At 67.0% G+C, this 223547-nt stretch carries 218 protein-coding genes, 1 tRNA gene and 6 pseudogenes (2 of these 225 cut by a window edge); 121 read left to right on the top strand and 104 right to left on the bottom strand.

All coding sequences use genetic code 11. The features are described 5' to 3' along the window. On the top strand, positions 1 to 367 hold the 3' portion of the coding sequence (locus MUH00_RS04520; RefSeq protein ID WP_247002574.1) for a hypothetical protein. The gene continues 152 nt to the left of window position 1, outside the view; only the last 367 of its 519 coding nucleotides appear in the window; its start codon lies off the left edge, out of view; the stop codon is at positions 365 to 367. 32 nt (positions 368 to 399) lie between these two features. Here the strand turns inward: MUH00_RS04520 and MUH00_RS04515 are convergent, their stop codons facing one another. Continuing rightward, positions 400 to 762: a cell division protein SepF gene (locus tag MUH00_RS04515; RefSeq protein ID WP_247002573.1), complete on the bottom strand. Its 363-nt coding sequence runs from the start codon at positions 760 to 762 to the stop codon at positions 400 to 402. Between the two features lie 192 nt (positions 763 to 954). On the opposite strand from MUH00_RS04515, the gene MUH00_RS04510 reads away from it, so the two are divergent. Further along, positions 955 to 2598, top strand: a complete 1644-nt coding sequence (locus tag MUH00_RS04510) for a S8 family serine peptidase (RefSeq protein WP_247002572.1) — start codon at positions 955 to 957, stop codon at positions 2596 to 2598. 84 nt (positions 2599 to 2682) lie between these two features. Then, positions 2683 to 3444 carry a DUF1028 domain-containing protein gene (locus tag MUH00_RS04505; protein WP_247002571.1) on the top strand — a complete coding sequence of 254 codons (762 nt, stop codon included), beginning with the start codon at positions 2683 to 2685 and terminating at the stop codon, positions 3442 to 3444. Between the two features lie 34 nt (positions 3445 to 3478). Here the strand turns inward: MUH00_RS04505 and MUH00_RS04500 are convergent, their stop codons facing one another. Next, positions 3479 to 3958, bottom strand: coding sequence for an RNA-binding protein (locus MUH00_RS04500; RefSeq protein ID WP_247002570.1), 480 nt, complete (start codon positions 3956 to 3958; stop codon positions 3479 to 3481). A 375-nt stretch (positions 3959 to 4333) separates the two neighbouring features. Here MUH00_RS04500 and MUH00_RS04495 point away from each other — a divergent pair, with 375 nt between their 5' ends. The 8 genes from MUH00_RS04495 to MUH00_RS04460 all read left to right on the top strand — a co-directional run bounded on the left by MUH00_RS04495 (position 4334) and on the right by MUH00_RS04460 (position 10113). Beyond that, the gene (locus tag MUH00_RS04495; protein ID WP_247002569.1) at positions 4334 to 5188 is read left to right on the top strand and encodes an ABC transporter permease; all 855 of its coding nucleotides are present in this window, start codon (positions 4334 to 4336) and stop codon (positions 5186 to 5188) included. After that, a complete protein-coding gene (locus MUH00_RS04490; RefSeq protein ID WP_321576089.1) occupies positions 5185 to 6057 on the top strand; it encodes an ABC transporter ATP-binding protein in 873 nt (290 codons plus the stop codon). The genes MUH00_RS04495 and MUH00_RS04490 overlap by 4 nt, the downstream gene beginning before the upstream one ends. Positions 6058 to 6063: 6 nt before the next feature. Next, on the top strand, positions 6064 to 6681 hold the full coding sequence (locus tag MUH00_RS04485; protein ID WP_247002567.1) for a hypothetical protein: 618 nt from the start codon (positions 6064 to 6066) through the stop codon (positions 6679 to 6681). 1 nt (position 6682) lies between these two features. Then, on the top strand, positions 6683 to 6970 hold the full coding sequence (locus MUH00_RS04480; RefSeq protein WP_247002566.1) for a winged helix-turn-helix domain-containing protein: 288 nt from the start codon (positions 6683 to 6685) through the stop codon (positions 6968 to 6970). Positions 6971 to 7061: 91 nt separating this feature from the next. After that, on the top strand, positions 7062 to 7355 hold the full coding sequence (locus tag MUH00_RS04475) for a DUF7562 family protein (RefSeq protein WP_247002565.1): 294 nt from the start codon (positions 7062 to 7064) through the stop codon (positions 7353 to 7355). A gap of 62 nt (positions 7356 to 7417) precedes the next feature. Continuing rightward, on the top strand, positions 7418 to 8716 hold the full coding sequence (locus MUH00_RS04470; RefSeq protein ID WP_247002564.1) for an RNB domain-containing ribonuclease: 1299 nt from the start codon (positions 7418 to 7420) through the stop codon (positions 8714 to 8716). A 284-nt stretch (positions 8717 to 9000) separates the two neighbouring features. Further along, a complete protein-coding gene (locus MUH00_RS04465; protein ID WP_247002563.1) occupies positions 9001 to 9171 on the top strand; it encodes a hypothetical protein in 171 nt (56 codons plus the stop codon). Positions 9172 to 9621: 450 nt separating this feature from the next. Continuing rightward, entirely contained in the window at positions 9622 to 10113 is a 492-nt protein-coding gene (locus MUH00_RS04460) for a hypothetical protein (RefSeq protein WP_247002562.1), read from the top strand. A gap of 182 nt (positions 10114 to 10295) precedes the next feature. Here the strand turns inward: MUH00_RS04460 and MUH00_RS04455 are convergent, their stop codons facing one another. The 6 genes from MUH00_RS04455 to rtcA all read right to left on the bottom strand — a co-directional run bounded on the left by MUH00_RS04455 (position 10296) and on the right by rtcA (position 15878). Then, entirely contained in the window at positions 10296 to 10832 is a 537-nt protein-coding gene (locus MUH00_RS04455; RefSeq protein WP_247002561.1) for a GNAT family N-acetyltransferase, read from the bottom strand. A gap of 59 nt (positions 10833 to 10891) precedes the next feature. Further along, positions 10892 to 11473 (bottom strand): GNAT family N-acetyltransferase, encoded by a 582-nt coding sequence (locus MUH00_RS04450; protein ID WP_247002560.1) that lies wholly within the window; start codon positions 11471 to 11473, stop codon positions 10892 to 10894. An 86-nt stretch (positions 11474 to 11559) separates the two neighbouring features. Continuing rightward, positions 11560 to 12021 (bottom strand): Hsp20/alpha crystallin family protein, encoded by a 462-nt coding sequence (locus tag MUH00_RS04445; protein ID WP_247002559.1) that lies wholly within the window; start codon positions 12019 to 12021, stop codon positions 11560 to 11562. A 208-nt stretch (positions 12022 to 12229) separates the two neighbouring features. Further along, a complete protein-coding gene (locus MUH00_RS04440; RefSeq protein ID WP_247002558.1) occupies positions 12230 to 13441 on the bottom strand; it encodes a PGF-CTERM sorting domain-containing protein in 1212 nt (403 codons plus the stop codon). A 157-nt stretch (positions 13442 to 13598) separates the two neighbouring features. Further along, complete coding sequence (gene kdgK1 / locus MUH00_RS04435; RefSeq protein WP_247002557.1) at positions 13599 to 14552, bottom strand: bifunctional 2-dehydro-3-deoxygluconokinase/2-dehydro-3-deoxygalactonokinase; 954 nt, start codon at positions 14550 to 14552, stop codon at positions 13599 to 13601. A gap of 177 nt (positions 14553 to 14729) precedes the next feature. Beyond that, a complete protein-coding gene (gene rtcA, locus MUH00_RS04430) occupies positions 14730 to 15878 on the bottom strand; it encodes an RNA 3'-terminal phosphate cyclase (protein ID WP_247002556.1) in 1149 nt (382 codons plus the stop codon). 124 nt (positions 15879 to 16002) lie between these two features. On the opposite strand from rtcA, the gene MUH00_RS04425 reads away from it, so the two are divergent. Continuing rightward, positions 16003 to 17280, top strand: coding sequence for an MFS transporter (locus MUH00_RS04425; protein WP_247002555.1), 1278 nt, complete (start codon positions 16003 to 16005; stop codon positions 17278 to 17280). 125 nt (positions 17281 to 17405) lie between these two features. Then, positions 17406 to 17624, top strand: a complete 219-nt coding sequence (locus MUH00_RS04420; RefSeq protein WP_247002554.1) for a hypothetical protein — start codon at positions 17406 to 17408, stop codon at positions 17622 to 17624. Positions 17625 to 17670: 46 nt separating this feature from the next. On the opposite strand, the gene mutL is transcribed toward MUH00_RS04420, so the two are convergent. Next, positions 17671 to 19854, bottom strand: coding sequence for a DNA mismatch repair endonuclease MutL (gene mutL / locus MUH00_RS04415; protein ID WP_247002553.1), 2184 nt, complete (start codon positions 19852 to 19854; stop codon positions 17671 to 17673). A gap of 546 nt (positions 19855 to 20400) precedes the next feature. On the opposite strand from mutL, the gene uvrA reads away from it, so the two are divergent. Then, a complete protein-coding gene (gene uvrA / locus MUH00_RS04410) occupies positions 20401 to 23364 on the top strand; it encodes an excinuclease ABC subunit UvrA (protein ID WP_247002552.1) in 2964 nt (987 codons plus the stop codon). Positions 23365 to 23681: 317 nt separating this feature from the next. Further along, complete coding sequence (locus tag MUH00_RS04405) at positions 23682 to 24515, top strand: proline dehydrogenase family protein (protein ID WP_247002551.1); 834 nt, start codon at positions 23682 to 23684, stop codon at positions 24513 to 24515. Position 24516: 1 nt separating this feature from the next. Here the strand turns inward: MUH00_RS04405 and MUH00_RS04400 are convergent, their stop codons facing one another. Beyond that, on the bottom strand, positions 24517 to 25251 hold the full coding sequence (locus tag MUH00_RS04400; protein WP_247004077.1) for a helix-turn-helix domain-containing protein: 735 nt from the start codon (positions 25249 to 25251) through the stop codon (positions 24517 to 24519). Positions 25252 to 25355: 104 nt separating this feature from the next. Here MUH00_RS04400 and MUH00_RS04395 point away from each other — a divergent pair, with 104 nt between their 5' ends. The 8 genes from MUH00_RS04395 to MUH00_RS04360 all read left to right on the top strand — a co-directional run bounded on the left by MUH00_RS04395 (position 25356) and on the right by MUH00_RS04360 (position 33717). Then, complete coding sequence (locus MUH00_RS04395; RefSeq protein WP_247002550.1) at positions 25356 to 26933, top strand: aldehyde dehydrogenase family protein; 1578 nt, start codon at positions 25356 to 25358, stop codon at positions 26931 to 26933. A 150-nt stretch (positions 26934 to 27083) separates the two neighbouring features. Next, positions 27084 to 28085: a WD40/YVTN/BNR-like repeat-containing protein gene (locus tag MUH00_RS04390; protein ID WP_247002549.1), complete on the top strand. Its 1002-nt coding sequence runs from the start codon at positions 27084 to 27086 to the stop codon at positions 28083 to 28085. A 250-nt stretch (positions 28086 to 28335) separates the two neighbouring features. Further along, positions 28336 to 29349, top strand: a complete 1014-nt coding sequence (locus tag MUH00_RS04385) for a HEAT repeat domain-containing protein (RefSeq protein ID WP_247002548.1) — start codon at positions 28336 to 28338, stop codon at positions 29347 to 29349. Positions 29350 to 29426: 77 nt separating this feature from the next. Continuing rightward, positions 29427 to 30623 (top strand): ABC transporter substrate-binding protein, encoded by a 1197-nt coding sequence (locus MUH00_RS04380; RefSeq protein WP_247002547.1) that lies wholly within the window; start codon positions 29427 to 29429, stop codon positions 30621 to 30623. 68 nt (positions 30624 to 30691) lie between these two features. Beyond that, positions 30692 to 31288: an NUDIX hydrolase gene (locus tag MUH00_RS04375; RefSeq protein WP_247002546.1), complete on the top strand. Its 597-nt coding sequence runs from the start codon at positions 30692 to 30694 to the stop codon at positions 31286 to 31288. 180 nt (positions 31289 to 31468) lie between these two features. Continuing rightward, entirely contained in the window at positions 31469 to 31789 is a 321-nt protein-coding gene (locus MUH00_RS04370; RefSeq protein WP_247002545.1) for a 30S ribosomal protein S24e, read from the top strand. Next, positions 31790 to 31924 carry a 30S ribosomal protein S27ae gene (locus MUH00_RS04365; protein ID WP_247002544.1) on the top strand — a complete coding sequence of 45 codons (135 nt, stop codon included), beginning with the start codon at positions 31790 to 31792 and terminating at the stop codon, positions 31922 to 31924. A gap of 158 nt (positions 31925 to 32082) precedes the next feature. Next, entirely contained in the window at positions 32083 to 33717 is a 1635-nt protein-coding gene (locus tag MUH00_RS04360) for a bifunctional N(6)-L-threonylcarbamoyladenine synthase/serine/threonine protein kinase (RefSeq protein WP_247002543.1), read from the top strand. Here MUH00_RS04360 and MUH00_RS04355 read toward each other — a convergent pair whose 3' ends face one another. Next, a complete protein-coding gene (locus MUH00_RS04355; RefSeq protein ID WP_247002542.1) occupies positions 33718 to 33939 on the bottom strand; it encodes a YgaP family membrane protein in 222 nt (73 codons plus the stop codon). A 97-nt stretch (positions 33940 to 34036) separates the two neighbouring features. Here MUH00_RS04355 and MUH00_RS04350 point away from each other — a divergent pair, with 97 nt between their 5' ends. Both MUH00_RS04350 and MUH00_RS04340 read left to right on the top strand, forming a co-directional pair. Then, on the top strand, positions 34037 to 34693 hold the full coding sequence (locus tag MUH00_RS04350; protein WP_247002541.1) for a helix-turn-helix domain-containing protein: 657 nt from the start codon (positions 34037 to 34039) through the stop codon (positions 34691 to 34693). A 255-nt stretch (positions 34694 to 34948) separates the two neighbouring features. Beyond that, positions 34949 to 35236, top strand: a complete 288-nt coding sequence (locus MUH00_RS04340; RefSeq protein ID WP_247002540.1) for a DUF5808 domain-containing protein — start codon at positions 34949 to 34951, stop codon at positions 35234 to 35236. 69 nt (positions 35237 to 35305) lie between these two features. On the opposite strand, the gene surE is transcribed toward MUH00_RS04340, so the two are convergent. Beyond that, positions 35306 to 36142: a 5'/3'-nucleotidase SurE gene (gene surE / locus MUH00_RS04335; RefSeq protein ID WP_247002539.1), complete on the bottom strand. Its 837-nt coding sequence runs from the start codon at positions 36140 to 36142 to the stop codon at positions 35306 to 35308. A gap of 95 nt (positions 36143 to 36237) precedes the next feature. Continuing rightward, positions 36238 to 37317, bottom strand: a complete 1080-nt coding sequence (locus MUH00_RS04330; protein WP_247002538.1) for a Gfo/Idh/MocA family protein — start codon at positions 37315 to 37317, stop codon at positions 36238 to 36240. 171 nt (positions 37318 to 37488) lie between these two features. On the opposite strand from MUH00_RS04330, the gene MUH00_RS04325 reads away from it, so the two are divergent. The 3 genes from MUH00_RS04325 (at position 37489) to arsM (ending at position 39473) form a co-directional block, all read left to right on the top strand. Continuing rightward, positions 37489 to 38040 carry an XTP/dITP diphosphatase gene (locus MUH00_RS04325; protein WP_247002537.1) on the top strand — a complete coding sequence of 184 codons (552 nt, stop codon included), beginning with the start codon at positions 37489 to 37491 and terminating at the stop codon, positions 38038 to 38040. Between the two features lie 182 nt (positions 38041 to 38222). Continuing rightward, a complete protein-coding gene (locus MUH00_RS04320) occupies positions 38223 to 38609 on the top strand; it encodes an ArsR/SmtB family transcription factor (RefSeq protein WP_247002536.1) in 387 nt (128 codons plus the stop codon). Positions 38610 to 38660: 51 nt separating this feature from the next. Then, a complete protein-coding gene (arsM, locus tag MUH00_RS04315; protein ID WP_247002535.1) occupies positions 38661 to 39473 on the top strand; it encodes an arsenite methyltransferase in 813 nt (270 codons plus the stop codon). A 15-nt stretch (positions 39474 to 39488) separates the two neighbouring features. Here the strand turns inward: arsM and MUH00_RS04310 are convergent, their stop codons facing one another. Continuing rightward, on the bottom strand, positions 39489 to 39962 hold the full coding sequence (locus MUH00_RS04310; protein WP_247002534.1) for a DUF7384 family protein: 474 nt from the start codon (positions 39960 to 39962) through the stop codon (positions 39489 to 39491). Positions 39963 to 40102: 140 nt separating this feature from the next. Next, positions 40103 to 41200, bottom strand: coding sequence for a putative sulfate/molybdate transporter (locus tag MUH00_RS04305; protein ID WP_247002533.1), 1098 nt, complete (start codon positions 41198 to 41200; stop codon positions 40103 to 40105). A 279-nt stretch (positions 41201 to 41479) separates the two neighbouring features. Here MUH00_RS04305 and MUH00_RS04300 point away from each other — a divergent pair, with 279 nt between their 5' ends. Further along, positions 41480 to 42520, top strand: coding sequence for an AIR synthase family protein (locus MUH00_RS04300; RefSeq protein WP_247002532.1), 1041 nt, complete (start codon positions 41480 to 41482; stop codon positions 42518 to 42520). A gap of 27 nt (positions 42521 to 42547) precedes the next feature. On the opposite strand, the gene MUH00_RS04295 is transcribed toward MUH00_RS04300, so the two are convergent. Then, on the bottom strand, positions 42548 to 43444 hold the full coding sequence (locus MUH00_RS04295; protein ID WP_247002531.1) for an MBL fold metallo-hydrolase: 897 nt from the start codon (positions 43442 to 43444) through the stop codon (positions 42548 to 42550). A gap of 319 nt (positions 43445 to 43763) precedes the next feature. Between MUH00_RS04295 and thiD the strand changes: the two are divergent. The 3 genes and pseudogenes from thiD to mutS all read left to right on the top strand — a co-directional run. After that, positions 43764 to 44558: pseudogene (thiD, locus tag MUH00_RS04290) on the top strand (bifunctional hydroxymethylpyrimidine kinase/phosphomethylpyrimidine kinase); the annotation flags it as partial. 85 nt (positions 44559 to 44643) lie between these two features. Next, positions 44644 to 44973 (top strand): tRNA-binding protein, encoded by a 330-nt coding sequence (locus MUH00_RS04285; RefSeq protein ID WP_247002530.1) that lies wholly within the window; start codon positions 44644 to 44646, stop codon positions 44971 to 44973. A 78-nt stretch (positions 44974 to 45051) separates the two neighbouring features. Next, the gene (gene mutS / locus MUH00_RS04280; protein ID WP_247002529.1) at positions 45052 to 47835 is read left to right on the top strand and encodes a DNA mismatch repair protein MutS; all 2784 of its coding nucleotides are present in this window, start codon (positions 45052 to 45054) and stop codon (positions 47833 to 47835) included. A 327-nt stretch (positions 47836 to 48162) separates the two neighbouring features. On the opposite strand, the gene MUH00_RS04275 is transcribed toward mutS, so the two are convergent. The 3 genes and pseudogenes from MUH00_RS04275 to MUH00_RS04265 all read right to left on the bottom strand — a co-directional run bounded on the left by MUH00_RS04275 (position 48163) and on the right by MUH00_RS04265 (position 50716). Further along, positions 48163 to 48822: a DUF1028 domain-containing protein gene (locus MUH00_RS04275; protein ID WP_247002528.1), complete on the bottom strand. Its 660-nt coding sequence runs from the start codon at positions 48820 to 48822 to the stop codon at positions 48163 to 48165. Continuing rightward, positions 48819 to 49322 (bottom strand): annotated as a pseudogene (locus MUH00_RS04270) (oligopeptide/dipeptide ABC transporter ATP-binding protein); the annotation flags it as partial. The gene MUH00_RS04275 and the pseudogene MUH00_RS04270, both read right to left, overlap by 4 nt. Before the next feature lie 560 nt (positions 49323 to 49882). Then, on the bottom strand, positions 49883 to 50716 hold the full coding sequence (locus tag MUH00_RS04265) for a YihY/virulence factor BrkB family protein (RefSeq protein ID WP_247002527.1): 834 nt from the start codon (positions 50714 to 50716) through the stop codon (positions 49883 to 49885). A 176-nt stretch (positions 50717 to 50892) separates the two neighbouring features. Here MUH00_RS04265 and MUH00_RS04260 point away from each other — a divergent pair, with 176 nt between their 5' ends. From MUH00_RS04260 to MUH00_RS04225, 8 genes are all read left to right on the top strand, one after another. Beyond that, positions 50893 to 51558, top strand: a complete 666-nt coding sequence (locus MUH00_RS04260; RefSeq protein ID WP_247002526.1) for an SOUL family heme-binding protein — start codon at positions 50893 to 50895, stop codon at positions 51556 to 51558. Positions 51559 to 51616: 58 nt separating this feature from the next. Then, positions 51617 to 52132, top strand: coding sequence for a hypothetical protein (locus MUH00_RS04255; protein WP_247002525.1), 516 nt, complete (start codon positions 51617 to 51619; stop codon positions 52130 to 52132). Positions 52133 to 52251: 119 nt separating this feature from the next. Beyond that, a complete protein-coding gene (locus tag MUH00_RS04250; protein WP_247002524.1) occupies positions 52252 to 52416 on the top strand; it encodes a hypothetical protein in 165 nt (54 codons plus the stop codon). A gap of 233 nt (positions 52417 to 52649) precedes the next feature. After that, positions 52650 to 53660, top strand: coding sequence for a hypothetical protein (locus MUH00_RS04245; RefSeq protein WP_247002523.1), 1011 nt, complete (start codon positions 52650 to 52652; stop codon positions 53658 to 53660). Between the two features lie 6 nt (positions 53661 to 53666). After that, a complete protein-coding gene (locus tag MUH00_RS04240; RefSeq protein WP_247002522.1) occupies positions 53667 to 54731 on the top strand; it encodes an ABC transporter permease in 1065 nt (354 codons plus the stop codon). A 3-nt stretch (positions 54732 to 54734) separates the two neighbouring features. Beyond that, complete coding sequence (locus MUH00_RS04235) at positions 54735 to 55472, top strand: ABC transporter ATP-binding protein (RefSeq protein WP_247002521.1); 738 nt, start codon at positions 54735 to 54737, stop codon at positions 55470 to 55472. A gap of 62 nt (positions 55473 to 55534) precedes the next feature. Beyond that, positions 55535 to 56122, top strand: a complete 588-nt coding sequence (locus MUH00_RS04230; RefSeq protein ID WP_247002520.1) for a TetR/AcrR family transcriptional regulator — start codon at positions 55535 to 55537, stop codon at positions 56120 to 56122. Continuing rightward, positions 56122 to 57636, top strand: a complete 1515-nt coding sequence (locus tag MUH00_RS04225; protein ID WP_247002519.1) for an MATE family efflux transporter — start codon at positions 56122 to 56124, stop codon at positions 57634 to 57636. The genes MUH00_RS04230 and MUH00_RS04225 overlap by 1 nt, the downstream gene beginning before the upstream one ends. Before the next feature lie 9 nt (positions 57637 to 57645). On the opposite strand, the gene MUH00_RS04220 is transcribed toward MUH00_RS04225, so the two are convergent. Continuing rightward, positions 57646 to 57885 carry a hypothetical protein gene (locus tag MUH00_RS04220; protein WP_247002518.1) on the bottom strand — a complete coding sequence of 80 codons (240 nt, stop codon included), beginning with the start codon at positions 57883 to 57885 and terminating at the stop codon, positions 57646 to 57648. 149 nt (positions 57886 to 58034) lie between these two features. Between MUH00_RS04220 and MUH00_RS04215 the strand changes: the two genes are divergently transcribed. The 4 genes from MUH00_RS04215 to MUH00_RS04200 all read left to right on the top strand — a co-directional run bounded on the left by MUH00_RS04215 (position 58035) and on the right by MUH00_RS04200 (position 60651). Beyond that, positions 58035 to 58184 carry a DUF7557 family protein gene (locus MUH00_RS04215; protein ID WP_247002517.1) on the top strand — a complete coding sequence of 50 codons (150 nt, stop codon included), beginning with the start codon at positions 58035 to 58037 and terminating at the stop codon, positions 58182 to 58184. Between the two features lie 341 nt (positions 58185 to 58525). Then, positions 58526 to 58744 carry a MarR family transcriptional regulator gene (locus MUH00_RS04210; RefSeq protein ID WP_247002516.1) on the top strand — a complete coding sequence of 73 codons (219 nt, stop codon included), beginning with the start codon at positions 58526 to 58528 and terminating at the stop codon, positions 58742 to 58744. A 127-nt stretch (positions 58745 to 58871) separates the two neighbouring features. Continuing rightward, positions 58872 to 59288, top strand: a complete 417-nt coding sequence (locus MUH00_RS04205) for a universal stress protein (protein WP_247002515.1) — start codon at positions 58872 to 58874, stop codon at positions 59286 to 59288. Between the two features lie 109 nt (positions 59289 to 59397). Next, complete coding sequence (locus tag MUH00_RS04200; RefSeq protein ID WP_247002514.1) at positions 59398 to 60651, top strand: digeranylgeranylglycerophospholipid reductase; 1254 nt, start codon at positions 59398 to 59400, stop codon at positions 60649 to 60651. A gap of 237 nt (positions 60652 to 60888) precedes the next feature. Here MUH00_RS04200 and MUH00_RS04195 read toward each other — a convergent pair whose 3' ends face one another. Together MUH00_RS04195 and MUH00_RS04190 are read right to left on the bottom strand one after the other, a co-directional pair. Next, positions 60889 to 61482: a cysteine hydrolase family protein gene (locus MUH00_RS04195; RefSeq protein WP_247004075.1), complete on the bottom strand. Its 594-nt coding sequence runs from the start codon at positions 61480 to 61482 to the stop codon at positions 60889 to 60891. A 195-nt stretch (positions 61483 to 61677) separates the two neighbouring features. Beyond that, positions 61678 to 62112: a response regulator gene (locus MUH00_RS04190; protein ID WP_247002513.1), complete on the bottom strand. Its 435-nt coding sequence runs from the start codon at positions 62110 to 62112 to the stop codon at positions 61678 to 61680. Positions 62113 to 62219: 107 nt separating this feature from the next. Between MUH00_RS04190 and MUH00_RS04185 the strand changes: the two genes are divergently transcribed. Then, entirely contained in the window at positions 62220 to 63458 is a 1239-nt protein-coding gene (locus tag MUH00_RS04185) for an FAD-dependent oxidoreductase (protein ID WP_247002512.1), read from the top strand. Between the two features lie 27 nt (positions 63459 to 63485). On the opposite strand, the gene MUH00_RS04180 is transcribed toward MUH00_RS04185, so the two are convergent. After that, positions 63486 to 64226, bottom strand: a complete 741-nt coding sequence (locus MUH00_RS04180) for an SDR family NAD(P)-dependent oxidoreductase (protein WP_247002511.1) — start codon at positions 64224 to 64226, stop codon at positions 63486 to 63488. A gap of 131 nt (positions 64227 to 64357) precedes the next feature. Between MUH00_RS04180 and MUH00_RS04175 the strand changes: the two genes are divergently transcribed. Next, positions 64358 to 64819, top strand: a complete 462-nt coding sequence (locus MUH00_RS04175; protein WP_247002510.1) for a universal stress protein — start codon at positions 64358 to 64360, stop codon at positions 64817 to 64819. 89 nt (positions 64820 to 64908) lie between these two features. Here the strand turns inward: MUH00_RS04175 and MUH00_RS04170 are convergent, their stop codons facing one another. After that, on the bottom strand, positions 64909 to 65328 hold the full coding sequence (locus MUH00_RS04170) for a hypothetical protein (protein ID WP_247002509.1): 420 nt from the start codon (positions 65326 to 65328) through the stop codon (positions 64909 to 64911). A gap of 145 nt (positions 65329 to 65473) precedes the next feature. Here MUH00_RS04170 and MUH00_RS04165 point away from each other — a divergent pair, with 145 nt between their 5' ends. The 5 genes from MUH00_RS04165 to MUH00_RS04145 all read left to right on the top strand — a co-directional run bounded on the left by MUH00_RS04165 (position 65474) and on the right by MUH00_RS04145 (position 70242). Further along, positions 65474 to 66451: an ROK family protein gene (locus MUH00_RS04165; RefSeq protein WP_247002508.1), complete on the top strand. Its 978-nt coding sequence runs from the start codon at positions 65474 to 65476 to the stop codon at positions 66449 to 66451. Positions 66452 to 66616: 165 nt separating this feature from the next. After that, positions 66617 to 68014 carry an LVIVD repeat-containing protein gene (locus MUH00_RS04160; protein WP_247002507.1) on the top strand — a complete coding sequence of 466 codons (1398 nt, stop codon included), beginning with the start codon at positions 66617 to 66619 and terminating at the stop codon, positions 68012 to 68014. A 162-nt stretch (positions 68015 to 68176) separates the two neighbouring features. Further along, positions 68177 to 68542 carry a NifU family protein gene (locus MUH00_RS04155; protein WP_247002506.1) on the top strand — a complete coding sequence of 122 codons (366 nt, stop codon included), beginning with the start codon at positions 68177 to 68179 and terminating at the stop codon, positions 68540 to 68542. A 183-nt stretch (positions 68543 to 68725) separates the two neighbouring features. Beyond that, the gene (locus tag MUH00_RS04150; protein ID WP_247002505.1) at positions 68726 to 69295 is read left to right on the top strand and encodes an amino acid-binding protein; all 570 of its coding nucleotides are present in this window, start codon (positions 68726 to 68728) and stop codon (positions 69293 to 69295) included. After that, on the top strand, positions 69295 to 70242 hold the full coding sequence (locus MUH00_RS04145; protein WP_247002504.1) for a homoserine dehydrogenase: 948 nt from the start codon (positions 69295 to 69297) through the stop codon (positions 70240 to 70242). Before MUH00_RS04150 ends, MUH00_RS04145 begins: the two co-directional genes overlap by 1 nt. A 28-nt stretch (positions 70243 to 70270) precedes the next feature. Here the strand turns inward: MUH00_RS04145 and MUH00_RS04140 are convergent, their stop codons facing one another. Further along, positions 70271 to 71374, bottom strand: coding sequence for a beta propeller repeat protein (locus MUH00_RS04140; protein WP_247002503.1), 1104 nt, complete (start codon positions 71372 to 71374; stop codon positions 70271 to 70273). Between the two features lie 540 nt (positions 71375 to 71914). Here MUH00_RS04140 and tuf point away from each other — a divergent pair. The 4 genes from tuf to MUH00_RS04120 all read left to right on the top strand — a co-directional run bounded on the left by tuf (position 71915) and on the right by MUH00_RS04120 (position 74684). Next, entirely contained in the window at positions 71915 to 73183 is a 1269-nt protein-coding gene (gene tuf, locus MUH00_RS04135) for a translation elongation factor EF-1 subunit alpha (RefSeq protein WP_247002502.1), read from the top strand. Then, positions 73184 to 73492, top strand: a complete 309-nt coding sequence (gene rpsJ, locus MUH00_RS04130) for a 30S ribosomal protein S10 (protein ID WP_004215311.1) — start codon at positions 73184 to 73186, stop codon at positions 73490 to 73492. A 336-nt stretch (positions 73493 to 73828) separates the two neighbouring features. Further along, on the top strand, positions 73829 to 74509 hold the full coding sequence (locus MUH00_RS04125) for a rhomboid family intramembrane serine protease (RefSeq protein ID WP_247002501.1): 681 nt from the start codon (positions 73829 to 73831) through the stop codon (positions 74507 to 74509). A gap of 103 nt (positions 74510 to 74612) precedes the next feature. After that, a tRNA-Ala gene (locus MUH00_RS04120) sits at positions 74613 to 74684 on the top strand. 733 nt (positions 74685 to 75417) lie between these two features. Here MUH00_RS04120 and MUH00_RS04115 read toward each other — a convergent pair. Beyond that, the gene (locus MUH00_RS04115) at positions 75418 to 75834 is read right to left on the bottom strand and encodes a CBS domain-containing protein (protein ID WP_247002500.1); all 417 of its coding nucleotides are present in this window, start codon (positions 75832 to 75834) and stop codon (positions 75418 to 75420) included. A 192-nt stretch (positions 75835 to 76026) separates the two neighbouring features. Here MUH00_RS04115 and MUH00_RS04110 point away from each other — a divergent pair, with 192 nt between their 5' ends. Together MUH00_RS04110 and MUH00_RS04105 are read left to right on the top strand one after the other, a co-directional pair. Further along, positions 76027 to 76515: a hypothetical protein gene (locus MUH00_RS04110; protein WP_247002499.1), complete on the top strand. Its 489-nt coding sequence runs from the start codon at positions 76027 to 76029 to the stop codon at positions 76513 to 76515. A gap of 81 nt (positions 76516 to 76596) precedes the next feature. Next, the gene (locus tag MUH00_RS04105; protein WP_247002498.1) at positions 76597 to 77100 is read left to right on the top strand and encodes an 8-oxo-dGTP diphosphatase; all 504 of its coding nucleotides are present in this window, start codon (positions 76597 to 76599) and stop codon (positions 77098 to 77100) included. Positions 77101 to 77180: 80 nt separating this feature from the next. Here MUH00_RS04105 and MUH00_RS04100 read toward each other — a convergent pair whose 3' ends face one another. Then, positions 77181 to 78152, bottom strand: coding sequence for a quinone oxidoreductase family protein (locus tag MUH00_RS04100; protein WP_247002497.1), 972 nt, complete (start codon positions 78150 to 78152; stop codon positions 77181 to 77183). 419 nt (positions 78153 to 78571) lie between these two features. On the opposite strand from MUH00_RS04100, the gene proS reads away from it, so the two are divergent. Then, on the top strand, positions 78572 to 80056 hold the full coding sequence (proS, locus tag MUH00_RS04095; RefSeq protein WP_247002496.1) for a proline--tRNA ligase: 1485 nt from the start codon (positions 78572 to 78574) through the stop codon (positions 80054 to 80056). A 621-nt stretch (positions 80057 to 80677) separates the two neighbouring features. Further along, positions 80678 to 85222: a glutamate synthase large subunit gene (gltB, locus tag MUH00_RS04090; protein WP_247002495.1), complete on the top strand. Its 4545-nt coding sequence runs from the start codon at positions 80678 to 80680 to the stop codon at positions 85220 to 85222. 184 nt (positions 85223 to 85406) lie between these two features. On the opposite strand, the gene MUH00_RS04085 is transcribed toward gltB, so the two are convergent. Both MUH00_RS04085 and MUH00_RS04080 read right to left on the bottom strand, forming a co-directional pair. Continuing rightward, a complete protein-coding gene (locus MUH00_RS04085; RefSeq protein ID WP_247002494.1) occupies positions 85407 to 86027 on the bottom strand; it encodes a peroxidase-related enzyme in 621 nt (206 codons plus the stop codon). Between the two features lie 83 nt (positions 86028 to 86110). Further along, positions 86111 to 86399 (bottom strand): annotated as a pseudogene (locus tag MUH00_RS04080) (GIY-YIG nuclease family protein); the annotation flags it as partial. A gap of 77 nt (positions 86400 to 86476) precedes the next feature. Here MUH00_RS04080 and MUH00_RS04075 point away from each other — a divergent pair. Continuing rightward, positions 86477 to 88090, top strand: coding sequence for a hypothetical protein (locus MUH00_RS04075; protein WP_247002493.1), 1614 nt, complete (start codon positions 86477 to 86479; stop codon positions 88088 to 88090). 90 nt (positions 88091 to 88180) lie between these two features. Here the strand turns inward: MUH00_RS04075 and MUH00_RS04070 are convergent, their stop codons facing one another. Continuing rightward, positions 88181 to 89197 (bottom strand): RAD55 family ATPase, encoded by a 1017-nt coding sequence (locus tag MUH00_RS04070; protein WP_247002492.1) that lies wholly within the window; start codon positions 89195 to 89197, stop codon positions 88181 to 88183. Between the two features lie 177 nt (positions 89198 to 89374). Here MUH00_RS04070 and MUH00_RS04065 point away from each other — a divergent pair, with 177 nt between their 5' ends. From MUH00_RS04065 to MUH00_RS04055, 3 genes are all read left to right on the top strand, one after another. Continuing rightward, the gene (locus MUH00_RS04065) at positions 89375 to 90421 is read left to right on the top strand and encodes an NAD-dependent epimerase/dehydratase family protein (protein ID WP_247002491.1); all 1047 of its coding nucleotides are present in this window, start codon (positions 89375 to 89377) and stop codon (positions 90419 to 90421) included. Between the two features lie 211 nt (positions 90422 to 90632). After that, entirely contained in the window at positions 90633 to 91505 is an 873-nt protein-coding gene (locus MUH00_RS04060; protein WP_247002490.1) for an SMP-30/gluconolactonase/LRE family protein, read from the top strand. A 144-nt stretch (positions 91506 to 91649) separates the two neighbouring features. Further along, positions 91650 to 92708 carry an NAD(P)-dependent glycerol-1-phosphate dehydrogenase gene (locus MUH00_RS04055; RefSeq protein ID WP_247002489.1) on the top strand — a complete coding sequence of 353 codons (1059 nt, stop codon included), beginning with the start codon at positions 91650 to 91652 and terminating at the stop codon, positions 92706 to 92708. Positions 92709 to 92745: 37 nt separating this feature from the next. Here MUH00_RS04055 and MUH00_RS04050 read toward each other — a convergent pair whose 3' ends face one another. The 3 genes from MUH00_RS04050 to MUH00_RS04040 all read right to left on the bottom strand — a co-directional run bounded on the left by MUH00_RS04050 (position 92746) and on the right by MUH00_RS04040 (position 96540). Beyond that, positions 92746 to 93573: an ABC transporter permease gene (locus tag MUH00_RS04050; protein WP_247002488.1), complete on the bottom strand. Its 828-nt coding sequence runs from the start codon at positions 93571 to 93573 to the stop codon at positions 92746 to 92748. Continuing rightward, positions 93570 to 94541 carry an ABC transporter ATP-binding protein gene (locus MUH00_RS04045; protein ID WP_247002487.1) on the bottom strand — a complete coding sequence of 324 codons (972 nt, stop codon included), beginning with the start codon at positions 94539 to 94541 and terminating at the stop codon, positions 93570 to 93572. The genes MUH00_RS04050 and MUH00_RS04045 overlap by 4 nt, the downstream gene beginning before the upstream one ends. 118 nt (positions 94542 to 94659) lie before the next feature. Next, a complete protein-coding gene (locus MUH00_RS04040) occupies positions 94660 to 96540 on the bottom strand; it encodes a S9 family peptidase (protein WP_247002486.1) in 1881 nt (626 codons plus the stop codon). Positions 96541 to 96864: 324 nt separating this feature from the next. On the opposite strand from MUH00_RS04040, the gene MUH00_RS04035 reads away from it, so the two are divergent. Then, positions 96865 to 97452, top strand: coding sequence for a hypothetical protein (locus MUH00_RS04035; protein ID WP_247002485.1), 588 nt, complete (start codon positions 96865 to 96867; stop codon positions 97450 to 97452). 172 nt (positions 97453 to 97624) lie between these two features. Continuing rightward, a complete protein-coding gene (locus MUH00_RS04030; protein WP_247002484.1) occupies positions 97625 to 98686 on the top strand; it encodes a glycosyltransferase in 1062 nt (353 codons plus the stop codon). Between the two features lie 66 nt (positions 98687 to 98752). On the opposite strand, the gene trpB is transcribed toward MUH00_RS04030, so the two are convergent. Then, on the bottom strand, positions 98753 to 99904 hold the full coding sequence (gene trpB, locus MUH00_RS04025; RefSeq protein WP_247002483.1) for a tryptophan synthase subunit beta: 1152 nt from the start codon (positions 99902 to 99904) through the stop codon (positions 98753 to 98755). Positions 99905 to 100307: 403 nt separating this feature from the next. Here trpB and MUH00_RS04020 point away from each other — a divergent pair, with 403 nt between their 5' ends. Together MUH00_RS04020 and MUH00_RS04015 are read left to right on the top strand one after the other, a co-directional pair. Then, the gene (locus tag MUH00_RS04020; RefSeq protein ID WP_247002482.1) at positions 100308 to 101756 is read left to right on the top strand and encodes a hypothetical protein; all 1449 of its coding nucleotides are present in this window, start codon (positions 100308 to 100310) and stop codon (positions 101754 to 101756) included. A gap of 81 nt (positions 101757 to 101837) precedes the next feature. Continuing rightward, on the top strand, positions 101838 to 102185 hold the full coding sequence (locus MUH00_RS04015) for a DUF7553 family protein (protein ID WP_247002481.1): 348 nt from the start codon (positions 101838 to 101840) through the stop codon (positions 102183 to 102185). Between the two features lie 43 nt (positions 102186 to 102228). On the opposite strand, the gene MUH00_RS04010 is transcribed toward MUH00_RS04015, so the two are convergent. From MUH00_RS04010 to folP, 4 genes are all read right to left on the bottom strand, one after another. Beyond that, entirely contained in the window at positions 102229 to 103914 is a 1686-nt protein-coding gene (locus tag MUH00_RS04010; RefSeq protein WP_247002480.1) for an NADH-quinone oxidoreductase subunit D, read from the bottom strand. A gap of 188 nt (positions 103915 to 104102) precedes the next feature. Next, a complete protein-coding gene (locus tag MUH00_RS04005; RefSeq protein ID WP_247002479.1) occupies positions 104103 to 104825 on the bottom strand; it encodes a class I SAM-dependent methyltransferase in 723 nt (240 codons plus the stop codon). Between the two features lie 97 nt (positions 104826 to 104922). Next, positions 104923 to 105639 (bottom strand): hypothetical protein, encoded by a 717-nt coding sequence (locus MUH00_RS04000; protein ID WP_247002478.1) that lies wholly within the window; start codon positions 105637 to 105639, stop codon positions 104923 to 104925. 89 nt (positions 105640 to 105728) lie between these two features. Next, positions 105729 to 108224 (bottom strand): dihydropteroate synthase, encoded by a 2496-nt coding sequence (gene folP, locus MUH00_RS03995; protein WP_247002477.1) that lies wholly within the window; start codon positions 108222 to 108224, stop codon positions 105729 to 105731. A 173-nt stretch (positions 108225 to 108397) separates the two neighbouring features. On the opposite strand from folP, the gene MUH00_RS03990 reads away from it, so the two are divergent. Then, positions 108398 to 108583: a trimethylamine methyltransferase family protein gene (locus MUH00_RS03990; RefSeq protein WP_247002476.1), complete on the top strand. Its 186-nt coding sequence runs from the start codon at positions 108398 to 108400 to the stop codon at positions 108581 to 108583. A 34-nt stretch (positions 108584 to 108617) separates the two neighbouring features. Here MUH00_RS03990 and MUH00_RS03985 read toward each other — a convergent pair whose 3' ends face one another. From MUH00_RS03985 to carB, 3 genes are all read right to left on the bottom strand, one after another. Beyond that, the gene (locus MUH00_RS03985; RefSeq protein ID WP_247002475.1) at positions 108618 to 108860 is read right to left on the bottom strand and encodes a DUF8015 family protein; all 243 of its coding nucleotides are present in this window, start codon (positions 108858 to 108860) and stop codon (positions 108618 to 108620) included. Between the two features lie 228 nt (positions 108861 to 109088). Then, a complete protein-coding gene (locus MUH00_RS03980; protein WP_247002474.1) occupies positions 109089 to 110234 on the bottom strand; it encodes a WD40/YVTN/BNR-like repeat-containing protein in 1146 nt (381 codons plus the stop codon). 236 nt (positions 110235 to 110470) lie between these two features. Continuing rightward, positions 110471 to 113698, bottom strand: coding sequence for a carbamoyl-phosphate synthase large subunit (gene carB / locus MUH00_RS03975; RefSeq protein WP_247002473.1), 3228 nt, complete (start codon positions 113696 to 113698; stop codon positions 110471 to 110473). Positions 113699 to 114052: 354 nt separating this feature from the next. Between carB and MUH00_RS03970 the strand changes: the two genes are divergently transcribed. Further along, on the top strand, positions 114053 to 114607 hold the full coding sequence (locus MUH00_RS03970; protein ID WP_247002472.1) for a hypothetical protein: 555 nt from the start codon (positions 114053 to 114055) through the stop codon (positions 114605 to 114607). 8 nt (positions 114608 to 114615) lie between these two features. Here MUH00_RS03970 and MUH00_RS03965 read toward each other — a convergent pair whose 3' ends face one another. From MUH00_RS03965 to MUH00_RS03940, 6 genes are all read right to left on the bottom strand, one after another. Next, positions 114616 to 115149: a DUF5815 family protein gene (locus tag MUH00_RS03965; protein ID WP_247002471.1), complete on the bottom strand. Its 534-nt coding sequence runs from the start codon at positions 115147 to 115149 to the stop codon at positions 114616 to 114618. Positions 115150 to 115282: 133 nt separating this feature from the next. Further along, a complete protein-coding gene (locus MUH00_RS03960) occupies positions 115283 to 116029 on the bottom strand; it encodes a class I SAM-dependent methyltransferase (protein ID WP_247002470.1) in 747 nt (248 codons plus the stop codon). Between the two features lie 25 nt (positions 116030 to 116054). Further along, positions 116055 to 116939 (bottom strand): aldo/keto reductase, encoded by an 885-nt coding sequence (locus tag MUH00_RS03955; protein WP_247002469.1) that lies wholly within the window; start codon positions 116937 to 116939, stop codon positions 116055 to 116057. Between the two features lie 167 nt (positions 116940 to 117106). Beyond that, positions 117107 to 117517, bottom strand: coding sequence for a DUF7124 domain-containing protein (locus MUH00_RS03950; RefSeq protein ID WP_247002468.1), 411 nt, complete (start codon positions 117515 to 117517; stop codon positions 117107 to 117109). 62 nt (positions 117518 to 117579) lie between these two features. Next, complete coding sequence (locus tag MUH00_RS03945; RefSeq protein ID WP_247002467.1) at positions 117580 to 117816, bottom strand: DUF7979 domain-containing protein; 237 nt, start codon at positions 117814 to 117816, stop codon at positions 117580 to 117582. 259 nt (positions 117817 to 118075) lie between these two features. Further along, on the bottom strand, positions 118076 to 119314 hold the full coding sequence (locus MUH00_RS03940) for an NAD(P)/FAD-dependent oxidoreductase (protein ID WP_247002466.1): 1239 nt from the start codon (positions 119312 to 119314) through the stop codon (positions 118076 to 118078). Positions 119315 to 119622: 308 nt separating this feature from the next. On the opposite strand from MUH00_RS03940, the gene MUH00_RS03935 reads away from it, so the two are divergent. The 3 genes from MUH00_RS03935 (at position 119623) to MUH00_RS03925 (ending at position 123128) form a co-directional block, all read left to right on the top strand. Then, positions 119623 to 120225 (top strand): DUF6149 family protein, encoded by a 603-nt coding sequence (locus MUH00_RS03935; RefSeq protein WP_247002465.1) that lies wholly within the window; start codon positions 119623 to 119625, stop codon positions 120223 to 120225. A gap of 207 nt (positions 120226 to 120432) precedes the next feature. After that, on the top strand, positions 120433 to 121710 hold the full coding sequence (locus tag MUH00_RS03930) for a polysaccharide deacetylase family protein (protein WP_247002464.1): 1278 nt from the start codon (positions 120433 to 120435) through the stop codon (positions 121708 to 121710). A 119-nt stretch (positions 121711 to 121829) separates the two neighbouring features. After that, the gene (locus MUH00_RS03925) at positions 121830 to 123128 is read left to right on the top strand and encodes an MFS transporter (RefSeq protein ID WP_247002463.1); all 1299 of its coding nucleotides are present in this window, start codon (positions 121830 to 121832) and stop codon (positions 123126 to 123128) included. 22 nt (positions 123129 to 123150) lie between these two features. Here the strand turns inward: MUH00_RS03925 and MUH00_RS03920 are convergent, their stop codons facing one another. From MUH00_RS03920 to MUH00_RS03905, 4 genes are all read right to left on the bottom strand, one after another. Beyond that, a complete protein-coding gene (locus MUH00_RS03920; protein ID WP_247004073.1) occupies positions 123151 to 123918 on the bottom strand; it encodes a Nif3-like dinuclear metal center hexameric protein in 768 nt (255 codons plus the stop codon). 105 nt (positions 123919 to 124023) lie between these two features. Beyond that, a complete protein-coding gene (locus MUH00_RS03915; protein WP_247002462.1) occupies positions 124024 to 126504 on the bottom strand; it encodes a cbb3-type cytochrome c oxidase subunit I in 2481 nt (826 codons plus the stop codon). A gap of 298 nt (positions 126505 to 126802) precedes the next feature. Then, on the bottom strand, positions 126803 to 127657 hold the full coding sequence (gene speB / locus MUH00_RS03910; RefSeq protein ID WP_247002461.1) for an agmatinase: 855 nt from the start codon (positions 127655 to 127657) through the stop codon (positions 126803 to 126805). Further along, complete coding sequence (locus MUH00_RS03905) at positions 127657 to 128031, bottom strand: translation initiation factor IF-5A (RefSeq protein WP_247002460.1); 375 nt, start codon at positions 128029 to 128031, stop codon at positions 127657 to 127659. Before MUH00_RS03905 ends, speB begins: the two co-directional genes overlap by 1 nt. Before the next feature lie 253 nt (positions 128032 to 128284). On the opposite strand from MUH00_RS03905, the gene MUH00_RS03900 reads away from it, so the two are divergent. After that, positions 128285 to 129580: an outer membrane protein assembly factor BamB family protein gene (locus MUH00_RS03900; RefSeq protein WP_247002459.1), complete on the top strand. Its 1296-nt coding sequence runs from the start codon at positions 128285 to 128287 to the stop codon at positions 129578 to 129580. Positions 129581 to 129603: 23 nt separating this feature from the next. Here the strand turns inward: MUH00_RS03900 and MUH00_RS03895 are convergent, their stop codons facing one another. Then, positions 129604 to 130704 (bottom strand): enolase-like domain-containing protein, encoded by a 1101-nt coding sequence (locus MUH00_RS03895; RefSeq protein ID WP_247002458.1) that lies wholly within the window; start codon positions 130702 to 130704, stop codon positions 129604 to 129606. A gap of 66 nt (positions 130705 to 130770) precedes the next feature. Further along, complete coding sequence (locus MUH00_RS03890) at positions 130771 to 136050, bottom strand: PAS domain-containing protein (protein WP_247002457.1); 5280 nt, start codon at positions 136048 to 136050, stop codon at positions 130771 to 130773. Between the two features lie 250 nt (positions 136051 to 136300). Between MUH00_RS03890 and MUH00_RS03885 the strand changes: the two genes are divergently transcribed. Beyond that, positions 136301 to 136717 (top strand): ester cyclase, encoded by a 417-nt coding sequence (locus MUH00_RS03885; RefSeq protein WP_247002456.1) that lies wholly within the window; start codon positions 136301 to 136303, stop codon positions 136715 to 136717. Positions 136718 to 136812: 95 nt separating this feature from the next. On the opposite strand, the gene MUH00_RS03880 is transcribed toward MUH00_RS03885, so the two are convergent. The 3 genes from MUH00_RS03880 to MUH00_RS22835 all read right to left on the bottom strand — a co-directional run bounded on the left by MUH00_RS03880 (position 136813) and on the right by MUH00_RS22835 (position 139199). After that, positions 136813 to 138480 (bottom strand): ABC1 kinase family protein, encoded by a 1668-nt coding sequence (locus tag MUH00_RS03880; RefSeq protein ID WP_247004071.1) that lies wholly within the window; start codon positions 138478 to 138480, stop codon positions 136813 to 136815. 73 nt (positions 138481 to 138553) lie between these two features. After that, positions 138554 to 138913, bottom strand: coding sequence for an Hsp20/alpha crystallin family protein (locus MUH00_RS03875; protein ID WP_247002455.1), 360 nt, complete (start codon positions 138911 to 138913; stop codon positions 138554 to 138556). 154 nt (positions 138914 to 139067) lie between these two features. After that, positions 139068 to 139199 carry a hypothetical protein gene (locus MUH00_RS22835; RefSeq protein WP_256464806.1) on the bottom strand — a complete coding sequence of 44 codons (132 nt, stop codon included), beginning with the start codon at positions 139197 to 139199 and terminating at the stop codon, positions 139068 to 139070. Between the two features lie 168 nt (positions 139200 to 139367). Here MUH00_RS22835 and MUH00_RS03870 point away from each other — a divergent pair, with 168 nt between their 5' ends. Then, on the top strand, positions 139368 to 140663 hold the full coding sequence (locus tag MUH00_RS03870) for a molybdopterin molybdotransferase MoeA (protein WP_247002454.1): 1296 nt from the start codon (positions 139368 to 139370) through the stop codon (positions 140661 to 140663). Between the two features lie 325 nt (positions 140664 to 140988). On the opposite strand, the gene MUH00_RS03865 is transcribed toward MUH00_RS03870, so the two are convergent. Then, positions 140989 to 142119 carry a serine hydrolase domain-containing protein gene (locus MUH00_RS03865; RefSeq protein WP_247002453.1) on the bottom strand — a complete coding sequence of 377 codons (1131 nt, stop codon included), beginning with the start codon at positions 142117 to 142119 and terminating at the stop codon, positions 140989 to 140991. Positions 142120 to 142340: 221 nt separating this feature from the next. On the opposite strand from MUH00_RS03865, the gene MUH00_RS03860 reads away from it, so the two are divergent. Both MUH00_RS03860 and MUH00_RS03855 read left to right on the top strand, forming a co-directional pair. After that, the gene (locus MUH00_RS03860; protein ID WP_247002452.1) at positions 142341 to 144266 is read left to right on the top strand and encodes a molybdopterin biosynthesis protein; all 1926 of its coding nucleotides are present in this window, start codon (positions 142341 to 142343) and stop codon (positions 144264 to 144266) included. Positions 144267 to 144341: 75 nt separating this feature from the next. Beyond that, the gene (locus MUH00_RS03855; RefSeq protein ID WP_247002451.1) at positions 144342 to 144986 is read left to right on the top strand and encodes a helix-turn-helix domain-containing protein; all 645 of its coding nucleotides are present in this window, start codon (positions 144342 to 144344) and stop codon (positions 144984 to 144986) included. Between the two features lie 82 nt (positions 144987 to 145068). Here the strand turns inward: MUH00_RS03855 and MUH00_RS03850 are convergent, their stop codons facing one another. From MUH00_RS03850 to MUH00_RS03820, 7 genes are all read right to left on the bottom strand, one after another. Then, the gene (locus tag MUH00_RS03850) at positions 145069 to 145695 is read right to left on the bottom strand and encodes an HAD family hydrolase (RefSeq protein ID WP_247002450.1); all 627 of its coding nucleotides are present in this window, start codon (positions 145693 to 145695) and stop codon (positions 145069 to 145071) included. Positions 145696 to 145784: 89 nt separating this feature from the next. Further along, on the bottom strand, positions 145785 to 146177 hold the full coding sequence (gene lwrS / locus MUH00_RS03845) for an LWR-salt protein (RefSeq protein WP_247002449.1): 393 nt from the start codon (positions 146175 to 146177) through the stop codon (positions 145785 to 145787). Between the two features lie 132 nt (positions 146178 to 146309). After that, the gene (locus MUH00_RS03840) at positions 146310 to 146591 is read right to left on the bottom strand and encodes a 4a-hydroxytetrahydrobiopterin dehydratase (RefSeq protein WP_247002448.1); all 282 of its coding nucleotides are present in this window, start codon (positions 146589 to 146591) and stop codon (positions 146310 to 146312) included. Between the two features lie 108 nt (positions 146592 to 146699). Then, entirely contained in the window at positions 146700 to 148079 is a 1380-nt protein-coding gene (gene hemA / locus MUH00_RS03835; protein WP_247002447.1) for a glutamyl-tRNA reductase, read from the bottom strand. Further along, complete coding sequence (locus MUH00_RS03830; RefSeq protein ID WP_247002446.1) at positions 148076 to 148732, bottom strand: precorrin-2 dehydrogenase/sirohydrochlorin ferrochelatase family protein; 657 nt, start codon at positions 148730 to 148732, stop codon at positions 148076 to 148078. Before MUH00_RS03830 ends, hemA begins: the two co-directional genes overlap by 4 nt. A 37-nt stretch (positions 148733 to 148769) precedes the next feature. After that, entirely contained in the window at positions 148770 to 149849 is a 1080-nt protein-coding gene (gene ahbB / locus MUH00_RS03825; RefSeq protein WP_247002445.1) for a siroheme decarboxylase subunit beta, read from the bottom strand. A 111-nt stretch (positions 149850 to 149960) separates the two neighbouring features. Then, complete coding sequence (locus MUH00_RS03820) at positions 149961 to 150365, bottom strand: DUF5778 family protein (protein ID WP_247002444.1); 405 nt, start codon at positions 150363 to 150365, stop codon at positions 149961 to 149963. Positions 150366 to 150530: 165 nt separating this feature from the next. Here MUH00_RS03820 and uppS point away from each other — a divergent pair, with 165 nt between their 5' ends. The 3 genes from uppS to MUH00_RS03805 all read left to right on the top strand — a co-directional run bounded on the left by uppS (position 150531) and on the right by MUH00_RS03805 (position 152200). Continuing rightward, positions 150531 to 151463, top strand: coding sequence for a polyprenyl diphosphate synthase (uppS, locus tag MUH00_RS03815; protein WP_247002443.1), 933 nt, complete (start codon positions 150531 to 150533; stop codon positions 151461 to 151463). Between the two features lie 81 nt (positions 151464 to 151544). Beyond that, a complete protein-coding gene (locus MUH00_RS03810) occupies positions 151545 to 151763 on the top strand; it encodes a hypothetical protein (protein WP_247002442.1) in 219 nt (72 codons plus the stop codon). 80 nt (positions 151764 to 151843) lie between these two features. Continuing rightward, positions 151844 to 152200, top strand: coding sequence for a hypothetical protein (locus MUH00_RS03805; protein WP_247002441.1), 357 nt, complete (start codon positions 151844 to 151846; stop codon positions 152198 to 152200). Between the two features lie 24 nt (positions 152201 to 152224). Here MUH00_RS03805 and MUH00_RS03800 read toward each other — a convergent pair whose 3' ends face one another. Then, positions 152225 to 152830 carry an undecaprenyl diphosphate synthase family protein gene (locus MUH00_RS03800; RefSeq protein ID WP_247002440.1) on the bottom strand — a complete coding sequence of 202 codons (606 nt, stop codon included), beginning with the start codon at positions 152828 to 152830 and terminating at the stop codon, positions 152225 to 152227. A 207-nt stretch (positions 152831 to 153037) separates the two neighbouring features. Between MUH00_RS03800 and MUH00_RS03795 the strand changes: the two genes are divergently transcribed. After that, on the top strand, positions 153038 to 154369 hold the full coding sequence (locus MUH00_RS03795) for a DUF92 domain-containing protein (RefSeq protein WP_247002439.1): 1332 nt from the start codon (positions 153038 to 153040) through the stop codon (positions 154367 to 154369). Positions 154370 to 154541: 172 nt separating this feature from the next. Here MUH00_RS03795 and MUH00_RS03790 read toward each other — a convergent pair whose 3' ends face one another. The 3 genes from MUH00_RS03790 to MUH00_RS03780 form a co-directional block, all read right to left on the bottom strand. Continuing rightward, the gene (locus MUH00_RS03790) at positions 154542 to 154700 is read right to left on the bottom strand and encodes a hypothetical protein (RefSeq protein ID WP_247002438.1); all 159 of its coding nucleotides are present in this window, start codon (positions 154698 to 154700) and stop codon (positions 154542 to 154544) included. A gap of 145 nt (positions 154701 to 154845) precedes the next feature. Next, positions 154846 to 156246: a DNA primase DnaG gene (gene dnaG / locus MUH00_RS03785; protein ID WP_247002437.1), complete on the bottom strand. Its 1401-nt coding sequence runs from the start codon at positions 156244 to 156246 to the stop codon at positions 154846 to 154848. A 120-nt stretch (positions 156247 to 156366) separates the two neighbouring features. Beyond that, positions 156367 to 157311: an ArsR/SmtB family transcription factor gene (locus tag MUH00_RS03780; protein WP_247002436.1), complete on the bottom strand. Its 945-nt coding sequence runs from the start codon at positions 157309 to 157311 to the stop codon at positions 156367 to 156369. Between the two features lie 192 nt (positions 157312 to 157503). On the opposite strand from MUH00_RS03780, the gene MUH00_RS03775 reads away from it, so the two are divergent. Together MUH00_RS03775 and MUH00_RS03770 are read left to right on the top strand one after the other, a co-directional pair. Then, entirely contained in the window at positions 157504 to 157773 is a 270-nt protein-coding gene (locus MUH00_RS03775) for a DUF3311 domain-containing protein (RefSeq protein ID WP_247002435.1), read from the top strand. Next, positions 157770 to 159239 (top strand): sodium:solute symporter family protein, encoded by a 1470-nt coding sequence (locus MUH00_RS03770; protein ID WP_247002434.1) that lies wholly within the window; start codon positions 157770 to 157772, stop codon positions 159237 to 159239. The genes MUH00_RS03775 and MUH00_RS03770 overlap by 4 nt, the downstream gene beginning before the upstream one ends. Before the next feature lie 18 nt (positions 159240 to 159257). On the opposite strand, the gene MUH00_RS03765 is transcribed toward MUH00_RS03770, so the two are convergent. Continuing rightward, positions 159258 to 159431, bottom strand: coding sequence for a hypothetical protein (locus MUH00_RS03765; protein WP_247002433.1), 174 nt, complete (start codon positions 159429 to 159431; stop codon positions 159258 to 159260). A gap of 155 nt (positions 159432 to 159586) precedes the next feature. Between MUH00_RS03765 and MUH00_RS03760 the strand changes: the two genes are divergently transcribed. The 3 genes from MUH00_RS03760 (at position 159587) to MUH00_RS03750 (ending at position 163839) form a co-directional block, all read left to right on the top strand. Next, positions 159587 to 160210 carry a DUF6517 family protein gene (locus MUH00_RS03760; RefSeq protein WP_247002432.1) on the top strand — a complete coding sequence of 208 codons (624 nt, stop codon included), beginning with the start codon at positions 159587 to 159589 and terminating at the stop codon, positions 160208 to 160210. Positions 160211 to 160315: 105 nt separating this feature from the next. Continuing rightward, positions 160316 to 162832 carry a bacterio-opsin activator domain-containing protein gene (locus MUH00_RS03755; RefSeq protein ID WP_247002431.1) on the top strand — a complete coding sequence of 839 codons (2517 nt, stop codon included), beginning with the start codon at positions 160316 to 160318 and terminating at the stop codon, positions 162830 to 162832. Positions 162833 to 162948: 116 nt separating this feature from the next. After that, positions 162949 to 163839 carry an HFX_2341 family transcriptional regulator gene (locus tag MUH00_RS03750; RefSeq protein ID WP_247002430.1) on the top strand — a complete coding sequence of 297 codons (891 nt, stop codon included), beginning with the start codon at positions 162949 to 162951 and terminating at the stop codon, positions 163837 to 163839. Positions 163840 to 163849: 10 nt separating this feature from the next. Here the strand turns inward: MUH00_RS03750 and MUH00_RS03745 are convergent, their stop codons facing one another. Further along, entirely contained in the window at positions 163850 to 164437 is a 588-nt protein-coding gene (locus tag MUH00_RS03745; protein ID WP_247002429.1) for an NADPH-dependent F420 reductase, read from the bottom strand. 66 nt (positions 164438 to 164503) lie between these two features. Further along, positions 164504 to 167122, bottom strand: coding sequence for an efflux RND transporter permease subunit (locus tag MUH00_RS03740; protein WP_247002428.1), 2619 nt, complete (start codon positions 167120 to 167122; stop codon positions 164504 to 164506). Positions 167123 to 167265: 143 nt separating this feature from the next. Between MUH00_RS03740 and MUH00_RS03735 the strand changes: the two genes are divergently transcribed. After that, a complete protein-coding gene (locus tag MUH00_RS03735; protein ID WP_247002427.1) occupies positions 167266 to 167919 on the top strand; it encodes a DUF8102 family protein in 654 nt (217 codons plus the stop codon). Between the two features lie 32 nt (positions 167920 to 167951). Here the strand turns inward: MUH00_RS03735 and MUH00_RS03730 are convergent, their stop codons facing one another. Next, positions 167952 to 168197, bottom strand: coding sequence for a hypothetical protein (locus MUH00_RS03730; protein WP_247002426.1), 246 nt, complete (start codon positions 168195 to 168197; stop codon positions 167952 to 167954). A gap of 273 nt (positions 168198 to 168470) precedes the next feature. Between MUH00_RS03730 and MUH00_RS03725 the strand changes: the two genes are divergently transcribed. The 3 genes from MUH00_RS03725 to MUH00_RS03715 all read left to right on the top strand — a co-directional run bounded on the left by MUH00_RS03725 (position 168471) and on the right by MUH00_RS03715 (position 173005). Next, positions 168471 to 171314 carry a valine--tRNA ligase gene (locus MUH00_RS03725; RefSeq protein WP_247002425.1) on the top strand — a complete coding sequence of 948 codons (2844 nt, stop codon included), beginning with the start codon at positions 168471 to 168473 and terminating at the stop codon, positions 171312 to 171314. A gap of 106 nt (positions 171315 to 171420) precedes the next feature. Then, positions 171421 to 172401 carry a hypothetical protein gene (locus MUH00_RS03720; protein WP_247002424.1) on the top strand — a complete coding sequence of 327 codons (981 nt, stop codon included), beginning with the start codon at positions 171421 to 171423 and terminating at the stop codon, positions 172399 to 172401. A 253-nt stretch (positions 172402 to 172654) separates the two neighbouring features. Continuing rightward, the gene (locus MUH00_RS03715) at positions 172655 to 173005 is read left to right on the top strand and encodes a DUF7344 domain-containing protein (RefSeq protein ID WP_247002423.1); all 351 of its coding nucleotides are present in this window, start codon (positions 172655 to 172657) and stop codon (positions 173003 to 173005) included. 27 nt (positions 173006 to 173032) lie between these two features. On the opposite strand, the gene MUH00_RS03710 is transcribed toward MUH00_RS03715, so the two are convergent. Next, positions 173033 to 173749 carry a DUF1405 domain-containing protein gene (locus tag MUH00_RS03710; protein WP_247002422.1) on the bottom strand — a complete coding sequence of 239 codons (717 nt, stop codon included), beginning with the start codon at positions 173747 to 173749 and terminating at the stop codon, positions 173033 to 173035. 137 nt (positions 173750 to 173886) lie between these two features. Between MUH00_RS03710 and MUH00_RS03705 the strand changes: the two genes are divergently transcribed. The 3 genes from MUH00_RS03705 to MUH00_RS03695 all read left to right on the top strand — a co-directional run bounded on the left by MUH00_RS03705 (position 173887) and on the right by MUH00_RS03695 (position 176522). Then, on the top strand, positions 173887 to 174645 hold the full coding sequence (locus MUH00_RS03705; RefSeq protein WP_247002421.1) for an acetoacetate decarboxylase family protein: 759 nt from the start codon (positions 173887 to 173889) through the stop codon (positions 174643 to 174645). Positions 174646 to 174738: 93 nt separating this feature from the next. Then, entirely contained in the window at positions 174739 to 175647 is a 909-nt protein-coding gene (gene pdxS, locus MUH00_RS03700) for a pyridoxal 5'-phosphate synthase lyase subunit PdxS (RefSeq protein WP_247002420.1), read from the top strand. 95 nt (positions 175648 to 175742) lie between these two features. After that, positions 175743 to 176522 (top strand): hypothetical protein, encoded by a 780-nt coding sequence (locus tag MUH00_RS03695; RefSeq protein ID WP_247002419.1) that lies wholly within the window; start codon positions 175743 to 175745, stop codon positions 176520 to 176522. 43 nt (positions 176523 to 176565) lie between these two features. Here the strand turns inward: MUH00_RS03695 and MUH00_RS03690 are convergent, their stop codons facing one another. Next, positions 176566 to 176895: a hypothetical protein gene (locus tag MUH00_RS03690; RefSeq protein WP_247002418.1), complete on the bottom strand. Its 330-nt coding sequence runs from the start codon at positions 176893 to 176895 to the stop codon at positions 176566 to 176568. A gap of 28 nt (positions 176896 to 176923) precedes the next feature. Next, positions 176924 to 177805 (bottom strand): homoserine kinase, encoded by an 882-nt coding sequence (locus MUH00_RS03685; RefSeq protein WP_247002417.1) that lies wholly within the window; start codon positions 177803 to 177805, stop codon positions 176924 to 176926. A gap of 243 nt (positions 177806 to 178048) precedes the next feature. Here MUH00_RS03685 and MUH00_RS03680 point away from each other — a divergent pair, with 243 nt between their 5' ends. After that, positions 178049 to 179083 carry a deoxyhypusine synthase gene (locus MUH00_RS03680; protein WP_247002416.1) on the top strand — a complete coding sequence of 345 codons (1035 nt, stop codon included), beginning with the start codon at positions 178049 to 178051 and terminating at the stop codon, positions 179081 to 179083. A gap of 40 nt (positions 179084 to 179123) precedes the next feature. Here the strand turns inward: MUH00_RS03680 and MUH00_RS03675 are convergent, their stop codons facing one another. From MUH00_RS03675 to MUH00_RS03660, 4 genes are all read right to left on the bottom strand, one after another. After that, positions 179124 to 179441, bottom strand: a complete 318-nt coding sequence (locus tag MUH00_RS03675; protein WP_247002415.1) for a nucleoside triphosphate pyrophosphohydrolase — start codon at positions 179439 to 179441, stop codon at positions 179124 to 179126. Positions 179442 to 179646: 205 nt separating this feature from the next. Further along, entirely contained in the window at positions 179647 to 180351 is a 705-nt protein-coding gene (locus MUH00_RS03670) for an SDR family oxidoreductase (RefSeq protein ID WP_247002414.1), read from the bottom strand. Between the two features lie 268 nt (positions 180352 to 180619). After that, positions 180620 to 181066 (bottom strand): hypothetical protein, encoded by a 447-nt coding sequence (locus tag MUH00_RS03665; protein ID WP_247002413.1) that lies wholly within the window; start codon positions 181064 to 181066, stop codon positions 180620 to 180622. A gap of 72 nt (positions 181067 to 181138) precedes the next feature. Continuing rightward, on the bottom strand, positions 181139 to 181492 hold the full coding sequence (locus MUH00_RS03660; RefSeq protein WP_247002412.1) for a hypothetical protein: 354 nt from the start codon (positions 181490 to 181492) through the stop codon (positions 181139 to 181141). A 195-nt stretch (positions 181493 to 181687) separates the two neighbouring features. Between MUH00_RS03660 and MUH00_RS03655 the strand changes: the two genes are divergently transcribed. From MUH00_RS03655 to MUH00_RS03645, 3 genes are all read left to right on the top strand, one after another. Further along, a complete protein-coding gene (locus MUH00_RS03655; protein ID WP_247002411.1) occupies positions 181688 to 182335 on the top strand; it encodes a helix-turn-helix domain-containing protein in 648 nt (215 codons plus the stop codon). 70 nt (positions 182336 to 182405) lie between these two features. Next, on the top strand, positions 182406 to 183182 hold the full coding sequence (locus MUH00_RS03650; RefSeq protein WP_247002410.1) for an SDR family NAD(P)-dependent oxidoreductase: 777 nt from the start codon (positions 182406 to 182408) through the stop codon (positions 183180 to 183182). A gap of 415 nt (positions 183183 to 183597) precedes the next feature. Continuing rightward, the gene (locus MUH00_RS03645) at positions 183598 to 184743 is read left to right on the top strand and encodes an NAD(P)/FAD-dependent oxidoreductase (RefSeq protein ID WP_247002409.1); all 1146 of its coding nucleotides are present in this window, start codon (positions 183598 to 183600) and stop codon (positions 184741 to 184743) included. 60 nt (positions 184744 to 184803) lie between these two features. On the opposite strand, the gene MUH00_RS03640 is transcribed toward MUH00_RS03645, so the two are convergent. Together MUH00_RS03640 and MUH00_RS03635 are read right to left on the bottom strand one after the other, a co-directional pair. Next, positions 184804 to 185139, bottom strand: coding sequence for a pyridoxamine 5'-phosphate oxidase family protein (locus MUH00_RS03640; protein WP_247004069.1), 336 nt, complete (start codon positions 185137 to 185139; stop codon positions 184804 to 184806). A 150-nt stretch (positions 185140 to 185289) separates the two neighbouring features. Continuing rightward, positions 185290 to 185976, bottom strand: coding sequence for a glycosyltransferase (locus tag MUH00_RS03635; RefSeq protein ID WP_247002408.1), 687 nt, complete (start codon positions 185974 to 185976; stop codon positions 185290 to 185292). Between the two features lie 320 nt (positions 185977 to 186296). Here MUH00_RS03635 and MUH00_RS03630 point away from each other — a divergent pair, with 320 nt between their 5' ends. Continuing rightward, positions 186297 to 186509 (top strand): hypothetical protein, encoded by a 213-nt coding sequence (locus tag MUH00_RS03630; RefSeq protein WP_247002407.1) that lies wholly within the window; start codon positions 186297 to 186299, stop codon positions 186507 to 186509. Positions 186510 to 186655: 146 nt separating this feature from the next. On the opposite strand, the gene MUH00_RS23315 is transcribed toward MUH00_RS03630, so the two are convergent. Beyond that, positions 186656 to 186784 (bottom strand): GIY-YIG domain-containing protein, encoded by a 129-nt coding sequence (locus tag MUH00_RS23315; RefSeq protein ID WP_486606279.1) that lies wholly within the window; start codon positions 186782 to 186784, stop codon positions 186656 to 186658. Here MUH00_RS23315 and MUH00_RS03625 point away from each other — a divergent pair. Further along, positions 186762 to 186974, top strand: a pseudogene (locus tag MUH00_RS03625) (DUF7961 domain-containing protein); the annotation flags it as partial. The gene MUH00_RS23315 and the pseudogene MUH00_RS03625 sit on opposite strands and share 23 nt — an antisense overlap. 56 nt (positions 186975 to 187030) lie before the next feature. Here the strand turns inward: MUH00_RS03625 and MUH00_RS03620 are convergent. The 4 genes from MUH00_RS03620 to MUH00_RS03610 all read right to left on the bottom strand — a co-directional run bounded on the left by MUH00_RS03620 (position 187031) and on the right by MUH00_RS03610 (position 189460). Beyond that, positions 187031 to 187873 (bottom strand): helix-turn-helix transcriptional regulator, encoded by an 843-nt coding sequence (locus MUH00_RS03620; RefSeq protein ID WP_247002406.1) that lies wholly within the window; start codon positions 187871 to 187873, stop codon positions 187031 to 187033. A gap of 94 nt (positions 187874 to 187967) precedes the next feature. Beyond that, a complete protein-coding gene (locus MUH00_RS23130; RefSeq protein ID WP_425603039.1) occupies positions 187968 to 188162 on the bottom strand; it encodes a hypothetical protein in 195 nt (64 codons plus the stop codon). After that, positions 188162 to 188554: a cupin domain-containing protein gene (locus tag MUH00_RS03615; RefSeq protein WP_247002405.1), complete on the bottom strand. Its 393-nt coding sequence runs from the start codon at positions 188552 to 188554 to the stop codon at positions 188162 to 188164. The genes MUH00_RS23130 and MUH00_RS03615 overlap by 1 nt, the downstream gene beginning before the upstream one ends. A 411-nt stretch (positions 188555 to 188965) precedes the next feature. Continuing rightward, the gene (locus MUH00_RS03610; RefSeq protein ID WP_247002404.1) at positions 188966 to 189460 is read right to left on the bottom strand and encodes an alpha/beta hydrolase; all 495 of its coding nucleotides are present in this window, start codon (positions 189458 to 189460) and stop codon (positions 188966 to 188968) included. A 241-nt stretch (positions 189461 to 189701) separates the two neighbouring features. On the opposite strand from MUH00_RS03610, the gene MUH00_RS03605 reads away from it, so the two are divergent. After that, the gene (locus tag MUH00_RS03605) at positions 189702 to 190385 is read left to right on the top strand and encodes an SOS response-associated peptidase (protein WP_247002403.1); all 684 of its coding nucleotides are present in this window, start codon (positions 189702 to 189704) and stop codon (positions 190383 to 190385) included. A gap of 171 nt (positions 190386 to 190556) precedes the next feature. Here the strand turns inward: MUH00_RS03605 and MUH00_RS03600 are convergent, their stop codons facing one another. Next, positions 190557 to 191594, bottom strand: coding sequence for an alpha/beta hydrolase (locus MUH00_RS03600; protein ID WP_247002402.1), 1038 nt, complete (start codon positions 191592 to 191594; stop codon positions 190557 to 190559). A 174-nt stretch (positions 191595 to 191768) separates the two neighbouring features. On the opposite strand from MUH00_RS03600, the gene MUH00_RS03595 reads away from it, so the two are divergent. The 6 genes from MUH00_RS03595 to MUH00_RS03570 all read left to right on the top strand — a co-directional run bounded on the left by MUH00_RS03595 (position 191769) and on the right by MUH00_RS03570 (position 196923). Continuing rightward, positions 191769 to 192794 carry an SGNH/GDSL hydrolase family protein gene (locus MUH00_RS03595; protein WP_247002401.1) on the top strand — a complete coding sequence of 342 codons (1026 nt, stop codon included), beginning with the start codon at positions 191769 to 191771 and terminating at the stop codon, positions 192792 to 192794. 289 nt (positions 192795 to 193083) lie between these two features. Further along, on the top strand, positions 193084 to 194085 hold the full coding sequence (locus tag MUH00_RS03590; RefSeq protein ID WP_247002400.1) for an NAD(P)-dependent alcohol dehydrogenase: 1002 nt from the start codon (positions 193084 to 193086) through the stop codon (positions 194083 to 194085). Between the two features lie 243 nt (positions 194086 to 194328). Then, positions 194329 to 194994 (top strand): AIM24 family protein, encoded by a 666-nt coding sequence (locus MUH00_RS03585; protein WP_247002399.1) that lies wholly within the window; start codon positions 194329 to 194331, stop codon positions 194992 to 194994. Positions 194995 to 195131: 137 nt separating this feature from the next. After that, a complete protein-coding gene (locus MUH00_RS03580; RefSeq protein ID WP_247002398.1) occupies positions 195132 to 195383 on the top strand; it encodes a hypothetical protein in 252 nt (83 codons plus the stop codon). A gap of 417 nt (positions 195384 to 195800) precedes the next feature. Continuing rightward, a complete protein-coding gene (locus MUH00_RS03575; RefSeq protein ID WP_247002397.1) occupies positions 195801 to 196193 on the top strand; it encodes a DUF5518 domain-containing protein in 393 nt (130 codons plus the stop codon). 319 nt (positions 196194 to 196512) lie between these two features. After that, entirely contained in the window at positions 196513 to 196923 is a 411-nt protein-coding gene (locus MUH00_RS03570) for a universal stress protein (RefSeq protein WP_247002396.1), read from the top strand. Positions 196924 to 196934: 11 nt separating this feature from the next. Here the strand turns inward: MUH00_RS03570 and MUH00_RS03565 are convergent, their stop codons facing one another. The 6 genes from MUH00_RS03565 to MUH00_RS03540 form a co-directional block, all read right to left on the bottom strand. Then, positions 196935 to 197414 (bottom strand): hypothetical protein, encoded by a 480-nt coding sequence (locus tag MUH00_RS03565; RefSeq protein WP_247002395.1) that lies wholly within the window; start codon positions 197412 to 197414, stop codon positions 196935 to 196937. 139 nt (positions 197415 to 197553) lie between these two features. Further along, positions 197554 to 198324: a methyltransferase domain-containing protein gene (locus MUH00_RS03560; RefSeq protein ID WP_247002394.1), complete on the bottom strand. Its 771-nt coding sequence runs from the start codon at positions 198322 to 198324 to the stop codon at positions 197554 to 197556. A 13-nt stretch (positions 198325 to 198337) separates the two neighbouring features. Further along, positions 198338 to 198943, bottom strand: a complete 606-nt coding sequence (locus MUH00_RS03555) for an OsmC family protein (protein ID WP_247002393.1) — start codon at positions 198941 to 198943, stop codon at positions 198338 to 198340. Positions 198944 to 199230: 287 nt separating this feature from the next. Further along, positions 199231 to 199404, bottom strand: coding sequence for a DUF1059 domain-containing protein (locus MUH00_RS03550; RefSeq protein WP_247002392.1), 174 nt, complete (start codon positions 199402 to 199404; stop codon positions 199231 to 199233). A gap of 257 nt (positions 199405 to 199661) precedes the next feature. Next, positions 199662 to 200201, bottom strand: a complete 540-nt coding sequence (locus MUH00_RS03545; RefSeq protein ID WP_247002391.1) for a hypothetical protein — start codon at positions 200199 to 200201, stop codon at positions 199662 to 199664. Positions 200202 to 200443: 242 nt separating this feature from the next. Continuing rightward, complete coding sequence (locus MUH00_RS03540) at positions 200444 to 201253, bottom strand: helix-turn-helix transcriptional regulator (protein WP_247002390.1); 810 nt, start codon at positions 201251 to 201253, stop codon at positions 200444 to 200446. Positions 201254 to 201546: 293 nt separating this feature from the next. On the opposite strand from MUH00_RS03540, the pseudogene MUH00_RS03535 reads away from it, so the two are divergent. After that, a pseudogene (locus MUH00_RS03535) lies at positions 201547 to 202035 on the top strand (FAD-dependent oxidoreductase); the annotation flags it as partial. A gap of 46 nt (positions 202036 to 202081) precedes the next feature. Here MUH00_RS03535 and MUH00_RS03530 read toward each other — a convergent pair. The 4 genes from MUH00_RS03530 to MUH00_RS03520 form a co-directional block, all read right to left on the bottom strand. Beyond that, on the bottom strand, positions 202082 to 204037 hold the full coding sequence (locus tag MUH00_RS03530) for an MEDS domain-containing protein (protein WP_247002389.1): 1956 nt from the start codon (positions 204035 to 204037) through the stop codon (positions 202082 to 202084). Between the two features lie 150 nt (positions 204038 to 204187). Continuing rightward, positions 204188 to 204904: a hypothetical protein gene (locus tag MUH00_RS03525; protein WP_345780937.1), complete on the bottom strand. Its 717-nt coding sequence runs from the start codon at positions 204902 to 204904 to the stop codon at positions 204188 to 204190. Positions 204905 to 205025: 121 nt separating this feature from the next. After that, complete coding sequence (locus MUH00_RS22830) at positions 205026 to 205148, bottom strand: hypothetical protein (protein ID WP_256464805.1); 123 nt, start codon at positions 205146 to 205148, stop codon at positions 205026 to 205028. A 78-nt stretch (positions 205149 to 205226) separates the two neighbouring features. Next, entirely contained in the window at positions 205227 to 205991 is a 765-nt protein-coding gene (locus MUH00_RS03520; RefSeq protein ID WP_345780922.1) for an aldo/keto reductase, read from the bottom strand. 541 nt (positions 205992 to 206532) lie between these two features. On the opposite strand from MUH00_RS03520, the gene MUH00_RS03515 reads away from it, so the two are divergent. Together MUH00_RS03515 and MUH00_RS03510 are read left to right on the top strand one after the other, a co-directional pair. Further along, on the top strand, positions 206533 to 207183 hold the full coding sequence (locus MUH00_RS03515; RefSeq protein WP_247002386.1) for an alpha/beta hydrolase: 651 nt from the start codon (positions 206533 to 206535) through the stop codon (positions 207181 to 207183). Positions 207184 to 207234: 51 nt separating this feature from the next. Further along, complete coding sequence (locus MUH00_RS03510) at positions 207235 to 207696, top strand: phosphopantetheine adenylyltransferase (protein ID WP_247002385.1); 462 nt, start codon at positions 207235 to 207237, stop codon at positions 207694 to 207696. 34 nt (positions 207697 to 207730) lie between these two features. Here the strand turns inward: MUH00_RS03510 and MUH00_RS03505 are convergent, their stop codons facing one another. Beyond that, positions 207731 to 208195, bottom strand: a complete 465-nt coding sequence (locus tag MUH00_RS03505) for a nucleoside deaminase (RefSeq protein WP_247002384.1) — start codon at positions 208193 to 208195, stop codon at positions 207731 to 207733. Positions 208196 to 208388: 193 nt separating this feature from the next. On the opposite strand from MUH00_RS03505, the gene MUH00_RS03500 reads away from it, so the two are divergent. Further along, positions 208389 to 208583 (top strand): cold-shock protein, encoded by a 195-nt coding sequence (locus tag MUH00_RS03500; RefSeq protein ID WP_247002383.1) that lies wholly within the window; start codon positions 208389 to 208391, stop codon positions 208581 to 208583. A 183-nt stretch (positions 208584 to 208766) separates the two neighbouring features. Next, a complete protein-coding gene (locus MUH00_RS03495; RefSeq protein ID WP_247002382.1) occupies positions 208767 to 209516 on the top strand; it encodes a class I SAM-dependent methyltransferase in 750 nt (249 codons plus the stop codon). An 11-nt stretch (positions 209517 to 209527) separates the two neighbouring features. On the opposite strand, the gene MUH00_RS03490 is transcribed toward MUH00_RS03495, so the two are convergent. Beyond that, entirely contained in the window at positions 209528 to 210091 is a 564-nt protein-coding gene (locus MUH00_RS03490) for a class I SAM-dependent methyltransferase (protein WP_247002381.1), read from the bottom strand. Positions 210092 to 210211: 120 nt separating this feature from the next. Between MUH00_RS03490 and MUH00_RS03485 the strand changes: the two genes are divergently transcribed. Next, a complete protein-coding gene (locus tag MUH00_RS03485; protein ID WP_247002380.1) occupies positions 210212 to 211021 on the top strand; it encodes a midas domain-containing protein in 810 nt (269 codons plus the stop codon). Positions 211022 to 211146: 125 nt separating this feature from the next. Here the strand turns inward: MUH00_RS03485 and MUH00_RS03480 are convergent, their stop codons facing one another. Then, on the bottom strand, positions 211147 to 211962 hold the full coding sequence (locus MUH00_RS03480) for an AAC(3) family N-acetyltransferase (RefSeq protein ID WP_247002379.1): 816 nt from the start codon (positions 211960 to 211962) through the stop codon (positions 211147 to 211149). 378 nt (positions 211963 to 212340) lie between these two features. On the opposite strand from MUH00_RS03480, the gene MUH00_RS03475 reads away from it, so the two are divergent. Both MUH00_RS03475 and MUH00_RS03470 read left to right on the top strand, forming a co-directional pair. Beyond that, complete coding sequence (locus MUH00_RS03475) at positions 212341 to 213138, top strand: alpha/beta fold hydrolase (protein ID WP_247002378.1); 798 nt, start codon at positions 212341 to 212343, stop codon at positions 213136 to 213138. Between the two features lie 89 nt (positions 213139 to 213227). Further along, positions 213228 to 213884, top strand: a complete 657-nt coding sequence (locus MUH00_RS03470; RefSeq protein ID WP_247002377.1) for a dienelactone hydrolase family protein — start codon at positions 213228 to 213230, stop codon at positions 213882 to 213884. A gap of 77 nt (positions 213885 to 213961) precedes the next feature. Here the strand turns inward: MUH00_RS03470 and MUH00_RS03465 are convergent, their stop codons facing one another. Next, positions 213962 to 214600, bottom strand: coding sequence for a metallophosphoesterase family protein (locus MUH00_RS03465; protein ID WP_247002376.1), 639 nt, complete (start codon positions 214598 to 214600; stop codon positions 213962 to 213964). A gap of 156 nt (positions 214601 to 214756) precedes the next feature. Between MUH00_RS03465 and MUH00_RS03460 the strand changes: the two genes are divergently transcribed. Continuing rightward, positions 214757 to 215275, top strand: coding sequence for a gamma carbonic anhydrase family protein (locus MUH00_RS03460; protein WP_247002375.1), 519 nt, complete (start codon positions 214757 to 214759; stop codon positions 215273 to 215275). A gap of 58 nt (positions 215276 to 215333) precedes the next feature. On the opposite strand, the gene MUH00_RS03455 is transcribed toward MUH00_RS03460, so the two are convergent. The 3 genes from MUH00_RS03455 to MUH00_RS03445 form a co-directional block, all read right to left on the bottom strand. Beyond that, positions 215334 to 215831 (bottom strand): hypothetical protein, encoded by a 498-nt coding sequence (locus MUH00_RS03455; RefSeq protein WP_247002374.1) that lies wholly within the window; start codon positions 215829 to 215831, stop codon positions 215334 to 215336. A 134-nt stretch (positions 215832 to 215965) separates the two neighbouring features. Continuing rightward, on the bottom strand, positions 215966 to 217087 hold the full coding sequence (gene pdhA / locus MUH00_RS03450) for a pyruvate dehydrogenase (acetyl-transferring) E1 component subunit alpha (protein WP_247002373.1): 1122 nt from the start codon (positions 217085 to 217087) through the stop codon (positions 215966 to 215968). A gap of 141 nt (positions 217088 to 217228) precedes the next feature. Then, entirely contained in the window at positions 217229 to 217942 is a 714-nt protein-coding gene (locus MUH00_RS03445; RefSeq protein ID WP_247002372.1) for a class I SAM-dependent DNA methyltransferase, read from the bottom strand. A 174-nt stretch (positions 217943 to 218116) separates the two neighbouring features. On the opposite strand from MUH00_RS03445, the gene MUH00_RS03440 reads away from it, so the two are divergent. The 6 genes and pseudogenes from MUH00_RS03440 to MUH00_RS03420 form a co-directional block, all read left to right on the top strand. Further along, positions 218117 to 219859, top strand: a complete 1743-nt coding sequence (locus MUH00_RS03440; protein WP_247002371.1) for an acetate--CoA ligase — start codon at positions 218117 to 218119, stop codon at positions 219857 to 219859. 144 nt (positions 219860 to 220003) lie between these two features. After that, positions 220004 to 220426: a universal stress protein gene (locus tag MUH00_RS03435; RefSeq protein WP_247002370.1), complete on the top strand. Its 423-nt coding sequence runs from the start codon at positions 220004 to 220006 to the stop codon at positions 220424 to 220426. Positions 220427 to 221053: 627 nt separating this feature from the next. Continuing rightward, a complete protein-coding gene (locus tag MUH00_RS03430) occupies positions 221054 to 221701 on the top strand; it encodes a ThuA domain-containing protein (RefSeq protein WP_247002369.1) in 648 nt (215 codons plus the stop codon). 313 nt (positions 221702 to 222014) lie between these two features. Beyond that, positions 222015 to 222353: pseudogene (locus tag MUH00_RS23125) on the top strand (TrmB family transcriptional regulator sugar-binding domain-containing protein); the annotation flags it as partial. Continuing rightward, positions 222236 to 222601, top strand: coding sequence for a TrmB family transcriptional regulator sugar-binding domain-containing protein (locus tag MUH00_RS23120; protein ID WP_425603061.1), 366 nt, complete (start codon positions 222236 to 222238; stop codon positions 222599 to 222601). The pseudogene MUH00_RS23125 and the gene MUH00_RS23120, both read left to right, overlap by 118 nt. A 711-nt stretch (positions 222602 to 223312) precedes the next feature. Then, positions 223313 to 223547: the 5' portion of a VOC family protein gene (locus MUH00_RS03420; protein ID WP_247002367.1), read on the top strand. 377 nt of this gene lie beyond the right edge of the window; 235 of the gene's 612 nt are visible here — the first part of the coding sequence; it begins with the start codon at positions 223313 to 223315; its stop codon lies beyond the right edge, outside the window.

The following is a 223547-nucleotide window of genomic DNA, read 5'->3' as shown; positions in this document are numbered from 1 at the left end:
CGTTCCGACGATCTTCACCGCGGGTCTCGTCGTCGGCGCGCTCGCCGCGTGGGCTCGACCGGGGGTCGTCGCCCCGTTCGGCGCGTCGCGGTGGCGAACGGTCGCGCTCTGTCCGCCGGGAATCGGGCTCGGGATCGCGACCGGGACGCTGGCAGCGATCGACGGCGTCCCCGACCTGCGGCTCCTCGCGCCGGCCGGTGTCGGGGCCGCCGGGACGGTCGTAATCGGCGCGCTTCTCGCGCAGATCGCACACGACCGGTACGTCGAGACCGCGATCGCCGGCGATCCCGAGGCGGTCTTCGCGGCGATCGAGAGTGCGCGCGCCGGGTCGGTGCGGGTGCCGGAAGCTAGCCCGCGGCGTCGATGAAAGAGGGGCGCCGACCCGTTCGCCGCCCGCTGTTAGAAGTTCTGGCCCAGCTTTTCGCGGCTGATCCGGACGCCCGTGGGGGTGACGATGATCTGGTCGTCGCCCTTCCGAACGATGTCGCCGTCGACCTCGTGGGCGACCTGCCGGAGTTCGTCGACGATGTGTTCGACGGTGCTGTCCTCGGTCCGCAGACGCGTGATGTCCGCGATCACGAGGTCGCCGTCGTAGATGGCGTCTTTGATGTCGATCGCGTCGGCCTGGTTCCCGACTTCGGCGATGTGTACCTGCATCGTCGCCTCCGCCGACTCGGCGGCGACGGCGTCGAGGTCCAGTTCGACGTAGTCCTCGGCGGTCCGGGACTGGTTGCCGCCGAGAATCTTGCTCATGAGTCCCATTGGCGTTATCCATCCGGGCCGGCAGTATAGTTCTTACGTCAGACGGAATCTCTCGATCTCGTGACAGACGTCTCCGCGTGATGATTCGTCCTCGATTCCGTGAAAGTAAATCCTTTCTAAACATATTTTCAGATATAATCCAGTCGAATTATATCTCCGGTTAGAATGAGTGTAGCCACGGGTTGAGTATCCATGAAACGCGACGATCTCTCACGACGAACGGTACTACGAGGTGTCGGATCAGGTGTCGCCGGCGGCGCGCTGGTCGGAACGGCGGCCGCCGAACCGGACGGGGACGGGACCGAATACGTCGTCGGCCTCGATCTCGATCGCTCGGCGGACGACGTCCGCGCCGCCGCCGACTCGGTGCGAACGGAACTCGACTTCGGCCAGATCGGTCGGGCGATCGCCGGTCGCTTTCCCGACGCGGCGATCGAGGCGCTCCGGGATCACCCGAGCGTTCGCTACGTCGAACGAAACGGACGAATGCAGGCGATCCAGCAACAGTCCTCGGACAGCGTCGACCGCGTCGAGGCCGACGACGCGATCGAGAGCGGCGAGACCGGCGACGGCGTTAGCGTCGCGATCCTCGACACCGGCGTCGATCCGCAGCACGAGACGCTCGCCGGCAATCTGGGCGACGGCTACGCGGCCGCTGACGCCGCGTGTTCGACGTCCTGCGGCGGGTGGTTCGGGGGCGGCGGGAACGGCATCGGTAGCTGTCTCGAGGAGTGGGACGACGACAACGATCACGGCACCCACAACGCCGGCATCGTCGGCGCGGCTGACAACGGCGTCGGCGTTCGCGGCGTCGCGCCGGACGCCACGCTCCACCCGGTGAAGGTCCTGGGGTGCGACGCCAGCGGCACGTACGACGACGTCGCCGCGGGCATCAAGTGGTCCGCCGATCAGGGCCACGACGTCCAGAACATCAGCCTCGGCGCGCACACCGACACGAACGTGGTCCGGGACGCGGTCCAGTACGCCGCCGAGCGCGGGGTCGTGATGGTCGCCGCGGCCGGCAACGGCGGTCCCTGTAGCGATTGCGTCACGTACCCAGCCGCCTACGACGAGGTTATCGCCGTCACGGCGATCGACCAGAACGACCGGCTCGCCGACTTCTCGGCGACGGGCCCGGAGGTCGATCTGGTCGCACCGGGCGTCGGCATCCGTTCGACCGTCCCGCGCGACGACTACGCTGACTACTCCGGTACCTCGATGGCCAGCCCGCACGTCGCCGGCGCCGCCGCGACCCTGCTCGGCGCCGGCTACGACTCCGACGAGGTCCGATCGCGGCTGAAAGCGGCCGCCGACGACCTCGGCCTCGACGAGACTGAACAGGGCGCCGGCCGATTGAACGTCGCGAAGGCGCTCGACGCTGACGGCAACACTGACGAACCCGACGGCAACGAGGATGACGGCGACGACGAGAGTTCGGAGGGCGACGACGGCGAGAGTTCGGAGGACGACGGCGACGATGAGAGTTCGGAGGACGACGGCGGCAACGACGACCCCTCCGACAGCAGCGAGGACGAGGAGAATCAGGCCGATACCGGGTCGGATCCCAAGGTTGATCGAGTGGCCTCGAACGAAAAGGAATTCGGACCGTGGACGTGGGTTAACGTCGATTGGCGGGTCTCGGACGACGGCGATCTCGCTACCGTAACGACCGAACTGCTCGCGGGGACCACCGTCCAAGACGGTAAAATGTCGAGCGTCGGCGGATCGACTGCCACCGGGGAACACACGCTGCGACCGCGATCCGGCACCGATCAGGTGCGCCTCACCGTGACGGACGCGGACGGAAACGAGACGACCGAGACGCGGCCGTACTAGGCGGTAGTACGCTGCCCCGCTAGACCGCGTTCCGGGCCGTCGACGGCCGTCGTTTTTTTGCCGATCCCCCATGTCGTCTCGGGTATGACCTTCAGCATCTGCGTCCACGAATCGTACGAGACGCCGGACGGAGAGCGACACCGGCGGTTCGGGGTCGCCGTCACGACCCGGCTGCCGGGGGTCGGGACGCTCTGTCCGTTCGTCAGCGAGAACTGCGCGGTCGCGACGCAGAGCCTGGTCAACGTCGAACTCGGCCGACGGGGGGTCGCGTACGTCAACGACGGCCTGACCGTCGAGGACGCCCTCGAAGCGCTGCTCAACGCCGACGAGGGGGCGCCGCAGCGACAGCTCCACGGCGTCGACGCCGACGGGACGTTCGCGTTCTCCGGCGAGGAGTGTCGCGACTGGTACGGTCACCGCACGGGCGACCACTACACGGTCGCGGGGAATCTGCTGACCGGCGAGTCGGTCGTCGACGCCGCCGCCGAGGCGTACGAGGCGACCGCGGTCCACGAGACGATCGACGACACGAGCGACGGCCCCCGCGTCGGAGACGGTGCCGACCCGCTGGCGAAGCGGCTGATCGATGCGCTGGCGGCGGGCCACCTGGAGGGCGGTGACAAGCGCGAGAGCCTACCGGTTCAGAGCGCGGCCGTCGCCGTCGAAACCACCGAGGATCACGACGTGACGCCGCCCTACAACGACCTCCGGGTCGACGCGACGGAGACGCCGATCGCCGACCTGCGGGAGACGTACGACCTCGCGGTGCAGGGCTACGAGGATACGCTCGAACGCTACGCGGAGGCGTACGAAGAGGATTCGCTGGACGGGGCCAGAGCGGAGTAAGACGCCGCGCCGGCGAGCCGCCGGTGTGGCCCTCTCAGCCGGAAAACTCGAACAGTTCGTCGCCAACGTGGTGCAGCGAGTCGATCACTTTTCCTTCGTCGCCGACCATGTCCGCGCCCTCGACGCGGGCGCGGCCGACCGCGAGGATCTTTCCGTGGGTTTCTTCGGCGATCACGACCAGGTCGTCCGGCGAGATGTCGTCAGTCGCCTCGACGATCCCGGGGCGCATCACGTCGGCCCCGTCGCTGACGAACGAGATGGCGCCGGTGTCGACGGTCACCAGCCGTCGATCGGGTTCGTAGGCGTTCGCCCCCCGGACCGTCAGGAACGGTTCCTCGTCGAAGTACGCGACCTGCGGGGCGCCGTCGATGAGGACCACTTCCCAGTCGGTGTCTTCGAACACGACGCGCTCGTAGGTGTCTCCGTCGGGGGAGACGCCGAGTCCCGCCTCGAGCGACTCCTCGAGGTCGGCGACGGCGTCGCTGCGGAGATGGTGTCGAGATTTGACCTGCATACTCGCCCTACCTTCCGTAAACATTTAACAGAATAGGTTTGTCGTCCGTTCCCTCCCTCCCGCTCCCTCGAGCGGTAACCGCCGACGTGCCGCGGGAAACAGCCGCGCCGGTCGTGCGACGAGCGCCCGCGACGAACGAACCGCACGGCTCGTCACGATCAGAGGGTCAGCGCCGTTCGACGCGCGTTTCACCGGCTCTTGCCGCCGAGACCGCGGTAACGAGGCCCGCGCCGAACCGACGATTCCGATCGGGAGTTCCGTTCATTTTATGGCGAGAGCGAGTCGTGGCGCCGAACCGCATACCACTTTGCGGTACAAAGTAACTTTGCTGCAGAAAGTACTTTATACTGGATCAGCTAATGGAGGTCGAGAACGATGGCAATCGACACGACAACGGCGGACTCGACGGCGGGCGGCGCGACGCCCGCCTGGATATGGCTCACGCAGGTCAGGGCGTTCACGGAGCGCTGTCTCCGGGAAGTGAGAAACAGCTGGACGATGCTCTCCGTCGTCCTCGCCCTCCCGGCGGGGATGCAACTCCTGTTCGGAATGCAGTCGGAGGACGTGCCGGCCGAGTTGGTCGCCGCCATGGCGATCGGCACCGGGACGTTCGGCGCGATGTACATCTGCCTCTATATCTTCGGTTACCAGCTGGCCGGCGACCTCGCGGACCGCCGCTACGAGGCGTACCGATCGATGCCGCTCTTCCCGTCGGCCGACCTCGCCGGGCGGATGCTGAGCGGGCTCGTCCTCGCGGGGGTCGCGTTCGTCTTGACGCTCGCCGCCGGCGTCTACACCGGCGCGTCGTTCGGTCTCCGCGGGCCCGCCTCGATCCCGATCGTCCTCCTCGCGTTCGTCGTAACCTGCGCCTTCTGGATGATCGTCGCGATGCCGTTCATCCTGTACGCGCAGAACGAACGCGTCGCGGAGTACGCCGTTCCGATGCTCGCGATCGTCGGGTACATCGGGACCGGGATCAACGGAGCGAGCGTCGAGCTGTCGCCGATCGAGGGGGAGGTACTGAACTACCTGCCGAATACGCTCCCGACGCGGCTGCTCGTCTACCACCTGGTTCCCGGCGACGCGTGGACGGACGCGGGCGTCGTGCCGCCCGCGTTACCGACCGGCCCCGAGTACATCGTCCTGCTCGTCGCCTACGGCGCGCTCGCGCTCGCCGTCGGGACCGTCCTGCTCACCGCCGTGCTCTACCGGCGGGGGTGGCGGCCGTGAGTCGGACGTGTCTCGAGGCGACCGGGCTCGAGAAATCCTTCGACGGCGACCGCGTGCTCCAGGGAATCGATCTCACCGTCCGATCGGGCGAACTGCTCGCGGTGATGGGGCCCAACGGCGTCGGGAAGTCGGTGCTGTTCTCGTGTTTGGCCGGCAGCGAGCACCCCACGAGCGGCTCGGTTACCGTCTTCGACGACCCCGCCGCCGATCGATCCGACACGACGAGCTTTCTGCTACAGGACGCGCTGTGTCTCGAGCGGCTCACCGGTCGGGAGAACGTCCGATTCTATCGTCAGTTGCACCCCGCGTTCACCGACGACTGGCGCGAGTACGCCGAGGCGCTCGGCCTCGTCGACGACCTCGACAAGCGCGTCGAGCACTACTCCGGCGGCACGAAGCGCAAACTCGAACTGACCATCGCGCTGAGCATCGACGTCCCGATCTACCTGCTCGACGAACCGACCGCGGCCCTCGATCTGACGGTGATTCAGGAAGTTCACCGCCTGCTTCGCGAGAAACAGGCCGAGGGGAAGACGATCGTCGTCTCGAGTCACAGTCCGATGGACGCCGACATCGCGGACCGAATCGCGTTCGTCACCGGCGGCCGCGTCGCGGCGACCGGCGAGCCGGACGAACTGTTCGACGCCGTGCCGCCGGTGTTCGAGACCACCGTGACGAACGCCGACACCCTCGCCGCGGTGGCGATGGGCGGTCGGGTGTTCCCGAGCGACGGCGGCGTTCGGGCGTTCGCGCCGCCGGACGACGCGGCGTCGGCGACCGACGCGGAGGGGGTGACCCGGATCGAGCGACCGACGTACACCGACCTGTTTAACTATTACACGACCGACTTCGCAGACGCGAACGGGTGATCGAAGATGGAAGACGGCGATATCGACAAACGGGCCCTCCAGGAGGAACTCGGCCAGATCAAACGGGCCGTCGGCCTGCAGGAGGAGTACCCGTACTGGTGGCGGTGGTGGCTCGTCGAGGGGCTCGGTACCGGCGTAATCTTTCCGCTCCTCGAGTGGGGGATCCGTGACGGGTTCTCCGCGCCGCTCATCGTCGCGCTCGTCGCCGTGACCCTCGCCCATCAGCTCTCGCTGTATCGGATACAATCGCGGTACGAGCGACCGACGACCGGCATCCCCAGCTGGGGGCAGTGGCACCTCGCGCTCTTCGCCGGCACCATCGCGGTGTTCGTCGGCGTACGGCCGTTTTTCGACGCGGTCGACGGGGACGAGATCCTCACCCTCTGGCTCGTGCTCGTGGCCGGACTCCTCGGTCTCGGCTACCTGTACCTCGGGCAGCTCCTGCGGGCGTACGACATCAGGAAACCCGACAGGTACGCGTTCTACACCGGCGGCGTCTGGATACTCGTTCTGGCCGCCGCCATCCCCTACGTTCCGGCGGCACACGGCTTCGCATTCACGATCTTCGGCGCGAGCTACGCCAGCTACTGCATCCTCGCGTACGTCGTCCTCTCACGGGTGTAACATGGGATTCGACAAACTCGTCCACCAACCGACCCGCCTGCAGATTTTCGCTCACCTATACGCGAACGGCGAGACGAGTTTCACCGATCTCACGACGGCCCTCGACGTGACGGAGGGGAACCTGGCGAGTCACATCGCGAAGCTCGAAGAAAACGAGTGCGTCGCCGTCGAAAAACGGTTCGTCGACCGAAAACCCCAGACCACGTATCGGCTCACCGAGAAGGGCGAGGACCTGTTCGAGTCCCACGTCCGGACCCTCGAGAACCTGATTTCCGATCTCGACACCTGATCCGCGCCGCGGGACCGGTCGATCGCCCTGACACTACCCCGAAGCGAACAGTGTGCTAATTGCTAAGTGGTCGCACGGACTCGACCATACTATGTGGCCTTCCCGGAATCGAACGCGATCGGTCACCTGCCTCGCCTGCGGCAGCGAGGTCGAGCGCTCGACGGCCCGCGAGTACGACAAGTACGGCGACCGGTGGAACCGCGCCGACAAGGAGTTCGAGCACCTCTGTAAACCCTGTTACAACGACCTCTGTCACCACCCGCGCGCCGAACTGGAGGCGCTGCTGGTCGAACTCGAAGCGGGCGAGCACGACCGGGCCGAGTTCCTCCCGCGTTATCTGGCGACCGTCGAGGAGCGCTACGGGACTCTCGAAGAGGAGTCCTGACCCGCGATTCCGTTCGTTCCCATCCCGACACGACTTTCACTACCACGTCCGTACCCATCCGCATGAGCGACGACGCACAGGCCGACGCCGGTACGGCGGAAGGGCAGGGCCCCGTCGAGATCTCCGAAGATCTCGCGCGCCACCTCGAGAACAAGCGCGAGGAGCTGTTCGAGAAGTTCGAGATCCGCGACGAGTTCCCCGCCGAAGTGATCGAGGAAGCCGAGGAGCGGACCACGGACGTCCAGGCCGAGATCTCTGCCGGGATCGATGAGCGCGAGGACCTGCGCGACCTGACGACGTGGACGACCGACCCGATCGACGCCCAAGACTTCGACGACGCGCTCTCGATCGAGGAGCGCGATGACGAGTACGTCCTCTGGGTACACATCGCCGACGTCACCCACTACGTCAACCCGGAGACGGCGATGTGGGACGAGGCCGTCCAGCGCGGGAACACGGTCTACCTCCCCGGCTACACGATCCACATGCTCCCGCCGGTCCTCGCGGAGTCCGTCTGCTCGCTGGTCCCCAACGAGGAGCGGTTCGCCCACACCGTCGAGATGCACCTCGACAAGGAGACGCTCTCCTACGAGACGATCGACATCTACAAGTCGGTCATCGAGTCCGACGAGCGCCTGACGTACTCGCAGGCCGAGAACCGACTCGAGGACCCCGACGCGCCGCTGCACGAGGAGAACGTGCTGGTCCACCGGGTCGCCGATCGGATGCACGAAATTCGCAAGGAGGACGGCTCGCTCGTGCTCAACCCGAGTCGCGATCGCGCCCACACGATCATCGAGGAGTGCATGCTGAAGGCGAACAAGGCCGTCACGCACGAACTCATGTGGAACCGCGGGGTGGAGGCGATGTACCGGGTCCACCCGCAACCCAGCCCCGACGAGTGGTCGAAGGCCCTCCAAGAGATCCAGGAGTTAGACGGCGTTTCGATCCCCGGCGACACGTGGGACGACCCGCGGAAGGCCGTCAACGCGACACTCGAAGAGGCGCCCGGCCGCCAGCTCGACAAGATCCAGTGGGCCGTGATGAAGGTGATGCCCCGCGCGAAGTACATGAACGACCCCTTCGGCGGCCACCACGCGCTGAACTTCGAGATCTACGGCCACTTCACCAGCCCCATCCGCCGGCTCTCGGACCTGATCAACCACTGGATCGTCTACCAGAACGACGTCCCCGAGAACCTCATCGAACTCTGCGATCGGGCCAGTTCGAAGCAGAAGGACGCCGAGCAGTGCGAGCGCGAGTACAAGCAGTTCCTCCAGGAGGTCGGCCTCGATCCGATGGCGGTCAACAACCGCGGGATCGAAGTGGTCGACGAGGAGGAAGCCGAGAAGACACTCTGAGAGGTGGCGACCCGAGGCGGTTCACCCGCTCGTTCCGACCGATTTGCAGTAGTTGTAAGTTATACTACGTCAACAATTAGAACGGAAGCCACAACCCAACGAGGGACGGGCATGAGTGAAATGCCCCGGGTGCTGGAGACACCCGAGACGTGGCTTCCACCCTGACGGGTTCGAAGCCATGATTGCGTTTATTCTACCGGGACATAAACGTCCCGCACGATCGACGTATCGCACCACACGAGCACGATCGCCATCGACCGTCCCCACACGCGCCGGAGGCGACGATGGGCGCTGAGCGTTCCGACGGCGACTCGACCGCGTACCCGCCCTGTTCGGAGTGCGGCCGATCGGTGGCGGCGGTCACGGTCTTCGGGCCGATGGCTGCCATTGCCAGCCCCTGCGGCTGTGCCGTCTCGCCGACCATGTTCGACGGCGCCGGTCGCGAGCGCGAGTAAGCCGCCGATCGCGGGTACGATTCCCGTTGCTGGATGCGGCGGGAGCGCCTCCATTTTTCGCGGTTCCCGTCGATCGCGACACGACGATCCTGCCCGAGTCGTCTCCCGTGACTGCGATCGCGTCGACGTCTCGCTCGGGTTCGACGGCGTGGCCGGCGCGGGGACGCCCCGCAGCGCACCGGACGACGGGCCGTTCTACCGGAACCGGTACCGCGATCGATCGGTCCCGGGACGCAACCTGAGGCGAACGGTTCGGGACGTGTAACTGCGAACTTAGCGCTGATACTGCTACCATCTACCGAAAATGGTGACAAAGTCGTGCTGAATACAGCGCGCGTATGCAGCACGGACACGTCCTAACAGACATCGACCCGACTTGCTCGATACAGACAGCGACTCTCGGTCTACAGTGAATTCATTAATTATATAACGAGAATATCGTTATACGTCATGTTTGCCTTCCACCTCGATAGTCCGGTCGGGAGACGGATAGCCGAACCCGTCCTCGCGGTCCTCTTGGCGGCCACGGTAGTCAACGAATCCGAGATTCCTTTCGGAACCGTCCTCGGACCGGTTTGGGCCCCAGTAACGATACTCGTTCCTGGTCTCCTCGCCCTTTCCGTTCTGGTCGGTGTGCTGGCACGCGGACTGCGACTCGGTTCGGCAGTTCTCGGTTCCGGCGATCGGATCCAGCCCGGTGACGCGGTGGTGACGCGGATCCTCGCCTCGGTCGTGCTCGGATCCCTCGCCGTGTTCACCCTGTGGTGGGTCGTTGCAACGCTGTACGTCCACTATCTGGCGGAAACGGGCGGTGTTTCCCCATCGATCTGGGCGCTGTTGTTTGGAGGGGGACTCGGGGCCCTCGTCTTGGTACGGGCCGTGTTCTTTCAGTTGTTCCCGGAGGGGCCACTGTCCCGGCTGCGTGGCCCATCCGTCGAGTGATCCGGCTTCGGTCACCTACACATCGGTACTGCGGTTTCCATGAATTGTACTAACTTCTGATGGGTTTCGAAAGTCGTGCTGACTGGAGGGCGCGAATCTCGCAGGGACACATCCGAGAAAGCCGCCCTTGGAGCCGATCGATCGATAGCAACTCGCTGGAAGTACGCTCGGACGCGCCCCACTCACAGCGGTTTCTCGTAGACGCACTCCTCGAGTCCATCGCCGACGTCCGCCGCCCGCGTCTCGACCCGATCGAACCCCCGCGACTCGTAGAACGAGACGCCGACCTCGTTGTCGGCGAGGACGACCAGTCGGAGGCGATCGCAGACGGATCGCAGGTCGGTTTCGACCCGTTCGAGCAACGCCGTTCCGACTCCGGTTCCCCAGACCGACGGGCGGGCGTACAGTCGAACCAGCGAACCGATCGAGGGGGTGTCCGGAGAGACGCCGGCGTGCGCGAATCCGGCGACTTCGCCGTCCTCCCCAATGCCCGTCCCGATTTCCGTCTCCGAAACGGCGAGCAGGAACGTCGCGTCCTCTCGCTCGGCCGCGGCGGCGATCGATTCCGTCAGTTCGTCGATCGCGTACCACTCGTCGATCATCCCGTCGACCGTCTCCGGGCAGAGGAACTCGTCGTAGGCCGCGTGCCAGCTCTCGCGAGCGACGTCGCGGACGATCGGCGCCGTTTCCGGCGTCGCCTGGGTGACGGTCCAGTCCATACGCCTACGTATATTTGATCTAACAAAAACGCCCGGGATCGATCGGGCGGGTCGTCCGGTCAGAAGGCCTGTTCGTAGACGTACTCCTCGAGATCGTCGCCCAGGTCGCTGTCGTACGTGTCGACGCGCTCGAACGCCCGCGACTCGCAGAACGAGACGCCGACGTCGTTGTCCGCGAGGACGGCCAGCCGAAGCCGATCGAACGCGTGCGCGAACTCGCGTTCGACGCGTTCGAGTAACGCCGTTCCGACGCCCTCGCCCCAGTCGTCCGGGCGGACGTAGATCCGGGCGAGGTACGCGACGGCGTCGTTCTCCGGCCACGGGACGACGTGGGCGAATCCGCTGCAGGGCGGGCCCATAACCGTCTCGGTCGGGTTCGAATCGGGCGCCGTCTCCGCATCGGAATCCACGCGGTGGTGGCCGCTGCTGTCCGACTCGGCGACGAAAAACGCCGCGTCGTCTCGCCCGGTCGTTTCGTCGATCGACGATTCGACGTCGCCGATCGCGTACCACTCGTCGACGATCTCGTCGACCCTGTCCGGCCCGAGGAGGTCGTCGTACGCGGCGTGCCAGCTTTCGCGGGCCGTCTCGTGGATCGCCCAGACGTCCGCAGTCGTCGCGTGCCGGATCGCTCGGCTCACGAACGGTGCTCACACTCCAGTCGACAAAAATAACTATGGGTGATGTCGCCGGGTTCGGTGGCAGTCGATCCGATCGTCACGGATACTTAGTCGATGTCGATTCGGTGGCCCGATTCTTCGCGCTCGTCCTCGACGATCGGGAGGCGAACGTCGAGGACGCCGTTGTGGTAGCTCGCCGCGATCTCATCGACCACGATCTCCTTCGGGATCGGGACCCGTTTCTCGACCCGGCGCGACCGGACGGTTCGGTAGGCGTCGGATCCTTCCTCGGCGTCGTGATGGGCGTACACCGACAGGACGCCGTCGTCGAGAGTGAGGTCGATGTCCTCCGTCTCGAAACCGGGCAGGTCCATGACGAATACGTAGGCGTCGCCCTCGTCCTCGAGCGTGACGGCGGTGGCGTCACCGATCGTCCGGTCGCCTTCGAGGGCCGGTCGCCCGGGATCGATCCGGGGCATCGCCATCTCCTTCCACCAGGCCGATCGGAGCTGATCGAACGTGCGGTCCATCTCGCTGAACATGTGGTTCATCTCGTCGAAGGATCTCATCGGTGATCGCCGACCTCTAGGCCACTATTAATAATAAGCATTTCTGGACGTACGCTAGCATACGTATAATGCGTATAATCGAACGAATCGACGTCGGCGTACCATCGACACCGACGGGAACGACACGAGTATTCGGGGCGATGGTGATCGACCGATCGAACCGATCGCGATCGAAATACGTCGATACGAAGCAAAAACGGAGATAGCGTTAGCGGCGGACGCGAGCGACGACGGCGACTAGCAGCGCCGCGAGCGAGACGACGGCGCCGAAGCCGGGCACGCTGTCGCTGTCGTCATCGTCGCCCTCACCGGTGTCGCTCTCGTTGGAGTCGCCACCGGAACCGCCGTCCGATCCGTCGGCGTCGCTATCGCCGCTCTGAACGACCACTTCTCGCTCCGAGAAGTGCTCGACGGCGACGAGGACGTCAGCCGCCGCCGAAGCGTCGCTCGACTGCGTCACCATGTACCGGTGCTCCTCGCCGATGCCGCCCTCGAGTTCGCCGTACGAGGAGGCCTCGACGGCGGCCTCGCCGTCGATCGTCACCGCGAAGTCTTCGGCACCGTCGGCGGCCGCGAGCGCCGCCTCGGAGATCGACACGATGACGATCGTGCCCTCGTGCTGGGCGCGCTCGACGGTCATCTCGATTCGCTCTTCGCTCTCGTTCGCGGTCTCGACGGTGAGGTCGTGGCCGTAGGTCGCGACGTCAGCGACGCGCTCGCCGTCGCGCTCCTCGGCGTACACCTCGGCGGTCGCCGTTCCGTTGGCGATTAACCGCTCCTGCTCTTTGGCGTCCTCGTCGCGCTCGCCCTTCTCGTACGATCGGAAGACGAGCGTCGACTCGCTCTCGAGATCGGCCACGACGTCGCCCTCGTCGTTGACCGCGACCTCGCCGTCGCCGACCACGACGAACGCGCCGGTGCGCTCGTCGGTCTCGACGATGACGCGATCGTCGCCCTCCTGGCTCGCTTCGGCGTTGCTGGAGAGGTTCAGGTGGACGTACTGCGCCTCGTCGCCGGCGTCGACGGTGAGGATTCCCCGCTCGCTGTCGTGAGCCGTCAGCGAGGCGGATCCCTCCGTGGCGATCTCAGCGCGCGTCTGACTCTGTGCATCGAGTTCGAGACCGATGCCGGAGAGGTCCACCACAGCGCCGAGGCCGACGTCCGCGCCGGCGCCGGCGCTTCCGCGGTGGTCCTGTTTGGACTGGACGGTGACGTTCTCGAACACCTGCTCGCCGCCGACACGGTAGTCGAGCAGGGCGTCGTTCGAGGTCTCGAACGCGACGTGCGTTCCGGCGTAGGCGTTCGATTCGCTGTCCTGAACTGCGGCGGAGGGCTGCGTCGCGCTCGCGCCCGTGACGACGGCGGTCAGGGGTGCCAGCGCGATCATGGCCGCGAGTGCAACGGTCGTGATGCGGTTCATTGCACTCGCCGGATTCCAACGGGCACGTAAAGTCCTTTCTGACAGAACCGTCAAATTGTGGCTGGTACTCCCTGTCAGCCCTCGAATTCGCGCCGCGATCGCCCCGAACGGGCGAACGGGCAAGCAGGCGATCGGTCGCGTCCGACTCGCGTTCGGTCTACCGTGAAATGTCGTCGGCCGCGCCCCTGACGACGCTCTCGACCTCCTCCTCGGTGACGAGCGCGATGTCGCCGGGAATCGTCCGCTTGAGCGCCGCGGCGGCGGCGGCGTACTCGAGCGCGGTCGGGACGTCGTCGCCGTCGAGTCGACGGGCGATGAACGCACCGGTGAAGGCGTCGCCGGTTCCGATCGCGTCGACGGTGTCGGTCTCGTAGGCCGGCTGGTCGTGAACGACGCTGTCGTGCCAGCCGATCGCCCCCTCGGAGCCGCGGGTCACGATGACGGTCGTGAAGTCGTACTGCGAGCCGAGCTTGTGGGCGAGCTGTCGCGGATCGCCTTCGAAGCCGAGGACGGTGCGGGCGTCCCGGGCGGCGATCACGAGCACGTCGATGCCGGGGAACAGGCGCGTCAGCGTCTCCTTCGCTTCGTCGGGAGACCAGAGCTTGTTCCGGTAGTTGAAGTCGAAGGCGGTCGTCGTCCCGCCCTGACGGGCGGCCTTGAGCATGTTCGCGGTCGTCTCGCGCAGCGTCGGCGAGAGCGCGGGCGTGATCCCGCTCGTGAAGAACACCGTCGCGTTCTGGATCACGTCGATGTCGAACTCCCGCGCTTCGGCCGTCGTGACGGCCGAATCGGCTCGATCGTAGATGACGTTCGTGCCGCGGGGCTTCCCCGCGTGTTCGAGGTAGTAGGTCCCCTGTCGGCCCCGGTGGCTCCAGACGACGTCCGTCTCGATGCCGTAGCTGCGGAGCTCGCCGACGACCCGCCGGCCGAGCGGCGTCTCCGGCACCTTCGAGATCCAGGTCGCCGGCGTCCCCAGCCGGTTCGCGGCGATCGCGACGTTGCTCTCCGCGCCCGCGGCCCGGACCTCGAACTCGTCGGCGTCCTCGAGTCGTTCGTTCATGGGCGGCGAGAGCCGAAGCATCGTCTCGCCGAAGGTGACGAGTTCGCTCACGGGTCGGCCCTCCACACCGATCGGACGGTGTTGCGTGCGTCGATCATACCGGATACTCGAACGGCGACGCTATAAGTTGTGGCGTTGTCGGATCGACGGCGAACCCGCGGACTGCGGATCGAAACCGACTTTCGGAGCCGGACGATCTTGATGGGTGCGACCTCGCGATTCCAACTCTTAGAGCAGCGTCGTCGAAGCGCCGATCGAGACGATCGCCGTCTCGCCGTCGTCCGTAACCGTCGGTTCGATCCCGAACGATCGGAGGAGATTACACCCCGCCGCGACGTGGTCGGTGACGGTCGGAACCCGGATTCGACCGCCCGCGACGGCGAGCAAGACCAGCAACTGGTCGGCCAGGTGCCGATCGACCGGCGCCGCCCCTTCGAGCCAGTCGCGCGCGGCGTCGGCCGCGTCCTCGCCGACTCGCTCCGCGGGTGTTCCCCGCTCGCCGAGCGCCGATAATCCGGCGACGCCGGTACCGTGGTCGATCCGGAGCACGATCGCGGAGCCGGGACTCGGACTCGACACAGTCAGTTCCCGGCGATCGAGGACCTCGATCGAGTCGTCGATCGCTCGTGCGTCGCCGTTTCCGATCGCGTCCGCTCCGGCGACAGCGGGTTCGTCCTCGCGATCCGCAATCGATAGCCGCTCGAGCGCCCCCTCGAGTTGCCTGCGAGCCACGTCGCGGTCCGCAAGCGAGGTCGACTCCGTCGAGTAACATCGAACACCCTCTATCGGGCCGCGTTCGGCGAGTTCGATCGCCCGCAGGTTCGACGGCGCCAGGTGGAGCGCGGCCCGGCCGCCGCCGTCGGGGTAGAACCCGCGCCGCTCGACCTCGCAGGCGGCGACGAGTCCGCACCGACGGACGAGGGGAAGTTTCACGTGCCTGAGGTAGTCGATCGGCGGCGACCACGCCACGTCCGTGCCGCCGGTGGCGACGATCGACAGCGGCGACTCGAGGATGGTCGCCAGCGGCAGGAGCGCCTCGAACAGCAGCGTGACGCTGCCGGCCGTTCCGATATCGACGGCGTAGTCGCCGCCGGGCAGGCGCGGGCGATCGGCACCGACTCCGGCGCCGTTGCGTCCGCCGACCTCGAGATCCGGGTCGAACTCGATCGTCTCCGCGCCGAGTTCCGCGCCCGAGACGTCGGCCTCGCAGATCTCGGCCATCGTCTCGAGGACCGCGAGGTGCTGGTGACGGAGGCCGGGCGTCGATCGGTCGCCGCGGACGTTCTCGATTCGGATCGGTTCGTTCTCGAGGACGGCGAGGGCGAGCGCCGATCGGACGAACTGGCCGCCGGCGTCCGAGCCGTCGAGGTCGCACATGGGGATCGCTACGGAGTCGATCGACCTACCGGTGGCGATATTCGAGGGCGGCGACGAATCCCGGCCGGCCTTTCCGCTAGTGCAACGCTTTCCGTGGTCGAGCGGCGACTCGGGACGAACACGAATGGGACTCTGGCGCGATCCGCTCCGGCGACGGTGGCTCCTCTGGGGGGTCCTGGGCGTCGTCTTCCTGCTCGTGAACGTCAACCGGCTCTCCTCGGCCGTCCTCGCGGCGGACCTCATGGTCGCGTTCGGGACGACCGGCGCGCAACTGGGGACGCTCCACGCGATGTTCTTCTGGGTGTACGCCGCCATGCAGATCCCGACCGGGGTGCTGGCCGATCGGGTCGGTCCCCGGCGGACGGCGACGGCGGGCGGGATCGTGATGAACGTCGGCGCGATCTGGTTCGCGCTGGCCGACGGCTACCTCGCGGCGCTCGCCGCCCGCGGGCTCGTCGGCCTCGGCGGGAGCGTGCTCTTCGTCTGCCTCCTCCGATTCAGCGCCAGCTGGTATCGCGCCGACGAGTTCGCGACGATGAGCGGCCTCGGATTCGCGGTTTCCGGGATCGGCGGCGTGCTCGCGACCACGCCGCTTGCACTCGCCGTCGATGCGGTCGGCTGGCGACCGGCGATCGGCGGCCTCGGCGTCTTCGGACTCCTTTTCTCCGTCGTGGTCTTCCTCGTTGTCCGCGACACGCCGGAAGACGCGGGGTTCGAACCGATCGAGGGCGTGCCGGGACAGCCCTCCCTGACCGACGCCGAGCTTCGGCGGAACCTGTCGGCCGTCCTTCGGGACCCCTACATCTGGGTCGTCAGCGTCCTGCTGTTCTGCTCGACCGGGGTGAACCTCACGCTGTTCGGCCTCTGGGGGGTTCCGTACGTGGTCCAGACCTACGGCGTCTCGGTCGCGTACGCCTCCGTGTTCACCCTCCTGGGCGGGATCGGCACCGTTGTCGGCCCGCCGTCGATCGGCTGGCTCTCCGATCGCCTCGGGCGGCGGGTCGACCTGATGGTCGTCGGCGCCGTCGCGTTCGTCCTCGCGCTCGGCGCGATCGCCGCGACCGGCGACCCGCCGCTGTGGGTCGTCGGAACGTCGTTCTTCGTGGCAGGGGTGTTGCTCGGAACCTTCGTCCTCAGCTACACGATCGTCAAGGAGCGCCACCCGAACAGCGCCAGCGGGATCTCGACCGGGACGATCAACGGGGCGGGCTTCTTCGGCGCCGCGATGCTCCCCACGGCGATGGGGTGGGCGCTCGACGCCTACTGGACGGGCGAGCTCGTCGGCGGCGTCCGGGTCTACACCGAGACCGGCTACCGGATCGCGTTCGGAATCGCCACCGCCGCCGGCGCGATCGCGCTCGTCTGTTCGATCTGGCTCTACCGCCGCGAACGCGCCGAGTGAACGGCCGTCGCGACCCCCGCTCCGGCGTGCGGAACCGACGCGGCTCCGGCGCCCGATCGCGCCGCGAACGTCGGGCTTCGACTGCAGGCTCGGCCGTTATCCTCGGCGGAGCGATAGGCCGAGCCATGAGTGAACTGACCGATCGACTGATGATCCTCGTTATCGCCGCCACGGGTCTGCTCGTCCTGATCGCGGGGTGGGCGGGCGGTCTCGTCGAAGCGGAACTGGCCGGATTGCCGGAGACCCTGGTTCTCGGCGGGCTCTTCGTCCTCCTCGTGCTCGCTCTCGTCGGGGTCTGGTACGAGTTCAACCACACCGAAACGCGGCGAACGGACCGCCGGTGAGACGCAAGCGGCGCCGCCGATCGGCGCCTGGACGTGACGCCGCCGATCAGCCGCCGTGGCCGGGATAGTCCCGCTCGAACCGATCCTCGATCTCCTCCTCGTCGATCTCGACGATCACCGGCCGGCCGTGCGGGCAGGCGTAGGGATTTTCGCAGCCGTCGAGCGCCTCCAACAGGTCGATCACCGATCCTTCGGTCAGCGACGTGTTTCCGGTGATCGACGGGTAACAGGCCAGATCGCCCAGGAACTCGTCGGCCAGGGCGTCGACCGTCTCAGAGCCCGACTCGCGATCGCCGTCGACGAACGACGCGAGGACGTCTCGGAGCGCATCGGGTTCGAGCGTCTCCGCGAACACCGCCGGCACCGTCGTCACCGCGACGGTCCGATCGTCGACCCGATCGGCGTAAAAGCCCAGCCGCTCGAGGGCCGCCTTGTAGCTCTCGAACGCCTCCGCCTCGATCGCGGTCAGTTCGAGTTCGACCGGTGAGGCGAGCGCCTGCGCGGCGGGATCGTCGGCGAATGCGTCTCGCAGCCGCTCGTAATTGACCCGCTCGTCGGCGGCGTGCTGGTCGATCAGCGCGAGGCCGTCCGGCGCCTCGCAGACGAGGTAGGTATCCCGCACCTGGCCGAGCACGCGCAGCGGCGGCAGCGACTCGAACTCGGTCTCGTCGCCCGTCGCCACCTCGCCCGCGAGCGTTCGCTGTTCGCTCGGTCCGTCGAACTTCCGATCGGCGTCGGCGTCGAACTCGCGGGGGCGATCGGGCGCGTGGGTGTGATCGGAGTCGGATTCGCCCTCGACCGGCGTCGGCTCTTCGGTACCGGGGGTCGCCCCCGTCGCGTTCGCCGGGGAGTCGGACGGAGAACGGGCCGTCGGCTCGTCGCGGATCCGATCGTCGCCCGGTTCCGCGGGCTCCGCGGATCCGGTTTCGCCCGGATCGGTAGAGTGACCCGGTTCTCCTGTCGCCGGATCGTCGAGCGGCTCCGTCGGAGGGGACGACGACGTCTCGATCCCGCTCGATCGGTCCGCTTCGCGATCGCTCGGTCGCTCGGTCGCTTCGCGATCGGTCGACGTCTCGGCGGTGTCGATCCCGTCGTCCGCGTCCGATCGGCCCGCCGTCTCGTCCAGCGTTCCGGGTTCGAGACGAGCCTCGCCGGGCGCCGATCGACCGCGGGGTGCGCGCGATCGCAGGAGGCCGTGGTCGAGCAGTGCGGCCTCGACCGCGGCGTCGACCTGGCGGCGGACGGCGTCGTCGTCGTCGAACCGGACTTCGCGCTTGCGCGGGTGGACGTTCACGTCCACCGCGTCGCCGGGCACGTCGAGAAAGAGGACGACGAACGGGTAGCGATCGCTCCCGAGTTGCGTGCCGTAGGCGCCCATGATCCCCTCGCGGATCGCGTCGGCGGTCACGGCGCGCCCGTTGACGTAGGTCGCGAGGTACTCTCGGCTCGATCGGTTCGTCTCGGGATGGGAGACGACCCCCGAGATCGATTCGAGCGGCCCCGGCGGGAGTTCTTCCCCGTCGGCCTGGACCGGGATCATCGCCGACGCGACCTCGCGGCCGTAGACCGCGAGGACCGCGGCCTGCAGGTCGCCCTGGCCCGTCGTGGCGAACACCTCGCGGCCGTCGTGGGTCAGCGAGACCGCGACGTCGGGATTCGCCAGCGCGTAGCGCGTGACGACCCGGTTGACGTGGGCGAACTCCGTCGCGGTCGTTTTGAGGAACTTCCGTCGGGCCGGAGTGTTGTAGAAGAGGTCCTCGACCTCGACGATCGTCCCCGTCGGACAGCCCGCGGGTTCGACCGAGACTACGTCGCCGCCCTCGTAGACGAGTTCCGTCCCCGCGCCGGCCCCGTCGCGGGGCCGCGATCGAACGGTCAGCCGCGAGACGGAGCCGATCGTGTGCAGCGCCTCGCCGCGGAACCCGAGGGTGGCGACGCCCTTCTCGAGGTCTTCGAGGCCGGCGATCTTGCTGGTCGTGTGCTGGCGGACGGCCGCGCGGACGTCCGCCTCGCTCATCCCGCGCCCGTCGTCGGCGACCCGGATCGACTCGGTGCCGCCCGCCTCGACGGTGACGTCGATCGTCTCCGCGCCGGCGTCTACGCTGTTCTCGACGAGTTCCTTCACGGCGCTCGCGGGCCGCTCGACCACCTCGCCCGCGGCGATGCGGGCGACGGTGTCCTCGTCCAACTCGTGAATCTCGGTCGCCTCGGGTGTGGTGTCCTCGCTCATTATTTCTCGGGTGTGGCGGTCTGCTGGTGGGTTGGGATCGATCGCGGTGACATCGATCGCGGCGCCCTCGCGGGACGGGGCCCCGTCCGATTCTTCGTTACTCCATAGCCACAGCGGCTGGTTAGGTCTTACGCGTGTTTGGCGGCGCGTTCATATGCGCTCACTCGAAGTGGGTCCCTATAACCACTGAAAACACCACGAAAGCCCCTGCCGCGCTCGACTCCCAGGCCTCCCTGCGCTCCTCGGACTTCGTCCTGCGGTGCTTGGGTCCGCCGGGTTCGCCGAGCACGGCAGCTCCTTTCATTCCCACCCACGGTGGCATCCCGATCAGCCGACACGGGAGGGGCTTTCGTGGTAGTCACAACTATTTGATTACTGGGCACATCTACCCCGTGTCCGATCGATCGAACCCGATCACAGAAATTTGCTAGCAAACAGCATGCTATCCGCCTTTCAGACTCGTTAAGTCGTTCCGGCCACTGACTCAACTACGATGGATCGCCCACCGACCGGATCGCCACCACCCACCATTTCAGTTACACTATCATGAGCAAAGACTACATCGAGGTGCGAGGGGCGGAGGAGCACAACCTCAAGGACCTCGACGTCTCGATTCCCCGAGAGGAGTTCACCGTCGTCACCGGCCTCTCGGGATCGGGCAAGTCCTCGCTCGCGTTCGAGACCATCTACGCCGAAGGGCAGCGCCGGTACATCGAGAGCCTCTCCGCGTACGCCCGGAACTTCCTCGGCCAGATGGACAAGCCGCAGGTCGAGTCCGTCGACGGCCTCTCGCCCGCGATTTCGATCGATCAGAAGAACGCGGCGAACAATCCCCGATCGACCGTCGGGACGGTGACGGAACTCCACGACTACCTCCGACTGCTCTACGCGCGCGTCGGCACGCCCCACTGTCCCGAATGTGGCCGCGAGGTCGGCGAGCAGTCGGCACAGAACATGGTCGAGCGCATCCTCGACCTCCCCGAGGGGACGAAGGCTAAACTCGCGGCGCCGGTCGTCCGCGACCAGAAGGGCGCCTTCGAGGACCTGTTCGACGAACTCGTCTCTGAGGGCTACGCCCGCGTGGAGGTCGACGGTGAGGAACACGACCTCACCCTGGAGAAACCCGACCTGGACGAGAACTTCGACCACACGATCGACGTGATCGTCGATCGCGTCAAGGTTTCCGTCGAGGATCGGCCGCGGATCATCGACAGCGTCGAGACCGCGCTCGACGAGGCCGAGGGCGTCCTGAAGGTCATCCTGCCGGACGCGCCCGAAGACGTCGCCGCGGATCTCGGCGAGGAGGCCCGCCGGACGGGCGCGCTCGGCGACGAGCGGGAGGAAGACGATCGGTTCGTCGTCGAGTTCTCGAAGGACCTCGCCTGCACGCACTGCGGGATCGACGTCCCGGAGATCGAGACCCGTAGTTTCTCCTTTAACTCGCCCCACGGCGCCTGTCCCGAGTGCGAGGGGCTGGGCGAGACCAAGGAGGTCGACGAGGACCTCGTGATTCAGGACCCCTCGAAGCCGCTCAAGCACGTCTTCGAGCCCTGGAGCTACAACCGATCGTACTACCAGACCCGGCTCGACGCGGTCGCCGAGCACTTCGACGTCTCGCTCTCGACCCCGTTCGAGGACGTCGACGAGGAGATCCAGCACGCGTTCCTCTACGGCACCGGCGAGAAGGTCACGTTCAAGCGCCACACCAAGAACGGTACTCGACGGAAGCGCAAGCGCTTCGAGGGCGTTATCCCGAACCTCGATCGGCGCTACCTCGAGACGGACTCGGACTCGACCCGTGAACACATCGAGGACTACATGTCCGTTACCGAGTGTCCAGCCTGCGACGGCACCCGCCTCAAGCCCGCCTCTCGGGCCGTGCTCGTCGACGGCACCTCCATCACCGAGATCAACGCGATGAGCATCGGCGACGCCCTGGCGCACTTCGAGTCGCTCGAAGCCAACTTCACCGAACGCGAGAAGGTGATCGCCGAGGAAATCTTGAAGGAGATCCGCGCCCGCCTCGGGTTCATGTGCGAAGTGGGTCTCGAGTACCTCACGCTCGATCGGGAGGCCTCCACGCTCTCCGGCGGGGAGAGCCAGCGCATTCGACTCGCGACGCAGATCGGCTCCGGCCTCGTGGGCGTCCTCTACGTGCTCGACGAGCCGTCGATCGGGCTCCACCAGCGGGACAACGATCGCCTGCTGGACACTCTCGAGGAGCTTCGGGACCTCGGGAACACCCTGCTGGTCGTCGAACACGACGAGGAGACGATGCGCCGCGCTGACAACGTCATCGACATGGGTCCCGGTCCGGGCAAGCGCGGCGGCGAGGTCGTCGTCAACGGCCCCGTCGAGGATGTCAAGGCCTGCGAGGACTCGCTGACCGGCGACTACCTCTCCGGCCGGAAGCAGATCCCCGTGCCCGACGAACGCCGCGACCCCGAGGGCGCGCTGACGATTCGAGGCGCCCGCCAGCACAACCTCGATAACCTCGACGTGGATCTCCCGCTGGGCTGTTTCACGGCGATCACCGGCGTCTCGGGTTCGGGCAAGTCGACGCTCATGCACGAGGTGCTCTACAAGGGCCTCGCGCGCGAGATGAACGACAACACGTCGGTCATCCCCGGCGACCACGACGCGATCGAGGGCCTCGATCAGATCGAAACCGTCCGCCTGATCGACCAGTCGCCGATCGGCCGGACGCCCCGCTCCAATCCGGCCACGTACACCGGCGTCTTCGACTACATCCGCGAACTGTTCGCCGAGACCAAACTCGCCAAACAGCGCGGCTACGAGAGGGGCCGGTTCTCCTTCAACGTCAAGGGCGGCCGCTGCGAGGAGTGTGGCGGGCAGGGAACGGTGAAGATCGAGATGAACTTCCTCTCGGACGTGTACGTCCCCTGCGAGGAGTGCGACGGTGCCCGCTACAACGACGCTACCCTGGACGTCACCTACAAGGGGAAGACGATCTCGGACGTTCTCGGCATGGAGGTTAGCGAGGCCTACGAGTTCTTCGAGTCGAACTCGCAGATCCGGCGTCGCCTGAAGCTCCTGAAGGACGTCGGCCTCGACTACATGACGCTCGGCCAACCCTCGACGACGCTCTCCGGCGGCGAGGCCCAGCGCATCAAACTCGCCGAGGAGTTAGGGAAGAAAGACTCCGGCGAGACGCTCTACCTGCTCGACGAACCCACCACGGGACTGCACCACGAGGACGAGCGCAAGCTCATCGAGGTGCTCCACCGGCTGACCGACAACGGCAACACCGTCGTCGTCATCGAGCACGAACTCGACCTCGTGAAGAACGCCGATCGGGTCATCGACCTCGGCCCCGAGGGCGGCGAGAACGGCGGCGAGGTCGTCGCAACCGGCACGCCCGAGGACGTCGCGCGGCTCGAGGACTCTCACACCGGGCGGTATCTCCGCGACCTGCTCCCGGACGTCGACCTCGACGGCCCGCGCGGCGAGCGCGTCGAGCCCGTGACGGCGCCGATGGACGACGACTGATCGGCGCGCGCCGATCCCGCCCGGATTTCTCGCGGTCGTTCGTCAGCGCCCCCGCCCATGGTGGGGGCGCGATCTATGCTCGTCGCGCCGCTGACTCTCTGGTACGTCACCCGATCCGACCGCGGGTGGCACCCACTGATGACCGACCACAACTCACTACCCGACGCGATCGGCTGTCTGAAGCGCGGAACGACCATGATCACCGGCGGCGGCCGCCTCATCTGTCCCGCTTGCGGCTGGGGCGAGTCCGCGATGCCGTCGCGAAGGCGTCTATGGTCGGGTGTCCGTTTACCCGCTCTCGGTACGATCGTCTCCCCATGCTCCTTCCAGTCGCGAACGATTTCGTCGCCGCCGAGGACCAGGCGGGGGCGCTGTCGCACGTCGAAACCCTCAACGGGGACGGCGTCGCGGGAATTCTGAACCTGCTCGGCGAACACTACGACGATCCGGCCGAGGCTGCCGCCGACGCCGACGCCTACGTCGAACTGATCGAAGCGATCGATAGGAACGATCTCGACTGTTGCGTCTCGGTGAAACCCTCGCAGATCGGTCTCGACCTCGGCGACGACGTCTTCCTGTCCCACCTCGATCGGATCGTCGAGGCGGGGACCGAACGCGACGTTTTCGTCTGGATCGACATGGAAGACCACACGACGACGGACGTCACGCTCGACGCGTTCGTACACCACGCGCGCAAGACCGACGGAAACGTCGGCGTCTGCGTCCAGGCGAACCTGAAGCGAACGCGTGAGGACGCCGAGCGACTGGCGGGCGTCCCCGGGAAGGTACGGTTCGTCAAGGGCGCGTACGACGAACCGGCGAGCGTCGCGTACAAGAAGAAAGAACGGGTGAACGAGGCCTACCGCGACCTGCTCGCGGTCGCCTTCGAGACGTTCGACGGCGGCATCGCCGTCGGCAGCCACGATCCCGAGGTGATCGAGTACGTCGAGCGACTCGCCGCGGAGCACGACGCTTCCTTCGAGTTTCAGCTACTCATGGGCGTTCGCGAGGACGCCCAGCGCGACCTCGCCGCGGACCACGACGTGTACCAGTACGTCCCGTACGGGCCGAAGTGGCTGTCCTACTTCTACCGCCGAGTGCGCGAACGCAAGGAGAACGCCCTGTTCGCCCTTCGAGCCGTGCTGAGCTAGATCACGCGGGGCCGACGCCGTCGGGATCGAGGAGTTTCGACTCGGCCTTTCGCAGGTGGTCGAGCAGCGTCGTCTTGGAGATGTCGAGTTCGCTCGCGAGTTCGCGGGTCGAGACGCCGCGGGGCCACTGGTAGTACCCCCGTTTGCGCGCGAGTTCGAACACCCGGCGCTGGGTGCCGGTGAGCGCATCCATTCGCCGCTTGCGCTCGGATTCCCCCGCAGGCGTGCTCGTGATGGTTTCGACCGAGACTTCGGCGCCGCTGTCGGCGCGAACGCCGTCGATCGCGGTCTCGATTTCGTCCCGATCGCCGGCGAAACAGACTTCCCAGTACTCCCGACCGTCCTCGATTCGGACGGGCGCGCTGTGGACGAAGCCGTACTCGAGCAGCGTCGGACAGAGCATGTCCTGGGGGTCGTACTCGAGGAAGAACTCCGTGACGACGTTTCCCGGAAGCGACGAGGGCTGTCTGCGCCCGAACCGTTCCTGGAGTTCCAGTACCTCGCCCGCCAGCGGCGACTCGCAGATCTCCTCCAGCAGCGTCTCGACTTCGGTGGTCGTCTCTCCGAACGCGGTGAACAGGCCGTTGACCGATTCCCCCTCGGTCGTCGGCGCCGTGTATATCGCGTGTGCGAGGATGCCCCCGCCGACTCGGTCGGTCGATTCGATCGCCCAGCAGTTCGGATGCCACAGATCCAGCGTCAGCCGCGTGCCGTGGAGTGGCCCACTCACGTTCATTGCCATTCTCTACTAGTACGGAGGCAAGTAGTTCGTGGTTCACGAAGCACCACCCTCCCATGGACGGGTCCCGTTATTCGGCGCCGACGACCCAACCGCTTCCCATGAGCCAGCAACGACAGGTGTACGGCCACCACATCGGCGGCGAGTGGACCGACGGGAGCGGATCCGAGACGTTCGCGAGCGAGAACCCGGCGACCGGCGAGGAGCTCGCGCGGTTCCGGCGCGCCACCGCGACGGACGTCGACGCGGCGCTCGCGGCCGCCGAAGACGCCGTCGACGAGTGGCGATCGCTCTCCCACATCGATCGGGCGGAGTACCTCTGGGACATCTACCACGAACTGCGCGACCGCACCGAGGAACTGGGCGAGATCGTCACCAAGGAGTGCGGTAAGGAGATCTCTGAGGGGAGAGCCGACGTCATCGAGGCGTACCACATGGTCGAGTGGGCCGCGGCAAACGCCCGCCACCCCCACGGCGACGTGATCCCGAGCGAGATCGCCAGCAAGGATGCGTACATGCGACGCAAACCCCGCGGCGTCGTCGGCTGCGTCACGCCGTGGAACTTCCCTGTCGCGATCCCGTTCTGGCACATGGCGATCGCGCTGGTCGAGGGGAACACGGTCGTCTGGAAGCCGGCCGAGCAGACGCCGTGGTGCGGCCAGATCATCGCCGAGATGTTCGCGGACGCCGGGGTTCCCGACGGCGTGTTCAACATGATTCAGGGCTTCGGCGACGCCGGCGCGGCGATCACCGACGACGAGCGCGTCGACACCGTCCTCTTTACCGGCTCGGCGGAGGTCGGCCACGAGATCGCGAGCAAGGTCGGCGGCGAACCCGGCAAGCTCGCGGCCTGCGAGATGGGCGGCAAGAACGGCATCATCGTCGCCGACGACGCCGACCTCGACGTGGCCGTCCACTCGGCCGTGATGTCGAGTTTCAAGACGACCGGCCAGCGCTGCGTCTCGAGCGAGCGCCTGATCGTTCACGAGGACGTCTACGACGAGTTCACGGAGCGCTTCGTCGACATCGCCGAGGACGTCACCGTGGGCGACCCCCTCGACGAGGACACGTTCATGGGGCCCGCGATCGAGGCCGACCACGTCGAGAAGATCCACCGGCACAACGAACTCGCGCGGGAGGAAGGCGCCGAGGTACTCGTCGATCGAGCGAAACTCGGCGACGAGGAGATTCCGGCGGGCCACGAGGACGGGGCGGCTGCTGCCGCCGATGGTGAGCGAAGCGGCAGCTTCGCGAACGGTCACTGGGTCGGCCCGTTCGTCTACGAGATCGACTACGATCCCGACCTGCGCTGCCTGAAAGAGGAGTGTTTCGGCCCCCACGTCGCCCTGCTGAAGTACTCGGGTGGCATGGATCGCGCGCTGGAGATCCACAACGACACGAACTACGGGCTGGCCGGCGCGATCATCTCCGAGGACTACCGGAAGATCCACCGGTTCCGAGACGAGGCGGAGATCGGGCTGGCGTACGCGAACCTGCCCTGCATCGGCGCCGAGGTCCACCTGCCGTTCGGCGGCGTGAAGCAGTCCGGCAACGGCTATCCCTCCGCGCGCGAAGTCATCGAAGCCGTCACCGAGCGCACCGCCTTCACCCTCAACAACTCGACGGACATCGAGATGGCCCAGGGGCTGTCGGCCGACATCACGACCGGGGACGACTGACCGAGCCCGATCGCCCGTTTTCGCCGGCGTCACCCCGACTCCTCGCGTTCTTACCGGCGACGATCGTCGCTCGGAACGCGATCGGCGACCGGCCGTCCCGACCGACCGGCCGGGACAACGCTTCTCTTCGCTGGCACCGTACTACCCGGTATGACGATCGGCTACCTCGCGATGCGCGATCGACTCCTCGCTTTCGAGAGCGAGACGACGAACGGATGGAAGACGACGGCCGCCCTCGAGGGGTACGACCTCGAGTGCGTCGCGGCGTCCCCCGAACGCCCCGATCGATCGTTCGTCGGAACGTTCGAGAACGGACTCTTCCGGAGCCGCGACGGCGGCGAGACGTTCGAACCGATCGACACGGGAATCGATAGCGAAGCCGTGATGAGCGTCGCGATCAGCCCCCGCGACCCCGACGTCGTCTACGTCGGTACCGAACCGAGTCGCGTCTCCCGCTCCGCAGACGGCGGCGACACGTGGACCCGTCTCGAGGGGCTGACCGACCTTCCCTCCGAATCGGAGTGGTTCTTCCCGCCGCGCCCGCACACCCACCACGTCCGCTGGATGGCGGTGGACCCGTTCGATCCCGATCGGCTCTACGTCGGCATCGAGGCCGGCGCGTTCGTGCTGAGCATCGACGGCGGGGAGACCTGGCGGGAGCGACCGCCGGGCTCGCGTTGGGACAACCACAGCCTGGCGACCCACCCCGATCGCGAGGGGCTGGTCTACTCGGCGGCGGGCGACGGCTTCGCCGTCAGCCGCGACGGCGGCGAGTCCTGGGATCACCCGCAAGAGGGTCTCGACCACCGCTATTGCTGGAGCGTCGTCCCCGATGCCGCCGATCCGGACGCGGTGCTCGTCTCGAGCGCCCGCGGCGCCTCGAGCGCTCACTCCGCGAGCCGAGCCGAATCGTACGTCTACCGGAAGCGCGGCGACGATCGCTGGGAGCGCCTCGACGGGCGCGGACTGCCGACGGGCGAGGGCGTCGTTCGGACCGTGTTCGACGCGGCCGGCGAGGACGGCGTCGTCTACGGGGCGAACAACCGCGGCCTGTTCGCGACCGAGAGCTTCGGCGATCGCTGGGAGCGCGTTCCGATCGAGTGGGACGAGGACTTCGAGACGCAGGCGCCGCGGGGGCTGGCCGTCGTGTGATTTTCCAACCGGTATCTTGAGCCGCTCAGCGTCACGCCGAGAGCAAGATACTGGGGCCGACGACCGAACGGCGAACGGATCCCGAAAACGGCTGATTCGGCGTCCGCACCGGAACGCGCGCGACGGTCGGCCATACACGATGCTCGGGAGTTACTGGTCCGGCTCTCCGGCCGGTCGTTCGCCGGGTCCGTCGGTCCGGACGTTTTTCTCGACTCGCTGTGAGACTCCGTCTTGGGTACGCCAACACAGCATGGACGACTCCCTCGATCCATCATCGATCCGCGAACTGACCGAGCACCTCAAGGCGGGGACGCCCGAGGATGTCCGCGAGTGCCTCGATGCGTTTCTGCGGACGGAACCCGAACGACGAAAGCAACTGCTCCGTGCGCTCCGATCGATCGCCGACGACCAGCCCTCGACAGTCTGCCCGTACGCACCCGGCTTCGTCCGGTTTCTGACCGACGAGGACCGATCGGTTCGCCTGACGACCGCGAAACTGTTCGTCGCGCTCGCGAGGGGGAACCCGGACGCCGTCGTCGCCGCGGTCGGCCCGCTGGCCGATCGGGTCGCCGACCCGGACGAGTTCTACTACGTTCGATCGCGAACTGCGGAAGCGCTCGGGTACGTCGCGATCGAGCACCCCGCGGAGGTCGCCACGCCCGAACTGCTCGCCGACCTCCGTATCGGACTCTCGTTCGACGAACCGGAGGTGAAGGAGAAACTGGCGAAGGCGCTGGCACACGTCGCGCTGGGCGATCCCGGTCGGTTGTGCCACCAGATTTCGACTTTCGCCGAGCACCTCGACGACGAGGACGAACTGGTCCGGTATCACCTCTGTACGGCGATCGTCGCGGTCGGTTGCGAGCATCCGAAGACGCTGGTCGACGCCGTCGACGAACTCGCGGCACGGCTCGGTGACGACTGCACGCACGTTCGCGGCCGCGCGGCCGAAGCCCTCGGATTGCTCGCTCGGACGGGCGTCGATCCGACGGGGGTTCCGGACGATCGGCTCGTGGCGATGGTCGACGCGGAAGACGAACCGTTTGCGATCGACCGCGCGCGGTACGCACTTGCCGCCCTGGACGACGGACCGCCCGACGGCGAGTGCGGCGACGCGATCGGATCGGTCGCGGCGATTCGAGAGCACACCGACGACGTCGTCGCGGAGGTCACGACGGCCGACGGGGGCGAATGTCCGCGGTGCGAGCTCGCACTACCCAAGAGCGCGCCCCCGGTGTGTCCGCGGTGCGGCACTCCGTACTGAGACGGGTCGGGAATTCTCTTGTTTAGGCTCTCCTAAAAAACGAAGGTATTATGATCGTTTAGGCGAGCCTAAAATCCATGCACGAAGACGACTCGGTTCGCGGGGGATCGACGAGAAGGGAGACGATCGCGTACGGCGGTGCGATCGTCGGGGGCGGGTTGCTCGCCGGCTGTCTCGGCGCCGACGATCCCAGTTCGGAACCGACCGACGGAACGGACGGCGACTCCGACGAGGACGGGAGCTACACGGCCGAAATCTCTCCGGTCGGCGAGGTCACCTTCGAATCGCCGCCGGAGACCGTATTCACCCGGCTCACACACCACGCCGACATGGCGTTTGCGCTCGGTCGCGGGGACGGGATCAATGCTATGCACGCCCCGGAGTACTACGACGGGTTGTGGAACCAGTTCGTCGAGCGGCTTCCGGGGGTCTCGCTCGACTGGTCCGGACTCTACTCCTCGTGGGAGGTAGACAAGGAGAAGCTCTACGAACTCGACAGCGACATCCATCTCGCGGATCCGGCGTGGGTCACGCAGCTTTCCAGCTGGTCTCGCGCCGACGTCGAGGAGATCGCCGACAACGTCGGGCCGTGGTTCGGCAACTCGCTCAGCGATCGCCACCAGGAGCCGCCCGAGGAGTGGGCCGACGACTACGAGTACTACGGGCTCTGGGAGCAGTTCGAACTCGTCGCCGAGGCGTTTCGGGAGCAAGAGCGCTACGAGGCGCTGGCCGCCGTCCGCGGCGAGTTGCTCTCGACGATCGAGTCCGGTCTCCCGCCGGAATCGGAACGGCCGACGGCGGTCATGATCACCTCCGCCGACAGGGAGCTGATCTGGACGTACACGCTGAACAATCCCGGATTCCTGACTGCGCACACGCGGCCGCTCGGCCCCCGTGACGCCTTCGACGGCGCGATCGAATCGGAGTCGGCCGCCGACTTCGAGACACTGCTCGAGGCCGATCCCGACGTGCTCCTCTACCTCGGCGGGATGCTCCCGGACGTGGACATGGCCGAGACGAGGGCGTGGCTCGAATCCGATCCGGTCGCGTCGGAGATTACCGCGGTTCGAAACGATCGCGTCTACGCGCAGGGGGCCCGGTACCAGGGGCCGATTCTGAACCTCTTCCAGCTGGAGATGACGGCCAAACAGCTGTTCCCGGAGGCGTTCGGCGAGTGGCCGACCTACGACGACGGACCGTATCCGGAGATTCCCGAGGACGAGCGGCTGTTCGATCGGCAGCGGGTCGCGGACGCTATCAACGGCGACGTCTGACGGGACGATCGGCCCCGGCCTCGCGAACAGATAAACACATTGACCAGTACGGGGCGACGAACGACAGTATGACCCGTCGGGACGTCAACCTCGCTGAGATCGAGCGCCGACGCGATCGCCTGGTTGATCGGTTCGGAAACGCGCCGGTTCGAGAGCGCCGCGACGAACCGCCCGCCGATCGGTTCGCGGAGTGGCTGGAGCTATCCCGTCAGGGCTACGTCGGCGGCGCGTACGCGCTCGTCCGGCGACCCCCCGACCGACACCCACCGTTGACCGAATCGATGACCGTCGACGGACCCGAACGCGAGCGCGTCCTCTTGATCGTCGGTCGCGGGGGTTCGAAGTGGGGTATTCCCGGCGGCGGGCAAGAGGGCGACGAATCGTTCGAAGAGACCGTTCGCCGGGAGGTCGCCGAGGAGACGGGGATCGACTGCTCGCCGCGGTCGATCGCGTACCTGCGCCACGAGATCGCGACCTGCGACGGCTTCGACGAACGGCTGCACGTCCTCCGGGCGTTCTTCCGAGCCGACTACGAGGGCGGCTCGATCGCGATACAACCCGGCGAGTTGAACGGCGCCGCCTGGTTCGCGGAGCCGCCCGCGGCCGATCGGTTGCATCCCGAGACGAGACGCATGTTCGACCGCTGGCAGCCCGAAAGCGAGTGAGACGGGTGACGGTGCTCGATCCGCCACCGATTCGAAGCGCCCGCTTCCCACTCGCGGTTCGCTCCCTTCGCCGTTCGCATTCTCCGAGGTATCTCGCTGCGCTCGATGCCTCGCAACCGCCCCCGGGTTCGAAATCCTTTTAGGCGCTACACGGGGATAGTAGGGTAACTGAGTGATATCATGGACGTCGACATCATCTCCGAGGAGGAGAACCCCATGTTGCATCGAACGGACGTTACCTTCGAACTGACCCACGAGGACGCGACGCCCTCCCGGCTGCAGGTTCGCGACAGCCTCGCCGCGAAGCTGAACAAGGACGCCGACGAGGTCGTCATCCGCAAGCTCGACACCAAGTTCGGGATGCGCAAGACCGTCGGCCACGCGAAGGTCTACAACACTGCCGACAACGCCCGCGAAGTCGAACAGGACCACATGCTTGAGCGCAACAAGATCGGCGTCGACGAAGAAGCCGAGGCGGAAGCCGAGCCGGAGGAAGCGTAAATGGCGCACTACGAGCTCTACGACGACGACGGCAGCACCGAGCACGAGCAGTGCCCCCGCTGTGGCGACTCGTTCCTCGCCGACCACGGCGATCGCCAGCACTGCGGGAAGTGCGGGTACACCGAGTGGGAATAGCGAGGGATCGAGCGCAGCGAGATTCCTCGGAGATGCGACCGGTGAACGAAGTGAGCCGTGAGCGAAAGGCGATGTGCCGAGCGAGAGCGAGGCACATCGGAGAACGCGAACGGGGAGCACAGCGACCCGTGAGCGGAGCGGTCATCTAAGACCAAGCCGTGAGCACCGGCACTCGAATTCTCGGGATCGAAGGCACCGCCTGGGCGGCCAGCGCGGCCGTCTACGATTCCGCGACCGACGACGTATTCATCGAGAGCGACGCCTACCAGCCTGAAAGCGGTGGCATTCACCCCCGCGAGGCGGCCGAACACATGCACGACGCGATCCCGCGCGTCGTCGCGACGGCGCTCGAGCACGCCCGCGAGACGAGCGATCGGCCTGCGGGTGAACCGCCCGTGGACGCGATCGCCTTCTCCCGCGGTCCGGGACTCGGCCCCTGTCTCCGCGTGGTCGGCACCGCCGCGCGGGCGCTAAGCCAGACGCTCGACGTGCCGCTCGTCGGGGTCAACCACATGGTCGCCCACCTCGAGATCGGCCGGCACACGTCGGGATTCGACTTGCCGGTCTGTCTGAACGCCAGCGGCGCGAACGCGCACCTGCTGGCCTATCGGAACGGCCGTTACCGCGTCCTCGGCGAGACGATGGACACCGGCGTCGGCAACGCGATCGACAAGTTCACCCGCCACGTCGGCTGGTCCCACCCCGGCGGCCCGAAGGTCGAGGAGGCCGCGACGGACGGCGAGTACGTGGATCTGCCCTACGTCGTCAAGGGGATGGACTTCTCCTTCTCGGGGATCATGAGCGCCGCCAAGCAGCGGTACGACGACGGCGTTCCCGTCGAGGACGTATGCTATTCGCTGCAGGAGACGATCTTCGGGATGCTCGCGGAGGTCTCGGAGCGGGCGCTCTCGCTGACCGGCGGCGACGAACTCGTCCTCGGCGGCGGCGTCGCCCAGAACGCCCGACTCAGAGAGATGCTCGAAGAGATGTGCGAGCAACGGGGGGCCGACTTCCACGCTCCCGAGGCGCGGTTCCTGCGGGACAACGCGGGCATGATCGCCGTCCTCGGCGCCAAGATGTACGAGGTCGGCGACGTGCTGCCGATCGAAGAGTCCCGGGTCGACCCGAACTTCCGTCCCGATCAGGTCCCGGTGAGTTGGAGAACCGACGAACCGGAACTCGCGATCGGTCGGGAGAACGGAACCGTTCAGGGCGCCGAAGCGACCGTCGACCTCTCACCCGAGGCGGGGCGCGCGACCAAACGCCGCGAGGTCAAGACCTACCGCCACCCGAAACTCGACGATCGACTGCGCCGCGAACGGACGCGGATCGAGGCCCGGCTCACGAGCCAGGCCCGTCGGGAGGGCGTCCCGACGCCCGTGCTCTCGGACGTCGACTCGCGCGAGTCGCGGCTGGTACTCGAGTATGTCGGCGATCGGGACCTCCGCGAGTCGCTGTCGGCCGATCGGGTGAGGGACGTGGGTCGACACCTCGCGAACCTCCACCGAGCGGGGTTCGTCCACGGGGATCCGACGACGCGAAACGTTCGCACGAGTCCGGAGCGAACGTACCTCATCGACTTCGGTCTCGGCTACCACACCGACCACGTCGAGGACTACGCGATGGACCTCCACGTCTTCGATCAGAGCCTCGTCGGGACCGCGAGCGATCCCGGCCCGCTCCGACGGGCCGTCCGCGAGGGATACCGCGACGCCGGCGAGGAGCGAGTCCTCGATCGACTCCGGGAGATCGAGGGCCGCGGCCGATACGTCGACGACGGCGCGGAGTCCTGACTACTCCGCGGAGCAGGACCCGTCCGTCGTGTCGATTCCGAACACCAGGTTACCGCCGCAGAATCCGAGCACCACGTTGGTGAGCAGTCCGAATCCGGCGATCCCCGCGATCACGGCGCGCTCGTGCTCGTCGTCCAGATACGCCGCGTAGCCGACGACGAGCAGCCAGATGCCGAGGACGCCGCGAACGATGCGATCGCGTCTGCCGACGTTTCGCTTCATACTCCGCTGATCGGGCCGATCGGCGGTAATCGAATCGCCGAACATTTCGGCCTGGTTTATTACGGCACGCGGCGAACGGAGCGATCGAACACGGACGATGAAGCGCGTACGCATCACCCTCGCTCCGGCAGGCGACTACGCGCCGCCGGTGTATCGACTCCTCGCGGGCGGCGCCTCGTACCTCGATCGAGTGCGGATCGTCAATTGGAACGTCGCGACGCCGCCGACGGCGTTTCTGCTGTGGCTCCGCGGGGAGTACGGACGGTTCGAGGCCGAACTCGAGCGGCGCGAGAACGTCCATGCGTACGAGATACTCCCCATCACGGATCGCGAGTGTCATTGTTTTTTCGAAGGAACAGTCTCGGCGGCCGCCCGATCGCTGTTCGAGAATTTCACGCGGGGGAGTCTGCTCACCGTGCCGCCGATCGAGTGCCACGACGACGGGACCAACACGTTCACGATCGTCGGCACGCAGGCCGACATCCAGGCCGCGGTCGACGGCGTTCCCGAGGACGTCCGCGTGACGATCGAGGCGGTCGGCGGCGACTCGGTCGCCCCCGAGAGCGCGATCGGTCGCCTCTCCCGCCGCCAGCGGGAGGCGATCGAAACCGCGTTCGCGATCGGCTACTACGACGTGCCCCGAGAGGCGACGATCGCCGATCTCGCCGGGGAACTGGACTGCGGGCGGGCGACGGCCGCGGAACACCTCCAGAAGGGCGAGTCGAAGCTGCTCGCGGCGCTGGTCGGCGAGTGACGATCGGAAACGCGACTTTCCGGCGGGGTTCGTGCACATCCCGTTCTCCCACCGGCAAGCCGCCGCTCGCGACGAGGGAGATCCGAGCGTGGCGATCGAAACGATGGAACGGGGGCTCCTCGCGGGCCTCGAAGCGGCGATCGACGCGGCGACGGACCCCGCGACCGACGGAGATGACGGAGTGGATGACTGAACAATTTCCGCGACCGAGACGAGCACACAATACTCTTATCGGGGGAGGCCGTACGATCGGCCATGGCAGACAAACCGAGTTCCGGTGAGATCCTCGGCGTACCGTACAACTTCGAACGTCCGAGTCTGGGACGAATGCTCTCGTCGTACTGGCAGCCCGGCGAGGGGATGCTCGTCGAGAAACCCTTCGGCGTCGGCTACACGCTGAATCTGGCCAACTGGCGATCGTGGGTCGTCGTGCTCGTCGCCGGCGCGCTCCTCTGGCACCAAGAGCAGAGCGCCGGCGGCGCCGCCGACGAGACCCGGGACGAACCCGTCGAAGTGATCGTCGACGACGAGAGTGACGACTGATTCTTCGGTCGCGGGCCACCGCCGATCGGGCCGTTTCGTCCGTCCGCCGAGAGCCGTCGCCGTACGGTTTCAGGGGTCGTACTCGCCGACGAACCGCTCGAGCGACTCGTGGGACGTCGATCGGTACGGGACCGACAGCGGCGAGATGCTGATCCGCCCCTCGAGGATCGCCCGTCGATCGGTGCCCGGTTCGTCGGGAATCGACCCCTCGGCCATCTGCTCCCAGAGCCGGTTGTGGAGCCTGAATTCGCCGTTCTCGAAACTGCCGTCCATCTCGTAGACCGTCGAGGGTCGCGTGAGTTCGACGCCCGTCGTCTCCCGGTGGGGCGCCGGCGTATTGACGTTGCAGTAGTCGACGCGATCGAAGACGTCGGTGTCGAGTGCGTACTCCACGAGGTCGGCCGTCACCGTCGCCGGTTCGTCGAACGCGTCGGGCGCGAGCTCGGGCTCGTATTCGAGCCGGTCCATCGAGACCGCGATCGACGGCGTCCCGAGGAACGCGGCCTCCATCGCGGCGCTCACGGTCCCCGATCGGGAGAGGACGTACGCCCCGAGGTTCGCGCCGGGGTTGCAGCCGGCGACGACGACGTCCGGTTCGGGATCGAGCGCGCCGAGGCCGACGATGACGCAGTCGCAAGGCGTCCCGTCGACCGCGTAGCCGAGTTCGTGATCGGCGTGGGGGACCGGGCTCGTAAACTGCGCGTCTTCGAAGCCGATCGCGGGTTCGTCGTCGCCCGCCGTCCGGCCGTAGGTGAGCGAGCGACCGACGGCGCTCTGGTTCGTCGCGGGTGCGACGACAGTGACCGACCCGATTTCGGACAGTTCGTCGTGGAGTGCGCGAAGACCGGGCGCGTCGATACCGTCGTCGTTGGTCAGCAGGATCGTGGGCCGATCGCTCTCGCTCATCGATCGGGTACAGGGCCGGCGGCGAGTAAAACGTAGTCGTACCGGAGAAGCTGACGGCCCGAGCCCGCGCGATCGGCGCGGCCGTCGACCGGCCGTTACTCGATCGAGACCGACGTCCCCGTCTCGGCGGCGCGGTAGATCCCGTCGATCACGCGCTGGACCGTCAGGGCCTGCTCGACCGTGTTCAGCGTCGGCGGCTCGCCGGCGGCGACGGCGTCGAGGAACCGCTCGTCGCTTCCCGGCCAGCCGGTGTGCTCGATCGATCCCTCGGTCAGCGTGGCGTCGAGGTTGTGGTCGGTTCCCTGTTTGCCGCTGCGGTACATCGTGAGTTCTTCGCCGCCGAGGTCGAGTTCCGCGCCGGCCTCGGTGCCGCGGACGATAAACCGCTGGGATTCGGGCTGGTTGGCGGCCCACGTGACCTCGAGCGAGATCGTTCGATCGTCTTCGCAGCGGATCATCGCCGTCGCGGAGTCCTCGACGTCGAAGACCGCGTCCTCGGTCTCGGCGTACCAGTCGCCGGGGTCGACGTAGTCCTCGCGGTCGCCGAACTCGGTCCGGGTGACGGCGAACACCTCCTCGACCGAAGGGTACTCCATCAGGTAGAGCGCGAAGTCGATCGCGTGGACGCCGATATCGACGACGGCGCCGCCGCCGGCGAGTTCCTTGCTGGTGAACCAGGAGCCGACGCCGGGGATGCCGCGCCGTCGGACGTAGTTCGCGTCGACGTGGGTGATCTCGCCGAAGTGACCCTCGCGCTGGTAGTCTTTGAACGCCTCCGCCGCGGTCGAGAGGCGGTTGTGGAAGTTCACCATGCAGAAGCCGTCCGCGTCCGCGGCCGCCGCGGCGATCCGCTCCGCGCTCTCGAGGTCGTTCGCGAGGGGTTTCTCGCAGAGGACGTTGTACCCGCGCTCCAGCGCGGCGACGACCGCGTCCTCGTGGAACGCGTTCGGCGTGGAGACGGCGATCGCGTCGAGGTCTTCGGCGTCGTACATCGCCTCGAACTGCTCGTACGTGGTCGCGTCGTAGCTCTCCGCGAACGCCTTGCGCGTCTCGGCCACGAGATCCGCGCCCGCGACGACCTCGTGGCCGAAGTCCGCGGCGTTCGAGGCGTGTACCTGTCCCATGAATCCCAGTCCGACGACACCGAGCCTGACGCGATCGTTCGGATTACTCATACGTCGAGTAAATCAGTTCACCAAGGAAAGTGTTGCGAGTGGTGTCGGCGATACGGGGGGTGCGTTCGCACTCGGATCAGAGTCCCGACGGGATCGGACCGATCGAGGAAAATGTGACGGAGACGCGGCGCAACCGACGCACCTTTGCCGCCGCCGGCCAGCCCATCGCACATGGCTATCCGATTCGTGACGGGGAACGAGGGCAAGGTCAGGGAAGCACGCGAGTACTTCGAGGGAATCGAAGCCGTCGAGCGGGTTGCCCACGACTACACGGAGATTCAGAGCGACTCGCTCGAGGCGATCGCAGCCCGCGGCGCGCACGAGACGTTCGACGCGCTCGGTGGCGAGGAACCGGTAGTCGTCGACGACACGGGCCTGTTCGTCGACGCCCTCGGCGGCTTTCCGGGACCGTACTCGGCCTACGTCGAGGACACGGTCGGCGTCGATCGGCTCTGGCGACTGGCGAAGGGCGAAGAGAACCGTCGCGCCCGGTTCCGGACGGTACTCGCGTACGCGGACGAGAACGGGACCGAGACGTTCGACGGGGCCGTCGCCGGCACGCTGGTCGCACCCCGGGGCGAGGGCGGGTTCGGGTACGACCCTATCTTCGAGTACAACGGACGGACGCTGGCCGAGATGAGCACCGAGGAGAAGAACGCGATCTCCCACCGCGGCCGGGCGCTGGCGAAGTTCGCGGAGTGGTACGGCGAACGCCGCCCTTGATATCGTATTTTTCCGATTATCTTCTCTCCAGAGTCGTATTGATATTCCGTTGTGTGGCGACTTCTGTGGAATCAGGCTATCTACCCTATAGACTTATATCGGTGTAATTCGATATTGGATGTGAGGACACGAGATGACGGAGAGCCGTATCGCGTCAAGAGTCCTGATCGGGAAATCACGATATGACTGACGGAAACCCCCTCACGGACGCCTGCTGTGCGGTCGAACAACTGTACGACGACGTCGAGAACCCCGTCGCCGACCTCGAGCGCTTGCGATCGGACGCGGATCGGATCGAAACGCAGGCTGCCGTCTTCGGGGCGTTCGCGAACGAACACCGGGTTCGGATTCTCGAAGCGCTCCGCGACGGGGAGCGGTGCGTCTGTGAACTGCAGGTCGTCCTCGAAGCGCCGCAATCGACCGTGGCGACGCACCTCCGGACGCTCCGCGACGTCGGCCTGGTCAAGAGCCGAAAGAAGGGGCGCTGGACGTACTACCGTATCGCCGACACCGCGGTCTTCGAGTTGCTCGACGTCGCCGCCGCGATCGACGTCCCGATCGACGACTAACGCGAGACCCGTCGGCGATCCGACCGAATCCACGAACGAGACACCACACCGATGACAGACGAGACATTGACCGACGACGCACCGGCTGACGGCGAGACGACGCCGACCGACCCCGCGACCCGCCGATCGACCGTCCGCGAAGAGTACGGCTCGATCGCGAGCACGAACGGCGACTGCTGCGGCGGGGAGAACGCGAGCGCCACCGACGACGGCCCGGCCGCGGAGCGCGCGTGCTCGGTCGGCTACGACGCGGCCGATCTCGAGGGCGCACCCGACGACGCGAACCTCGGGCTGGGCTGTGGAAACCCGATCGCGATCTCGAACCTCGAGCCCGGCGAGACGGTGCTTGACCTCGGCTCCGGCGGCGGCTTCGACTGCTTCCTCGCGGCGCGCGAGGTCGGCCCCGACGGAACGGTGATCGGCGTCGACATGACGCCGGAGATGATCGACACGGCCCGAACGAACGCCCGCGAGAGCGACCTCGAGAACGTCGAGTTCCGTCTCGGCGAGATCGAACACCTTCCGGTCGCCGACGGGACGGTGGACGCGATCATCTCGAACTGCGTCGTCAACCTCTCGCCCGAGAAGCCGCGGGTGCTCGCGGAGGCGTACCGGGTGCTTCGACCCGGCGGCACGATCGCGATCTCGGATCTGGTCGCGACCGAACCGCTTTCCGAGGAACTCAGGGAGGACCCCGAGGCCGTCACCGCCTGCGTGGGCGGCGCCGCGACGATCGACGAACTGGAACGCTGGCTCGCCGAGGCGGGCTTCGTCGACGTCTCGATCGCCGTCGAGGGCGAGTGGGTGCCGTCCGACGAGACGCCGGTCGTCTCCGCACGGATCGAAGGGCGGAAGCCGGCGTAACGGGGTCGAGCGCGACTACGCTCTGGGATCCCGGTCGGGGCCCGGATAGTCGTCGCCTTCGATGGCCGCGTAGAGGCTTTCCGGATCGAACAGCCGAGCGAAGGCGTCCGGCGAACGGACGCTGACGGAGACGCGCGGTTGCAGCCGCAGCCCCGCTTTCGCGGAGCCGAGTCGCTCGTCGTAGGAGAGCAGGTGCGCGGCGTCGCCGCGGTAAGCCGACGCCAGCGCCGGATGATCTTCCTCGGGGTGGTCGACCGCGACCCGATCGGTCTCGAGTCGCTCGCGGTGGGCGGCCGCGAGGTCCGGATCGGCCAGCGCCGCGACGATGCGCTCGGTTCGATCGAGCAACGGGTCGCTCGCGACCAGGTCGATCCAGGAGTGGCGCCGAACGTGATCGAGCGCCTCGCGGGCGTCGCCGCCGACGAGCAGATCGGCCGCGAGCACGTCCGCGTCGGCGACGACGCGAGCGGGGTTCGGCTGCTCACTCATCGGCTCTCTCCTCCTCCTGTTTCGCGTACGTCTCTCGGACGGCTTCGAGATCCACGTCGTACGCCCGACTCCGATCGAACAGGTCGGCCCAGCTCTCGGTCATCGGCGGCCATTCGAACCCCGTCGTGAAAAACTCGCACCTATCGATCGAGCAGCCAGACGACGCCGGCGCCGAGCGCGAACGCGACCCCGACGTTGACCGCGACGCCGACCAGACCGACGCCGGCGACGACCGCCAGGGATCGCACGCCGCTGACGGGCGCTACGGCCGCGCGGCCGAGTTCGAGGGCGACGACGACCAGCAGGACGCCGAGCAGCGCCAGCGGGAACGCGGCGAACAGCGCGCCGGCGGCGACGAGCGCGAGCGCGAGGTACCCGACCCCGAGCAGGACGTTCGCGCCGCCGGTGCGGGCGCCGAACGCGTACTTGCCGGCGAGGCCGCCGCTGCCGTGACACATCGGGACTCCGCCGATCGGGATCGCGGCGAGGCAGGTGACGCCCATCGTCTGCGAGAGGTCGTCGGCGGAGACGTCCCGATCGTAGAGGTCGCCACAGAGCAGCGCGGTCGCGATCGCGGCGTTGCCGAGCGTCATCCCGAGCTGGGCGACGGTACCTTCCAGCGCGGCGCCGCTGACCGACGGCGCGCCCGCGGGAAACAGCGTCAGCCGTGGCGCCGCGGGCGTCGGAACGCCGGCCGTCGCCACGGCTGCGATGGCGCCGATTCCCAGGACGACCAGAACGCTCGGCTGACGGTAGCCCGCGATCGCGAGGACGGCGACGACGGCGAACCCGGCCGCGGCGACCGGAACGCTCTCCAGCGAGAGGCCGACCGCGGCCTCGAGCAACAGCAGGGCGACGGCGAGTTGGACGCCGCGAACGACGGGTTCGCCGACGATCCGCTGCAGTCGATCGACGAAGCCGAGACGGCCGATCGCCAGCAACACCGCGCCGGCGAGCAGTCCCGCGGTGGCCAGTTCCGGATAGGAGAGCGAACCGACGATCGCCAGCCCGACCAGCGCCTTCATCGGTTCGACCGACAGCGGTAACCCGTAGTAGAGCCCCCAGACGATCTGGAAGATCCCGAAGCCGACGAGCACGTGGGGCAGCGAGATCGCCGTCGTCGCGGCGAGGGCGACCAGCAGGGGAAGAACCGTAACCGAATCACCTAGCGCACCCGTCACTTCGCTCGGGGTAAATTCGAGCCCGCTATCTGTCTTCAACGGGGATGAGTGCGCCATCTGTGCCCGCTACGTGTGGCGGGAACTTCATCGTTTTCGGTAACCACATTCGTTTTCACGACCCGCGTGCGGTGAGCGAAATCGGTTACGTCTTCCCGTCTCGTCGAGGACCCGATCGCCTCGCCGAGGCTCGATTTCAGACCGTCGACGGCGTCGTCCGCCGGCGACCGGCGCGGACACCGCGGCTCGGTAATCGGTCCGGCGATCGGGCCGAGGATCGGTCGTCGTTTCGGCGGCGAAACCAGCATACTCAAGATCGATCGCCGAAATCCCTCGCGTGTGACCGACCTCGGCAAGATCGATCGGGCCTTCTTCGAACGACACGTCGCGTCGAACCTCGGCGCCGATCGCGGCGACGTCAACCTCGGGCCGACCCACGGCGTCGACTTCGGCGTCCTCGATATCGGCGGGCGGGCGCTGGTGACGGCGACCGATCCGCTCTCGATCCTCCCGGCGCTCGGGTTCGAGCGAGCGGCGCGATTCGCGCTGGATCTGATCCTCGCGGACGTGGCCGTCAGCGGGGTCTCCCCGTCGCACCTCTCGATCTGCTTTACGCTCCCCGAGACGATGACCGACGACGAGTTCGCGACGATCTGGGAGACGATCGACGCGGAGTGTGTGGACCTCGGCGTGGCGATCGTCACCGGCCACACCGCACGCTACTCCGATCCGTCCTACCCGTGGGTCGGCGCGGCGACCGCGATGGGCGTCGGCGACCACGGCGAAATCGTCCGCCCCGACGGCGCGCGGCCCGGCGATCGACTCCTCCTGACGACCGGTCCTGCCGTCGAGGCGGTCGGGCTGTTGAGTACGCTCTTTCCGGACCAACTGGACCTCCCCGAAGACGTCGTCTCCGCCGCCCAGGATCGGCTGGACGAAGTCCACTGCGTACGTGACGCCCTCACCGCGGCCGCGGCGGGGCCCGTGACGGCCATGCACGACGTCACCGAGGGCGGTCTCGCGGGGGCGGTAAACGAGATGGCCGACGGCTCCGGTACCCGGTTCGCGATCGATCGCGAGGCGGTGCCGATGCGGCCCGGCGTCGCCGAAGTGTGCGAGCACCTCGGGATGGACCCGTGGGCCGCCACCAGTTGCGGCTCGCTTCTGATCGCGGTCGATCCCGAGGGCGCCGAGGACGTGCGCGCGGCGCTGGATGCGCGCGGGACCGTTGCGGCCGAGATCGGTCGCGTCGAGGCGATCGAGGGCGAGACGGTCGATTCGGCGACCGGCGGCGAGGTCTTCGTGGACGGCGACCGACTCGAACACCCGGGAACCGATCCGTCGTGGGCGGCGTACGCCGACCTGGCGGGCGACGGATAACCGCCCGAACCGAGCGGTCGATCGACGCTACGGCGACGATTCCTCGAGATACGTCAGTACGCCCGCGACGTCGCCCTCGAGGCCCAGACTCCCCCACTCCGATCGGAGTTCGTTCGCGATCGCGATCGGATCGCCGGGACCGTCGACGCGTTCCGCGGCGTTCTCGACGGCCACGACCCACTCCGGGAGCATCCGTTCGTACGCTTCGAGCCGATCGACGGCGTCCGTTTCGACGCCGTAGTGGGGGTAGCAGTTCACCTCGGGCTCGAGCTCTCGGAGCCGTTCGACGGTCTCGACCGCGTCCTCGAGGTCGAACCGCGGCGGCTGCGTCGTCGGGTAGAGATCGCCGTCGAGTACCATCCCCGCCGCGTCGGCGGTGAACAGCGCGCCAGTCGACTCGTCGAAGAACGCGGCTTGGTGCGGCGCGTGGCCCGGCGCGTCGTGGACCGACAGCGTCCGGTCGCCGAGGTCGATCGCGTCGCCGCCCGCGATCGGCCGGGCGCGATCGGCGGGCACGAGATCGGGATCGCCGTAGGGTTCGGGCACGCCGACCGCCTCCTCGACGCTTCGTTTCAGTTTCGCGAGCAACTCGGCGTCGGTGAGAAAGTCGATCCCGCGCTCGTGGCAGCGAACCGTCGCGTTCGGACACGCCGCCGCCAGTTCGCCCGTTCCCCCGGCGTGATCGAGGTGGACGTGCGTGGGAACCAGGTGCGCGATGGCCTCGCGGTCGATGTCGAGTTCGTCCAGCGCTGCGAGAACGGCCGCCGGCGTGGTGTCGGCCGTTCCGGTGTCGAGTACCGCCGGATCCGGCGTATCGAAGATGTACACCGCCAGCTGACCGGGCTGGCGGAACAGCCTGCCGTCGACGCGGTAGACGTCGTCCGTCCCCGGAACGCGTTCGATGTCGGGCTCGCGACCGGTCATTGGACGGAGATCACGTTCCGGCGACTTGAAACCACCGCGGCGATCGGTAAACGAGGGGCGCGCTGGGCGCTCAACCCGCATCATCGATCCGACGGCAAGCCCGGATCGTGATCGAACTGCTGCGAACGCCGCGAAAATCCTTGCGGTGCTCGATTTCCAGGCCCGGCGAGACGTTCTGCGTCTCGCCTGCCGATCAACCGGCCGGGGCTTTCGCGGTGGTTTTAGTACTTCTCGGGGCGAACCAGCGTTCACGACGTTCGACGATCGACTTCCGGTCGGCACCATCACCGCTTTGTATAACAGGTGAATACACTCGATTATGAAAACGCCAGTACCCGAGACGAGACCGGTCGCGCTGACGATCGCGGGAAGCGACTCCGGCGGCGGGGCCGGAATCCAGGCCGACCTCGCGACGATGGCGACCCACGGGGTCTTCGGCACGTCGGCGATCACCGCGCTCACCGCCCAGAACACCCGCGGCGTCGAGTCGTCGTTCGCCCTCCCGGGCGAGGAGGTCGCGGCCCAGATCGAGGCCGTGACCGAGGACTTCGCGATCGGGGCCGCGAAAACGGGGATGCTCGCGACGGTCGAGATCGTCGAGACGGTGACCGAGCACGCGGCCGCGTTCGAGTTCCCGCTGGTGGTCGACCCCGTGATGATCGCGGCCTCCGGCGATCGGCTGCTCGAACCCGAGGCCGAACGCGCCTACGAGGACCTGTTCGCCGAGGCGGCGCTCGTCACGCCGAACGCCGACGAGGCCGAAGCGCTGACCGGGATCGCCGTTCAGGACGAGTCGAGCGCGCAGGAGGCGGGCGAGTCGCTCCGCGACCTGGGGGCCGACGCCGCGCTCGTCAAGGGCGGTCACGTGCCCGGCGAGACGGTGCGGGACGTGCTCGTGACGGCCGACGGCGCGACGACGTTCGAACACGAGCGGGTCGACACCGATGCGACCCACGGCTCCGGCTGTACGCTCGCGTCCGCGATCGCGTCCAGACTCGCCGGCGGGGACGACCTCGACGGCGCCGTCGAAGGCGCGACCGACTTCCTCGCGCGAGCGATCGAGCACTACTACGACGTCGGGAAGGGGCCGGGCGCGGTCAATCACTCGGTCGATCGGTCGTCGAACCGGTAGGCGGACGTCGTCGCCGCTTCGGACGGCGCTCACCGACGTTTATTACGGATCGGGTTCTCGATCCGGTATGGTCGAGAATCCGTTCGACGTCGAAATCCGCGTCGGCGAAGTGCTCGAGGCCGAAGCGTTTCCGGAGGCGAACAAGCCGAAGATGACCAAGCTCTGGATCGATCTGGGTGAGGAGCACGGCGAGGTCCAGTCCGCCGCGCAGTACGACCACCACTACGACCCCGAGGACCTCGTGGGACGGCAGGTGCTTTGCGCGACGAACCTCGGCTCGGTCCGGATCGCCGGCTTCAAATCCGAGGCGCTGACCGTCGGCGTCCCCGGCGAGGCGGAGTACCCGGTGCTCGTGGAGCCGGACAAGGACGTTCCGCTCGGCGGCCTGCTGTTCTGATCGACTGCGTTCGGCGACAGCATCACTTTCACCGCGGATCCCGCAGGGTTTTTGTAATGGACCGCGCAGTCACCGAACATGACCGAGGCGACGGGTATCGTCGGGGAGTTTCTCTCGCTCAAAGAGGAGACCGACGCGGACGTGTTGGCGATGCAGTGTGGCGATTTCTACGAGTTCTTCGCGGACGACGCCGAACTCGTCGCCGACGAGTTGGACCTGAAAGTCTCGCAGAAGTCCTCGCACGGGTCGTCGTACCCGATGGCGGGCGTCCCGATCGACGACCTCACGCCCTACCTCAAGGCGCTGGTCGAGCGCGGCTACCGCGTGGCGGTCGCCGACCAGTACGAGACCGACGACGGACACGCGCGCGAGATCGTCCGCGTCGTCACCCCCGGCACCCTGCTGGAGACGAGCGACGCCGACGCGCAGTACCTCGCGGCGATCGTCGACGGCAGCGAACTGGACTCGAACGGGCGCGGATCGGGCCGCGGCGGGTCGGGGCGCGGCCGATCGACGGCCGACGCGACCTACGGACTCGCCTTCGCCGACATCACCACCGGTCGGTTCCTCGTCGCCGAGGCCGAGGACGTCGACGCGGCGCTGACGGAACTGTACCGATTCGACCCCGTCGAGGTGCTGCCCGGCCCGGCGGTCCGATCGGACGACGCGGTGCTCAACCGGGTCCGCGAGCGGTTCGACGCGACGCTGACGCTCCACGAAACGGAGGCGTTCGCACCTAAACGGGCCGCCCACGCGGTCCGCGACCAGTTCGGCCGCGAGACCGTCGATCGGCTTTCGGTCGGCGCGGCGACCGTCGCAGCCGCGGGCGCGATCCTCTCGTACGTCGAGGAGACCGGCGCCGGCGTGCTCGCCTCGATGACGCGCATCCAGGCCCACCACGGCGACGACCACGTCACGCTGGACGCGACCACCCAGCGCAACCTCGAGTTGACGGAGACGATGCAGGGCGATCGCGACGGCACGCTGTTCGCGACGATCGACCACACCGAGACGAGCGCCGGGCGACGACTGTTGAAGGAGTGGCTCTGTCGGCCTCGCAGGTCGCTCGAGACGCTTTCGCGCCGCCAGGAGTCGGTCGCCGCGCTCGCCTCGGCCGCGCTCGCCCGCGACGAACTCCAGGACGCACTCGACGAGGCCTACGACCTCGAACGGCTGGCCTCGAAGGCGACCCACGGCAGCGCCGACGCGCGCGACCTGCTGGCGGTTCGGGAGACCCTCGCCGTTCTCCCCGCGATCGCCGAGACGATCGCCTCGACACCCGAGCTGGCGGACTCGCCGCTGTCGGAGATCGTCGACCGGCCCGACCGCGAGGCAGCCGACGAACTGCGCGAGCAACTGGCGGTGGCCATCGCCGACGATCCGCCGTCGACGGTGACCCAGGGCGAACTCTTCCAGCGGGGGTACGACGACGAACTCGACGAGGTGATCGATCGCCACGAGGAGGTCAGACGGTGGCTCGACACCCTCGACGAACGCGAGAAGCGCCAGCACGGCCTCTCGCACGTGACGGTCGATCGCAACCGGACCGACGGCTACTACATCCAGGTCGGCAAGTCCGTAGCCGACGGCGTCCCCGACCACTACGAGCAGATCAAGACGCTGAAGAACTCGAAGCGGTTCACGACCGACGAACTCGAGGAGAAAGAGCGAGAGATCCTCCGCCTCGAGGAGCGACGCGGTGACCTCGAGTACGAACTGTTCGAAACGCTCCGCGAAGAGGTGGCCGATCGCGCCGAACTCCTGCAGGACGTCGGCCGCACGCTCGCGACCGTCGACGCGCTCGCGAGCCTGGCGACCCACGCCGCGGAGAACCGCTGGGTGAAACCGAGCCTGCACCGCGGCGATCGACTCGCGATCGAGCAGGGCCGACACCCCGTGGTCGAGCAGACGACGGAGTTCGTGCCCAACGACGTCCGGCTGGGGCCGGCGGCTACGGCCGCCGGCCGAGAACGCGCCGGCGGGCGCGCAGACGAGGACCGAGACTTCCTCGTCGTGACCGGTCCCAACATGTCCGGGAAGTCGACCTACATGCGACAGGTCGCCTGCATCGTCCTGCTGGCCCAGATCGGCAGCTTCGTTCCCGCGAAGGCGGCCGAGATCGGTCTCGTCGACGGCATCTTCACCCGCGTCGGCGCGCTGGACGAACTCGCGCAGGGCCGATCGACGTTCATGGTCGAGATGAGCGAACTCTCGAACATCCTCCACGCCGCGACCGACGACTCGCTCGTCATTTTAGACGAGGTCGGCCGCGGCACCGCCACGTACGACGGCATCTCGATCGCCTGGGCCGCGACGGAGTATCTCCACAACGAGGTCAAAGCGAAGACGCTGTTCGCCACCCACTACCACGAACTGACCGGCCTCGCCGAGAACCTCCCCCGCGTCGCCAACGTCCACGTCGCCGCGGACGAGCGCGACGGCGACGTCACCTTCCTGCGAACCGTCCGCGACGGGCCCACGGACCGCTCCTACGGGATCCACGTCGCCGACCTCGCGGGCGTCCCCGGCCCCGTCGTCGATCGCGCCCGCGACGTGCTCGATCGGCTGCGCGAGGAGAAGGCGATCGAGGCCAAGGGCGGCGGCTCGAACGAACCCGTTCAGACGGTGTTCGACGTGTCGAGCGGGCAGTTCCGCGGGCCGGCGAACGCCGACGGGGGTGAGCGAACCCGCGGTTCGCGATCCTCGCCGGAAGTTTCCTCCGACGCAGGGGGACCGAAAGACGCGCTCGACCCCGAAATCGAACGCCTGCTCGACGAGATCGAGTCGATCGACGTGAACACGACGCCGCCGGTGGAGCTGATCGCGAAGGTCCAGGAGTGGCAGGACCGACTCCCGGAGTGATCTCGTCGGAAGCGATCGATCGGCCGAAAAGGAAAGAAGTGACATATTTTGAGCAGTGAGTGGAAGATGATGTGAGATGGAACGGTCTATTTCGGTCGCCTCGATTCGAAAACTGAAAATTCAGCCGCAATCAGGCGTTCAAACCTAACTAACGCGTCCTACCTGTTGCTCGATCCCACGTTTCCGAACGACCGTTCGTCGATCGAACTATCCCCGGTACGTGGGCCAAATATGCGTATTTAGCGCGGTTTGGTATTCAGGGCGAAGGAATCCCTCGTAGTTACTGTTCGTCGATGTGTTCTTCCAAGTAATAGAACGATTATATTTCTATTCGGGGTGCCGTTGCAGGTCGACCGCGAGGTACCGCTCTGCCCAGTCAGCGCCCGTCGTACTCGCGACCTCGTGGAGCCGTTCGAGTTCGGCGACGGCGTCCTCGCGTTCGTCGACGCGCAAGTCGTGTTCCAATCGGGGTGCCTCCGGGTGGAACACGGAGAGTGCGGCGCTCTGTGCATGGGCGCCGCGCTTGTCGCCGCCCGCGTTCTCGCCGGCGCGGAGCGCACGGAGGAGCCGTTCGTCCAGCGGCCGATCGGCGCTCCCCTCGAACGCCTCGGCGATCGCGTCGAGGACGCCGCCGTCGATGAGCAGGTTGCCCGCGACGGTGTAGCCGTCGCCCTCCAGGTGGCCGGCCCACGAACCGCAGTCGTCGCCCGTCACCGCGACGGCCGCTCCCGACGAATCGACGCCGTGGACCTGTCTCAGGGTCGCGTCCGGGTCCGCGTCGAGTTCCGATCGGACGACGTCGCCGACCGATTCGCCGCCCTCGAGTCGGCGGGTCGCCCGGACGCCGATCGGCGTGTTCGTCGTGGCCTGCGTACAGACCGCGCCGCGCCGGCACACGAACGCGGCCGTCGAGCCGACCGCGATCGCCTTCGTCGCGATGGCCGCGCCGTGTCGCCCGTTCGCGGTCGCGCAGATGGAGAACGTCACTTGCGTTTCACCTCCGCGCTCGGCTCCGACGACGATCGCTCGTGAACCGGGTCGCTCATCGCCTCGCGCGAGAGGTGACAGGCGATGACGTGGTCGTCTCCGTCGACCGATTCGAGCGCGGGTTCGTCGCGCTCGCACTCGCCGCCGATCTTCTTCGGACAGCGGGTGTGGAACGGGCAGCCCTGCGGCGGGTCCAGGGGACTGGGAACCGTCCCCTCGAGAAGGATGCGCTCGGTCTGCTGGTCCGGATTCGCGTGGGGGACGGCCGAGAGCAGGCTCTCCGTGTACGGGTGGTACGGCGGCTCGAACACCTGCTCGACCGTGCCGAACTCGGCGATCTTGCCGAGGTACATGACCGCGACGCGATCGCAGAGGTGCCGGACGACGCTGATGTTGTGCGAGATGAACAGGTACGAGAGCCCGAACTCGTCCTGGACGTCGTCGAGCAGGTTGAGGATCTGCGCCTGCACCGAGACGTCGAGCGCCGAGAACGGCCGATCGGTCCGGTGGAGGTTCGCGGAGAACTCGGCCTCGACGATCGGACGCGCGGCCGAGTTGGTCGTCGTCTCAGTTCACCATCGCCGAGAACCGCCACACACAGATATCATTGAGAGTGATAGAATAGCGTTTGACAGTTTAGGGATTGAACTCGTGGAAGATCGACGATCGAAACTCCGATGCAGCCATCCCGTCCGACGCTCTGGGGCGTACGAGTGCGTGCACGGAAGTGGTTGAAGAGTTGATGATGAAAGCGGGATTATATGGGTATTATTTCACTATATGGGATAAAAGATGGCGTTTTATCGGTGATTTGCTTCGACAGTGACCACCGGCCAACGTTTCGTCGGTCGGCCGGACCATTTGAACGCCCGATCGTCGGTCGACGGACGAACGGGCCGTGTAGTCGCCGGTCCAAAAATAATGGTTATCGTATCTAATCCGAGAATTATCGGATTTAAAACACTTCTAAACCGGCGGTCAGACGCAAGATCTCCGCGGTGACTCCGTCTTCGGGAGGTGATCCGCTCGACGTCAGTTCGATGGGCGTCCTGCTGTCCGCTCACGCGCGTACCGTGTCCGTCGAGTCGGCGCCGACGTCGCTGCTTCCGTCCCGCTCGTCGGTGTCGTGCCTGCCGACGACGACGTTGACCGCCGCGCCGACCAGCAAGACGAAGGCGGTGCCGTAGAGCCAGACGAGCAACAGGATGATGGCCCCGAACGTCTCGTAGGTGCCGACGGTGTCCACGAGTTCCACGTAGATGCTGAACACGCCCTCGAGAAGCACCCAGCCTGCGGCCGCGACGATCGTCCCCGGAAGCACTTCGCGGGCCGTCACGTCCGGATTGGGAAAGACATAGTACATGGGGAAGAAGGCGATCGAGAGGCCGACGAATAGCGACAGCGGCGCCAGGCTCTCGACGATCGGGTGCTCGAACGCGGTCATCGTGGTCGCCGCGAAGCCGGCGCCGACGGTCGCGATCAGGATGGCGACGAAGACGACGATCCCGTCGAGCAGTCGTCCGGCGAACGATCGCCGTTCGGTGCCGTACAGTTCCTCGAAGGCGGTGCTGACGCCCCGGAAGATGCGCAGCATTCCCCAGAGCAGGGAGACGATGCCGATGAGCGACGCGCCGGCGCGCTTCGAGGCGTGCGTCAGGGCTTCGTACACGAGGCCCTTCCCGGCGGGACTGAGGTGCTCGCGCGACACGGCCACGATCTGTTCGGTGAGGTACTCGTTGCCGACGGCGCCGGCGACGATGAAGAGCAGGAGCAACAGCGGGAGGATCGAGAGGAACGCGGCGTGGGCGATGCTGCCCGCCATGAACGTCACGTTGTGCTCGCGGACGAGCGCGACGACCTTTCGGGCGACGGTGATGGCCCGTCGCACGTTCATAGCGGAAAAACGGGAGGTTCGGCGAAAAGCGGGGTGCCGGCACACGCTACCCGGGTCGACGGGACTCTCCGAACTCGACCCGCCGTCTCACCGTCCGGTCCATTTCGACACCGTTCCGTTTCGCCGATCCCGGATCCGACTGCTGTGCTTTTGCCGATCGGGCACCTACGCGTGGTATGCGAAGGCAAATCGCTGTGCTCGCCGCGGGCGTCTGCGGCCTCCTCGCGGCCTGGATCGGCTGGGGCGCGTACGTCCTCGGAACGACCGAACGCGTTCCCGCCGAGACCCTCGACCGCGACGGTCCCTTCGAACTCCGGCGCTATCCGGCGACGGTTCTAGTCGAGACGACCGCTCCGGACCGATCGACGGCGTTTCGACGCCTCTTCCGGTACATCTCGGGGGAAAACGGAACCGGCGACGAACTCCCCATGACCGCTCCCGTCACCACGCACGGCGAGACGGGTTCGGTAGCAGAACCGGTTCGATCGGCCGATCGGGGCGGCGACGCCGTGACGACGACGGCGCCGGTCGGGACGGATCGATCGGTCGGCGGGATCACGATGGCGTTTTTCCTTCCCCCGACGTACGCGGTCGACGCGGCGCCGATCCCGACCGATCCGGACGTCCACCTCGTCGTCGAACCCTCGCGAACGGTCGCCGTCCACCGATTCTCCTGGTACGCGACGCCGGATCGAGTCGATCGAGCGCGACGGTCCCTGTTCGCGGAACTCGACGACCGAGTCCTCGAGCACCACTACGATCCGGCGTTGCTCCAGTACAACGACCCGTGGACGCCACCGTTCATGCGACGGAACGAAGTGGCCGTCACCGTCGAGCGCTGACCGGTCGCGAGAGCCGCCGGTCCCAACTGACTTCGGGTTCCGGTCCCAAGGAGGCGGTATGAGCGCCGATTCGGGACCCCACTTGTCGGTCGCGGAGTTCGTCGAGTACTGCCGGACGCAGGCCGCGCTCCTGTCCGGCCGCGTCGAAACGATCGACGACGAGGCGACCGCTCTCCTCGACGAGATCGACGACGGGATGGCCGAGGTTCGATCCCGCCTCGAGAAACAGGGCGCTGGCGGTGCCGGACCGGTCTCGCCCTCGACGGCGGGCAGCGCCGATCGCGACGCCGACCTCGCGTCGATCGAGGAACTCCAGCGGGATCTCGAGGAGAAGCAGGCGATCGTCGACGCCAAACAGGCCCGAATACAGGCGTTTCAGGAGTTGGCGGTCGGCTACACGGACCTCGCCGAGGAGCTCTCGACGTCGATCGATGACGGCCGGGAGGCGCTGACGCGCGTGGTCGAGTTCGAGGCCGATCGGGACGCGCCCGCGTACTTCGACGATCGGCAGACGGTGCTCGAAGCCGCCCTCGAAGGAAGCGAGCGGCGCGAGTCGGATTCCGACGCGTCGTAAGGCGATCGGTTCGGACCGATCGGCGCGCGACGGCGTGACGGCCGGGTGCGACGGGCCCGCGGGTTCGATCGGTGTCGATCGCCGAACGGTTTATTCGAATTCGTCGCGTGCTCCCACGCATGTCGCCGACGACCCACAGGTGCACCTGTGGTGCGACCCTCCGGTTCCGCCAGGACATCCGCAAGGAGACGACCGGCGTCTATCCGACCTGGAAGTGTAGCGACTGCGGGACGCCAGTCCCCGGTATGATCGCGGAGCGACTCCGCCACCAGCACCCGTCGTAGTCGCCGGGCGCCGGTCCCGTCGTAGTCGTCCGACACCGTCTCTGTCGGAGCCGTCTCGCACCGGTATTCGTCGCGGTGACCGACCGCGTTCGATCCCGATCCGGATTTCCTCGAGGGATCGATCGCCTTCGGACCGGTGTGACGGTCGGGGACTCGATCGACGCGCGTCTCGGGGGAGCGAACCGTTCCGGGCACCCGAACGCTTTATCCGGTTCGGTTGAGTGACAGTCACCATGTTCTGGCGATCCCCTCCGCGCCGGTACGACCGTCGAGGCGTCCGCTATCTGACCGTCGGTACGGCGATCGTGCTCCTCGTCGTCACGGCGGGCTGCGCCGGATTTCTCGGTGGCGACGATCGGGACGGCGTCGACGGCGATCCCGTCGCGCAGGTCCCGGCGAACGCGACGACGCTCGTCCACCTCGACGCCGCGGCGCTCGCCGACGGCGAGGGCGACCGGTTGCTCGCCGACCTCGAAGCCGCCGAGGGCGACGCGGCTGACACCGCCGAAATGGTGCGGGACCTCGAGAACCGGACCGGCCTCGATCCGCTGGCGACGACCGGACTGCTCCGGTTCGAACTCGCCGACGGGGCGGGGACCGGGTACGTCGTCGAGACCGATCGGTCCGAGGCCGACGTCGTCGCGGCGATCGAGGATCGGACGGGCGTCGAGTACGAACTGACGGCGGCCAGCGGTGCGGACGTCCTCTACGAACCCGTCGACGCCGACGGGAACGCGGAGCCCGCGTTCGTCGGCGTCCACGGCGACGGCCGCTACGTGGTCGGCGACGAAGCCGCGGTCCGGGCCTCGCTCGACGTCCGGTACGGCGAGGCCGATGCGATCTCGGGGCCGGTTCGCGACGCCTACGACGACGCCGTTGCGGACGGCGCCGCGCTGACCGTCGCGAGCGAACCGTCCGGATCGATCGTTCCCACGGAGTACGAGGCCTTGATTCCGCTCGATTTCGACGTCTTCGGCGAGGTCGTCGCCACCAGCCGACGGTACGACGCGGCCGACGAGGGGATCGCCGTCGACGTCGGGCTGTCCGTCGAAGACGAATCCGACGCCGCCGAGCTCGAGGAGGTCGTCCGCGGCGCGATCGGCTACCTGATCGAGAACCCGCTCACCGATGAGACGGTCGCCGACGCGCTGGAGACGGTCGCGGTCGATCGCGAGGGAACGACCGTCACGCTCGCCTACGAGGGCGACGTCGACGCCGTCCTCGCCCTGTTCGAGGAGGTGTAGCCGGGCGTGGACCTCCTCGCGCTGTTGCGGAAGGAAGCGATCGCTACCCGTCGCAACCTCGGCCTCGCGATCGTCCTCCTCGTGGTATTGCCCGGGGCGATCGTCGCCGGGACCCTCGTCTTCGAACAGACGATTCCGCGGGACGTGCCGGTCGGCGTCGTCGCCGACGACGGCGCGTCCGCGAACGACGTCGCGATCGTCCGCGCGGGTATCGCGTCGTTCGCGACGCCGCAGGAGTACGAGACGAGCGATGAGGCCACCCGCGCGCTCCGGCGCGAGGAGATCTACCTGGTGATACGCGTTCCCGGATCGCTCATGGACTCGGAGGCGAACGCGACCGTGACCGTCCGATCGGACCACGCGTTCGTGCCGTTCGAGGAACCGGTCGACGAGAGCGTCGGCCTCGTCGAATCCGAACTCGATCGGGCGTTCCCGGCGACCGTCTCCGTCGAGCACGAGCGGGTCGGCGATCCCCGGACCCTCTCGGAGTTTCTCGTCCCCACCGGCGTGTTCGTCTTCGTCGTCCTGTACGCGCTCGTCTACCTTCCCTACCAGGTGCGCTCCGAGCGACTGGTACTCGATCGCCTGCAGACCGAATCCCGGCTGGATCTCGTCGTCGCGAGCAAACTCCTCTTTCACGGCGCCCTGCTCGTGATCCCGGCGGCGATCGTCGCCGCTGTCGCGGCCTGGGCGGGTATCGACGTCGCGGCGCTGTCCCCGTCGACCCTGTTCGTTCTGGCGGTGACGTTCGTCTATCTCGCGGCGATCGGGCTGGCCGTGTGCTTCGCCCTCCGGCTGACGAAGACGGCGCTGTTCGCCAACCTCGCCGTTGCACTGGGCGTCTTCGCCCTCTCGAGTCTCGTCTATCCCGTGGGTTTCTTCTCGCCGGTCCAGGGGACCATCTCGCGCGCGCTCCCGACCCACTACTCGGCGATCGCGATCCGGAGCACGATGCTTCGAGACGCGCCGATCGCCCTGTACGCCGATTACCTGTCCTGGCTCGCGGCGACGGCGATCGGCTCGCTCGTCGCCCTGAAACTGGCGCTCGCGGTCTACCAACGGAGGCGATAACGAATGGAGACGACCGCCGACGATACGACTACCGACGACGCCGACGACGCGACGGATCTCGCCGCCGATCCCGACGGGACCGACGCCCCGCTCGCGCTGTCGAACGCGACGAAACGATACGGGAAAACGACAGCACTCGAAGGGGTCAGCCTCGCGTTCGAACCGGGGACGTTCCACGGCCTTATCGGGCCGAACGGTTCGGGCAAGACCACCCTGTTCGCCCTTCTCGCAGGACTCGCCCGACCGACCAGCGGCCGGGTCGATCGCGCGTCCGCGTCGGTCGGCTACAGCTTCCAGGAGCCGCGGTTCTACCCCGACCTGACCGTCCGGGAGAACCTCGCGGTCTTCCGTGGCTTCGTCGACGATCCGCCGCCCGAATCCTGGACCGAGACGCTGCTCGACGAACTTCGGCTCGCCCCCGCCGCCCACCGCCGGGCCGACGAACTCTCGGGCGGGTTCCGCACGAAACTCGACCTCGCACTCGCGCTGGTCAAGCGCCCGCGGTTCCTGTTGCTCGACGAACCGCTCGCCGACGTCGACGAGTATTCCCGGCGACGGATCCGATCGTTTCTCGCGTCCTACCAGCGTGAGAGCAATCGAACCGTCGTCGTCTCGACGCACAACGTCGCCGCCTTCGCCGATCTGTTCGATCGGGTCACGGTCATCGTCGACGGGGAACTCCGGATCGACGGTCCGCCCGAAGAGGACGTGCTCGCCCAGTACCGATCGGCGCTCGACTGACGACCGCGACCGGATTCCGAGTCCGGAACGCATTTGACTAACCGGTTAGTCAATTCGTACTGATGGCGGACGCCGACGAGGAGATCATGGATGCGATCTATCGCGCGCTCTGTGAGCACGGGTACGCCGAGCTGACGATGCAGCGCATCGCGGATCACACGGACAAGAGCAAGGCGACGCTTCACTACCACTACGACACGAAAGAGGACTTGCTGCAAGCGTTCCTGGAGCACGTGGCGGACTGGTACGAGTCCGAAATCGTCGTCGACTCGGCCGACCCCGAAACGCGGCTGCGATCGGTCGTGTCGACGGTGTTCGATCGGGCCGAAGAGGATCGCGGGGAGTACCCGACCGCCCTGCTAGAGATCAAAGCGCAGGCGCCGTACAACGAGGCCTACCGCGAGCGCCTGCGGACGCTCGACGAGCGATTCCGTCGAACGGTCGCGGAGGCGGTTCGGGACGGCATCGACGAGGGCGTCTTCGCGGACGCCGATCCGCACGGGGTCGCGCGGTTCGTCGCCACCGCGACGAACGGCGGCCACACTCGCGAGGTCGCGCTCGGGGAGGACCCCGCCGAAACGCGGACCCTCGTCGAGACGTACCTCGAATCCACCCTCGGCATCGACTTCGACGGGGAGGGGGAGACTTGATGTTCAAAGGCCCCGACGAACTCGACCTCACGAGCGGCGGGATCGGGTGGCCGCTGTTCTATCTCTCCATTCCGATCGTCATCACGAACCTGCTGCAAACCGCCTACAACCTCGTCGACACGTTCTGGCTGGGACAGTACTCGACGACGGCGCTGGCGGCCATCTCCTTTGCGTTCCCGATGGTTTTCCTGCTGATCTCGCTGGGCATCGGTCTCTCGGTGGCTGGGTCGGTGCTGGTCGCCCAGAACGTCGGCGCGGGCGACGATCGGCAAGCGGAGTACGCCGCCTCCCAGACCGTGCTGTTCTCGTTCGTCGCCGCGGCCATTATGGGCGCCGTCGGCTACGTGGCCGTCGACGACTTGTTGCGCCTGTTCGGGGCGGCCCCGGACACGCTGGCGGCCGCGACTGCGTACATGCAGGTGATCGCGATCGGACTGCCGCTGATGTTCGGCTTCTTCATCTTCATCTCGCTGATGCGGGGGTACGGCGACACGGTCACGCCCATGCTCGTGATGTTCGGAACCGTCGTGGTCAACATGATCCTGGATCCGTTTCTCATCTTCGGGTGGACGGTCGTAACCGACGCTCCGCTGGTCGGAACGATCGCGTTCCCGGAACTGGGGATCGAGGGGGCCGCGTACGCGACGGTCTTCTCCCGAGGCGTGGCGATGGTCGTCGGGATGGCGATCATGCTCCGCGGAACCCGCGGCGTCAAGATCCGACCGGCGGACATGCGGCCGGATCTCGCGTACTTCCGGAAGATGCTCGACATCGGGATCCCCGCCTCGGTCGAGGGGACCGCGCGGGCGGCGTCGGTCAACGCGATGCTCCTGGTCGTCGGCGCGTTCTCGACGACCGTCGTCGCCGGTTACGGGATCGGCATCCGCGTCTTCTCGGTGATCTTCCTGCCGGCGATCGCGGTTTCGCAGGGCGTCGAGACCATGGCCGGGCAGAACATCGGCGCCCGAAAGCCCGAGCGCGCCGGCCAAACCGCGCATTTCGCTTCGAAGGCGATGTTCCTCGTCCTCGGGGCGATGGGCGCGTTCATCTTTCTGGTTCCGACGCCGATCGCCGCCGTGTTCACGGACGATCCAGGCGTCGTCGCGGTGGCTGCCGAGTTCCTCCGGTACGTCGCGCTCACGTTCGGCTTCATCGGCGTGATCCGCGCGTACACCGGCGTCTTCCGCGGCGCCGGACAGACGCTGGTGGCCGCGGCGATCGCGGTGTTGTTCCTGGGTCTGATCCGACTGCCCGTCGCGGCGGCGCTGAGTCACGGGGTCGGCCCCGTCACCCTTCGAATCGCCGACTGGTCGATCGCGGTCCCGGCGCTCGTCGAGTCGATCGGACCGCTCGGCATCTGGTGGGGGTTCATCGTTTCGAACGTCGCCGGCGCCGTCATCGCCTACGGCTGGTTCCGCCGGGGAACCTGGCGCACCGGCGACGTCAGGGGCTCGCCGGATCGGGAACCCGCCGGCGCGGAGGCGGAGGACGTCGAACCGACGACCGACGACTGACGGGCGACGTTAGAGTTCGCCGCGCAGAACGATCTCCTCGTCGATCGTCGCGATCATGTCCTCGGTCACCAGGTAATCTTCCTCGTCCTCGCCCTCGACGCCGAGTTTCGCCAGCAGGTGTTCCGCGACGCTCGGGTTCGGGTCGACGGCCGCTCGATCCCGCTCGACGCTCGCGACGATCCCGAGTTCCTTCCCCTCCGCATCGACGACCGTCTTTCCGATTTCGTCGTCCGTGAGTGTCGCTGCCATCGATCGCCGGTAGGACGGGCAGCGGAGTAATTGGGGTCCTTTCTCGTGCTTGCTCGCGGGCTGCACACGCGCCCCGGGAGTATTATCAGCAGGGTCGACGATAGTACCGCCGACGGCCGCGACCGCCGTAGGCGCGGGCTCGACTTCCCATGACGCACACGATCGAAATCAGCGACGACCTCAAGGACCGACTCGACAGTCACCGCGACGAGGGGCAATCCTACGAAGAGCTCGTCGAGGAACTAGTGTCGATTTACGAAACGGAAGGGACGTTCCTCCAGGAAGGATATTCGGAGTGACGCGGACGCCCGCGATCTTTCGCCCGGCGCGAGCGCCCCGGCTCCGTCGATCAGCCGGGGCCGTCCGCAACCGTCTCCGGCCGATCGAGTAATCCCGCGTTTCGATCGCGCTCGGCCGCGCGGACCCCGCGAACGGACGATCGCCGCGGGATCGACGGCGGACCGCGAACCGCCAATCGCCGATTGGAGATCGGTAATTCGAGCGCGCTGTCGTGGCCACGCCGCGTCCGGGCGGATCGATCGCGGTCGGTCCACGAGCCGCGTCGGTGCGGACTAGTAACGGCGAACGGCGCGGCTGTACCGTTCGAATAACAATGCGATCGCGACCCTACGCAGTCCGTATGAGCGCCCAAACGAGCAGTTCACGAGAAGTACCGGCCAGCATCGACTCGCCGCGTGCGAAACTCGTGTACCTCTACCTCGACGCGAGCGAGGGCGCGACCGTCGAGGAGATGCAACACGATCTCGACATGCCCAAGATCTCGCTGTTGAGCCTGTTGCAGGCGCTCGCGGCGCAAGACCTGGTCGGCAGGGGCGACGGGAGGTACGTCTGCCAGTGACCGTTTCCCCGACGGTGCGAGCGCGGACGGTCGCGATCGAGTCGCGAACGCGGAGCGGTGACGGGTCCGGTCCGATCGCGGGTTCGCGGAGCGGTTACCCGACCGAGGGGCCGCCGTAACGTGGACGATGCGACTGCTGGTCGCACTCGACGACTCGGAGCCGGCGTGGGCGGCTCTCGAATTCGCGTGCGCCGAACACGGCGAGGACGACGTGATAGTGGTCCACGCGGTCGATCCCTCCGAAAGCGGCTACGGCGAGTTCGCCCACCTCGGGACCGCGGCGATAGTCGAGCGACAGCGGGTGCGCGCGGACGCGCTGTTTGAGGCGGCCCGCTCGCGTGCCGCGGTCCACGGGTGTTCGATCGAGACGGAAACGCTCATGGGGCGACCGGCGGACGCGATCGTCGGATGCGCGGCCGACCGCGGGATCGATCGGATCGTCGTCGGCAGCCACGGTCGAACGGGCGTCTCGCGGATCCTGCTCGGAAGCGTCGCGGAAGGAATCGCCCGACGGGCGTCGGTTCCCGTGACGATCGTCGGATGAACGCGCGATCGGAGCGGCGGCGAAAAACATACGGTACCGTACCTGTCCAAATTATGTCACGCGATCGCGACTGAATAGACTAATTACAGTCCGAGATAGTCCATTCCCTATGAACAACCGCTACGATGTGGTGATCGCCGGCGCCGGCCCCGCTGGCGCTCAGTGTGCTCGCGATCTCGCCGCTCGCGGGTACGACGTCGTCGTCCTGGAGACGGAATCGGAGGACGAGTTCCCGCGCCAGAGCAACAAGTCCACCGCGGGAACGTTCCCGTCGATGATGTCCTCGTTTGGAGTTCCGGACGACGTCGTGATGCAGTATACGGACAAGGTCGTCCTCGAGTCGCCGACCGACCACTACGTCCGGGAACAGCCGGGGGCCGTCCTCGAGTTCGCCGACTTCAAACGATTCCTCGTGAAGGACGGCCGCGACGACGGCGCCGAGTACCGCTTCGACGCGCGCGTCACCGCGCCGATCACGGAGGGTGGCGAGATCGTCGGCGTCAGGTACAACGGCGACGAGGAGGTGTACGGCGAGATCGTCGTCGACGCCACGGGTCCGGCCGCCCCGCTCGCGAAGAAACTCGGCGTCGTCGATCTCAAACGGGAGAACCACGCGATCGGCATCGAGTTCGAGTTCGAGGGGATCGACGTCGACCGCCCCGGCTTCGCCGACCTCCACGACGCGATGATGCTCAGGCTGGACCACGAACTCGCGCCGGGCGGCTACTCGTGGATCTTTCACACCGGCGAGGACACCGCGAAGGTGGGCCTCTGTTACCTCAGCAGCGACCAGTACCAGCGGTACGGCCGCGACGACTTCAGCATCGACGACTACCTGAACCACTGGCTGGAGACCGACCCGCGGCTCCGGAACGCGACTCGCCTCGAAGGGAAGATGCACCGCGGTTCCGCCCACATCCAGATGCCCGGAAAGATGCACACCGATCGGTTCATGGCGATCGGCGACACCGTCCCGACGGTCGATCCCCTGTGGGGCGAGGGGATCAACAAGTGCATGCAATCCGGTCGCGTGGCCGCGGCCACCGCGGACAGCTGTCTCAAACACGGCGACCTCGAACCGACCGCCGAGAACCTCGAAGTGTACGAGACGCTCTGGCACCGCGACGTCGCACCGAATATGCGCGCTCGCCTGCTGATGACGCGACTCCTCTACTTCGCGCCGAACGACCGCTACGACCGGCTGATGGCCGATCTGCAGCGGTTCGACGACGACACGCTGGCGAAGGCCAATAACGGCGACCCGTTCGCGATCACGAGCCTGCTCCACGCCGAAGACCTGCCGATTCTCGCCCGGTTCGCGAAGGAGGAACTGAAACTCAGCGACTTCAATCCGCTCTCCTGAGCGGGACCGGCGGTCGCCCGCAGAGCCGCGTTCGACCCTGCTTCTCGACACCCCGTCGTTCCGCCGATCGCTATCGGATTCGCCGATCGCGTCGCCGTCCGGCGCGTTCGAGTACCGACGCCCGCGCCTCAGGCGAGGAACATCGACTCGAACGATCGGACGCTGTCGTCGATTGCGGTTCGGACCGGCGTCGGCGGCTCGTGATGGTGCCGCTGACGTTCGTCTGAACTGCGCCGCCTACCTCTCCAGCAACTCGTCCGTCCGCACCACCGTCGCGAACTCTCCCTGGAGGTGGGCGAGCGCGGTCCGGTGGATCGTCTCCGCGTCGAACCGCTCGCCGTCGAAGGTCCGATCGAACGTCGCGCTCGCGTCGGCGACGAGGAAGACCTCGAAGCCACGATTGTCCGCCATTCTGGTCGTCGTCGATACGCAGTGGTCCGTCGTCAGCCCCGCGATCACGAGCGTCTCGCGCCCCCGGTCGCGGAACCGCGATTCGAGGTCCGTGTCGACGAACGCGCCGTTGACCGACTTCTCGATCGTCGGCTCCCCATCGCGGGGTTCGACCTCCGGTTTGAACGCGAAGCCGGGTTGATCGGGCCGCAGCGGCGAGTCGGGTTCGGTCGAGGCGTGGCGGACGTGGACGATCGGTCGATCGGTGTCCCGCCACCTCGAGAGCAGCCTCGCGGCTCGCTCCTCGGCGTCGGGGTTGTTCCGGGCTCCCCACGAGTCCTCGTCGAACCCCTGCTGGAAGTCGATCAGGACGAGTACCGCACCGTCGGGAAGTTCGATTCCTTCGCTCGTCTCCGTCGCCGCGGCCCCGCCGCCGGTCATCGCCACCACGCGATCGGGTTCGGACGATCGCGTTCGATTCGGCGCGTCGGGCTGGCGGGTGACGCCGGGGCGACCTTCGATCGGGTCATAGGTCCGAGAACGGAGACCGTCGGCATAGCGTCTTCGCACCGGCCGGGACGCCGCTCGGTTCTCGGCCCCAGATCACTCGGCACGCAACGCGCGTCGTCGTCCGTCTCAGTTGTGGGACCGAACGATCGAGATCCGGAACTCGTCGAACTCGCGCACTACGTCGATGAACTCGCCGTGATCGATCGGCTTCTCGAGCACCGCGTCCTCGTCCGCGTCGTGATCGAGGTCGCGCGATTCGATCAGTTGCTCGTCCACGCCGGTCAACACGATAACGGGGACGTGACCCAGCTCCGGATGGTGTTTGATCTCGTGGAGCACGTCCTCGCCGTCGACCTTCGGCAGGTTGAGGTCCAGCAAGACGACGTCCGGTCGAGGTGCGTCCTCGTACCCGTCTTCACGGTGAAGGAAGTCCAGCGCCGCCCGGCCGTCGGTGACGGTGTGTAGGCGGTTGTTGATCTGCCCGTCTCGGAACGCCTCCTCGACGAGGCGAACGTCGCCGGGATTGTCCTCGATTAACAGTATATTCGCCTCGTCGCCCATGGAATGTGCTCGTCGGTCGAACGGAATAAGGTAACCGGTGGTCGAGATCGTCGCGTCGCTTCGATCGCCGGGCGCAGACGTTTCCCGATCGGACCGCTAGCCGAGGTATGCCCCTTCGTACGGACGTCCTCGTCATCGGCGGCGGCGCCACCGGCGCCGGAATCGCGCGCGACCTCGCGCTGCGCGGCGTCGACGTGGTGCTCGTCGATCGCGGCGGCCTCGCCGGCGGTACGTCGAGTCGCTCCCACGGCCTGCTCCACAGCGGCGCGCGGTACGCGGAGGCCGATCGGGTCGGCGCCGAGGAGTGCATCCGGGAACGACGGATCCTCGGATCCATCGCCGGCGAGTGCGTGCGCGACACGGGCGGACTGTTCGTCGAACTCGAGGACGACGATCCCGACTACCTGCGGACCAAACGCGACACCTGCGCCGACGTCGGCATTCCGACGACGCTCCTGACCGCCGCGGAGGCCCGCGATCGGGTCCCGGACCTCGCGCCGGATGTCCGGCGTGCGATGGCGGTTCCCGACGCCGCGGTCTACCCGTCTCGACTCGTGGCGGCGAACGCCGCGGACGCTCGCGATCACGGCGCGCGGATCCTCACGCACACGCCCGTCGAGGGGATGCGCGTCGAAGGCGATCGGATCGCTGGCGTCCGGGTCGGCGGTCGGATCGACGACGCCATCGAGGCCGACTACGTCGTCAACGCCGCCGGCGCGTGGGCCGGGCGACTCGCCGCGATGGCAAACGTCGACGTCGAGATGCAACCAAATCGTGGCGTGATGGTTTCCGTCCGGTACGGCGGTCTCGAGCCGGTTCTCAACCGGAGTCGAGAACCCGCGGACGGCGACATCGTCGTCCCGCACGACGACGAGGTCGTCCTCGGGACCACGAGCGTCGACGTCGCCGATCCCGACGACTACGAGACCGCCGACTGGGAGGTCGATCGCGTCCGCGAGGAGTGCGCGCGGATGCTCCCGCCCGTCGCCGACGCCGAACGGATTCGGACCTGGTGGGGCGTTCGCCCGCTCTACGCGCCCGACGAGGCGACCCGCGAGGCGCGGGGGATCTCCCGCGGCTTCTTCCTGCTCGATCACGCTGACGCGGGCGCGGAAAATTTCGCGTCGATCGTCGGCGGGAAACTGACGACCTACCGAGCGATGGCCGAAACGACGGCGGATCTGGTCTCCGATCGGCTCGGCGTCCACGAACCCTGCGTCACGGCCGATCGCCGTCTCCCGGGCGCCGACGATCCCGATCGGCTCGACGAGTTCGTCGCGGCGTTCGATGCCGGCGGCCCGTCCGACGCGGACGTGGTCTCGGGGCTCGATCGGTCCGGCCCGTAGCCGGAGCGGGCTCCACGCCTCCGGCGGCTACACGTCCTCCGGGAGCCAGCCGCCGTCGACCTCGACGTTCTGTCCGCTGATGTAGTCGCTGTCCGGATCGAGGAAGAACCGGAGCGGCTGGATCAGGTCGTCGAACGAGGCGGGCCGATCGCGCGGCAACTCGTCGGGGAACTCCTCGGAGTTTTCGACCACGTAGGGCGAGATCGCGTTGACGGTTATTTCGTCGTCCTGCGTGTCAGCCGCGAGCATCCGGGTGAACATCAGGACGCCCGCTTTCGCGACGAAGTACGGGAAGTTCTTCGGGTTGACCAGCCCCTTCTCGCTCGACGCGTAGCCGACGTTGACGATCCGGCCGTACCCGCTCTCGCGCATCCCGTGGAGCGCGCGCCTCGAGCAGAGGTAGGTCCCGTTCAGGTTCGTCTCGAGCACGCGGTTCCACGTCGCGAACTCGAGGTCGGCCCAGTGGGCGGGCGCGAAGTCGCCGACGTTGTTCACCACCACGTCGACGTCCCCGAGTTCAGCCTCGATCGCCGCGAAGAGGCCGTCGACGCTCTCGGGATCGGTGACGTCGCCCTGGACGGTCATCGCGTCCGCCGCGCCGCGGTCGATCGCTTCGGCGGCGACCTCGCGGGCGGCGTCGGCGCTCGTGTGGTAGTGGACGGCCGTTTCCGCCCCCCACTCGGCCGTCGCCAGGAGGAGTTCGCGACCGACGCCCCTTCCGCTGCCCGTGACGACTACCGTTCGTCCCTCGAGGTCGAGTCCGTCCATACCTCGCCTTCCGGTTGTGGCGGATTAGCTCTGTTGTCCGCGGCGATCGCGTCGACCGGCCGACGATCCCCATCGGACGCGAACCCTAAAAAAGAGTAAAAATATTACGGGCGGCGACACACAGTGGTCGTATGACTCTCACTACGGTCCTGCTCGCCGTCGGCCCAGGCGACGCCGATCGAAGCGACGAACTCGCCGAAACGGTTCTGGAAGTGGCGAAACCGGCCGACGCCACCGTCACGATAGCGCACGTCTTCACGCGGGACGAGTACGACGAAGTGATCACCCGCCTCGAGTTCTCGCCCGAGCGCGACGAGATCGATCCGGACGAGGTCGCGACCCGACACTCGACGGTTCGGGATATCCGCGCGGTGCTCGACGAACACGACGTGGAGTACGGGATCCGCGGCGCCGTCGGCGACCACGGGCCGACGATCGTCGACCTCGCGACCGAAACCGACGCCGATCGGGTCGTCGTCGGCGGCCGGCGCCGCTCGCCCACGGGGAAGGCGGTGTTCGGCTCGACGGCCCAGGAGGTCCTGTTGTCGGCGCCCTGCCCCGTGACGTTCGTCCGGAGCGCGGACGACGCCTGACGGCCCGGAGTAATCGTAACCCCCGTTTTTCGCGTCGGCGCTCGAACGCGACGATCCCGAGCCGCGGGCAAGGGGGTCGCGGGTGACGCTCAGCGCCGTTCCGCCCGCTCTTTCCACTCGCGTTCCTGCCGCCGCTCGCGGACGTGGCGCTGGCCGTCGGCGAGTTCGCGGCGGACGCGCCGCTCGAGGGCGGTCGTCTCGTCGAGCAGCGTCTCCTGGAAGTTCTCGAGGACGTCGTACGACCAGCGATCGTCGTCGACGACGCCGTGGGGGAGCAACTCGGCTCGAATGGCGTCGGCGAGGTCGTCGTGACCGCTGGCTCGCAGTCGACGTTCGGCCTCGTAGAGGTGATCCATTCCGTGCCCCGTCGCGTGGTGGAACTCGATCAGACAGCCCTGGGCGCGCTGGAACCACTCCAGTCCCAGTTCGACCTCGTGGAGCGCCTCGAGTTCTTCGTCGGTGAGCTCCGGCGCCGATCCGGGGTCCGTGGGTGCGTCGTCGGTGGCCATACGCCGTACTATGTTACTATCTGTCATACGTGTGTCGACGGCTCGCACGAACTCGCCGTTCCCGGTCGTAACGGTTACGATCGCTACCCGAATGCGAGTCAAGATATTGGTTGTTAAGTACGGCGACCTCCGTCCCTAGGATAGCATGGTCTACTATGCGGGCGTCGACCTCGGCGCGACGAACGTGCGGGCGGCCGTGGCCGAGGCCGACGGGACGACGATCGGTGTGAGCCGGAACGCGACACCGCGCGGTCCCACGGGCATCGACGTGACCGAGGGCGTCCTCCGAACGCTTCGCGAGGCGTGCGGCGACGCGGGCGTGGCCGCCGCCGAAATCGCGGCCGCGGGAATCGGGTCGATCGGCCCGTTCGACCTCGCGGAAGGGGCGGTGATCGATCCCGCGAACCTCCCGGACTCGATCGATCGGATCCCCCTCACCGGCCCCATCGAACAGTTGATCGACAGCGACGAGGTCCACCTCCACAACGACACGACGGCCGGCGTCATCGGCGAGCGGTTTCACTCGGCTCGCAACCCCGACGACATGGTCTACATCACGATCTCGTCGGGGATCGGGGCCGGCGTCTGCTGCGACGGCGAGATCGTCAGCGGCTGGGACGGCAACGCCGGCGAGGTCGGCCACTACGTCGTCGATCCGCGAGGTCGCCTCACCTGCGGCTGCGGTCACGATGGCCACTGGGAGGCCTACTGTTCGGGCACCGCCATCCCGCAGTACGCTCGACTGCTCGCCGAGGACGACCCGACGATCGCGACCGACCTGCCGCTCGAAGGCCCCGACTTCACGGCGAAAGACGTCTTCGAACTCGCCGGCGAGGACGAACTGGCCGACTACGTGATCGACCAACTCGCCCACTGGAACGCGATCGGCGTCGCGAACGTGATCCACGCGTTCGCGCCGATCGTAATCTCCTTCGGCGGCGCCGTCGCGCTCAACAACGAGGACCTGGTCGTCGAGCGGATCCGCGAGCGCGTCTCCGGGATGGTGATGTCCAACGTCCCCGAGATCACCGCCACCGAGCACGGCGACGACGTCGTCCTCGAGGGCGCCCTCGCGAGCGCCCTGACCGGGGGAACGGGCGACCGGCGCAAACTCGACGCGTGACGATCGGCCGCGGGGCGTCGGAGACGCCGGATCTAGGACTCCGCCAATTGCTGGTCGCGGGCGCAGCACTTTCTCGATCGCCGCCCGCGACACCGACCGGGCGGACGATCACGCCGCCCGGGCCGACTCCCCACGTTATTTATCCGGATAGACCCTTGTGATCGTATGCACCGACGAGCCCTCCTCCGAACAGGCGTCACCGCAGGCGCCGCCCTCGTCTCCCCGCGGATCGGGGCCGCATCGATCGCGGCGGCCCGGCAGGATACCGGCGAGTTCGAGCCGCTGGGCCGGATTTCCGTCGAGGGCGCGGCCGAAGCGGCCGTCGACGACACCGGCGACGTCGCGTACCTCGCGGCGACGAACGGGTTCGCGACCGTCGACGTGAGCGATCCCGCCGAGCCGAAGCGTCTCGCCGAAGAGCGACGGATCGAGGTCGACGGGGCGCAGCTGTCGATGATCCTCGACGTCTCGGTCGACGGCGATCGGCTGGTCGCTCCCGGCCCCGTGAACCCGATCGACCGCTTCTTCGACGGATTCGTCGTCTACGACGTGAGCGATCCCGCCGACCCGGAGCGGGTCGCCGACTACGAAACCGGGTACCACATCCACAACTGCGAACTCGACGGCGACGTGCTCTACGTGGTCGCCAACGGCCCCGGCGGGAACGCGCTCGAACTCTTCGACGTCGGCGGCGACGAGGTCGAGGAACTCGGCCGCTGGTCGCTGCTGGACCGCGAACCGGAGTGGGAGGAGGTCGGCTGGCGGACCTGGTATCTCCACGACGTCACCGTGCGCGACGACGTCGCCTGCCTGGCACACTGGGACGCCGGGACCTACCTGCTGGACGTCAGCGATCCGTCAGAGCCCGAGCACATCTTCCGGGTGGCGGAGGTCGCCGTCGAGGACGCACGCGACGTCGAAACCGGCGCGGATCCCGAGCACGGGCTCCCGGGGAACGATCACTACGCGGCCGTCGACGATACCGGTGACCTACTGGCGGTGGGCCGGGAGGCGTGGACGACCGGCGGCAGTGGTCCCGACGGGCCGGGCGGGATCGACCTCTACGACGTGGGCGATCCCGACGATCCTCGCCGCCTGGCGACGATCGACCCGCCCGAACCCGAGTCGGGAGACGGCTCGTACAACCGCGGCGAGTGGACCACGTCGCACAACTTCGAGCTCCGCGACGGCCGCCTCTACTCGTCGTGGTACCAGGCTGGCGTGAAGGTCCACGACGTCTCCGATCCGGGCGATCCCGTCGAACTCGTCTCCTGGGCCGATCGCGAAACTGCGGGATTCTGGACGGCTCGCGTCGCGACCCCCGGCGAGACGTTCGTCGCGAGCAGCACCGGACTGATCCCCAACGCCGAGACCGAGCACGCGCTCTACACGTTCCCAATTCCCCCCGACGAGAACGGTGAAGACGGCGGTACCGGCGCGGCGGACGACGATGATTCGGTTCCGGGATTCGCAGGGATCGCGGGCGTCGTCGGACTCGCCGGTGGCGCACTCGGCCTCGAGTGGGCGCGTCGCCGGCGCGGCCGCGATCGTCGCCGCGAGTGATCGGTCCCCTTCCGCGGGCCATGCTGCCATTTTTCGGCGACTGTTGTCGGGACCCGGACGGGTGTCGCATCCGCCGATCGCTCGAAATCCCTCGTGATCGATCCTGAGCGTTTGCTACCGAGGACCAAACGTTATTCACGCATCGAGCACGTACAGCGGGTAATGACCGACTCCGAGGACGGGACGACGCTCAAGGAGCGCGTCGAGAAGTGGCTGATGCGCGAGATGCCGATCATCCAGATGCACGGCGGCACGAGCGCGGTACGAAAGGCGGACCCCGAGACGGGAGAGGTGATCGTCGAACTCGGCGGCGGCTGCAAGGGGTGTTCGATCAGCGACGTCACCACGGGGAACATCGAGGCCGAACTCATCCGGTGGCCCGAGGTCGACGACGTGACCGTCCGCGTCCCCGACGCCCGCGAGAGCCTCGGCGGACCGCAACAGGCCGAGTCCATCATGGGCATCGATCGAACCGAGGGCGGCCGGGGCGACTGGGGCTCCTCGAACCCCGGCAAGGACCACCTCTGATCGCGGCCCACCGTTGACCGGTCGGGGAGTCGACGCGACGCCGATCGGTTCCGTTCGAGTCCATCACGTGCGATTTGTTGACAGGGAGGTGCATTTTGCGAAGTCCTATATCCTTTTACGCGCCCACTACGGACTCGTACACCATGACGACGTGTGGACGCCCGCAGGTGGGAGGTGTCGGCGATGGGTGACGACAGCGCCGCCGAGGACGAACCGGACGCGGACGCCGAGACGGACGGCGGCGTCCGCGCCTACACCGTCCGACTCGAACTCGTCGACGAACCCGGCGAGTTGCTTCGCGCGCTCCGACCGATCGCCGACAGCGGTGCCAATCTCCTGAGCATTCACCACGAACGCGGCAACATCACGCCTCGAGGACACATCCCGGTCGAGGTCGATATGGAGTGTCCACCGGACCGATTCGACGGCGTCGTCGACGCGCTTCGGGACGCCGGCGTCAACGTCATCCAGGCCGGCGCGGAGCGCTACGGCGAGGAGATCAGCGTCGTGCTGGTCGGTCGCCTCGTCGAGAACGACCTCTCGGAGACGCTCTCGCGGATCGAAGCCGAGGCCAGCGCCGTCGTGCTGGACCTCTCGCTGGCCGCCCCGGAGGGAACCGACGGCGTCGCCAGCGCCCGGGTCAGACTCGCGATCGACTCCGGCGAGACGACCGCGGCGCTCGGGGCGATCCGCTCGATCGGGTCGCAGAAGGATCTGACCGTCGTCGAACCCCTGCTCGGAGGTGACGCCTGATGCGACTGGCGATCCTCGGCGCCGGCGACGTCGGCCGTTCGGTCGCCGACCTGGCCGGCGAGTACGGCCACGAGGTCGTCGCCCTCGCTGACTCCGGCAGCGCCGCGATCGACGAGAACGGAATCGACGTCGAGGACGCCCTCGATCGGAAGTTCGCCGACGGCGCGGTCGGGACGACCGACCCCGATTCCGTCGCCGAGACCGACTACGACGTCCTCGTCGAAGCGACGCCGACGACGCTCGGCGACGCCGAACCCGGCTTCACGCACGCGAAACGCGCGCTCGAAGCCGATCGCCACGTCGTTCTGGCGAACAAGGGACCGATCGCCGAGCGGTACGAGGAACTCCGCGAGCTCGAGGCCGAGAGCGCGGGCTCGATCCGGTTCGAGGCGACCGTCGGCGGCGCGATTCCGGTGCTGTCGACGATCGAGGATTCGACGCCCGAGGCCGTCACCGCGGTCCGCGGGGTGCTCAACGGGACGGCGAACTTCATCCTCACGCGCATGGCCGCCGAGGGACTGGACTACGAGCACGTGCTCGCGGAGGCCCAGGACCTCGGCGTCGCCGAGGCCGACCCGACGTTCGACGTCGACGGCACGGACGCCGCCCTGAAGTTCGTCATCCTCGCGAACGTGCTCGCCGACGGCGGGTTCTCGCTCGACGACGCCGACGTCCGGGGCATCCGGGACATCCCCGGCAGCGCGCTCGACCTCGCGGCAGAGGACGGTCGGACGATTCGCCTCATCGGCGAGGCGACCCGCGAGGGCGTCCGCGTCGGCCCGCGACTCGTCCCCGAAAACGGCGCGCTCGCCGTCACGGGCACGCGAAACATCGTCCAGATCGAGACGAAACACGCCGGCAGTCTCCACAACAGCGGCCGCGGCGCCGGCGGTCCGGAGACGGCGACGGCGGTCCTCTCGGACGTCGGGCGGTTGCCGCCGCTGTAACTGTGACGTCGTACGATCCGCGGGCAGATTAGTCGATCGCTGCGACCCACTCCCCTTCGATGCGGCGTTCGACGCCCGGATCCGCGGTGTTCGTCGGCAGTTGCGACTCGTCCGGACGGGAACGACGGTTCGCGGCGTTCCCCGTCCGTTCGACGATCGTTCCGTTCTCTCCGACGGCCACGTCGACGGCAGTGGTACGCGCGACGCCGAGCAGCGCGACCGAGACGGGGGTCTGGGTGCGGCGCCACTGCCCGACCGATTGGCGGTCGTACACTTTCCCTTCGGCGCCCGCAGCGAGTCCCGCAGCGTCGTCCCGATCGATCGCCCGAATTGCCTGTCGATCGCTGTCGACGACGTGGGGCGTCCACCGGAAGCCGTCGTACCGATAGATGATCCCGGCCCCGGCGGCCACGTTCACGTCCTGGAGCCCCTCGCTCGCGACGTCGAAGAACGCTTCGCCGGCGAAGTCGATCCCGATCTGTTCCCAGGTTTCGCCACCGTCCTCCGTCTCCGCGACAAGCTGACTCGTACTGACGACGTGGCCGCGGTTCCGGGCGTGGAAGTCGATCCCGGGAATCGTCGACCCACCCCCGGGTTCGATCACCTCTTCGTACTCCACCGCCCCGCTGTCCAAGCGCGTACCGACGAGTAGCTCGCCGGACCCGTTGACGAAGTACAGCCGTTCGTTGTCCCCGGCGGTTCCGCGTACCGCGCAGTCTTCCCACGTACTCGTTATTCCCATCGGTGCGGAGTAGTTCGTCAACGTCTGCGTCTGGACGTCGTATTCGCCGATGACGCCGCTGTCGCCGACGAACCAGATTCGCCTGCCGTCGTCGGTCACGTCGACACCGAACAGCGGTCGACTGCGTGCCTGCGGACCGTATTCGACGACTTTTACCCAATTGCCGTCCTGCCGGCGGGCGACGACGTCGCCACCCCCGCCAACGGCGTACGGCCCATCGACGGTTTCGACGGCCCCGTAGAGCGGCTCGTCCGTCGGTGACTCGACTTGGGTCCACTCTGCCTGCGACGAACGGGCGGCTCCAACCGAGCCGAGAGTGGCGAGTCCAGCGATGGTCGTGGTCGATACGGCGGTCAAACGAGCGAACTCGCGTCGTGTTTGGCGTGACATATTGTCATCATCTCCTTTCTAGTGCGCCGTCGTTCGGGCGACCTGGCGTGCGTGGACCGAAACCACCCGATCTAAACGGCGGGTGATCCGTTGTCGAAACCGATCGATCGGGGCATCATCCTCTCGTCCGTCGATCGGCCACCCGGAACCCACCGCCACGGCGATGTATTAACCACAGTTGTTATTTATAGTTATAATACATCTAACGGTGAGAAATATCGGCGGCGGTCGCGAGAGACTGCCGAGGCCGGTTTCGAATACCGGTCGGGTGTGGACGCGCCCGACACACATCGACGTCGGCCCTCTTCCGGTCGAGACCGGCTACGACGCCGCACACGTCCGATACCGATGGAAACCCTTCGCAAGAGACGACGTACTCATCTATCGACAACGCGTCTCCCGTTCGAACCATCAGAACCGTGTGAGCGTACCGCAAACCGCACGACTGCGTCGGGGTGGACTAAACCTCGTTTCGAAATGGTTTTAACCGCAACGGGCAAAAGAAACCGATATAAGCGCCTCTGCGCGTGAGCTACAACAATGAGCGAAGACAAACCGCACCAGAACCTGGCCATCATCGGTCACGTCGACCACGGGAAGAGTACGCTCGTGGGGCGACTCCTCTACGAGACGGGGAGCGTACCCGAGCACGTCATCGAACAGCACCGCGAGGAAGCCGAAGAGAAGGGCAAGGGCGGCTTCGAGTTCGCCTACGTCATGGACAACCTCGCCGAAGAGCGCGAGCGCGGTGTCACGATCGACATCGCCCACCAGGAGTTCGACACCGACGAGTACTACTTCACCATCGTCGACTGTCCGGGCCACCGCGACTTCGTTAAGAACATGATCACCGGGGCGTCCCAGGCAGACAACGCCGTCCTCGTCGTCGCCGCCGACGACGGTGTCGCGCCCCAGACCCAGGAGCACGTCTTCCTGGCCCGCACGCTGGGTATCGACGAGCTCATCATCGGCATCAACAAGATGGACGTCGTCGACTACAAGGAGTCGACCTACAACGACGTCGTCGACGAAGTCTCGCAGCTGCTCAAGCAGGTCCAGTTCAACACCGAAGACGCCTCGTTCATCCCGATCTCGGCGTTCGAGGGCGACAACATCGCCGACGCCTCCGACAACACGTCGTGGTACGACGGCGAAACCTTACTCGAGGCCCTGAACGCCCTGCCGGCGCCGGAGCCGCCGACGGACGCGCCGCTCCGACTCCCGATCCAGGACGTCTACACGATCTCGGGTATCGGTACCGTCCCCGTCGGGCGCATCGAGACCGGTGTCATGAACACCGGTGACGACGTCGTCTTCCAGCCCAGCGACGTGGGCGGCGAAGTCAAGACGATCGAGATGCACCACGATGAAGTGCCGAAGGCCGAGCCCGGTGACAACGTCGGGTTCAACGTCCGCGGCATCGGCAAGGACGACATCCGCCGCGGCGACGTCTGCGGTCCCGCAGACGACCCGCCGTCCGTCGCCGAGACGTTCCAGGCTCAGATCGTCGTCATGCAGCACCCGTCCGTGATCACGGCGGGCTACACGCCGGTCTTCCACGCCCACACGGCCCAGGTCGCCTGTACGATCGAGTCCATCGACAAGAAGATGGACCCCTCGAGCGGCGAGGTCGCCGAGGAGAATCCCGACTTCATCCAGTCGGGCGACGCTGCTGTGGTTACCATCCGACCGCAGAAGCCCCTCAGCATCGAGCCGTCCAGCGAGATCCCCGAACTCGGGAGCTTCGCCATCCGCGACATGGGTCAGACCATCGCGGCCGGCAAGGTCCTGAGCGTCGACGAGAAATAAATGCAGCAGGCACGCGTTCGACTCGCAGGCACGAGTCCAGACGACCTCGACGACATCTGCGACGACGTCCGCGAGATCGCGAACAACACCGGCGTCAACCTGAGCGGTCCGATCCCGCTGCCGACGAAGACCCTCGAGGTGCCGACCCGGAAGTCGCCTGACGGCGAGGGCACCGCCACGTGGGAGCACTGGGAGATGCGCGTCCACAAGCGCCTGATCGATCTGGACGCCGACGAACGCGCACTCCGTCAGCTCATGCGCATCCAGGTGCCGAACGACGTCTCGATCGAGATCGTCCTCGAAGACTGATCCGATCGCGACCGCAACGAAGAATCGAGTTTTCGCTTTCTTTGTCCGCTGAGCCGTTGGTGTGTCGATCGGAAGCGAGCAGTATGGTATCGGTCGCTGGGAGGCTGCGAAATCAAGAATCCAGAGCCGCGACGTACGGATCGTAGCGAAGCGAGGATCGCAACGAGTCGCGCCCGATCGACCGAGGCGAGGACTTTCGCGGCATTCACAACTGGTTCTGTATCAACGACGTGTGGGCAGTATACTCCCACGAGCGACGCAAACCCGGCGTTCTCTGCGACCGCGTCCGGGAGTAACTCGCGTAGACTTTAGTGGGCCGCCGGTCCACCTATCAGTATGTCGGAGCGATCACCGGGTAGCTGGGGGCCGAGCCCCCGGTCGGTATCGCGAGGCGAGTCGGAGTCAACGTCGCGATCGGAGCCGAGTCCCATCCGCGACCTCCTGGTCATCTTTCTCGTGGTCTACGTGCTCCAGTGGATCACCGCGCTCTTCGGCCTCGGCGTGATGACCGGCCTGTTCGTGCTCTCGCCGCCGATCGACGCCCGCCCGTGGACGGTCGTCACCAGCGTCTACGCCCACGGCGGATTCGGGCACCTGCTCTCGAACAGCGTCGCGCTCGTGCTCTTCGGGTGGCCGATCGCCCGCGCGACGACGCGGCTGCGGTTTCACGCGTACTTCCTGGCGACTGGCGCGGTGGCGGGCGTCTCGCAGATCGTCGTAACGGGCCTCCTCGCGATGGTTCCGTTCCTGTCGATCGCGCCGACGCCCGGCGTGCTCGGCGCCAGCGGCGCGGTCTTCGCCCTGCTGGGGTACCTGCTCGCGTCGAACCGCCTGTCCGACAGCTTCGCGTCCGTGATCGACGTCCCGTGGTGGGTCTCGATCGGCGTCTTCCTCGTGCTGGCGACGATCGTCACCCTCGCGACCGCCCGACCCAGGGTCGCCCTGGTGGCGCACTTCACCGGCTTTTTCGCGGGACTGATCGCCGGTCGCGCCGGGGTACTGGAGTCGGATCGGTGAGTCGCGGCTGCGATCGAGAACGGCGATAACACGAGTGTGGTGGACTCACACTCTGCCGGCGAAACACAAGCTACAAATAGAATCCCCGGTTAGAAACGTGCGAGGGCTCGTAGATCAGCGGCAGATCGCTTCCTTCGCAAGGAAGAGGCCCGGGGTTCAAATCCCCGCGAGTCCACTTCGATTCTGTATCGTTTCGAGTTGTTTCGGGAGTTGCGGCTGACTTCCGAGTATGCAGTAGCGCTTCGCGGAACGACATCTCGAGAGCCCGAAAAGGAGCGGCGACGTGATTGAGACCAGGATCGGTCGGAACGTCGATCAGCTGCGGACCCCAGTGGGGCGGTGTCGACGGGCCGTGCTCCGAACGGGCGATCGCGAAGCTTGTGTCGTACACGCGATCCAGCGAGCGCCGACCCGTCAGCGACGGCCGGCGGGCCGCGACGGCGAAGCACGGACTATACCGTCGTCCCCGCGGCCGATTAGCGCGGGACCGGAAAGCTAAAAGAGATCGAGCAGTTCGAGAACAGCGTCGATCGCCGTATCGAACCGTCCGCGCTCCGCATCGTCCTCGTCGTCGGATCGATCTTCGATCGAGTCCGTCATTTACCGACGGATACGACAGATCGGTTGTAACCCCTTGGGAGAACGGCGCCTCTCGCGGCCCGAGAGTGACGGTAGTTCGCAATGACCGTCCATCGGGCCTATTTCGGGTCGTCCGGATCACGAGTGGACCGGCGACGAACGCCGTTCCGTCGCATCAGTTTCGTCTCCGTCCTCGAGTCGGGGCCGCGAGACTACCCGATTGGGACGACGCAGACGCTCCAGACGGCACCTGGTTCGGCCGCGGGCCCGCGGCCGAGAACGCGAAACGCGAGGTGGCGATCGGTCGCCGACTCTCGATCGACGCGGATCTAGGCGGGATCCGCGCTCGGGCTCGGCGTCGAGACGCTCGAGAGGTACGCCGCCAGGTCCGTCGTCGTCACGATCCCGATGACGCCCTCGTCCTCGTCGACGACGGGGAGGTGGTGGAACCGGTGTTCGATCATCGCGTCCGCCGCGTCGACGATGCTGTCCTGCGCCGAGACCGTGATGACGTCGGTAGTCATGTATCGCGAGACGGTGGTCTGGGCTTTCGGGTGGCTCTCCGCGACGATGTTGACGAAGTCGGTCGTCGTCAGGATCCCTTCCAGCTGGTTGTCCTCGTCGACGACGATGACGGAGCCGATGTCGTTTTCGAGCATTACCTGTCCGGCGTCTTCGACGAGCGTGTCCGGCGTCACCGTGTGCAGGGACGTCGACATTACGCGCGCGACGAAAATATCGTCCATGCGTATTGATACCCCTTGAACAGTATAAGAATTGGCCAACCGGAGTGATTCGTCGACATCTCGGATCCCCTCGTCGGCGGAGCCGTCGATCGCCTGCTCGCCTCCTGATTTGTTCACCGTAGCGCGAGGAACGCCCGCGCGGCGGGACGAACACACACCCTAACTAAGCCCGTTCGAGCCACATCCCCACGTATGTCGGACGATCGCGAGCGCACCGGTGGAGCCGACGGCGCGGCGACCGGAAGCGACGGCGGTACCGGATCGACCGCCGTTCCGTCGACCGACGATACGACTGGATACGGGCTCACGCTGACGCTGGTGGGTGCCGTCCTGCTCGCCCTGGCGTACTACGGACTCGTCGCGATCCGCGGCCCGCGGCAACTCGGCCAGGCGCTCCCGCAGCCGTTCTACGGGCTGGCGTTCGCGGCCCTCTTCGCCGTCGAGTTACTCCAGCGGGGAACGCTCAGCGCGACTGCGCTCGCCCGAGCGATCGCGCTGGCCGTCGTCTACGGCGGCCTGTTCGTGTTCGCGGCCGAGGGGGCCGCGTACCTCTGGGCGTACCCCCAGGTCGCGCTCGCGGGCTACGTCGGCGTGACGGTGTTCGCCGGGGCGCTCGTCGTCGCGGTACTCGTCTACGTGGGGTACCTGACGGTGATCGAGGGCGCTGCGAGCGCGTCGTGACGGCGACGGCGCTTCGGTACCGGCCGGATCGACGCCGCCGTGATGGCGATCATTTATTTCCGATCGGCCGAACCCTCCGATATGATCGAAGCGACGCTGTGTTTCCCGCTTCGCGACGCGGCCGCGGCCGACACCGCGGAGGTCCTCCTGATCGAGAAGCGCCGGGGACTCGGCGAGGGCTGGTACAACGGTCCCGGCGGGAAACTCGAACCGGGCGAGACCCCGCGGGAGTGCGCCGTCCGCGAGACGCGCGAGGAAGTCGGCCTGGTCGTTCGCGACCTCGAGAAGGCGGGCGAACTCACCTTCACGCTCGACGGCGACCCGCACACCTTCTGTCACGTCTTCCGGACGCGATCGTTCGAGGGCGAACCGACTTCCTCCCCCGAAGCGCGTCCAGAGTGGCGGCCGATCGACGACGTCCCCTACGATCGGATGTGGGAAGACGATCGACTGTGGTTGCCTGGCGTTCTCGAAGGGCGGACGGTGATCGGCGAGTTCACCTTCGAGGGCGGAAAACCGTTGGACGAGGCCGAATTCGTCAGACACGACCTGGAGTGGGACGTTTCGTTCGACGACCGGGAGTGACCGTCGGGGCGCCCCGGTGAGGGGGCCGGTGAGACGGTCGGAGCCGCCATCGCTACGAACCCGGTCGCCGTCGATGCGCGTTAGGGTTTCAGGACGACCTTGCCGGAACTCTTGCGATCTTCGATGTACTGGTGGGCGTCGGCCGCGTCTTCGAGCGCGAACTGCTCGCCGAGGATCACGTCGAGGTCGTCGTTCGCGAATCCCTCCGGGAGATCGGGGACGGCCTTCATGATCCTGCTCGGGTCGTGGTAGGAAGCCTGACCGAGGTGGAACCCTTTGACGGTCTTGTTCTCGAAGAGAAGTCGCCGGTTCTCGGCGCTCGCGGGGACGCCGCTTGCGACGCCGTAGGTGACCATCCGACCGAAGTGCGCCATCGCGTCGAGGCTGCGATCGAAGACGTCGTCGCCGACGCTCTCCAGGACGAGGTCGACGCCCTCGCCGTCGGTCTCCTCGCCGACGACATCCCGAAAGTCGGTTTCGGTGTAGTTGATCGGGTGATCGCAACCCAGTTCGGCCGCGAGATCGAGTTTCTCCTGCGTGCTCGCGGTGCCGAACACCTCCGCACCGGCGTTCGACGCGAGCTGGACCGCGGCCGTTCCGACGCCGCCGGCGGCCGCCTGGATCAGCACCGTCTCGTCCGCCTCGAGGCCGCCCCACTCGAACAGACAGGAGTGGGCGGTGAGGAACTGGACGGGAAAGCCCGCCGCCTCCTCGAAGCTCATCCCCTCCGGGATGGGAAACAGCATCCGGGCGGTCGCGATCGCGTACTCGGCGTACCCGCCGGTGTTCAGCATCGCGACGACGCGATCGCCCTCGTCGAGCCCCACGCCCTCGCCGGTCGCGTCGACGGTGCCTGCGGCTTCCATTCCCGGGACGTACGGGGCGTCCGGCCCGCCGGGGTACGCGCCGCGTCGTTGCATCACGTCGGCGAAGTTGATCCCTGCCGCTTCCACCGCGATGCGGACCTCTCCCGGCCCCGGGTCGGGTTTCTCGCGGTCGACGAGTTCGAGCCTGTCGCTGTCGCCGTACTCCGCTACCTCGATCGCATCCATGCCCGTTTGTTTTTCGACCCTGACCCATAAACGCATGAGAACTGATGAAAACGGTCTTCAGGTTCAGTTGTCGGGCCGATGGCGCTGTATCTCTCGCTGTGTCAGCTTTTCGGCCGCCCGGGACAGCACCCGTCGGAGAGGGTGGCGCTCGCACACGCCGACGAATGGTCCGCTCCCGTCCAGTCGTTGTGGTCGGGGCCGAGCGATCCGGCGCCGAACCGGTCGATTCTCTCGCGTTCGAGTATCGAACGAACTGCGTTGCGCCACGGCTGCTGGAACGCGTTCGATGTCGTGATCTCCAGTTTTGTCGGGCTGGCCGTTTGTCGGTACTCCGTCCGACGCCGCTGACGTCCTCCCTGTCGGTGGACCGCATCCGCTCTTCGCATGGTTTAAGACTGCGCTGGCTGCATGACGAACTAATGAGCAACGAGAGCCAGGAACTCGGGATCACCGAGTCGAAATCGCACAAACCCGGCGAGTGGTACGCCGAAGTCGTCCAGAAGGCGGGGCTGGCGGACTACGCGCCGATGGGCGGGTTCATCGTCACGAAACCCCGCGGCTACGCGCTGTGGGAGTCCATCCAGGACGCGTTGGACGGCTGGTTCAAGGAGACCGGCGTCACCAACGCCTACTTCCCGATGTTCATCCCCGAGAGCTACTTAGAGCGCGAAAAGGACATCGTCGAAGGGTTCGATCCCGAAGTGGCGTGGGTTACGCAGGGTGGTCACGACGAGCTCGAGGAGCGACTCGCCGTGCGGCCGACCAGCGAGTCGATCATCGCACCCTTCATATCCCGGTGGGTTCGCAGCCATCGCGACCTGCCGCTGCGACTGAATCAGTGGTGCTCGGTCGTCCGGTGGGAGGCCACCGAGACGAAACCGTTCTTCCGGACCAAGGAGTTCCTCTGGCAGGAGGGCCACACCGCTCACGCGACCGACGAGGGCGCCTGGGAGGAGGTCTGGACCCGCCTCTCCCAGTACGAGCGCGTCTACGAGGAGGTGCTGGCGATTCCGGTGCTCCGCGGCAAGAAGCCCGAACACGACAAGTTCCCCGGCGCGGACACCACGACGACAGTCGAGGCGCTGATGCCCGACGGCAAGTCCGTCCAGGGCGGGACGAGCCACCACCTCGGCCAGTCGTTCGCCGAGGCGTTCGACATCACCTTCGCGGACGAGGACGAGGAGGAACAGACCGCCTACACCACCTCGTGGGGGCTCTCCTGGCGGGCGCTCGGCGCGCTCATCATGACCCACTCGGACGACCAGGGGCTCGTCCTCCCGCCGACGATCGCGCCCACCCAGGTCGCGATCGTTCCCATCTGGCAGGCCGACACCAAGGAGAAGGTCCTCGAGTACTCCGAGGAGATCGCCGACGAACTCGAAGACGCCGGCGTCAGCGTCGACCTCGACGATCGCGACGAGCGCAACCCCGGCTTCAAGTTCAACGAACACGAGCTCAACGGCGTTCCCCTCCGAATCGAGATCGGCCCCAACGAGGTCGACGACGAGGAGGCCACGCTCGTCCACCGACCGGACAGCGAGACGGTCGTCGCCGATCGCGACGGCCTCGTCGAGACCGTCGAGGAGAACCTCGATACGATCTACGACAAACTGTACGACACGGCCGCGGAGAACCTCGAAGAAAACGTCCGGGAAGCGCACAGTCCCGAGGAGATCCTCGGCACGATCGGTAAGCACGGCGGCTACGTGAAGACGCCGTGGTGCGGCGACGAGGCCTGCGAGGAGGCGATCAAGGAGAAGATCGCCGCCGAGATCGTCATGCAACCGCTCGCCGACGAGGGCGGTTCGACGCCGGGCGAACCCGTCCGGGCCGAGGAGGGCGCGGAGTGCGGCGTCTGCGGCGACGACGCCGACGAGATCGCCTACTTCGCGAAGTCGTACTGATTCTCGTCCCGAGCGGGTCGACCGTCCCGATTCGATCTCGGCTCGACCTGGCCTGCGAGCGTCTCGACCCGGCCGGCTATCGGGTCGATCGCCCGGATCGCGGTCCCCGTATGATGGCGCGATCGAGACGAGCGTCCAGCGGGAATTCGGTTCCGCGGGAGTCCGCGAGTCGGTCTTCGATCGTTGCGTCGCTATCAACCGAAGCAGTGTGTTACCCGGCTGGTTCGAAGCCAAGGATAGGCGTCGGCGGGGCGTCCTAGCGGGCAGGGACCTAACTCTTTACCCCGACAGCCCTTGTTCTTCCGGAACGTACCACGGGTGTAGTGTTCACGTGCCCGGTGGACACTACGTGCCTCTGACACTTCTTCGGGGTTCGAGTCGAATTCACGACACGTCTTCGCGATCGATAAGCGGCGCGAAAACGCACCGCCCGCACCCGCTCCGTTCGACCGATCCGTGCATCGATGGTCGAGCGATCACCAGCCGTCCGATCGTTCACGATCGATCGTGTCGACGCCGTCTGGCGAAATCACTGTATGCATTATATACCATTATATGTGTTTATAATACACTTAGCCATTATGGAGTAACCTCTTATATCGCCGAGTTAGAGACCGCTATATGCCACAGCCACACTCATCCACCGAGCGTTCGCAGGGTCTGGCCGACCCGGCGGACGAGCGGTCCAATTGCGGGGTCGGCGTCGTCATGGACCTCGACGGGGTAGGGGGTCACGACGTCGTCGCCGACGGACTCGACCTCCTCGTCAACCTCGAACACCGCGGGACCACCGGCGCGGAGAAGAACACCGGCGACGGGGCCGGAATCATGCTCCAGCTTCCCGACGCGTTCTTCGAGGACGTTCTCGATGCTTCTCTCCCGAACACCTACGCCGCCGGCTCGATCTTCTTTCCGCGGGACGAGGCGGCTCGCGAGGAACTGATCTCGATCGCCGAAGGCGTCTTCGATCGGTACGATCTCTCCGTTCTCCAGTGGCGGGACGTCCCGACGAACAACGACGACCTCGGAACGACGGCCGTCGACTCCGAACCCGACGTCTGGCAGGTATTCGTTACGCCGGACGACGGTATCGAGGGCGAGGATTTCGATCGGCGCCTCTACGTCGCCCGGCGCGCCTTCGAGAACGAGATCGAGGAGCGCGGCGTCGAGGGCGCCGATCGCTTCTACGTCTGCTCGCTCGATTCGAAGACGATCGTTTACAAGGGGCTGCTCAAGGGCGAACAGGTCCCGTCGTACTACCCCGATCTCACCGACGAGCGCGTCGAGTCGACGTTCGCGATGGTCCACGAGCGCTTCTCGACCAATACGCTCGGCGCCTGGCATCTCGCCCACCCCTACCGGAACATCGTTCACAACGGCGAGTTCAACACGATCCAGGGCAACATCAACTGGATGCGCGCCCGCGAGACGGACATCGAGAGCGACGTGTTAGAGGATCTGGAGGCGGTCAAGCCGATCATCGACGATCCCGGCCAGTCCGACACGGCGAGCGTCGACAACGCGCTCGAACTCCTGATGCAGGACGGTCGGGACCTCGCACACGCCCTGCGGATGCTCGTTCCGGAGGCCTGGCGCGGCGACGACGAGATGGACCAGGACCGCAAGGACTGGTACGACTTCCACGCCTCGCTCGTCGAACCGTGGGACGGCCCCGCGCTCGTCGCGGCGACCGACGGCGAGCGGGTCGGCGCCGTCCTCGACCGCAACGGCCTGCGTCCCTGCCGGTACGACGTCACGACCGACAACCGCCTGATCGTGGCCAGCGAGGCCGGCGCGCTCGAACCCGACCCCGACGAGATCGAGGAGCGCGGCCGCCTCCAGCCCGGCCAGCTCTTCCTCGCCGACCCGAACGAGGGTCGCGTCATCCCCGACGAGGAGGTCTTCGAGGACCTCACCGACGATCGGTACGGCGAGTGGGTCGAGCGGGCGCAGGTTCACGTCGACGACATCCGGACGAGCGACGACAGCGCGCCCCGGGAGCCGGTCGACGGCCTCCGCGACTACCAGGCCGCCTTCGGCTACACGCGCGACGAGCTCGACAACCTGATCGAGCCGATGATCCGAAAAGGGAAGGATCCGGTCGGTTCGATGGGCGACGACACGCCGCTGTCGGTGCTCACGGAGTACAACCGTCCGCTCTTTTCCTACTTCAAGCAGCTGTTCGCCCAGGTCACCAACCCGCCGCTTGACTACATCCGCGAAGAACTCGTCACCTCGATGGAGAGCCGACTCGGCTTCCAGCGCAACCTCCTGGACGAGTCGCCCGAACACGCCCGCCAGCTCGTCCTCGACTCGCCGGTCCTCACCGACGCCGAACTCGAGTCCATCCGCGCATGTGAGGCGAACGGCATCACCGCCGCGACGATCGACGTCACCTACGAATCCGAGAGCGACGAACTCGGCGCGGACCTCCGGGCCGCGATCGAACGCGTCCGGGAGGAGAGCGTCGCGGCGATCGAGGCGGGTCGCGACGTCGTCATCCTCTCCGACCGCGCCGTCGACGAGGACCGGGTGGCGATTCCGAGCCTGCTCGCGACGGGCGCCGTCCATCATCACCTCGTCCGGAACGGGCTGCGCAACCACTGCGGGCTCGTCGTCGAGTCGGCCGACCCGCGCACCGTCCACCACTTCGCGACGCTCGTCGGCTACGGCGCCGGCGCGGTCAACCCATATCTCGCCTACCAGACGATCGCGGACGTCACCGCCGGCGAGGACGGCGCCGACACCGAGGACGCGATCGACGCCTACGTCGGTGCCGTCGAGGACGGCCTGCTGAAGATCATGGCCAAGATGGGCATCTCGACCGTCGAGAGCTATCAGGGCGCCCAGATCTTCGAGGCCGTCGGTCTCGACTCGGATCTCGTCGAGGACTACTTCGCCGGCACCGAGAACCGGACCGAGGGGATCGGCCTCCCGGAGATCGAAGCCGATCTCCGCGAGCGCCACGCGACCGCCTTCGGCGACGACGAGTCGAGCCTCGAGCGCACCGGCGAGTTCAACCACCGCAAGCAGGGGATCCACCACCAGTGGAACCCCGAGACCGTCGGCACGCTCCAGCAGTCGGTCCGATCGAACGATTACGAACGGTACCGGGAGTTCGCCGAACTGGTCAACGAGCAACAGGAGACCCTCCAGACCCTGCGCGGCCTGCTCGAGTTCGAGTCCGATCGCGCCCCGATCCCGGTCGAGGACGTCGAACCGGTCAAAGACATCGTCGAGCGGTTCTCGACCGCGGCGATGAGCCTCGGCAGCCTCTCGCCGGAAGCCCACGAGAACAACTCGATCGCGATGAACCGGATCGGCGGCAAGAGTAACTCGGGCGAGGGCGGCGAACCGCCGGAGCGGTTCGGCACCGAGCGCGAGTGCAACGTCAAGCAGGTCGCGTCGGGCCGATTCGGCGTCACCTCGACGTACCTCTCCTCGGCCGACGAACTCCAGATCAAGATGGCCCAAGGGAGTAAGCCCGGCGAGGGCGGCCACCTCCCCGGCGAGAAGGTCAACGAGATGATCGCCCACGTCCGCAAGTCCACCCCCGGTGTCGGTCTCATCTCCCCGCCGCCGCTGCACGACATCTACTCGATCGAGGACCTCAAACAGCTGATCTTCGATCTCAAGGCCGCCAACGAAGAGGCCGACATCAACGTCAAGCTGGTGAGCGAGGCGGGCATCGGCACGATCGCCGCCGGCGTCGCGAAGGCCAACGCCGACGTAGTCCACATCTCGGGCCACTCCGGCGGGACCGGCGCCTCCCCCAGAACGTCGATCAAGAACGCCGGCCTCCCCTGGGAACTGGGACTGGCGGAGGCCAACCAGATGCTCTGTGCGACCGGGCTGCGCGATCGCATCCGCGTCTCGACCGACGGCGGACTGATGACCGGCCGCGACGTCGCGGTCGCCGCCTTACTGGGCGCCGAGGAGTACATCTTCGGGACGGCCTCGCTCGTGACGTCGGGCTGCGTGATGGCCCGGCAGTGCCACAAGAACACCTGCCCGGTCGGCGTCGCCACCCAGCGCGAGGACCTGCGCCGCCGGTTCCCCGGCGAGCCCGAGCACGTCATCAACTACATGACCTTCATCGCGCAGGAACTGCGCGAGATCATGGCCGACCTCGGATTCCGCACCGTCGACGAGATGATCGGCCGCGTCGACGTCCTCTCCCAGCGCGACGACGTCGACCACCCGAAGGCTCGCAACGTCGATCTCTCGGACGTGCTCGCCGACCCGGGCAGCGAGGTTCGCCGCAAGATCCGCGAGCAGGACCACGAACTCGACGATCAACTCGATCGGGAGTTCATCGAGGCCGCGGTCGACGCGATCGAGACCCGAGAACCCGTCGCGATCGACGGCGAGGTCACTAACGTCGATCGCACCGTCGGCGCGATGCTCTCGAACCGCATCACCCGACGGTACGGCGAACCCGGCCTCCCCGAGGACACGATCTCGATCGATCTCGAGGGAACCGCCGGCCAGAGCTTCGGCGCGTTCCTGGCCAGCGGCGTCTCGCTGCACCTCGACGGCGGCGCCAACGACTACGTCGGCAAGGGGCTCTCGGGCGGCAAGATCGCCGTTCAGACGCCCGATGCGGCCGCGTACGACCCGACCGAGAACATCGCGATCGGCAACGTCGCGCTGTACGGCGCGACCGGCGGCGAGTGTTACGTCAACGGCGTCGCCGGCGAGCGCTTCGCGGTCCGCAACTCCGGCGCGAAGGCCGTCGTCGAGGGCGTCGGCGACCACGGCTGCGAGTACATGACCGGCGGCGTCGTCGCCGTCCTCGGGGAGACGGGCAAGAACTTCGCGGCCGGCATGTCCGGCGGCGTCGCCTACGTCTACGATCCGGACGGCGAGTTCGCGGCGAAGGCCAACACCGAGATGGTCTCGCTCCACGACGAACTCGAGGAGAAAGACGAGGGGATGCTTCGCCGACTCGTCGAGAACCACGTCGCCTACACGGACTCCGATCGGGGGCAACTCCTGCTGGAGAACTGGGAGCGCGCGCTCGACGCCTTCGTGAAGGTCATGCCCGAGGCCTACCGCCGGGCGATCACCGAGCAGGGTTCTGACGACGTGCGCGCGGAACTGCCGAGCGAACCCGGCGCGGAGGCCGCGATCGAGTCGGCCACCTTCGCCGCCAGCGACGACTGATCGGTCACAGCGCGGTTCGGGTCGATTCGATTTTTCGCGCCTGCAGCGAGACGGTTCCGAGCGCGCGTTCTCTGTCTCGGGATCGAGACACCACGAACGTCGTGATGACGGTGGGCCGGGTTCAATCCCCCACCAGCGTGCGTTTCGTTTCCGACACAGATCGCACGTCGATCGCACCCGGTGGCTATCGCTCCCGACCGATCGTATGGAACTCCTCGTTCGGGCGCATGTCCGCGAACATCGCCAGTCGGTTGCTCAGGTTGTAGAAGGCCGCCACGGCCGCAATGTCCCAGATCGCCTCCTCGCCGAAGCCGGCCTCGCGGAGCGCCTCCAGATCGCTTCCCTCCACTTTGGCCGGCTGCTCGGTGAGTTTCACGGCGACGTCGAGCATCGTCCGGTGGGCGTCGTTGATGTCTGCGGTCCGATAATCCGCCACGAGTTGATCGGCGAGCAGCGGATCGTCCGCGTAGATGCGGACGAGCGCGCCGTGGGCGACGTTGCAGTAGTAGCAGTGGTTGACGCCCGACACCGCGACGACGATCATCTCGATCTCCTCGCGCTCCAGAGCGGCGTCCTCGACCAGCGCGTCGTGGAACTCGAAGAACGCGCGGAAGTGCGAGGGTTTGTACGCCATCGCAGAGAACACGTTCGGCGTGAATCCGGCCCGATCGGTCTCCTCGGCGATGCGCTCCCGGAGGTCGTCGGGGAGGCCCTCCCAGTCGGGCACGGGGAACCGGTGCATAGCGTCGTCGGCGAGTTCGGGTTCCGGTGCGGGCTCCGCGTCCATCTCGTCCGTCTCAGACATGGCTCCCAGTTCGCGAGCGATCGCCATAAGTCGGGGTGTGGGCGTTCGGTTTCGACGGGGCGTCCGAAAACCCGTCGGGGCTACTCCCGATCGGCGTCGGGGAACGTGACGGCGCCGTCGAGACGGGTGTCGGGATGGCCGAGCAGGTAGTCGACGTGCCAGTGTCGAGTCCCGCTCTCTCCGGGCGAGTTCGCGGTGTCTGTCGACGCGGGCGAAACCGCCGGGACCGAACGCGCTGCCGACGTAGGCGTAGGTTCCCGCCCGGAACTCCTGGGCTCTGAGCGCGCCGACCGTCACCTCGATCGATCGCTGTACGTCGATCAGAGGGACGTACGTTCCGCCATAGCGGAGCGTATTCCGGCGCCGAAAAATGACTCCGATTTCGACGACGCCGATCTCGATCGGGCCGCTCTAGCGACGGAGCGTCGGTCGGGAGCCGACGGTTAGTAGTGGTCGTGCCGCGTCTCGTCGTCCTGCTCGTTGTCGTGAACGTGTCGACGGTTACTCATGTCGTGATCGGAGCCCTGTCGTCGTCGACTTCGTTCCTGCTGTCGCCGTTCGTCCGATCGCTGTTCCCGCTGGTGGTGTTCGTCCGATCGGTGTTCCTGCCGGTGCCGCTCGCCCGATCGCCGCTCCGAGTCCTCGGTCCAGGATCCCGACTCGTCGCGCGGGAGGTTCTGCCGGTACTGGAGGCCGCCGCCCGACTGGTAGCCGCCGCCCTGCTGTCGGCGCGAATCGTCGCTGCGGGTGTACTCCGGCCCGCCGCGGAACTCTTCCTGTCCGTACTCGCGATCGCCGCGGTCGGACTGTCGCGGGCCGCCTCGGTCGTACCCCTGTCGTCCATATTCTTGCTGGCCGCGGCCACCCTGTCGCTGCTGCTGGCCGCCCGGTTGCTGTCCCGGCCGGTGCTCGGGGGTCTCCCCTTCGTGCCAGCGCTGTCGCGCGCCCATCTCTTCTCGATCGGCGCTGCCGCCGCGGCCCTGCTGGCCGCGGTTCCGCTGCTGATTCTCCCGGCTTCGGTCTCGACCCTGCTGCTGGTATTCGCGTTGCTCCCGCTCTCGGTAGCCTCCCTGCTGTCCTTGCTGGTCGCGGGGTTCCTGCCAGCCCTGCCGATCGCCCTGGTGACCGCGCTGGCGACCCTGATCGTGCTGTCCCTGCCTGCCCTGCTGCCCTCGTCGCTGGTGGGCGCCACCTTCCTGCTGCCAGCCGCGTTGCTTGAACTCCCGCTGGCCGCGTTGCTGACCGTACTGTTGGCCCTGCTGGCCGTACTGTTGGTCCTGTTGTCCGCGCTGCTCGCGATCTCGGCGACCGTGCTGGCTCATGTGTTCGCGGCCGGCGCGATCGTGCCGTCCCGGCTGCTCGCGACCGCCGCCGCGTTCCTGCCGATCGCCGCCCCGCTGCTGCCGGCTCTGCTGGCCGCGATCGTCGCTCCACTGTCCGCGTTCGTGCCCGCCGCGTCCGCGGCCTTCGGGGCCGCGCTGACCCTGCTGATGTCGGTGTCCCTCTCGTCGTGCCTCGCCGCCGTACTGGAGGTTCGCTTCCTCCCGCGCGTTCGTCCCGAAGCCTTCGCGACCGCCGCGATCGAAGCCCTCGGAACCGCCGGCGCCGTACTGGCCCTCCTGCTGATAGCGGCTTCGCCCCCGCTCGCCGGTTCGCTGGCCGCGTCGGTGCTGGCCTTCCGACCCTCGTTGCTCGCCGCGGGCGCCGGGTTGTCGACCCCGACCGGTCCCGCCCTGCGATCGCTCTCCGCCGTGACCTTCGCGCTCTCGGCCTCGGCCCTCGTACTCGTGCTGCCGTCTTCGTTCGCCGCGTCGTTCTCGATCTCCTTCGCCGCGACTGAACAGACCGTGGAGCCAGCCGCGATCGTCGCCTTCGCGATCGTCGCTGTTTCCGCCGCGGTAGAAGTCACTGTCGCTCGTGAAGTCCATACCCCGATCGCGTTCGCCTCGTCGGTCGTCGTATCGGTCGTTCATGGTGTCTCTCGTGTCTGCGGGATGCGTTTTGCTGGCGGTATCTCGTCGACGGCTGATGGCTGTCGCTGTGGTGCGTTCTGCACGTCGTGATACGGCGAGCGAGCGAATAAAACCGGGGCGTGCTGTCGCTTGCAACGGGTCCACACGGGACCGCGGTCCGCCGTCGATCGATCCGCCGGGTTAGCGCCGCTCCGCGGATCGTGGCGGCTCGTGGCTCGGTCCGGAGCCGGTGTCGTAGGCCCGTTTCGCGTCGGACGCGGAGCCGAACGCGAAGAGCCCGCGAGTCGGTTCGTACTCGTAGGAGATCCACTGCGGGAGGAACTGGGCGCCGGTCAGTTTGCGAACGGACAGCTGCTTGAGCCGCGTCTCGGGGCCGCGTCGATCGGTCAGCCGGAGGTCGACGACGCCGTCGAAGAGGTACTCGTCCTCGGCGAACGCGGGGCCGCCGGCCGTCGTCGCGCCGGCGACGATCGGGACGTACCGCGCCCTACAGACCGTCGCGCGCACGTCGCTGACGAAGTTGTGAACGGGTTGCGTCTGGAGGACCCGTCGGAGTTCGTCGAGCGAGTCGATCGTCACCAGGCCGGTTTCAGTCATCTCGAGGTCGTCGAGTGCGTCGTGGAGCGCCGTCGCCGCGGCGCGACCGTCGCTCGGCTCCTCGACCTCGACGATCGCGTCGCCGGCCGCCTCGCCGACGAACTCCTGCCAGCGGTTGCGGGTTTCGAGGAATCGCTCGCGGTCCGCCAGGCGGTGGGTGAAGCAGTCGACGATCCGCAGTCGATCGTCCTCGAGCGCCGGCAGGACGTTCCAGCCGTTCTCGAAGAAGCGCTCGAGCGTCGCCGACGGCGGATCGCCGTAGGAGACGACGACGGCCGGCTCGCCGCGCTCCAGGGCCCGCCAGACGAACTCCGTCAGGAGTTCGTCCCGGCGCGTTCCCTCGTCGCCGGAGACGAGGAGACACGAGTCCGCCGGAACGCCGTTCGGGATGACCGAGTCGAGGGGTTCGACGCCGGTGACGACGCACTTGTAGGCGTCCGGATTCGGCATCGTCGACTCGTCGTCGGCAGCCTCGCGACAGGCTTCCGAGCAGTACTGGCCGTCGTTCCCCTCCCGCGGCTCCTCCGGGATGGGGTAGTGGCAGTGGTCGCACTGGAGGGGATACTCCGGCGGCCGATCGCTCCACTGGGACGCTGTCATGACGAGGCCCTACCACGGTCCCGAAAATAGTTCCCATCCCCGGCTTCGGTGACTGTTCAGCATCGCGATCAGTCGTCGTCGTCGGTCACTTCGACGTCGCGATCGCGTTTATCTCCGGCACCGCGATCACGTACACCGCTTCGGCATCGTTATCGGGGCCAGTGGCGATCACCGAGTATGGACAGCGCACTCGTCATCGGCGGCACGCGTTTCATCGGTCGCCACCTCGTGGCGGATCTGCTCGCCCACGACTACGACGTGACGATCTTCAACCGCGGGACCCGCGAGAACCCGTTCGCCGACGACGATCGGGTCGACCGCGTCGAGGGCGATCGGACATCCGACTCGGCGCTCGAGGCCGCGGCGACGACCGTCGACCCCGACGCCGTCTTCGACTGCGTCGCCTACTATCCGAAGGACGTGCAGGCCGCGACTCGAATCTTTGCGGACTGCGAGGCGTACGTCTTCGTCTCCAGCGGCGCGGCCTACGGTCGCGAGGAGATCCCCAAGCGCGAGGGCGAGACGCCACTCGAATCCTGTACGGCCGAGCAGGCGCGCGACGGATCCGGCGAGACCTACGGCGCCCGAAAAGCGGAGGCCGATCGCGCGGTGTTCGCCGCCGCGGACCGCGGCGTCGAGGCCATGTCCGTCCGCCCCTGCATCGTCTACGGCCCGCACGACTACACCGAGCGACTGGACTTCTGGATCGATCGCGTCAACCGCTTCGATCGGATCGTCGTCCCCGGCGACGGCACGAACATCTGGCACCGAGCCTACGTCGAGGACGTCGCCAGCGCGCTTCGGATCGTCGCCGAACGCGGCGAGGCCGGCGAGGCGTACAACGTCGGCGATCGGCGCCTCGTCACGCTCGAAGAGCTGGTCCGTCTGATCGCGGACGCGCTCGATCGGGCGGCGCCACGCGCCACGGAAACCGCGAGCGGCGAGCGAAGCGAGCCGAGAGCGAGCAGCGTCGAGGCCGTCGCCGCCGGCCCCCGCGAACTCGAGGCCGGCGGCATCGAACTCGACGACTACGTCCTCTACCGCGAGTACCCGCACGTCCTTTCGACCGCGAAACTCGCCGCTCTCGGCTGGGAGTCGACGCCCCTGGAGGAAGCCATGACCCGATCGGTCGAGGACCACCTCGAGAGCGATCGGGGCGGTCGGGAGCACGGCCCCGATCGAGAGGCCGAAGAGCGCGTCCTCGGAATCCTGGATACGTTTTGAAGGCCTAACGGATCGGAGGGATCAGGTACTACCCGGAATTCTTGCAGGACTACACACACCACGAAAGCCCCACCCGCGGTGGCTTGCCCAGTCAGCCGGGACAGGTGGGGCTTTCGTGGTGTGTGTAATGATCCTGGTACGAGCAGACCCACAGTATGCGATCGAGACCGAGACCCACTGACTTAACGTGACGCTACCCGAACCCACGGGTATGACACGACCAGAACGCGTCGCTGACCCGCGCGCTCACACGGGCGAAGGGCCGCTGTGGCACCCCGACGAGAGCGTACTGTACTGGGTGGATATCCCGGCGGGACGACTCTACCGGTATGATCCGGAAACCGACGAGGCCGAACTCGCCTACGAGACCGACGGCGCACCGATCGGCGGCTTCACGATCGAAGCTGACGGCGCGTTGCTCCTGTTCACGCTCGGAACGGTTTGTCGGTGGGAACCGGGCGCCGACGCCGCGGAGCCGATCGTCGAGGTCGACGCCGACACGCGGTTCAACGACGTGATCGCCGATCCCGAGGGCCGGGTCTTCTGCGGCACGATGCCCGGCGAGGACGCGCTCGGCGACCTCTACCGACTCGATACCGACGGGACGGCGACGATCGTCGTCGAGGACCTCGACATTCCGAACGGGATGGGCTTCTCGCGGGATCGGGAGACGTTCTACGTCACCGAGTCCGAGGCACACCGGATCTACGCGTTCGACTACGATCGCGAGACCGGCGCGATCACGAACGAACGAACCGTCGTCGAGACGCCCGAGGGCGACGGCGTCCCCGACGGCCTGACCGTCGACGCCGACGGCCGCGTCTGGTCGGCCCGCTGGAACGGCGGTCGGGTCGTCCGCTACGCCGCCGACGGGACGGAACGCGACGCGATCGACCTCCCAGCGCGAAAGGTCTCCTCGGTTACCTTCGGCGGCCCCGACTACGACGATCTGTACTTGACGACCGCGCTCAGCGACGGCGATCGATCGGACGAGGGCGACGGCGCGGGCGCCCTGTTTCGGATCTCGGACCCGGGCGCGACCGGCGTTCCGGAGTTCCGATCGCGGATCGCCGTCGATCGGTAGCCCGTCGGACCGGCACGTATCGCGTCGCGGCCCGGGTGCCGGCGGACCGATCTGATCGTCGGCCCCGGCGTTTCGAGCCGCGATCCGTCGCGGTATCGCCCCTCGAACCTCATCCGTTAAATGGGTACGAACGAAAGTGCTCGTATGTTCGAGAAGTCGACGTGGATTCGCCTGCCGCGAAACGTCGTCGTCGGCCACGGCGTCATCGACGAGGTCGTCAAAGTCGTCGACGACCTCCACCTGCAGGGTCGCCCGCTGTTCGTGACCAGTCCGACCCCGCGCGAAGTCGCGGCCGATCCGATCGCCGCCGACTTCGAAGCGGCCGGCATCGATCCCGCGATCATGGCGATCGAGGAGGCGACGTTCGACGCCGTCGAGCGGGTGATCGAGGCCGCCGAGGCCGAGGAGGTCTCCTACCTGGTCGGCGTCGGCGGCGGGAAGGCGATCGACATCGCGAAGATGGCGAGCGATCACCTCTCGATGGGCTTCCTGTCGGTGCCGACGGCGGCCAGCCACGACGGTATCGTTAGCAACCGGGGCTCGGTTCCGGACGGCGATACGCGCCACAGCGTCGCCGCGGAGCCGCCGCTGGCGGTCGTCGCTGACACCGAGGTCCTGGCCGAGGCGCCGTGGGACCTCACGACCGCGGGCTGTGCGGACATCATCTCCAACTACACCGCGGTGATGGACTGGCGGCTCGCAAAGCGGCTCAAGGACGTCGAGTACTCGGAGTACTCGGCCGCGCTCTCGGAGATGACCGCCGAGATCCTCGTCGACAACGCCGACCTCATCCGCCCCGGGCTGGAGGAGTCGGCCTGGGTCGTCACCAAGGCGCTCGTCTCCTCGGGCGTCGCGATGAGCATCGCTGGCTCCTCGCGACCGGCGAGCGGGGCCGAACACCTCTTCTCCCACCAGCTCGATCGACTGGCGCCCGGCGCGGCCTTACACGGTCACCAGGTCGGCGTCGGCTCGATCATGACCGCCTACCTCCACGGCGGCGATCGCGGCTTCTGGCGAAACATCCGGGACGCCCTCTCGAGCATCGACGCCCCCACCACGGCGACCGAACTCGGGATCGACGACGAGACCGTCATCGAGGCGCTGACGACCTGTCACGCGATCCGCGATCGGTACACGATCCTCGGCGACGGGATGAACGAGCGGGCCGCACGCGAAGTGGCGACGAAAACGGGCGTGATCTGACGACGACGACGAATCGGATAGCGGAACCGGAGGGCGCTCAGCCGAGATCGGCTCGGCCGAATCGCCACAGCCCGAAGGCAACCGGAACGACGAGCCAGGCGAACAACACGACGAGGGCCGCCTCGGGCTCGAGGTAGAACGGGACGTCCTCGGTCCCTCGGAACGTTATTACGTCGTCCGGAATGACGAGCGGCATGGCCTCCTCGAAGGCGACCGTCGGACTGAGTCGTCGAACGAACTCGAACAGGTTCTCCGAGATTCCCAACCCGAGCCGGTCGTTCAGCACGTATCCGAACGCGTCGACGATCGAGAGGCCGGGGAATATCATCAACAGGTTTCCGACGAAATAGAACCCGATCGCCCCGCCCATCGCACGCGAGCGGGATTTCGTCGCCGCGGAGATGCCGATCGCGATCGCGACGTACCCCAGCGTAAAGAGCAGGGTCAAGGCGACGATGGGCGCGAAAACGGCAGCTTCGAGCGACGGATACCAGAGGACCGTCAGCACCGCACCGACGCCGAACGCGAGGAGAACCGCCGCGGTGACGACGGCTCCGCGAGAGAGGTACTTCCCGAGGACGACGTCGCGTCGCGTGTTCGGGAGCGAGAGCAGGTACTTGATGCTTCCCGATTCCCGCTCGCCGGCGATCGCGAGGTACGCCGTGACGAGCGCGATGAGCGGGATGAACAGCGACCCGATGCCCGAGAGCGACACGAGCTGGTAGATGACGTTCGGTTCCGACCCGATCTGTCCGAGATAGAAGAACAACAGCGCAAACAGCGTGTACAGCCCCCCGACGAACCAGACGATCTTCGCCCGACGGACGTCGAGGATGTCCTTCTTGGCTACGGAGCGGATGCTCATGTCGACACCTCCGCCTCGACCGCGGCGAGATCCGCGTCGTCGTCGACCTGACTCGGCCGTTCGCCGTTCGTGTACGTGTTGAACAGTTGCTCGAGCGACGTGTCCTCGGAGACGATATCGACGACGGTCGCCGCGTCTCCGACCCGCGTCACGACGTCGTACTTTACGGGCGTTGTGGCGCAGGAGGCCGTGATCGTCGATCCGTCGGCGGTTACCGAACGGACGCCTTCGAGTGCCTCGAGGTCAGCGATCAACGCATCGGAGACGGTCTCGACGGTCAGTGAGATCGACGCGTCGAGATCGAGATTCTCGCGCAGTGCGTCGAGGGTCCCCGTCGCGGCGAGTCGCCCCTCGTTCATGATTCCGACGCGGTCGCAGACCGCCTCGACTTCACCGAGGATGTGACTCGAGAAGAACACCGTCGTGCCGCGGTCGGCCTCGGCGCCGATGATTTCGCGCATCTCCTGCATTCCCGTGGGGTCGAGCCCCGACGACGGCTCGTCCAGAATCAGCAGGTCGGGATCGCCGACCAGCGCCATCGCGAACCCGAGGCGCTGTTGCATCCCCTTCGAGTAGCCGCCCGCCGATCGCTCCGCGGCCTGGGGCTCGAGGCCGACCCGATCGAGGAGATCGGCGGGATCGTCGCCGGTTCCCTTGGTGTCGATGACCCACTCGAGGTGTTCGCGACCGGTGAGTCGGTCGTACAGGGTCGCGCCTTCGGGGAGGACGCCGATGCGCTCGCGGATCGCTTCGGGTTCGTTCTGGGCGTCGTATCCGAGCACCGTCGCGCTGCCGGCGGACGGGCGGACGAAATCCAGTAACATGTTGATCGTCGTCGACTTCCCGGCGCCGTTGGGCCCGAGAAAGCCGAAGATCTCTCCGTCTTCGACGGTCAGTTCCAGATCGTCGACGGCGAGGACGTCCTCGCCGTACCGTTTCGTGAGGGCGGTCGTTTCGATAGCGGGCACAGGTAAACCTCTGAGCAGGTACATGTAAATCTTTCTGGATGTGGGGATAACAGTTCCGGACGCCGAGCGATCCGGAGCGGCGACGCCGGCGAGACGGAGCGGGAGTTGATCCGGCGTCTCAGATGTGCTCGTCGAGGAAGTCGGCGATCGCCGAGTAGGCCTCGATGCGGTTCTCGAGCTTCGAGAAGCCGTGGCCCTCGTCGTCGAAGATCAGCTTGCGGACCGGCACGCCCTGTTCGTCGACCTTCTCGACGATCTGCTCGGCCTCGCCGACGGGGACGCGGGGGTCGTTCGCGCCGTGGAGGACGAACAGCGGCGCCTCGATCCGCTCGACGTTGTTGATCGGCGAGATCGATTCGAGGAACTCCCGATCGTCTTCGAGGCTCCCGTACTCGGCTTCCCGGAGTTCGCGGCGCCAGTCGCCCGTGTTCTCGAGGAACGTGACGAAGTTGGCGATGCCGACGACGTCGATCCCGGCGGCCCACAGATCGGGGTACTCGGTGAGCGCCGAGAGGACCATGAACCCGCCGTAGGAGCCGCCCTTCGCGGCGATGCGATTTGGATCGATCGCCGGGTGCTCGCGCAGCCACTCGACGCAAGCCTCGATATCCGCGACCGAATCCATCCGCTTCTCGACGTCGTCGAGGGCCGCGTAGTCGGCGCCGTACCCCGACGATCCCCGGACGTTCGGCTCGAAGTAGGCGTAGCCCCGATCGAGGAAGTACTGCTTGACGCTGGAGAACGAGGGTCGGCGCTGGCCCTCGGGGCCACCGTGGATGTCGACGATCACCGGTGCGCCGTCCTCGTCGGCGTCGCCGCTCGCGGACTCTTCCGGTAGCGTCAGGAAGCCGGGCACGTCGAGTCCAGCGTGGGACTCCGACGGAGTCCCACGAGCGGACGGGCTTCGCCCGTCAACGCCGAAGCTCTCGACGTGGACGAGTTCGGATTCGTCGAACGACTCCCGCGGAATGCCCGCGGTTGGGGCGCTCGTCCAGCGTTCGGCGTCGCCGGTCTCGACGTCGACGACGAAGACGTTCGTGTTGACGGCGTCGCCCGAGGTGGACAGCGCGAACCGATCGGCGCCGGAGGCGAAACTCACGCCGCCGGCGATGCCGCCGGGCAGGTCCGGTTCGGGGAACGTCTCGAACGCGGTCGGATCGTCGGAATCGAACTCGCCGACGGTCAACTCGGTGTAGCCCTCGACGTTGCGCGAGTAGACGAACCGGCCGGTCTCGTCGTCCAGGGCGATGCCGTCGACGTTCCATCCGTCTCCCTCGACGACCGTCTCCAGGTCTCGAGTTTCGAGGTCGAGGTAGGCCAGATAGAGGGTGTCGGCGTCGCCCTCGTCGGTTACGAGATAGACGCCCTCGCCGTCGGGCGCCCAGCTCGCCCGCGTGTACCGGACGTCGCCCTCGTGGGGCGTGAGGTGATCGAGCTCCGTCGTCTCCAGGTCGAGCACGTAGAGATCCTGATCGAAGTTGGAGTACGCCTGCGAGACGAGCAGGCGGGTGTCGTCGGGGCTCCACCCGGCGAGCGAGAGCCAGCCGTCGCCGTCGTACACGAGCTGCGCCTCGTCGCCCCGCTCGTCCCGCCCCTGGACGTACACGTCGAAGACGGCCTCGTCCCGACGGTTGGACGCGAACGCGACCTGATCGCCGTCGTGGCTCCAGCCGCCCCACCGGTGTTTGGCCTCGGGCATCGCCGTCAGGTTCGTAATCTCGCCGGTTTCCGCGTCGAGTCGGAACAGCTGGGCGCGCTCGTTGCCGCCCTCGTCCATCCCGAAGATCAACTCGGGACGTTCCGGCGACCAGGAGGCGAACAGCACCCGCTCGTCGTAGAACGTCCGCTGTTCGGGCCACTCGCGGGGTTCAGTGATCGTCCAGACCTGAGACGTCCCGGTCGTGTCCATCAGGAACGAGAGCCGATCGCCGGCGGGCCCGAAGGACGCGCCGTAGGCGCTTCGAATGTTGAGATACCGTTCGATCTCGTAGCTGCCCATGGCGAAGGCGTACGGACCGAACCCCGTAGTCGTTTGCGTTCCCGCCGCGGCCTTCGGTTCGTGTCCGTCGAGGCGTCACACCCGCTCGGTTCGCGGGCCTGACGATCAGCGGCGTCGTCCGCTCGCGATCGGCCGTCCCGTCGCCACGGTTCGCCGACCGCGGAGCCGTCGAAACGATCGAGATCCGGGTCGCCGCTGCGCGGTCGATCGCCGTGCGAATTCGACGCCGGCTTGGTCGCGTTCGCACCGCTCCTAACGCGCGATTATCGTCCGTCTGGTCTCAATAACAAAGCACGGGTGAGCCGTGGTCCCCTACGGTTTCCGATGGGTGATAGAGCGCGATCCGACGCGAGAGGGGGTACCGGAGCGGACCACCGAGCGAAACTGGGGGGGCTGTTGCTCCTGGCCGCGGCGATCGCCGCCGGACTGGTACTCGGCGGCGCGAGCGTCGTCGGAACGACGGGCCCCGCCGAGGAGACGGGCGACGACGCGAACGCGGTGGCGATCGCCGGCGAGTGCGTCGCCGGCGACGGGGTCCTTACGATCGAGAACCCGACGGAGGCGGCCGCGACCGTCGCGATGAACTGGTCGGTCGAGCAGTCCGCGATCGAAGTGCGACTCGAGAGCGAGAACGCGACCCAGACGATACGCGTGGGCGGCGCGACCGCCGAACAGTCGGTCTCGATCGGCAGCGACGACCGAACCGTCGCGGTCGAGTTCGAACCCGGCCTGCTGAACGTCACGATTCCGGCCGAGGAGGAGCTCACGATCCGTGGACTCGCGGACGGCACCTACGAGGTCTCGTCCGCCGACGAGGGATCGGCGCCGGTCGAGCCTGATACCGTGACCGTCGACTGCGAGTCGTCGGGCACGGTGAACACGACCGGGACTGAGGAATCGAGCGCGGAATAAATTGAGTGCAGCGTAGGCGCCGGTCGCCTGGACTCGATCGCTCCGGGGCCGCCCGCCCGCGATCGGTCGAGTCGTCTCGAGTCGCGCTCCCGATTCGGTTTCGCGGCTTCAACGTCGAGTTGTCTACACGAAAGAAGTGACTTTTTATCCTCCCACTGCGTGGGCCCGCCTAATGCGTATCGCGTTCGTCTCGTACGAAACGGTCTTCCACCGGGATACCGAGACGAACCGACGACTGCAATCGATCCTCGAGTTCCTCGCGGACCGCGGCCACGACGTTCACTGCTTCTGTACGCAGTTCTGGGACGGCCACCTCGATCGACTCGAGCGGGACGGGATCACCTACCGCGGCGTCTCGGTCGGCCCCGAGGCGCGTCACTCGTTTCACCTGCGGCTCCCGTTCGTCCTCGCGACCGCCCGGCCGGATATCGTTCACGCGGGCGCCGAACCGCCGACGCAGGTCCTCGCGGCGAGGGCGGGCGCGACGCTCGCCCGGGCGCCGCTCGTCGTCGAGTGGTACGGCGACGGCGGCGTCGACGACGGCCGCTGGACGCGGCTGGCCGCTGGCGGTCCCGACCGGATCGTCACCCCCTCGGAACTCGTCGCGACGTGGGTTCGGGAGCGGGGGGCCGACGGGGCGGTCGTCGACACCGTCCCGAACCCGATCGACGTCGATCGGATTCGGGATGTTCCCCCGGGTAACGCCGTGGACGTGATCTACGCCAGACGGCTCGACGACGGGGCGAACCTCGAGAGCCTGTTGCTGGGGCTCGCGGAACTTCGCGATCGGAACTGGTCGGCGACCGTCGTCGGCGACGGGCCCGAGCGGGCGGCCTACGAGCAACTCGCGACCGATCTCCGAATCGACGATCGACTCTCGTTCGCCGGCGAACTGTCGCTCGAGGAGCGGATCGCCGCCTACCGCGGGGCGCACGTCTTCGCCCAGACGGCCGAACACTGCGTCTTCCCGACGGAGATGCTGTGGGCGCTCGCGTCGGGGTGCGTCGGGGTCGTCGAGTACCACACCGACTCCAGCGCACACGAACTCGTCGAGGGGTGGGATCGGGGCTTCAGAACGACGAGCGAAGAGGAACTCGCCGAGGCCATTCTCGCGGCGGGCGACCTCGAACACCGGGAGTACGACGAGACCTTCGCCGAGTACGACGAGGGCGCCGTTACCGATCGATACCTGGAGCGCTATCGACGGTTGCGGGACGATCAGGGGCTGTGGTAGCGGCCGGCTTCCGTACCGCCCGCGGGAGGTGGGTCCCGGACGCGGGAGTCGGCGACGGAGACCGTCTCAGAGATCGAACTTCGAAGCCGCCGTCTCCATGTCCTTGTCGCCCCGTCCGGAGAGGTTCACCAGGATCGCGTCGTGCTCCCCGTCCTCGGCCAGCCGGATCGCGCGGGCGACGGCGTGACTCGACTCCAGCGCCGGGACGATCCCCTCCGTTTCGCTCAGTTCGCGGAACGCGGCGAGGGCCTCCTCGTCGGTGACGCCGGTGTACTCGCAGCGGCCGATCGCGCGGAACATGGCGTGCTCGGGGCCGACGCCGGGGTAGTCAAGCCCCGCGGAGACCGAGTGCACCTCGACGTCGTCGTCGATCACGCGCGTCTTCATCCCGTGGATCACGTCGTCTTTGCCCTTCGACAGCGGCGCGGCGTGCTTGGTTGAACCCGCGCCCTTGCCGCCGCCCTCGGCCCCGTAGAAGTCGACCGGGTCGTCGCGGAAGGCGTGGAAGAGGCCGATCGCGTTCGAGCCGCCGCCGACGCAGGCGACGGCCGCGTCGGGCAGACCGCCCGTTCGCTCCCGGAACTGCTCGCGTGCCTCCTCGCCGATGACGCTCTGGAAGTCCCGAACCATCCGCGGGAACGGGTCCGGCCCGACGACGCTGCCGACGAGGTAGTGGGTGTTCTCGACGTTCCGGGCGAAGTCCTCGAGCGCGGCGTCAACGGCGTCGGCCAGCCCTTCGTTCCCGCGGGTGACCTCGTTTACCTCGGCGCCCATCAGCCGCATCCGGAAGACGTTCATCGCCTGGCGCTCGGCGTCTTTCTTCCCCATGTAGATCTCGGTGTCGAGCCCGAGCAGCGCGCCGACCATCGCCGTCGCGGTGCCGTGTTGGCCGGCTCCGGTCTCCGCGATCAGCCGATCGCGCCCGGCGCGTTTCGCCAGCAGCGCCTGGCCGAGACAGTTGTTGAGCTTGTGCGCGCCGCCGTGGAGTAGATCCTCCCGCTTGAGGTAGATGTCGGCTCCGTACCGATCGCTGAGGTTGCTCGCGCGGTACAGCGGCGTCGGTCGACCCGCGAATTCGGCCAGTAGATCGCGGAACTCGGTCTGGAACTCGTCGGTCGTCGCCACCTCGTCGTAGGCGGTCGCGAGCTGCTCGAGCGGCTCTCGAAGCGGTTCCGGAACGTGTCGACCCCCGTATCCGTCGAAGTCTCCCTCGGACATACCGGCAGGTTTTGCTCGCACCGTCTTAGCTCCTGCGCGTATCGGCGTTGCGCCGTTTCGCACCGTTTCCAACCGCCAACAAACCTGTGAACGCGGCGAAAACCCGCCGTTGCGCAGGAGCGTCGCTCCCGCGATGCTCGAGAACTGCGCTCGATTCCAGGGTCTCGATCGAGCGCCGGCGGCTGCTTTCGTGGCGGTTACGAAGGTTTCGTCACCTGGTAACCGAACCCTAATCGCATTCTTCGCGGTTCGCCGGCCCCAGCCTTATCCGTCCGATCGCCGTCGAACGGCACGACCGTTCGATGCAGCGACGCGTTCCAGCGCGAACCGATCGACCCGGACCGACGGCGACCTCGCCGACGCGGAATCCGGGTCGACAGGCCGCCCGTCCGAGGAATAGCCGATGAGGGTCTTCAGGCTGCTCGGCGCCGATCGATCGACCCCGCCCGGCCTCGCGAACTTCGACTCGACGACCGTCTTCGTCCGCGCCGCCGCCAGCTACCTCCGCGGCGAGTCGTTTCCGGCGCTCGGCATGCTCGATCCGAGACTGGTTCCGATCGCGAAGCGGCTCAACCGTCTCCCCCGAACCGCCAGACAAACGCTATACACCGTCGGCGGCGCGAACGAGGGTATCTCGCCGGAGAACCTCGGCGACATCGACGTCGAACGGTTTCGCCGCTGGGTGGTCGAGCAGTACCCCGATCGCGGCTACCCGGCGGTGATCGTCGGCTCGAGCAACGGCGCGGCGGTCCACCTCGCCGCGCTGCTCGGCGTGCCGTGGCTGCCGCAGACGTTTCTCGTCCCGGTTCGGCGATCGATGGACGCCGACGCGATCCGGGCGGACGTCGAGTGGGGCGCGGCCCGCGCCGATCCCTTGCTCGCGGCCAACCCGGACGTCTCGCTCCACCGGATGCACGACCCCAACCAGGATCGGTTGATGGTCCGGAAACTGGCGTACTTCCGAGTCAAGTCCCGCGCCCTCGGCGATGCATACGAGTCGTTCATCCGCCGGGTGCTGGAACCCGGCGGCACCGTCGTCTCCCTCGAATGCGAGTACGAGTGGCCGGCGATCGACCTCGGGGAGCGCCACAGCTTCCAGCTCGGCGGCCTCGGCGGGCTCTTCCCGGAGGAGTACTACGACGGCTGTCCGGCGATCGCTGACTTCCTCGAGCGACAGGGCGTCGACGGCGGGCGCGAGGGGGTCGTCGCCGACGGCTACGGCGGCTGGGACGCCCCCGTGCCGGACGATCGGATCCCGGAGGCCGAGTGGGGATTCGACCCCGCGCTCCGCGACGACCTCGATCGGGTCGCCGACGAGCGCGGCTACGACGTTCGCCGGCTCCGGTTCGACGATCCGCGGGACCTGAGCCCGTTCGTCGCCGATCGCTATCGGGACCGGTACGCCGATCGGGGGCGGCCGGTCGATCGGCTGCTCGTCCAGTCGTTCGCCCTCGTCGAACCGTGGTGGACGGTCCGTACCGGATCGGTTCCCTACTGGGCCCCGTTCAACACGCGGCCCGACGCCGCGTTCCTCGAGTCGTACCTCGCGGAGAGCGAGCCGTACGACGAGGCCTGGATGACGCTGTTCTCCCACGGGGTCAGATCCGCCGGCCTGGCGTCGATCGACCGCTGGCGGGACGTGCTCGCGATCGCGCGCGACCACCACGGCTTCGTCGGCGCCGACCCGACGGAGTTTCCCTACGACGTCGAAACCCACGTCCGCTACCACGACGACCTCCCCCGGACGATCGCGGCGCGGCACCCGCATCCGCCGCCGCTGTCGTTCGATCGGTTCGACTCGATCGCGAGCGGAGTCGAGGACGAGTACGCGATCGAATGGGAGCGGGGCTGACCGTCCGCGGCTGCCGACGCGGTGGCGCGATCCATCAGCGGCAAGCCGATCGATTACCCCGATCGGCGACGGAACGCCAGTATGACGAACGACGCGAACGACGCGGCCGAGTCCGACGAGCCGCACGAACCCGACGAACACCTGAAACGGGTGCGCGAACGCCTCCAGCGGGCGGCCGAGACCGCCGACCGGCCGGTCGACACGCAGCTGCACTCGATCACCGCGGGCGTGTTCGAGGAGCAGGACGGGGACCTGACCCAGTCCGAACCGGGGCCGAAGGTCGATCGGATCGCCGAGGTCGCCGAGAAACTCGATGGCCTGACCGAGGAGGCCTCGGGCGAGACGGTCAAGCACATCCGGATCGCCCGCGATCACTGCCGCGAGTACCTGGCGGAGGGCGGCGGCGACGAACAGCCAAGAGGCGGGTGAGCGATCGCCCACACCGTCTCGCTCGCTCGGTTACGACGCGAGACTAGCGATCCACGCTGCCGAGGACGATGTCCAGACTCCCGAGCGAGGCGATCAGGTCGGCGACGTACTCCCCTTCGGCCATCTCGGGGAGTGCGGAGAGGTTGTGGTAGCACGGGCTGCGGATCTTGAACCGGGCGGGCGAGTTCGAGCCGTCCGATCGGATGTAGATGCCGAGTTCGCCCTTCGCGGACTCGACGGCGCGGTAGGTCTCGGTTCCGGCGTCGGGCTTGAGCGTTCGGGGAACGTTGCTCTGGACGGTTCGCTCGTCCTCGGGCCAGTCCTCGAGCAGATCGAGACACTGCTCGACGATCTTCGCGGACTCCTCGACCTCCTGCATGCGCACGAGGACGCGGCTGTAGTTGTCGCAGCCGTCCTCGGTGACGACGTTCCAGTCAAGGTTCGGGTAGTAGCCGTAGGAGTCGTCCCGGCGCAGGTCGTAGTCGATGCCGGAGCCGCGGGCGACCGGGCCGGTGCAGCCGTAGTCTTTGGCCACCTCGGGTTCGAGGACGCCGGTGTCGAGACACCGCACCTGGAAGATCTCGTTGCCGGTCAGCAGCGCGTGATACTCCTCCATCTTCGCGGGGAGGTCGTCGAGGAAGTCTCGGCACTTCTCGATCCACTCCTCGCGCGGGCGGGGCAGATCCCAGGCGACCCCGCCCAGCCGGAAGTAGTAGAACATCATCCGTTGGCCGGTCAGGTCCTCCAGGATGTCCTGGACGACCTCCCGATCGCGGAAGGCGTACTGAAAGATCGCCGTGAAATCGCCGTAGACGTCGAGCGCGAAGGTGCCGACCGCGAGGAAGTGACCGAGCATCCGGCCGAACTCGGTCGACATCGTCCGCAGCACCTGGGCGTACTCGGGCACCTCGATGTCCGTGATGTCCTCAATCGCGCGGGCGACGGCCCACTCGTTGGGCAGGTTCGCGGTGTAGTCCCACCGGTTGGAGTAGGGGATGATCTGGTGGCGGTACTCCCCGTTCTGGCACATCTGCTCCTCGCAGCGGTGGAGGTAGCCCACGTCGGGATCGACGTCCGCGACGGTCTCGCCGTCGAGGATGGTCTTGAGGTGGAGCACGCCGTGGGTCGCCGGGTGGTGCGGTCCGATGTTGATGAGCATCGTGTCTGACTCGGGGCCCTCCCGATCGGGCTGTAAAGGGTTCGCGTGCTCGGCGAACTCGACGATCTGAGGTTTCTGCTGGTCGTAGTCGAGCGCGAGCGGGTGGCCCTGCCACGAGTCGGGCAGCAGGATCCGTCGGAGGTCGGGGTGGCCGTCGTACTCGATCCCGACCAGGTCGTAGGCCTCGCGCTCGTGCCAGTCGGCGGTCCGGAACACCGGTTCCGCGCTCTGACAGACGGGATTCGACTGGGGAAGCTGCGCGATCAGGGTCACCTCGTGGGTCCGCCGATCGTACTTCGTGAGGTGGAGGATCGACTCGTACCGATCCTCGTACTCCTGGGGCGTGAGACACGAGAGGTGGTCGAAGCCCGCCTCGTCCCGTAAGAGGGTCAGCACCTCCTGGACCTCGTCCGCCCGGATTACGAACGCGGGCGCGTTCTCGTGGTCGTCTCGTCCGATCGCGTACTCGTCGAGCAGGTCCTCGAGTTCGCCCACGTCGACGCCGTCCTCCCGGATGTGGTCATACTCGGGATCGATGCGTTCGCGCTCTTGTTGTGGTGATTCGCTCATTGGGGGCCCCGTAAACGCCGTTGCGGCCGCTGCCACCGGCGCATTTCCCGTAGCTACACCTGACGCGGAAATGAGGGTTTTGGTGAGTGACAGTGACTGTCACTGCGTTCCGACTGTGCCCGGCCGTCGATCGCGCCTCTACGACGGTCACCGGTCGCGTCTTCTCGCTTTCACGGGTGCGTCGAGTCTTACGACCGGAATACCAGCACGCGCTCCGGCGGTCGATCCGTCGCCATCGCCTCGCCCCACGTCGGTTCGACCGGACGCTCGTACGTCCCCTCGAGGTCCATCGGGTCGAACAGCCGATCGTAGCTCTCGACCGATCGGGGCCAGAGGTGGTCGTCGCCGGGCGGTTCGACCCGCTCGCAGCAGACGGCGACGCCGTCGTCCGAGAGGGTTCGCCGAAACTCGGCGACGACGTCGGCGATCCGATCGTCGGCGACGTGCTGGAGGACCGTCCAGGTGACGAGCAGGTCGATCGAACCGTCGTCGATGGGCAACGCCTCCGCCCGCCCGCGGGCGAACGCGAGGTCCGGATACTGCCGTCGGGCGATCCCGAGCGCGCGCTCGTCCGGATCGACGCCGACGAAGGAGCCGGCGCGGGTCGCGATCCACGGCGAGAGCCGCCCGTAGCCGCAGCCGACCTCGAGCGTCCGATCGACCGTCCCGCCGTCGAGGTGGGCGTCGAGCGCCGCCCACAGCCCGTCGACCTCGCGGTAGAGGTTCGACGCGAACTCCGGCCGCGTGCGGGGACTCGCGGCGTACCCGCCGGGTTCGAACAGGACGGTCCCGTCGCGTTTGCGCCACTCGGGGCCCCAGCGCGACGAGGGCGCGAGCAGCCCGAACAGGTACCGCGGGAGCTTCTCCGGTCGGTTGAGCCCCCGCCTGCACAGATCGGCCCAGTCCGTCACGGCTCTCGCGATCGGTTTCGGGGCCGTGCTTCCGGTCGACCGCGATCGCCGCGTGGTCCGTGCCCCGCCGCGGGAGCGAGTGGGTTCGATCTCACCGTCACTCCTCGTCCTCGTTCTCGTTCTCGTCCTCGTCGTCCGGTTCGACCTTCATGTCCGAGGCGTCTTCCGCCGGCGTTTCCTCGGGTTCGGTCGCGTCGGTTTGCGACGGCTGTGCCTGTTCCGGACTGGGACCCGCGGCTTCGCTGGCCTCGTCGGCCAGCGCCGATTCCGAGACGTCGATCTCGACCGGTCCGTCGTCCTCGTCCCGACGCGGGTCGGTTTCCTCGTCGTCCAGTTCCGCGTTCGATCGCGGCAGCTCGCGATCGCCGGGCTCGTCGCGTGTGAACTCGATATCGCCGCCGTCGTCGTCGGGGGCGTCGGCCGTGTCGGGATCCGCCGCGGGGTCGTGTCGCGGTTGCTCGTCATCGCGGTCCTCTCTCCCGTACGTCGCGGTGTGGGCCTCGTCCGACGCCTCCTTGTTCTCACCCTCGAAGGTACCCGGCTCCACGAGCGGTTCGTCGCGGGCGCGGCGTCGCAGTCCGGCGCCCAGCAGGCCGGCGGCGATGACGCCCTTCGGAATCGCGCGCGCCTGTCCGCGCAGCAGCGATCGGACGGCGGAGAACAGCATCAGGCCGCCGCCCGCCAGCTCGAGCGTCCCGAGCCGGCCGCCGTCGCTCGCGAGCACCGTTTTCGCGGGCGAATCGAGTTCTTCCCAGTCCGTGAACGGTTCCGTCCCGACGTCCGACTGCGGATCTCGATCGTGTTCCTCTGACATCCTGGATCACCGAGCACGCGTCGCTCACGATTCGTAGCGCTCCCGGACGGTTGAAAGTTGGACCGGCACGTGCGGCCCCGATCGACGACTCAGCCCCGCCACTCGTACGCGTCCGGATCGCGCGCCGCGAGGGCCGTCCGCACCGCGGCGACGTTCTCGGGCGCGTCGTGGACCCGAACCACGTCGGCGCCGCGATCGGCGGCGATCGCGGTCGCCGCGACGGTCGCCGCGAGTCGGTCGCCGGCTTCGCGACCGACGTGGTCGAACATCGACTTGTGGGAGTGGCCGACGAGCACGGGACAGCCGAGCGCGGCGAACTCGTCGATCCGACCCAGCAGTTCGAAGCTCTCGCGGGCCGACTTGCCGAAGCCGAGGCCGGGATCGACGACGATCTGGTCGCGATCGAGCCCGGCCTTCTCGGCGAGCAGCACCCGCTCCGAGAGCCGGTCGATGACGTCCTCGACGACGTCGTCGTAGGTCACGTCGCGCTCGGGGACGACCGGCGCGTCGATGCTGTGCATCACCACCAGCCCCGCGTCGTGGTCGGCCGCGACAAACCGCATCTCGGGATCTTCGAGCCCCGAGACGTCGTTGACGATGTCCGCGCCGGCCTCGAGGGCGGCGTCGGCCACGGCCGCCTTTCGCGTGTCGATCGAGACGTGGACGTCGAGATCCGCGATCCGCTCGATCACGGGGACGACGCGATCGATCTCCTTCTCGATCGGGACCGGATCGGCGCCGGGTCGGGTCGACTCGCCGCCGACGTCGATCACGTCGACGTCGGCCTCGACCATCGCCTCTGCGCGGGCGACGGCGTCCTCGAGCGCGTCGTACTCGCCGCCGTCGTGGAAGCTGTCGGGCGTGACGTTCAGGATGCCCATCACGGCCGTTCGATCGTGCCACGGGTAGCGGGCCTCGATCGCCGGTTCCGCGTCGGGTCCGATGTCGAGCGTCTCGCGTAGTTCGCGGGCGATCTCGGGGAGGCCGTGGGCCCGGTCCTCCAGGTTCTCCGCGAGCCGCTCGAACTGGGCGAGCGTCCCCATCAGGACGGCGTCGACGTTCTCGTCGTCGCGTTGCAGCCCGGAAAGGGCGCACTCGCCGCCCAGCCGCAACAGCTCCGCTTTCAGCGAACTCGCCTGCCGGCGCTGCAGGCTCTTTTTGACGACCCGGTGGACGGCCGTCCCGCGCGTCCGGTAGACGCCGGCGTCCGTGACGTTCGCACCTTCGAGCGCATCGCGAGCGTCCGACAGATCCCGGATCCGCTTCGGGATGCCGGCGCTCGTCCAGCGCGATCGGGCCTCGGCGACGGCGAACAGCGACCCGGTGACGAGGACGCAGTCGTCCGCGTCGCTTCCGCCGATCGCCGTCGCGAGGCCGTCCTGAACGGCGGTCGCGGTGGTGACGTCTTCGACGCCGGCCGACGCGAACACCTCGGCGAGGACGTCGCTGTCCTCGGCCCGATCGAGGGCGGGTTCCGTCGCGATCACCCTGTCCGGCGCGGGCAGGGCCGCCGCCATCGCCCGGTGGTCCTTGTCGTGCATCGCGCCGAAGACGAGGTGGAGGCGATCGTACTCGTAGCTTCCGAGCGTCTCGGCGAGTTGCTCGCAGGCGCCGGGGTTGTGGGCGCCGTCCAAGATCACCAGCGGATCGGTGTCGATGACCTCGAACCGGCCGGGCCAGTGGGCGTTTCGCAGCCCGCGGGCGATCTCGGTCTCGGAGACGTCCGCGATCTGTCGAGCGAGCGCGGCGGCGACGCCGGCGTTTTCCGCCTGGTAGGATCCGGGAAGCGGGATCCGCGTCTCGACGCTCCAGTCGCCGGCGTCGATCGAAACCGCGGCCTCGGTGTGGTTCGTTCGACCCTGGTAGGCGACGGAGACGTCCGGCCCCGTCTCCTCCTCGTCGCCGCTCTCGCCCGGCGCGTCGGTCCAGTCCTCCGCGCCGACCGTGACGACGTCGCCGGCAACCTCTCGGATCGCCGCGAGCGGGGCGCCCGTGACGCCCGTCACCAGCGGTCGTTCGTCGGGAGCGACGTGGGCCTTGTCGCGGGCGATCGCCTCCTCGGTGTCGCCGATGATGCCCGTGTGCTCTAAGGTGACGCTCGTGACCGCGCTCGCGATCGGATCGACGACGCTCGTGGCGTCGTACTTGCCGCCGATCCCGACCTCGAGGACCGCGACGTCGACGTCCTCCCGGCCGAAGTGCCACAGCGCCAGCGCCGTCATCGCCTCGAAGAACGTCGGCGAGTCACCGTCGGCGGCCCGCTCGGTGACGTACCCGCGCACCTCGTCGACGTACGCGCAGATCGCCGATCGCGGGATCTTGCGGCCGTCGACCCTGACGCGCTCGCGCAGGTCGTCGAGGTGCGGCGACGTGTAGAGTCCGACGGACAGGCCCGCCTCGCGGAGCGTCCGTTCGAGCATTCTCGCCGTGCTCCCTTTCCCGTTCGAGCCGGCGATCTGGACGCAGTCGATCGACTCCTGGGAATTCTCGAGGTGGGCGAGCAGCCGCGCGGTCGACTCCGTCCCGGGTCTGGGACGGAACCGGCGCAGGCCGAAGAGGAAGTCCGCCGCCTCGTGATACTCCATGTCCGATCAGAGAGCGCGAGTGTTTTAGTGTATTCTGATCGCCGACGATCCGGCGAAATCGCGCTTGTTCCGCGTTCGACGACCGATAGTGATAGATTAACAATACGTATGCGCCGCGGACCGTCCCGTACGACGCGAGATGCGGCTATCAGTATCCACGTCGTAGTTCTACCATGGAAGGGAACACGACCACGTTCGGCGGACTGCTCGCGGGCCAGGCTATCGGCTCCATCACCTTCGTCACGGGGTTCTTCCTCGGCGGCCCGACCGGCCCCGTCACGATCGCCGGCGGCGCGATAATCGCCCTCTGCATCGCCGGGCTGGCGTTCGTCGCGCTGACCGAGGGGGAGCCGACGTAACCGGCTCGATCCGGGCACAGCAGCGCGCCGACGGTCACGTCCTCCGAAGTCCCGTCGGCGGCCGCAAGAAGAGCCCGTCGAACAGCGCGAGTACGCCGACCGTCCCGCCGCCGAGGAGCGCGGCTTCGAGCGGAAGGCCGATCGCTTCGCCCACGAGGATCGAACAGCAAAACGCGATCGGAATCACGGCCAGGAGCGCGTCGTACCGACCGAGAGACGAGACTCGCTGGCGAACGGTGCGTGCTGGGTCGACGTCAGTGCTGCCGCTCTCCCGCATGCAGAATCACCGCTTTGGGGTACGGTCTCCGGAACCAAAAAATCAGACGATTTGATCCGACGGCGGGATCGCCCCCGATCGCTCGTCCGGCCAGGAGCCGAGCGTATCGCGTCACTTTCCCCACTCGGGCGCCCGCTTCGGCCGATCGGTGACGGCCCGGGCGTCGATCGGTTCGACCGGTACGCGCTGGAGTGGATCGGGCGTGGGTTCGCACCGACGGCGGCGAGGCTACTGCTCCCCCGGTGCGACCCACTCCCCCTCGACGTAGCGCTCGACCGACAGCGGCTCCGCGCCGGAGAGGGCCGCCAGGCGGGACGCGGCGTCGGTCGCCGTCGCGTTGGTTGCGTTCGTTTCGTTCGTCTCGTTGCCGCCGTCTCCGCCGGCGCCTCCGACCCGACGTTCGAGGATCGTTCCGCCGTCGCCGACCGCGACGTCGTACCTCGCCCCGCTCGCGACGCCGTGCAGTTTCGTTTCGACCGACGTCTCGTATCGGCGCCACTGGCCCGCGGACTGCCGTTCGTACAGCGCGCCGCCGTCGCCGGCCGCGAGGCCGTCGTCCCCGTCGCGGTCGATCGCCCGGATGGCCCGTCGGTCGTCGTCGACGACGTGCGGCGTCCAGCGGAAGCCGTCGTAGCGGTAGACGATTCCGGACCCGGCGGCGACGTTCACGTCCCGGTCGCCCCGACTCGCGATATCGAAGAACGCGCCGCCCGCGAAGTCGATTCCGATCCGCTCCCAGGTCTCTCCGCCGTCGGCCGTCTCGGCGACGAACTGGCTCGTACTGCAGACGTGACCCGCTTCCCGAGCGTGACAGTCGATGCCGGGAATCGTCGATCCGCCGCCAGGCTTGGTCACCTCCGCGTACTGGATCGCACCGCTGTCCTGTCGAACGCCGACGAGGAGTTCCCCGGAGCCGTTAACGAAGTAGAGGCGCTCGTTCTCGCCGGCGGTCCCGCGCACGGCGCAGTCCTCCCACGTGCTCGTCTTCCCTTTGGGCGCGGAGTAATTCGTCAGCGTCCGCGTCTCGACGTTGTACTCGCCGATGACGCCGCTGCCGCCGACGAACCAGACCGCTCGGCCGTCGTCGGTGGCGTCGACTCCCGTCAGCCGTCGGCTCCGGGCCTGCGGGCCGTAGTCGACGACGGTCTGCCAGCCGTCCTCGCGCCGAGCGAGGACGTTGCCGTCCGCGCCCGCCGCGAACGGTCCCGCGGCGGTGTCGACGGCGTCGTTCAGCGCTTTTCCGGTCGGTGACTCGACCTGCTCCCACTCGTTGTCGGCCGTTTGCGCGCCGGCCGTCGAGCCGAGCGCGATGACGCCGGCGGTCGCCGATGCGGTCGCGAGCCGAAGCACGTCGCGTCTGGTCTGGTCGGTCATGGGTCGCGACCCGGGGTAGCGCTCGAGCGCGTATAAGCCCCCGAGACGTTCTAATTCGGTACAACAAGCGCGTCGACGGCACGCCGAAACTGCGCCACGACAATCACGAGCGCGGGGCGCCCGTTCGCACGGCTCGCGGGACCGGCGGTCCTGCCCTGGGTGCAAAAACGTCGATGAAAAGGCCGCCTTCGCGGGCTCCGCTTACGCCGCCGAAGATCGATTCGAGTGAGCGCCGATCAGTCCGCGCGGCCCCACTCTGCGGTGCGCTTCGGCCGATCGGTGACGGCCTGGACGTCGATCGGCTCGTCTTTCGCCTGCAGGGCCTCGAGGGCCGCCTGTGCGCTCGCGGGGGTTGAGAAGTAGGTGATCTCCTCCTCGACGGCGACCTCGAGCAGCTTGCGGTCCCGCGAGATGATGAGGTCGACCTTGCCGTCGCGGACGGCCCCGACGAGGTCGACCTCCTCGCAGAGGTCGAAGTACTCGGTGAAGCCGGAGACCAGGTCCTCGCCGGCGTCGGTGTCCGGATCTGGGAACTTGTCGGCCGAGAGGTCGACGATCGCGGTGCCCGATTCGGGGATCGGCTTGCCCGTCGCGTCCTGGGCCTTGTCGTAGGCCTTGCCGAAGCTGTCGGCGCTGCCCATGACCTCGCCTGTGGACTTCATCTCGGGGCCGAGGCGCGGATCGGAGCCCGGCAGGCGATCGAACGGCAGGACGACCTCCTTGATCGAGGTTTGCTTGGGGATCTGCTCCTCGACGTCGAGTTCGTCGAGGCTGTGGCCGGCCATGACCGTCGCCGCCACCTTGGCGATCGGGACGCCGGTCGCCTTCGAGATGAAGGGGACGGTACGGGACGAGCGCGGGTTCGCTTCGAGGACGTAGACCTCGCCGTCTCTCACCGCGAGCTGGACGTTCAGCAGCCCGACCGTGTCGAGCGCGCCGGCGATGTCCTCGGTGACTTTGCGGACGCGGGCGAGCACGTCGTCGTCGAGCGATCGCGGCGGGATCATACAGGCCGAGTCGCCGGAGTGAACCCCGGCGGCCTCGACGTGTTCCATGATGCCGCCGATCAGGACGTTCTCACCGTCGGCCACGGCGTCGACGTCGAGTTCGACCGCGTCCTCCAGGAAGTCGTCCACGAGGATCGGCTTGTCCGGCGAGACGCGGACGGCCTCCTCAATGTACCGCTCGAGTTCGGCGTCGTCGTAGACGACATCCATCGCGCGGCCGCCCAGTACGTAGGAGGGGCGCACGAGCACCGGGTAGCCGATCTCGTGGGCGAGCTCCATCGCTTCCTCCTTACTGTGTGCGGCGCCGCCCTCCGGCTGGGCGATACCCAGCTCGTCCATGAGCGCGTTGAACCGATCGCGATCCTCCGCGAGATCCATCGCCTCGACGGTGGTGCCCATGACCTCGCAGTCGAGGCCGCGGCGCTCGAGCTCGTCCTCGAGCGGTTCGCCGATGTTGACCGACGTCTGGCCGCCGAATTGGACCATCACGCCGTCGGCGCCGGTCGCCTCGGCGACGTCCGCGACCTCCTCTGCGGTGATGGGTTCGAAGAACAGCCCGTCTGAGGTATCGTAGTCCGTCGAGACGGTCTCGGGGTTGTTGTTGACGACGTGGGCGTCGATGCCCATCTCGCGGAGCGCCTGGACGGCGTGGACCGAACAGTAGTCGAACTCGACTCCCTGCCCGATACGGATCGGTCCGCCGCCGACGACGATCACGCTCTCTAAGTCGCGATCGACCTCGAGCTCGCCTGCAGCCGCGCCGCCCTCGAGCGGACCGGACTCGAACTCGTTCTTGCGCGCGGAGTAGTAGTACGGCGTCTGCGCCTCGAACTCGCCGGCGCAGGTGTCGACCTGCTTGTAGGTGCGGCCGGGGACCTCCTGTTCGACCGTTCCCACGTCCGCGCCGGCGGCCGCGGCGATCGTCGCGTTCGTGTGGCCGGCGATCGCTGCCTCCGTGAAGTCGCACTCCTGGGCCGCGACGGTGGCGTCGGCGACGCGCTTGAACCGCTCGACGTACCACTCGTAGATGTCGGTCAGCTCGCAGACGTCGTCGACGGTGTAGCCGCGCTCGAACGCCTCGAAGATCGCGTACGGGCGGTCCGGGGACGGCCGAGCCAGGTACCGCTCTTCGAGTTCGTCGTCGCGGACCTCGTCCCAGTCGACGTCGGGGTCGTACTCCGACGATCGGAGGGCCTTCAGGAGCGACTCCTCGAAGGTCCGGCCGATCGCCATCGCCTCGCCGGTCGATTTCATCGCCGTCGTGAGTTCGAAGTCGACGTCGTCGAACTTGTCCTTGGGCCACCTGGGAACCTTCGTGACGACGTAGTCGATCGCGGGTTCGAACGCAGCCGTGGTTTCGCCCGTGATCTCGTTTTCGATCTCGTGGAGGCGCTTCCCGAGCGCGACCTTCGCGGTGACGCGAGCGATCGGGTAGCCGGTCGCCTTCGAGGCCAGCGCAGAGGAGCGCGAGACGCGCGGGTTCACCTCGACGACGCGGTACTCGCCGCCGGGGGTGCCGTCGTCGCGCCAAGCGAACTGGATGTTACAGCCGCCCTGGATGCCGAGTTCGCGGATGACGTCGAGCGCCGCGGTGCGCATCTCCTGGTGGCCCTCGTCGGGGACGACCTGCGAGGGCGTGACGACCGTCGACTCCCCGGTGTGGATGCCCATCGGGTCGATGTTCTCCATGTTACAGATGATGATACAGGAGTCGTCCGCGTCGCGCATGACCTCGTACTCGTACTCGACCCAGCCGGCGATCGATTCCGTGATGAGAACCTCGCTGTTGCGAGAGAGGCGTAGCCCCTTGCGAACGCGCTGGAGCAGTTCGTCCATCTCGTGGACGACGCCCGATCCCGAGCCGCCGAGCGTGTAGGTCGTGCGGGCGATCACCGGCAGGCCGCCGACCTCCTCGACGGCGGCCTCGACGCGGTCTTTCAGGTCTTCCTCGGTCAGTTCCGAGACCTCTTCACCCTCGTCAAGGACGATGGTCGTCGACCGCGGTACGGGTTGGCCGATCTTCTCCATGCGCTGGCGGAAGAGGTCGCGGTCCTCCGTCGCGTAGATGGTGTCCAGCGGCGTCCCCATGATCTCGACGTCGTGGTCCTCCAGGATGCCCTCCTCGGCGAGTTCCGCCGTGACGTTCAGCCCGGTCTGGCCGCCCAGGCCGGCGATGACGCCGTCCGGGTTCTCCTCGCGGATGATCTCGGCGATCGCGTCGGTCGTGATCGGTTCGATGTAGACCCGGTCGGCCATCTCCGGGTCGGTCATGATCGTCGCGGGGTTGGAGTTGACGAGGACGACCCGCGCGCCCTCCTCCTGGAGCGCCCGACACGCCTGCGCGCCGGAGTAGTCGAACTCCGCGGCCTGCCCGATCTGGATCGGGCCGCTCCCGATCAGCAAGATTGTGCGTCCGTCCCCTGCGGCGTCCCCGCCGCCGTGCTGGTCCGTACTCATTGGTCCTGTCCGTCCGAAGTTCGCACATCGTAATAAGCCCCACGATACAGTACGATTCTCGAAGCCGAATTTCGAAATTCGAATCGGCCGGTCGATCGGCCGTCGCCGTGCATCGGCGGCCGTACGGGGCGAAACGCCCCGTCGACCTTCGCTGCATCCGTTCGAGCCCGATCGGATGGCCGGCGCTGGCGATCGTTTCCGCGATCGTCGAGATTGTGGCCGGTCGACCGGGGCCGCGAGAGCGAACTCGGGGAGTTCGATCGAACGTCTCGAGCGACGATCGGCGATCGGACGACGAGACGGTGCACTGACTAGTCGGAAAATTGGTATCAACCCGGTCGCAACGTACACTGGATGCCCACCCCAAGACGCGCGCTACTCGCGGCGACCTGCGGCGTTCTCCCCACGGTAGGCGGCGCCGGCTGTCTTTCGAGACTTACCACGAGGTCCCTGTTCGCCGAGTACCTCCAGCTGAAGGCCGTCAGCGTCCGGTGGACTCGGGACGGCCGATCGCGCAGGGACGAACCCCTCAAACTCCTGTCCGACGGGAAGAGCGAGATCCGGGGCACCGTCGCGAGCGAGTACGCGCAACTGGCGTCGGCGCCGGCCGACGTCACCGTCTCCGAGAGCGTCCACGATCGGTTAGCGCGGGAGTTCGATGGGGTTCGGTACGTCGTCGGATTCTGCGGCGAGGACTTCGGCTCGCCGGACGCCCACGGATGTCGGAACACCGGTATCTCGAGGGACGACTTCAACCGCGTCCAGTTCGGCGATCGCGCCGAGGTGCGGCTGGTCGACGATACCTTTCGTCTCGAGGACGTCGAAGAAGGTGATCGGGAGCGCGTACGCGAGTGGGAGACCGACGTCCGAGAATACGACTGGGAGAAACGCCGCGCGGACCGCGAGTAGCTCGCCCGTCAGATCGGCCGATCGTACTCGCTCTCGAAGTCCCGCTGTCGGCGGTACTCGTCGACGAACGCCGAGACGTCGAACTCGAGCATCTGGGACTCGAAGTCGGCGATCGCGGCATCGTCGTCGGCGTGGCTGATCGCGTGTTCCATGAGTTCGACGACGAGTTCGACGATTATCTCGTGGAGTCGCCGCGAGTCGAAATCGGTGACCCACAGCATCGCGTAGCCGACGGCGCCGTCGTCGCTCGCGTCGTGGACCGCCACCTTCTCGGGGAACTCTTCCATGACGACGCCGAGCAGGTGCGGCGTCCCGAACTCCTCGAACTCGTCGGCGGGTTCGATCGTCTCCTGAAGGACGGCGACGAGCGATTCGGGAAAGAATCGCGACGGCGGATGGACGTCCGTGACGACGGCGTGGCGACGGCCGCAGGTGCAGGCGTACTCGCGCATCCCGAGGTCGATCTCGTGGGGGTCGAGGGTCTCCCCACAGGGCAACTCCAGGTGATCGTCGCGGGGACCCGGTACGCGGGGTTCTGCCATCACCGATGCGTTCGGCCGGCCCGGGGATAAGGGCGACGACTCGACGGTCGATCGCACCCCGGTTGTTCGATCGCGACAGCGGCTCACCGCTCGATCGACGCTGCGGAGGGACCGGCCCGCGCCGATCGGCCGCTCACTCCAGGGCCATTGCGAGGCTGTACATCTCCCCGACCGATTCCTCGCCGATCGACTCCGCGAGCCGCTCCGCACGGGCGATCAGCGGGTCGCCGAGTTCGGGGGGCAGTTCGGACGCGTTCGAGCGGACCACCGCGGCGTGGGCCTCCAGGTGGGCGCCGGTCCACGGCACCGGCGCGAGGAGCGTCAAGCGGCGATCGAACGCCCACCCGTAGCCCTCGCAGAGCCGCCGGAGGACGTCCGACGGGTAAAACGAGAGCATCGGTCGGCCCGCGGCCAGTTCCGCGGCTGCGTTCTCCGCGGCGAAGAGATCGCGGACCGCGGCGTCGTCGGGGAGCGGTTCGTAATCGTCGACGACGAGGTGTCCCCCGCGCCTCGCGACGCGGGTCAGTTCCTCGACGATCGCGCCGAGGTCCGCGGGCGGGACGACGTTGAACAGTCCGTGTGCGGTGACGACGTCGATCGAGTCGTCGGGCAGCGGAAGTTCCCGGAGGTCGGCTTCGAGGACGGCGAGTCGATCGCCGCCCTCGTCGCGAAGACGCTCCTCCGTCCGCAGCCGCTCTCTGACGCGGTCGACGGTCGTTCGGGCGTGTTCGCGGTCGTTCGTAACGGCGTAGACCCGGGCCGCGCCGCTCGCGAGGAGCCCCGCCGTCGTGTTGCCGACGCCGGCGCCGGCGTCGAGACAGATCGCGCCGTCGATCGGTCGGTCGTCGAGCGCCGCTGTGACCGTCTTCGGAACGTCCATGGTGATGTCGCGTTCGGAGGAACGGTCAGTGGTGAAGCTGCTCGGGTACCGGACTGTCGTCGTGGCGCATGCGTTCGATCAGCGATCGCTGGGCGCTCTCGCTCATGCCGTCGTACCGCCGCGCCGCGTCGAGCGCCATCGCGACGAGTTTCGGATCGCCGGGCGTGACGACGGTCGTCAGCCCCTGCGCGGCCGCGAAGTCGAACCGCTCGTCGATCTCGGCCTGCGTGTCGACCGGCTCGTACCAGTTGGCGTAGGGACGATCCGCCTCGGACAGTTCGTCCGTCGGGGGCCACGATCCCTTCGCGAAGGCCTTGATCCCGATCGTCCCGATGCCCTCCTCGTCCGCGCGTTCGAGGACGGCCTCGTAGTCGTGTTCCGCGCCGTCCTTCCCGACGACGACCGGGTTCAGCGGAAACATCACCGTCGCGAGATCGTCGATTCGGTCGATCGCGTCGAGGATGAGTTGCGGGTTGCCGTGGCTCGTGAGGCCGATGTCGCCGATCAGTCCGCTGTCCCGCGCGTCCCGGAACGCTTCGAGGGCGCCGCCCTCGCCCGTGATCGTCTCCAGCTCTTCCTCGTACTCGAGGCCGTGGATCTGGTAGAGGTCGACGTGGTCTACGCCGAGCCGATCGAGCGATCGTTCGAGCTTTCGCTGCGCCCCGTCGTACTCCCGCTCCATCGTCTTGCAGCCGAGGTAGACCTCCTCGCGGTGCTGGCGGAGCTTGGGACCCAGTTTGCGTTCGGCGTCGCCGTACGCCGGGGCGACGTCGAAGTGATTGACGCCGCGATCGAGAACGAGTTCGACGAGCTGATCCGCACCGTCCTGTTCGAGCCAATTGAGGGCGATCGCTCCGAACGTCGCGACGCTACTCTCGTGGCCGGTCGCACCCAGGGATCGCGTTTCCATACCGGACCATCGCGGAGGACGACTATAAGTCGCCGCCACCCAGCACGATCGTCGACCTCCGGAGTTGTGGTCCGAACGTCGTCGAAACTCCGCCAAAATCGTCGCATCGCCGGCCGACCGGACCGTTCGGATCGGCTCCGGCGAACGACGGGCCGCCGGGGCCGGCGTTAGGGCCAGTCGTCCCGGACCGGTTCGGCGTCGTCCTCTTCGGTCTCGATGCTCGAGGCCAGCACCCAGTCGGCCGCGTCGGCGGCGTCCTCGATCGCGAGGTACTCCCAGTCGACCGCCTCGGCCAGCCGTTCGTCCTCCTCGCCCACGCCGATGAAGACGTGGCGATCGGTGTCGAACTGATCTTTGACCCCCTCCAGACTCTCCCGTTTGCCGCGAGGACCGGAGAAGAAGTCCTGGCGGATGCGGTTCTTTCGGGTGAAGTTCGTCACGACGTAGGTCGGTTTCTCCGAGACGACGCCGATGTACTCGGTCCACCCTCTGGCGTCCTCGAAGACGGACTCCGGCGAGGCGAGCTCTTTCAGCGCCTCGAGTTCGAACGCCAGGGTCATGTCGCTGTCGCCGTTCATACGTCATCGAAGACGCGCACCCGGGAAAACGGCTTCGATACGCCCGATCGTCCGAGACGCGGCTAGCACCGTCGATCGCGTTCGACGCGGTAGTAGTCGGTGAAGACGATGATCTCGCCGGATTCGAGTTCGGCCCCGACGGTCGAGATCGATCGATCGTTCTCGACGGCGTCGTAGACGGCGGTCAGCGTCTCCTCGTCGAGTTGATCGACGTGACGGACGGCGGCTTCGACCTCGACCGCCGAGACCCGGCGGAGCTGAAGCGTCGAGGACTGTTCGAGGAGTTCGCTGGGTACCATGACTGCTGTTACCGAATGTCAACCATGGACTTAACCCTTCCGCTGGAACCACCGCGTTCCGGAGCCACACTCGGGTGCGAGCGCCTCGGAGCTGAGATGCCGACGTATCGGGATCGGAACGCGGGCCGCCGATCGATCGTCGACGAGGTCGGTCGAACCCGGTACCGCGAAGGGGGATCGGGTACCCGAAGACCGATCGTCGACGACGCGTGGGACCGCGAGGAACGATCGCCGCGAAAACCCTCGACGGCGTTCGCGGTTACGGCTCCTGCGGAGCCGCGAGCTCGTCGAGGTCGACGGTTTCTGCGAGGAGAACGTCCTTCTGGTCGGCGACGACGCGCTGTTCGCGCATGAGCCGCTTGAACTTGCTCTGCGGGGCGAGATCGCCGATGAGGACGCCGCCGACGATCTTACCGTCCTTGAACGCGAGGCGGCGCCACTCGGTGTCGCTGTAGCGACGTTCGGCGTGGTCGTCTCCCAGGGTGGGGTGCCCGAAGGAGAGGAAGGGGAAGTCGAAGTGCGTGATCGAGTACGAGGAGACCCACTGGAACTCCTCCGCCTCGTCGTCCGCGGCCATGTTGACGGCGGCAACCCGCCCCTGCTCTTTTGCCGACCCCCACGATCCGTTCTGGGCCTGTTCGCCCAGCAGCACGTCGTAGAATCGAGTGATGTCGCCCGCGGCGTAGACGTCCTCGACGTTCGTCTGCATGTACTGATCGACGAGGATGCCGTTATCATGTTCGATGCCGGCGCCGCGGAGGTACTCGGTGTTGAACGACAGTCCGATCGCGACGCCCGCGAAGTCACAGGCGTAGCGCTCGCCGTTCGGATCGACCGCGGCGACGACGTGGCCGTCGTCGTCGACCTCGAAGCGATCGACGCCGCTGTCGAAGACGGGTTCGACGCCCTTCTCGCGCATTCCGTCGTGCATGATCTCGGCGCCGTCGCCCGAGAGCGCGTACCGCCACCAGCGATCGCCGCGCATGAGGTACTTGCCCTCGACGCCCTGCGAACCGCAGACGGCGGCGAAGTCGATGCCGAGGAGGCCGGCGCCGACGATGACCGCGTCGTCGGCGGCTTCGGCGCTCTCGCGGATCTTGCGGGCGTCCTGGAACGTCCAGAAGTGGTGGATGCCGTCGGCGTCGCTGTTCTCGACCGGGAGCTGCGTCGGGGTTCCGCCGGTCGCGATCAGCAGTTTGTCGTAGGAGAGATCGTCGCCCTCGTGGGTGTGGACGATTTTCGAATCCGTATCCACGCTCGTCACGTGCGTGTTGAGCGAGAGCTCGATGTCGCGGTCCTCGTACCACTCCTCGTCGTGGATCGAGATGGGGGCTTCCGGGAGTTTTCCTTTCGCGTGTTCTTTGATGAGAATCCGGTTGTACAGAGCCTCCCCCTCATCGGTGATGACGGTAATCTCCGACTCCGGGTCTTCCTCCCGGAGGGTCTCGGCGGCCGAACTGCCCGAGATCCCGTCACCGATGATGACGTACTGGGTCATACCGTGACGGTTCGTAATGAGGGTTAAAGTGGGTTGCTATCTCGTTCATTTCGATCAGCCCCGTGTGATGTGCCAACGATCGTCCATCGTCTCGGCGTTCGATTCGACGATCGGAACTTCGTCCCGAAATACGCCGCGGTTTCCCGGCATCGCGAGAATACCGGAAAATCGCGCGATCGACGCGCGAGGGGCGAAACCCGGGTCGACAACATGGTCGACGAGCCGTCACGCCCCGATCGGCCGACGGACGCGCCGATCCCCGTCGGTAGTACCCCCTTTCATAAGCGTCGGTCCCGTACGCCCGCCCGATGAAAATCCGCCAGAACGCACGTCACTTCGCCTCCCGGAAGGCGCTCGAGACGCCGGTCGTCCGATCGGTCGCCAAGTCCGGGCTGGTTCGGCTGCACACGACGATTTTTACGCGGAAGGCCGATCCCGACCACGCCGAGGAGCGGGAAGCGCACCTCGACGCCTTCTTCGACGCGACGATCGACGCCTATCTCCGGGCGCTCCAGGACGGGTACTCGGAGGCCGAGGCCCGCGAGATCACCCACGTCCAGGCCAACTTCGACTTCTACAACCACGGCTGGACCGAGATGATGGAGTTCCCGACCGACGAGCTCGAGGATCACTACGATCGCTACCGCGACTTCTTCGAGCGCTGGGAGATCACGATCGACGACCCGCTCGGCCAGTTCGAACCGCCGGCGGGGATCCCCGAAGCCCCGTCGACGCCCGAAAAGCTCGACGATCCGGAGCACCCCCACGCCGAGGGTGGCTTCGCGGACGACGTCTACGTCGAGACCGAGGACGGCGACCTCGTCGTCGGCGGCCGGGAGGACCCGGCCGACGCCGACGTCTCACAGGCGGTCGGCGTCGACGGTGACGCCGACGACCTGGCGGATCGCTGACGATCGAGTTGGGGCGCCGCCGCCTCGCTGCTTCGCAATCGGAACGCTGCGTCGACCCGTCGAGGGGCGGATTTTCTATGCGAAATCGCCGGTTCGCCGTTTCCGCGATCGTTCGGCCCGCCCTACGTTTCGGATCGATAGAACGGTCCGACGTCCGGACAGTAACGCGGACATAACAATGGAAGCATCCGATAGCTCTCGTCGTACATGGAGCGACGAACGTACCTCGCGCTCGCGTCGGCAACCTGCCTCGCCGGCTGTACCGACTCGCGGTCGGCGTCTCGCGACCGCGAGCCGGCGTCGGAGACCGAGTCGTCCTCGGCGATCGACTCGAACGCGACTCCCGAGTCCGATCGAACGGCGGACGACCCGGACGAATCCGCGACCGAGGGGGCGAACCCGGAGGGAACCGACGACGACTTCGAGGACCTCTCCGCGTGGGACGTTTCCGGCGGCACGCTGACGCCGGATCCGGATCGATCGTTCGTCGGCACCCAGAGCGCTCGTCTCGAGACGCGACGCGACGAGGGTGCGACTCGGCTCCGAAAGCCGTTCTCGTCCCCCCGCGACCTGACGGACGTCGTTCCCGGGATCGCCGCCGCGGCCGCCGATCGGCTCACGCTCGTCGTCTGGCTGCTCGACGAGAACGGCAACCGGATCGAGTACCGACGGCGCATCGACGCCGACCTGCCGTTCATGCGGTACAACGTCGGACTCACCGCCGTCGACGACGGGTTCGACCATGGAGCGATCGTCGAGGTCCAGGTACGGCTGTGGACGGCCGACGACGACGCGCGAACCGTCTGGCTCGACGACCTCCACTTCACCCCGCGTCCGGAGCGGGGGAAGGTGATGATCCAGTTCGACGACGGCAACGAGACGGATTACACGGAGGCGCTCCCGATACTGGAGCCGTACGGTTACCCCGCCGTCTCGTTCGTCAACCCCGGGTCCATCGAGCGGGGGTCGGACGGCGGTCCGGCGCTGTCGCTCGACCAGGCGCGCGAGCTTCGGGACGCGGGCTGGTGTATCGCCAACCACACGATGACCCACGCGGAACTCCCGGAACTCGACGCGAGCGAACAGGAAACCGAGATCCGCGAGGGTAAGGCGTGGCTCCGGGAGCACGGCTTCGAGGAGGGGGCCGAGTACTTCGCCTACCCGTTCGGCGCGTACGACGCGACGACGATCGAACTCGTCGACGAGCACCACAGCATCGGGTTCGCCGGCGGCGGCGTCGGGCAGGGGTACACCACCAACACGACCCTCGCGTCCCGCCTCGGCGAACCGGACGCCGAGCGGGCGCGGACGGCGATCGAGCGGACCGCCGAACTTCGGGGCATCTCGTCGCTGCTCTTTCACGGCCTCGAAGGCGAGACGCTCGCGGACTTCGAGGCGACGATCGAGGCGCTCCACGAGTACGAGTCGGCCGGCGAGATCGACGTCATCCTGCCTCGGGACCTCGAACGATCGTACCTGTTCTGAACGGTTCGCCGCCGTCGTCCGATCCGGCGGCGCCGACGGCCGGGACGGGTGCGTGCCGATCCGCGGGCCGGATCCAAGCCGCTAAGTGCGTAGAACGTGCCGATTGGAGTACCGATTCGATGGCCCTCAACGCGAACGATCGATCGATCGCCAGCTTCACGATGGCCGGCCACGCGCTGGTTCACTGGTTCGAGACGTCGATCCCCATCTTTCTCGTCGTTTGGCTCGCGGAGTTCGACGTGCGGGTCGCGCTTGCCGGACTCATCGTCGCGCTCGGCTACGCCCCATTCGGCGCCGGCGCGCTCCCGGGCGGTATCCTCGCCGATCGGTACGGGACGAAACGGCTCATCCTGCTCTGTCTCGTCGGGATGAGCGCCTCGTTTCTCGTCCTCGCCGCTGCGGCGTTCCTTGACTCCATCTACGCGATCGCCGTCGGTCTCGTGCTGTGGGGGATCGCGGCGAGCGTCTACCATCCCGCCGGACTGTCGCTGATCAGCACCGGCGTCGAGGATCGCGGCACCGTCTTCGCCTGGCACGGCATCGCCGGCAACGTCGGTATCGCGTTCGGCCCGTTCGCCGCCGCCACGCTGCTCATCGTCTTCGGCTGGGAGCGGTGGCACGTCGTCGCCGCGCTCCTCGCGGTTCCCGGCTTTCTCGCGGCCGCCTACGGGCTTCGGGCGGACTTCGACCCGACGGCGGCCGTCGACGAGGACGTCGACGCCGGCCCCGACGAGGCGCTGTCACCCTCCGATCTGCTCGGAAACTCCCGCACGCTGTTCGCCAGCGCCTTCGCGATCGTCTTCGTGATCGTCACCTTCGAAGGGCTGTACTACCGCGGGATGCTCACCTTCCTCCCCGAGATCCTCCACGGCCTGCCAGCGATCGAGGGGATCGCGGTCGCGCCGACGCTCGAGCGGTACGACCTCAACGTCGAGTTCTACATCTACGTCGGCCTGCTCGTCGTCGGGATGGCCGGCCAGTACGTCGGCGGGAAACTCACCGATCGGATCGCACCCGCCCGCGGGCTCGCCGGCCTCTTCGCCGTTCTGGCGCTGCTCGCGGCCGCGTTCGTCCCCGTCACCGACATGGGGCTGCTCGCGATCGTCGCCCTCTGTGGCGTCTTCGGCTTCTTCCTCTTCGCCATCCAGCCGTTCTACCAGAACGCGGTCGCTGTCTACACCCCGCCGGACAGCCGCGGCCTCTCCTACGGCTACACCTACCTCGGCGAGTTCGGCCTCGGCTCCGCGAGCATCGCGATCGGCGGCTTCGTCCTCGGCGGCTTCCCCCTGTCGACGTTCTTCCTGCTGATCGCGGGCTTCGCGCTCGTCGGCACCGTCCTCGCCGTCGGCCTGCTGGCCGGCGTCGATCGCTTCTTCGCCGGGGAGGACGCCGAGGCGATCGAGGCGGGAACGGACTGAGCGCCGCCCGACGCCGATCGCCCTACAGCCCCGTCGGGACCTCGACGTACGTCGTCTCCAGGCCCCAGTCGTCGACGAGGTCCCGCACCGATCGAACGCCGAACGTCTCGGTGGCGTAGTGGCCGGCGAGGACGACGTGAATCCCCGCTTCCCTGGCCTCGTGGTAGACCTGCTGTTTGCCCTCGCCCGTAACGAGCGCGTCCGCGCCCGCCGCGACGGCCTCGTCGAGCCAGTCGGTGCCGCTGCCCGTGACGATCGCGACCTCCTCGATCTCGTCGGGGCCGAACTCGAGCACCTGAACGGAGCGGTCGCCGGTTTCGAGGTCGCTCCCCAGCCGATCGCGGAGTTCGTCCGGCGCGTACGGGTCGGACGCGACTCCGCGCTGGCCGACGTATTCGGAGCCGAGTTCGCCGAAGGGCGTTCGGTTCTCGAGATCGAGCACGTCCGCCACCCCGGCCGCGTTCCCGAGTTCCTGGTGGCCGTCGAGCGGCAGGTGCGAGACGTACAGCGCGAGGTCGTGCTCGATCAGCGGAGCGATTCGATCGTAGGTGCGGCCCGTCACGCGATCGAAGCCGCCCCACAAGATCCCGTGGTGGGCGACGATCGCGTCGGCGCCGACCTCGATCGCCCGATCGAACGTCTCGCGAACGCCGTCCACGGCGAAGGCGACGTGCTCGACGGTGCCCTCGTCGGGGCCGACCTGCAGCCCGTTCGCGCTGGCGTCGAGGTCGGCGTAGTCGGCGGTTCGAAGCTCCTCGTCGAGTCGATCGACGAACGCGGAGAGTTCCATGACCATGGCCTACGCGGTGGTTTTCGGGCCGGCGTCTTGTAATCGACTGGTACCGGATCCGACGGTCGACGACGCGAAACGCAGCGGGAAGCGAGGGGCCCGCCGCTACATCAGGTAGAACAGCGGGAAGAGGAAGACCCAGACGATGTCGACGAAGTGCCAGTAGAGCCCGAAGAACTCCACCGGTCGGTGATCCTCCAGGTAGGCGTCGGCGGCGACGATCCGGTAGAGCAGGAACCCCGCGAGCAACAGGCCGAGGATCACGTGGAGCGCGTGCAACCCCGTCGTGAAGAAGTAGACGGAGTACTCGAGGTCGGTGAACCAGTAGACGCCGTGGGCGAACTCCTCGGACCACTCCCACGATTTCACGCCGAGGAAGGTGAGTCCGAGCAGCAGCGTCGCCCCGATCGACGCCACGAGCCCGCTTCTGTTGCCGCGTTCGGCCATCACGAGCGCGAGGACGACCGTGAAACTCGAGGTTAACAGGACGTACGTGTTGAACAGCCCGGCCAGCGTCGACGGCGGAACCGGTCCCCACTCGTTCCAGCCGATGTGGATCCGAAGGAAAACGTACGCACCGATGACGGCGCCGAAGACGACCACGTCGGAGGCCAGGAAAAACCAGACCCCGAGTTTCGTGGTGCCGACCCCGTCGAACGGCCAGCGCTCGGCGATCGCCAGCTCGGGCGCGCGGAACCGCTCGCGTCCGAACTCGAAGAGGGCATAGCCGAGGACCGCGACGCCCGCGAGGGTGAGCAGCGGGTAGCGGATCTCGGCCGTTCCGGGCTGGGCCACCTCGAGTCCGCGCGCCATCGCGAACTCCGCGACGTACGGCGTCAGTCCGGACAGGCCGAGGAAGGTGACGAACATCCCGACCCCGATCATGAACGGCCAGACGCTGGCGTGGTCGGCGTGATCCGTGGCGACCGCGGTCCGGTGGACGTCCTCGGCCATCGCGCCGCCGTTCGCCGTCGCCCCGTCCACCCCTCCGTCGGTGGCCGTATCGTCGACGAACTCGAGGTGACCGCTCGTGTAGCTCGGCCGATCGGGCCAGTTCTCGAGCGGCGGCGGGGAGGCGGTCGCCCACTCGGCGGTGCGCGAGAACTGCCAGGGGTTGTCGGGTGCGTCGGGACCCCGGATCCAGCTGTGGACGAACGTCGCGAACATGATCAGAAACGACGCGCCGAAGATGAAGGCGCCGACCGTCGCGAGTTGGTGATACGGCTGGGTCGATCCGGGGTAATGGAAGACGCGCCGCGGCGTCTCCCAGGCGAGGAACATCGGGAAGTACAGCAGATTGAAGCCGACGAAGTATACCGCGAAGTTGAGTTTCCCCAGGGCTTCCGAGTACATCTTTCCGGAGATCTTCGGCCACCAGTAGTAGAGCCCGCCGAACAGGGCCGTCGCACCCGAGACCATCACGTAGTGGAAGTGGGCGACGACCCAGTAGGTGCCGCGGAACTCGTAGTCGAGCACGACCGCGCCGAGGAAGACCCCGGTGATGCCACCCAGAATGAACAGCACGAGCGCGCCGAGGCTGAAGAGAAACGGCGTCGTGAACCGGACCCGGCCCTTGACCATGGTGTAGATCAGCGCGAAGACCATCAGGTCAAACGGCAGCGAGATGCCGATCGTCGTCGCCATGAACAGCGTCTTGATCTCCAGGTTGATCGTCGTCAGGAACATGTGGTGCATCCAGACCAGGAACGACTGGACCGCCACGAGCACCATCGCGATGATGACCCACTTCCGACCGACGAGCCGGCGCCCGGTGAACGTCTGGAACGTCTCGAACATGATTCCCAGCGCCGGGAAGAAGACGATGTACACCTCCGGGTGCCCGAAGAACCAGAACAGGTGCGCCCACAGCAGGCTCGATCCCTGCTCGGTCGAGAAGTACTGCGTCAGCATGATGCGATCGCTCGACAGCAACAACAGCGCGGCGAGCAGCGCCGCGAACGCGAACAGCATCATCCAGACCGTCAACAGGATCGACCACGTGAACAGCGGGAGGTTCCACAGGCCCAGTCCCTCCGCGCGCGATCGGTGAATCGTCGTGAGGAAGTTCACCGTCCCGATCGTGACGGACATGATAAACAGCGTCAGCCCCAGGATCGTCGTGTTTCCGCCCGCGGTCGCCTCCGTCACCGTGCGGAACATCGGCACGTTCAGCGGCGCGTACATCGTCCAGCCGCCGGCGAACGCGGACTGCTGGAAGAACGAGATGCCGATCAGAAGTCCCGAGAACAGGTAGAACCAGTAACTCAGCGCGTTCAGCCGCGGGAACGCGAGGTCCTTCGCCCCGATCTGCAGCGGGACGATGTAGTTCGCGAACCCGAACGCGAACGGCGAGAGGAACCAGAAAACCATCAACAGCCCGTGGGTCGTAACGGACTGGTTGTACTCGCTCGCTTCGAGAATCCCGAGGCCGCCGGTCTGCCACAGGTGCGCGCGCATCAACAGCGCGAGGACCCCGCCGAATACGAGGAAGAACAACCCCGTCGCGAGATAGAGAATACCGACGTCCTTGTGATTCGTCGTCACGAACCACCGCTTGATCGACGTCTGCGGCGGGAGATCAGTCACGACGCGTCACCTCTCGACGGGCGGCGGTCGAACTACCGACGCCGACGGTCGGGGCCCGAGTTTCGCGCCGATCGCGCTTCTCGCGACCCCGACGGACCGTGTTCCCTCCCGCCCCGTTCGCCCCGGTGAGCGGGCCCCGGAGCGGGTCGTGAGAGTCAGAAAAACGCGACGCGGAGATCATCGTCAGCGTCTCTCGACGATTCCGAGTATCAACGTGTGGGCGGCGTATGCAGGCAACGGGCGGTGCGATCGGAACGCGGCGCTCGAAGGGGGGCCGGCGACCCGACGCACCCTTTCCCTACGAGTCGTCGGCGTTCGAGAAGACGAATTCTCGCACCAGTTTGCCGGCGAGCGACGCCGTCTGGCCGTCGTCGCGGTCGTTGACCTCGACCACGTCGAACCCGCTCGCGTACGGGGCGACCGCGCGCACGACGTCGCGCAGCTCGCGAGGCTCGAGGCCGAACGGCTCCATCGTTCCCGTCCCCGGTGCGTAGGCCGGATCCGCGGCGTCGACGTCGACGCTCAGGTAGACGTCCCGGTCGGCCAGCCGGTCGTCGGGTTCCCAGTCGGCGACGGCCGCGGGCGGGACGACCGTCACGTCGTCGGCCCCTGCGCGCTCCCACTCCTCCTCGCTGCCGGTGCGAGCGCCCAGCACGATCGCTTCCGCGGCGTCGCCCTCCTCGAGGATTCGCCGGAGGACGCAGGCGTGGCTCAGCGGGTTGCCGTCGTACTCGTCGCGAAGGTCGAGGTGGGCGTCGAGGACGACGACGACGTCGGGTTCGACGGCCCGTGCGCCCGCCAGCGAGACGGTGTGCTCGCCGCCGAGGGTCAGCGGGATCGCGTCGTCCCGGACGACGTCCCGAAGCGTTCCGTCGAGCCACTCGAGATAGTCCGCAACGTCGTCCCAGGCGCGGACGTCGCCGAGATCGGCGACGCCGAGGTCCGAAAAATACTGATCGGTCCGACGATCGTAGTCGTCGAACGGCTCCGCAAACGTCCTGATCCGCCGGGGACCGAAGCGCGTCCCCGGCTGGAAGGTCGTCGAGGCGTCCAGGGGCGCACCGACGACCACGAAGTTCGCGTCCTCCGAGTCGGCCGAGCGAGCGGCCGCGTCGGACCCGTTCGTCCGGTAGTCGGTCGCCCCGGGAAACATCAGACGATCTTTCGCTGGTTCTCCATCTCGAGGAACTCGATCTCGTCGTCGGGCGAGACGTCGACGTCCTCGGGGATGCGCATTGTGAACGTCTCGTACGTCTCGAGGTCCATGACCTGCATGTCGGCGCCGTCGACGGAGACGACCTGGCCCTGCTTGCGCTCGATGATCGGGACCCAGATCTTCGCGTCGACCGGCTGCGAGAGCGACCGCTTCTTGCCGTCGAAGACGCCGACGGCCTCGACGCGAGCCTTGGCGCTGCCGTGTTTACCCGGCTTGGCCGTCGAGTAGGCGTTGATCTTACACGCCGCGTCGTCGATCATGACGTAACTTCCTTCCTGGAGGTCGCGAACTTCTTGCTGCTGTTTCGCCATATCCCGGGGTAATCAACCGACGGGTATAAACGGTTTGGAACGGCGCCGACGGCGTGTCACGGCGCCACACCGCGGATTCGGGCGCAACTCGATCCCCGTCCGATCGAGTTGCGATCGAACGGGATATCGACGTTCGGCCACCGATCGGGCTGCGATCGCGATCGGTCTCCGATTCCTCGGCCCCGTATTACTGTTAAAACTCCGAACGTACCAAAACTGCTATCACTCGATCCGCCGATCGGCGGGTATCGTCATGCCCTCCAGACGCGCCGTCCTCGCGACGCTCGGAAGCGCGACGCTCGCCGGGTGCGGCGCACTCAGCGACGACGCCGCCGTGGCCGGATCGTGGCCCCAGCGCGGACACGATTCCGCTCGGACCGGGACCGCCGCTCCCGACGTCGACGGACCCGAGCCGCCGCTGACGACCGCCTGGAGCTTCGAGCACCCCTCCCGCGGCGGGACCAGCGTCTCGCCGCTGCTCGCCGGCGACTCGGTCTACGTCGGCTACACCGACGGCCCGCCGTCGCCCGCCGCCGGCGAACGAACCGTCGTGATCGAAGCGCTCGATCCGGCGACGGGCGACCGCCGGTGGAGCGTGCCCGTCACGACGACTCGAGAGGACCGAGGGACGTACTATCACGCGGATTCCCTGGCGCTCGCCGGCGGCGGGGAAACCGTCCTGTTCCAGACTTCGAACGGCCTCTGTGCGATCGGCACCGACGGAACCGAGAAGTGGTGTTTCGACAACGTCGGGGACGGCCAGCTCAGCTACCAGCCGATCAGTCCTGGCGTCGACGCCGGGACCGCCTACGTCGGCCACTATCGACAGATCGGGACCGACGATCGGGAACCGACGTTCTACGCCGTCGACGTCGAGGACGGACGCGAGCGGTGGCGTCACGAGTTCTCGGCGTGGGAGGGGCAGCTGGTCTACTCGCCCGCGGTCGCCGACGGGGTGGTCTACCTCACCGAATTCGGGGCGGGCGTCAAAGCGCTCGACGCGGCGGACGGAACCGAACTGTGGGCCGAATCGCTCCCCGTCGACAGTGCGCCGACCGTCACGAACGGGACCGTCTTCGCGACGACGAACGAGCACGCCGCCGAGGAACTCGGCGCGATCGCGCTCGACGCGACCACCGGCGAGGTTCGTTGGTCGAAGACGGACGGTGCGCGATCGGCGTGGGCGCCGCGTCACCTCGCGGCCACCGACGACGCGATCTACTATCCGGCTCACGATCGACTCGTCGCCCGGGACGCGGAGACCGGCGATCGGCTCTGGACCGCCGACGGCGGGCGGCCGTCGGCTGACGACCTGATCGAAAGCGGAGCGCCGGCGGTCGTCGGCGATCGGATCTACGTCGGCGGCTCGGCCGTGTTCGTGATCGATCGGTCCGACGGCGAGGTGCTCGGTAGATACGAACTCGATTGGGGTATCGAGAACTCGATCGCCGTCGCCGACGGCTGGCTCTACGTGAACACGGACAGGACCCTGTACGGGCTCACGGAATGTGCGACCGAGATCCTCGGTCACTGCCTTCGGCGGGGATAGCGCCGCCCGGTCTCTCGTCTCGATTAGTCCGTTTCGCGTTCGGGGCCGGCTTCCCACCGAAAGCCGATCGGCGTCGCGGGCGGATCGAGCGGGCTCGCCGGAAGTCCGTCCGCGACCTCGGGATCGTTGTAGGCGCCGGGGGCGACGTCGTTCGGCGTCTCCGGGTAGCAAAGTGACGCCAGCAGCTGGATCTGTCCGCGGCCGACGCCGAGTTCGAACTGCCCGCCGCCGTACATTTTGATCCCGCGATCGGCGCAGTGGCGAATCGTCTCGAACAGCGACTCGATCGAGCCGAACCGCGAGGGCTTGACGTTGAGCCAGTCGGGCTCCCACGGCAGGGCCTCGACGTCCGCGAGACCGTGGATCGGCGCGTCCCAGGAGACCCGCGATCGGACCTCGGGATCGTCGAACAGCGGTTCCGTCTCCGGGGTCAGCGCCGGATCCTCGATCACGGCCTCGGGGAAGGCGTCGAGCACCCGCCGGTACAGGTCGGGATCGGCCGGGGCGTCGACCTCGGTCCCCTCGTACTGCCCCTTGAGATCGAGAATTCGGACGGCTTCGGTCCCGACGCTGTCCTCGATCGACGTCACGACGTCGTCGTCCCACGCCGGCGTCGGATCGAGTTTGAACTCGAGGCCGGGGACCCGCTCGCGCAGGTCGACGAGCCGATCCGGAGTCGGCGGCTCGCCCAGTCGTGTGCTGGCGACGAACCGCAGCGGTTCGGGCGAGCGATCGAGCGTGCTCGCGAGATCCGTCTCCACCTGTCGCAGCGCGAGATCGAGCGCTGCGCTCTCGAGCCCCCAGCGGCGGTAGTTGCGAAAGACCTCCCGATCGGGCGCTCCCGCGGGGAAGAGGTCGACGTCCGCGAGGCGTTGCGAGAACGCCTCGATCGTGTACTCGCCGGTCAGGTCCGGCAGTTCGCGGTCGACGAGCGCGTCGTGTTCCGCCGCGTCGTAGGTAACGTCTTCGCCCTTCCCGACGACCGGCCGATCGTCGGGACCGGGGCCGGCCAGCGAGAACTCGGTCGTCACGCGCGTGAAGTCGCTCGAAGTGTCGCGCTCGAGGCGATCGGTCGAGACGGAGTCGATCGTCACCGACAGCGCTGCGAGTCGCTCGTACGCCATGGGTCACTCATCGGTCGCCAGCGGGAAGAACGTTCGAGTCGAGGCAGTTCCGTCCGTTCGCCGGCGTCAGTTCCCGGCGGCGGTCCCCACGCTCCCGAACAACTGTTCGAAGAGACGCCGCTGGCCGAGTCTGAGGTGCCGGTTGACCGTCGGCTGGCTGACGTCGAGCATCTCGGCGACGTCCTCGCCGGTGCTCTCGCGAGGCCACTCGAAGAACCCCGCCAGGTAGGCCGTCTGGAGGATCTCCCGCTGGCGGTCAGTGAGCGTCTCGACCAGCGACGTCACCCGCTGTTGTCGCAGTCGTTCGTCTCGCCGAGTGTCGTGGCGGCCGGTCAGTTCGACGGACGGGTACCGCTCGCGAAGCATCTCGACGAACTCGCGGACGTCGACCGTCGTCGGGACGTCGACCACGACCGTCATCTCCGACGGGGTCGCCCGGATCGACTGCGGACTCCCGCCGTGACGGACGAGTCGCGAGGCGACCACCTCCCCGGCGACCGTCGCCCCGAAGAGAGCCCGATCGGGCGATCGGGTCACCAACCAGTGATCGGTGACGATCAGAATGTCGTCCAGCGCCGTCGCGACGGCGGTCGGATCGCCGCCGGCCGTGAAGAATAGTCTCGTCTCGTCGTCGGAGTGGGTCGCGAGACCTTCGTACTCGATCGTCGTGTCCGCCTCCCGGGCGACGGTCGCGAGGAACGCGTCCGACTCGTCGAACCGAAGCGTGACCTCGACGGCGACGTCGGTGTGCAGCGCCTGCCGGGCCTCCACGGCGTTGATGGAGTTCGCGATGTTCTCGCCGAGTTCCGCGAACACGGTCCGTTCCAGGTCGTTGAACATGTTCGGCTCGCCCGCGTAGACGGCGAGCACGCCGTAGAAGTACTCGTCGAAGGAGAGCGGAACGCTCGCGACAGCGTGGAAGCCGTCCGCGAGCGCGCGTTTGCGCCACTCCTCGGTTTTCAACCCCTCGACGACGTTTGGAACGACGATCGGTCGCTCCTCGCGGGCGGCGATCGCGGCCGGATCGGCCCCGGTCGTCGCGTCGGCGAGCGTGACCGCGTCGAGATAGCCCTCGCCGGTGCCCGCCCAGGTCCGAGCCGCCAGTTCCGTCCCGCTGGCGTCGTAGGCGCCGATCCACGCGAAGGCGACGTTTTCGGCCTCGACCAGCCGTTCGCAGACGGCCGCCTCGATCTCCTCGCGACTGTCCGCGCCGATGAGTGACTGGTCGATCCGTCGGATGATGTCGGTGATCTGCTGGTGCTGTCTGAGCCGCCGGTTCTGCGCGTTGAGTTCGACGTCGCGTTTCCGAAGGGCGACCTCGCTCTCGAGTCGGTCGAACGCGGCTACCGTCGTCGCGACGAGCGTCTCGACCAACTGCCGGACCTCGGCGTCGATCGGCGACGAGCGATCGGCGACGACGAACACCCCGTGGTTGCCGATCGGGATCGCGAGTCCGTCCTCGCTGGCCTCGCCGAAGACCCTCGAGTCGGTGAACGACGTCGCGGCTCCCCGGATGAAGGCGTCCCACAGCACGGACTCTCGGGTGGCTGCCGCCGGCGCGCCCTCGCAGAGTTCGACGAATCCGGGGGTGAACGCGGTCGGTTCGAGCCGGTTCGAATCGGCGTCGAGGAGGTAGACGGCGACGCTGGGAACGCCGAGCGCGTCTTCGGCTGCGTCGACGACCAGTTCGGCGATCTCGTCTTCGGTTTCCGCGCCGAGCAGTCCACGCGTCGTCTCGTGTAACGACTCGAGCGCGAACTCTCGTTCCTTCTGTTCGGTGATGTCCTGAATCGACCCCCGGAGTTTGACGAGTTCGCCGTCCTCCTCGACGAGTTCGCCGATACTTCGGACCCACCGCTCGTTGCCCGCCGCCGTCGTGAGACGGGCCTCGTGATCCCAGCCGCCGCCCCCGTCGAGCGCCCGATCGAACGCCGTCCGTCCTTCTTCCGGGTCTTCGAGGTGGAAGAAGTCGTTCACCTCGTCGACGTCGAGCGGCGTCCCGGAGGGGACCTCGAACAGCTCGTAGATCGCCCCGCTCCACCGGGGCGCGTACGGCGGTCCGTCCGAAACGTCCGCCTCCCAACCGGCGACTCCGGTCATGCGCTGGGCCTGCTGGAGCATGTTCTTCGTCCGTTCGAGCTCCTCCTCGCGGCGCTTTCGGTCGGTGACGTCCACCATCGCGCCGCGGTACGTGACGACCTCGCCGGCCGCCGTGACGGGAACGCCGATCGCGCGAACCCACCGGACGTCGCCGTCCGCCGTGAGAACCCGTCGCTCGATATCGAACGGTTCGTCGTCGACCAGCAGGCTCGCGATGGCTCGTTCGACGGTTCCGCGGTCCTCGGGGTGGACGAATTCGATCCCTCGTTCGACCGGAAACTCCTCGTCCAGCGGAAGGCCGTGCAGCCGATAGATCCCCTCGGTCTGGATGCTGTCGTACGGCACGCCGTCCCTGACGTCGATTTCCCAGCCGCCGACGTTCGCGAGGTTCTCGGTGTGATCGAGCAGGTTCTTCGTCCGTTCGAGTTCTTCCTCGCGGCGCTTCCGCTCCGTGACATCCTGGAACGTCCCGCGAACCGCGACGACGTTCCCGTCGCCGGTGGCGGTCCGATCGCCCTCGATCGGCCGGCGCTCGCCGTTCTCGAAGACGGGTTTTCCAATGGTCCGGACCCACCGCTGCTCCCCTTCGGCCGTCGTCAACCGAACCTCGATGTCGTAGGCGTCGCCGCGTTCGATCGCGCCGTCGATCGCGGTTCGGAGCCGCTGCCAGTCCTCGGGTCGGTAGAATTTGCTGCCGTCCTCGAGGTCGAAATCGGCCTCTGGCGGGAGGCCGTGGATCCGGTACACCTCGTCGGTCACGGTCATCCGCGTCGTCCCGGTTCCGCGAACGTCGATCTCCCAGGCTCCGATCGCCGCCATGCGCTGGGACTGCTCGAGGAGGTGCCGGGTCCGCTCTAACTCCCGCTCGTACTGCACGCGCTCCGTGATGTCGATGAGGACGCCCTCGAGGGCTTCGACCGACCCGTCGTCGGCGTAGACGCCCCGGCCCTGCTCTTTGACCCAGCGCCGCTCACCGTCGGCGGTTTCGATAGGGAAGACGAAGTGGTACGGCTCCCTTTCGTCCAGGGCCGTTTGTACGTCGTCCCAGATCTGCTCGTGCCGGCCAACGGTGATCTCGTCCCAGGTGACGTCGCCGCGCTCGAACGCATCGGGACTGTGCCCAGTGATGTCGCGAACGCCGTCGCTGACGAACTCGGTCGGCCATCCGGGGGCGTTCTCGACGCGGTAGACGAGTCCGGGAATGTTATCGATAAGTCGCGAGAGCTGGCGCTCTTTCTCGACGCGATCGCCGATGTCCCGACCGATGCCGGCTAACACCGGATTTCCGTCGAGGTCCTCGAGCGCGGTCGCGACGAACTCGTACGGGACGCGGTTCCCGTTTTTCGTCAGGAACGCGGATTCCACGCGCGCGTCCCCCGACTCGAACACCTCCGCGACGGCCTCGACGATGCGAGTGCGCTCGTCCTCGTCGAAGAAGTCTAAGACGTGCATCTCCGCGACCTCCGCTTCGGCGTATCCGGTCGCCCCGGTGAGGCTCGCGTTCCAGCGCCGCAGTCCCCCGTCCTCGTCGAGGACGTAGAACACGTCGTCGATGGCATCGAGGACGTCGTCCGTGTACTCCTGGTACCGTTTCAGTTCCTGTCGCCGGTCGCGCAGTTGCTGCTCGCGCGCCTTGCGCCGGGTGACGTCGTGGTAGATCCCGATCATGTGCTCGCTCCCCGGATCGCCCACGACCCGGCCGCGGACCTCGGCCCAGCGCCAGCCGCCGTCATCGTGGCGCATCCTGAGTTCCCGCTGGTACAATTCCCCGGTTTCGATCGCCTGGTCGAGCGCCGATTCGATGTGCGGCATGTCGTCCGGGTGAACGCGCCGCGTGAACGCCTCGAACGTCCCGTCGAACGACCCGGGTTCGAGCCCGATCGCTCGCTCCAGCGTCTCGTTCCAGGTCACCTCGTCCGTCGCCAGCGCCCACTCCCAGAGCCCCGTGTTCGTCCCCTCGATCGCGAGTTTGAGTCTGCGTTTCGTCTCGCGGAGTTCCCGCTCGCGTTCCTTGTGCTCGGTGACGTCCTCGGCGATCCCAACGATGCGCTCGACTGCGCCGCTCCCGTCGCGGACCGGAACCGCCGTAGCGTGGATCCAGCGGACGTCGTCGTCGGGCTGGACGAGGCGGTATTCCTCGTCGTACTCCGTTTCCGGAAGGGCGCGATACGCCTCGCGAACGCGGTCGCGATCCTCGGGATGAATGGCCTCGACGAACGCCATCCCGTCGTCGTACACCGTCTCCCGATCCTGCCCCCAGACGTCTTCGTAGACGGGGTTGAGGTAGAGAAACTCCGCGGGATCGGCCGACGTCATCCAGATCACCTCGTTCAGGTTCTCGGCGAGCGTCCGGAACTGCCGCTCGCGCTCGCGGAGTTTCCGCTCCCGGTCCTTGCGATCGGTGACGTCCCGGAAGTAGACCGACAGGCCCGTTTCGGAGGGGTAGACGTTGACCACGTACCAGGCGTCGAGCGGATCGGGATAGTAGAATTCGAATGAGGCGGCTTCCTGCGTCTCCATCGCCCGCTCGTACTCCCGGCGCAGTTTCGAGTCCGCCGCCCGCTCGAAGGTGTCCCAGATGTTCTTCCCTTCGAGCCCCTCGCCGCTGAAGTCGATCAGCGCCTCCGCCCGCTCGTTGACGTGGGTGAACCGCCACTCCTCGTCGAGCGCGTAGACGGCGTCCGAGATGCGGCCGTAGATCTCCTCGATTTCGTTCCGCGTCTCCTCGTTGTCGATCGCCGACGCGAGGACGTTCGCGACGCTCCGCACGAACACCGCGTCGTGGTCGCCGAACTCGCGGCGATCGGTCGCGTGTACCCCCAGCACGCCCCACGGATCCTCGATCGAGCCAATGGTCGTGCAGATGCCGCTTTCGACGTCGCGACCGGCGAGCAGCGCCGGACCCGAGAATCGGTCCTCGCTCTCGAAGTCGTCGACGGTTACAGGGTCGTCCCTGCAGAGCGCGTGTCCCGCCTGGGTGTCGGTATCGGCCGGCACTGTCGCCTCGCCGACGAGACCGGCGGGCCAGCCGACTCCCTGACGAAGGGTGATCTCCTCGCCGTCCGGACGCAGCTCGAGCACCGACGCGTACTCGGCATCGAGCGTCTCCGCGACGGCGGCCGAGGCCTCGCGCAGGAACTGATCGAGATCGTCGATTTCGAGCGCCCGCTGACCGAGATCGACGATCACCTCCTGCTGGCGTATCCGTTCGCGACGTTCGGCTTCCCCCGCGGTAGCAGAATCCATTCTGAAGTCCATAAAAGATCTGCAGATGTAAAGCCTTCTGCTCGTATAATTCCGGGAGAAAATAAGAAACGTAGTTACAACCGATCGATTTTCTCGATCGTCGGTCGCCGAACGGACGATTCCGATCCGATCCAGAAGCCGGGTCGATCCCTGCCGACGACTCGGCGGCACGCGGGGCCGACATCGGTTCGATCGCGGTTGCCGCTTCCGGGGGCGCGCTTATGGAAACGGTCGTCGTCGTCGTAGAACTATGAGTAGCGAGGCGAACAAACGGCTCGCCCGTCGCGTTCCGGAGGAGATCGCAACCGAGGGGAACCTCGACCGCATCGACGAGGTGCTGGCACCCGATTTCGTCGAACACGGTCCGTTCGGCCAGGAGATCCGCGGCCGCGACGAAGCGAGAGATCAAATCCAGTCGTTTCTCGACGCGTTTCCGGACTTCGAGGCCACCGTCGATCGGATCCTCGCGGAGGAGGACGTCGTCGCGATGGCCATCACGTGGCGCGGGACCCACGAGGGCGAGTTTCTGGGGATCGACCCGACGGGACGCGAGTTCGAATCGGAAACCGCGGTTTTCACCCGGATCGAAGCCGACGAAATCGTCGAACGGTGGGTTCACCCCTCCCCCGACCTGTTCCGGCAGCTCGGACTGCTCGACCTTCCGTAGCTCGATCGGCGCGAGACGCCGGGGTCCGGTCGACGACGGGCGTCGGTCGTGGCGGGGAAACGGGCGTCGATCGTGACGGAGCGACGGGCGGACGGCTACTCCCGGCGACGCCGCTGCCGGAGATTCTGACGCGTAAACTGCGGTTTCGCGCGGATCGACGTTCGTTCGCGGAACGATCGGTACAGTAGAATCAGCACGGCGACCGAGAAGACGGCGGCGACGATCGACGCCTGCGGCGCCTCCAGGGCGTAGAGGACGCCCATCGAGAACAGCGACATCGTCAGCAGCATGCCGTAAATCAGCCGCTTTGCGAGCGTGTCGAAGACCCCTTTCGAGTCCTCGACGCCGATGCGGACGTAGAGGTCGTCCCGATCGAGCCGATCGAGCGTGCGCTCGGCCTTGGGAGCGAGCCGGGACAACGACTCGGCCGATCGGCGGAGTTGCTCGCCCGACGCTTCCAGGTACTGTCGGACGGATTCCTCGCGGTAGCCCCGTTCGGTCAGGTAGTCGGTCGCGGTCGCGATGAAGTCGAAGTTCGGGTCGAGGGTCACGCAGACGCCCTCGACGACGGTCGCGACCCGGAGGACGAGCGCGAGGTTCTTCGGCAGCCGGAACGGAAACTCGTAGATCGAGTCCTCGATCTGGCCGACGATCTGCTGGACGCGGTACTGCTCGATGTCCCGGCCGCGGGCGTCTTCGATCGCCAGCTCCATCACCTCCGCCATCACGCCCCGGTCGGCATCGGGGCTCAGGGTGCCGATCTCGATCAGCGCGTCGAGGATCCCGTCGATGTCCTGGTTGGCGACGGAGACGTAGAAGTCGACGATCTTGTCCTGGACGAACTCGTCGACCCGGCCGGACATCCCGAAGTCGTAGAAGACGATCCGGCCGTCGTCGGCCACCGCGAGGTTTCCGGGGTGCGGATCGGCGTGGAAGACCCCGTCGTCGATGATCATCTGGAGGTACGACCGCTGGAGGTTCTCCGCGACGGCGGTGCGGTCGATCCCCTTGCGATCGAGTTCCTCGACCCTGGTGATCTTCGTCCCCTCGACGTACTCCATCGTGAGCACGCGCGGCCCCGAGTGGCTCTCGATCACGCGCGGGATGACGAACCGATCGTCGTCGGCGAAGTTCGTCCGGATCTCCGAGAGCATCGTCGCCTCGCGTTCGTAGTCCATCTCCTCCCGGATGGTCTTCGCGAACTCGTCGGCCAGGTTCTCGAGCGAGAACGCTCGCGAGTCGTCGACGAAGTACATCAGGATCGGCAGGGACCACCGGATGACCCGCAGGTCGGACTCGACCAGGTCCTCGATGTTCGGGCGCCGGACCTTTACCGCGACGTCCCGGACGACCTCCCCGCGCGAACCCTCGTCAGTCGGTTGCGGACTCTCGTCGTGCTCCGGGCGGCCGTCGATCCGCGCGCGGTACACCTGTCCGAGACTCGCGCCGCTGATCGCGTCCGTCTCGAACTCCGTGAACCGCTCCTCGACGGGGCCGAGTTCGTCCTCGAGCACCCGTCTCGCGTCGTCCCAGTCGGCCGGCGGGACCTCGTCCTGCAGCGCGGAGAGCACGTCGATGTACTCCGGCGGGAGCACGTCGGGCCGCGTCGAGAGCAACTGGCCGAGTTTGATGAACGTCGGTCCCAGCGTCAGCAGCGACTCGAGCAGCACCTCCGCACGGCGGCGGTGGGTCGCCGAGTCGACCCGCCGCGGCGAGCCGAACAGGAGGAACCGCCGTCGATCGCGCGCGTAGGCGACGAACAGCGGGAGGAACTGCCACGCGACGACGACGAACCGTCTGTACGCGCGGAATGATGCCAGTCTCGGTCACCTCGGGTTAGGGCTCGCCGTCGACGACGTCGATGGAGGTCTCGCTGGTTCCCTGCTTCGGCAACCGCAACTCGAGGACGCCGCGTTCGACCGTCGCCTCGGCGTCCGACTCGGTCGCATCGCCGGGCAGCGGAAGGTCGACCTCGAAAAAGAGCGGACGGTTCTCCTCTACGTAGTCGTAGTCGTCGACGCGGTCTTTCGCCCGACGGGCGTCGATCGCGATGCGCCCGTCCTCGATCGAGAGGTCGAGCGAGTCGGCCGAAACGCCTGGCACGTCGATAACGAGCAGGTACGCGTCGTCGCTCTCCAGCAGATCGAAGAAGACGTCCTCGGAGAGCTCCCGCAACGCGTCACGGAGCGCTGACATAACAGCAGGTTCGAACGCGGATACGAAAAAGGCCGCGGTCGCGGTCGTTTCGGACGATCGCGTCACCCCGTCTACATTCGGGCGACCACACTCGTCTCGAACGGCAGCGATCGACGGCCTGTCGGACCCGACTCGTCAGGCGATCGACGGTGCGTCAGACCAGCCACGTCACGCCGACCGCGATCGCAGCACGTAGTACGCCGGACCTGTACAGAAGGAGGGCGACGGCCGCCACGAGGAGTGCGAGCACGGCGAGCCGGAACGGCCCGATCGGCGGGATGATCATACTGATCCTCGGTCGGATAGTGCTGTGATGACAGTGATACGTTCGGGACGCGCTCTGGACCGAACGCGCTCGGCCCCGAGCGGCGTTTCAGCATTGGTGTCGCGCTCCGAAGCGGGCCGTCCGCCGCGGTCCCCTACGCTTTTGACGCCCGGCGACCCGATTCAAGGTATGGAAGGTGCCGACCGCGAACGAACGGACGCCGGGTTCAAGGTCCGGACCCCCGTCGACGAGGCGCGGCGAATCCTCAGGGAGGCCGCTGCCCCCGACGGGGAGTGTGCGACGGGGACGGAGCGGGTCGAGGTCGAGCGCGCCGACGGGCGAACGCTCGCCCGATCGGTGACCGCGGCGCGGAACGTTCCCCACTACCGGCGAGCGGCGATGGACGGCTACGCCGTCCGCGCGAGCGACACGTTCGGGGCGAACGAGCGATCGCCCGAGGTATTACGGATCGCGGAGCCGGTCGGCGGGACCGACGACGGCCACGCCACCGCCGATCGGGTCGACCCCGACACCGCCGCCCGGGTCCACACCGGGAGCGCGCTTCCCGAGGGCGCGGACGCCGTCGTCATGATCGAACGCGTCGAGGAGCTCGACGAGTTCGGCGAGGTCGAGGTCGAAGACGCCGTCGCCGAGGGCGAGAACGTCGCCGCGATCGGGGAGGACGTTGAGGAGGGCCAGGAACTCTACGAGGCGGGCCACCGACTGCGGCCCTCGGATCTCGGCTTGCTCCGATCGGCGGGCTACGCCCGGGTCGAGGTGACCCAACAGCCGACCGTCGGCGTGATCCCGACGGGCGAGGAGCTCGTCGACGCCGATCCCGGCCCGGGCGAGGTGATCGAGACGAACGGCCTCACCGTCTCCCGGCTGGTCGAGCGCTGGGGCGGCCGCGCCACCTACCGTGACGTCGTCACGGACGATCCCGAGTCGCTGCGGGTCGCGATCCAGCGCGATCTGACCAAGGACGTCGTCGTCACCACCGGCGGCTCCTCGGTCGGCGAACGCGATCTCCTCCCGGAGGTGATCGACGACCTCGGGGAGGTGCTCGTCCACGGCGTCGGCCTCAAACCCGGCCACCCCGTCTGCCTCGGCGTCGTCGAAGAGACCCCCGTCCTCGCGCTGCCCGGCTACCCCGTCGCCTGCATCGTCAACGCCGTCCAGTTCCTCCGCCCGACGCTGCGCTGGCTCGAGGGGACCGAACCCGATCCGCACCCGGGCGTCAGGGCCGAACTCGATCGCAAGATCCCCAGCGAACCCGGCACCAGGACGTTCGCGCGGGTGCAACTCGAGGAACGCGACCCCGGCGAGGACGGTCCGAGATTCGACGCGATCCCCACGCGGGCCAGTGGTTCCGGCGTCCTCTCGAGCGTCGCCCTGGCCGACGGCTGGGTGGTCGTCGACGACGATCGGGAGGGCATCCCGTCGGGCGAGACGGTCACCGTCGAGAACTGGGAAGTCAACCCGTAGCGGCTCCAGATACCGAAGCCGCTCACTCGGTCCGTCGTTGGTCCTCCGAGTCCACGTCGGCCAGAATATCCGCGTCGTCGCTGAGGACGTGGAGATCGCCATCGTCACAGGAGCACTGCGGCCCTTGGCCGGTGCCGATCGGTCGGACGTCTCCCTCCGGCCCTATTCGAACGGAATGGGCCGTCCCGCAGTTTTCGCAGATCGCGGCCGCCCGGCGTGATTTGTTATCATCACCCATTCGAGTTCTATCCACAGTGCGCGTCGATCCGGGTTAACTGTATCTGCCGATCGGTAATCCGTCGGGGCGATCGGACCGGCTCGGCGGTCACCGAAGAGCCAGTCGAACCGCGTCCGCGATCGACCGCGATCGAGCCACGTGCTCGTAGGTGCCGTCGCGAACGCCGTTAGTGACGTACGCGAACCCGACGTTCTCCTCGGGATCGGCCCACCCGACGCTGCTGCCGAGGCCGGCGTGCCCGAAGACGCGCTCCGGGGTCAGCGAACCGTACGGGTCCGCTCCCGTGCCCCCCTTCCAGAAGCCGAGTGCGAACCGCGCCGGTCGGGAGAGGGTGCCGTCGGCGTCCGTCTCCGCCTGGAGGGCGGTCATCTCGTCGACCGCCCCTTCCGAGAGGACGCGCGTCCCGTCGAGTTCGCCCCCGTTGGCGAGGCAAGCGTAGAACCGGGCCATATCGCGAGCGGTGCCGAGGCCGTTCGCGGCGGGGATAACGGCCCGGTGGATGTGCTCCTCGTTGAACAGCGCCGCGAGGTCGGTGTAGTCGGCGTTGAGCCCCTCGCCCGGGTCGCGACACCGATCGAACGCCTCGAAGCCGACGAGCGTCGCCACGTCGTCGGGTTCGTCCTCGCGGAGGCCGATCCCGGTATCGTCCATCCCCAGCGGATCGAAGACGCGCTCGCGGGCCGCCACCTCGATCGGCGTCCCCGCGACGCGGCGGACGAGTTCGCCGACCAGCCAGCCGAACGTGAGCGCGTGGTAGGCCGGTTCCTCGCCGGGCGACGTGACGAGGTCCATCCCCTCGACCGTCTCGACGGACGCCTCCCAGTCGGTCCAGCGATCGGGGCGGTCGTTGATCTCGCCGTACTGGAGACCCGCCGTGTGACTGAGCACCTGTCGGATCGTAATTTCCGATTTTTCCGTCCCCGAATCGGCGAATTTCGGCCAGTAGTCGACCACCCGATCGTCGTACTCGAGGTCCCCCTCGTCGACCAGCGAGTGCAACGCGACCGCGGCGTACGGCTTGGTACACGAGAAGAGGACGTAGCGCGTCTCCGGCGTCGTCCGATCGCCGTCGGGCCCCGTCTCGCCGCCCGCCAGATCCAGGACGCACTCGCCGTCGACGTAGACGGCCAGTTGTGCCCCATGGTGGAGCCCGACGTCGAGGTGGCGATCGAACAGGTCAGTGATCCGCTCGCGATCGGCGTCGGCGAGTCGCGGCATAGCACGGTATGCTTCAGGTGGACGCTTAGTCGTTACTCCGCGATTAGACCTGGAGTTGCAGCCCCAACCAGACCAGAAATGACAGCTGTACTGAACGGGTTCCCGATCGGGCGCCTGCCAGCAGAACACGGTCCCGTCGAACGGCGAGACGCTGATCGCACCCGGTTCGAGGATCGCCAGCCGACTATCGTTTTTACTCCGGGCGCACAAAGGATCCAGATATGGAACGCAAGGAGTTTCGCGATCTCGCGACCCCCGAGGAGGCACGCGAGGCGATCGACTCGCTCTCGCTCGAAGGCGGCGTCGAACGCGTCTCGCTCGCGGACGCCCGCGGGCGGGTGCTCGTCGCCCGGCTCGACGCCGAACTGGACGTGCCCGGGTTCGATCGGGCGAGCCTGGACGGGTACGCCCTCCGGGCGAGGGACACGTTCGGGGCCGACGAAGCGGAGCCGGCGCGGCTGACGATCGTCGGGGAGGTACACGCCGGCGAGACACCCGACGTCGAGGTCGTCGAGGGCGAAGCCGTCGAGATTTCGACCGGCGCGGTGATGCCCCAGGGCGCGGACGCGATGGTGCCGGTCGAGCGAACCGATCGCGTCGAGCGCGGCTCGACGGACGAGACGAACGGCGACGCCGCGGGTACCGAGGGCGACGACGTCTTGATCCGCACCTCGGTTGCGCCGGGAGACAACGTCATGTTCGCCGGCGCGGACGTCGCCGCGGGCGAACGGGCGCTCGGGCCCGGCACGCGGATCACGCCGCGTGATATCGGCCTCCTCTCGGCGCTGGGGATCGACGAGGTGCCCGTCCGCGCGCCGCCGACGGTCGGCATCGTCTCGACCGGCGACGAACTCGTCCGCCCCGGCGACGACGTCGATAGCGATCGCGGCGAGATCTACGACGTCAACAGCTACACGATCGCGGCGGGCGTCGAAGACGCCGGCGGCGAGGCGGTGCTCTACCCCCACGCCGGAGACGACCAGGACGAGATGGAGCGCGTGCTCCGGGTGGCCGCCGACGAGTGCGACCTCGTCCTCTCCTCGGGATCGACGAGCGCGAGCGCGGTCGACGTCATCTACCGCGTGATCGAGGAGCAAGGCGAGTTGCTGCTCCACGGCGTGGCGGTCAAACCGGGGAAGCCGATGCTGGTCGGCCGATTGCAGAATTCCGCGTACGTCGGCCTGCCGGGGTATCCCGTCTCCGCGATGATGGTCTTCCGGACGTTCGTCGCGCCCGCGATCCGCGAGGCCGCCGGGCTCCCCGAACCGAAGGCGGCGACCGTCGAGGGGCGGATGGCCAGACAGGAACGCTACGGCGAGGGACGGCTTCGGCTGATGCCGGTCGGGCTGATGGAAGACGCCGACGGGGAGACGCTCGTCTACCCCGTCGACAAGGGCAGCGGCGCGACGACCACTCTCGCCGAGGCAGACGGCGTCGTCGCGGTCGACCCCGGAACCGACTACCTCGACGAGGGGGAACCGGTTACCGCCCGGCTGTTCTCTTCGGACGTCCGCCCGCCGACGCTGCTCGGCGTCGGCGAGGACGACCCGACGCTCAACCGGCTTCTCGATCGCCTCGAGAATCCGCGGTACCTCTCGATCGGCTCGCGACCCGGCCTGCGACGGCTCCGCGAGGGCGTCCCCGACGTCGCCGTCGTCGCCGGGCCGATCGATCGAGATCCGGGGGCGACCGAACTCGGGCGCTGGGAGCGCGAGTGGGGGCTCGTCGTTCCCGCGGGCAATCCCGCGGAGATAGAGGGCCTCGCCGACCTCGCGGACCGAGAACTGCGGTTCGTCAACCGGACGACCGACTCGGGCCTGCGGACGAGTCTGGGGCGGGCGGTCGCCGACTTCGCCGACGAGCGCGGGACGGACCGCCGCGACCTCGTCGATGCGATCGACGGCTTCGAACTCGGCTTGCGGGCCCACGAGAGTCCCGCCCGGACGGTCATCGACGGCGACGCCGACGCCGGACTCGGCCTCCGCGCCACCGCCGATCGGCTCGACCTCGGGTTCGTCCCGATCGGCGTGCAGTCCGTCCGCGTCCTGGCGAACCCCGATCGGGTCGAGAAGCGGGGGGTCGCCGAACTCGAGCGCACACTCGAGTCGGTCCAGACCGACGGTCGGTCCGGCGTCGAATCCGCGTAGCCCTCGTGTCGGTGATCGGGACAGTCATCTTCAACTGAACTGCGATTTTTACACTGGGGGGGTGTACGTGCAGTGATGTCGACACTGGCCGAGTTTCGGCTCCCGGCCGCCGACACGACCCTCTCGGAGCTGTTCGCCAGGGCACCCGAGGCGACGGTCGAACTCGAATCGGCGGTCTCGCGCACGCGACCCTGCCTCTGGATCTCGGGAGTCAACCGGACTGCGACCGCGGCAGCGTTCGAAGCGGATCCGTCCATCGAAGCGCACGACCTCCTCGTCGAACGGGACGATCGGTTCCTCTACGACGTGACGTTCGCCGACGGGACGGTGACGCTGTGCGATCAGCTCCTCGTCGACGGCGGCTCGCTCCTCGAAGCGTGGGCCGCCGACGGCTGGTGGCAGGTCGAGGTCAGATATCCCGACCGGGACACGCTCTGTACGGTCCACGATGGGCTCGTCGATCGCGGCGTCACCGTCGACCTCCGGCGCGTCTCCGACGTCTCGAAGCGAGCGGGAACGGAGAGTCGTCTCACTCCCGAACAACAGGAAGCGCTCGAGGCGGCGCTCGAGAACGGCTACTTCGAGATTCCGCGAGATATCTCGATGGAGGAGCTCGCGGCGGAGCTCGGGATCTCACACCAGGCCCTCTCGGAACGGTTGCGACGAGCGTACGAAACCCTGGTCGACGAGGAACTACAACCGGCGGGCAGACAATCGTAGTTCGATCGGCGGGTCGAGTAGCGAGCCGTTTGAAACCGCAGCGCAACCGACGGACGATCGGGCCGACCGCCCTGGACGGTCACTAGAGTTCGTCGAACGACTGGACGCGATAATCCCCGAGCACGCAGCGGCCGCGCCGATCGTGACCGAGGCGCTCGACGTGGATCGCGTCGAGGCCGGCGTTCCACGCCGCGCCGACGTCGCAGGCGCCGTCGCCCGCCAGCACGCCGCGGTGGCCGTTGTGACCGACGCCGAGGTCGCACATTACCGACTGGACCGGCTCGGGATCCGGCTTCCAGCCCGTCTCCTCGGTACAGCAGAGTCGCGCGTCGAACCAGTCCCGGATGCCGACGTGCTCGAGGACCGGTTCGGCGAGGAACTTCTGGCAGTGGGTCACCAGGCCGACGGGAACGTCGAGATCGGCGACGAACGCGGCGTCGTCGTGGAGGAACGTCTGCTCGGCCCGGACGTGCGGATCTTCCTCCTCGTGAAACGCCGTCCAGAACTCGCGGGGATCGATTCCCCACAACTCGAGCTGGCGATCGCGAGAACCCGTCAGACCGTGCCAGAGGATCTCGGCCTCCCGATCGGAGAACCGGCGACCGAGCCGATCGCCGACGCGATCGAACACCTCGCGGGTGTACGACCACTCGACGTCGACCAGGGTCCCGTCGAGATCGAGCAGCCAAAAGTCGTATTCGGAGACCATTGGGACACTGATATACGATCGATCGCAGTAAATGTTTGTCGCCCGTACGGACGCCGAGTGGAAGTCGGCTGCGGGCGACGATCGCCCGGTCACTCGCCGTCGACGACCCGAATGCTCGAGCCGAGATACTTCGAGAGCACTTCCGAGACGGTCTCGGCGTTAAACGGCTCCAGATCGGCGCCGATCTCGGCTTTCAGCGCATCGAAGTACGCCTCGTCGACCTGCAGTTCGCGAAACGAGACCGACTCGATCGACTCGCGCGGAACGTCGAGCCACTCCGCGGCGAGTCGGCGGCCGTACTCCTGATCGCCGACCTCGCCGCGCCAGAGCGCGTTGCGGAAGAACAGCCACCCGTCGGTGCCCGGCGGCGGCGCCGCCCGCGAGAGCGTGACGGTCGTCTCGGCGGTCGCGGAATCGACGGTGACCGCGTCCCGCGGCGATGCGAGTCGGAGCGTGGCGCGAAAGACGTACTGTGCCTCCATCGTGGCTGGATCTGTCGGTTTCGGTCGGACGACCGGCGGCGAATCGCGACGGCGAACGGCGGCGACCGACGACGATCGCCGCGTCGATCGAAAAGCGAGGCGTCGTTCGGATCGACGGCGCCGGAACCGCGTTCAGGCGGACCGCTCGGATTCGATCAGCTCCGCCATCTCGATGTCGTCGTCGGTAATCCCGCCCGCTTCGTGGCTGGTCAGGCGAATCTCGACCTCCTCGTACCGGATGACGATTTCGGGGTGGTGGAACTGCGCTTCGGCGATTTCGCCGACCATCTGGGCGAAGTTGACGCCTCGAAGGTAGTCGTCGAACTCGTACGTGCGAACGATCTCGTCGCCGTCGCGACTCCACGCCTCGGGGAGTCGGTCGTCGATCTCTTCGTCGGAAAGCAGGTCGGCCATGTTCGGCCGAACGCAATCCATGCAAATAATGATTGTGCTCGGGAGATAATCGGGCGACAGAACCCGGTTCGATTGCCGCTCGACGCCCCTCGACGATGCGGTGGCGCGTCAGTCGTCGTCGGTCGCGCCGATCGGCGCGTCGTACCCGTCGGCGCCGATAGCTCTGGCGATCGACGCCGGCGGCGTCGAGCCGTCGTCGCCGAACGCGGGATCGAACAGCTGGAGCGCGGTGTGGATCGTCCGCCAGTCGTCCTCGGCGGCGGCCTCCCGGAGGCTCTTCGTCGGCGGTGCGAGAAGCTGACTGACGAGCGAGTCGGCCATCGCCTCGACGACGTGACGTTGCTCGTCAGAGAGGCCGCTCCCGCGTTCGCCCTCGAGTTCCGACACCGCACGCGCGAGTTCGCGCTCTTTGATCCGCTCGGCGGACTCGTACATCGCGGCGATCACCTCGTCCGCGCGCGATCGCTTGTACTGATCGCAGAGGCGATCGAACTCGCGATCGATCATCGACTCGACGTCGCGCGCCGCGTCCGCACGCTGGGCGCGGGTCGCTTCGGTGATCGACTCGAGGTCGTCGAGATCGTAGACGGTCACCGTCGGGAGGGCGGCCGTCGCCGGCTCGACGTCGCGCGGCTGTCCCAGATCGACGATCACCCGTCCAGGCGTTCCGTCGTCGGTACTGTCGCCGTCGCCGTCGTTGCGATCGTCGGCCGCGAAGTGCGCCGGCTCCAGGACGGGATCGTCGCTTCCGGTCGCCGCGATGACGACGTCGGCCTCGTGAGCGATCCGCCCCAGCGCCTCGAGCGGCGCCGCGGCGGCGTCCGCGTCGAGTTCGTCCACGACGTGTTCGGCGTGGGCGACGGTCCGGTTCGCGACGACGAGCTCGCCGACGCCGGCGTCGGCGAGGCTGCGGGCGGCGAGCCGGCCCATATCGCCGGCGCCGACGACCAGCGACGTCGCATCCGCCAACGGAACATCTTCGGCGACGAGTTTCGTCGCGGCCGATCCGAGCGAGACGACGCCCTCGTTGATCGCGGTCTCGGTGCGAGCGCGTTCGCCCACGTGGATCGCCTTCGTCACCGCCGGTTCGAGCATCGATCCGATACCGCCGGCGCTGCGGGCGTCCTCGTACGCCGTTCGGACCTGGCCGATGATCTGGTCCTCGCCGAGGACGACCGATTCGAGCCCCGTCGCGACCCGAAGGAGGTGCCGCAGGCTCTCGTCGTGGTCGGTGTGGACGACTGCACCGTCGTCGACCGGCGCGAAGAACTCCTCGAGCGCCGCGCGGCCGATCCCCTCGTCCGTGGCGACGACGTACGCTTCGACCCGGTTGCACGTCGAGAGGACGAACGCCTCCTCGACGTTCGGAATCGACAGCAGGTCGTCGACACCCTCGTACTGGCTGTCAGGACTAGCGGCGGCGAGATCGTCAACGCTGCCGCTCTCGTGAGTCACGCAGGCGGCCATGACGACCCCGAACTGCGTCACGAGCGGTCACCCCCGGTAGCCGGCTCCTCCCCGAGCACGTCCTCGATCACTTGGGGATAATTTGGAACACCGGTACGTAAAGCTGTCCAAACGGCCGGAGAATTGACGACATCGGTGACGATCTCGCGCCGGCGCGCCGGCGGCACGTCGCGCGCTTTGAGTTCGGCTCGAAGTCGCGAGCAGAGCTCGGCCATTTCGCCGGCACCCGAAAGCGTTTCTTCGAGTTCCCGCCGAAGGTACTTGCTCAGCGCGGGCGCCGTTCCGCCGGTCGCGATCGCCACGACGACCGGATCCTCGCGGACGGTCGCCGGGACGACGACGCTCCCCGGCGCTCGCCCGCCGGACTCGTCCGCTCGGTTGACGAGGATCCCGCGCTCCCGGGTCGCGCTCGCGACGGCCTCGTTGATCGCCGCGTCGTCGGTCGCGGCGACGACAAGCGCCGGGTCGACGCGATCGATCCACCCCGGCACGTCCGCCGGCTCCGGCGCGGCCCGGATCCGCTCCGACCCGCCGAAGTCCCGATCGGCGAAGGCGGGGCTGACCACGAGCACGTCGGCTTCGCGGGCGAACCGCCGCGCCTTGCGGGCGCCGACGGGGCCGCCGCCGAAGACGAGCACCCTCGCGCCGGAGAAGTCGTGAAAGAGCGGAATCATCCGGTGTTCTCGTCCCTCCGTGATCGATCGCTAGCTGTCATTCCGATACGGTATTGGCGTCGGCGCGCTCGGCTAATCGGATGCCAGTCTTCTTCAATATCTTCGTCGAGAACAGCGAGTCCCAGTCGTCGTCGGTCACGTCCCAGTGGTCGGCCATCGTCTCGCGGACCTGCGCGATCCGACGCCGGCTCTCCGCCTCGCTGCGGCCGTGGGTCATCGCGAAGAAGTTGTACGGCCAGACGCCCTCGTGGCGCGGCCGCTCGTAGCAGTGCGTGACGAAGGGCAGCGCGGCGACTTCGGAGCCGACCTCGCCGACGAGGTCGTCGGGCACGTTCCAGACCGTCATCCCGTTTTCCGTGTAGCCGAGCGCGTAGTGGTTTGGCACGACGCCGATTCGGCGGATCTTCCCCTCGCGTTCGAATCGTTTGATCGTCTCGCGCACACGCTCGGGCGTCCGACCGATCGCGTCGGCGACGTCCGCGTAGGGCGTCTCGGATAGCGGCAAGCCGTCCTGAATTTCGAGGACGAGGTCGCGCTCGGCCGGCGACAGCGTCGCGCCGTCGGTGGGCGCCGCGTCGGGCCCGAGATTCGAGAGGTCGATCCCCGCGGGCTCCCCGTCGGAGCCGTCGAGCGGGCCGTCGACGTAGAACTTCGCCTCGACGCGGAACTCCCGTCGTTTCGGAAGGTTGTACGTCTCCTGGCCGGTTTCGTCCTCGATCGCGTCGAGCACCGCCTCGACGCGGTCCTCCGCTGGAACGCTCACGACGAACCAGACGTTCAGGTACGGGTGTTCGCGCTCGTAGTTGTGCGCCACCTCGCGGCGGGCGTTCACCGCGTCGACGATCTCGTCGAACCGATCGTCGGGCGCGTGCATCGCGACCAGCGTCGCCGCGCCGCCGATCTCCTGGGCGTTCACGAGCGGGCCGAACCGCGAGAGGACGCCCCGATCGTCCAGCTCGCGGATCGTCTCGAGCAGCTCCGTCGCGTCGATGTCGACCCCGCGATCGCGCATCGCGGACGCGGCGGGTTCGAACGGCCGTTCGACGACGGGGAACCCGCCCTGAAAGGCGTTGACGACCGCCCGCTCGCGGTCCGCGAGGTCGACGTCCGTACTCATACCCGGTAGTCGGCAGGCACGCGCCATAAACGAACCGGGACGCCGATCGGAACGAGAAAACCGCAGACCGATCGAGAGCGCGGAAAACCGAGTCGAAGCGTCGAGTGCCGATCAGTCGCCTTCAACGCCGGTTACGTCGAATCCCAGCTCCCGAACGTCCTCGAGGATCGCCTCGTGATCGGCGCTGGCCTCGTAGTAGATGACGATGTCGAACGTGCCGTTGCGCAGGAGCTGTTGACACTCCCAGACGAACTCCTCGCCGTCTAAGGTCAGCCCCTGGTGCTGGTTCGACGAGAAGTCGGGATCGTCGTTGCCCGAGTAGACGTAGCAGTCCGTCGGATCGTGCCCGGCGTGTTCGGCGATGATATCGCCGACGTCGATCGTCGCCTGCATCATCCGGACGTCCTCCTGTCCGCCGTACTCGGTGTGGACGATCGCGCCGTTGAGGTCGACGTCGCCGGGTTCGAGCAGGGCTTTCGTCCGCTGGTAGAGATCGTTGTCGAGTACGTCTGCCATTGATCGACTCGAGCACCGCCGAACGGATAGCCGTCACGATTCCGACCCGGGCCGTCGCGCGACGGCTAACGACGTTCTCGGCCGGCGGTGTCGGCGCGGCCAGCGCTATCACTGTGGCGAAGTAACACACAAGACACATAGTCATCGGAGACGTTACATCGATCGATGAGGCGGTGGCTTCGCGGGCGCGTCGACGCTGTTTACGAGCGATTGCTCGCCAGAGAGATTTCCGGCGCGCCGACACACGTCGCGGTGATCCAGGACGGCAACCGTCGGTACGCCCGTCGCAAGGGGGACGATGCTCACGAGGGCCATCGCGCGGGCGCCGAAACGACCGAACGCGTTCTCGAGTGGTGTCAGGACGTGGGCGTCGAGGAGCTGACGCTGTACACCTTCTCGACGGAGAACTTCGACCGCCCGCCCGAGCAAAACGAGGCGCTGTTCGACCTCCTCTGTGAGAAGCTCCACGAGTTCGCGGACGCGGACCGCGTCCACGAGAACGAAGTCGGCATCCGCGCGATCGGCGAGATCGAGATGCTTCCCGAACGGGTGCAGGACGCCGTCGAGTACGCCGAACGGCGCACCCGCGACTACGATCAGTTCGTGCTCAACATCGCGCTCGCCTACGGCGGCCGCTCGCGGCTGCTCGAAGCCGCCCGCGGGGTCGCAGCTGAGGTCGACGCCGGCGACCTCGACCCCGACGCGATCGACGTCGAGGCGATCGAACGACGGCTGCACGACCAGCCGGTACGCGACGTCGACCTGATTATTCGACCCGGCGGCGAGGAACGAACCTCGAACTTCCTGCCGTGGCACGCCAACGGCAACGAGGCGGCCGTCTTCTTCTGTACACCCTACTGGCCGGAGTTCTCGAAGACCGACTTTCTGCGGGGCATCCGCACCTACGAGTCCCGCGAGGAGTCGTGGCGGCGGACCCGCGCCCGCCGCGCGCTCGCTCTCCTCGGGGCGATGAGCGACACCGAACTCGCCGAGGCGCGATCGATCGTCGATCGGTTCCGCGACTCGCTGCCGACGGCCGAACGTCCCGACGACGCGGAACTCGACGCGATCGAGTCGGGGACGAAGACCGCCGACTGATCGCGGCCGCGGACCGATCGCGGCCGCCGATCGGGCCGCGCCGACCGAAACTCACAATCCGGACCGCGGCGAAGGCTCGGTATGGACAGTCGCCTGCTGGCGTCCGGCGTCGGCACGACGGGACTCGGCGTCGCCGTCTTACTCGGACTCGCGGCGAACGGCGTCGTTCGACAGCCGGCGTCGGCGTCCGAACAGACGATGCCAGCGGAGTTTCTCGCGATCGGCATCGGATTCCTGCTCGTCGTCGTCGGCGTCCTCGCGACGTTTCTCGCGTACGTCGAGCCGTCGATGAACGGGTGACCGATCGGATCGGTACTGCAAACGCGCGATCCGGTGTGTCTCGACCCAACGTAATTAGTCGATGACGCGGTAGTGTCGATATGGGCATCAACGGATTCCTCCCCCACGGACGGTCCAGTCGATCGACGCTCGCCTACGAGGACGTCGTGATCTACGACGGCGCCGACGCGGACGACGTGCTCTACGAAGGGCCGATCCTGGTGCATCCGAACGGTTGGCTCGAACTCGAGGGAAACCGATTGCTCTCGCCCGGTGCGGTCCACCACATCGATATTTACGACGACGTAGCCCTCGACGAGGGCGCGGACGAGAGGGGGCGCGGAGACCGCGGGACGAGCGATCGCCGGGGGGCCGCCGATCGACGCGATGAGGATCGCGATCGCTGGGGAGTTACTCGGGATCGTCAGGACGACGACCGCGATCGGTGGGGTCGCTGATCCCGCAGGCCGGGCGAGGGACGGCTACCGCCCGAACCGCCGCGATCGGTTGCAGAACTCGCGGACCGCGCGCAGGAAGTCGCGTTTGCGGAAGTCCCGCCAGTTGACGTCGGTGAAGTACAGTTCCGAGTACACCGACTGCCAGATCATGAAATCCGAGAGCCGCTCGGCACCGGTCTTGATCACCAGATCCGGCTCCGAGGGGAAGACGAGGTGTCGCTCGACGTGTTCGTCGTCGATCGCGTCGGGGTCGAGGTCGCCGGCGTCGACGCTCTCCGCGAGGGTTCGGACGGCGCTCGTGAACTCGTGTTTGCCCCCGAGTCCGATCCCGATCTGAATCGGGGCGTCGGCCGGCGCGCTGTCGTCGGGTCCGCGAACCGCCACCTCCCGCGGCGCGTCGATCGACTCGAGTTCGCGTCGCAACGGCGGCACCGCGTCGGCGTCGAGGACGCTTACGTAGACGGTCACGCGCGAGGCGTACTCGAACGCCCAGTCGAAGAACTCGACCAGCGTCTCGTAGGCGCCCCGTTCGAGGAGGTCGCGCTCGGTGATGACCAGCGCGACGTGCTCCGGCGGGTCGATCTCGTGGCGACGGATTCGGGAGGCGAGATAACGTTCGTACAGGCCCACAGTCGGGATTTTCCGTCGAAGACCATACGGGTTTTGGGTTCGCCGACGCTCCCGCCCTGTCACGGCCGGTATCCGCCCGATACCGCGACGATTCATCGGACCGGTGACCGATCAGCGACACGTGTCAGAGGCGCTGAAGTCGGCGAAAACCGACTCGATGCGGGTTCAAGAAGGTTAAAGTGATCGCCACAGAAAGGATCGGATATCGTGACAGCACCCGTTCGGCGAGCCGGCGTCTTCGCGATCCTTTGTACGCTCTCGCTCGTCGTTCCGCTCGTCGGGCCGCGGGCCGCGGCGTCGCTCGCTGCGGTCGTGTTACTGGGGGCGTTCGTCGTCACCGATGGTCCGCTCTTCGATCTGCTCGCCTACCCGGGCGACTACGAGGACAGCCGCCTCTACGGGCTAATCACGTTCGTCCTGGCGGGGATCACCCTCGGCGTCATCGCGACGCAGTCGTCGATGTCGATCGCGGTCTTCGCGGGCACCGTCCTCCTGATCGGATACGGTAACCTGACGGAACAACTCGTCCGCGGACGGACGGACGACGACGTCGTCCGGGTAGCCGGCTTCTGTCTGGGAGCGACCGCCGGCGCCGTCGCCGGACAGGCCCTCACGATCGCCCTCCAGGGCGGTGCCGTCCGATCGGCGCTCCCCACGCTGTTGTTTCTCGCGGCCAGCGGCGCGCTGCTTGCGGCCCTGCTTCGCGACGTGCTCTGGCTCTACGACGATCCCGTGGTCATGCTTTCGGTCGGATTGTTGCTGTGGCTGCTCGCGGAACTCCAACCCGTCCTCGGTTCGGCCGAGATCCTCCTCGCCCTCGCGGTCACCGTCGCGCTGGGATACACGTCCTACGCCCTCGAAACGGCCTCGATCGCGGGGATGCTCACCGGAATCCTACTCGGGCTGTTGACGATCGTCCTCGGCGGCTACGGCTGGTTCGTCGTGCTCATCTCCTTTTTCGCGATCGGCGGGCTCTCGACGAAGTTCCGCTACGAACAGAAGGAAGCCCTCGGCGTCGCCGAGGACAACAACGGGGCCCGCGGCAGCGGAAACGTCCTCGGCAACGCCGCCGTCGCCCTCGCCGCCGTCCTGGGCTACGCCGCCAGTTCCGCGGCGATCCTGCCGGCCGACCTCGATCCCAGGCTGTTCCTCTTCGCCTTCACGGGCTCGGTCGCGACGGCGATGAGCGACACGCTCTCGAGCGAGATCGGCAGCGTCTTCGAGACGCCGCGGCTGATCACGACGTTCGAACCGGTCGAGCCCGGGACCGACGGCGGGGTCACCTGGCAGGGCGAGATCGCCGGCGTCGCGGGGGCGGCGGTCGTCGCCGGCATCTCCTACTGGCTCTTCCCCGAGGTCGGCGTCCTGGGCGGCGCCGTCATCGTCGCGGCGGGCTTCGTCGGCATGACCGTCGACAGCCTCCTCGGTGCGACCCTCGAGGGGCCGCTGCTTGGCAACCAGGGCGTGAACTTCCTGGCGACGCTGTCGGGCGCGCTGGTCTGTGCCCTACTGATTCTCTCGTTCGCGTTCCTCGGATGACTCCGCCGTCGCACCGCGACGATCGAACCTGAGACTGAGTCGAGCGTCGCGCACGTCGATCGGCCGATCGAGACGTCCGTCGGCTGATCGAGACGTCCGTCGGCTGATCGAGGGGTTCCGGCGATCAGTCGTCGATGGCCGACGCGGCGGTCGTCGAGGCGGATCGGTCGGACTACCGAGCGTCGGCACCGTCGGCGTCGTCGACGGTCTCCGCGGCGTCGTCGGATCGGGCCGCGCGCCACTGGTCGTAGCCGGTCTGGTTCGTCACCGCGAACGTCGCGAGCACCCAGACGCCGAGCAAGAAGAGGGCGAATTCGGGAGGAGGTGACATCTCGCGTCGAACTCGGGCGCGCCGGCGTATCAATCGCTCGAAACCGAGTCTCGATCGTCGCGTGAACACGGTTCGCACGACTCGTGATGACAGGTGTCGGCCCCGGGAGCCGTACGCGCGCGAACGTTCACTCGGTCGCCCTCGATCACCCGTCCGGCGGCGTCTCGGCGACGTCGTCGATCGCGTGGACCTGAACGCCCGTCGGCCGTTTGGTGAACTGGCCGAGCGATCGAGCGACGATCCGATCGACGCCCCGATCGGCGGCCAGATCGAGCAGTCGCTGTTCGAGAATCTCGTCGAGAAGCACCGTCGTCGGCGCCGGTTCGATCGATTCGAGTTCGTCGTAGGCGTCGCTCGCGGGCGCCTCCTCGAGTATCTCGGCATCCGCGTCGAGAAAGCGGACCGCGTCGGTGTCCCCGCGGATCACCGCGGTCGCGTGCTCGTAGATCGTCTCCGGCTCGGCGGCCGCCGTCGACGACTCGAGGTCGGTCTCGTCGGCTCCCTCGGCGTCGGCACCGGGCGTCGCGGATGGCGACCGGTCGTCCGTCTCGGTCGCCGACTCCGCCTGCGTCCCGCTCGCGGCCGTCTTTGACCCCGCCGTGGAGGGGCGACCCGGGCGTTCGTACTCGACCTCGTTCTCGGACTCGATCGATGCCGAGGACGAGGTGGCGGCGTCGTCGACCGGTGGGGCCGGCGTCGCGCTGCCGTCGGTCGCGGCGACCGCCTCGCGGGGTTCGTTCAGTCCCGACACGGCGTCGTAGGGAACCTTGTTTCGGAGCGCGGCGAACACCTCGTGGTGGTCGAGTTCCTCGACGGACTCGCCGGCGGGGGCGAACGCCACGTAATCGATGTCGCCGACCTGCGAGAGCTCCTCGAGGATCAGGTCGCCGCCGCGATCGCCGTCCAGAAAGGCCGTGACCGTCCGGTGGTGCGTGAGTTCGGCCACCGCGTCGGGGACGTTCGTCCCTTCGACGGCGATCGCGTTCTTAATGCCGTAGGTGAGCATGGTGAGGACGTCCGATCGGCCCTCGACGATGATGATGGCGTCGCTGTCGGTGACCCGCGGGCCAGCGGGAAGCCCCTCGTACTCGGTGATGTCCTCGACGCGGACGTGTTGGCGGACCTCCGCGAGGATCTCCTCGGAGGACATCACGCTGTCGTCGAAGCCCGTGCGAAGGAGTTCCTTCGCGCGCTCGACGACTTCCTTTCGTTTCGCCGCGCGAACGTCTTCGATCTCGGTCACGTCGAGGTCCGCTCGACAGGGGCCGACGCGGGTGATCGTCTCGAGGGAGGCGGCTAGCGTCGCCGTCTCGACCTTGTCGAGGCTCGTCGCGATCGTGACCGTGCCGTGTGACTGTCCTTGCGTGCTCGTGATTTCGACGTCGATGCGGCCGACTTTCTGGGATTGCCGGAGGTCGCGGAGATCGAGTTCGTCGCCGAGCAACCCTTCGGTTTGCCCGAAGATCGCCCCGACGACGTCGCTCCGCTCGACGACCCCGTCGGCGGTAACGTCAGCGTGGATGAGGTATTTCGATGTGTCTTCCATTGGAGATCTGTCCCCGGAAGGGGCGGACGTACGCTGTCCGGAGACCGCTTTACATCGAATGTGGACCGTGAGGGGCAAATAGCTGTTGACCTTCGGAAGAATCGTGACGCGGTCCGTCGATCAGTACTGCGGTCGGTACGCGAACCAGTACCAGTAGATCGCGACGGCCAGCAACACGACGAGTCCGCCGAGGAAGAAGAGCATTCCGGGCGGAATCGATCCGAATGCCGTGTCGATCGCTTCGGCACCGCCGTCGGTCAGCTGGTCGACGGTTCCGTTCGGATCGGTCTCGTTCCCGCCGCTTCCGTTGAGGTAGTCCGCATCGGAATCGAACGAGCCTCCATCGTCGGCGCTACCGGAATCGTCCGCAGCCGGGACGTCGTCGGCTTCCGCGCCGGCACCGTCCGCCGCATCGTTACCGTCAGCACCGTCCGCACCTGAATCCTCCTCGTCGTTGACGGTCTCCGTGGACGCATCGCCGGCACCGTCCTCAGCGTCATCGGTTTCTTCTTTCGTTACCTCCGCGCTGTCGCCGGAGAAGTTGCTGTCGTCGCCGCCACGCTCGTCCGGTCCCGCCCCCTCCTGGGCGCTGTCTTCGGTTCCGCCGGGGATCGACGAGCCGAACCCGAACTGCCGCGTGAGTCCGTACTGGACGAGCAAGCTGCCGCCCGCGAGCGCGCCGATGCCGCCGATCAGCCGCGACAGCGCCGTCTTGAGCTGCGAGGCCGTCGACTCGTCGCTCGTGACGATCAACGGCCCGTCAGCCGTCGCGTAGACGCTCATCTCGTTCCCGCGAGAGGAGTACCACGTGTCGACGACCTCGACGAGCCCCGCGTCCTCGAGGTTCTCTAAGTGGTAGCGAACGTTCTGAATAGACGAGTCGATCGCGTCGGCGACGTCGCTCGGAGTGGCGGGTTCCTCGTCGAGGCGTGCGTAGATCCGTCGGGCGGTCGTCGACGAAAGGGCCCCGAAGACGGCGTCGGCGTCCTCGCCCTCGAGGTCGACCACGCGGGGGTGGCGGTCCGCCGTCGAGGGTTCGGACCGGAAGGGAAAGAGACGGGCCATACTCGCTAGATTCTCATTCGTTGTCCGACACTTATACTCCTTTTCCTCGGTGAAAGCGCGATTTCACCTTACCGATTTCTGGAACTGGGCGGGTAATCCCCTTGTAACGAGTCGCCGCGTTCGATCGGCCGCGACGAACGCCGTCGACCGGCGAACGGAAACACCTTACCGCCGTCGACGCCGACCACCGATATGCGACGACTGCAACTGCGGGGGTGGATCGCGATCGGACTCGTTCTCTGCGGACTCGCGATTCCGTGGTTCCTCTGGGCGGACGCAACGGTGATCGCCGGGCTGCCGTTGTGGCTCTGGTGGCACGTCGGCTGGATGCTGCTGGCGTCGCTGGTCTTTTGGACGTTCGCCCGACGATCGTGGGGGATCGGAATCGAGACCGACAACGCAGGGGCAAGCGATTCGTCACCGGGGGGGACGCCGGATGCGGCAGGAGGTGAGTCGCCGTGACTGTCGAACTCCAACTCGGGATCATCGTCGGCTACCTCCTGCTGGCGCTCGCGATCGGGCTCGTCGCCTACCGGGTAACTGAACGAAACGCCGAGGACTTCTACCTCGCGAGTCGAACGCTCGGGACGATCGTCCTCCTGTTCACGACGTTCGCGACGCTGCTCTCCGCCTTCACGTTCTTCGCCGGGCCGAACATCGCCTACCACCAAGGCCCCGAGTGGATCCTCGTGATGGGGATGATGGACGGAATCATCTTCGCGATCCTCTGGTACGTGATCGGCTACAAGCAGTGGCTGCTCGGACGGCAGTACGGCTACGTCACGCTCGGGGAGATGCTCGGCGATCGGTTCGCGTCGCGACGGCTCCGCGGGCTCGTGGCCGGCATCAGTCTCCTCTGGCTCTTCCCCTACGTGATGCTCCAGCAGGTCGGCGCCGGCACCGCGCTCCAGGCGCTGACCGACGGCGCGGTTCCCTACGCCGTCGGCGCCGGGCTGATCACGGCGTTCATGATCCTCTACGTCGTCGTCGCCGGCATGCGCGGGATCGCCTGGACCGACACCCTCCAGGGCGCGTTCATGCTCGTGACGACGTGGCTCGCGGCGGCCTGGATCCTGGCCGCGGTGGGCGGCCCCGGCGCCGCCGCGTCGGCGCTCGAGGGCGAAGCGGCCGGCCATCTCGCGCTCGGTGGCGACTTCTACACCCCGCAGTGGATGCTCTCGACGGCGATCGTGATCGGCTTCGGCGTCGCGATGTTCCCGCAGGTGAACCAGCGGTTCTTCGTCGCCGGCTCGAAGACGGTGCTGAAGCGATCGTTCGCGCTCTGGCCCGTCCTCTGCGTGTTGCTGTTCGTTCCCGCATTCATGCTCGGCGCCTGGGCGCGCGGCCTCGACGTGACGGTGCCGGAAGGCGGGAACGTCCTGCCCGTCGTCCTCGCCGAGTACACCCCAGTCTGGTTCGCCGCGCTGGTCATCGCCGGCGCGATGGCCGCGATGATGTCCTCGTCGGATTCGATGCTGCTCTCGGGCTCGTCGTACTTCACCCGCGACCTCTACCGGCCGTTCGTCGATCGGGGCCTCAGCGATCGCCGGGAGGACCTGCTCGCCCGCGTCGGCGTCGTCGGCTTCGCGACCGCCGCGTTCCTCGCCAGCCTCCGGACGCCCGCGACCCTGTTCGAACTCGGCGACGCGGCCTTCAGCGGGTTCGCCCAGCTCGCCCTGCCCGTGCTGGTCGCGCTCTACTGGCGGCGGACGACGCGGATCGGAATCACCGCCGGAATCGTGGTCAGTCAGGCGTTCTACCTCTCGAGTCTCTTCGTCGCCGCGATTCCGACCACCTACGCCGGCTGGACGGCCGGCCTCGTCGGCATGGGGATCGGCCTCGTCGTCACCGTCGCCGTCTCGCTCGTCACCGTTCCCGCGGCCGACGAGCGTCGGGCGATCTACTTCGACGGGCTGCGCGCGGATTGATCGCCGTCCCCTATCCGGCTACCGTTCCGCGTTCGCGCCGGACCGTTCCGTTCCGGCGGCGACGGCGGCTTCGATCCCGCTAAACGCGCCGTGAAAGAGGAGACACAGGCCAAGTAGAAAGACGCCCGCGGCGACCAACCAGTCGCTAAATTCGATCGTCGACGCCGCGAACGTCCGCGAAAGATACAGCATCGAGACACCTGCGCCCGATTCTATCGTCGGTACAGCGTACCCCATGGCGGAAAGATACCTGTCGTCAGACAAACCGGTTCCGTTTCGTGACCTCACCGGTCGGAACGACCCGCGAATCGCCACGCCGAAAAGGGCGAGTCGCGTACCCCTCGGCGATGACGATCGCGCTGCCGGAGTCGCTCGCCGAGACGTGGCGACCGGTCGGGACGCGGACCAGCACGACGACCGTCCTGCTCGCGTCGATCACCGCCGAGACGACGCTGTACGAACCCGTCGAGACCGGGCCGGCCGTCGCCGAACTCGGCGCGAGCGAGGTGCCGGTTCGCTCGCTGTTCGCCGTCGACCTCTCGTTCTCCCCGCCGTTGCGATCGATCGGTATCTCGCCCGCCGGCGCGCTCTCGACGGCCGCGCCGAAGGCTCGCCGGCAGCTCGTCGAGGTCCTCGTGGACGACGGGATCGCGGTCGACGGGACGCGGACGGAACGGGCGTTCGAGGCGGAATCCGGTGCCGAGGGGCGGTGGTACGTCCTCGACGTCTCCTACCCCCTCGCGCCGGCGGTAGCCGCGAACGGTCCCGATCGGATCGCCGCGGAAACCCACGTCGCCGTCTGGCCGACCGACGCGGCGTACGGACTGGCCGGCGGAACGGTTCCGCTCGGACTCCCGGACGCGGTCGCATCATCGCTGTCGACGGTCCCACCGATCGACCCGGATCGGGATCGCGAAGCGATCGCCGCCCTGGTTCGCTCGCTCGATTTCGGCGACGACGACGGGTCGTAACGTCGCGAATCGACCGGCGCGGGACCGTCGGTACCGCGGCGCTTCCGGCGCGGAAACGACGTATTACCCGACACGCTTATCGATACTGAACTAATTGGCCAGCTAATGACAGGGCACTGGTACTGGTTCGACTCCGATACTGTCGGGGATCGAACGACGAACCGTTCGCCCCGGAATCGGCTGCCGACCGGCGGCAACGGATCGTACGAACTCGACGCCGATTTCCGGTTTGTCGCCGTCAGTGATCCCTTCGTCGAACTCACCGGCTACGACAGCGAGACGCTGCTCGGAGCGCACGCGTCGATCGTCCTGTCCGACGCGGCCGTCGAAACCGCCGAGGCGCTCGTGGAGGCGCCCGCCGAGCGGAGCGCGACCGGTGCGTCCGCCGATCGCGACCGCTCGCACGGGCGGCGCAACCGGGTAGTCGTCACGATCGACGCCCCCGTCCGAAGCGCCGACGGCGAGACGATCCCGTGTACACATCGGTTACAGCGCCAGGAACGGGTCGACGAAAGCGACGGTCGAATCGTCGCGACGGTTCGAACCGACGCGCTCGAAACGCCTGACGCGACCGGCGTTCAAGAGACGGGGGCCGCCGACCGCGGCGATCCGCGCGCCGACGAACGGGCCGCGAACGCCGAGTCAACCCGCGGTGACGGTGCGACGACCGCGAGCGCCGGCGATAGCGCGGCGGTACTCGCGGACCGCGACGATCGGTCGCCGGTCCTCTCGGAGGCGGTCGATCGCATCGCGGACGGGTTCTACGTCCTCGACGCCGACCTGGAGTACGCGTACGTCAACGACCGGGCTCGCGCCCTGCTCGGCGATCCCCGCGACGGGGACTTCGATCGACGCGCGTTCGAACCGCCGTTGTTCTCCGCCGCCCACGAGCGCGCCCTCAACCGCCAGCGCCGGCTCACCGTCGAAACGTACCATCCGCCGGCCGACGCGTGGCTCGAGGCGCGCATCTTTCCCTCCGAAACGGGCCTCACGGGCTGCGTCCGCGAGATCACCGAGCGAACCGAGCGCGAGAAGGAGAACCGGCTCCTGCGGTCGATCTTCGAGGACGTCCACGACGCCATTCTCTTCGGGGACGAAAACGAGATCGTCGCGGCCAACCCGGCCGCCTGCGAGCTGCTCGGGATCGATAGGACGGCGTTGCGCGGCCGATCGCTCACGGAATTCGTCCACGATAGCCACGACGTCGAGTCCGCGTGGGACTCGTTCGTCGCCGACGGCCGGTACCGCGGTTCGTTCTCGCTGATCCGCCCCGACGGCAGCGAACGAATCGTCGACTGTAACGCCGTGGCCGACGTCCTTCCGGGCGTTCACGTCTCCGTCCTCCGGGACACTACCGAGGCGCGCAATCGCGAACGGCAACTCGAGCGTCAGCGAGAACGCCTGACGGCGCTGGATCACGTCTACGGCGTCGCTCGCGATCTCAACGACGCGATCGTGACCGGATCGACGAGGGAGGAACTCGAACGGGTCACCTGCGAGTCGCTCGCCGACGCCCCGTCCTACCTGTTCGCCTTCGTCGCCGCCGTCGATCCGTCGGAGGGAACGGTGTTCCACCGCGCCGAGGCGGGCATCGACGGCTACCTCGAGTCGATTCCGCTTTCGATCGACGCCGACGCGCCCGCGGGGCAGGGGCCGCTCGGCCGCGCGGTCCGAACGCAGGAGATCCAGGTGTCGAACGACGTGTTCGCCGATCCCGACTTCGAGCCGTGGCACGAGGACGCGCGCGAACACGGCTACCGATCCGCCGCCGCGGTGCCGGTCACACACGACGGCGCCCTCTACGGCGTCCTGGGAATCACGAGCGAACGCGAGTACGCGTTCACCGACGAAGAGCGGGCGGCCATCGGCCAGCTGGGCGAAATTCTGGGCCACGCGATCGCCGGGCTCGAGCGCACGCAGGTCCTGCTCGGCGAGACGGTGATCGAACTCGAACTCGTCATCGACGACGCCGTCTCGATTTTCGACGGCCCCGACATGGACGGCCAGTCGGTCTGGCTGGATCGGGTCATCCGGATCGGCGACGACCGGTACCTGGAGTACGGAACCACGGCCGCGGAGACGCTGCCGGACATCGAGGAGCTCGTCGAGTGCGTTCCACACTGGGACGCGATCACGGTGCTCGATCGCGCGGGTGACGAGGTCCGGTTCGAACTCACGATCGCGTCGCCGCCGCTGTTCTCGGTCGTCGAGTCCCACGGCGGCTACGTCGAGTCGGCGGCGATCCACGACGGGGACTACATCACGACGCTGCACTTCTCCCAGGATACCGACGTCAGGGCCGTCACGGACGCGATCAAGGAGATCTATCCCAGCGTCCAGATCATCGCCCGGCGGCAGATCACGCCCGTGAACGAGTCGATCGGGCAACTCCAGTCGCACCTGGCTCGCAAGCTCACCGATCGCCAGCAGACGGCGCTGGAGACGGCCTACTACGCCGGCTTCTTCGAGTGGCCCCGCGACAGTTCCGGCGAGGAGATCGCAGCGGCGCTCGGCATCTCGCCGGCGACGTTCCACGAACACCTCCGGACGGCACAGCAGAAACTGATCGAGACGATCGTCAACGGGCCGGACACGCTACACGGCGGCCCACCCGACGATTGAGGCCGCCGGACGTCGACCCGGTCGTCGCGGACCGATACCGCCGCGACGATCGGCGGGACGGATCGGACGCGACGCTACTTGAGGGAATATATAACCGCTCCGACGAAGGATAGCCTATGCAAACCCACATCGTCCCGGTCGGATTCGACTACGACCGGTTGATCGCGCCGCTGGTCCGCGATCAACTCGATGTCGACAGGGTCATCCTGTTGGAAGGAGCCGTCGGCAGCGAGGCCAACGTCGAGTACTCGCGTCGACTCTCGGGTAAACTCGAGACCGACTTCCAGAACCTGCTCGGCGCGGAGACCGAGCGGTTCGTCCTCGAGGACGTCTACGACTACGACGAGGCGTTCGAACAGGCGTACAACCTGATCACCGCGGAACTCGACGACGGCAACGAGGTCTGGGTCAACGTCGCCGCGATGCCCCGAACCGTCAGCTTCGCCTTCGCGACGGCCGCCAACTCCCTGATGGTCGAACGGGAGGACGAGCGCGAACACATCCACACCTACTACACCGCCCCGGAGAAGTACCTGGAGACGGAACTCGCCGAGGAACTGCGCGAACAGCGCGCGCTGCTCGATGACCTCCGGGAGACCGACTCCGTCGAGGACGACCGGATCGCCGATCGGCTCGAGAGCGCCCGGAAACTGCTCTCGGAGTTCGACGAGCGCGGGACGACGATCGGCGCGAAGGAGATCGACGGCAGCCACATCGTCGAACTCCCCGTCACCTCCTTCTCGAACGTCAAGCCGTTCGAGGAACTCATCCTCTTCAAGCTGGGCGAGGACGGCGAGTTCGACTCCGTCTCCGAACTCGCCGAGTCGCTGGCCCGCGAACTCAACGAGGAGTACACCGACAGCTTCCGCTCGAAGGTGATCTACAACGTCGATCGGCTCGGCCCCGGCGGCAAGGGGTACATCGAGCGCGAGGAGCACGGGAAGTCCTACCGGACGCGGCTCTCGCGGATCGGCGAACTCTGGGTGCGGTCCCACTCGGACAACTGATCGCCGCCGCTCACTCCCGGAGCAGTCGGAACGCGATGTCGCGACCGTACTCGCCGCTGCAGTGGATCCAGAGCCGGGCGAGGTCCTCGAGGAGTTCGGCGCGGGCCAGGGCACCGGCGGGGACGACGTCGAATCCGAGGTCAGTCGCAAGCGCGTCGACCTGCTCGCAGGCGATCGCGTCGTCGCCGGCGAGAAACATCGTCGCCCGCTCGCCGTCGACGACGGGATCGGTCATCAGGTTCGCTCCGATCGTGTTGAACGCCTTGACGACCTTCGCGTCGGGTGCGGCCTCGGCGACCCGTTCGGCGATCGACGGACCGTCGGACGCGGTCGGGTACTCGTTGGCGGTGTCGATCGTCGGTTTGTCGGCCAGCGCGTCCGAGAGGTCGGCCGCGACGTCGTCGATCGCGTCCGACGGCAGCGCGAGCACGACCGCGTCGCCGTGCTCGGCGGCCGCCCGCTGGTCGACGACCCGTAACCCGTCGATCGCCGTCTCGTCGGGCGTGCGCGACCCGAGGACGACGTCGTGTCCGGCCGCGTCAAATCCCCGCGCGAGCGCGCTGCCGACGTTTCCGGTGCCGAGGATGCCGATCTCCATACGCGCCCTCCCACCTGCGGCGCGATAAAACCACAGCCGGCCGACCCCTGTCTGCGCCGGACCACGCTACGCCGCACCCCGCCCGAGCAGCCGCTCCCGCAGGACGAGCAGGCAGGGCAACACGGTTAGGCAGGCGACGAACGCGAAGACGATGCTGAGCCCCGTCACGAGCCCGAACCGTCGGATCGGCGGAGACAGCGCGAGGGCGAGGACGCCGAACCCGGCGGCGCTCGTCAGCGCGCTTCCGAGAAGCGCCCCGCCGGTGCCGGTGACCGTCGCCGCGAGCGCGTCCTCGATCGATCCGCTCTCACCCGCTCGTCGCTCCTCGACGAATCGCTCGCCGACGTGGATGCTGTAGTCGACCCCCAGTCCGATCGCGAGGCTGGTGATGACGGCCGTCTCGCTGTTGAACGGCAGGTCGAGCACCGCCATGAGTCCGAGCAGCCACGCGAGCGCGGCGACGACCGGCGCGAGCGTGACGACGCCGAGCGAGAGCGACCGGTAGCGCACCCAGTAGAGAACCGTGAGAAACGCGAGGATGACCACGAGCGTGAGCGCGAACGCCCGGACGAGCGTCTCGAGCAGGGCGTCCTGGACCACGGCGGTCGTCACCGGACCGCCGGTCGCGACCGCAGTCGCCGCGCCGCTCGATCCCGACTCGATCGCGGCCGCGATCGACCGGGTGTCCGCGGCCGCGTCCTGTGCGGCCGCGTCACCGCGAACGCTCACGAGGAGTCGAGCCGACTCGTACTCGCGATCGGCGCCGTCGCCGGTCCGGTGGAGGACGGACGACGCGGCGTCGGCGTCCGCCTCGTACAGGACGTCGTAGAGCCCGCCGAGGTCCTCGTCCGGCAGTCCGTCGCCGTCCGCGTCGCGCTCGTCGAGCGCCGCGGCGACCGACTCGTTCTCGCTCGCCACCTCGCGGAGCACCGTTACCGGGCTCTCGATCGCCGGTCGACCGTCCGATCGGACGACGACCGCCTCCGTCGATTCGGGGTCGAGGTCAGTCGCGGCATCGTCGACGGCCGCGAGCGTCGCGGGATCGGTCGCGCCCTCGCGTATCAGCACCTGCGTTCGGCTCCCCTCGCCGCGCTCCTGGAAGTTCTCGCCGAGGTACTCGGCGTCGTCGCTGATCGTGTACGTGCCCGTCGCGAGCGGACCGGGGAGGGACTTGGCCCAGTCGGGAGCGTCCCGCGGCAGGAAGTCAGACTGGTTGAACTCCGTGTCGATCCCCGCCGCGCCGTAGGCGCCGCCGGCCGCGAGGACGAGCGCGACGATCACGACCGCGATCGGCGCCCGTCGCGCGAGGAACGCGCCGCTCGACAGCGCCCGGTTGACGGGACCCGGTCCCGTGCCGAACGGGCGCTTTCGGCGATCGATCCCGAACCGGCCCTCGAGGAGCGAATCCACCTCGACCTTCAGCGCCGGGACGAAGACGGCGAAGGAGACGAGCGTCGCGAGGATTCCGGCCGCACACAGGATCGCGAAGTCGCGGATCGCCGGCAGCGGGCTGACGACGTTCGAAAGGAAGCCGATCCCGGTCGAGAACGTCGCGGCCGCCAGCGCGAGGAGGACGCCGGCGAGACCGACGCGAACGCCCGCCCGAACGCCGCGTCGGTCGTCGTCGCCGGAATCGCGCTTCAGGGCGCCCGCTCGCGCCTCCCGAGAGCGCATGATCACGTGCAGCGAGTAGTCGATGCTCAGCCCGATCAACAGGAACGGGACGGCGATCAGCAGCTGGCTCGAGGGGATCTCGAGCCAGCCCTGGACGCCGGCGAGCCAGGCCATGACGACGGCGATGCCGACGATGCTCACGAGGACGTCGACGACGTCGCGGTAGGCCGTCCCGAGAGCGACGAGGACGAACGCGAGCGCGACCGGCGTGATGATCGCGAAGCTGTCGCCGACGGCGCTGGCCGACGCCTCGTCGACGATCCCCTGCCCGAAGACGAACGCGTCGTCGAACCGATCGTCGACGCGATCGGCGATCGCGACCTGCGCTTCGTACGCCGCCTCGGGGTCCTCGTCGGGCCCGCTATCGTCTGTTTGGAAGACGAACGCGATGCGAGCGTCGGCGGTCGTCGAGCCGGGTTCGTAATCGATCGGCAGGAACTCGTAGGGGTCGCCCCCGACAGCGCCCGGTCCGGGCTGTCCGCGCGCCCCGTCGGCGTCGGGATCGAGTACGTCGGCGAGCAACGCCTCTACCTCCTCGTCCGATCGCGATTCGAGGGCCGTAATCTGTTCGTCGAGCGTCGGTTCGCTCGCGTCGGGCGGCCCGTTCGCTGCGGCCCGTCGATCCTCGAAGACCGCGGCGGTGGCGACGGCGTTCTCGAGGCCGACGATCCCCCGCTCGTCGAGCGTCGCGTTCAGGTCGTCGTCTTCCCGAACGTCCCGCTGAAGTCGGAGTCCCTCGAGCAGCGACTCGCGGGCCAGGACGTCGCCGCCCTCGTCGCGGACGACGATCTGGGCGACGATCGCGTCGTCGGTACCGTAAGTCGATTCGATCTCTTCCCGTGCGCGCGTCTCCTCGGAATCGACGTCGAACCGGCCGATACCTCCGTCCTCGGGGTCGCCGATCGCCGCTCCGGCGGCGACCACCGCCGTCAGCAGGACGACGAGTACGACGACGAGTCGACTGTTGTCGACGATCGCGGCCGCGAATCGTGCGGCGACTCCGCCGTTCATTCGACGCCCCTCGCCGATCCGAGCCGCGCGATCTCTTCCCTCCCTCCCGTTCGTGCCGGCTCCGTACGCATCGGCTGCGTCTGTGACCGGGGAATTGATAACCGTTTGGATGGAATTTGATTGAATATAATCCAATATCGATTATGAACACGGATATCGATCGCGAACGAGGGATGTTGAGCGCGGCCGATCGGGAGTACCTGCTCGGCGAGCGGGAGTTCGGACACGAGCAGTCGCGGCGAAACGCCGAGGCGCGAATTCGACGGCGGGTCCGCGCGGCGATACTGGATTTCGACCTGCTGTTGCACACGCTGTCCGAGAAGGATCGACGGCAGGTGTTCGAGCGAGCGACGACCGACGAGGCGTTCCTCGACGGGCTCCGGGCGACGGTTGCGTTCGTCTACCTCGGCGCCGAGGCGTACGGCATCGGGTTCGAGGACGTCCTCGAACCCGCGGTCAGGGGATCCGAGGAGTACTTCGCCGCGGCCGATCGAGACGAGACCGTCTCCGTCGACGTCACCTTCGAAGTGGAGACGGCGATCGAGTCGTCGCTCGAAGGGGTCGCGGCCCGACTGGACGCCGGCGAGCCGGTTACGCCGCGCGAACTGTTCTCCGTCCTCATGCAGGGCGACTACGACGTGTCGGCATGCGATCGGATCACGATCGTCGGGGCGGACGAACACGACGCCGACGGCGGGATTCTCGACCGGTTGACGACCTACCTCGACGGGGAACTCCGACGGATCAACGACTCGCGGGCCGTCATCTGCTTGGCGGACGCGTCGCCGGCGGAGTGACGAGTCGAACGGGAACGGATGACTCCGGAGGGTTACGGCGGCGGTGTCGTCTTCGCGGCAGCGGCCGTCTCAACCGTCGTGTTCCGGGTGGCGGTCCACGAACAACGGCCAGAACGGGACGAGCAGTACGGCCCAACCGCGAGAAACGCGAGGACCGTCAAGTTCGTGGGGACGCCGAACCACCACAGCCCGATCGTGATTCCGATCGCGAGCGCGACGTAGGCGTAGAACGCAGCTTGGACGTCAAAAAATCCGTGGACTCCGTCAGCGGGGGGCATCGTTCGTCCGTTCTCGTGACAGACACATAACTTTTCAGTCCGCGTCACAATCGGTGACGAGAACTCGACGGGGACGCGATCGTGCTTGTGATTCGGCGTCGGCGATCGGTTTCGACGGCGACCGCGTCGACGACGAAACACCTAACACCGATCGCCGAAGTATACACGTGTATGTCCGACGCCGTCGCGGCCGACGCGTTCGCCGGCCCGCGCGACACCGTTTTGGTAGGGGCCCCATAGCCCCGCACTTCCCACCCCGTTTCGACGGATGTATTGTCGGCGACCAGCATTCACCGAGCAACGACCGGTATCACCGATGGACCACAGTACCACCCACGCGACGACGACGAATCGACGACGCCCGCGACGGGCGGTGAGAGCATGAGCATGGACGCCCCCGAGCAGGAAGACGAGGCCGACGGCAAGCCGACGCTCGAGGGAAGCTACGAGCCCGAGACCGTCGAATCGCGATGGCAGTCGCGCTGGGTCGACGAGGACGTCTACGCCTACGACGGCGATCCCGAACGGGACCCAAACACCGTCTACGCGATCGACACCCCGCCGCCGACGGTGTCGGGGAGCCTGCACATGGGCCACCTCTACGGCTCGACGCTGCAGGACTTCGCCGCGCGGTTCCAGCGCATGCACGACGGGGAGGTGCTGTTCCCCTTCGGCTACGACGACAACGGGATCGCGAGCGAGCGGCTGACCGAGGACGAACTCGACATCCGCCACCAGGACTACGAGCGCCGCGAGTTCCAGGAACTCTGCCGCGAGGTCTGTCGGGAGTACGAGGCCGAGTTCACGGAGAAGATGCAGGCGCTCGGCACCTCGATCGACTGGAACAACACCTACAAGACGATCGAGCCGCGCGTCCAGCGCATCTCGCAGCTATCCTTCCTCGACCTCTACGAGAAGGGGCGCGAGTACCGCAAGAAGGCGCCGGCGATCTGGTGTCCCGAGTGCGAGACGGCGATCTCGCAGGTCGAGATGGAAGACGACGAGCGCGGCTCGCACTTCAACGACATCGCCTTCGAGTTAGTCGGAGAGGAGAGCGAGGCGCAGAGCGCCTCGGACAGTCAAGCGGCGGAGCCGCGAGACGCGCCGCGCGAGGAGTTCGTCATCTCCACGACGCGGCCGGAACTACTGCCGGCCTGCGTTTCCGTCTTCGTCCACCCCGACGACGACGAGAATCAGGATCTCGTCGGCGAGACGGCTCGCGTTCCCATCTTCGGCCAGGAGGTCCCCATCATCGCCGACGAGCGCGTCGACATGGAGAAAGGCAGCGGCATCGTCATGTGCTGTACCTTCGGCGACCAGAAGGACATCGAGTGGTACCAGGCCCACGACCTGCCGCTCCGGGTGGCGATCGACGAGTCCGCGACGATGACCGACCTCGCCGGCGAGTACGAAGGGCTCTCCACGGAGGCGGCCCGCGAGGCGATCGTCGAGGACCTGGACGACGAGGGCTCCCTGCGCGATCGGCGGGACATCTCCCACACCGTGCAGGTCCACGAGCGCTGCGAGACGCCCGTCGAGTTCCGCGTCTCCAAGCAGTGGTACGTCGAACTGCTCGACCACAAAGAGGAGTACCTCGAAGCCGGCCGCGAGATGGACTGGTACCCCGAGAAGATGTTCACTCGCTATCGGCACTGGATCGAGGGCCTGGAGTGGGACTGGCTCATCTCGCGCCAGCGCGACTCGGGCATCCCGTTCCCGGTCTGGTACTGCGCGGACTGCGACCGCGAGATCCTGGCCGACCGCGAGGATCTTCCCGTCGATCCGCTTTCCGACGAGCCGCCGGTCGATAGCTGTCCCCAGTGCGGGTCCGACGACTTCGTCGCGGAGGAGGACGTCTTCGACACCTGGGCCACCTCCTCGCTGACGCCCCTGATCAACGCCGGCTGGGACTGGGACGAGGACGCGGAGGAGCTCACGATGGACAGCCCCGAACTCTACCCGTTCGACCTCCGACCGCAGGGCCACGACATCATCTCGTTCTGGCTGTTCCACACGATCGTCAAGTGTTACGAGCACACCGGCGAGGTGCCGTTCGACGCGACGATGATCAACGGCCACGTCTTGGACGAAAACCGCGAGAAGATGTCCAAGTCCAAGGGCAACATCGTCGCCCCCGACGAGGTGCTGTCCGAGTATCCCGTCGACGCCGTCCGGTTCTGGGCCGCGAGTGCCGCCGTCGGCGACGACTTCCCGTACCAGGAGAAGGACCTCACGGCGGGCGAGAAGCTCCTGCGAAAGCTCTGGAACGCCTCGAAGCTCGTCGACTCCCTCGCGCCGCGCGACCCCGACGAACCCGACGACCTGGAGGCGATCGATCGCTGGCTCCTCGCGGAACTCGACGACGCGATCGCGGACCTCACCGCGCACTTCGAGGCCTACGAGTTCGCCAAGGCCCGCGATCGGCTGCGGACGTTCTTCTGGAACACCTTCTGCGACGACTACTTGGAGATCGCGAAGGGCCGGGAAGACAACCCCTCGACGCAGTACGCGCTGCGGACGGCCCACCGGACGTTCCTCGAACTGTGGGCGCCGTTCCTGCCCCACATCGCGGAGGAGATCTGGCAGGCCGTCTACGCGGGAAGCGAGGCGCGAGACGGCGAGGGGCTGGACGAGACCAGCATCCACACCCGCGACTGGCCCGAGTCCCAGGGGTACGAGGCGGACCTCGAAGCCGGCGAAACCGCGATGGAGGTCATCTCCGCGCTCCGCCGGTACAAGAGCGAGAACCAGCTGCCGCTGAACGCCGACCTCGAATCCGTCTCGGTCTACGGGCCGATCGAAGGCTTCGAGGACGCCATCCAGAACGTGATGCACGTCCGGGAGCTGACGGTGCTCGAGGAAGAACCCGAGATCGCGACCGAGATCGCCTCGATCGACCTCGACTACGCGACCCTCGGGCCGAAGTACGGCGCGAAGGTCGGCGAGATCGACGCCGCGATCGACGCCGGCGAGTACGAACTCGATACGGAGGCCGGCGTCCTCCGCGTCGCCGACGAGGAACTGGAAGACGACCTGTTCGAGATCGAACTCGAGCGGACTTACTCGGGCGACGGCGAGATGCTCGAAACCGAGTCGGCGGTCGTCATCCTCGAGTGAGCGTCGGCCCGAACCGACGGACCTGGCCGACGACGGCGAACCGCTAGCTCAAACTCTCGTTTCAGGTAGCCGGAGGTATTTGACGGCGATCGACGAACCGGTGACCATGGACCGGATCACGCGACGACGAGTGCTCGGGTGCGTCGGGATCGGCGCGCTCGCCGGCTGTCTCGACGGCGAACCGACCTCGGGATCGACCGACGATACGGACGGGAACGGCGCGGATCGAGGCGGGAACGAGAACGGAGACGGTGCGGATCGCGACGATCGGCCCCCCGCGTCCTGTCCCGACTACGGGGACCACGTCGATCGCGTGGTCTGCTACGGCGACGCGGCCGACGAACCGGTAGTTCTGGAGCCCTCCGCCGACACGATCGAACTCGGCGAGGAGATCACGTTCACGCTGTCCAACGGCGCCGACGAGCGACTGAACACGAACTTCTACAACTGGCGAGTCGACAAGCACGTCGACGGCGACTGGTACCACGTTGCGCCGCTCGCATACAACGAACCGCTGATGTTCATCGATCCGGGCGACAGGCACGCGTGGACCCTGACGCCGACCAACGACGGGATCGAAGCGGTCGACTCCGTCGGCTGGGCGGGGGGAACGGAGGATCTCAGCCTCAGGGGTCTCGGCGGCGGTCATTACGCGTTCAGGGCTCGGGGCTGGTTCGAGGGATCGCGGTCCGAAGCGATCCTCGCGTTCGCGGCGACGTTCGCCCTCGACGCCGAACCGCTGACCCTGACGCCGACCGACGCCATCGAGGAGACGACTTGGGAGGGAGAGACCCTGGTCGCCCGATCGACTCGCGGCGAGCCCAACGACGAGAACTACCGCCTGGGTGCCTACGAACTCGAGACGGTGGCCGAACCCTCGACGGAACCCCGATCCATGATCACCGAGCAGGTCGTGCGACGGAATCGGCTTCGAGACGCGATCGCGCTCGCAGTGGAACACGACGCGTCGGCCGTTCGGCTCGAGGAGTACAACGCGACGCACCCGATCTTCGGTCACGATACCGACGCCGTCTACGAATACCAGGGGTCGTACTACAGGGTCAGTACGCGCGAACTCGAAGACTGAGTTTCGCGGGCGTGAACCGATCGATCGGGTGAGTTTCAGCTCGCGCGAAAAATCACGTTTTGATAGTACAGAACGCTGGAATATTCTACAGAGTTCTGATTATGAAATACAACATTTCCGAACGAATATCTCCTATTACTCAATTTTAAGCAAAGATTTATAAGAATTGGGACCAACCGACTACTGTGCTCTGCTGAAGTCGCCGCGAGCCGATCGGTCGCAGGTCGCCGTGTAAGCCGAGTACAGAGCACCCATGACGACAGATATCTCACCTGTGGAACCCCGGAACAGCCGCGCGACGCTCCCCGCGAACACGGTGTTCGAGCTCTTACTCGACGAGCAACGGCGGGACGCGTTGTACTACCTCTCCCAGAAGGTAGGCGCGGTGGCGATCGACGATCTGACGGCGCAACTCGCCCACGGAGACGGCGAACCGACGCGCGAACGCCTCGAGGCGGTCGCGGCCGGATTCCACCACAAGCACCTGCCGAAACTCGTCGACACGGCAGTGGTCCGGTACGATCCGGACGCGAGGACGATCGAACGTCGCGCCGCCGCGGCGGCACTCGATCCGTACCTCGAACTCTCGCAGCGACACGCCTGATCGGCGATCGCTGCGGAGACCCACACTTCACAACCCCCTTTCCCGATCGCGCTCGATCCGATTTCGAGCCGATTCGCACTTTTTGACCCGCGTCGCGAGCGCGAGAAACAGCGCGAGCAGCGTGAACGTAACTTCGCCAGCGGCGACCATCCCCAGGGCGTCGGCGCCGAGGAACATCGGCGCATCCCGCGGGACCGGGATGATCGTGTGGTGCGGATCGCCGACGATCGGCACGAAGTAGTCGACGAGCAGGTTGCTCCCGTACCAGACGAGCGCGATCGCGACCGCCCGGATCGGGAAGTCGGTGATCCGGTAGAGGACGGCGGCCTGGACGACCATCGCGAGGTGGCTCCAGAAGAGGAACTGGTACATGAGCGGGTGGAGCTGCGCCGTGTACGTCTCGTGGAACACTAGCAGGGTGTACGGCGTCCACAGGCCGAGGATGACGTTCCCGAAGAAGGCGAGCGCGGTCAGCCACGGCTGCTCGTAGCCGAGTTTCCAGCAGGCGATCGCGAGCGCGATAAACAGCGTCGCGAGCGGGCTGTCGGGAACCCACGGCCACATCGCGGGCGCCGTTCGCACGAACTGCCCCGAGTAGTACCAGAAGCCGAAGGCCGTCCCGGCGAGGTTGATCGCCACGACGAGCCAGGCGAAGCGCAGCCCGAGGTCTTCGATCGTCTTCGGGAGCGGCGCGAGGTAACCTGGCAGCGGGTCCCGGTCCGGAACCGCGATCGACGTTGACATCGTCTCGTCCGGCGCGACGAACGGAACACGCAAAACGATAGCGGTTACGGGGTGCCGGCGATCGATCTTCCCCGCCGCGGAGGGTCCGTCAGTAACGACCCCCGGTCACTATAGGCCGTTCCGTCCGAGTACCGCCCATGACAGTTTCGGAGACGCGACGGCGCCTGTCGACCGGTCACGAGGTCGACCTCCCGCTCGAACTCGGCTTCTCGATCGGCGGCGTGACGGTACCGGCGCGACGCGCCCGCCTCGATCGCGCCCTGCCGGACGAACTCGCGCCGCTGTCGATCGCACCCGGCGTTGGCTGTGTCGCGCTCGTCGCGATCCAGTACCACCGCGTCGGCGGCGACAACGGCATCGAGCCCTACGACGAGGTCGCCGCGATCGTACCGACCGTCCGCGGCGGCCGCTCGTCCCTCCCGCTCGGAGGGCTGTTCGGCGGCGAGATCGGCGGCTACGTCCACTGGCTGGCCGTTCCGACCGAGGAGAGCGTCGCCCTCGGCCGCGAACTGTGGGGTTACCCGAAGGAGCGAGCCGCGGTGACGGTTACCGACGGCCCCCGAGGCATTCGGGCCGTCGTCGGCGACGGCCGATCGGAGACCGTCCGGATCGACGTCGCTCGCCCGCAAATCGGTACTCGACGACGCGACTGGCGGTTGCGGAGTTTCACGACCCGCGATCGGGACCTGGTGCGAACGCGGGTCGACGTCGAGGGCGAGATCGCGATCGGGCCGCCCGTCGGCGCGAGCGTCTCCGTCGGCCCGGACGCGGCTCCGATACGGGAACTCGGCCCGTGGCAACGGCCGCTTACCCGGCTGTACGGCTCGCGCGTTCGAGCCCGGCTGTTCGAAGGCGACCCCGTAGACGCGGTGGAGACGGCGCGACGGAACCGATGACCGCACCGAGATCTGGGCGGGCCGGCGACCGCTCGATCGGGGGTCGTGTCGGCAAAGGACACGCGTAAGTGCTGGCGATTCAAACGGTTGCTCATGCCCGAGAATACCGATCTCGAGGAATTGCGACGCGGGACGGACCTCGTCAAGCGAGGGTTCGCCCGGATGCAGAAAGGCGGCGTCATCATGGACGTCGTCGACCCGGAACAGGCCCGAATCGCCGAGGACGCCGGCGCGGTTGCCGTCATGGCCCTGGAAGCGGTCCCGGCGGACATCCGCAAGCGCGGCGGGGTGGCCCGGATGGCCGACCCCGCGGACGTCGAGGAGATCGTAAACGAAGTGTCGATTCCGGTGATGGGGAAGGCCCGCATCGGCCACACGAAGGAAGCGCAGATCCTCGAAGCCGTCGGCGTGGACATGATCGACGAGTCCGAGGTGCTGACGCCCGCCGACGACGCCTACCACATCGACAAGCGCGACTTTACCGCGCCGTTCGTCTGCGGCGCCCGGAACCTCGGCGAGGCGCTGCGCCGGATCGACGAGGGCGCGGCGATGATCCGCACCAAGGGCGAAGCCGGCACCGGCGACGTCAACCAGGCCGTCCACCACCAGCGAACGATCAAAGGCGAGATCCGCCGACTCGAGGGGATGCACCACGAGGAGCGCGAGGCCTACGCCCGCGAGATCGAAGCCCCCGCGGAACTGGTCCACGAGACCGCCGAGATGGGCCGCCTGCCCGTCGTCAACTTCGCTGCCGGCGGGATCGCGACCCCTGCCGACGCCGCGCTCATGATGCACCACGAGTGCGACGGCATCTTCGTCGGCAGCGGCATCTTCGGCGCCGAAAACCCGCCGGAGATGGCCGATGCGATCGTCCGGGCGACGAACAACTGGGACGACCCCGAGACGCTCGCCGAGATCTCGAAGAACCTCGGCAAGAGCATGAAAGGCGACGCGAACGTCGACCTGCCCGACGAGGAGAAACTGCAGGGCCGCGGCGTCTGACTGACGGTCGTACCCTCGATTTCGCCTGTGACGTGCTGAATTCGCGATTGATCGGCAAGCACGCCCGTTTTCTCCGTACCCGACCTCCCTTTCGTATGGGTCAGGAAACATCTCCGACCAGCTTCGAGCAATTCTCCGACGGGGTCATGGCCGGAACCGAGCGATTGCTCCAGGAAATCACGACCGATGTATCGGACGAGACGCTGTCGTCGACGGCGAAGGAACTGCTGGACGTCGTCCAGGAAGTCGACGACCTTCTCGGCACGATCGATTTCGAGAAGCTTCCGGATGCCGTCGAAGCGTCGGCGCTGCCGGACCTCATCGAGCCGGACCAGCTCCCGGCCGCGATCCGGGAGAAAGACCCCGACCGTGCGCTGGATCTCAGCACGATCCGGCACGCCATCACACCGGGGGAGCTCTGGAACACCGTCGATCTCGTCGATTTCCAGAAGGAGTTACGACAACTCAAGACCGAACTCGCGGACGTCGTCGGTCCGGACGTGCTCGAGTCTTCCGGCGACTCCGAAGTAGCGGCCGACGCCGCGAAATTCGTCGACGAGGTGAAACCCGAGGCGACGAACGCCGCGCTCCAACAGAAGGCCCAATCAGCCGCTGAGGCCGCTCGCGGCGGTGTCATCGACGGCCACTCGAAGTTCGAAGAGCTGTACGAGTCGACCCAGCGGGGCCCGGGCTACGCCGGCCGACGGCCGGTCTCGAAGAACCCGACCGCGGTTTCGTCGGTGCCGCACGGCCCGCTTCCGGCCAGCGCATCCACGAGGGTGTCGACCGTCCCGGCGAACGTCCGCGGGTCGAAGATCGACGCCCTCCCGCGGATTTACGGCCGTCGCTGGCGGACGGCCGCGGCCGATCGGTGACGTCGGCCCGGGCGCGAGTGGAAGCCGGCCGACGATCGACGCATCACGCTCGCAGCGCCGCCGCGACCGCCAGAAACAGCAGGTACGTTACCAGCGCGCCGACCCCCGCCGAGAGGACGATCGACGGGGCGACGACCGCACCCCCGACGGCGATCGCGAGCGCGCCGGCGAGCGACCCGGCCTGGACGGCGGGGCGCTCCCAGACGCGGCGGACCGCGCGGTAGTGGCGGGTCGCGACGAGTTCGAACGCGATCGTTCCCGCGCCGCCGAGAACGAGACCGGCCGCCGAGAGTGGCGCGTCGGTCGCGCCGAGCGCGACGACGAAGGCGGAGAGGGAGAGTCCCGCGAGCGCGGCGTCGGTTCGTGTTCCCATCGTCGTCTCGATCGGCGTTCGCCGAGGGTCACTTCGAGTAGAGCCGAGCCCCGTCGCTCACGCGGGTCTGGTAGGCGCGGCTCTCGACGCCGGCTCGATCGAAGGCCTCGACCATCGCGGCGGCGATCCGTCGCCGGTCGCGGCGGCGACAGACCGCGATGACGCTCGGGCCGGCGCCGCTGACCGTGACGCCGGTTGCGCCCGCCTCGATCGCCGCCTCGTAGACGTCGTCGTAGCCGTCGATGAGCGCGGCTCGCTCGGGCGTGACGACGCCGTCGTCCATGCCGCGGCCGACGAGGTCCGGATCGTCGCGGGTCATCCCGACGGCGAGCGTGGCGGCGTTCCCGACGGTGTCGACGACGTCGGCCATCGAGGTCGTCTCGGGGACGACCCCGCGCGCGTCGCGCGTCGAGACGGTCGTCTCGGGGAGGCAGACGACGACGGGGATCGACGCGTCGACCTGCGTGACGCCGTCGTCGGTGACGATGGTAAAGCCGCCGAGCAGTGACGGGGCGACGTTGTCCGCGTGGGCCTCGCCGGAGACGAGCGCCTCGCCCTCGGCGGCGATCGGGACGAGTTCCTCGCGCGCGAGGCCGCGATCGTAGAGCGCATTGAGCGCGACGGCGGCCCCGGCCGCGCTCGCGGCGGACGAGCCAAGCCCCGAGGAGGGCCGAACGCCCTTGTCGATCCGAATGTGGGCCGGGGCGTCGAGCGCGTCCGCGACGGCGCCGACGGTATTTTGCTCCGGATCCTCCGGAATGTACTGACTCCCGGCGCCGGTGATGGTGATGCGCGTCTCCGGGGCGCGTTCGACGCGGATCACGTCTGCGGGCGTCCCGAGGGCGACACCGAAGACGTCGAAACCGCTCCCGAGATTCGCACTCGTCGCTGGTGCCCGCACGGTGAGCATGGCGAGTGCTTCCCAGACGGCGGGCAAAAAGGTAGCGGACGACGACCGCGCGGGATCGGTTTCCGACGCGGGTCGACGCGGATCGATCCGAGGAGCGTCGACGTCGTCGATCGGGGTCGCTACCCGATCGAGGACGCCGCGTCGGTACCGACTCGAACGGAGACGACGACCTCGCCCGGTCGCCTCGGAGGCGTTTCGAACGGAATCGCGTCGTTCAAACCGCTGGCCGACCGACGGCGAAGCATGACGGACGAGCACCACCACGAGCCCGATCGGGAGACGTTCAGTCACGACCCGATCGGTCACGCCGAGGTCCGCGCGGGGATGACGGTCGGCGAACTGGCCGCCGAGTACGGGAACGCGGGCGTCGGCGCGGCGGACCTCCACGAGGCCGTCGACGTGACGGCGGCGATGTTCGACGACGACGTAACCCTCTTCTTCTCGCTCGCGGGCGCGATGGTCCCCACGGGAATGCGGAAGATCGTCTCCGAACTCATTCACGATGGATACGTCGACGTCCTCGTCACCACCGGCGCGAACCTCACCCACGACTCGATCGAGGCGATCGGCGGCAAACACCACCACGGCGAGGTCCACGCCGAGGGGAAGACCGAGCGCGAACACGACGAGACGCTGCGCGACGAGGGCGTGGACCGAATCTACAACGTCTACCTTCCCCAGGAGTTCTTCGCGACGTTCGAGTCCCACCTCCGGGACGAGGTGTTCCCGGTGCTCGAAGCGGAAGCCGAAGAATCGGGTCCCGTCTCGATCGAGCGGCTCACCCGTGAACTCGGCCGGGCGAACGCCGAAGTAAACGATCGGGACGACGTCGCCGAGGACGCCGGCATCGCGGCCGCGGCGTACGAGAACGACGTGCCGATCTACTGCCCCGCGGTGCAGGATTCCGTCCTCGGCCTGCAGGCGTGGATGTACTCCCAAACCTCGCCGTTCTCGCTCGACGCGCTGTCGGACATGACGGGCCTCACCGACATCGCCTTCGAGGCCGACGAGGCCGGCGCGTTCGTCGTCGGCGGCGGCGTCCCGAAGAACTTCACCCTCCAGACGATGCTCGTCACGCCCCGCGCCTACGACTACGCCGTCCAGTTGACGATGGATCCCAAGCAGACCGGCGGCCTCTCCGGCGCGACCCTCGACGAGGCCCGATCGTGGGGCAAACTCGAGACGGACGCCGAGAACGTCTCCGTCTACGGCGACGCGACGATCGCGCTGCCGCTTGTGGTCGCGGCGGCCAGAGAGCGGATCGGAGGAAGCGAGTAGCGGATCACGGCGATCGGATTGATGAGACGGAGGCGTCGGGCTACGGCTCGACGCGCTCCAGCACGATCCGTTCGGAGAATCCGCCCCGTTCGTCGGCTTTCCGATCGCGGAGGTCCGCGAGGTCGCCATCGGAGAGCCCGTCGAACTCCCGAATCGCGCGAATCACTTCGAGAATGTCGGCGAGCTCCTCGATGTCTCGGCTCTCGTCGTACTCCGCGACTTCCTCGTGCAGCTTCTCGACGAGGTACGTCTCGTACTCCGCGTCGTCGCTCGCGGTTCGAACGATCGGCGTCTCGCCGTTCTCCTCGATGATCTCGGGGATGCGATCGCGGACGAGTTTGTCGTACGCTCGGCTCATACCGATCGTACAGCTGACGGGTCCTTAGTAGCTAGTAATACGATTTTTCGATCGGCTACCTCGTGACGTCCTGTCACATACAGGTCAAGCAGGTAACAGGGAGGAAGTCTCTATTACAGATACCGTCCACGACTACCGCGCAGGGAGGTGTAGTCTGCACGGCGGACGGTTGCTACAAAACGAAATGAAAGAGAGCCTGCAGCATCTATACGGATGCCGTAAGGCCACCATCGACGCGGATGTTCTGGCCGGTGATGTAGCTTGAAGCGGGTGAGAGAAGATACGCGACTGCATCTGCAATCTCCCCGGTTTGTGCCGGTCGTTCCATCGGGATTCGCTCTCTCGTTTCCTCGTCTACATCGTAACTATCGACGAATCCGGGCTGAACTGTGTTCATCCGGATTCCGGTCGCTGCGTATCGGTCAGCGTAGAGTTTGGTGAAACTCCCGAGTCCAGCCCGAAGCACCGATGACACGGGAAACTCACTCGACGGTTCGAACGCCGAGAAGGTAGAGATGTTTACGATCGACCCGTGGCTTTGTTCTTCCATAATGGGGGTGACAAGTCGCGTCATGCGGACAGTATTCAGCAGAACGAGGTCCAGCCCCTCGTGCCACTCTTCGTCAGAGATCCCGAGAAGATCACCGGACGGCGGATGACCCGTGTTGTTCACCACCGCGTCAAGACGACCGTAGCGCTCGTACGTCGTCTCGACAAGGGCTGCCAAATCGTCAGGATCGGTCACCGAGCCTTCAAACCCATCTCCGCCGAGTTCGTTCGCAACCTCGACGGCGCTCCCTGACCGTGATAACAGAATCGGCGTGTAACCATTCTCGTTCAGACGCCGGGCACAGGCTTCCCCGATACCGCTTCCCGCCGCTGTCACTACTGCGACTTTCGTATCAGCCATACAACCACTAATATGACCGCGTTCATAAACACACCCTCAACACACACCGTTGCAAGTACCCTCTTCGTCGCTTTTCTTACTCTGTTCGTGACAGATCCTTGGGGCGCGGGCGGAAAGAGTGCCCGTAACCGATACATCGTCCATTCAGTACGGTTCAGAGATTATCACCGTTAGCTGATCGAAGTGAGAGCGTTACCTTCGCGCGAATAGTTCGCGGTGGTTTCACAGAGGTAGATGGCTGAAGAGGATTTCGACGGGTCAGCTGTTTCTATAGCCAGCCACCGACCACCAATAGACCGAGGGCGACGACCCCAGCCAGTGTGAACGACGTCCACCCGTTCTGTGTGGCCCCTTCCACAGTGGTTGTCTCAATGCTGTCGATCAACCGTCGGCTCGACACGTTGGTCAGAAACGACAGGGCGATCCAGAGGCCGATCATCGTCAGGACGAGCTGTCCTCGAAAACTGGTAAGCAGGGTGTCGCTCGCGTATCCTTCTCCGATCATGTACATCCCGGTGAAGAACATGATAAGGGGCGCCGCCTTCGAGAACAGGGAGAACCTGGTCGTCAGCCAAGTCAGGGTATCCGGATCAAAGTATCCGTCGCGTGCCGCCGGGACAACGAGTGCGGCCATGAACACGGTCCAACCGGTCCACACGCCGGCGATCAGCAAGTGCACGATGCGCATCGCGACGTAGAGCGTTATAGTCGCCATATGGTCAACGAGGGATCTACCGACCGTAGCCGTTCACTCGAACATGTTTATCCCGGACCGACGGACGGTGCCCTAGGGGGCGTCGGTACCGCGGTTTCGCCACGCTGTGCGAATCCCCGCAGCCAGCACGATTACGATGATGACGTGGTATACCGCGTCCGGAACGGTGCGAGGGCCGACGCCGACGACCATCGTCCAGAGTCCGACGAGCGTACCCAGAAGCGCGAACGTCTGGACACCAGCAGCGGCAGTAAACATCGAGCGCGGGCGGAGCCAAGTCGTCGTCAGGCCGACGAGTAAGACGGTCCCGATCACGCTCTCGGCGATCATCGCCTCGGAGTGCTCGTACCCCCCGACGAGTACGCCGGCGTGGATCGCGGCCGCGAGGAGGAACGATGCGGCCTCGACCCCGAGCAGTACACGCACTGCTCGTCCTGCGGTGATTCCACTGGTTGACCAGAACCGGCGGTCCGGTCGACCCTCGTCTCGATTCTTATCGTTCTCCGACGTTCCAGCATCAGACGCTTCCATGGCGAGTCGTTCGCGACGAGACCACGTGGCCGTTCACTCGAACATGTTCGAGGCCATATGGATAAGGCCGGGCCTCGATACCACCACTGTATGCCTAGCGCTCGAGTGAAGTTCAAACCACCTGGAGGGGAACTTGGAGGCCCCTTCCGGTTGTCGACCGAGTATCCGAACGACACGTTTCGAATCTTGAGCGCCTACCCCACCGGGGAGGGGTTGCTCGTTCTGCTGGAGGCGCAGATGGCTGATCCATCGGCCGTTCTCGATCTCTTCAGGGGCGCTCCGAAATCGAGGGTCTCCTCCTCCGAAGTCCTCCACGCCGATGAGGAGACGATCCTGGTTCAGTTCCAGTTGCCGTTCGTTCCGCCGCCGTATCGTGCGCTCTTCGCCTCGGGCAATCTGCCCCAGTTTCCCTACACGATTCAAGACGGCTGGATCGTCTGTGACCTCTCTACCTCACACGAACGGCTGTCGCGCTTCAGGGACGAGTTGGTGGAAACGGGCTTTTCGCTGGAGGTCATTAGGATCAATCAGTCGATCGATCCGGCCGATCTTCTGACCGATCGGCAACGACAATTCGTGACCGAAGCCATCGAGCGAGGGTACTACGACGCCCCACGGCAGTGTTCGCTCACGGAACTCGCAGACGAACTCGGCGTCAGCAAGTCGACAACGAGCGTCGTGCTTCACAACGCGGAAGAAATCATCGTCAAGGAGTTCTTCGCCGTGTCGATCGAGTGAACGACGAGCATACGTCGCTACTCCTACTAGAGGAGCTTCGAGAACATATTCGAGCGAAGGGTCGTACGGCGTGACGGCCTACGAGCGTTCGATGATGCTACCGACGAATCTCAGCGATCGCGTCGTTCTGGTGACCGGAAGCTCCTCGGGGATCGGCCGGGCAACAGCCGTCGCGTTCGGACGCGAACAGGCGCGCGTAGCCGTTACTTATCACACCAACGAGAGCGGCGGGGAAGACACAGCGGACCTCGTGCGCGACGCTGGCGGTGACGCATTCGTCGTACAATACGACATGACGGATCGCACGTCCATCGACGCGGCTGTACAGGGAGTGATCGACCACTGGGGAGCGCTCGACGTGCTCGTGAACAACGCCGTCCCGTCGGGTGTAGGACCCACGCCGTTCGAGGAGATTGCGCCGGAGTCGTGGCAGCTGTTCGTTCACGGGATCCAAGACGGTGTCTTTCACACCGTTCGCACCGCAATCCCGGCGATGCAGGAGGATGGCTGGGGGCGCATCGTTAGTATCTCCTCGTCGTCGGCCGAGGGAGGGACGGCGGGAATGGCGTCCTATGGAACCGCGAAGGCCGGGATACACGGCCTGACTGGCGTCCTGGCTGACGAGTTCGGGACGGAGGGCATCCTCTCAAACGTGGTCATGCCGGGCATGGTCCTAACCGAACGAAACGTGGAACGGCCCGAAGACGTTCGGCAAGCGGTCGCCAAGCGGACGCCGTCGGGACGAATAACCACGCCGGAGGACGTCGCGAATCTAGTGGTGTACCTTGGCTCGGAAGCCAACGGGAACGTCAACGGTGCGGTTGTTCCGGTGACGGGCGGGCTATAACGCGTATCAACGGAGACGATCCGGCGAGGAAAAACATGTTCAACCGAATTTTGAGGGGGAGAGCGCCCATCTGGTTCGTTGATGACTCCGAAGTCATGTCCAATCGGATCGAAATTCGGTGGTAAGGATTGCGCTCGAACGGAACCGGACGAGAATTACGGCCGTCCCGATCAACAAGGCCCGCCTCGGTTCGTCGTCTTTGGGCTCGGTATCGCACTTGGGCTGGTTGCGGCTCGCACGTTTCAGTCAGATTCCGAAGAACGTTGACCTCATTCAACGATCGACAGTGTCGTTTCATTGGTCAGCTCTACAATAATATGGAATAATTGATAGAATCGCCGGTGTTACGTCCGCATCTCCACAGCGCATATTCACGGCGCAGTCTCAACCCGATGGGTGCTCGAGTACGGATGCCATGAGGGACCCACTCGAGTACGAAGTCGCCGTCATCGGCGGCGGGCCGGCGGGCCTAACGACGGCGCTGTACACGACCCGGCTCGGCCACCGGACGGCCGTCTTCGAGAAGGAGGGCGGTCGCCACGCGAAGGCCACCCACGTCCACAACCTGCTCGGCGTCTCCGAGAGCGTCTCCGGGGAGCAACTCGCGGCTCACGCCGTCGCCCAGTTCGAACACTACGGCGGCGACTTCCATCCCGACGCCGTCGACTCCGTTGCGCGATCGGCCGAGGGAGGATCGACAGCGGGAAGCGAAACTGGGGCCGAAGCCGACGGCGAGCCGCGGTTTCGAATCGAGTCGAGCCACGCGACGATCGAGGCCGATCGGATCGTCTTCGCGACCGGCTTTCGCGATCGCAGTCCGGACGTACCCGAACTCGAACGGTTCACCGGTCGCGGGCTCCACTACTGCCTCCACTGCGACGCCTACGCGCTCGGTGACGGCCCCGTGTTCGTGCTCGGCCACGACGAGCACGCGGCCCGCGTCGCAATGACGATGTGTAACTTCACCGGCGACGTGGATCTCCTGCTGGACGGCCGCGATCCGGGCTGGGACGACGAAACCGACGCCCTGATCGACGCACACCCGATCCGGCGACTCGACGGGGAGGTCGTCGCCGCCTACGAGGACGAGATGATCGCCGAGGATGAACCGCCCTGGCTCGGCGGCCTCTCCTTCGCTGATGGCACCGAACAGGACTACCTCGGCGGCTTCGCGATGTACGGCTCGTCGTACAACGCCGACCTCGCCGCCGACCTCGGCTGCGACCTCGACGAGGACGGCGCGATCGACGTCGACGAGCGCCGGGAGACGAGCATTGAGGGGGCCTACGCCGTCGGCGACGTCACCCACGGCCAGAACCAGACCACGATCGCGATCGGCGACGGCGCGTACGCCGGCATCGCGATCCATAAGGATCTGCGGCGGTTTCCGCTGTCGACGGACGATATCGAGGGAGGCACCGAGAGCGAGGAGTCTTCGACGGAGGCCGATCGTGACATCGAGGCGCCCGCCGCCGCGGCGGACCTCCGGGCGCAGATGCGCCGCGTTCGCGAGATAGACACCCACCCCGGGCTCCGCGGGCCGTCGCCCGGTCGGGACTGAGTCCGATCGAATCGAGCGGGGATCGACGTCCGATCAGCGCTCGGCCCGATCGGTTCCCGTTCAATACGTCCGGAACGTCGTCGATCCGACGTCGACCCGGACGAGCGCGTTCTCGGCGTAGGCGTCGGGGTCCGCGCCGTACTTCTCGTTGATGCGCCGGCGAGCCGCCGCCGTTTCCGCCTCGTCGTCGACGACTGTCGCCGTGCCGAGAATCGTCACCATCCATCTCGTGTCACCGTCGTCGTCGGCCTGCACGGAGAGCGCGACGCGCGGATTTTCCCGAATATTCGCCAGCTTTCGGCCCGTGGTCACGAGCTCGACGGCGTCGTCCGCGTACCGGTACCAGACCGGCGCGACGTGGGGGCGACCCGCGACGCAGGTCCCGAGGTGCGCCATCACCGGCTCGCTCTCGAGCAGTCGCTCCGCCTCCGGCGGGACTGTCACGGTGTTGCCACTGGGCGCAATCGACAAAAGCGATCGCCATGATCGTGCCGCCGCCGAACCGCGACGGATCGCGCTCGCTCGCGCCGCGGGCGGCCGGGGTGATCAGTACTCCGCTCGGATCCGCTCGGCGTCGAGCCGGACGTAGTGCCAGAGCGTCCCGGTCAGGCCGTCGGCGGCGATCCGCCGGCCGGAGCTCTCGACGAGCACGGACGGGCAGTAGCCCGTCGGGACCCGACGCCCGAGCCGTCGGCTCAGGGCCGTATCCTCGTTCGGCACCGGCGGGAAGCCGCCCGCGTCCTCGAAGGCCGATCGACGGACGAAGAAGTTAAATCCCGGCAGGATCGGCCGCTCCAGCCGCGAGAAGACGCGGTTGATCGTCGCCTCCATGAGCTTCGCCCGCCGGGGGCCGGTGATCCGACAGTACGAACTCGCGGCCGCCAGCCCGTTCGCCTCGGCGAACCCGAGCATGGCGGTCAGGTAGTTCGCGCGAACCCGCGTGTCGGCGTCGACGAACGCGAGCCACTCGCCCGCCGCCGCGTCGGCGCCCGCGTTTCGAGCCGCGGCGATGCCCGATCGCGGCTCCGGGAGCACCGTCGCCCCGTACTCGCGGGCGATTTCGGGCGTCGCGTCCCGCGAGCCGCCGTCGACGACGAGCACCTCGTACTCGGAGGCCGTGTCGAGCGCGGCGATGCTCGAGAGCGTCCCGCGGAGGTAGTCGGCTTCGTCCTTCGCGGGCACGACGAAACTCACCGCCGGCCCGTTGGTCTCGGCATCGGCTCCGTCGGCCATCGTCTGCGCGAAACTCTCTCGGCGGCGCTTGTAAGTGCTCCGCGTGCGTCTCCGCGGATCTCGTCTCGTCGCTCGTCACCGGCTCCCCCCGGACGTCCGCTCGCTACCGTCCCCTTGCTCGCCGCCCGGTGCCCGACTGCCGATCGCGCGTATCGATACCGTTCCCCACATCGGCAAGCAATGATCGATCATGAACGTTTATTATAGATGGCTGTGTAGGGTGGGGTACGATGTCGGTTGCACCGGTACGCGTACGCGCCTAACTCCCATTTTCAGAGCCGTCGTACCGCCTCTCGAATCCCTCGAACTCCCAACCGGCAATGAACACACAACGCCTGCAGACACGACGCGAATCGACGCCGAACCGCACCGCGAATCGCTCCCCCTCGACCGTCCGCCCGACGCCGCCCGCGGAGCTCGTCCGCTCGCCCACCGATCGGGCGCCGAAGACGTTCGCTCAAAACACGCGGCGCCTCCAGAACCTCGTCGACGAGTTCAACGCCGCGTTCGCCGCGTCGCAGGGCGATCGTTGACGCAGTAGCGGGTCGCGATCCAAACCGTCTTTTGAGTGAAGTGGCTAGGTCCGATCGGCCGATGACGATGCACCCGCTCCGAATCGGACTCGGCATCCGATTATGACGAGCCCTATGAGTGCCGAGGCCGCCGATTTACGCGCACTTCAGATCGGGTCTGTTTCGTCGATTTTCTGCGCTACGAGAGCAAGGAATCCGGGATCGTACTGCTCTTCGACGTGATTGACGTTCCAGAGTCCAGATTGGAGAATGGTGTTGCCGCCGGAGAAAAACACCACTGCATACGGCCAGGAGATGGACGGCGAGGCGGTGAACGTGGCCTTTCCGAATATGCTCGACGACGGCCCGTGGAACTGGCGAGAAATCCATCCGGCGAAGCTAGCGTCCTATTGTGGCGATCAAAATATCAAGCTCTACACCTACAAGCACACGAACCTTGAGTCGAGGGAACTAACTCGATTGTGAAATTATCTCCCGCGAACCGACCGTCGGAGCCTGCGGCTTCGCGCAACGACGGACCGCTACCGCGACTCGACGCGAAGCGACTCCTCTCGCTCCTGATCGCCGACGACCAGTTCCTCGGCGTCGAACGGGCGCGCTTCGTCCCGATACTGCTCGTAGACGGTTTCTGCCCACTCACGGGCCTCGGGAGACGCAGTGTCGATCACGGCTTCGAGCTGTGCGGACCCCGGATCGTGGCCGCAGATACCGATACAGTCGTCCATGATGTTGAGTCCGCACCGGTTGTCGTCCGGAAGGTCGTCGTGCAGGAAGATGGTACAGTTGTCACACTCGAGGGCTCGGGTGGTACGCTCGGGGTCCCAGTGTACGATCGCGCGGAGGATCCGCGGCGAGTAGATGTACTCCATCTCCATTCCGTCGAGTACGCGCCTGCAGAATACCTCGAGGTTACCCGACTTGTAGATCGTCGTTCCGAGTCCCCGAATGGACTCGGTCGACTCGAGCAAGTGCGTCACCCGATCGATGGGCTCGTAGGGGTAGTTGGGACCGGGGTAGGCGACGACGGCGTCTTCGAAGTATTCGACGGCGAACCCCTCCATCTCCTGGGGCAGCCACTGCCAGACCTCGCGAAGCGTCGTGCCGGTTTTCATGCCCTCGCGTAGCTGCAGAAACCGCTCGGCCACGAACTCACCGAGCGGCGTGAGTTCGTACCGTGGGCCGTCGCGGGCGAGCCAGGAGCGATCCTCGAAGTCGCGAATGATGCGTCCGATCGTGGGATCGGACGCCCCCGTCGCGGTGCGGAGGTCACGTCGGTCGCGCGGGGCGTCGAACAGCGCTTCGAGCGTCGCGACGCGGTGTTCCGATCGCGCCAGAAACTCGATGTCCTGAATTGCGGAACCCATTGTCCTGAATTGCGGAACCCGTGTCATCTCTTTGCATGCTCGGTATAATACTCTTCGCTCGAGCCACAAACGTTACTGTGGAGGACGCGTGTCCTCAGCAGTAGTACACCCAGAATTTGTGCCCATCCGAACAGTGGACGACGCTGTGGTCTCCGAAGGCCGCGACGTACGGTCTCACTACCGGGTCGACCTCACGATCCGGCACCGATATCTCCACCCGGGTATCACACTGGGGACAGGCAACCTCCGTAACCGGACCCCGATCCGTCGGCGTTGATGCGGATCCCATTACGCGCTCTCACCCAGTTTACGCAGCATGTGATCGAGGACGTCGGCGTGTTCGTCCTGCGGACTGAACATGATGAACTCCGAGTCGTCGTTCGCTCGAACCGTGTGGCCCGGCGGCCAGTAGAACAACTCACCGGCTTCGGTTACCTCCTCGCGTCCGTCTGCGTACCTGGCGGTGAGCGTTCCGTCCAGTATGTACCCCCAGTGGGGGCACTGGCAGTGGTCGTCTTCGAGCCCCTCTAGAAGCCCCGTGATGTCCGTCCCCGCGGCTAGCGTGAAGTATTCGCCGCTGAGTTCTCCGTACTGACTCGCGTCGCCGAATCCCATCTGTTGGCGGGCGACGGCATCTGGCGTGTCGATTTTGACCGGCACGTCCCGTTTATCTCGTTTCATTTCGATCACCTGTGTCTACGGGGCAGACGCACCTCCTGCACCCGGTTTTCGAGGGCCGGCGCGGGGACACCGTTCGTGCGCCGCCGGCGGCGGCCCCGCCGAGGTCGGAGAGCGTCGCGATCCGCTCCGTAGCACGCTGACGGACGGGGCTGGTAAACGTGTACTTATCTAGTGAAGATTTTCACCGGGTGAATATCGTGACACCTTTCGACGGCGTGTTCCGCGTATTCTCGTTGCCCACTCGCTGAACCCGCGAGTCGACGCGCCCGCCGACGCACCGATCGGGCGTGTACGCCCTCCGTCACCTCCGATATCGGACGCCGACGCCCGTTAGTTCGCCCTCGAGACTCCGGTCACGGATCGTCCGGGATCCGACGATTACAACGACGGTTCAACGTCGTTCCGTCCCCATCACGTCGAGGGCGTCTCGATCGCCGGCCTGGATCTCGTCGACGAGCGTCCCGACCGTCGAAAACTCGACGTTCGGTTTTCGATCGCGGCGGGAAACGGGTGCTCCGGCGCTCTCCGGTAGTCGACCGACACGACGACGCAGGCCCCCTCCGTCGCGAGCGACCGCGCGAGTCCGTCGTGCGTCTCCAGATCACCGGCGACCCAGCCGCCGCCGTGGAAGTAGACGACCGCGGGGAGCGCTTTGCCGGGGTCGGGATCGAAAATCCGAACCCGGACGTCCCGCGCGGGGGCCGGAATCAGCCGTTCGGTTACGTCGGCGACCGGGTCCGGCTCGACGTCGGGAACGAACAATCGCTCGAGATCCGCTCGAGCCTGCTCGGGAGAGCAGTGACTGATATCGGGTGCACCGACCTCGGCACCTTTATCCAGTAGCGCCCGAACGTCGGGATCGATCTCCTCGGCCGGGCGCGTCGCAGACCACGTCGCGAACCCCACCGGATGACGCCGATCGAGCGCAACCGAACGAACGCAATCGCGTCCCGAAATCCGTCTCGTCCGCCGAGCGGACTCATAATTCCTGGCGTATTACACGCACAGGATACTGTCACGACGATCGAACCTACCACCGAGCGATGGGGAACGAGCGCGACGAGACCACGACTCGCCGATCGCAACGTCCGAGAAAAACGACGGAATTGGAGACGGGTTTTTCCCCTTCAACACCGTACCAACGCGTATGTGTGGGCGAAATTCGCTGTTCATCTCGGAAGCCGAACTCGAGGAGCGGTTCGACGCCCGAGTGACTGTCGGCGGCTATCAGGCCCGGTTCAACATCGCGCCGCAACAACCGCATCCCGTGATCTCGAACGACGACCCCGACGAGATCACCGAGTACCGCTGGGGACTCGTTCCACAGTGGATGGGCGACCCGGATGCGGGCTTCATCAACGCACGATCGGAAACCGCTCACGAAAAGCCCGCCTTCAGACACGCCTGGGAGACGCGACCGTGCTTGGTGCTCTCCACCGGATTCTACGAGTGGAAGCAACCGAACGGCGGAGCGAAACAGCCGTACCGAGTCTACCGTGAAGACGATCCGGCGTTCGCGATGGCCGGGTTATGGGAGGAACGAGAACCGGAAGCCGGGGAGTCGCTTCGGACCGTGACCATTCTCACGACCGAACCCAACGAAGTCGTCGAGCCGATCCACGATCGGATGCCGGTTGTCCTCCGGCGGGAGGACGAGCGGACGTGGTTGAATGCGGATTCGGACGAGCGACGGGAACTGTGCCGGCCGTACCCCGGGAACGACTTGAACGCGTACCCGATCTCGACCAGGGTGAACAATCCGGAGAACGATGATGCTCGGGTGATCGAGCCGTTGGGCAGCGACCAATCGGATCTCGGCGAGTTCGCCTGAATACCGGATCGAATCCGGACCGGACTCGTCTGCGAACTCTAGTGTCCGTCGGGTGGACGCTCGGTACGGAGATGCGCGGCGGCCCGCCGTATCGGATCGCGAGGGCGAGCCGTAACGAGGTACCCGTGGACTTCCTTCCGCGATCCCCGATCGTCCGTCTCTCGCCGCGGTCTACAGGTGCTCGTCGACGAACGGCCAGACGCCGTCGGCGTAGTAGCGGTGGCCGCCGTCGCGGACGACGAGTTCGCACCGATCGGGCGCGCCCGCGGCCTCGTAGATCTCGGCGAGGCGATCGAACGCTCGGCGGACGCCCGCCACCGGGAAGAGGTGGTCGTCGCGTCCCGCGACGGCGACGAACGGCCGCGGCGCGACGAGCCCCGCGACGTCGGGCATCTCGCCCAGGTCGAGGACGCCGGGCAGATAGTTGCACTCGCAGTGGTCGATCGCGGCGATGGAGTCTTCGAACGTGCAGAAGTACGACGACGGCGCGACGACGTCGATGCGGTCGTCGATCGCCGCGGCGAACAGCGCCACGGCGCCGCCGCCGGAGTGGCCGGTGAGCGCGATGCGATCGGCGTCGAGGTCGTCGCGGTCGTCGACGAAGTCGACGAGTCGCGTCACGTCCCAGACGCGATCGCCGAGAAGCGATCGGCCGAACAGTTGCGCGCGCAACTGCAGGGTGTGGCAGGTTCGATACCCCAGCTTCGCGTCGGCCGGGTTCGAGAGTTCGCCCAGTCCGCGCATGTCCGGCGCGAGCGCTGCGTACCCGCGTTCGACCGCCTGAACCGCCATATCGCGCTCGTCCTCGTCGATCTGGCGCCGGTGGTCCTCGTTGCTCGCTCGCCCGACGGCGAGTTCCTTGCCCGCGTCACCGTGGCCGTGGGCGACGAGCGCGACCGGATACGGCGGGTCGGCGTCGTCGGGCACGAGCAGGTAGAACGGAAGCCGCAGGCCCGTCTCCGTCCGAATCGTCCACCGCTGGCGGTCGTACCCGTCGCGGCGCTCGCGCTCGTTTCGTTCCGGGTCCAGTTCCGGGACGCCGGCGTCGGCGATCGTTTCGTGACCGAGGGCTCGGCGGAGGTCCGTCCGGAACGCCGTCCGCCAGGTGCGGAGCGCGTCGCCGGTCTGGCCCTCGTAGGCGCACCGGCGCCCGTGGTCGCGAAAGAGCCGCGCCGTCCACCGGTCCGGATTGAACTGCTGATCGTCCATCTCGTCTCCCGGTGCGAGATCGGACGTGATAACAATCCGCGGTTCGACGACGGATTCGCGATCGCGGCCCGGGATCGCGGGCCGTCTCGCCGCGGCGTCCCGGCTGCGCGGGCGCCGGTCCGTCCGTTCGGCCGCCTTCCCTAGATTAATGGTATCCGGCGCGAGGGTCGAACCATGCACGCGGACGACATCCAGTTTCACAACGTCGGCGCGCTCGTGCCGGTCGACGGCGGCGGTCGCTTGATCCAGCGCGTTCCCGAGGCGGTCAGGACCGAACTCAACGAGGGCGCGCGGTCGCGGGTGCGCCACCCGGCGGGCGTCGAACTCCGGTTCGTTCCCGAGGAGTCGGTCGAACTGACCCTCTCCGTGCGGCCGGGCGGGAGCGCCGATAGCGAGACGGTGCGGGTGTTCTGGGGTCCGATACAGGGGTACGACGAGTTCGAAATCGGCGCGGAGCCGCGGACCGTCGAGGTGTCGATGCCCGAGAAGCTACGTCGGTTGAAACCGTCCGCCATGGCGGATCTGCCGTTCGATCCGCGCGTCTGTCGGGTCTGTCTCCCCGGCGAACACCGGAGCGGCTACACGCGGTATCACGGCGCCGAGGGAGCGCGGCGACCGCCGACCGAGGACGAGGTGCCCGATCGCCGGTATCTCGCCTACGGAACGTCGATAACCGAAGGCGAAGCGGCGTTGGGGGAGCACCTGACCTACGTGAACCAGACCGCCCGACGGCTCGGTGCGGACCTCCTCAACCTCGGCTCCTGCGGCACCGCGTACTGCGACGCGGCGATGGCGGACCACATCGCCGCGCGCGACGACTGGGACGTGGTGACGCTCTCCGTCTCGGTGAACATGGTCGGTCGGTTCTCCCCGGAGACCTTCCGCGAGCGCGCCGAGTACCTCGTCGACACCGTCGCGAGCGCCCACCCCGAGAGGCCGGTGGTCTGCATCACCGTCTTCCGTAACTCCCGCGACGTGGTCGACGGCCACGAGGAGGCCGAGACCTGCGAGCGATTCAGGGCGGAACTCCGAGACGTCGTCGCGGCGTCGCCACACGACAACGTCTATCTCCTCGAAGGACCCGCGTTGCTCCCGAGCGTCGACGGTCTCACCACCGACCTCGTCCACCCCGGAGACGGCGCGATGACGACGATGGCGGAGCGACTGGCCGACGAACTGGCGCCGCTTCTCGAAGACTGAGGGAGGGCCGTCCGCGAACCGGGAGAGACGTCCCGCCGGTGGCTCGACGGACCGGAAGCGGCGGCCGTCACTGCGTTCGAGGGAGTCGCCGGGACGGGGACTTCGTTCCTGCTACGGGCCGTACGTGGGATTTTTGACCGGGAAGACCGGGCAAACGATTATACCATCATCGAGCGTACACGAGGCGGAGAAGGCGGGACGCGACAGCTATGACAAGTTCACTATTGGACGTCGGTATTCGGCGATCATGACGATCCAGGGGACAACCGGACGCGGTGGCGAAGACGCGATGAACGCAGTAGTGTATTCCGAGTACGGCGGCCCCGACGTTCTCGAACCGTCGACGGTGGCGAAGCCGACGCCCGGCGACGACGAGGTGCTGATAGCCGTTCGCGCCGCGTCCGTCAACGCCGGCGACTGGCACCTCATGCGAGGATCGCCGTTTCCGGTGCGGTTCATGTACGGCGGCGTTCGAACCCCCGAGCGGCGGATACTCGGAATGGACGTCGCGGGCCGGGTCGAAGCCGTCGGGAACGCCGTGACGCGGTTTCGGCCGGGCGACGAGGTGTTCGGGGACGTCTCGAGGAGCGACTTCGGCGGATTCGCCGAGTACGTCGCGGCGCCCGAGGAGGCGGTGATCGAAAAACCCGCCGATCGCTCCTTTGAGGAGGTCGCGGCCGTCCCGACGGCGGCGGTTACCGCCCTTCAGGGGCTTCGAGATAACGGACGGATCCGGTCGGGCCACGCGGTCTTGATTATCGGCGCGTCAGGCGGCGTCGGGACGTTCGCGGTGCAGATCGCCGACTCGTACGGCGCCGACGTAACCGGCGTCTGTCGCACGGACAAAACGGACCTAGTGCGCTCGATCGGAGCGGATCGGGTCATCGATTATACCCGGGAGGACGTCATCGAAGACGGGCAATCGTACGACCTGATTTTCGATGCGGCGGCGCCGCATTCGATCGTCGCGTACAGACGCGCACTGACTCCGGGAGGCAGCTACGTCATGGTCGGCGGCCCGTTCGGGCGCCTGCTGCAAGCCGTGATCCTCGGACCGGTGATCTCGATGGCCGGCGAGAAGACGCTGGGGAACCTGTACATGGAACCCAGTGCGACCGATCTGGCCGCCGTGAAAGAGCTTCTCGAAGCCGGCGCCGTCAGCCCGGTTATCGATCGTCGATACCCGTTGGCCGAGGTCCCCGACGCCGTCAGGTATCTCGAAGCCGGACACGCCACGGGAAAGGTGGTGATAACGGTGGGCGGCGACGGGCCGGAAACCGCGTCGGGCTGAGCGTCCCCGGGAGCCGAGATCCGGTACCGCTTGCGTGTTGTGACGGTCGAAACCGCCGGAATCGGACCGCGTCTCGAACGATCCGTGTCGATCGTGCGACGGCACCCTCGCATTCGCCGGTCGATCGTCGACCGGGGTCGTACGGGCGCCCGGCAGCGCTTGCGAGCCGCTACCGATCGACGTACAAGTATATCACCTCGCCCTTCCATGCAGGTCAATAGAGCCGGAGACGGCTCAGTTATCATGGACGTAGACGAATTCGTTACCACGAACGAGCCCAGGGAGGGCGGTGAAACGTTTCAACTCGAGAACAGTAAGCTCCTCGACGTCGATCTCGACGGGTCGGTGATCGCGAAGGCCGGCTCGATGATCGCCTACAGCGGCGATATCTCGTTCGAGGGCAAGTCCTCCGCGGAAGGCGGGATCACGGGCTTTCTCAAGGAGAAGGCGACGAGCGAGGGAACGCCGGTGATGGAGGCGAGCGGAACCGGCCACCTCTACCTCGCAGACGACGAAAAGAAGATCCAGATCCTCGAACTCGACGCCGAGGAGGAGATCTCGGTCAACGGAAACGACGTCCTCGCGTTCGAGTCGAGCGTAAATTACGAGATCAGAACCATCAAGAGCATCGCGGGCTTCTCCGCGGGCGGGTTGACCAACGTCTCGCTCGTCGGGCCGGGTAGCGTCGCGATCACGACGCACGGCACGCCGCTGGTGTTGCGCCCGCCGGTCCGAACCGACCCGAGCGCGACCGTCGCCTGGAGCGACACGACCCCGAGTAGCCACATGGACCGCGCGCTCTCGAACATGATCGGCCGGTCTTCTGAGGAGACCTATCAGCTCGAGTTTACCGGCTCGGAGGGCTTCGTCGTCGTCCAGCCGTACGAGGAACGCGGGCCGCAGCAGTAATCGACCCTCGATCGGTGCCGGTCGATCCCGTCGTCCCGTCGACTGCGAGTTGCGATCCGCGTTTCAGCCCGACTGAGTGTTCACCTCGTCCGGAACGGACATTTATCACGATTCATAACCTCTCTTCGAACGAGCCAATGAGTTCCGAGGCCGCAACCCACGGGGAACGGACGACCTGTGAGCGGTGCGGACTGCCGTACTACGCGGACCGCGACGGCTGTCCGTACTGCGAACGCGCGTCGGTGCAGTCGGATTCGACCGCAACCGACCACTCGCCACAAGAATCGGCCGGCGCGGCCAACCCCGCGGACGCGGAGACGACCGAAACCGATCCGTCGCTCTTGGAACGGATCTCGGACGGCATCCGCAGCGTTCTGCGGAGCAGGTGAGGGCGCGACCGCCGACGCCGAACGGATCCGGACCGTCGCCGGGCGCCGGTTTCCGACTCGAGGCGATCGGCGGCCGCTATCGATCCGCGACGATCACCGGTGACGCTCCGATCTGCGACGGCCGCCGGCGCCGCTCCGATCGAAATCGCCTGCGATCGCTGATCGTCCCGATCGAGGCGGCCGACTACGACGACTCGGCTGAGTGAGCGCGGGTGTCGATCGCGCTCGAACGTCGGTGAGCATCGTTCGGAACCCGATCCGCGCTTCTCGATCGGGCGGCCCGAGCTACCGCGAGCGGACGCGCCCACCGGCCGGCCGTTCGATCCGACGGCCGGTGCTGGGCCGTCGTGGTGGCCGAACGCGCGCCGAATGTTGAAACGGCAACATTTTTGCGCGGCGACTCTGTACCGGTTCGGTATGGACCCGCAATCATCTCATCCCGCCGTCGAGACGCCGGAGACCGACCGGCGGTCCAGCACCGCGATAAACGCGCTGATCGGCGGAGTCGCCGGCATCGTCCTCTCGTTCGTTCCGCTGTCGACGCTCCTCGGCGGCGCGGTCGCGGGCTACCTCGAGGGCAGCACGACGAACGACGGGCTGCGAGTCGGCGCGATCGCCGGGCTCGTCATGCTCCTCCCGATGCTATTTATCGGCCTGTTTCTCGTGCCGTTCATCCTCGGATTCTGGACCGGCGGGGGACCCTCGTTCGCACTGCTGGCGATCTTCGTTCTCGTTTTCGGCGCCGTGTACACCGTCGGCTTGAGCGCCGTCGGCGGGATTCTCGGCGTGTACGTCAAAGACGAACTGTAGCGGCACAGGTCGGCCGCGATCGCCGTGTCGACGACGGGAACTCGACGTCCGCGGTCTCGAGTCTGTCGCCGCCCGTCTCGCCGTCGCCGAGGCGGATCGACCGCCCGCGGCCCTGTGCGGCGTTCTGGACCGATCGACGGGCCGAATCCGGTGTCCTGGCTCGACGCGGTAGCGCCGGCTTCGAAGACCGAGTCTCGTTCGGCGCTCCGAACCCGGGCCGAGAGTAGCGTCGGTCGGAATCCGTGACTGAGTTCCGCACCCGACACTCTCCCCGCGAGCGTATCCGTACTAAGTACGTCGGAGGACTACCGGTCGATCGATGACCGACCACGTTCTCGTTCCGATCGACAATACGCCGCTGTCGGAGACGGTGCTGTCCTACGCGTTCGACCGCTACCCCGACGCCGCGATAACGGCGCTGCACGTCGTTCCGGGAGTCCGAGACGCGCCCCTCGAACTCACCGACGCGTCGGTCGAGGACCGGCAGGACGCGTCGACGGATCTGTTCGAACGCGCCGAGGCCGTCGCGGACGAGCGCGATCGGCCGCTCGAGACGGTCACGCTGTTCGGGTCGCCGGCGCGATCGATCCTCGAGTTCGAACAGGACGAAGACGTCGACGCGATCGTTCTCGGGAGCCACGGTCGGCACGGAATGGAGCGGCTCCTGCTTGGAAGCGTCGCGGAAACGGTCGCCCGTCGCGCGTCGGTTCCCGTGACGATCGTCCGATAACGGGGATCGCCTCAGTCGAGCGCCGCGACCTCGGCCGGCGTCATCGATCGAAACTCCACGTTCGCGTCCTCGAGCGCCGACGTCAGCGTCTCGAGGCCGCGATCGATGTCGATCCCTACCCGTTCGACGTGAGCGTCGGGGTACTCGCTCGGGTCCGTCTCGAAGTGGGCGGTGAGTTCGACCCCGTCGGGGTGGTGGTAGCCGCGGACGTGGACCTGCCACCAGTCGAACTTCGAGTGACGATCGCCGACGTATTCGACCCGTCGAAGGTTGAGTACCTCCCCGAAGTACGCGAACGACATGTCCCAGTTGGGCTCGAAGTGGCGCTCGCCGAGCGCTCGCTCGATGTCGTCGACGGAACGAGAGACGAGGAGAGCGGGCTCGAGCGGCTTCGATCGGGTGAACAACCGGCCGCGAATCGAGAGGGCGAGTCGTCTTGCATCGCGGAGGAACGTCCCCGCGAGGACGGCGCGCGAGGGGCGCGGGAGCATACGCTCCGTACGGTTCATCCAGGCAAAAATGCGACGGCGTCGATAGGGATCGGAGAGTCGCCGCGGGCCGGCGTCGTAGCTGTTCGGGTACCGATCTCGCGTCCGTGTGGCTCCACCGCCGCCCCCTCCGTCGACCGCGCTAGCGCGTTCGCGCGCCGAGCGAGACGCTTTTCACGCCGTACTTCTGGCACGCGCCCTGGGCCTGGTCCGAGATGAAGTCGTACTGGGGATTCTCCCTGACCTCGACGACGTCGAAGCCGGTCGTTTCGATCATCGTCGTGTACTCGTTGATCTGCTCGGCGCCGCCGATACAGGCCGCCCAGAGATCGGCGTTGGTTTTGATGCTATCCGGCATCTGGGTTTCGCTGATGATGTCGGAAATCGCCAGCCGACCGTCCGGTTTGAGCACGCGATTCGCCTCCTCGAAGACGCGATCCTTCTCCGCGGAGAGGTTGATGACGCCGTTGGAGACGACGACGTCGAACGTCTGGTCTTCGAACGGAAGGTCTTCGATGTACCCCGACTCGAACGAGACGGATTCCAGTTCGGCCTCGTCCCGGAGGCGTCGCGCGTTCGCCAGTTGTTCCTCGGTCATGTCGAGTCCGGTCACGCTTCCGCCGTCGCCGACGCGGAGCGCGGCGACGAACGCGTCCAGCCCCGAGCCGCTACCCAGATCGAGCACGTCGTCGACCGGCTGCAGATCGGCGAGATCGTAGTGGTAGCCCACGCCCGCGAAGGAGTCGACCGCGGCGTCGGGGACCCGATCGAGATCCGCCGGCGAATATCCCAGCCGCTCGGCCAGCGGTCGTCCCATCTCGAAGTGGAACTCCTCGTCGGGCGTCTCGGCGACGGCCTGGTAGACGTCTTTCACTTCGCGTTCGAGCTTGTCGACGTTGAGTGTGTCAGACATTGTACTCGTCACCTCAGTCGTCCGCCGCTACCGGCGTTTTCGCGTCGATCGTGACGTCGACGTCCTGGGCGAGCGACACGAGCGCGTACACCGGCGCGCGTTGGGCCCACTCGTCGATCTGTTCCTCGTCGACGCCCTCGCCGTCGATCTCGATTTCGACCTCGACGTTCTCGAAGACCGAGTCCGCCTCGTCGAGGCCGGCGAGGCCGAACAGGACCGCCGGATCGAAGTCGGTCCGGACGCGGGTTCGAAGGTGCTCGACGTCGACGCCGTTCGCGATCGCGTTGATCGTGATGCCGACGTTGATACACGAGGCCAGCGCCGAGAGCGCGACCTCGATCGGCTCCATCCGATCGGTCGCGCCGACCCAGCCGCCGGCGTCGAGAACCTCCTTCCAGCCGCCGTACGGGATAGTGTATTCGCGGGTGTCGCGTTCGATCGTCTCGCCGCCGAGCGCGTACGAGTCGATCGTCGCGAGGCTGTGGGCACAGGTCCCCTCGTAGGTCGATCGGGCCTCGAGTTCGAACTGGATGTCGGCCGGGTTTTCGGCCGCGTGGCCGGCGAACGCCTCGAACGTTTCGAGGTTTACTCCGTGGGTAGTATCGTTGGTATCGTTCATTGGATTCGTCACCTCTCGGCGATCGTCGATACGCGGATAACTGTTAGATAGGTATCTTGTGGGAACCTCGCAGCGACTGGCCCGCTTGCAGGCGATGAAAGGCGGTCATCGGCTGCAAGCGAGAACCGATCGTGGCCGCAAGCGGGAACCGGTCGCTGACCGCACGCGAGAACCGTGCCGCCGGCTGCAACGAGACCGGATCGCCGACTGGAGGCTCGATACGCCTCGATCGGTTCGGAAACGTTCGTTCGGAAGCGCTGCTGCGAAGAATCGACGGTGAGGCCGCCCTAGACGACCTGTAAGTAGTCCTCCTGTAGTTCCTCGTCCGAGTACTCTTGCCCGTGGACCTCTCGCATGTGTTTCTTGGCCAGTTCGATCGCTTCCGTCTCGTCCTCGGACTGGATGATGAACCGGCAATCCGCCGCCTGGGACTCGCAGTCGAGTTTGTGTGCGTCTGCCATTGGTAATCACGCCCTTCGGGAGGCGGTACGCCGCCGGGGAAGAGATAGCTATCCCGTGACGGTCCGGCACCCTTCGGTCGCCGTGCGAGTGCTGCAAGCCGGTCACGTGCTGCAAGCGGCGGTCGCTCCGAGAGCGACTCGCCACGTCCGACGACGGCACGGAAACGAGTCGATCGATCTCGACGGTACCCTCGCGGGTCGAGCGTCGCTCTCCGATCGCGGACCGCCGGTCGGGCGTCGACCAAAAGATGGCGCCGCTAGACGTCCGTCTCGCCGCCGGATTCTGCCGATCGGCTCTCACTCAGCAGTCCGCGAACCGAGAGGCCGGCGCCGACGACGAACACGATCGTCGCGAGGTAGATCGGACCGAGGTGGGTCATCCAGTTGTGGGTGAACAGGTCCGCGTAGTGCATCGGGAGGGCGAGGGCCAGTCCGACGACGGCGGCGACGACCGCGGTCGCCCACGCCCACAGCTGTCCGCGTCGAACGCCGTACCACGAGAGCGCCGCCACGGCGATCCCGGTGGAGCTGATAAACGCCGCGGTGGCGACGTGGAGGTGATTGATGTAGTGCATGACGGCGGGGTCCACCGCATCGAGGTCCGCCGGGGTGACGCCGTTTAAGGTCTCGACGCCGAGTTCGAAGCCGCTCCCGAAGAACGTCCTGCCGAGGAAGACCACGCCGTAGCCGACGAACGCGATGCCCGCGAGCGCCATGAGGAGCGCGCCGAGTCGAACACCGCGATCGAGTTCGTGTGCTGTGCCGTGTCGATCGACCGCCGCTTGATCTGTGCTCATCGTACCACCGAAAGACGGTACGAGACGGCGGTACAGGTAGGTATCTGGCGAGATTCGTGCAGTCGGTACCCGTCGGTCAGTCGCTGCAACGCGTGCACTAGCTGCGAACCGAGCGACCGTGCTCCGGCCGTCCGCGACGGGGATCTCGCGCTCCTCGAACGGTGATCGGGACGCGGGTCTCGCGTCGACCGTCGAGGCGGTACCGGCGACGGGGACGACGATCGATCGCGGCGTCCCGATCGTCACGCCAGCGGCGTTTCGAGCGCGATCGTCGGCAGTTCGCGCCGATAGGCGTCGTAGGCCGACTCCGCCCACTCGCGCGCCGCCGGCCCGTCGGTATCGACCAGGACCCGAACCGACCCGCTGGCGGGGTCGTATCCGCTGATCGCGATCCGAGTATCGAAGAGGCTGACGCCGTAGTGCGGCAGGTCGTCGTGCAGTCGAACCACGAGGTTGCCGCTCTCTAGGGCGGCCGCGAACTGCTCGGGAGCGGTCGACCGGATGTATTTCGCGACCGCCGGAGGCGCGATGATCTCCGTGTGCATCCCCTCGACGATCCGCCCGCAGAGTTCGTCCTTACACGGCTCGAGCAGCGCCACGTCGAACCCGACGAACCGAAACCGATCGGCCTCCCGGAGCAGGGTCAGAAACCGGTTTACCGGGCGGTACGGATCGTCGGCGGCCGCGACCGTCACGACCGCGTCGGAGATCATCTCGATCGTGAATCCGGTCGCCTCGGACGGCAGCCACTCCCAGACCTCGCGGAGTCGGTGCTCGGTTTCGAGTCGGTCGATCAGCTCTCGCATCCCCGTCGCGACGAACGTACCCAGCGCCGTCGCCTCGTAGTGTGCGCCCTCTCTGGTGATCCAGCGACGGTCTTCGAACGCGCGCAGCGTGCGGCCGATCGTCGACTGCGAAACGCCGGTCAGCGTGCGGAGATCGGCTCGGCTCTGGGGCCGTCTAGACAGCGCGTCGAGTGCGGTCACGCGGTGTTCGGACCGCGCGAGGTACTCGACGTCGTCGAGCGGCGAACTTGTGGCACTCGGAATCATGGTAGTCGTACACACGCAAGGGGCATAGTTATACCCCTTCGGCCGCGGCCGACGATCGAACCGGACGAACGATCGCGTCGGAGATCGACGGGGCGATTATCGGCTGGATCGATCCCGGCGCATCGGGCGAGAACCGTCGATATCAGGCTCGTTGATGCCGAGAATCGGATCGAAAAAAGACGAGTTATTTAGCCGGAATTCCGTGATCGAGGTGGAGACCATAGTTTATGTCTGGCAAGTACGACCTCGTTATCGCCGGTGGCGGTATTAGCGGCGCGTCGCTTTTGTACACGACCGCGAAACTCGTCCCGGCCCTCGAACGCGGCCGCATCTCCACCGTGGGAGACTTCTTCGACGTGTTCGGGCTGAACGGCGCGGCGTTTCTCAGCTACGCGAACATCCTCTCCGATCGCATCCTCCTTCCCTACGTGCTCCGGAACCTCGTCTACGACCTTCCCAAGGCCGGACCGAAGGAGTTCCTCCCGCACGTCCAGAAGGTCGTCCCGAGCGTCGAACTCAACCACATTCAACGCGCGAAGGGGTACGGCGGCGTCCGTCCACAGATCGTCGACACCACGGAGAAATCGCTCGACATGGGCGAGGCGAAGCTCGTCGGCGACGACATCATCTTCAACATCACGCTGTCGCCCGGCGCCTCCACCTGCCTGAAGAACGCGATGCAGGATACGCGGACCGTCCTGTCGTTCCTCGACGAGGAGTACGAGTTCGACGAGACGGCGTTCCGCGCGGCCACGATCGACAACTTCCCGCGCGCGAGCTAACTCGGAGTCGTCTCGTTCCCCTCTTTCGGATCCCGATCGATCGGCGTCAGTATCCGCTATCCGCCGCCGGAAGCGTGAACAAAAACGTCGCTCCCTCGCCCGGCTCGGACTCGACCCGTATCTCGCCGCCGTGACGTTCGATGATCCGTTCGCAGATGGCGAGTCCGATCCCGGTTCCGGCGTACTCCTCGCGGGTGTGTAACCGATCGAAAACGTCGAAGACGCGACCGGGGTCGTCCGCGTCGATCCCGATCCCCTCGTCGCGGACCGAAATCGTCCACTCGTCGCACTCGCGTTCGGCGTCGACGCGGATCCGCGGCGGTTCGTCGCCGCTGTACGTGATCGCGTTATCCAGCAAATTCTGGAAGACCTGTCGGAGCTGATCGCCGTCGCCTTCGACTCGCGGCAGCGACGTCGCCGTGATCTCCGCGTCGCTTTCGTCGATTCTGAGCTGCAGATCGTCCAGAACGTCCTCGAAGACGGTCTCCAGGTCGATCGATTCGAACGGCCGTCCCCTCGTTTCGATCCGGGAGTACTCGAGGAGACCGTCGACCATCTCGCGCATCCGATCGGCGCCGTCGACGGCGAACTCGAGAAACTCCTCGGTCTCCGCGGACAGTTCCCCGGGCGCTCGACGCTCGATGAGCCGGAGGTAACTCGACACCATGCGCAACGGCTCCTGGAGGTCGTGCGAAGCGGCGTAGGCGAACTGCTCGAGCCGTTCGTTGGACGCTTCGAGGCGGTCGACCGTCCGCTCGAGCGTCCGCTCGCGGTAGTGTCGCTCGAGTTCGTATTTCACCCACTGGCCCATCAGCCGGTGGAACGTGCGTTCGTCGCGCGAAAACGCCCGATCGCGAGGGTCGGAGTCCATGAAGAAGAACGTTCGGTCGGGACCGTCCTCGATCTCGACGAGCGTTCCGAGGTAGGTATCGAAGCCGAACTCGGTCCGGACGGCGATCGCCTCGTAGTCGTCTCCGGTCGGATCGGTTACACTCGTGACCCCGCCGTCGGTCGTCGCGGCGCAGTACGTGTCCGAGAGCGGGAGGACGACGCCGGGTTCGAGGTAGTCGTGATCGCCGCTCACGTACTCGATTTCCACCCGATCGGCGTCGACGTCGACGCGGGCCATCGCGCCGAGTTCGAGGTCGAACCGCTCGCAGCCGAGCCCGAATAGCGCGTTCACCTTCTGTTCGAACGTCCGATCGGGGTCCGCGGTGATCTCGTGGTGTCGGTGCAGGTGTCGTTCGCGCTCTTCCAGCGCGACCTTGGCCTCGGTTTGCTCTCGCAGCGTTCCCAGCAGGCGGTCGACCTCCTGCTCGGGCCGTTCGGGACCGAAGAACTCCGTCGGGGGCGTGTAGTAGGAGTTGTGACTGACCCTGTCGCCGTGGATGAGGTGCGGATGGGTGCTGATGACGTCGCGGATGACGTCAGCCGGGAACCGCTCGCGGTTGTACTGACAGAGCGCCATTCCGTCGACCTCATCGAAGAGGTAGTTGGCCTTTCCCTCGCACTTGATGAGGTCCTCGACGTCGGGGTCCTCGCCCAGCACCCAGCCCATCTCGCCGGTGACGCGCAGCCCGTCGAACTCCTCGTTCGCCGCGGCGATCGTCTCGTCGAGGAACGCGATCGTGTCGTCGGGGTCGAACCGTCCCGTCCGGAGGTAGGTCTCGTGTTCGTCGTGTATCGAGAGCTGTCCCGATTCGATCGCGGCGTCGACGTCGATTCCGCGGGTTTCCATCTCCTCGACGACGACCTCGCGGGGGTTCTCCTCGGTGATGTAGACGCACCGCTCGCCGAGTTCGAGTCCCTGGCGGAGGAAGGGGATCGCGGCCGCGAACTGCTCCTCGCGACTCTCGTAGATGAGCGCGAGGTGGTCGTTGACGTGCTCGTGGTTGTCGAGCGGTTCGACCGGCCCCCGAAAGTCGGGGCTGCGACGCAGCGCGTCGAGCCCCGTCTCCACCGTTCGGACCGCCCGCCGATCACCGCCGATCTGCTCGATCATGGACCCGGTAATCGATGAACGCGTATAACGGTGGCCCCCGGCAACCGGCCGCGACACCGCCTAGCACGCTCGTTCGGTTCGGCGCGAGGTCGCCGGCGACTTCGGCCGGGTCGGCAATCGCGTCGGAACGTCGACGAAACCGGTCGACGATCAGATCCAGCCCCAGCGGATGTACACCATGACGACGACGATCGCCAGTTGAAACGCACCCTGGACGCCGCTGAGTTTCGCGTTGCGCATGCCGTAGCGGCTGATCACGTTCGGATCGGGATCGGCCGACACCATCTCCAGGTAGATCCGGGCTTCTCCGGGCAGTAACACGCCGAAGCCGAGCACGGTGAGGACGATGACGATCGCGAGGGAGACGGCGATCGACGGCGTCGTCGTCTCGAACGCGGGGAGGGTCACAGCGAGGAAGGCCGCGTGAGCGACGAGCGCGATCGCGAAGGCCGCCTGCCACCGCCGATCGCGAACCGCCTTCAACTGCCACCCCAGCAGGAGTAACGCCGGAAGGACGGAACAGGTCGAAAACAGCGCGATCCACGGGTCGGCGTGCGGAAAAATCCCCAATCGAATCGCGAGGGTGATCCCGCCGGCGATCGTCACGAGCGCCAGCGCCGGCATCAGAAACGTCATCTTCGGCGTGAACCGCTCGAACACGCTCGCTCGCTCGGAGACGTCGAGGCCCCCGAGGACCGGACCGAGTACGAGCGCCATGAACAGGTCGATCCCGGTCCAAAGCACTCCGGCCGTGACGTGGACGTACGTGTGTTGCTGAACCGTGCCGAACCGAATCGCGTACGCCAGCGCCGCGATCGGGATCACGATCACCCCGGCGGCGAAGGCCGGATTCGCCCGCGATCCCATTCCCCGAACGGTGTCGTTGATCGTCGCGCCCATACCGCCACTCAACGTACGACGCGTGAAAAACTCGCAGGGGTGCGCTCGGCCTCGATCGGCCGGTGTGGCGCCTCGCCGATCGCCGAGGTTACGGCTCGCAGGATGAGCGTCTGAACTGGTCGAGACACGCGTAACTGGCGCCGCAGTCTTCGCACTCCCACCGGTCGGACACGGTGTGCTCGCCGATCTCTCGCGGCCAGTCGGTGCTCATACGCGAGGGTGACGCGGGGCTCGTTTGTGAACGTTCCGCCGATCGGGGCTGTGACGGTGCGTGCGGATCAACACCCCGTCACTCCGGGAACAGTTCCTCCTCCCGATCGATCGACGCGATCCGATCGCGGTCCTCGGCGTCCAGATCGAGGTTGGCCGCGGCGAGGTTGGCTTCGAGGTGCGCTCGCGACGACGCCTTCGGGATCGCGACGACGCCGTCGGTGCCGACGACCCAGGCGATCGCCGCGGTTTCCGGGGTGACGTCGTGTTTCTCGGCGACGGCCTGCACCTCGAGCAACTCGCGGACTCGACCGCCGGCCAGCGGCGAGTACGCCACGAGCGGGTAGCCGTTTTCCCGCGCGTCGGCGAGGAGGTCGTTCTCGGCGAACAGCGGGTGGCGTTCGACCTGATGGGCCGCGATCGGTGCGTCGAGGTGCTCCCGGGCTGTCGCCAGCTGATCGACCGTGAAGTTCGACAGTCCCACGGCGTCGACGAGGCCGTCGGAGACGAGGTCGTCGAGCGCCGGCAGCGTTTCGGCGGGGTCGTACTCGCCCCGCGGCCGGTGGACGTAGCAGAGGTCGACCCGATCGAGTCCCAGCCGATCGAGGCTCTCCTCGGCCGCGGCGCGAACGCGGCCCGGCGCCAGGTCGTCGATCCAGAGCTTCGTCGCGACGAGCACCTCGTCGCGGGGGACGTCGCTCGCGGCGAGTCCCTCCCCGACGACGCGCTCGTTCCCGTAGATCCGGGCGGTGTCGAGGTGGCGGTAGCCGACGTCGAGGGCCGTCTCGACGACGTCGGGATCCTCGATCCCCATCGTGCCGAGGCCGATAGGCGGAAGGTCCACATCCATCGTATCCGGACGCCGCGGTAAACGATCGTCGATCGCGATTGGTTCCGACCCCGCCCGAGTGCTCGACTTCCCCGTGCGTGATCGGCTACTCGGCACGCGCTGGTACTCCCGCCGGAGATAACGTGATACCGCCGCTGAACAAGGTTTATGAGTGATGGTAACGTACAGCATAGTAACGGGCGAAGCCGCAAGGCGACACCGAACGACTCGGTTCGACGGCAATTACGTCGATCGAATCGAGTGTCGAGGGATAACCGGAAATTCGGTCAGACGGATTAACGGTCCCCTCGACGGAGCCGAAGCGGTCCGTACCCGATCCGCGATCGCGGATCGGTGTGAAGGCCCAGTAGCGAATCCCGCGTAAGCGAGATCCGCGAACTACCCCAGGGCCGAAGGATCGGAATCCGCTCCCGTTCGGCGCTCAATCGTGGCTCCGTCCGGTCGTGTTTTTTCGCGTTCGATTTCACCGCGAGAGCGAAATCTCGTGAGCGCCGGGATCGGGTTTATGTTAGTAGGGTTTAATACGGGGTCGGAAATGAAGCGCGAACGCGATGGAAATCGAACAAACGACGCTCGTCGTCGGCACCGATCGCCACCCCGCTCGACCCACCGTTCTGGCATCCGAATCGTCCCGCGGCGTCGTGCTCGTACCCGGTGCGAGCGCCGGACCGTTCGGCGGAATCTTCGATCGTCTCGCGCGCGAGACCGGCGAGTCGGGTGGTGCTTCCTGCAGTACGAGAGCTGGGGGAGCCACGACGACATCAAGGCGAAGGACCTCTCGACGTTTCACGAGGAGATCGACGCGGCGGCCGATATCCTCCGGGAGCGGGGCTGCGATCGCGTCTTCGCGGTCGGCAAGAGCCTTGGCGGCGGCCTCCTGTTCACTCACGGGCTGTCGGCCTTCGAGGGGGCGGTCCTATGGGCGCCGGCGGCCTACCTCGGGGCGGACGCCGAAGGGATGGTCGTTCTCGATTCCGAGGGGGTCGCGGCGATTTCGACGCCGGTCGCGCTCGTTCAGGGAACCGACGACGAGGTGGTGGACCTCGACGACGCCCGGTGGATCGTCGATCGGCTCGCCGACGCCGAACTCGTCGCGATCGAGGGCGCGGGCCATAGTTACCGAGCGGATCGACACCGAGAAACGGTGCTCGAGGAGACGATGGCGTTCCTCCGGGAGCATCGATAGCGTCCGCGGACGCCCCCGTTTTCTTGTGGTTTGGCGCCGTCGATGTGCGGTATGCGCGTCGCAGTTGCTGGCACGTTCGGGCCGATCCACGACGGTCATCGGAACCTGTTTGAGCACGCCCTTCGGTTCGGCGACGACGGCGTGATCGTCGGACTGACGAGCGACGAGTTCGCTCGCGAATCGCGATCGCGTCCGGTACCACCGTACGAGGCGCGGAAAGCCGATCTCGAGTCGATCGTCGAGGACCTCGACGAGCGGGGCCGCGAGGTCGAAATCCGCGAGGTCTCCGATCCGCACGCGATCGTCGCGGATGATCCGACCGTCGACGCGCTGGTCGTCTCGCCCGAGACCGCGGACGAACTCGTCCCGATCAACGACGAGCGGCGGAATCGGGGACTCGATCCGCTGACGGGGATCGTGGCCCCGTACGTCCTGGCCGAGAATGGCGAGCGAATCTCGTCGACGCGGATCGTCCGGGGCGAGATCGACGACCGTGGGAGGGCGATCGAGTGATCGGATCGGAACGGATCGACGGCCGCGCGCTCGCTCACCAGTCGAACTCCTCGTGGAGTCTTCGCCCCTTGGCGTTCAGCGCGGGGCCGACGACCTCGGTGACGCCGTCGAGCACGTCGGCCGATCGGACCGGCGCCCCCTGGTCGGTGAACGCCGACAGCTCGTCGCTGCCGACGCTGTAGACGACGCGCCCGAACGCGGCGTACCGCATCCCGCCGGCGCACATCGGGCACGGTTCGGTGCTCGTGTACATGACCGTCCCGCGGCGCGCCGCCGGATCGAGTTCCCGGCCAGCGCGGTAGGCGAGGTGGAGTTCGGGATGGCGCCGGACGTCGTCTTCCGTCAGGACGCGGTTCGAGGCCTCCATGACGATTTCGTCGTCGCGGACGAGGACGGAGCCGAACGGGCGATCGCCCCGATCGACGGCCGATCGGGCGAGATCGAAGGCGCGACGCATGTGGGAGTCGTGGTCGAAGGCGTCGAAGTCAGGGTGGCTCATACACGCTCCTCGCCGGGTGCGGACGTAAGTCCGCTCGCCGCCGTTCGGCTCGTGTTCGGCCCGGAGTCGGCGTCGGTCCGTCGTTGGCCGGGAACAGTGTCGGTCGAATGCCCGTCCCGTCATATACCCGTGGCACCTGCCAGATGCAGGTATATCAACGCGGCTCTGTTCGGACCACGTGGAGGAACCTGTAATGCCAACCGGTACGGTCGCGTTCTTTAACGAGACAGGGGGCTACGGCTTCATCGAGACGGACGAGATCGACGACGACGTCTTCTTCCACATGGAGGACGTCGGCGGCCCCGACCTCGAGGAAGGCCAGGAAGTGGAGTTCGACATCGAACAGGCGGAGAAAGGGCCGCGGGCGACCAATCTCGAACGTCTCTAGCTCCCGACACGGACCCCGACCCGATCGGACGCGTCAACATCCCGCGTCCCGCGTCGCCGATCGGGACTACGAATAGCGTCGTGGCCGCCGCGACGGGACTGTCGTCACGACGGCGATCGACGTCGCTCCGTCGGTACCGCCGACTGCGGGCGTCGCAATTACCGAATCCGCAACGAGGTACGTGTGAGTTCAGATACGGACGGAGACGGCGGAACGGACGGAGACGACAGGACGGACAGAGACAACGATCGGGACGCCGACGACGTTCGTCGCCGGTGGGAACAGCGGTCTCGCGCCTACTCACCCGAGTACTATGCGTACTACGGCTCCGACGAACGAAGCGATCGACTTCGGGAGGTCCTCGCCGAGCACGTCGATCGAGACGCGGCCGTCCTCGAACTCGGCTGTAGTTCGGGTCGCCACCTCGCGCACCTCCTCGAACACGGCTACTCGGACCTCGCCGGGATCGACCTCAACGCGGACGCGTTCGACGTAATGGGCCGAACCTATCCGGACCTCGCCGCGACGGGCACGTTCCACCGCGGCGCGATCGAGTCCGTCGTCCCTTCGTTCGAGGACGATCGGTTCGACGTCGTTTACTCGGTCGAGACGCTCCAGCACCTGCACCCCTCCTGTGATCGGGTGTTCGCCGACCTCGCGCGGGTGACGAGCGAGGTGCTCGTCACGGCCGAAGTCGAACCCGACCCAGGGAGGTTCGACTCCAAATCCGATCCCGAGCCGTCCGAGTCCGATTCCGGGTCCGCTCGGGCGCGATCGAGCGACGGGATCCGCGTGACCTCCGTCGACGGCGTCACCCTGTACAAACGCCACTGGGATCGGGCGCTCGCCGACGCCGGCTTCGTCGAGCGCCGATCGATCGACCTCGATCGGGTGACGATGCGGGTGTTTCGGTCGACGGGTTCGAATCGCTGAACTTCCGCCGATTAGCCCTCCCGCTCGGAGGCGGACTCGTTGCTGGCGACGAGCCAGACGCGCGCCCGGTCCGGGTCTTCCGCGTAGTACCGCACCGAGAGTTCCGCACAGGCCTCCAGCAGTTCGTTCGATTCGAACCGATACGGGTTTCGCGGATCGCGTTCGTCGGACGGCTGGAGGTGGTGTTCGTAGACGAGCGCGCCGCCCGGCGCGAGGGCTCCTTTTACGTCCGGAAGCCGATCGCGCGCGTCGAAAAACCGGATCGAGACGACGTCGTAGGCGGATTCGGGAAAGCAGTAGCCGTCGACGTCGGCGAGGATCCACTCGACGCTCGCCGATCGTCCGGCGGCCCGCTCGCGGGCGCGATCCAGTTTCGCCCGGGAGATGTCGACGGCGTCGACCGTCCAGCCGCGATCGGCGAGTTCGATCGCGACGCGCCCGTCGCCCGTCGCGATGTCGAGCGCGCGGCCGTTCGGCAGCCGATCGGCCACCGCTTCCGCGAGCGTGGTCTCCCGGTCCGGCGGAAGCGCCGGCTCGCCCGACAACTCTCCTCGGGATCGGTGCTCCGTGGTCATTCCTGTGGGGAGGCGACGCGAACTCACTTGAGCCTACGCCCGTCGCTCGACGCGCTCGATCGCTTCCTGCCAGGGTGTGCAGGCACCACACGCTTCCCCCGGACGGGCTCAGAAACGCGTATGAGCCCGACGATTACTGACGACGAGATCGGCAAACCCGTCGAGAACGCGGCCGGCGAACAGATCGGGATGGTAACTGCGGTCGAGTCGGGGACGGCGTACGTCGAGCCGGACCCCGGGATCACGGATTCGATCAAGGCCGCGATCGGATGGGAATCGGCGGGCGAGGAGCAGATGCAGTTGTCCGAGTCGGACGTCGACGAGATCACCGAAGCCGCCGTCTTCCTCGAAGACGACTCCACGACACAGGGGGCGGCGGTTCGAGACGAACGCGGTGCCGAAGGCGAACGCGAGATCGGGGCGGTGAGCGACGAGTCGGCCGATTCGCAAAACACCGATGTCGGGGAGGTCGATCGCGACGAGCGATCGCGGACGACGGGGACGGAGCGCGGCTCCGACGCCGGAACCGAGAGCGCAATCCGGGACGAACCGGAACCGGAGCCCGCCGGCGGAACGAGCGGACTCGACGAAACCGACGCGTCGGAGGCGCCGCGGGATTCGGACCGCGCCGAGGAACCGGACGCGATCGAACGCGAGCGGTCGGCTCGCGGCGCCGACGTCGATCCGAGCGAACTGACGGACCGGGAGCCCGAGGCCGAACTGCAACCCGAGGAGGGAGCCGAGCGGACCGACGCCGAAGTCGAACCCGACGCGGACGCGAGTCGATCGGACGCCGAAGTGGAACCGGAGTCGGACCCGCGACACACGGACGCGGAGGTCGATCCCGAAGCGATCCGCGACGAGGAGCCGACGGGTCCGACGACGGAAGATGGAGCGAGCGAGGACGATCGAAACCGCGATAACGAGTAGACCGGCCTGGCCGAGACGCCAGGAGTCGATGACGAGCGGGCGATCGCCGTCTTGAACGCTAACTCCAGAAGGGGCTGGAAGTCCGCCGAGGTGAGATGCGTCACTTCCTGGAGGGGGGTGCGTAGTTATCGGCGGTTCGAATCGAACCACTCCACCGCGAAATCGACGAGCGGTCTCTGGGCGAGCCGTTTCGCGTCGGCGACGCCGATGCGACCGGTCTCGAAAGCGTCGAGGTGTTCGCGCTCGAACGCCGCACCGCACTCCGGAAAGTCTTCGTCGTCGATATCAAGATCCTTCCAGTGAGCCCACTTGCGCTTTCCGTCGACGAGCACCGCGCCGCCGTTGGTCTTCGTGGCGATATCGGCGTCAGTGCGGTACTCAGCGAGATGGAGCGAGGTGTTCGTCGCGTGCGACGTCCCGAGAAACAGCACGTCGCCGTCGAGGTCGTAGACCCGGGCCAGCGGCGACTCCTCGCCGAGCGAATGGTCGTACGTGTGGTCCTCGATGACAAAATCGGCATCGGCGCCCCACGCGGCGAACGACAGTTGAGGGTGGTCGCTCCGACGGACGCCCGGACAGGAGCGAAAGCACTCGGCGATCGCACCCATCCCCTGCGTCGGTGTCACGTCCGGCCGGTAGGGTGGCATCTGTTCGCGGACGGTTTCGTACCACGAGTCGGGAACCGGCGGATTTCCCATGTCGGCCGGGTCCATGTTTCCGGGTGAGTGCGTCGGCATCACGATGGTACCGTCTTCGCCGACGACGCGCTGGAGCGCGATTACGACGGCGGGTGCCCCGCCACAGACCCAACCCAGAGCGGAGAGCGATCCGTGGACGAGCACCGTCTGGCCGGACCTGATACCGAGGTCGCGTAGATCGCTCGTCATCGACTCGACCGTAATCGGCTCCGGCGATCGATCATCGGGAAGGGTATCGCTCATAAGTAGACGTGACTGGTACCAATCATAAATCTCGTGATGGGACGACACCGATGTCAACGCGATCGAACGCGATCGATTTGCTAGAACCCCTGACGTTTTCTCGATCCGAGTTCACATTTACAACCAACTACGATTCTACGCCCTCGAGCGGTGACTCCTGAGACGGTCCCCTTCCTATTTCCGATACCACCATGGGATTTATTAGAGTCGGGTCCCGACGATCGGCGATCGCGACAGACCGCTCGAACACGCCGTCGAAAACTCATCTCTCGCCGCTTTCGGGACGATCGGCTGTCGGATCGAAAATGCACCGCCACCCAGCGGGCGGGACTCGCCGGCCCGACCATTAATTGCCTCTTCGCCGTGGATCCGATACCGATGTCACCGAATCGAAGCGCCGACGGCCCGATCGGCGTCGACGTCGCCGGGCCCGCCGACGCACAGTCGATCGTCTTCGTCCACGGTGCGATGTTCACGCGGACGATGTGGCTACCCCAGCAGCGGGCGCTTTCGGACGAGTTTCATGTCGTGGCGTTCGACCTCCCCGGCCACGGCGTCTTCGGCGAGGAGACGTTCCGGATGGAGCCGGCGATCGAACGGGTACAGCGGGTGATCGACGCGGAGACGGACGGCAGCGCCGTGCTCGTCGGGCTCTCGCTCGGCGGGTACGTCGCCACGGAGTACGCCCACCGCTTCCCGAGCGACGTCGACGGGCTGGTGCTGTCCGGCAGCAGCGCGAACCCGGTCCGCGGGATGGAACTGCTCACGCGGGCGACCGGCGCAACGGCTCGCCTCCTCACGAAACCCGACGTCGGCAAACGCGCGGTCGAACGCCTCGCGACGCGGTGGGTGCGAAACCGCGACCTCCCGCCGGACGTCGAGCGAGCGATCATCGAGTCCGGATTCTACCCCAAGCAGTTCGGCGATGCGGGACCCGAGGTCGCCGGGCGGAATTTCCGAGAGGCGCTCTCGACGTATCCCGGGCCGACGCTGATCCTGAACGGCGAGAACGACAAGCTCATGCGCCGGGGCGAGCGGGAGCACGCGGCGGCCGCCCGGGACGGTCGCGTCGAAGTGCTGGCGGACGTCGGGCATATCTGCAACCTCCACCGGCCGGAGACGTACACGGATCGCGTCCGGCGGTTCGTCCGTCGTCGCGTTCCACAGAAGCAGTGACCGGCGTCGGTACGACCCCCTTCGCACCGCGGTACGCTCGGTCTTCGTCACCCCCAATCGTCAACTGCATCGACGGCGGAGGCTCGCGTATGGCGATCGACGAAACCCAGACCGTGACCGAGATCGCCGTCGACGACGTGACGCTCGAGGGCGAACTCGTCGTGCCTGCCGACGCCGGCGGGCTGGTCGTCTTCGCCCACGGCAGCGGCAGCAGTCGGCACAGCCCGCGGAACAACTTCGTCGCGGAGACGCTCCGAAAGCGCGGCCTCGGGACCCTGCTGTTCGATCTGCTCACCGAAGACGAGGACCGACACCGGGAGAACCGGTTCGACATCCCCCTGTTGACGGATCGTCTCGTCGCGGCGACGGCGTGGGCGCGGGATCGAAACGACCTCAGCGCGGACCTTCCGATCGGCTACTTCGGCGCGAGTACGGGCGCCGCGGCGGCGCTTCGCGGTGCGGCCCGATCGGAGACCGACGTCGACGCGGTCGTGTCGCGCGGCGGCCGGGTCGACATGGCCGAGGACGCGATCGGCGACGTGACGGCGGCGACGCTGTTCATCGTCGGCGGAGAAGACGACTCCGTGCTCGAACTCAATCGGGAGGTGTACGACGCCCTCTCGTGCGAGAAGGATCTCCGCGTGATCGAGGGCGCCGGACACCTCTTCCAAGGCGAAGGCGAACTCGAAGCCGTCGCCGACCACGCCGCGGACTGGTTCGCGACGCATCTCCGGAACCGGGGGTGAGGCCGCCGGTTCCGCGCGTCACGTGGACGGAGCCTCGTGCGGGGCGCACACCCGGGTCGGCGATCGAACGCGCACCTTCACTCGATCGCCTCCTGATCGTGTCCCGTCAGCTCGAGCGTTCCCGGATCGAGCGTGTAGTACCGTTCCCAGGCCGGATCGAGGCTCACGACGCGCGTGTCGGCGATCGTCTCCTCGCGGTGTTTGTGGTGGTGGCCGACCAGACAGAGGTCGGGGGAGACGGCTTCGAGGAGGTCGTTCACGTGCTGACAGCCGGGATCGTATCCGTAGGAGAGGAGGCCCGTCGGCGCCTCGTGTGCGAGGAAGACGTCGACGTCGGACAGGTCGGCCGCGCGATCGACGTCCTTGCGAGTGAAGTGGCGGCGCCGATCGCCCGACAGTTCCGTCCGCGGCAGGTCGTACTTCGTCGGCGCGAAGTTGCCCGAGAGGCCGGCGACCCGGAGGCCGCCGACGGTCGCCGCCGTGCTCGCGAGCAGGTGGACGTTTCGCGTCTCCGGGGGGTCGTCGCCCGCTCGCAGCGCCTCGATCACGTCGAAGTCCTCGTTGTTGCCCGCGACGAACCACGTGGGCGCGGGGAGGTCGTAACACTCGAGGTCGCCGACCTGGAGGACGCGATCGGGGTCGAGCGCCCGGTAGTACGAGCGCAGCGTCTCGCGGCGATCGGGATCGGAGGCGTGGGCGTCGCCGAGAACGAGCATAATCGCGGTTGGAGGGGCGGCGGTATACGCGTGTTGCCGGGTCGTGCGCGGCTCGGTCCGGGATCGGCGATTCGATCTCGACGCGGATTTCAACGGCGGTGACGGTCACCGAGCGAGCGACGAACGCTTATCAGATCGGTCGTGGTTCGCGTCCACATGGTTGACAGTCGAACCTACGAGTTCGAGGGGACTGGCCCGACGATCGACGAGGAGGCTCACGTGAGCCGCGAGGCGACGCTCGTCGGGGACGTGACGGTCGAGGCGGACGCGAGCGTCTGGCCGGGAGTCGTCCTGCGGGGCGACATCGGCCCCGTTCGGATCGGTCGACAGGCCCACGTCGGCGACAACGCGACGATCCACGCCTCGACGGTCGACGAGGAGGTCATGGTGGGCCACGGAGCCGTCCTCAACGAGGCCACCGTCGAACGGCGCGCGCTTGTCGGGTTCAACACGACAGTCAATACCGACGCGACTATCGGCCGCGGGAGCATCGTCGCAGCGGGGACGGTGATCCCCGACGACTACGATATCCCGCCGGAGTCGTTCGTCCGCGGCGTTCCCGCGCGGATCACGCCGCTCGACGAGACCGGGATCGATGCCGACGCCGTCTTCGAAGAGTCCTCCTCGGGCGAGTACACGAACCTCGCACAGCGGCACGCAAACCTGTTCGAGTGACTTCGAATTCCGGCTACCGGCGTCGGAATCACGCCGGACGCAGCCAGAAAACCGCGTCTCAGGATCGCGTCGGCCCGTCGCCGATCGCGAAGATTTCCTCGAAGAGGCTCTCGGCGAGCCGATCGAGGTCGTCATCGGCGTCGCTCGCATCCATCGCGTCGCCGACGCCCTGCCACTCGACCGAGAGGCGGGCGATCGGGACCAGCGCGACGCCGCCGATGGTGATCTCGCCCTCGGGGGTGTGGACGGTCCACTCCGTTCGCATCCCCTCGGACGAGCGGGTGACGTCGGTGATCTGCGCGCCGGCGCCGAGCCAGCGATCGACGAGGCCGTCGGTGATCCGCCGGAGTTTTCGTTCGCCGAGCAGGTGGCCGACGACGCCGCCAGCCGTGAGCAAGGCGAACGCGGCGACGGCGACGATGACGCCGCCGTACGGAACGTTCACCGACGCCGCGAGGGCCGCGATCACGACGACGAGCCCGAGGACGCGAGCGTCGATCGCGCTCGGAACGGTGCCGTCCCAGAGGGATTCCCGGGACCGCTGTTCGAGTTGCATGCGCCGGCATCTGGAGACCGGTACTATAGTCCTTTCCGTGTCGGGATCGTCACTGTAAGCGATAGTTAGGCGGAGCCAAGCCGGGATTGGACGGGGATAAGTCGGCGTTGGACGGGACCACGCCCGAGGTGGACTCACTCGTAGTCGAGCAACTCGTCGTCGCCGTGTCGATCCCGCAGCGCGTCGAGGTAGTCTCGCTGTTCTTCGAGTCGCGGCGTCGGCTCCGCGTACGCGTACTCGAACATCTCGCGGGGGTCGGCCTGGACGTCCTCGGCTCGATCGACGAGCGCCGCGACGGTCTCTTCGATCTCGTCCTCGATCGCGGCGATCCGACCGTCGCCGAGGGCGCCCCGATCGCGGAGGTAGGCCTCGAACCGATCGATCGGGTCGCGCTCGCGCCAGCGCTCGATGTCCGCTTCGTCGCGGTAAACGGCCGGATCGTCGGCCGTCGTGTGGGCGCCGAAGCGGTACTGGACCGCTTCCACGAGCGTCGGACGCCGATCGCCCCCGCCGAGGGCCTTCTCCCGCGCGGCCTCGGTCACGACGTAGGTCGCCAGCGGGTCCATCCCGTCGACTTGGACGCCCTCGAAGCCGTAGGCGTCGGCCTTCTGGGCGATCGTCGCGCTCGCGGTCTGTCGCTCTCGGGGCACGGAGATGGCCCACTGGTTGTTGTTACAGAAAAAGATCGTCGGCGTGTCGTACACGCCCGCGAAGTTCATCGCCTCGTGGAAATCCCCCTCGGAGGTCGACCCGTCGCCGAAGTGGACGACGGTGACCCGCTCGTCGCCCCGTAGCTTCGCCGCCCACGACCAGCCGACGGCGTGCGGGAGGTGCCCCCCGATCGAGATGTTGAGCGGGAAGACGTCGATCTCCGAAAGCGCCGCGTTCCCGTCCTCGTGGCCCATCCAGTAGGTAATATACTCCCACGGGAGGCCGCGGGCGACGAGCGCGCCGTGCTCGCGGTACTGGTAAGAGAGCGCGTCGTCGTCGGCCAGGGCGTACGTCGACCCGATCTGCGATCCCTCCTGCCCGGCCAGCGACGCGTACGTCCCCAGCCGCCCCTGTCGCTGGAGGCTGATCATCCGCTCGTCGAACCGCCGACAAAACCGCATGTCGCGATACATCGATCGCAGCGTCTCCGGGTCGAGATCGGGTTCGAGAGCCGGGTCGACGACCTTCCCGTTCGGGTCGAGCACCTGCACTCGATCGTCGGGCGCTCGATCGAGCACGTCCCGCGCGAGCACGTCTCCTGACATTATCACCTGCGTGGGACGCAGCCACTATAGTACCGACGGGTAGCCGAGTCCGATCCGAGCGGTTCGCGCGATCGACGGGACCCGATCCGTCCCTGCGGCGATCGTTTCGGCCGGTCCTTCTCCAACGGTGTGGCCGGCCGATCACGATAGTCTCGACCGCACGCAGAGGAACACCGGATACCGAGACTCCTTCTCGTATCGCTCCGGCCACGTCTCTTCGAATCGTTCCGTCGGCCGGGGTTCGAGGAGTCTCTCCAGTCGAAAACCCGATTCCAGGAGCGGATTGACGACCGCCGAGACGGGACGGCGATAGTACGGGACGTCGACCTCCCAGTTCTTCTCTGCCAGTTCGACGTCGAAGTAGTTCGCGCGGCCGTCGTCCCCGCCGAACGGAAACTGATCGAACGGATGGCCGGTCGAGAACACGAAGAACCCGCCGGGCTCGAGGATCCGGGCGAACTCCGAAAATGATTCGCGCCACTCTTCTACGTATCCGAGCGCGAGCGCGCTGACGACCCCGTCGAACGCGTCGGTCTCGGCGAACTCGAGCGGCGCTGCGAGGTCAGCTCGATGGAACGTCGCGCGGTCGCCGACTCGCTCTCGAGCGTGTGCGAGCATCGCTTCGCTCACGTCGACCCCCACGACGTCGGCGCCCCGATCGAGGAGCCACTCTGTGTACGCGCCGGTTCCACAACCCGCATCGAGGACCCGCTTTCCGTCCACGTCCGGCACGAGCGAGGACGTCGCCGGGAACTCCAGGTCGGCGTTGTACGGGTTCGTCCGAACCTCGTCCGCGTACGTATCCGCCAGTTCGTCGTAGGCGGCTTTCGCCACCGGCTCGTCCTCGGAGGCCATGCTACTTACTCTGCAGCTCCGGTCGAAAGGATTACGGTCGAGACGAAGTCGGGAAGAACGGACGTCTCCCGGTGCGCCGATCGGTTCGACGCGCGTAGGGCTCGTCCACATACCCGATCATCGGCGGACCGACGTGTCGAAACACGCTATGCGCTGGCCTCGGAATCCCCGCACATGAGCTGGACGGTCATGCCGACGTTCGAGGATTACGATCGGGCTCGCGAGGAGTTTTCGTGGGAGCTCCCGGAGTCGTTCAACCCCGCCGTCGACTTCCTCCGGAAACACGACGACACGAGCCGGGTGGCGCTCCGGTACGAGCGGCCCGAGAGCGGCCGCGTTGAGACCTACACCTTCGACCAACTGGACGATCGATCGGACCGCATCGCGGCCGCACTCGCCGCCCTCGGAATCCAGGCGGGCGATCGCGTGGGCGTCGTCGTCCCGCAAAAGCCCGAGAATCCGATCGCGCACCTCGCGAACTGGAAGCTCGGGGCCGTCTCGGTGCCGTTGACGGTGCTGTTCGGTCGCGACGCCCTGCAGTACCGCCTGGAGGACAGCGGGGCGAAAGCGGTGGTCGTCGATCCGGACGTTCGCGAGGCGATCGCAGAGATTCGGGACGACTGTCCGAATCTGGAGCACGTGATCGAACTCGGCGACGAGGAGGCGGTCGACGGCGCCGACGGCGCCGCCGAGGGCGATACGGCTACACACGCTTTCGACGCCCTCCTCGCGTCGTACGAGCCCGGGATCGACGCCTACGACGCGACCCCCGAGACGCCGACGGCGATCATGTACACCAGCGGGTCGACGGGGCCGCCGAAGGGCGTCCTGCACAGCCACGCGCTCTGGCTCGGACGGGCGGCAGCGGCGTACAACTACTTCGACCAGGGCCTCGCCGAGGGCGAGGCGACCCTCTGGACGCCCGCGGACTGGGCGTGGGGCGCCGCCCTCGGCGGGACCCTGTTCGCCGCGTGGCACCACGGCTGTACGATCGTCGGCTGGCCGAGGGACGGCTTTGACCCCGAGGCGGCGTTCGAGCTCCTGGAACGACACGGCGTCACCCACACCTTCATGCCGCCCACCGCGCTCCGGTTGCTGACGTCGATCGACGATCCGGAACGCGAGTACGACCTGGCGATCGAGACGTTCGCGTCGGCGGGCGAACCGCTCACCTCTGAGGTGGTCGACTGGGTCGAAGAGACGTTTACGGACGTCTCGATCAACGACTTCTACGGCCAGACCGAACTCAACCTGGTCGTCGGCAACTCCGACGCCTGGTTCGACACGCGACCCGGCAGCATGGGCAGGCCGTTCCCCGGGTACGAGGTGGCGATCCTCGACCCCGACACGCGCGAGGAACTGCCCGACGGTGAGGTAGGCGAACTCGCCGTGAAGACGGGCGATCGGCGGGTCTTCTTCGACGAGTACTGGGGACTCCCGGAGAAGACAGCGGCGAAGCGGACCGAAGACGTCCCCGAGAGCGAAGCGATCGGGGAGTCGGAAGAGCTCTGCTCTTCCGGAAAGTGGTTTCTGACGGGGGACTTGATCGAGCGCGACGCGGACGGCTACCTGTGGTTCGTCTCCCGGACCGACGACGTGATCCTCACCAGCGGCTACCGCGTCGGCCCGATGGAAGTCGAGGAAGCCATCCTCAACCACGAGGCGATCGAACAGGCCGGCGTCGTCGGCGTCCCCGACGAGACCCGTGGCGAGGCGATCAAGGCGTTCGTCAAGCCCGTGACCGACGAGTACGACCCGGAAGCGCTCCGCGGGGAGATCCGCGAACTGGTCCGCGACCGACTCGCCGAGTACGAGTACCCCCGCGAGATCGCGTTCGTCGACGAACTCCCGACCACGACGACCGGCAAGATCCGGCGCCGATCGCTGCGCGATCGCGAAGGCGCGACGAGCGAGTGATCGCGGCCGGCCGGTACGCGAGTGATCGGCCGCACGCCCCGGGCGAGAACTGGATTTCGATCGGCGAGCGCGTCGACGTCGATCGGCTCTGACAACCGGGAACGCGCTAGTAACTTTATACGTCAACACGGCGAACGATGGCGTATGTACCGCGTTCTGATGCCCGTCGACACCAGCGAGGAGCGTGCGCTCTCGCAGGCGCGCTACGTTACGTCGCTACCCGACGCGAGCGAATCGGTCGAGGTCCACGTGCTGTTCGTCTTCACGGACGAGGGAGGGGACCTCCCCAGGGAGTTCGAACAGTTCAAATCCGCGTCGCGGATCGGCTCCGTCCGACGCGCCACGGAGTATCTCGAGGAGAACGACGTCGATACCACGGTCCGCGAGGACAGCGGCGACACGGCCGCGGACATCCTCGACCGCGCCGAGGACCTCGACGTCGACGCGATCGTCCTCGGCGGCCGAAAGCGATCGCCGGTGGGGAAGGCGGTCTTCGGCAGCGTCACCCAGTCTGTCGTCCTCAACACCGATCGACCGGTGGTCGTGGCGGGCGGCGAGTCGTCCTGAACGTCGGTCGTTCGAGCGCCTCGTATCGACGCCCGATTCAGGCCGCCGTTCGACACCGCCGTTCCCGCGGCCCGGCGATCGCACCGTCAATAGTCGATCCGTGTAGATCGATCGAACTGCTGATCACTGGGCCAAAGTACCTGATTTCGAATTCTTCCGAAGAAGGTCAGACGCTATCGCCAATGACTGTGCAGCAGGGACGCTATACACTATATTGACTAACTCTACCTTTAATTTATGGAGTTCGGTATGGAACGTGAATATAATTTTACCGTTTTACCGTCGCTCATCGGGAATCTGAAGATCCGAAACTATATGACTGATCACATGACTAAATAGAATATAATATCTAAATCTGCCATTTCGTATGCTCGTCAGCTGAACCAGCGAAATCGGTTCGATCGCCGCGTGAACGGAACCGACGATCCACCGGCGACGGCCGACTCGCAACGACCTGATCGCGTCGATCGAAGCGAGACGCCGTGGGTGGCTGGATCGAAGCTGGAAACGCGGTACGGGAGAACGATGCAATAGAACGTCAGGGTACGCCGTCACCAGTGTGCCGGATCGGCCGACCGACGCCGACCCGAAGAGTTAGGTGGCGTGACGAGTAGCTGATTCACACCGATGAATGCGCTTCTGATCGGAGAGACGACGTTTCCGTTTCACTCGATCGACGATAAGGGCCCGGAACTCGTCGCCGCGATCGGCGACGCCGCCGACGTCACCGTCACCACCGATCGCGACGACCTGTCGGATCTCTCCGACTACGACCTGTTGATCGACTATCTGACAGACAGCGACCTCACCGCGGAGCAACTCGAGGGACTGCTCGCGTTCGTCCGCCGCGGGGGCGGGTACCTCGGCGTTCACTGCGCAGCGGATCTGCACAGCACGGCCCCGTCGGACCCGGACGACCTCATCGACACGCGATCGGAGCCGATCGCCGAACTCGAGGCGCTGCTCGGCGGCCGGTTCGTGGGCCATCCTGAGCAAACGACGTTCGGGGTCGAGATCGTCACCGAGCACCCAGTCACGGCGGGGGTCGACGATTTCGAGGTCTTCGACGAGCCGTATCGAGTCGCCGTCGACGAGGAGGTGACGGTGCTCGCGGAGATGGACCACCCCGACCTTCGATCGTACCCGGTCGCGTGGGTCCGCTTGAACGGTGACGGCCGGGTGTGTTACGTTTCGCTGGGCCACACCGACGAGTCGTTGCGACACGACGGGACCCGTCGGCTCCTCCGGAACGCCGTCTCGTGGGTCACCGGGTGAGAGCCATCCTCGGACGGCGACGGCCACCTCCCGCGGTCGGCCCGATTGAGGGCGCGAGCGGGACACCGCCGAGCCCGGAGTCCGTTCATCAGGCCTCGGTCGGATCCGCCCGTTGCAGGTCCAAGTGGTCGGGCGCCTGGGACGCTTTCGTCTCGATCGCGTCCTGCGTGTCGGGATCGAACAGGTAGAGGTCGTCGACGTCGAAGTCGATCCGGACCCGATCGCCGCGCGAGAATCGTGTGAGGGAATCGATGTCGTCGTCGAAGACGATCGATCCCGAGGTGATCGACTCCAGCCCGACGATCGCGGCGTCATGACGTGGGTCACGCTGTGCGGCAACGGACGAGGGATAGACCCCGCCGAGACCGGCGTTCTGCAAGTTCGCTGGCGGGGGCTCCCGGGGCCGTTTCTCGCGATCGTCGACCGTCGGCGCGCGTTCTTCGCGCCGGCCGTCCACCACGGCGAACCGTACGGGATCGTCATCAACGACGACATCCTCACCCTGGTGTTACACTGGTTCTACCTGACGCTCATGTGGTTGCCCTGCGAGCAACTCTACGTCGATCCCGATCGGGATCCGACCTACATCAGCATCGAAGCGTTCATCCTCGACGTCGCGCCGCTCTGGCACGACGGCGCGACGATTCGGGTTCGCGTGCTGGGCCAGCGCCCGGCCACGGGCGAGTCCACGGCGGTGCGGGGGACGCTCGAGTACATCAACGCTGCCGGCGGAACGGCCGTCCCGCGGGATCCGCCATCACGGAGCTGTCCGGCTACGCCACGCTCGTCGTCGAGGGCGACGACGGCGGCCACACGATCGGCGGCTGGGGTGCCGTCTTCGAGGATATCGAGGCCGAGGTGATCACCATCGAGGGGATCGAGTTTCCGGAACTCGAGTGATTTACACCCACACTTCTGTAACGAGAATGATTTACAACTATACGGTTGTAATACGGGTGCGACCGGACGACAACAACGTTCGCGATCTCGAGTGACCGTCGACGACTTCGGCCGGCGAGATCTGGGGCGGTGTCCGCGTCGTCCCCGTTCGGTCGATCCGTCGGTATCCTCCCCATCGATCGGGTCCGCACTCGTAAGCACCGCAACCCGTTCGGCACAGAATTCATCTTATTTGGATGTATATAATTTATATGGTAAATCTCCGCGGGTTCGATTGGCGAATCAGTTTCAGGCGTGAGAGACGGATCCAGGGTTCGCGATCGAAATCCGAACCGTAACCGGCGTATTGCGATTTAAACGGCTGCTTTTCGCGCTTCCGAGATTTCCGTCGAGACGACGTCCGGATCGGCTCGGATCCGAATCCGACCTCAATCGGTTTCGAAATAATTCGCGTATAGTGCACTGGATACGGGGGGTTTCCGGCATTATGCCGCAGTAGCGTTCCGCTGACCGATGGCTCATCCTCTCTCGACTCGGTACCCGAACGGAGCGGGGTAAAAGCAAATTAATTCTGGTATATTTGAGAAAATATTCCATATCAGATATGATCTCCGAGCGGCCGGACGCAAGACGACTGGGACCGCGAGCGCGCCGCCGAGAGGGGGCGCTACGGGGAGTAGCGGTTTACGTCTCGACTTCCTACTCGAGGTCATGACAGACGAACCCGAGATCACCGCGGAACCGCCGGAGAGCCCGATCCGACTCTCCGGAACCGATCACATCACTCTGATCGGGAGCAATGAGGCGGACACGATCGCGTTCTACCGCGACCTGCTCGGCATGCCGCTGGTGCTCAGACAGCCGAACCTCGACGATCCGAACTCGACGCACCTCTTTTTCGACACGGGTGACGGCCGGATCATCACGTTCTTCGTGACGGACGATC

It is taken from the genome of Halosolutus gelatinilyticus, from assembly GCF_023028105.1.
In the GTDB taxonomy this organism is placed as follows: domain Archaea; phylum Halobacteriota; class Halobacteria; order Halobacteriales; family Natrialbaceae; genus Halosolutus; species Halosolutus gelatinilyticus.
This window is presented reverse-complemented; position numbering and strand designations above follow the sequence as displayed.

Excerpts from the sequence above, each read along its gene's own strand:
- MUH00_RS04480 (WP_247002566.1), top strand. The coding sequence starts at position 6,683 with ATGGGATTCGACAAACTCGTCCACCAACCGACCCGCCTGCAGATTTTC.
- MUH00_RS03900 (WP_247002459.1), top strand. The coding sequence starts at position 128,285 with ATGCCCTCCAGACGCGCCGTCCTCGCGACGCTCGGAAGCGCGACGCTC.
- pdxS (WP_247002420.1), top strand. The coding sequence starts at position 174,739 with ATGCCCGAGAATACCGATCTCGAGGAATTGCGACGCGGGACGGACCTC.
- MUH00_RS03715 (WP_247002423.1), top strand. The coding sequence starts at position 172,655 with ATGACGACAGATATCTCACCTGTGGAACCCCGGAACAGCCGCGCGACG.
- MUH00_RS04485 (WP_247002567.1), top strand. The coding sequence starts at position 6,064 with ATGGAAGACGGCGATATCGACAAACGGGCCCTCCAGGAGGAACTCGGC.
- MUH00_RS03790 (WP_247002438.1), bottom strand. The coding sequence starts at position 154,700 with ATGTCACCTCCTCCCGAATTCGCCCTCTTCTTGCTCGGCGTCTGGGTG.
- MUH00_RS04250 (WP_247002524.1), top strand. The coding sequence starts at position 52,252 with ATGTCGCCGACGACCCACAGGTGCACCTGTGGTGCGACCCTCCGGTTC.
- MUH00_RS04105 (WP_247002498.1), top strand. The coding sequence starts at position 76,597 with ATGATCGAAGCGACGCTGTGTTTCCCGCTTCGCGACGCGGCCGCGGCC.
- MUH00_RS04255 (WP_247002525.1), top strand. The coding sequence starts at position 51,617 with ATGAGCGCCGATTCGGGACCCCACTTGTCGGTCGCGGAGTTCGTCGAG.
- MUH00_RS03755 (WP_247002431.1), top strand. The coding sequence starts at position 160,316 with ATGACAGGGCACTGGTACTGGTTCGACTCCGATACTGTCGGGGATCGA.
- MUH00_RS04040 (WP_247002486.1), bottom strand. The coding sequence starts at position 96,540 with ATGGGCAGCTACGAGATCGAACGGTATCTCAACATTCGAAGCGCCTAC.
- MUH00_RS04140 (WP_247002503.1), bottom strand. The coding sequence starts at position 71,374 with ATGTCACGCCAAACACGACGCGAGTTCGCTCGTTTGACCGCCGTATCG.
- MUH00_RS03530 (WP_247002389.1), bottom strand. The coding sequence starts at position 204,037 with ATGATCGAGCAGATCGGCGGTGATCGGCGGGCGGTCCGAACGGTGGAG.
- carB (WP_247002473.1), bottom strand. The coding sequence starts at position 113,698 with ATGAGTACGGACCAGCACGGCGGCGGGGACGCCGCAGGGGACGGACGC.
- MUH00_RS03620 (WP_247002406.1), bottom strand. The coding sequence starts at position 187,873 with ATGGGTTCCGCAATTCAGGACATCGAGTTTCTGGCGCGATCGGAACAC.
- MUH00_RS04230 (WP_247002520.1), top strand. The coding sequence starts at position 55,535 with ATGGCGGACGCCGACGAGGAGATCATGGATGCGATCTATCGCGCGCTC.
- MUH00_RS03445 (WP_247002372.1), bottom strand. The coding sequence starts at position 217,942 with ATGGCCTCCGAGGACGAGCCGGTGGCGAAAGCCGCCTACGACGAACTG.
- folP (WP_247002477.1), bottom strand. The coding sequence starts at position 108,224 with ATGGAGTATCACGAGGCGGCGGACTTCCTCTTCGGCCTGCGCCGGTTC.
- MUH00_RS04320 (WP_247002536.1), top strand. The coding sequence starts at position 38,223 with ATGACTGACGGAAACCCCCTCACGGACGCCTGCTGTGCGGTCGAACAA.
- MUH00_RS03615 (WP_247002405.1), bottom strand. The coding sequence starts at position 188,554 with ATGAAACGAGATAAACGGGACGTGCCGGTCAAAATCGACACGCCAGAT.
- MUH00_RS03680 (WP_247002416.1), top strand. The coding sequence starts at position 178,049 with ATGACGGACGAGCACCACCACGAGCCCGATCGGGAGACGTTCAGTCAC.
- MUH00_RS03675 (WP_247002415.1), bottom strand. The coding sequence starts at position 179,441 with ATGAGCCGAGCGTACGACAAACTCGTCCGCGATCGCATCCCCGAGATC.
- MUH00_RS03895 (WP_247002458.1), bottom strand. The coding sequence starts at position 130,704 with ATGGCGTACGAGCGACTCGCAGCGCTGTCGGTGACGATCGACTCCGTC.
- surE (WP_247002539.1), bottom strand. The coding sequence starts at position 36,142 with ATGAGCGAGAGCGATCGGCCCACGATCCTGCTGACCAACGACGACGGT.
- MUH00_RS04110 (WP_247002499.1), top strand. The coding sequence starts at position 76,027 with ATGTCGGACGATCGCGAGCGCACCGGTGGAGCCGACGGCGCGGCGACC.
- MUH00_RS03590 (WP_247002400.1), top strand. The coding sequence starts at position 193,084 with ATGAACGCAGTAGTGTATTCCGAGTACGGCGGCCCCGACGTTCTCGAA.
- MUH00_RS03465 (WP_247002376.1), bottom strand. The coding sequence starts at position 214,600 with ATGCTCGTTCTCGGCGACGCCCACGCCTCCGATCCCGATCGCCGCGAG.
- MUH00_RS04085 (WP_247002494.1), bottom strand. The coding sequence starts at position 86,027 with ATGTCTGAGACGGACGAGATGGACGCGGAGCCCGCACCGGAACCCGAA.
- MUH00_RS03765 (WP_247002433.1), bottom strand. The coding sequence starts at position 159,431 with ATGCTGTATCTTTCGCGGACGTTCGCGGCGTCGACGATCGAATTTAGC.
- MUH00_RS03925 (WP_247002463.1), top strand. The coding sequence starts at position 121,830 with ATGGCCCTCAACGCGAACGATCGATCGATCGCCAGCTTCACGATGGCC.
- MUH00_RS03685 (WP_247002417.1), bottom strand. The coding sequence starts at position 177,805 with ATGCTCACCGTGCGGGCACCAGCGACGAGTGCGAATCTCGGGAGCGGT.
- MUH00_RS03605 (WP_247002403.1), top strand. The coding sequence starts at position 189,702 with ATGTGTGGGCGAAATTCGCTGTTCATCTCGGAAGCCGAACTCGAGGAG.
- MUH00_RS04215 (WP_247002517.1), top strand. The coding sequence starts at position 58,035 with ATGACGCACACGATCGAAATCAGCGACGACCTCAAGGACCGACTCGAC.
- MUH00_RS04475 (WP_247002565.1), top strand. The coding sequence starts at position 7,062 with ATGTGGCCTTCCCGGAATCGAACGCGATCGGTCACCTGCCTCGCCTGC.
- MUH00_RS03875 (WP_247002455.1), bottom strand. The coding sequence starts at position 138,913 with ATGTCAGCGCTCCGTGACGCGTTGCGGGAGCTCTCCGAGGACGTCTTC.
- MUH00_RS03830 (WP_247002446.1), bottom strand. The coding sequence starts at position 148,732 with ATGATTCCGCTCTTTCACGACTTCTCCGGCGCGAGGGTGCTCGTCTTC.
- MUH00_RS04195 (WP_247004075.1), bottom strand. The coding sequence starts at position 61,482 with ATGACCGGCGGCGGGGCCGCGGCGACGGAGACGAGCGAAGGAATCGAA.
- MUH00_RS03540 (WP_247002390.1), bottom strand. The coding sequence starts at position 201,253 with ATGATTCCGAGTGCCACAAGTTCGCCGCTCGACGACGTCGAGTACCTC.
- arsM (WP_247002535.1), top strand. The coding sequence starts at position 38,661 with ATGACAGACGAGACATTGACCGACGACGCACCGGCTGACGGCGAGACG.
- MUH00_RS04260 (WP_247002526.1), top strand. The coding sequence starts at position 50,893 with ATGCGAAGGCAAATCGCTGTGCTCGCCGCGGGCGTCTGCGGCCTCCTC.
- MUH00_RS03720 (WP_247002424.1), top strand. The coding sequence starts at position 171,421 with ATGGACCGGATCACGCGACGACGAGTGCTCGGGTGCGTCGGGATCGGC.
- MUH00_RS03930 (WP_247002464.1), top strand. The coding sequence starts at position 120,433 with ATGGAGCGACGAACGTACCTCGCGCTCGCGTCGGCAACCTGCCTCGCC.
- MUH00_RS04165 (WP_247002508.1), top strand. The coding sequence starts at position 65,474 with ATGGTCTACTATGCGGGCGTCGACCTCGGCGCGACGAACGTGCGGGCG.
- MUH00_RS03870 (WP_247002454.1), top strand. The coding sequence starts at position 139,368 with ATGGAAGGTGCCGACCGCGAACGAACGGACGCCGGGTTCAAGGTCCGG.
- rpsJ (WP_004215311.1), top strand. The coding sequence starts at position 73,184 with ATGCAGCAGGCACGCGTTCGACTCGCAGGCACGAGTCCAGACGACCTC.
- MUH00_RS22835 (WP_256464806.1), bottom strand. The coding sequence starts at position 139,199 with ATGATCATCCCGCCGATCGGGCCGTTCCGGCTCGCCGTGCTCGCACTC.
- MUH00_RS03460 (WP_247002375.1), top strand. The coding sequence starts at position 214,757 with ATGGTTGACAGTCGAACCTACGAGTTCGAGGGGACTGGCCCGACGATC.
- speB (WP_247002461.1), bottom strand. The coding sequence starts at position 127,657 with ATGTTTCCCGGGGCGACCGACTACCGGACGAACGGGTCCGACGCGGCC.
- MUH00_RS04370 (WP_247002545.1), top strand. The coding sequence starts at position 31,469 with ATGGACGTCGACATCATCTCCGAGGAGGAGAACCCCATGTTGCATCGA.
- MUH00_RS04100 (WP_247002497.1), bottom strand. The coding sequence starts at position 78,152 with ATGGATGCGATCGAGGTAGCGGAGTACGGCGACAGCGACAGGCTCGAA.
- MUH00_RS04510 (WP_247002572.1), top strand. The coding sequence starts at position 955 with ATGAAACGCGACGATCTCTCACGACGAACGGTACTACGAGGTGTCGGA.
- MUH00_RS03635 (WP_247002408.1), bottom strand. The coding sequence starts at position 185,976 with ATGGCCGACGGAGCCGATGCCGAGACCAACGGGCCGGCGGTGAGTTTC.
- MUH00_RS04170 (WP_247002509.1), bottom strand. The coding sequence starts at position 65,328 with ATGGCCACCGACGACGCACCCACGGACCCCGGATCGGCGCCGGAGCTC.
- MUH00_RS04495 (WP_247002569.1), top strand. The coding sequence starts at position 4,334 with ATGGCAATCGACACGACAACGGCGGACTCGACGGCGGGCGGCGCGACG.
- MUH00_RS04030 (WP_247002484.1), top strand. The coding sequence starts at position 97,625 with ATGCGTATCGCGTTCGTCTCGTACGAAACGGTCTTCCACCGGGATACC.
- rtcA (WP_247002556.1), bottom strand. The coding sequence starts at position 15,878 with ATGTGCGACCTCGACGGCTCGGACGCCGGCGGCCAGTTCGTCCGATCG.
- MUH00_RS04060 (WP_247002490.1), top strand. The coding sequence starts at position 90,633 with ATGACACGACCAGAACGCGTCGCTGACCCGCGCGCTCACACGGGCGAA.
- MUH00_RS03850 (WP_247002450.1), bottom strand. The coding sequence starts at position 145,695 with ATGGTCTCCGAATACGACTTTTGGCTGCTCGATCTCGACGGGACCCTG.
- MUH00_RS03565 (WP_247002395.1), bottom strand. The coding sequence starts at position 197,414 with ATGCTCCCGCGCCCCTCGCGCGCCGTCCTCGCGGGGACGTTCCTCCGC.
- MUH00_RS03730 (WP_247002426.1), bottom strand. The coding sequence starts at position 168,197 with ATGCCCCCCGCTGACGGAGTCCACGGATTTTTTGACGTCCAAGCTGCG.
- MUH00_RS03940 (WP_247002466.1), bottom strand. The coding sequence starts at position 119,314 with ATGACCCAGTACGTCATCATCGGTGACGGGATCTCGGGCAGTTCGGCC.
- MUH00_RS03905 (WP_247002460.1), bottom strand. The coding sequence starts at position 128,031 with ATGGCGAAACAGCAGCAAGAAGTTCGCGACCTCCAGGAAGGAAGTTAC.
- MUH00_RS03435 (WP_247002370.1), top strand. The coding sequence starts at position 220,004 with ATGTACCGCGTTCTGATGCCCGTCGACACCAGCGAGGAGCGTGCGCTC.
- pdhA (WP_247002373.1), bottom strand. The coding sequence starts at position 217,087 with ATGTCAGGAGACGTGCTCGCGCGGGACGTGCTCGATCGAGCGCCCGAC.
- MUH00_RS03970 (WP_247002472.1), top strand. The coding sequence starts at position 114,053 with ATGCCCACCCCAAGACGCGCGCTACTCGCGGCGACCTGCGGCGTTCTC.
- proS (WP_247002496.1), top strand. The coding sequence starts at position 78,572 with ATGAGCAACGAGAGCCAGGAACTCGGGATCACCGAGTCGAAATCGCAC.
- MUH00_RS03600 (WP_247002402.1), bottom strand. The coding sequence starts at position 191,594 with ATGGACGATCAGCAGTTCAATCCGGACCGGTGGACGGCGCGGCTCTTT.
- MUH00_RS03960 (WP_247002470.1), bottom strand. The coding sequence starts at position 116,029 with ATGGACGTTCCGAAGACGGTCACAGCGGCGCTCGACGACCGACCGATC.
- mutL (WP_247002553.1), bottom strand. The coding sequence starts at position 19,854 with ATGAGCGAGGACACCACACCCGAGGCGACCGAGATTCACGAGTTGGAC.
- MUH00_RS04015 (WP_247002481.1), top strand. The coding sequence starts at position 101,838 with ATGACGAACGACGCGAACGACGCGGCCGAGTCCGACGAGCCGCACGAA.
- MUH00_RS03955 (WP_247002469.1), bottom strand. The coding sequence starts at position 116,939 with ATGGAAACGCGATCCCTGGGTGCGACCGGCCACGAGAGTAGCGTCGCG.
- MUH00_RS03890 (WP_247002457.1), bottom strand. The coding sequence starts at position 136,050 with ATGGATTCTGCTACCGCGGGGGAAGCCGAACGTCGCGAACGGATACGC.
- MUH00_RS03430 (WP_247002369.1), top strand. The coding sequence starts at position 221,054 with ATGAATGCGCTTCTGATCGGAGAGACGACGTTTCCGTTTCACTCGATC.
- MUH00_RS04245 (WP_247002523.1), top strand. The coding sequence starts at position 52,650 with ATGTTCTGGCGATCCCCTCCGCGCCGGTACGACCGTCGAGGCGTCCGC.
- MUH00_RS04125 (WP_247002501.1), top strand. The coding sequence starts at position 73,829 with ATGTCGGAGCGATCACCGGGTAGCTGGGGGCCGAGCCCCCGGTCGGTA.
- MUH00_RS04505 (WP_247002571.1), top strand. The coding sequence starts at position 2,683 with ATGACCTTCAGCATCTGCGTCCACGAATCGTACGAGACGCCGGACGGA.
- MUH00_RS04050 (WP_247002488.1), bottom strand. The coding sequence starts at position 93,573 with ATGAGCATCCGCTCCGTAGCCAAGAAGGACATCCTCGACGTCCGTCGG.
- MUH00_RS03855 (WP_247002451.1), top strand. The coding sequence starts at position 144,342 with ATGTCGACACTGGCCGAGTTTCGGCTCCCGGCCGCCGACACGACCCTC.
- MUH00_RS03690 (WP_247002418.1), bottom strand. The coding sequence starts at position 176,895 with ATGGGAACACGAACCGACGCCGCGCTCGCGGGACTCTCCCTCTCCGCC.
- MUH00_RS04180 (WP_247002511.1), bottom strand. The coding sequence starts at position 64,226 with ATGGACGGACTCGACCTCGAGGGACGAACGGTAGTCGTCACGGGCAGC.
- MUH00_RS04515 (WP_247002573.1), bottom strand. The coding sequence starts at position 762 with ATGGGACTCATGAGCAAGATTCTCGGCGGCAACCAGTCCCGGACCGCC.
- MUH00_RS04425 (WP_247002555.1), top strand. The coding sequence starts at position 16,003 with ATGGGACTCTGGCGCGATCCGCTCCGGCGACGGTGGCTCCTCTGGGGG.
- MUH00_RS04455 (WP_247002561.1), bottom strand. The coding sequence starts at position 10,832 with ATGGACTGGACCGTCACCCAGGCGACGCCGGAAACGGCGCCGATCGTC.
- MUH00_RS03840 (WP_247002448.1), bottom strand. The coding sequence starts at position 146,591 with ATGGCCGACCTGCTTTCCGACGAAGAGATCGACGACCGACTCCCCGAG.
- MUH00_RS04330 (WP_247002538.1), bottom strand. The coding sequence starts at position 37,317 with ATGAGTAATCCGAACGATCGCGTCAGGCTCGGTGTCGTCGGACTGGGA.
- MUH00_RS03645 (WP_247002409.1), top strand. The coding sequence starts at position 183,598 with ATGAGGGACCCACTCGAGTACGAAGTCGCCGTCATCGGCGGCGGGCCG.
- MUH00_RS03570 (WP_247002396.1), top strand. The coding sequence starts at position 196,513 with ATGACCGACCACGTTCTCGTTCCGATCGACAATACGCCGCTGTCGGAG.
- gltB (WP_247002495.1), top strand. The coding sequence starts at position 80,678 with ATGCCACAGCCACACTCATCCACCGAGCGTTCGCAGGGTCTGGCCGAC.
- MUH00_RS04160 (WP_247002507.1), top strand. The coding sequence starts at position 66,617 with ATGCACCGACGAGCCCTCCTCCGAACAGGCGTCACCGCAGGCGCCGCC.
- MUH00_RS04035 (WP_247002485.1), top strand. The coding sequence starts at position 96,865 with ATGGGTGATAGAGCGCGATCCGACGCGAGAGGGGGTACCGGAGCGGAC.
- MUH00_RS04210 (WP_247002516.1), top strand. The coding sequence starts at position 58,526 with ATGAGCGCCCAAACGAGCAGTTCACGAGAAGTACCGGCCAGCATCGAC.
- ahbB (WP_247002445.1), bottom strand. The coding sequence starts at position 149,849 with ATGAGTACGGACGTCGACCTCGCGGACCGCGAGCGGGCGGTCGTCAAC.
- MUH00_RS03440 (WP_247002371.1), top strand. The coding sequence starts at position 218,117 with ATGAGCTGGACGGTCATGCCGACGTTCGAGGATTACGATCGGGCTCGC.
- MUH00_RS04310 (WP_247002534.1), bottom strand. The coding sequence starts at position 39,962 with ATGAGTGAGCAGCCGAACCCCGCTCGCGTCGTCGCCGACGCGGACGTG.
- MUH00_RS04155 (WP_247002506.1), top strand. The coding sequence starts at position 68,177 with ATGACCGACTCCGAGGACGGGACGACGCTCAAGGAGCGCGTCGAGAAG.
- MUH00_RS03500 (WP_247002383.1), top strand. The coding sequence starts at position 208,389 with ATGCCAACCGGTACGGTCGCGTTCTTTAACGAGACAGGGGGCTACGGC.
- MUH00_RS04185 (WP_247002512.1), top strand. The coding sequence starts at position 62,220 with ATGCCCCTTCGTACGGACGTCCTCGTCATCGGCGGCGGCGCCACCGGC.
- MUH00_RS04470 (WP_247002564.1), top strand. The coding sequence starts at position 7,418 with ATGAGCGACGACGCACAGGCCGACGCCGGTACGGCGGAAGGGCAGGGC.
- MUH00_RS04150 (WP_247002505.1), top strand. The coding sequence starts at position 68,726 with ATGGGTGACGACAGCGCCGCCGAGGACGAACCGGACGCGGACGCCGAG.
- MUH00_RS04070 (WP_247002492.1), bottom strand. The coding sequence starts at position 89,197 with ATGACAGCGTCCCAGTGGAGCGATCGGCCGCCGGAGTATCCCCTCCAG.
- MUH00_RS03935 (WP_247002465.1), top strand. The coding sequence starts at position 119,623 with ATGAAAATCCGCCAGAACGCACGTCACTTCGCCTCCCGGAAGGCGCTC.
- MUH00_RS03990 (WP_247002476.1), top strand. The coding sequence starts at position 108,398 with ATGGAAGGGAACACGACCACGTTCGGCGGACTGCTCGCGGGCCAGGCT.
- MUH00_RS03705 (WP_247002421.1), top strand. The coding sequence starts at position 173,887 with ATGACAGTTTCGGAGACGCGACGGCGCCTGTCGACCGGTCACGAGGTC.
- MUH00_RS03510 (WP_247002385.1), top strand. The coding sequence starts at position 207,235 with ATGCGCGTCGCAGTTGCTGGCACGTTCGGGCCGATCCACGACGGTCAT.
- MUH00_RS04000 (WP_247002478.1), bottom strand. The coding sequence starts at position 105,639 with ATGTCAGAGGAACACGATCGAGATCCGCAGTCGGACGTCGGGACGGAA.
- MUH00_RS04385 (WP_247002548.1), top strand. The coding sequence starts at position 28,336 with ATGGACGACTCCCTCGATCCATCATCGATCCGCGAACTGACCGAGCAC.
- MUH00_RS03655 (WP_247002411.1), top strand. The coding sequence starts at position 181,688 with ATGCCTAGCGCTCGAGTGAAGTTCAAACCACCTGGAGGGGAACTTGGA.
- MUH00_RS03965 (WP_247002471.1), bottom strand. The coding sequence starts at position 115,149 with ATGGCAGAACCCCGCGTACCGGGTCCCCGCGACGATCACCTGGAGTTG.
- MUH00_RS04400 (WP_247004077.1), bottom strand. The coding sequence starts at position 25,251 with ATGAACGTGAGTGGGCCACTCCACGGCACGCGGCTGACGCTGGATCTG.
- MUH00_RS04440 (WP_247002558.1), bottom strand. The coding sequence starts at position 13,441 with ATGAACCGCATCACGACCGTTGCACTCGCGGCCATGATCGCGCTGGCA.
- trpB (WP_247002483.1), bottom strand. The coding sequence starts at position 99,904 with ATGTCCGAGGGAGACTTCGACGGATACGGGGGTCGACACGTTCCGGAA.
- MUH00_RS03820 (WP_247002444.1), bottom strand. The coding sequence starts at position 150,365 with ATGGCAGACGTACTCGACAACGATCTCTACCAGCGGACGAAAGCCCTG.
- MUH00_RS03945 (WP_247002467.1), bottom strand. The coding sequence starts at position 117,816 with ATGGTACCCAGCGAACTCCTCGAACAGTCCTCGACGCTTCAGCTCCGC.
- MUH00_RS03585 (WP_247002399.1), top strand. The coding sequence starts at position 194,329 with ATGGACGTAGACGAATTCGTTACCACGAACGAGCCCAGGGAGGGCGGT.
- mutS (WP_247002529.1), top strand. The coding sequence starts at position 45,052 with ATGACCGAGGCGACGGGTATCGTCGGGGAGTTTCTCTCGCTCAAAGAG.
- MUH00_RS03475 (WP_247002378.1), top strand. The coding sequence starts at position 212,341 with ATGTCACCGAATCGAAGCGCCGACGGCCCGATCGGCGTCGACGTCGCC.
- dnaG (WP_247002437.1), bottom strand. The coding sequence starts at position 156,246 with ATGGAAGACACATCGAAATACCTCATCCACGCTGACGTTACCGCCGAC.
- MUH00_RS22830 (WP_256464805.1), bottom strand. The coding sequence starts at position 205,148 with ATGAGCACCGACTGGCCGCGAGAGATCGGCGAGCACACCGTGTCCGAC.
- MUH00_RS04405 (WP_247002551.1), top strand. The coding sequence starts at position 23,682 with ATGCTCCTTCCAGTCGCGAACGATTTCGTCGCCGCCGAGGACCAGGCG.
- MUH00_RS04460 (WP_247002562.1), top strand. The coding sequence starts at position 9,622 with ATGTTTGCCTTCCACCTCGATAGTCCGGTCGGGAGACGGATAGCCGAA.
- MUH00_RS04395 (WP_247002550.1), top strand. The coding sequence starts at position 25,356 with ATGAGCCAGCAACGACAGGTGTACGGCCACCACATCGGCGGCGAGTGG.
- MUH00_RS04390 (WP_247002549.1), top strand. The coding sequence starts at position 27,084 with ATGACGATCGGCTACCTCGCGATGCGCGATCGACTCCTCGCTTTCGAG.
- MUH00_RS04375 (WP_247002546.1), top strand. The coding sequence starts at position 30,692 with ATGACCCGTCGGGACGTCAACCTCGCTGAGATCGAGCGCCGACGCGAT.
- MUH00_RS03455 (WP_247002374.1), bottom strand. The coding sequence starts at position 215,831 with ATGCAACTCGAACAGCGGTCCCGGGAATCCCTCTGGGACGGCACCGTT.
- MUH00_RS03735 (WP_247002427.1), top strand. The coding sequence starts at position 167,266 with ATGAACACGGATATCGATCGCGAACGAGGGATGTTGAGCGCGGCCGAT.
- MUH00_RS04220 (WP_247002518.1), bottom strand. The coding sequence starts at position 57,885 with ATGGCAGCGACACTCACGGACGACGAAATCGGAAAGACGGTCGTCGAT.
- MUH00_RS04235 (WP_247002521.1), top strand. The coding sequence starts at position 54,735 with ATGGAGACGACCGCCGACGATACGACTACCGACGACGCCGACGACGCG.
- MUH00_RS04065 (WP_247002491.1), top strand. The coding sequence starts at position 89,375 with ATGGACAGCGCACTCGTCATCGGCGGCACGCGTTTCATCGGTCGCCAC.
- MUH00_RS04295 (WP_247002531.1), bottom strand. The coding sequence starts at position 43,444 with ATGACCGGTCGCGAGCCCGACATCGAACGCGTTCCGGGGACGGACGAC.
- MUH00_RS03865 (WP_247002453.1), bottom strand. The coding sequence starts at position 142,119 with ATGCCGCGACTCGCCGACGCCGATCGCGAGCGGATCACTGACCTGTTC.
- MUH00_RS03805 (WP_247002441.1), top strand. The coding sequence starts at position 151,844 with ATGGGCATCAACGGATTCCTCCCCCACGGACGGTCCAGTCGATCGACG.
- MUH00_RS03555 (WP_247002393.1), bottom strand. The coding sequence starts at position 198,943 with ATGAACGATACCAACGATACTACCCACGGAGTAAACCTCGAAACGTTC.
- MUH00_RS04055 (WP_247002489.1), top strand. The coding sequence starts at position 91,650 with ATGTTCGAGAAGTCGACGTGGATTCGCCTGCCGCGAAACGTCGTCGTC.
- MUH00_RS03885 (WP_247002456.1), top strand. The coding sequence starts at position 136,301 with ATGAGTAGCGAGGCGAACAAACGGCTCGCCCGTCGCGTTCCGGAGGAG.
- MUH00_RS04285 (WP_247002530.1), top strand. The coding sequence starts at position 44,644 with ATGGTCGAGAATCCGTTCGACGTCGAAATCCGCGTCGGCGAAGTGCTC.
- uvrA (WP_247002552.1), top strand. The coding sequence starts at position 20,401 with ATGAGCAAAGACTACATCGAGGTGCGAGGGGCGGAGGAGCACAACCTC.
- uppS (WP_247002443.1), top strand. The coding sequence starts at position 150,531 with ATGAGGCGGTGGCTTCGCGGGCGCGTCGACGCTGTTTACGAGCGATTG.
- MUH00_RS04205 (WP_247002515.1), top strand. The coding sequence starts at position 58,872 with ATGCGACTGCTGGTCGCACTCGACGACTCGGAGCCGGCGTGGGCGGCT.
- MUH00_RS03710 (WP_247002422.1), bottom strand. The coding sequence starts at position 173,749 with ATGTCAACGTCGATCGCGGTTCCGGACCGGGACCCGCTGCCAGGTTAC.
- MUH00_RS03595 (WP_247002401.1), top strand. The coding sequence starts at position 191,769 with ATGCACGCGGACGACATCCAGTTTCACAACGTCGGCGCGCTCGTGCCG.
- MUH00_RS04225 (WP_247002519.1), top strand. The coding sequence starts at position 56,122 with ATGTTCAAAGGCCCCGACGAACTCGACCTCACGAGCGGCGGGATCGGG.
- MUH00_RS04365 (WP_247002544.1), top strand. The coding sequence starts at position 31,790 with ATGGCGCACTACGAGCTCTACGACGACGACGGCAGCACCGAGCACGAG.
- MUH00_RS03560 (WP_247002394.1), bottom strand. The coding sequence starts at position 198,324 with ATGTCTGACACACTCAACGTCGACAAGCTCGAACGCGAAGTGAAAGAC.
- MUH00_RS04445 (WP_247002559.1), bottom strand. The coding sequence starts at position 12,021 with ATGAGATCCTTCGACGAGATGAACCACATGTTCAGCGAGATGGACCGC.
- MUH00_RS03985 (WP_247002475.1), bottom strand. The coding sequence starts at position 108,860 with ATGCGGGAGAGCGGCAGCACTGACGTCGACCCAGCACGCACCGTTCGC.
- MUH00_RS03515 (WP_247002386.1), top strand. The coding sequence starts at position 206,533 with ATGAAGCGCGAACGCGATGGAAATCGAACAAACGACGCTCGTCGTCGG.
- MUH00_RS03760 (WP_247002432.1), top strand. The coding sequence starts at position 159,587 with ATGACGATCGCGCTGCCGGAGTCGCTCGCCGAGACGTGGCGACCGGTC.
- MUH00_RS03505 (WP_247002384.1), bottom strand. The coding sequence starts at position 208,195 with ATGAGCCACCCTGACTTCGACGCCTTCGACCACGACTCCCACATGCGT.
- MUH00_RS04145 (WP_247002504.1), top strand. The coding sequence starts at position 69,295 with ATGCGACTGGCGATCCTCGGCGCCGGCGACGTCGGCCGTTCGGTCGCC.
- MUH00_RS03640 (WP_247004069.1), bottom strand. The coding sequence starts at position 185,139 with ATGGCGCACCTCGGGACCTGCGTCGCGGGTCGCCCCCACGTCGCGCCG.
- MUH00_RS04340 (WP_247002540.1), top strand. The coding sequence starts at position 34,949 with ATGGCAGACAAACCGAGTTCCGGTGAGATCCTCGGCGTACCGTACAAC.
- MUH00_RS04010 (WP_247002480.1), bottom strand. The coding sequence starts at position 103,914 with ATGAGCGAATCACCACAACAAGAGCGCGAACGCATCGATCCCGAGTAT.
- MUH00_RS03665 (WP_247002413.1), bottom strand. The coding sequence starts at position 181,066 with ATGGCGACTATAACGCTCTACGTCGCGATGCGCATCGTGCACTTGCTG.
- MUH00_RS03490 (WP_247002381.1), bottom strand. The coding sequence starts at position 210,091 with ATGACCACGGAGCACCGATCCCGAGGAGAGTTGTCGGGCGAGCCGGCG.
- MUH00_RS03980 (WP_247002474.1), bottom strand. The coding sequence starts at position 110,234 with ATGACCGACCAGACCAGACGCGACGTGCTTCGGCTCGCGACCGCATCG.
- MUH00_RS03810 (WP_247002442.1), top strand. The coding sequence starts at position 151,545 with ATGGACAGTCGCCTGCTGGCGTCCGGCGTCGGCACGACGGGACTCGGC.
- MUH00_RS03950 (WP_247002468.1), bottom strand. The coding sequence starts at position 117,517 with ATGAACGGCGACAGCGACATGACCCTGGCGTTCGAACTCGAGGCGCTG.
- MUH00_RS03775 (WP_247002435.1), top strand. The coding sequence starts at position 157,504 with ATGCGACGACTGCAACTGCGGGGGTGGATCGCGATCGGACTCGTTCTC.
- MUH00_RS03750 (WP_247002430.1), top strand. The coding sequence starts at position 162,949 with ATGCAAACCCACATCGTCCCGGTCGGATTCGACTACGACCGGTTGATC.
- MUH00_RS03470 (WP_247002377.1), top strand. The coding sequence starts at position 213,228 with ATGGCGATCGACGAAACCCAGACCGTGACCGAGATCGCCGTCGACGAC.
- MUH00_RS03740 (WP_247002428.1), bottom strand. The coding sequence starts at position 167,122 with ATGAACGGCGGAGTCGCCGCACGATTCGCGGCCGCGATCGTCGACAAC.
- MUH00_RS04175 (WP_247002510.1), top strand. The coding sequence starts at position 64,358 with ATGACTCTCACTACGGTCCTGCTCGCCGTCGGCCCAGGCGACGCCGAT.
- MUH00_RS04200 (WP_247002514.1), top strand. The coding sequence starts at position 59,398 with ATGAACAACCGCTACGATGTGGTGATCGCCGGCGCCGGCCCCGCTGGC.
- MUH00_RS04350 (WP_247002541.1), top strand. The coding sequence starts at position 34,037 with ATGAAGCGCGTACGCATCACCCTCGCTCCGGCAGGCGACTACGCGCCG.
- MUH00_RS03550 (WP_247002392.1), bottom strand. The coding sequence starts at position 199,404 with ATGGCAGACGCACACAAACTCGACTGCGAGTCCCAGGCGGCGGATTGC.
- lwrS (WP_247002449.1), bottom strand. The coding sequence starts at position 146,177 with ATGGAGGCACAGTACGTCTTTCGCGCCACGCTCCGACTCGCATCGCCG.
- MUH00_RS03860 (WP_247002452.1), top strand. The coding sequence starts at position 142,341 with ATGGAACGCAAGGAGTTTCGCGATCTCGCGACCCCCGAGGAGGCACGC.
- MUH00_RS04380 (WP_247002547.1), top strand. The coding sequence starts at position 29,427 with ATGCACGAAGACGACTCGGTTCGCGGGGGATCGACGAGAAGGGAGACG.
- MUH00_RS03920 (WP_247004073.1), bottom strand. The coding sequence starts at position 123,918 with ATGGAACTCTCCGCGTTCGTCGATCGACTCGACGAGGAGCTTCGAACC.
- MUH00_RS04190 (WP_247002513.1), bottom strand. The coding sequence starts at position 62,112 with ATGGGCGACGAGGCGAATATACTGTTAATCGAGGACAATCCCGGCGAC.
- MUH00_RS04420 (WP_247002554.1), top strand. The coding sequence starts at position 17,406 with ATGAGTGAACTGACCGATCGACTGATGATCCTCGTTATCGCCGCCACG.
- MUH00_RS03485 (WP_247002380.1), top strand. The coding sequence starts at position 210,212 with ATGAGCCCGACGATTACTGACGACGAGATCGGCAAACCCGTCGAGAAC.
- MUH00_RS03575 (WP_247002397.1), top strand. The coding sequence starts at position 195,801 with ATGGACCCGCAATCATCTCATCCCGCCGTCGAGACGCCGGAGACCGAC.
- MUH00_RS23130 (WP_425603039.1), bottom strand. The coding sequence starts at position 188,162 with ATGGGATCCGCATCAACGCCGACGGATCGGGGTCCGGTTACGGAGGTT.
- MUH00_RS04325 (WP_247002537.1), top strand. The coding sequence starts at position 37,489 with ATGGCTATCCGATTCGTGACGGGGAACGAGGGCAAGGTCAGGGAAGCA.
- MUH00_RS03745 (WP_247002429.1), bottom strand. The coding sequence starts at position 164,437 with ATGGAGATCGGCATCCTCGGCACCGGAAACGTCGGCAGCGCGCTCGCG.
- MUH00_RS03580 (WP_247002398.1), top strand. The coding sequence starts at position 195,132 with ATGAGTTCCGAGGCCGCAACCCACGGGGAACGGACGACCTGTGAGCGG.
- MUH00_RS03630 (WP_247002407.1), top strand. The coding sequence starts at position 186,297 with ATGAACACACAACGCCTGCAGACACGACGCGAATCGACGCCGAACCGC.
- MUH00_RS03695 (WP_247002419.1), top strand. The coding sequence starts at position 175,743 with ATGGGTCAGGAAACATCTCCGACCAGCTTCGAGCAATTCTCCGACGGG.
- MUH00_RS03480 (WP_247002379.1), bottom strand. The coding sequence starts at position 211,962 with ATGAGCGATACCCTTCCCGATGATCGATCGCCGGAGCCGATTACGGTC.
- MUH00_RS03670 (WP_247002414.1), bottom strand. The coding sequence starts at position 180,351 with ATGGCTGATACGAAAGTCGCAGTAGTGACAGCGGCGGGAAGCGGTATC.
- MUH00_RS04465 (WP_247002563.1), top strand. The coding sequence starts at position 9,001 with ATGGGCGCTGAGCGTTCCGACGGCGACTCGACCGCGTACCCGCCCTGT.
- MUH00_RS03545 (WP_247002391.1), bottom strand. The coding sequence starts at position 200,201 with ATGAGCACAGATCAAGCGGCGGTCGATCGACACGGCACAGCACACGAA.
- MUH00_RS04305 (WP_247002533.1), bottom strand. The coding sequence starts at position 41,200 with ATGGCGCACTCATCCCCGTTGAAGACAGATAGCGGGCTCGAATTTACC.
- MUH00_RS04265 (WP_247002527.1), bottom strand. The coding sequence starts at position 50,716 with ATGAACGTGCGACGGGCCATCACCGTCGCCCGAAAGGTCGTCGCGCTC.
- MUH00_RS04355 (WP_247002542.1), bottom strand. The coding sequence starts at position 33,939 with ATGAAGCGAAACGTCGGCAGACGCGATCGCATCGTTCGCGGCGTCCTC.
- MUH00_RS03780 (WP_247002436.1), bottom strand. The coding sequence starts at position 157,311 with ATGGCCCGTCTCTTTCCCTTCCGGTCCGAACCCTCGACGGCGGACCGC.
- tuf (WP_247002502.1), top strand. The coding sequence starts at position 71,915 with ATGAGCGAAGACAAACCGCACCAGAACCTGGCCATCATCGGTCACGTC.
- MUH00_RS04020 (WP_247002482.1), top strand. The coding sequence starts at position 100,308 with ATGAGGGTCTTCAGGCTGCTCGGCGCCGATCGATCGACCCCGCCCGGC.
- MUH00_RS04115 (WP_247002500.1), bottom strand. The coding sequence starts at position 75,834 with ATGGACGATATTTTCGTCGCGCGCGTAATGTCGACGTCCCTGCACACG.
- MUH00_RS04500 (WP_247002570.1), bottom strand. The coding sequence starts at position 3,958 with ATGCAGGTCAAATCTCGACACCATCTCCGCAGCGACGCCGTCGCCGAC.
- MUH00_RS03525 (WP_345780937.1), bottom strand. The coding sequence starts at position 204,904 with ATGGGATCGCGGGCGAATCCGGCCTTCGCCGCCGGGGTGATCGTGATC.